Source organism: Streptomyces sp. AM25, assembly GCF_058146165.1.
This window is the reverse complement of record NZ_JBKIWN010000015.1, coordinates 24009-253005: the sequence shown is the minus strand read 5'-3', so window position 1 is coordinate 253005 and position 228997 is coordinate 24009. Positions and strand designations below refer to the sequence as shown.

Sequence of the window (228997 nt, the reverse complement as noted above, 5' to 3'; positions counted from 1 at the left end):
AGGAGGGCCTCAACCTCGACGTCTGCTCCAGCGGCGAGCTGCTCACCGCCCTCGACGCCGGAATGCCCGCCGAGCGCATCGCCCTGCACGGCAACAACAAGTCCACCGAGGAGATCACCCGCGCCGTCGAGGCCGGCGTCGGGCGGATCGTGCTCGACTCCTTCCAGGAGATCGCGCGCGTCGCGCACATCGCCGAGCGGCTCGGCAAGCGCCAGCGCGTGCTGATCCGGGTGACGGTCGGCGTCGAGGCCCACACGCACGAGTTCATCGCCACCGCCCACGAGGACCAGAAGTTCGGACTCGCCCTGGGCGGCGGTCAGGCCGCCGAGGCCGTGCGCCGGGCGCTCAAGCTCGACGGGCTGGAACTGCTCGGCATCCACTCGCACATCGGCTCGCAGATCTTCGACACCTCCGGCTTCGAGGTCGCCGCCCACCGCGTCGTCGGCCTGCTGCGGGAGATCCGCGACGAGCACGGCGTCGAGCTGCCCGAGATCGACCTCGGCGGCGGCCTCGGCATCGCCTACACCTCCGAGGACGACCCGCGCGAGCCGCGCGAGATCGCCGGCGCGCTGCGCGAGATCGTCACCCGCGAGTGCCGGGCCGCCGGGCTCACCGTGCCGCGGCTCTCCGTCGAGCCGGGCCGCGCGATCGTCGGCCCGACGGCCTTCACGCTGTACGAGGTGGGTACGGTCAAGGAGCTGCCGGGCCTGCGCACCTACGTCAGCGTGGACGGCGGCATGTCCGACAACATCCGCACCGCGCTCTACGACGCCGAGTACAGCGTGGCGCTGGCGTCCCGCGCCTCCACCGCCGAGCCGATGCTCGCGCGCGTGGTCGGCAAGCACTGCGAGTCCGGTGACATCGTCGTGCGCGACGCCTTCCTGCCCGCCGACACCGCCCCCGGCGACCTGCTCGCCGTCCCGGCCACCGGCGCGTACTGCCGCTCGATGGCGAGCAACTACAACCACGCGCTGCGCCCGCCGGTCGTCGCGGTCGAGGACGGCGCGGCGCGGGTGATCGTCCGGCGCGAGACGGAGGAGGACCTCCTCCGTCTCGACGTCGGCTGAGGTCGAGGCTGCGGCCGGGGCTGCGGCCGAAAGAGATCTCGAATAGTGGACGGGGCCCGAAAAGCCCCGTCCAGTGAGTGAGACTGGTGCTACCGATGATGAGCGAGAAACGAGGTCGGATGATGCGTACGCGTCCGCTGAAAGTGGCGCTGCTGGGCTGTGGAGTGGTCGGCTCCGAGGTGACGCGCATCATGACGACGCACGCGGACGACCTCGCCGCCCGTATCGGTGCACCGGTCGAGCTGGCCGGCATCGCCGTGCGCCGCCCGGACCGGGTCCGGGAGGGGGTCCCCGCGGAGCTCGTCACCACCGACGCCACGGCGCTCGTCAAACGCGGCGACATCGACGTGGTCGTCGAGGTCATCGGCGGCATCGAGCCCGCCCGCACGCTGATCACCACGGCCTTCGAACACGGCGCGAGCGTCGTCTCCGCCAACAAGGCGCTGCTCGCCCAGGGCGGCGCCGAACTGCACGCGGCCGCCGAGACGCACGGCACCGACCTCTACTACGAGGCCGCCGTGGCCGGCGCCATCCCGCTGATCCGCCCGCTGCGCGAGTCCCTCGCGGGCGACAAGGTCAACCGGGTGCTGGGCATCGTGAACGGCACGACCAACTTCATCCTCGACAAGATGGACACGAGCGGCGCCGGTTATTCCGAGGCGCTCGACGAGGCCACCGCCCTCGGTTACGCCGAGGCGGACCCGACCGCCGACGTCGAGGGCTTCGACGCGGCCGCCAAGGCCGCGATCCTGGCCGGCATCGCCTTCCACACCCGCGTCCGTCTCGACGACGTGCACCGCGAGGGCATGACGGAGGTCACGGCCGCGGACTTCGCGTCCGCGAAGCAGATGGGCTGCACCATCAAGCTGCTGGCCATCTGCGAGCGCGCCGAGGACGGGAGGTCGGTCACCGCCCGCGTGCACCCGGCCATGATCCCGCTCAGCCACCCGCTCGCCTCCGTCCGCGAGGCGTACAACGCGGTGTTCGTCGAGGCCGAGGCGGCCGGCCAGCTGATGTTCTACGGGCCCGGCGCGGGCGGCTCGCCGACCGCCTCCGCGGTCCTCGGCGACCTCGTCGCCGTCTGCCGCAACAAGGTCGCCGAGACCACCGGACCCGGCGAGTCCGCCTACACCCGGCTGCCCGTGAGCCCCATGGGCGAGGTCGTCACGCGCTACCACATCAGCCTCGACGTGGCCGACAAGCCGGGCGTCCTGGCCCAGGTCGCCACCGTCTTCGCCGAGCACGGCGTGTCCATCGACACGGTCCGCCAGCAGGGCAAGGACGGCGAGGCGTCCCTCGTCGTGGTCACCCACCGCGCCGCCGACGCCGCCCTGCAGGCGACCGTCGAGGCGCTGCGCAAGCTGGACACGGTCCGCGGTGTCGCGAGCATCATGCGGGTTGAAGGGGAGTAACGAGAGCAATGTCCGGTAACAGCAACTCCCGCGGTTCCGCGGGCACTCACCAGTGGCGCGGCATCATCGAGGAGTACCGCGACCGCCTTCCGGTCACGGACAGCACCCCGGTGGTGACGCTGCGCGAGGGCGGTACGCCGCTCGTCCCGGCGCAGGTCCTCTCCGAGCGCACCGGCTGCGAGGTCCACCTCAAGGTCGAGGGCGCCAACCCCACGGGCTCCTTCAAGGACCGCGGGATGACGATGGCCATCACGCGCGCCAAGGAGGAGGGCGCGCAGGCCGTCATCTGCGCCTCCACCGGCAACACCTCGGCCTCCGCGGCCGCTTACGCGGTGCGCGCCGGCATGGTGTGCGCCGTGCTGGTCCCGCAGGGCAAGATCGCGCTCGGCAAGATGGGCCAGGCGCTGGTGCACGGCGCCCGCATCCTCCAGGTCGACGGCAACTTCGACGACTGCCTGACGCTGGCCCGCGCGCTCTCCGACAACTACCCGGTGGCGCTGGTCAACTCGGTCAACCCGGTGCGCATCGAGGGCCAGAAGACCGCGGCCTTCGAAATCGTCGACGCCCTCGGTGACGCCCCCGACATCCACGTCCTCCCGGTGGGCAACGCGGGCAACATCACCGCCTATTGGAGGGGCTACCGCGAGTACGCCGCCGACGCGGTGTCCACGCACAACCCCCGGATGTGGGGATTCCAGGCCTCCGGTTCGGCGCCGATCGTGCGCGGCGAGCCGGTGAAGGACCCGCACACCATCGCCACGGCCATCCGCATCGGTAACCCCGCCTCCTGGCAGTTCGCCGAGCAGGCGCGCGACGAGTCCGGCGGCCTCATCGACGAGGTGACCGACCGCCAGATCCTCGCCGCCTACCGCCTGTTGGCCTCCCAGGAGGGCGTCTTCGTCGAGCCGGCCTCGGCCGCGAGCGTGGCGGGCCTCCTCAAGGCGGCCGAACAGGGCCTGGTCGACCCGGGCCAGCGCATCGTCTGCACGGTCACGGGCAACGGGCTCAAGGACCCGGACTGGGCCGTTGCGGGGGCGCCGCAGCCGGTCACCGTGCCGGTGGACGCCAACGCCGCTGCGCGGCAGCTCGGGTTGGGATAGGGGCGCGCTCCCGGGGGCTCGGCCCCCGGGGCCCCCGGTCCTTCGGCTGCGGGTCACCCGTGGTTGCTCGCGCAGTTCCCCGCGCCCCTTACGGGGCGCGCCCCGGCCCGAACCGGGGCAACATCCTCAATTCGGGCACACTGCAGGCGAAACGCATCGTGCGCCTCCCGTGCGCCCTATGTCGCCACAGAACCTTCCTTCGATAGGCTGTGCTCACTCCGCCCCGTCGCAGACCGCTGCCGCCCCCACGCGGCATCGCCGTCGCGGCCCTTGCGGTAGTCGCACGTCCTGCCAAGGCCACACCAAGGAGAGTCATCGAGCGATGGCCGGTCCCGCCTTCCGCGCCGCCGCCGTCCGAGTGCGCACCCCCGCCACCAGCGCAAATCTCGGTCCCGGCTTCGACGCCCTCGGCCTGTCCCTGGGCCTCTACGACGACGTCGTGGTCCGGGTGGCGGAATCCGGGCTGCACATCGACATCGCCGGAGAGGGCGCCGAGACCCTCCCGCGCGACGAGAGTCATCTGCTCGTACGGTCCCTGCGCACCACCTTCGACCTGCTGGGCGGCCAGCCCCGCGGCCTGGAGGTCGTCTGTGCCAACCGGATTCCGCACGGGCGGGGCCTGGGCTCCTCCTCGGCGGCGATCTGCGCGGGCATCGTGGCCGCCCGCGCGGTGACCATAGGCGGCGACGCCCGGCTCGACGACGCGGCGATGCTGGAGCTGGCCACCGAGATCGAGGGCCACCCGGACAATGTCGCGGCGTGTCTGCTGGGCGGATTCACGCTGGCCTGGATGGAGTCCGGAGTGGCCCGTGCCGTGCGGATGGACCCTGCGGATTCCATCGTTCCGGTGGTCTTCGTGCCGGCGAACCCGGTGCTGACCGAAACCGCGCGGGGGCTGCTGCCGCGCACCGTCCCCCACGTGGACGCGGCGGCCAACGCCGGCCGCGCCGCACTGCTCGTCGAGGCCCTGACCAGGCGTCCCGAGCTGCTGCTGCCGGCCACCGAGGACAGGCTGCACCAGGAATACCGCGCTCCGGCCATGCCGGAGAGCGTCGCCCTGGTCAATCGACTGCGTGCGGACGGGGTCGCCGCGGTCATCTCCGGTGCGGGCCCCACGGTGCTCGCACTGGTCGAGAACGGTGCGGCCGACAAGGTCGCACGGCTGGCGGGCGAGGGGTGGGCGGCCAATCGGCTGTCCCTCGACGCCGGGGGGACGAGCGTGCTGCCGCTCGCTTGACCTGTGTGTTCCGGGGAGGGGCCCCGGGGCCACGAGAAACGCGGTTGCCGGTCTTGGAGAGGGGGAATGTTTGTGGGATCCGGTAGTGTTAACCTCAAGTCTGCACCCGAAGTCGCATCGGCTCGGTGCTCTGTGTCCCGATCAGGGACCGCTTTTCTTCCGGGAGCCTCCCAAACTGCCTGAGCAGCCTGCCTGAGCAGATTCGAGCACGCTCCGGAATCGGCGTGGGCGACATGAGTGAAGTGGTCGTCTTGTCTTCACTGATTTCTTCACGCCGGAACCAATGAACTGATTCTTCCGCCGTACCGGCGGACCACCGCCCCGGCCCGGTCCGCACATCAGGACCGCAGCCGGACAGCACAACCGGTCGCCGAGCCAGACAGGCCGACGCCCGCTCCAGGGAAGGACCCCTTCGTGAGCGACACCACCGATCTGATGGGCGTGAATGCCTCCGCGCCCGCCACGGACGCTCCCGCCGCGTCTGCCACCGGTGCCACCACCGCCCCCAGGCGGCGCCGCTCGGGCACGGGCCTCGACGCCATGGTCCTGGCCGAGCTCCAGCAGCTCGCCTCCAGCCTCGGCATCAAGGGCACCGCGCGGATGCGCAAAGGCCAGCTGATCGAGGTCATCAAGGAGAGGCAGGCCGGCGGCAGCGCCGCGGCGCCCGCCAAGACCGAGGCCGATGCGGCAGCCGAGAAGCCCAAGCGCCGTACGACGTCCCGCACCCGTACCGGCGACGCGGAGAAGCCTGCCGAGAAGGCCGCTGCCCAGCAGCAGATCGAGATCCCGGGTCAGCCCGGCGGGGACGAGGCCCCGGCCGGCGAGCGCCGTCGCCGGCGCGCCACCGCGCCTGCCGGCAGCCCGGAGCAGGCCGAGCAGGCCGCCGGCGGCGAGGACCGCGCCGAGGCCAAGGAGGCCAAGGCCGAGGCGGCGCTGGACAGCGCCGAGGGCAAGGCCGCCAAGGGCGGCGAGCGCCAGGAGCGCGGCGAGCGTGCCGAGCGCGGCCAGAAGGGCGAGCGCCGGGAGCGCGGCCAGCGTGACCGCGACCGCCGCGGCAACCGCGACGGCGAGGCCGGCCAGCAGGGCGGCCAGGGCCGCCAGCAGCGGGACAACCGCCCGCAGCAGCAGGAGGACGACGACTTCGAGGGCGGGCGCCGGGGCCGGCGCGGACGCTACCGCGACCGCCGTGGCCGCCGTGGCCGCGACGACTTCGGCAACGAGCCGCAGGTCTCCGACGACGACGTCCTGATCCCGGTCGCGGGCATCCTCGACATCCTCGACAACTACGCCTTCATCCGTACCTCCGGCTACCTGCCGGGTCCGAACGACGTCTACGTCTCCCTCGCCCAGGTCCGCAAGAACGGCCTGCGCAAGGGCGACCACGTCACCGGTGCGGTCCGGCAGCCCAAGGACGGCGAGCGGCGCGAGAAGTTCAACGCCCTCGTCCGCCTCGACTCGGTGAACGGCATGGCGCCCGAAACCGGCCGCGGCCGCCCCGAGTTCGGCAAGCTCACCCCCCTCTACCCGCAGGACCGGATGCGGCTGGAGACGGACCCGGGCGTGCTGACGACCCGCATCATCGACCTGGTCGCGCCCATCGGCAAGGGCCAGCGCGGTCTGATCGTGGCCCCGCCGAAGACCGGCAAGACCATGATCATGCAGGCCATCGCCAACGCGATCACCACCAACAACCCCGAGTGCCACCTGATGGTCGTCCTGGTCGACGAGCGTCCGGAAGAGGTCACCGACATGCAGCGGTCGGTCAAGGGCGAGGTCATCTCCTCGACCTTCGACCGTCCCGCAGAGGACCACACCACCGTCGCCGAGCTGGCCATCGAGCGCGCCAAGCGCCTCGTGGAGCTGGGTCACGACGTGGTCGTCCTGCTGGACTCGATCACCCGTCTGGGCCGCGCCTACAACCTGGCCGCCCCGGCCTCGGGCCGCATCCTGTCCGGTGGTGTCGACTCGACCGCGCTCTACCCGCCGAAGAAGTTCTTCGGTGCCGCGCGCAACATCGAGGACGGCGGCTCGCTGACCATCCTGGCCACCGCGCTGGTCGAGACCGGCTCGCGGATGGACGAGGTGATCTTCGAGGAGTTCAAGGGCACCGGCAACATGGAGCTCAAGCTCGACCGGAAGCTCTCGGACAAGCGCATCTTCCCGGCGGTGGACGTGGACGCCTCCAGCACCCGCAAGGAGGAGATCCTGCTGGGCGGCGAGGAGCTGTCCATCGTCTGGAAGCTCCGCCGGGTGCTGCACGCGCTCGACTCGCAGCAGGCCATCGAGCTGCTCCTCGACAAGATGAAGCAGACGAAGTCCAACGCCGAGTTCCTGATGCAGATCGCCAAGACCACGCCCGCCCCGGGCAACGGCAACGACTGATCTGCCGCGCAGCACCGCAGCGCATTCCGGGCCCCCGCCACAGCCGTGGCGGGGGCCCGGCCCTTTTGTGATCGCACTGTGACCTTTTGAGACATCCGCCACAGGGGCACCATCGGCAGACGTGCGGCGGCAATCTCGCCAACCTGGCCGAAACCGCAGGTGACAGCGGTGCGCGCGGCCCGCGGGACGGGGGAGCGGCCTCCGGTTTTCTTAGAACGGCCTCAGAACCCGTTGTGCAACCCTGTCGCAAGCTTCCCCGTCTGGAATGGGGCAAGCCGGACCAGCACGAAGGACTGAGGAGCGCATGGCCGACGAGAGCAGGAGCACGAGGGCGGGATCGGGCCGCCGCCGTGCCGGCGGGAAGCGCGGCCGGCGACGCAAGCCCCCGGAGCGCAGGAAGGGCTGGCGAATAGCCGGCTGGAGCGCCGTCGCCGTACTGCTGGTGGGCGGCTCCGGGCTCGGCTTCGCCTACTTCAAGCTCAACGGCAACATCAACGGCGTCGACATCAACGCCGCGCTCGGCAAGAACCGCCCGGCCAACGTCGACAACGGCTCGCAGGACATCCTGGTCCTCGGCTCCGACTCGCGGGCCGGCGCCAACAGCGAGTACGGCAAGGACGAGGGCAGCGCCCGCTCCGACACGGCGATGATCGTCCACGTCTACGCGGGCCACAAGAAGGCCAGCGTGGTCAGCATCCCGCGCGACCTCATGGTCCCCAGGCCCGCGTGCAAGACGCCCAGCGGCAAGACCGTCCCCGCCACCCAGCGGGCGCAGTTCAACGACGCCTACTCGGTGGGCGGCGCGCCCTGCGCCGTGGCGACCGTCGAGGACATGACGAACATCCGCATGGACCACTACATGGAGGTCGACTTCGTCGGCTTCCAGAAGCTGATCGACCAGCTCGGCGGCGTCGAGGTCACCACGACCAAGGCCATCAACGACAAGTACAGCCACCTCGACCTGCCCGCAGGCACCCACAAGCTCAACGGCGAGCAGTCGCTCGGCCTCGTCCGCACCCGGCACGGCGTCGGCGACGGCAGCGACCTGGGCCGGATCAAGGTTCAGCAGGCCTTCATCAAGGCGCTGATCAACCAGGTGAAGTCCATCGGCCTCTTCACCAGCCCCACCAAGCTGTACGGGATCGCCGACACCGCCACCAAGGCTCTGACCACCGACTCCGAGCTGGCCTCCGTGGACAAGCTGCTGGGCTTCGCCGAGGGCCTCAAGGGCATCGGCGCCGAGGACATGCACATGGTGACGCTGCCCGTGGGCACCGACCCCATCGACAGCAACCGGGTGGCCCCCATCAAGGCCGCCTCCCAGCAGGTCTGGGACGCGCTCCGGGAGGACAAGGAGATCCCCGAGTCCGCCCTCAAGGACGGCGCGGGCACCAAGACGGAAGCCGACAACGCGGTGAAGTAGCGGCCGGGGGCCCCGGGAATACCGGGGCCCCGCCCCCCGTTTTGGGGGATACGGCCAGTACTGGCAGACTGGTACGTCGGCCCCGGTTCACGTAAGGCAATCCCGCCTCTACGACCCGGTGCCCTCCCGAACCTAGGAGAACCCTTGAAGCGCGACATCCACCCGGAGTACGTGGACACGCAGGTCAGCTGCACCTGCGGTGCCTCCTTCACCACCCGTAGCACGATTGCCGGCGGCACCATCCGCGCCGAGGTCTGCTCCGAGTGCCACCCGTTCTACACGGGCAAGCAGAAGATCCTCGACACCGGTGGCCGTGTGGCGCGGTTCGAGGCCCGCTTCGGCAAGACCGCCGGGTCGGCCAAGAAGTAGCGACCCGCAGGCGCCGGTTCACGGTCGCCCTTCGCGTGCGAGGGGCGACCGGACCGGCGCTTTCGCGTCCAGCAGGCCCCCCTCTTTCCGCTGAAGGAATCTTGATGTTCGAGGCAGTCGAGGAACTGATCGGTGAGCACGCCGACCTCGAGAAGCGGCTCGCCGACCCCGCCGTGCACGCGGACCAGGCGAACGCCCGCAAGCTCAACAAGCGCTACGCCGAGCTGACCCCCATCGTCGGCACGTACCGCGCCTGGAAGCAGAGCGCGGACGACATCGACACCGCGCGCGAGTTCGCCGCGGACGATCCCGACTTCGCCGCCGAGGTCAAGGTCCTGGAGCAGCAGCGCGAGGAGCTCACCGAGAAGCTGCGCCTGCTGCTGATCCCGCGCGACCCCAGCGACGACAAGGACGTCATCCTGGAGATCAAGGCGGGCGCGGGCGGCGACGAGTCCGCCCTGTTCGCCGGCGACCTCCTGCGCATGTACCTGCGCTACGCCGAGCGCGTCGGGTGGAAGACCGAGATCATCGACTCCACCGAGTCCGAGCTCGGCGGCTACAAGGACGTCCAGGTCGCGGTGAAGACCAAGGGCAACGTCACCCCGGAGCCCGGCCAGGGCGTCTGGGCCCGGCTGAAGTACGAGGGCGGGGTGCACCGCGTCCAGCGCGTGCCCGCGACCGAGTCCCAGGGCCGCATCCACACCTCCGCCGCCGGCGTGCTCGTCACGCCCGAGGCCGAGGAGATCGACGTCGAGATCAACCCCAACGACCTGCGGATCGACGTCTACCGCTCGTCCGGCCCCGGCGGCCAGTCCGTCAACACCACCGACTCGGCCGTGCGCATCACGCACCTGCCGACCGGAGTCGTCGCCTCCTGCCAGAACGAGAAGAGCCAGCTCCAGAACAAGGAGCAGGCCCTGCGCATCCTGCGCTCCCGGCTGCTGGCCGCCGCGCAGGAGAAGGCCGAGGCCGAGGCCGCGGACGCGCGCCGCAGCCAGGTCCGCACCGTCGACCGGTCCGAGAAGATCCGGACGTACAACTTCCCGGAAAACCGGATCTCCGACCACCGCGTGGGGTTCAAGGCGTACAACTTGGACCAGGTGCTCGACGGCGAGCTGGACGCGGTCATCCAGGCCTGCGTCGACGCCGACTCGGCCGCGAAGCTCGCGGCCACCAGCTGACCACCGGGCCTTGCCGAAGGCCCGGCCCGGAAGAACCCCGGGACGACCGTGACGATGCGAGAGGGAACACCGTGAACCTGCTGCTCGCCGAGGTGGCGCAGGCCACCCAGCGGCTGGCCGACGCCGGCGTGCCCTCCCCGCGCTTCGACGCGGAGGAGCTGGCCGCCTTCGTGCACGGCGTCAAGCGGGGTGAGCTGCACATGGTCGCCGACGCGGACTTCGACGCCCGCTACTGGGAGGCCGTGGCCCGCCGCGAGGCCCGCGAGCCGCTGCAGCACATCACCGGCCGCGCGTTCTTCCGCTACCTCGAACTCCAGGTGGGCCCCGGCGTCTTCGTGCCCCGCCCGGAGACCGAGTCGGTGGTCGGCTGGGCCATAGACGCCGTCCGGGCGATGGACGTGGTCGAGCCCCTCATCGTCGACCTGTGCACCGGCTCCGGGGCCATCGCCCTCGCCCTCGCGCAGGAGGTGCCCCGCTCCCGGGTGCACGCCGTCGAGCTGGACGAGACCGCGCACGGCTGGGCCGCCAAGAACGTCGAGGGCTCCCGGGTCACCCTGCACCACGGGAACGCCCTCACCGCCCTCCCCGAGCTCGACGGCCAGGTCGACCTGGTCATCAGCAACCCGCCGTACATCCCGCTCACCGAGTGGGAGTACGTCGCCCCCGAGGCCCGCGACCACGACCCGGAGCTCGCCCTGTTCTCCGGCGAGGACGGCCTCGACACCATCCGCGGCCTGGAGCGCACGGCCCACCGCCTGCTGCGCCCCGGCGGCGTCGTCGTCATCGAGCACGCCGACACCCAGGGCGGCCAGGTGCCGTGGATCTTCTCCGAGGAGTCGGGCTGGGCGGACGCGGCCGACCACCCCGACCTCAACAACCGCCCGCGGTTCGCGACGGCCCGGAAGGCCATGCCGTGACCGCGGCCCAGGGAACCGACAGCTTCGCGAAGGAGATGTGATGGCACGGCGATACGACTGCAGCGACGCGACCGACCGCAAGACCGGTCTGCGCGAAGCGGCCGCCGCGGTCCGCCGCGGCGAGCTGGTCGTGCTGCCCACCGACACCGTCTACGGCATCGGTGCGGACGCCTTCAGCCGCGAGGCCGTCGGCGGCCTGCTCCAGGCCAAGGGCCGTGGCCGTGGCATGCCCTCGCCCGTCCTCGTGGGCTCCCCGAACACCCTGCACGGGCTGGTCACCGACTTCTCCGAGCAGGCCTGGGAGCTCGTCGACGCCTTCTGGCCCGGCGCGCTGACCCTCGTCGCCAAGCACCAGCCCTCGCTCACCTGGGACCTGGGCGAGACCCGCGGCACCGTCGCCGTGCGGATGCCGCTGCACCCGGTCGCCATCGAGCTGCTCACCGAGTTCGGCCCCATGGCCGTCTCCAGCGCCAACCTCACCGGCCACCCGGCGCCGCAGTCCTGCGACGCCGCCCAGGAGATGCTCGGCGACTCCGTCTCCGTCTACCTCGACGGCGGCCACACCCCGGCCGACGTGCCGTCCTCCATCGTGGACGTCACCGGCCCGGTGCCGGTCCTGCTGCGCGCCGGTGCCGTGACCGCGGAGCAGCTCCGCGAGGTGGTACCCGACCTCGAGGTGGCCAATTGATCGCCCCACAGGGGCGTGGCATAGCGGGACCGGACACCTTCGCCGACACCTTCCGCATCCTCCACGTCAGCACCGGCAACGTCTGCCGCTCGCCCATCACCGAGCGGCTGACCCGGCATGCCCTCGCGCACCGGCTCGGCGACCCCTTCACGGGCGGCCTGGTGGTCGAGAGCGCCGGCACCTGGGGACACGAGGGGGCGCCCATGGAGGCGCACGCCGCGACCGTCCTGGCCGACTTCGGCGCGGACCCGCACGGCTTCATCGGCCGCGAGCTCCTCGACGAGCACGTCATCCGTGCCGACCTGGTGCTCACCGCCACCCGCGACCACCGCGCCCAGGTCATCTCCATGGGCCACTCGGCGGGCCTGCGCACCTTCACGCTGAAGGAGTTCACCCGGCTGGTGCGGGCCATAGACCCCGCGACCCTGCCGGACCCCGAGCAGTCCGGCGGCGTCGTCGACCGCGCCCGCGCCCTGGTGCAGGCCGCCGCCGCCCTGCGCGGCTGGCTCCTCGCACCCAGCGCGGAGGCCGACGAGGTGCACGACCCCTACGGCGCCCCGATCACCTTCTTCCGCTCCATCGGCGACGAGATCAACCAGGCATTGGACCCGGTCGTCACGGCACTCACGGGAGTGTCGGCCCGCTGACGTCCGCGCCCCGAAGGGGCGCGGGGCCGTTTCGATTTGCGGCTCCGCCGCGTGGGCGCGAGCAACCACGGACGGCCCGCACCGGGCACGCAACGCACCACGGACATACAGTGGTGACAGACCCGCCGCCCACCACGAGGAGCCGGCGATGTCCGTCACCCCCGCACCGGCCCAGCGCAGCGCCCCCGCCTGGGGAACCGGCTTCGAGGCGCTGGTGCGCCAGGACCCCGAACTGGCCGGGCTCCTCCTCGGCGAAGCCGACCGGCAGGCGACCGGGCTGCAGCTGATCGCCGCCGAGAACTTCACCTCGCCCGCGGTCCTGGCCGTCCTCGGCTCGCCGCTGGCCAACAAGTACGCCGAGGGCTATCCCGGCGCCCGCCACCACGGCGGCTGCGAACTCGTCGACCTCGCCGAGCGCATCGCCGTCGAGCGCGCCAAGGGCCTCTTCGGCGCCGAGCACGCCAACGTCCAGCCGCACACCGGCTCCTCGGCCGTGCTGGCCGCCTACGCCGCGCTGCTGCGCCCCGGCGACACGGTGCTGGCCATGTCCCTCCAGCAGGGCGGACACCTCACCCACGGCTCCCCGGCCAACTTCTCGGGCCGCTGGTTCGACTTCGTCGGCTACGGGGTCTGCCGGGACACCGGTCTCATCGACTACGACCAGGTGCGCGACCTGGCCCGCGAGCGCCGGCCCGCCGCCATCGTGTGCGGGTCGATGTCCTACCCGCGGCACCCCGACTACGCCGCCTTCCGGGAGATCGCCGACGAGACGGGCGCCGCCCTCATCGCCGATGCGGCACACCCCATCGGGCTGGTCGCCGGGGGAGCGGCGCCGAACCCGGTCCCGTACGCCGACATCGTCTGCGCCACCACGCACAAGGTGCTGCGCGGTCCCCGCGGCGGGCTGCTCCTGTGCGGCGCGCGGCGGGCGGAGCGGGTCGACCGGGCGGTCTTCCCGTTCACCCAGGGCGGGGCCCAGATGCACGCGGTCGCCGCGAAGGCGGTCGCGTTCGGGGAGGCCGCGACCCCGGCGTTCACCGCCTACGCCCACCAGGTCGTGGCCAACGCCCGCGCCCTTGCCGCCGCCCTGGCCTCCGAAGGCCTCGTCATCGCCACGGGAGGCACCGACACGCACCTGGTGACCGCCGACGTCTCCCCGCTCGCCCTGGAGGCCCTCACGGCCCGCCGGCGCCTCGCCGCCGCGGGCATCGTGCTGGACACCTGCGGCCTGCCGCACGGCCGGGCCCGCGGCCTGCGGCTGGGCACCGCGGCCCTCACCAGTCAGGGCATGCGGGAGCCCGAGATGGTCCGGGTCGCCGCCCTGCTGGGTGCCGCACTGCGGGGGGAGGGGAAGGAGTCCCGGATCAGGGCGGCCGTCGCCGAGCTGGCCGGAAACTTCCCCCCGTATCCGCCGCACATGTGATCATTTGGCGCCCCCGGCAACCGCCCGCAGGGCCCCCGCGTCTTCCCCGGCATTCACGGATCGGGGGCGGACGCGAATATGGTGTGGGGCTGTGATGTCCGGCGAGATTCCTGGGGCAGCCCGTGCGTGAATACCTGCTGACGTTGTGCGTCACCGCGGCAGTCACCTATCTGCTGACGGGGCCGGTGCGGAAGTTCGCGATCGCGGCCGGCGCGATGCCGGAGATCCGTGCCCGCGACGTGCACCGGGAACCGACGCCACGGCTCGGCGGTATCGCCATGTTCGGCGGGCTCTGCGCGGGCCTGCTGGTCGCCGCGCACCTGGCCAATCTCAAGCCCGTCTTCGAGCTGTCCAACGAGCCGCGGGCGCTGCTCTCGGGCGCCGGGCTGATCTGGCTGCTCGGCGTGCTCGACGACAAGTGGGGCGTGGACGCGCTGGTGAAGCTGGGCGGCCAGATGATCGCGGCCGGCGTGATGGTCCTGCAGGGTCTGACGATCCTGTGGATCCCCGTCCCCGGCATCGGCACGGTCTCGCTCACGCCCATGCAGGGCACGCTGCTCACGGTCGCGCTGGTCGTCGTCACCATCAACGCGGTGAACTTCGTCGACGGCCTCGACGGCCTGGCCTCCGGCATGGTCTGCATCGCCGCCGCCGCGTTCTTCGTCTACGCCTACCGGCTCTGGTACGGGCACAACCTGGAGGCGGCCGCTCCGGCCTCGCTCTTCGCGGTCGTGCTCATGGGCATGTGCCTGGGCTTCCTGCCGCACAACATGCACCCCGCCCGGATCTTCATGGGCGACTCCGGCTCCATGCTCATCGGCCTGGTGCTGGCGGCCGGCGCCATCTCCCTGACGGGGCAGCTCGACCCGGACGCCCTCAAGCTCTTCGAGGGCTCCGAACGGGCCGCCGTGCAGACCACGGTGCCGGTCTACATCCCGTTGCTGCTGCCGCTGACGGTGATCGCGGTGCCGGTCGCGGACCTGCTGCTGGCCATCGTCCGGCGGACCTGGAAGGGCCAGTCGCCGTTCGCCGCCGACCGCGGGCACCTGCACCACCGGCTGCTGGAGATCGGGCACTCGCACAGCCGCGCGGTGCTCATCATGTACTTCTGGTCGGCGCTCATCGCCTTCGGCACGGTGGCCTACTCGGTGCAATCGGCCAGCGTCTGGATCCTGTTGGTGGTCGTCGCGCTGAGCGCGGTCGGCCTGGCACTGCTGCTGATGCCGAGGTTCACCCCGCGGGCCCCGCGTTGGGCGGAGCGGTTCGTTCCGCCGCGCTACCGCCGGCGTGCCGTCACCACGGCTCCGGAGGCCGCCGTTCCGGAGGAGCGGCGCGAGCCGGTGCCGTCCGGCCTGCACGGCGCAACGGCCATCGGGGACCGCTCCCGTTTCACGCGCACCAGTACGCACCACGGGTAACTGCGGGTAAAGTCCGCCTCTAGCAGACGAACTGGCAGTCCGTCAGCTCGTCGACCAGGCCATTGACCCTTGAGTGTGACACGTGGCACACGAACCAGGTAAAGACCTCATCAAATAGTTTGTGATACCGTTCACTAAACCCGGTGCTAGAGCTGAAGGACCTTAGTGCGACGGTCTTTCGGCGCAGAGGCGTCTCTGATTCCCGGGGATACGCTCGCCCACGACGAATCGTTGCTTCCGACCTTCGCCGGAGAACCCTTCATGCAGTCCAACGACGCCCGAACCCTTCTTCAGTGCGCCGTCCCGACCGCCGTGAGCGGGATCATCGCCGTCGTCGCGGCCGTGGTGCTCGCCGGTGGCAAGGGCGGCATCGGTGCCGCCGTCGGCACGCTCCTCGCGGGCGGCGTGATGGCCATGGGCCTGATCGTCCTGCAGCGGACCGCGAAGCACCTTCCGCATCTGTTCCAGTCGATGGGCCTCGTGCTCTTCATGGCGCAGTTCCTGCTCGTCGCCGTCTTCCTCGGCGTCTTCAAGCACACCACGCTGTTCGACACCAAGGCGTTCGCCTTCGCCCTGCTCGCCGCGGTCCTCGTGTGGACCGCGGCGCAGACGCGTGCCTACATGAAGGCCAAGGTCCTGTACGTGGATCCGGAGTCCGGCGACGCGCAGAAGCCTGCGCCCGCCGGATCTCCGTCATGAGAGGTAGGGCCGCGATAAAGGCTCCTGTGCTCACCTGCTATCGTCCGGTGCCATCTGAGGTGCAGCGAACGAGGGCAGCCGGCCCCCCGAGTCCCCGGGGAGAGGATCGGCCGCCCGTGCAGCTGACGCCCACGATGTCTTCCGGCCGCAGGCCGACCTGCCGCACCCCTATCCGTAAGACCAGTCCAGTGCCGTTCCGTGGCTGCACGCCGCGCCGACACAACGAGGTTGCCGTACCTATGCGCCACGCTGAAGGAGCTCGCGGTGAGTGCTGACCAGATGCTCGCCTTCGAGACCGATTGCCACATCTTCGATGGGTGCGGCTTCCCGGCCCCAGGGCTCCACTCGTTCGTCTTCGAGCCGCTGTTCTCGATCGGCGGATACGACTTCAACAAGCCGATGCTGCTCGCCCTGCTGGGCTCGATCGTCATCGTCGGTTTCTTCTGGGTGGCCTTCGGCAAGGCGAAGGTGGTGCCGGGCAAGCTGCAGATGGTCGGCGAGGCCGGTTACGACTTCGTCCGCCGCGGCATCGTCTACGAGGCGCTCGGGAAGAAGGAGGGCGACAAGTACGTCCCCTTCATGGTCTCCCTGTTCTTCTTCGTGTGGATCATGAACCTGTGGTCGATCATTCCGGTCGCCCAGTTCCCGGTGACGTCGATCATCGCCTTCCCGGCGGGCCTCGCCCTGATCGTCTACGTCCTGTGGATGTACCTGACCTTCAAGAAGCACGGCTTCACCGGCGGTCTGAAGAACATCACCGGCTACGACAAGTCGCTCGGCGGCATCCTGCCGATGGTCGTCGTGCTGGAGTTCTTCTCGAACGTCCTGGTCCGGCCGTTCACCCACGCGGTCCGGCTCTTCGCCAACATGTTCGCCGGCCACCTGCTGATCCTGATGTTCACCATCGCCAGCTGGTACCTGCTGAACGGCATCGGCGTCGCCTACGCCGGCGTCTCGTTCGTGATGACCATCCTGATGACCGCCTTCGAGCTCTTCATCCAGGCCGTCCAGGCGTACGTGTTCGTGCTGCTGGCCTGCAACTACGTGCAGGGCGCGCTCGCCGAGCACCACTGAGCCCCCAGCCCCACCCAGACCCACTGACCGTCCGGTGGCCAACCCCCACCGGTCCGTGAAAGAGAAGGAAGAACCGGCATGTCCGCTCTCCAGACCCTTGCCGCCGACGGTGTCACCGGCTCCCTCGGCTCCATCGGCTACGGCCTCGCCGCGATCGGCCCCGGCGTCGGCGTCGGCATCATCTTCGGTAACGGCACCCAGGCGCTGGCCCGTCAGCCCGAGGCGGCCGGCCTGATCCGCGCCAACCAGATCATGGGTTTCGCCTTCTGTGAGGCGCTCGCCCTGATCGGCATCGTCATGCCGTTCGTGTTCGGTAAGTAATCACTGCTTACTGACACACCTTTTCGACGAAAGGCACTGATGTGAACGCCCTGGTTCCGCTGGCGGCCGAGGAGATGGAGAACCCTCTCCTCCCGCCGATCCCAGAGCTTGTCATCGGCCTTGTCGCCTTCCTCATCGTCTTCCTGTTCCTCGGCAAGAAGCTCCTTCCGAACATCAACAAGGTTCTGGACGAGCGCCGGGCGGCCATCGAGGGCGGCATGGAGAAGGCCGAGGCCGCCCAGGCCGAGGCTCAGCAGGTACTCGAGGACTACCGGGCTCAGCTTGCCGACGCCCGCCACGAGTCCGCGCGTCTGCGCCAGGAGGCGCAGGAGCAGGGCGTCGCGCTGATCGCCGAGATGCGGCTCGAGGGCCAGCGGCAGCGTGAGGAGATCATCGCTGCCGGTCACGCCCAGATCGAGGCCGACCGCAAGGCCGCTTCGGCCTCCCTCCGTCAGGACGTCGGCCGGCTGGCCATCGACCTGGCGGGCCGGATCGTGGGCGAGTCCCTGCAGGACTCCGCCCGTCAGAGCCGGACCATCGACCGCTTCCTCGACGCCGTCGAGAACAAGTCGGTGGACGTGACGAAGGCCGAGGCGAAGCGATGAGCCTTGCGAGCCGCGAGGCCCTGGCCTCTGCACGGGAGAGCCTCGACGCGCTGGCGGACAACACGTCCGTGGACGCGGCGAAGCTGGCAGACGAACTCGCCGCCGTCACCGCACTGCTGGACCGTGAGGTGTCGCTGCGCCGGGTCCTGACCGACCCGGCGCAGGCCGGCGAGGCCAAGGCCGAGCTGGCCCAGCGCCTGCTGGCCGGTCAGGTCGGCGGCGAGTGCACCGACCTGCTGGCCGGCATGGTGCGCCTGCGCTGGTCGCGTTCGCGCGACCTGGTGGACGCGACCGAGGAGCTGGCGAGCAGCGCCGACCTGGTCGCCGCCGAGCGCCAGGGCGTCCTGGACGACGTCGAGGACGAGCTGTTCCGCTTCGGCCGGATCGTCACCTCGGACTCCGCACTGCGCTCCGCGCTGACCGACAAGGTCGCCGACCGGGCCGCGAAGGCGGCCCTGGTGCACCGGCTGCTGGACGGCCGGGCCAACCCGGTCACCGAGCGGCTCGTCGTCCGCCTGGTGACGGCGCCGCGTGGCCGTAGCCTGGAAGCGGGGCTCAACGCCCTCTCCAAGCTCGCCGCGGAGCGCCGGGACCGTACGGTCGCGGTGGTCACCTCGGCGGTGCCGCTGGACGACCGGCAGAAGCAGCGCCTCGGTGATGCGCTGGCCGAGCTGTACGGGCGGCGCGTCCACCTCAACATGGACGTCGACCCCGAGGTCATCGGCGGCATCCAGGTGCGCATCGGCGACGAGGTCATCAACGGCACCATCGCGGACCGCCTCGCCGAGGCGGAACGGCGGATGGCCGGCTGACCGGCGACCAACTCAAGAGCATGACTGACGGCCCGGGTTGGGCCGACGGTGTCCCCCGGGGGAACTTCCCCGGGGAAGAAATACTTCGGGCCCAACAAGGAGAGCAGGGAACCCAGATGGCGGAGCTCACGATCCGGCCGGAGGAGATCCGGGACGCGCTGGAGAACTTTGTCCAGGCGTACAAGCCGGACGCGGCCTCGCGCGAGGAGGTCGGTACGGTCAGCGTTGCCGGCGACGGCATCGCGAAGGTCGAGGGCCTTCCCTCGGCCATGGCGAACGAGCTGCTGCGGTTCGAGGACGGAACCCTCGGTCTCGCCCTCAACCTCGAGGAGCGCGAGATCGGTGCGGTCGTCCTCGGCGAGTTCAGCGGCATCGAGGAGGGCCAGCCGGTGCAGCGCACCGGTGAGGTGCTCTCCGTCGCGGTGGGCGAGGGCTACCTCGGCCGCGTCGTCGACCCGCTGGGCAACCCGATCGACGGCCTCGGCGAGATCACCGGCATCGAGGGCCGCCGCGCCCTCGAGCTTCAGGCCCCCACGGTCATGCAGCGCAAGTCGGTCCACGAGCCGATGGAGACGGGCTACAAGGCCGTCGACGCCATGACCCCGGTCGGCCGCGGCCAGCGTCAGCTGATCATCGGCGACCGGCAGACCGGCAAGACCGCGCTGGCCGTCGACACGATCATCAACCAGCGCGACAACTGGCGCACCGGCGACCCGAAGAAGCAGGTCCGCTGCATCTACGTCGCCATCGGCCAGAAGGGCTCCACCATCGCGTCCGTGCGCGGTGCGCTGGAGGAGGCCGGCGCCCTGGAGTACACGACGATCGTCGCGGCTCCGGCGTCCGACCCGGCGGGCTTCAAGTACCTCGCCCCGTACACCGGTTCCGCCATCGGCCAGCACTGGATGTACCAGGGCAAGCACGTCCTGATCGTCTTCGACGACCTGTCCAAGCAGGCCGACGCCTACCGTGCCGTCTCCCTGCTGCTGCGCCGCCCGCCGGGCCGTGAGGCCTACCCGGGTGACGTCTTCTACCTGCACTCCCGTCTGCTGGAGCGCTGCGCCAAGCTCTCCGACGAGATGGGCGCGGGCTCGATGACCGGTCTGCCGATCGTCGAGACCAAGGCGAACGACGTCTCGGCGTTCATCCCGACCAACGTCATCTCCATCACCGACGGCCAGTGCTTCCTGGAGTCGGACCTCTTCAACGCCGGTCAGCGCCCCGCGCTGAACGTCGGTATCTCGGTCTCCCGTGTCGGTGGCTCCGCCCAGCACAAGGCCATGAAGCAGGTCTCCGGCCGACTGCGCGTGGACCTCGCCCAGTTCCGTGAGCTGGAGGCGTTCGCCGCCTTCGGTTCCGACCTGGACGCGGCCTCCAAGGCGGCGCTGGAGCGCGGCAAGCGCATGGTCGAGCTGCTGAAGCAGGCCCAGTACGCCCCGTACTCCACCGAGGACCAGGTCGTCTCCATCTGGGCCGGCACCACCGGCAGGATGGACGAGGTTCCGGTCGGGGACATCCGCCGCTTCGAGCGCGAGCTGCTGGACCACCTGCACCGCGAGCACAAGGGCCTCATGACCTCCATCCGTGAGGGCGGCAAGATGTCCGACGACACGCTGCAGTCCGTGGGCGACGCCATCGCGGCGTTCAAGCAGCAGTTCGAGACCGCGGACGGCAAGCTGCTGGGCGAGGGCTGAGCATGGGTGCCCAGCTCCGGGTCTACAAGAGGCGGATCAAGTCCGTCTCCGCGACCAAGAAGATCACCAAGGCGATGGAGATGATCGCCGCCTCGCGCATCGTCAAGGCGCAGCGCCAGGTGGCCGCTTCGACTCCGTACGCCAGTGAGCTCACCCGGGCAGTGACCGCGGTTGCCACCGGCTCCAACACCAGGCACGCCCTCACCACCGAGGCGGAGAACCCGGTCCGGGCCGCGGTGCTGCTCGTCACGAGCGACCGTGGTCTGGCCGGCGGTTACTCCTCGAACGCCATCAAGGCGGCGGAGCAGCTCTCCGAGCGGCTCCGCGGCGAGGGCAAGGACGTCGTCACGTACATCGTCGGCCGCAAGGGCGTCGCGTACTACGGCTTCCGCGAGCGTCCGGTGGCGCAGTCCTGGACCGGTTTCACCGACAGCCCGACCTACGCCGACGCCAAGCGCGTCGCCGATCCGCTGATCGCGGCCGTCCAGCAGGACACCGCCGAGGGCGGCGTGGACGAGCTGCACATCGTCTTCACCGAGTTCGTCTCGATGATGACGCAGACGCCGGTGGACAACCGCCTGCTGCCGCTGAGCCTCGAGGCGACGGCGGAGGAGGCGGAAGCCAAGGGCGGGATCCTTCCGCTGTACGAGTTCGAGCCGTCGGTGGAAGGCGTGCTCGACGCGCTGCTGCCGCGGTACGTCGAGTCCCGGATCTACAACGCGCTGCTGCAGGCCGCCGCTTCCGAGCACGCCGCCCGCCGCCGTGCGATGAAGTCCGCGACCGACAATGCGGAAGAGCTCATCAAGTCGCTCAAGCGGCTTGCCAATGCGGCCCGACAGGCCGACATCACCCAGGAAATCAGCGAGATCGTCGGTGGAGCCAGCGCCCTGGCCGACGCGACCGCGGGGAGTGACAAGTAATGACGACCACTGTTGAGACGGCCGCCGCCACGGGCCGCGTCGCGCGGGTCATCGGCCCCGTCGTCGACGTGGAGTTCCCCGTCGACGCGATGCCGGAGATCTACAACGCTCTGCACGCCGAGGTCGACGACCCGGCCGTCGAGGGCGGTCGCAAGACCCTGACCCTCGAGGTCGCCCAGCACCTGGGCGAGGGCCTGGTCCGCTCCATCTCGATGCAGCCCACCGACGGTCTGGTCCGCCAGGCCCCGGTGACCGACACCGGCGCGGCCATCTCCGTGCCGGTCGGTGACGTGACCAAGGGCAAGGTGTTCAACACCCTGGGCCAGGTCCTCAACGAGGACGAGTCCACGGTCGCCGACGCCGAGCGCTGGTCGATCCACCGCAAGGCCCCGGCCTTCGACCAGCTCGAGTCCAAGACCGAGATGTTCGAGACCGGCCTGAAGGTCGTCGACCTGCTGACCCCGTACGTCAAGGGCGGCAAGATCGGTCTGTTCGGTGGTGCCGGTGTCGGCAAGACCGTGCTGATCCAGGAAATGATCATGCGTGTGGCCAAGCTGCACGAGGGCGTTTCCGTCTTCGCCGGTGTCGGTGAGCGCACCCGTGAGGGCAACGACCTCATGGTCGAGATGGAGGAGGCCGGCGTTCTCGACAAGACCGCGCTGGTCTTCGGCCAGATGGACGAGCCCCCGGGCACCCGTTTGCGCGTGGCCCTGGCCGGTCTGACCATGGCGGAGTACTTCCGCGATGTGCAGAAGCAGGACGTGCTGTTCTTCATCGACAACATCTTCCGCTTCACCCAGGCCGGTTCCGAGGTCTCGACCCTGCTCGGCCGCATGCCCTCCGCGGTGGGCTACCAGCCGAACCTGGCGGACGAGATGGGCATCCTGCAGGAGCGCATCACCTCGACCCGTGGTCACTCGATCACCTCGATGCAGGCGATCTACGTCCCCGCGGACGACCTGACCGACCCGGCCCCGGCGACCACCTTCGCCCACCTGGACGCCACCACCGTGCTGTCGCGTCCGATCTCGGAGAAGGGCATCTACCCGGCGGTCGACCCGCTGGACTCGACGTCCCGCATCCTGGACCCGCGCTACGTCGCGCAGGACCACTACGACACCGCCATGCGGGTCCGTGGAATCCTGCAGAAGTACAAGGACCTCCAGGACATCATCGCGATCCTCGGTATCGACGAGCTGGGCGAAGAGGACAAGCTGGTCGTCCACCGCGCCCGTCGCGTCGAGCGCTTCCTGTCGCAGAACACCCACGCGGCGAAGCAGTTCACCGGTGTCGACGGTTCGGACGTTCCGCTGGACGAGTCCATCGCCGCGTTCAACTCGATCTGCGACGGTGAGTTCGACCACTTCCCGGAGCAGGCCTTCTTCATGTGCGGTGGCCTCGAGGACCTGAAGAAGAACGCCAAGGAGCTCGGCGTCTCCTGAGCCCCGTGCTCGTGAGGACCGGGGGTGGGGTGCTCCCGCCCCCGGTCCGTACGTCCCCTATTCTTTGACCCAACACCCGCCGCGCCCGGCGGGTGGAGACCCGAGGAGCCACGTTGGCTGCTGAGCTGCACGTCGAGCTGGTCGCGGCGGACCGAAGCGTCTGGTCCGGCGAGGCCACTCTGGTCATCGCGCGTACCACATCGGGTGACATCGGCGTCATGCCCGGCCACCAGCCGCTGCTCGGTGTGCTGGAGTCCGGCCCGGTGACCATCAAGACCGCCGAGGGCACCGTGATCGCCGCGGTGCACGGTGGATTCATCTCGTTCGCCGACGACAAGCTCTCGCTGCTCGCCGAGATCGCGGAGCTTGCCGACGAGATCGACGTCCAGCGCGCCGAGCGTGCGCTGGAGCGGGCCCAGTCGGAGGCGGACGCCGCCGCCGAGCGGCGCGCGGATGTCCGGCTGCGTGCGGTCACGGGACACTAGGACCGCGACCGACCATCGATACGTCCCTCAGCCGCGGGCCGCACTGGATCTTCCAGGGCGGTCCGCGGCTGAGGCAATACAGGTGCGGTTGCTCTAGATGATGCGAGGAGGTCGGTGGAGATGGTCCTCGCTCTGCTCGTGAGCGGCATCGTCGTACTGCTGGTGGTGCTGGGGCTCTTCGTCTTCGGGCTGCGCAGACGGCTCATCCAGCGGTCCGGCGGGACCTTCGACTGCAGCCTGCGGTGGAACGTCCCCGAGGACGACCCCGAACCCCTCGGCAAGGGCTGGGTGTACGGGGTCGCCCGCTACAACGGTGACCGGATCGAGTGGTTCCGGGTCTTCTCGTACGCCCCGCGCCCCCGGCGCATCCTGGAGCGCGCCTCGATCGAGGTACGGGCGCGGCGCACGCCGCAGGGCGAGGAGGAACTGGCCCTGCTGTCGGACGCGGTCGTCCTGTCGTGCCTGCACCGCGGCACGCACCTCGAACTGGCGATGAGCGAGGACGCGTTGACGGGCTTCCTGGCATGGCTGGAGGCGGCGCCTCCGGGACAACGGGTGAACGTGGCGTAAGGTCGCGCCCCGCAGGCCGCGCCCCGTAAGGGGCGCGGGGCGGTTTCCTTGTGAGGCTCCGCCGCGTGGGCGCGACCAGCCAAGAACAACCCGCAGTTCACGACAGCCCGTCGTTGACGGCAGTCATCAGTGTGCCGCTGTCCCCGGACATCTCCCAGATCATCACCCCCAACAGATTCTTCTGGCGAAGCCAGGCCGTCTTCTTGCCGATCGACCACGCATCGTCGAACGTCCACCACTGCCCGCCGTCCCCGGTGAACCCGTACGTGGCCACGACCTGATCGTCGTGGTAGACGGTCATGTTCGGCACCGAGGCGATCAGGTTGTCGTAGCCCCGTGTACCCGCCTCCTCGGGGAACTGCCCGGGCGCAGCCCCGTTGGCCGTCTGCCACGCCCCGTGGGCACCCCCGTCGGCCACCTGCTGCCAGCCGCGTCCGTAGAAGGCCAGCCCCAGGGCCAGCTTGCGGGGGTCGACGCCCGCGTCGAGGTACGTCTGGACGGTCTTCTCCACGCTGAACTTCGTGGAGTACGGGTCCTTGGGGTCGGCGTACAGGTTCCCCTGGTGGCCGGTGCGGTTGGGTTCCCAGCTGTTGTCGCTGCCCGAGCCGTGGAAGTCGTAGCCCTGGACGTTGGCGTAGTCCATGGAGTCGAAGACGTTGGGCTTGCCGCCGATCTGCCAGCCTGCCGCGATCTTGGCCGGGTCGGCCGGGGTGAAGGCGGTGAGGAGATAGTGCGTGCCCAGTGCGTCGAGCTGCTTGCGGAACTCGGCCATCAGCAGCGTGAGGTCGGCCTTGTCGTCCGCGGAGACGTGGTTGCCGGGGTGTCCGTCGGAGCCCGGCCACTCCCAGTCGATGTCGAAGCCGTCGAAGATCCCGGCCGCAGTGCCGGGGCCGCCGCGGCCGTTGCTGACCGGGAGGTTGCCCTTGATGTACATGTCGATGCAGGACTGGACGAACTTCTGCCGGGAGGCGTCGGTCCTGGCGACGTCCGAGAAGTACTTGCTGTAGGTCCAGCCGCCCACCGACATCAGGATCTTGAGATTGGGGTACTTGGCCTTGAGCTCCTTGAGCTGGTTGAAGTTGCCGGCGAGCGGCTGGTCCCAGGTGTCCGCCGTGCCGTTGACCGAGTCGCCGGCCCCGAAGCCCTTCTCGTAGTCGGCCCACGAATCGCCCGCGCCGTCGCCCTGGTTCGGGTCCTCCGGGTTGGACCCGGTGGCCTTGGTGACGCCGTTGAGGCAGGTGAGGTTGACCGGATCGATGTTGGAGAAGGCGTAGTTGAGGTGGGTGAGCCTGGCAGCGGCGCCCGTGGCGTCCAGGGACTTCACCGTGTACGCGCGGCCGTAGATGCCCCACTGCACGAAGTAGCCCACTCTGGCATAGCCGTTGCCGGGCTGCGGGCTGCCGCCCCCGCCGGTGGTCTTCACGGTCAGTGCCGGGCCGGCGGGCCCGGTCCGGTCGGCGGTGTCGCGGCCGACGACGGTGTAGGTGTAGCCGGTGCCGGGGGTCAACCCGGTGTCCGTGTAGGCCAGTTTGGCGACGGTCGCGACCTTGCTGCCGCCGCGGTAGACGTCGTAGTTCTTCATGCCCGTGGCGGACGTGGACGCCGCCCACTTCAGGGAGACGGTCGTGTCGGTGACGGCCGTGGCCTGGGGCATGCCGGGGGCGCTCGGCGGACTGCCCTGGGAACCGCCGTCGCAGGAACCGCCGTTGAGCTTGCAGCCGCTCGGCGCGTTGTCACCCGCGGCGACGAAGCCGAAGGTGACGGATGCGCCGGGGGCGATGGTGCCGTTGTACTCGCGGTTCTTGGCGGTGTAGTGGGTGCCGCTGTTGCTGATCAGGGCGTCCCAGTACGAGCCGACGGTGGTGGTGGACGGGAGGTCCCACTCGACGGTCCAGCCGTCGAGGGCCGTCGGGCCCGTGTTCTTGATCGTCCATTCGCCCTGGTAACCGGTGCCCCAGTCCGAGGTCTTGGCGAAGGCCGCCGTCGCCGAGGCCGCGGCGTGGGCCGGGGACGCGAGCCCGATGAGGGCGGCGAGGGGGAGGAGGAAGGCGGCGAAGGCCGCGGTGAGGGTGAAGCGTCTGCCGTGTCCCGCTGTTCCTGTGCTCAAGGGTGCTCCTCGAGTGGAGTCCGTACAGGGTGGGGGGTGTGCAGTTTTGTGGGGGAGCGTAAGAAGGTCCGTACCAATGGTCAAGAGGTCTGGACCAGGCCCAACTCCCGGGCCAGTACGGCCGCCTGCACCCTGCTGCGCAGCTCCAGCTTCCCCAGCAGGCGGCTCACGTGCGTCTTCACCGTCGCCTCCGCCATCTGCAGCCGGACCGCGATCTCCGCGTTCGCCAGGCCCTCGCCGAGACAGGCCAGCACTTCGCGCTCGCGGCGCGTGAGCACGTCCAGCAGGGCCGGGTCCGCGGACGGGCGGGCCGCAGGCGCGGGGCGGGCGAACTCGGCGATCAGGCGCCGGGTGACGGCCGGGGAGATCAGCCCCTCGCCCCGGGCCACGGTCCGCACGGCGGCGACGAGGTCGGCGGCCTCGCTGTCCTTGAGCAGGAACCCGGCCGCGCCCGCGCGCAGCGCCCCGAAGACGTACTCGTCGAGGTCGAAGGTGGTCAGCACGAGCACGTCGGCGAGCTGCTCGGAGGTGATCTGCCGGGTGGCCGAGACCCCGTCCAGGCGGGGCATCTGGATGTCCATGACGACCAGGTCGGGCCGCAGCGCCCGGGTCAGCCGCACCGCCTCCTCGCCGTCCGCCGCCTCCCCGACGACCTCGACGCCGGGCGCGGAGCGCAGGATGAGCACCAGGCCGGACCGGACGGCGGCCTGGTCCTCGGCGACCAGAACCCGGATCGTCATCGCATCTCCTCGCTCTCCACGGGCAGTTCGGCCCGTACCTCCCAGAACACCGCCGCACCTTCGTTCAGCGGTCCCGTCTCCAGCCGGCCGCCCAGGAGGGCGACGCGCTCGCGCATCCCGACGATCCCCGCTCCCGCACCCGGCGCGCGCGGGGCCGGCCGGTCGCCCAGCGGGCTGGTGACGCGGACGGTCAGCGGGCCGCCGCCCGTGCGCGACAGGCGCACCGCCACCTCTCCGGGCGCCGCGTGCTTGACCGCATTGGTCAGCGACTCCTGCACGATGCGGTAGGCCGCCAGCTCGACGGGCGCGGGCAGCGGCCCGGGGCCGCGTTCGTCGAGCAGGACGAAACGGAACCTGCCCTCGTCCGGCACGGCGCTGCGCGCCTGCGCCAGCAGCGCCTCCAGTCCCTCCAGCGTGGGCGTGGCCGCCGGCCCCTCTTCGCCGGTGCGCAGGAGAGTGATGAGACGGCGCATCTCGGCGAGGCCCTGGACGCTGTTCTCGCGGATCACCGCGAGCGCCTCCCGGGACGTCTCCGGCTCGCCGATCGACAGCGCCGCCGTGGAGTGGATGGCGATGGCCGACAGGTGTCCCGCCACCATGTCGTGCAGCTCCCGCGCCATGCGGGAACGCTCCGCGCCCACCGCCTCGCGCCGGTCCAGCTCCGCCAGCAGCGCCGTCCGCTCGGCCGCCAGCCGCGCGGACCGGGCGGCGTCGCGGTGCACGCGGACGCCCACGCCGGTCCAGGCGGGCGCGATGGTCACGAGGCCCAGCGCGATCCCGACCAGCAGCGCCTCCGGCTTGCGGACCAGGGCGACGGCCAGCAACGTGCCCAGCACGGTGAGCACTTCGGTCGCGCGCGGGATGAACCGGTACGCGGCCTGCGGCCCGTACAGCACCGCCGCGTAGACGAGGTCGGTGAACATGCCGACGTTCGCGATGAGACTGCCCGCGCAGACGTCGAGCGCGAGCGCCCCCGTGCCGAGCGCGAGCCCCGCGAGCGGGGCGCTGCGGCGCAGCAGTTCGGCACCGGCCATGACGGCCAGTGCGACGAGCGCGAGCCACGGCGGCAGCGGCAGGGCGGGCGAGCTGCGCAGGCCCAGCGCGTACAGCAGGACGCCGCCGAGCACCCCGGTGGCCGCGATGAGCACGGCATCGCGGTCGGGGCGGCGTGGGAGGGGCAGCTGCACAGGTCCATCACAGCATGCCGTCGCCGCAGGTCAGTACATCGAAGGATGCAGTCGGGGATCGTCTTCCGCGACGAGGCGGGGGCGGCCGTCCGCGGGGACGCTGGAGGGGAGGGAGAGGAGCGGAACCGTGATCGTCATGCTGGTCGTCGCCTGCGAGGTCGGCTTCTGGGTACTGCTGGCCGTCGGACTGAGCCTGCGCTATCTGGCGCGCATGCCGCGCGCGGGGGTCGCGGTACTGCTGCTGGAGCCGGTCCTGGAACTCGTGCTGCTCGTCGCGACTGCGATCGACCTGAAGAACGGCGCCACCGCCGACTGGAAGCACGGCCTCGCGGCCGTCTACATCGGCTTCTCGGCCGGCTTGGGCCACTCCACGCTCCGCTGGGCCGACGCTCGCTTCGCCCACCGCTTCGCGGGCGGTCCGCCGCCGGTCAAGCCGCCGAAGTACGGGACGGCGCGCACGGTGCACGAGTGGAAGACGGCGGGGCGCTGGGTCGTGGCCGCAGCGGTTGCCGCTGCGCTGTTGCAGGCGGCGGTCTGGTACGTGGGGGGCTCGGGCGACGTGAGCTCGTTGCGGGCTTGGCAGTCGACGATGCTGTGGGTGGGGGGCATCAATGTGGTGATCGCGCTGAGCTACACGATCTGGCCCAAGCGGGCGCGCCCGTGAGGGGCGCGGGGAACTGCGCGAGCAACCACGAACGGCCCGCAGCCGTCGGACAGCTGGTACCGCCCCGCGCTGTTCGTCGGCTGCGGGCCGTCACTGGCTGGTCGCGCAGTTCCCCGCGTCCCTGACGGGGCGCGCCACCGTGGTCGCGCCCACGCGGCGGAGCCGCAAATACATACAGTCCCGCGCCCCTTACGGGGCGCGCCACCGCAGAGGTCAGCGGTTCTCGCCCGGTACCCAAAGGACGTCCCCGACGTCCCGGTTGGCGCTTCGCGCCAGGATGAACAGTAGGTCCGACAGCCGGTTCAAGTACGTCGCCGTCAGGCCGTTCATGATGTCGCCGTGCATCTCCAGCGCCGCCCACGTGGCGCGCTCCGCGCGCCGTGCCACCGTGCACGCCTGGTGCAGCAGCGCAGCGCCCGGCGCCCCCCCGGGAAGGATGAAGCTGCGCAGCTTCTCCAGCGGCTCCAGGAAGCGGTCGCAGTCCGCCTCCAGGCGGTCGATGTAGGACTGCTCGACGCGCAGCGGCGGGGCCATTTTTCTTGAAAGCGCGGGGTTCTCCACGACGGGGGTCGCCAGGTCGGCACCCACGTCGAAGAGGTCGTTCTGGACCCGGACGAGCACCGCCACGATGTCCTCCGGCAGCTGCCCCAGCGCGATGGCCACCCCGATCGCGGCGTTGGCCTCGTTCGCGTCGGCGTACGCCGCGATGCGGGTGTCGGTCTTCACGGTCCGGCTCATGTCGCCGAGGGCGGTGGTGCCGTCGTCGCCGGTGCGGGTGTAGATACGCGTCAGGTTGACCATGCCCCGAGCGTAGTCACGCCCCGGCCCTGCGGAAGTACCGCGTTCCGGCCGTCACCGAGACGGCCAGCAGGGCGAGGGCCGCCAACGCGCCGCGCAGCAGCGCCGGGTCCGCGTAGTGGCCGACGAACGCGGCGCGGACCGCGTCCACCAGATAGCGCAGCGGCATCACGTGGGAGAGCGCGTCGAGCCAGCCGGGCGCGAGGGACATGGGGAGCAGGAGGCCGGAGAGCAGCATGGCCTGCATGTTGACGGCGTTGACGAGCGGGGCGAAGGACGTGGGCGCGGCGGCCTTCATGGCCAGCGCGTAGGACAGGGACGCCAGCGACAGCGCCAGTGCCGCCGTGAAGGCGAAGCCCATCAGGACGCCGGGCAGCGGTGCCCGCAGGCCCATGGCCACGGCCACCAGGACGATCACGGCCGCCTGCACGGTGAGCAGCGCGGCGTCCCGCAGGATGCGCCCCAGCAGCAGGGCGAGCCGGCTGACCGGGGTGACCCGCATCCGGTCGACGATGCCGTGCTGCTTCTCGATGATCAGCGCCATTCCGGCGAACGAGGCGCCGAAGAGGGCGAGTTGGAGGAGCAGGCCCGGGACGAGGACCTGCCAGGAGGAGCCCGTCCCGCCGAGCGGCATGTGCGTGAGCAGCGGGCCGTAGAGGACGAGGTAGAGCGAGGGCATCAGCGCACCGAAGGTCATGGCGGGCTTCGAGCGCAGGGTCTGGCGGGCGTACCGGCCGAAGACGAGGGCGGTGTCGGACGCGAGGGTGTGCACGGGGTGTCGGCTCCTAGACGGCTACGGGGGTGGTGTCCCGGGGCGCGGGGCCGCGCCCGGTGATGACGAGGAAGGCGTCCTGCAGGGTGGCGTCGGGGGAGCCGGCGTAGCGGGTCTTGAGCTCCGCCGGGGTCCCCTCCGCCACGACGCGGCCGTGGTCGACGACGATCAGCCGGTCGGCGAGTGCGTCCGCCTCGTCGAGGTAGTGCGTGGTGAGGAAGACGGTCGTGCCCCACTCGGTGCGGATGCGGCGCACGAGGTCCCAGAGGTCGGCACGGCTGCCGGGGTCGAGGCCGGTGGTGGGCTCGTCGAGGAAGAGGACCTCGGGCCGGTGGGTGAGGGCCATGGCGATGTCGAGCCGGCGCCGCTGCCCGCCGGAGAGGGCCGCGCACGGCCGGCCCAGGAGGCCGGTGAGGCCGAGCTCGTGCGCCAACTCCTCGGCGCGCCCGGCGGCTTCGGCCTTGCGGAGCCCGTAGAACCGTCCCTGGGTTACCAGTTCCTCGCGCACCGAGACGGCGGGGTCGACGCCTCCGGACTGGGCCACGTAGCCGGTGCGGCGGCGGACCCCCCGGGGGTCGCGGGCGAGGTCGTGCCCGGCGACGGTCGCGGTGCCGCCGGTGGGCGCGAGCAGGGTGGTGAGCATGCGCAGCGTGGTGGTCTTGCCCGCGCCGTTGGGGCCGAGGAAGCCGAGGATCTCGCCGCGGCGGACGGTCAGGTCGATGCCGCGCACCGCCTCGACGGGGCCGCGCGGGGTCGTGAAGGTCCGGGTGAGTCCGGACGTGCGGATGCTGTCGGAGCTGTCCAAGCTGTCCATGCCGCAAGAAAAGCAGAGTCCCTGAAAGTTTGCAATGACTCCAAGTTTTCAAGGAGTGCAGCGAAGCTACGATGAGGGCATGACCGGCGAAGGGCTCAGGGAGCGGAAGAAGCGGCAGACGAGGCAGCACATCTCGGACGTGGCGACCGGCCTGTTCCTGGAGCGCGGCTTCGACGCGGTGACGATCGCGGACGTCGCCACGGCCGCGGACGTGTCCGTCAACACCGTCTACAACTACTTCGGCGCGAAGGAGGACCTCTTCCTCGACCGCGAGGACGACGCCGTCGAGTGGCTCGCCACGGCCGTCCGCGGCCGTCCCGCGGGCGAGTCCCCCGCCGCGGCCGTGCTGCGCGCCCTGCGGGCGGACGTCGTGGCCGTCTCGCCGCGGATGGGGCTCGTGGACGGGTTCGAGCGGTTCCTGCGCGTCATCGAGGAGTCGCCGGCCCTGCGCTCCCGGGTGTTCGGCATGCGGCGCCGCGCCGTCGACGGGCTCACCGCCGTGCTCGCCGAGGAGGCCGGGGAGGACGCCGGGCCGCTGCCCGGGCTGGTGGCGGGTCAGCTGGGCTGGATCCAGGCGCAGGTGACGGAGTACATCCAGGGCGAGGTGGTGGCGGGGCGCTCCGCCACCGAGACCTCGCGTGCGGCGCTGGGTCTGCTGGACGAGATCGAGGGGCTGCTGAGCGACCGTCTGCTGGGGTACGGCATCCGCCCGGCGGTGTGATCACTGGGGCCCGAGTGGCTCAACTGCAGCGTGTGGCCCGGCCGGTGGCCGTCTCGGTGTGATGTCCGTCATTCGGGACGTGACGCGCATCTCTTCCCTCCCAACGGCGCGCTCCCGGACGCTAAGGTCCGGCCAAGAGCCGTAAGAACACGCAGGTGTACAGGGAGTAAGGGGACAGTCGTGGCCAAGAAGCTCGCCGTCATCGGTGCCGGACTGATGGGGTCCGGCATTGCGCAGGTCTCCGCGCAGGCCGGCTGGGACGTCGTGCTGCGGGACGTGACCGATGCGGCGCTGCAGCGCGGCACGGACGGCATCCGGGCCTCGCTGGACCGGTTCGTGGCCAAGGGCAGGCTGGAGGCCGCCGCGGCCGAGCAGGCGCTCGCGCGCATCACCCCGACCACGGACCTCGACGCGGCCGCCGACGCCGACATCGTGGTGGAGGCCGTCTTCGAGGACGTCGACACCAAGCGGGACATCTTCCGCACCCTGGACGGGCTGGTGAAGGAGGACACCGTCCTCGCCTCCAACACCTCCGCCATCCCGATCACCAAGATCGCGGCCGCCACCGCCCGCCCGGAGCGCGTGGTCGGCGCCCACTTCTTCTCGCCGGTGCCGATGATGCAGCTGTGCGAGCTGGTGCGCGGGCACAAGACCAGCGACGAAACCCTCGCCGCCGCGCGGGAGTTCGCCGAGGGCATCGGCAAGACCTGCATCGTCGTCAACCGCGACGTCGCCGGTTTCGTCACCACCCGCCTGATCTCGGCGCTGGTCGTCGAGGCGGCCAAGCTGTACGAGTCCGGGGTGGCCAGCGCCGAGGACATCGACATCGCCTGCAGGCTGGGCTTCGGCCACGCCATGGGCCCGCTGGCGACCGCCGACCTGACGGGCGTCGACATCCTGCTGCACGCGACCGAGAACATCTACACCGAGTGCCAGGACGAGAAGTTCGCCCCGCCGGAGCTCATGCGCCGCATGGTCGACGCGGGCGACCTGGGCCGCAAGAGCGGCCAGGGCTTTTACCAGCACTGAGGCTCCATCGGCTACCGAATTCACCCCGTGGGGTGAATTCGGTAGCAATTCGCTTACAGACGGCAACTTTGCCGTGCGAAAGGCAGTCAGTTCTTTAGAACCTCGGACCAGACGGAACAGAACCTCTCCCGGGAGCGCATATGCACATCAGGGGCGACCACGCCGAACTGGTCGTCGGGGGGCGCCTCGACGTCCGCAGCGCGGCGAACGCCCGTACGGTCCTGCATTCCGCCCTCGACGGCGGCCGGGGCGACCTCGTCCTCGACCTGACCGAGCTGGACTCCTGGGACGCCACCGGACTCGGCGTCATCATGGGGGCCCACCGCCGTGCCGGGCGCACCGGGCGGCGGCTGGTGCTGCGGGGCGTGCCGGACCGGATGCAGCGGCTGCTGGTCGCCACCCGGCTGCACCGCATCCTCGCGATCGAGGGGGAGAACCTCGCGGACGGCGGCCGGCCCCGCGTGTGAAACGGGGCGCCGGGCGGGCGGGATGAGCCCCCTGCGGCGCCGAGCACCCCCAATGCTCATAAGACTGTGACGTCCTGGGCGACGCGGCACCCTCCTGTTCGTAGATACTGTGCCAAGGTCTGTTCGGTTTCCCGCCGCCACGACAGCCCACGGCGGGCACCGGACCGGTATCGACGGCCGGGCGCCACCACGCCCGCCGGAGGTCGAAGGAGTGCGGACAGGCCGGAGGGCACGACGGCACGCCACGCATCTGGGGGCTCTGAACCATGGACCCGACGAACCGGGCATCCGAGGAATTCCGCGACGACGCAGTCCACGACGACGAACGCGCTCCCGGCACCGGGAGCGGCCCGCGGCGGCCGCCGCGCTCCGAACTCGTCGGCGGGCAGGAGTCCGGCGCCCCGGGCCCCGTCCGCGTCGTCCAGCTCGTCGCCGGTGACTACCTGCTCACCGTCAACCCCCTGGACGGCAGCGAGATAGAGCCCTGCCCGCCGGGCCGGCTCCCCGCCGCCCGGCCCGAGCGCCACGGGCCCGAGGAGCGCGAGGCGCTGCGCCGGGCCGCCGCCCCGACCCCGCCCGCCCGGTCCGTCGGGCCCGAACTGCCCCTGCTGCACCGGGGCGAGGAGCGCGAGCGGCTCTCCCGGCTGCTCTCGCGCGGCCGTTCCGTCCGGCTGACCGGCCCGTCCGGCTCCGGGCGCACCACCCTGCTGGACGCCGTCGCCGAGGACTGCGCGGGCCTCGCGCCCGACGGAGTCGTCCGGTTGAGCGGATATCACCGCACTGCGACCGATCTGCTCCACGAGCTCTACGCCGCCGTGCACCACGCACCGCGGTACCGGCCCGACCGGGCCGCGCTGCTGGCGGCCGTCGCGGAGATCGGGGCCGTGGTCGTCCTGGACGACCTGGAGTTCGGCGGCGCCGCGCTCGACGAGCTGCTCGACGCGACCCCCGAGTGCGCCTTCCTGCTCGCCGCGACGCCCGACGTGGCGGCCCCCTCCGCCGACTCGCACGTGGAGGAGGTCTTCCTCGGCGGCCTCGACCGCACCGGCTGCCTGGAGCTGCTGGAGCCGGCCGTGGACCGGCCGCTCACGGACGAGGAGGCGAGCTGGGCGGCGGACCTGTGGTTCGAGTCCGAGGGCCTGCCGCTGCGGTTCGTCCAGGCGGGTGCGCTGCTGCGGCACCGGGACGAGCAGGCGGCGCCGGACGCGGCCGAAGAGGCGGGGGCCGCCGACGAGTTCGGCGTCACCGCGGAACGGCCCTACGTCGCCTCGGGCCGCCCCGCCCTGCCCAGCCTCGCGCAGGCCGCCGCGCCCGCCGCGCTGCTCGCCTCCCGGCTCGGCGAGGCCGCGCGGGACACCCTGCGCTTCGCCGTCGCCCTCGGCGGCGAACTCCCGCACCAGGCCCACCTGCCCGCCCTCGCCGGGGACACGCACGCCGACGCGGCCGTCGGCGAGCTGCTCGCCTGCGGCCTGATCACCGCCGCCGGGGCGCACTACCGGCTGGCCGTCGGCGTCGCCGACCAGCTCTCGGCCGAGGGCTACGGCGACGAGGCGGCCGCCCGGGCGCACACCGCCGCCCAGCACTACGCCTGGTGGGCGGGGCACCCCTCGGTCGCCCCGGAGCGCATCGCCCAGGAGGCCGACGCGATCCTCGCGGCGCTGGCCGCGCTCGTCGCGGACGGGGAGGCCGGACACCCGGCCGCGGCCGTCCTGCTGGCCCGCACGGCGGCGCCGGCCTTCGCGGCCGCGCAGCACTGGGGCGCCTGGGAGCGCAGCCTCCGGCACGGACAGGAGGCGGCGAGACTCGCCGGGGAGGTCGGCGAAGAAGCGTATTTCCACCACGAGTTGGGCGTCCTCGCGCTGTGCAGCGGCAACCTCGACCGGGCGCGTGCCGCGCTGGAGGCCTCGATCGGGCTGCGCGGGGTGCTGGCCGACAAGCGCGGAGCGGTCGCCGGGCGGCGGGCGCTGGCCCTGGTCGCCGACCGCACCGGGCTGGCCATGGGGGCGCGCGGCGTGCCCGCGGTCGCCCCGCGGACCGACCTCGGGAAGTCCTCGCTCCTGCCGGCCGGCTTCGAGCCGGCCACCCAGGCGGGGGAGGAGGTGCCGGACGCGCGCAGCGAGGAGTCGGCCGCGCCGCCCGCCGTGGCGAAGGGGCCGGTGTCGGCGCCGCTGTCGGTGACCGTACCGCCGGTGCGGCCGGCCGTGCCGAACCCGGACGACGTGACCACCGCGGTCATCAGCCGGGTGCCGGCGCCGCGGCCCGCCGCCAAGCAGCCGTGGACCAGGCGGCTGATCGCCGCCGGGACCCACCGCAACATGGCGGCCGCCGGTGCGGGGGCGCTGCTCGCGGCGGTGCTCGGCACCGTCGTCACGCTCGGCGCGGCCTCCGGCGGCAACGGGCAGCACTCCAACACCGTCAAGCCGGGGCAGAGCGCGTCCCAGCAGGACGGGGGCGACGGGCTGAACGCGGACCAGCCTGCGGCTGTGCAGAACGGGGTCCCGGGTGTGCCGGGGCGTTCGGGTACGGGTGCCGGTGCGCCGGAGCGCAGTGGGGCGCCCGGGGGGCCGGGTGCGCCGGGGGCGTCGCGGAGTGCGGGGCCTTCGTCGGGGACGGGGGTGTCGCCGTCGGCGCCGCATGTGCCGACGGATCCGGCGGATCCGACGCCGTCGAAGTCGCCTTCGCACTCGCCGTCGCAGTCGCCCTCGCCCGGTGGGGGCGGGGAGTCGCCGAAGCCGACGCCGCCGACGGCTTCGCCGTCGAAGTCGGCGGATCAGCCGCCGTCGCCCGGCGGCGGGACGGGTGGAAGCGGTACCGGGGGCGCCGGGTCGACGCCGGTGAAGCCGGGGGCGTCTGCGTCCTGAGGGGCGGCGTTCGGGCGCGGGTTCGTCGTGGCTGGTCGCGCAGTTCCCCGCGCCCCTTACGGGGCGCGCCACCGTGGTCGCGCCCACGCGGCGGAGCCGCACGTAGATACAGCCCCGTGCCCCTTACGGGGCGCGGGGCTTGGGCTCTCAGAACAAGCGCAGTTTGTCGTCCTCGATGCCGCGTAGGGCGTTGTAGTCCAGGACCGTGCAGCCGATGCCGCGGTCCGTGGCCAGGACGCGGGCCTGGGGCTTGATCTCCTGGGCCGCGAAGATGCCGCGGACGGGGGCCAGGTGCGGGTCGCGGTTCAGCAGCTCCAGGTAGCGCGTGAGCTGCTCGACGCCGTCGATCTCGCCGCGGCGCTTGATCTCGACCGCCACCGTCGCGCCGTCCGCGTCACGGCAGAGGATGTCCACCGGGCCGATGGCCGTCGGGTACTCGCGGCGGATCAGGGTGTAGCCCTCGCCGAGGGTCTCGATGCGGTCCGCGAGCAGCTCCTGAAGGTGCGCTTCCACGCCGTCCTTGATGAGGCCGGGGTCGACGCCGAGCTCGTGCGAGGAGTCGTGCAGCACCTCTTCCATGGTGATGATGAGCTTCTCGCCCGCCTTGTTGATCACCGTCCACACGCTGTCGTCCCCCTCTTTCAGGGTGCACGGCGGGGACATCCAGTTGAGGGGCTTGTAGGCACGGTCGTCCGCGTGGATCGAGACACTGCCGTCGGCCTTGACCAGGATGAGCCGGGGGGCGGAGGGCAGGTGGGCGGTGAGCCGGCCCGCGTAGTCCACGGAGCAACGGGCGATGACGAGACGCATGGTGAGCCACGCTACTCGACTCCTGCCACTCGGCGCGATTCGCCCTGGATCCGCCCGTTCGGCATTGGCCAGTTGTATGTGCGTTCTCCTGGTGGGGCCGCAGTGGCCGGATTACCGTTGAACCCGGGCGGTCGTCGTGCGGGTCCAGCGCGTCGTCGTCCGCTCGCCCAACCGTGAGACCCCGCTCGCGGGGTCGCGAGAGGAGAACCCATGTCGCTCGACGTCTCACCGGCCCTCCTTGAACAGGCCGAGCGAGGCGAGGTCGACGAAGCCGATTTTGTCGACTGCGTCCGGACCTCCCTGCCCTACGCATGGGAGATGATCAGCTCTCTGGTGGCCCGGCTCGAGTGCGAAGGCGGCGCGTTCGCCGACAACCGGACACCGCCGCCGGACGAGCAGGCGCGCGGCCAGCTCCTGCGTGCCCTGGCGAGTGACGCGATCCGTGGTGCACTGCAGCGACACTTCGGGGTACGCCTGGCATTCCAGAACTGCCACCGGGTCGCGGTCTTCCCGGTGGACCCTTCGGTGAACGAGAGACTGGCCCGTTTCACTTCTGTCCGGGGCCAGTTGCTGAACCAGTCCCCGGAGCTGCGGGACTGCTGAGGCGTTCCTGCTGCCGGAGCCCGGCGAACGACAGGAGAGGACGGGAGGTCAGGCGAGCTGCGGCAGCACGTCCGCCCCGAGGCGGCGGAGGTTCTCCTCGGTGGCGGCGAGGTCCCCGGAGCCCTCGGCGAGCAGGGCGAAGCGGGTGATGCCGGTACGTTCCGCCGTGGCTGAAAGCCGCTCGGCGCACAGCCGGGGCGAGCCGACCGGATGGAGCTCGCAGAGCAGCTCGGTGTAGGCGTGGGGATCGCGCATCCGGCGCGGCCGCCCGTCGACCGTCACATGGGCTGCGAGCCCCTCGTGCAGCCAGCCCGGCATCGCCTTGAGCAGCGTCTCGGCGGCCTCCTCGCGCCGGTCCGCGATCTGCACCACACCGGCCGAGACATGACCGGCCGCGGCGACCGCCTCCGGCGAACTCCCCGACTCCAGCGCGCACTTGCGCCACAGCGCCACCATCTCCGCCTTCTCCTCGTCCGTGCTGTGCATCCCCAGCAGCATCGGCAGCCCGTGCCGCGCCGCCAGCCGGACGCTGGTGGGCGAGGTGCAGGCGACGACGACCCCCGGGGCGGAACGGTCCTCCAGCTCGTCCGGCCTTGGTACGACGGGGACTTCACGGAACGCGAACCGCTCCCCGGCCGCGCCCACGCGGGGTTCGCGCAGCCAGCGCATCAGCAGTTCGAGGGATTCCGGGAACCCCTCTTCGTACGCCCCCAGGCCCGAGTTGAAGACTTCCAGATCGACCCAGGGGCCGCCCCGGCCGACGCCCAGCACGAACCGGCCGCCGGACGTCAGGTGCAGCAGCGCGGCCTGCTCGCCGAGGGCCACGGGATGGACCGTCGGCAGGACGCTCACCGCCGTGCCCACCTCGATGCGCCGGGTGCGGCCCAGCAGCAGTGCGGCCAGCGTCACTGCCGAGGGGCAGACCCCGTAGGGCACGAAGTGGTGTTCGGCGAGCCAGACGGCGTCCAGCCCGGCCTCCTCGGCCACCTCCGCCGAGCGGACGGCCCGGTACAGCGCCTCCCCGTGGCCCTGACCCGGAAACTGGGCGGCCAGGACAAATGCTCCAATGCGCATCGCTCTTGTTCCTCCTAGCGACCGACGCGGCATCCCCCTGGAGGCAATAACGGCCGACACGTGCCAAAGGTACGGCCGGGCGTGAAGTTTTCATGATGATCGGAGAGCAAGCGCGATGCCGCCACGAGGATGCCCGCCCGGCCGGGCGGCCGTGCCGCGTACGCTGGGTCACGGTCCGTCGCTCTTCCGACTCCCCGAGGTGCCCCGTGTCTCCGCGCCGAAACCGCCCGCGAGGCGGTGCCGAGAAACCAGCTGCAGCGCCGTACGACATGAACGGCGAACGCTACGGCCTGGAGCGCACCGAGAGCTGGCAGGGCGAGGAGTGGTCGATCCGCATGATCGGCGGCGGCGCGGCCGGCAAGCGGTACCGATGCCCGGGCTGTGACCAGGAGATTCCGCCCGGGGTGCCGCACCTGGTGGCGTGGCCGCAGTACGGTGCCGGCGTGGAGGACCGGCGGCACTGGCACAAGGCGTGCTGGAACGCGCGGGACCGCCGGAGCGCCAAGCTCCAGCGGTCCAGGAATGCGCCTCGCTACTGAGGGGGTGTTGTCCTGGGGCTCCCGCCCCAGACCCTGTGCAGTGCGTCGGCTGCGGGTTCGTCGTGGCTTGTCGCGCAGTTCCCCGCGCCCCTGACGGGGCACGGCCGGCGCAGCGCTCAGGCGTCGCGCCGCGCCAACGCGGCATAGGCGCAAGCCATGCCCGCCGCGGCCAGAGCGGCCATGATCCAGACCGGCTCCCAGCCGGTCGGCCCCCCGTTGATGCCGGACTTCGCGTCGTACAACGTCGCCAGCTCGGCCGGAATCGAGTACTGGAGCAGGGCGTCCCGCAGGTCCCGCAGGGAATTCAGCACCAGGAACACCGCCAGGATCATCGGCAGCATCACCACCCCCAGCATGATCGTGATCGCCCCGGCGGAGTGCCGCACCAGTGCGCCCACGGCCAGCGACAGCAGGCCCAGCAGCGACATGAACAGGCTCGCGCCCACCGTGGCCCGCAGCCAGTCCCCACCGGTCGGCTCGTAGGTGCTCAGACTGCCGAACGCCGACGAGTGGACCGCGGCGACGACGAACGTCGAGACGGTCGTGATCACGAAAGTCAACAGCGAGAAGACGATCGCCTTGGCGGTCAGCACCCGGGACCGGCTGGGGCAGGCGGTCAGGGTGGTGCGGATCAGCCCGGTGCCGTACTCGGAGGAGATCGTCAGCACGCCGAGCGTGATCACGCAGATGGTGGCGAGGAGCATACCGATGAAGCCGTAGGTCATCGGGGAGACGTCGTTCGCCTCGGTGGGGGCGGCCCCGTTGACGGCCGCGGCGATGAGCAGGCCGATGCCGACGATGAGCGCCACCATGACGCCCAGCGTCCACATCGTGGACCGGACGGAGCGGATCTTGGTCCACTCGGCGAGGACCGCGTCGGCGAGCGTGGCCCTGCGCATGGGCACCGGCGAGACGAAACCGCCCGCCGCGGGCTCGGTGCCCGGCTGGTGGCCCGGTGCCTGTGAGGGCAGTCGGGGCGTCGCGGAGTGCTGCTGGGGCGTGCTCATCGGACGTCCTCGCTGTTGCGCTGGGCGGCGTACGGGTTCGGCTGTTCACCCGGCAGCACCGGGTACGCCTCGCCCCAGTTGGGCGGTACCGGTCCGGCCGGCGGGGCCTGGAAGCCGTGGCGCTGGTCCGTCGTGGAGCGGTAGTCCACCGCGGCCTGCGTCATCCGCATGTAGGCCTCCTCCAACGAGGCCTGGTGCGGGGAGAGTTCCCAGAGGCGGATGTCCGCGCCGTGGGCGATGTCGCTGATGCGGGGGAGCGTCAGGCCCGTCACCCGCAGCGCCCCGTCCGGCTCCGGCAGCACCTGGGCGCCCGCCTCGACCAGGGCGCCCGTGAGCTTGTCGCGGCTCTCCGGCTCGGGGGCGCGGACGCGCGCGAAGTCCGCGGAGTTCGCGGAGATGAAGTCCTTGATGCTCATGTCGGCGAGCAGCTGCCCGCGGCCGATGACGATGAGGTGGTCGGCGGTCAGCGCCATCTCGCTCATCAGGTGCGAGGAGACGAAGACGGTCCGGCCCTCGGCCGCGAGCCGCTTCATGAGATTGCGGACCCAGAGGATGCCCTCGGGGTCGAGGCCGTTGACCGGCTCGTCGAAGAGCAGCACCGCGGGGTCGCCGAGGAGCGCGGCCGCGATGCCGAGGCGCTGGCCCATGCCCAGCGAGAAGCCCTTGGAGCGCCTGCGGGCCACGTCCTGGAGGCCGACGACGCCCAGCACCTCGTCCACCCGGCGCGCGGGGATGCCGGCGAGCTGGGCGAGCGACAGCAGGTGCATACGGGCGCTGCGACCGCCGTGCACGGCCTTGGCGTCCAGCAGGGCGCCGACCTGGCGGGGCGCGTTGGGCAGCCTGTGGTACGGGTGACCGCCGATCGTCACCTGGCCCGAGGTGGGCATGTCCAGGCCGAGGATCATGCGCATCGTGGTCGACTTGCCGGAGCCGTTGGGGCCCAGGAAGCCGGTGACGGCCCCCGGTCGCACCTGGAACGACAGGTTGTGCACGGCCGTTTTGGCGCCGTAGCGCTTGGTGAGGCCGACTGCCTCGATCATTCTTCGCCCCTCGCGAGCTCGTCCGGGCAAATGCCTCCGTAAGGGTTAGGAGGATAGACGAGGGGTTGACGGTTCCCCAGTGATGACCAATCTCGCGGGCCGGACCCAGCCCTCCTCGACGAAGATCCGTTTCCCGGCCTGCCGCACCTCCGGCTCGGTGCGGACCCGGGCGACCCAGTCCTCCGGTCCGGGGCCGAGAAGCGCACGGAGGCGTGCTGAGGCGGCCAGTAGCGCGGTGAGGAGCGCACGCTGGTCGCGCGCGCCGGGGCGGGGGCGACCGGTGTCCGGGTCGGCGAGGACGCCGTGCCGGCTGACGTAGAGAAATCCGGTGCCGGGCACCGACACCCGTTGGTAGTTGAACTCCGTACGGTCCACGGCGGCGAGCTGCGCGGAATCGAGCCAGGTGATCACGAGCGTGCGGACGGCCCCGGGGGCCGCGTACGGCGCGGCCGCCACGTAGCCGTGGACGCCGATGTGGGCCGAGCAGCCGACCGCGATCCCGCGGACCTCGGCCGGGGCCATGGGGACCGTGCCGGAGAGGCCGTCCAGGCGGAGCTTGTGGCGCAGCTGCGCCGGGGAGGCGTTGCTGCCGACGGCGATCACGGGGTGGCGGCCCGTGAGGGCCGCCGGGTCCCACGGGAGCAGCCGGTCCCCGTCCAGCAGCGACGGCTCGGTCACCGGGCGCCCGGGGTACGTGAGCGGCTGCTCGGCGGGGACCGGCCCGAGGTCCGTCGGTGTCATGCCCCGGTCCCGCCCTTTCGCCGTTTCTCAGGGGGCTTCGCCCCCGACCCCCAGCAGGGTTTCGGCTGCGGGCCGGCTGTGGCCGGTCGCGCAGTTCCCCGCGCCCCTTACGGGGCGCGGCCCCTGCCGGACGGCTCACGCATCCCGACGCGCCAACAGGACATACGCCCCCGCTAGGACGGCCACCACCCACAGCACCATGATCGAGAACCCGCCCCACGGCCCGTACGGTGCCTCGTCGCCGAGCGGCGTCACCACCTGCATCACCTTCTGCCCCGCCTGGTCCGGCAGGTAACGCCCCACCTTCTTCGTCGCCGGCACGTTGCCCAGAATGCTGGAGATCAGGAAGAAGAACGGCATGAGAATGCCGAGCGACAGCAGCGGACTGCGCAGCATCGTCGCGACGCCCATCGAGAAGACGGTGATGAGCGTCATGTAGAGGCCGCCGCCGATCACCGCCCGCAGCACGCCCGGGTCGCCGAGGCGGGCGCCGTGGCCGCCCAGCATCGCCTGGCCGACGAAGAACGTCACAAAACTCGTGATCATGCCGACGGCGAATGCGAGTGCACCGGCCACCGCGATCTTGCTGAACAGAAACGTGCCGCGCTGCGGAACGGCGGCGAGCGAGGTGCGGATCATTCCCGTGCTGTATTCATTCGAGACCACCAGCACACCGAAAACGATCAATGCCAGCTGGCCCAGTCCCATCCCCGCGAAACTCGTGTACGTCGGATCGAATTCGATCTTGCTTTGCCGGGACAGACGATCGAAGTCCCGCTTGGACAATGCGCTGATCAGGGCGCCGAGGCCGACGGTCACCACGACCGCGATGCCCAGGGTCCACACCGTCGAGCTGACGGATTTGATCTTCGTCCATTCCGATTGCAGGACCTGTGCCGCCACCGCCATCGTCACGACCCCTTCTTCTGCCAGTCGGCTCCCCAGCCCGCCCCCGGCGCGGCCGGCGGCGGTGTCTGGTGGTTCGCGTGGGCGTGGTACTCGACCGCGCCGGCCGTCAGCCGCATGAAGGCCTCCTCCAGCGAGGCCCGCTGCGGGCTCAGCTCGTGCAGCACGATCCGGTGCCGCGCCGCCAGCTCGCCCAGGTGCGCCGCGTCCTCGCCGTGCACCTCCAGCGCGCCCTCCGTGCCGGACACCGCCGTGATCCCCGCGCCGGACAGCACGTCCTTGAGCCGCTCCTGGTCGGGGGAGCGCATCCGGACGTAGCCGCGGGAGTTCTCGGCGATGAAGCCGGACATGGACGTGTCGGCCAGCAGCCGGCCCTGGCCGATGACGACCAGGTGGTCGGCGGTCAGCGCCATCTCGCTCATCAGGTGGGACGAGACGAAGACCGTCCGGCCCTCGGCCGCCAGGCTCTTCATCAGGTTGCGGATCCAGTGGATGCCCTCGGGGTCGAGGCCGTTGACCGGCTCGTCGAACATCAGGATCTGCGGGTCGCCCAGCAGCGCGCCCGCGATGCCCAGGCGCTGGCCCATGCCCAGCGAGAAGCCCTTGGTGCGCTTTCCGGCCACCGCCGTCAGGCCGACCGTGTCCAGCACCTCGCGCACCCGGGCCCGGGGAATGCCGTTGCTCTGCGCCAGGCACAGCAGGTGGTGGTAGGCGCTGCGGCCGCCGTGCATCGCCTTGGCGTCCAGCAGGGCGCCGACGACCCGCAGCGGGTTGTGCAGCTGCCGGTAGTGCCGGCCGTCGATGAGCACCGTGCCGCCGGTCGGGTTGTCCAGATCGAGGACCATGCGCATCGTGGTCGACTTGCCCGCGCCGTTGGGGCCCAGGAAGCCGGTGATCACGCCGGGCCGCACGGAGAAGGTGAGCCCGTCCACGGCGAGCTTGTCCCCGTAGCGCTTCGTCAGCCCCTCGAGCTCGATCATTCACTCACGGTAAGAGCCTCCACAGAGCCCCGCCACCGGTGCGGAGAAACGACTCAGCGCGCCGCACGCCGTCATGAGACGGCATACGACGCGCTGAGCGACAGGCTCCCCCGAACGTGACGTGCTGTCGATGTGCCTCCGCCGGATCAGCGGCTCTGCTGGGCCGGAACGCCCCGCGAGATCGGCTCGTCGTCGCCCGGCACACCGGCCGCAGCCACCGCCGCACCGGTCAGCGTGGCCAGCATCTCGCGGACGTTGGTCAGCTGGGCGTTGATGCTGTCGCGGCGGTTGGTGAGCGCCGCCAGCTCGCGCTCGGACTCGCTGCGGATGCGGTCCGCCTTGGCGTTGGCGTCGGCCACGATGTCCTCGGCCTGGCGCTGCGCCGTCTCCACCGTCTGCCGCGCCCGGCGCTCGGCGTCCGTGCGCAGCTTCTCCGCCTCCAGGCGCAGCTGCTCCGCCCGGTGCTCGATCTCCGCCAGCCGCTTCTCCGCCTTCGCCTGACGGGAGGCCAGGTCGCGCTCGGACTGCTCGCGGCGCTTGGCCAGGTTCGTCTCGAAGTCGGCTGCCGCCTGGGCGGCCTTGGCGCGCGTCTCCTCGAAGAGGGCGTCCGCCTCCTCGCGCTTGGACTGGGCGTCCTTCTGCGCCTCGGCCCGCAGCGCCGCCGCGTCGCCCTTCGCCTTCTCGACGATGCGCGCGCCCTCGTCCTCCGCCTTCGCCTTGCGGTCGGCGGCGAACGACTCGGCGTCGTTGCGCACCTGCTGAGCGGCCGACTCGGCCAGCTCCCGGTGCTGCTCGGCGGCCCGACGGGCCTCCTCACGCAGGTCCTTGGCCTCCTCCTCGGCCAGCCGGAGGATCTTCTCGACCCGCGCACCGAGCCCTGCGTAGGACGGTTCCGCGTCGTTGATCTGTGCCTGAGCGTTCTGCGTTTCGAGGTGCAGCTCCTCGATGCGCTTTTCCAGAGACGTGATCCGTGCCAGTGCGCTGTCACGGTCCGCTACGAGCTTCGTAATGCGGTCGTCCACCTGGCCGCGGTCGTATCCACGCCGCACCAACTCGAAGCCGAAGGGGGAGGAAGTGTCGCTCATGGGGTTCCTGTCATAAGAGACCGGTGAGGTGTTAGAGGGAATCCTAGGGGTGTGAGCGGCGTGTCATCGAGTGGACGATGGTAGACGGTTGGGAAATCCGGAAAATGCCCCCTCGATTGAGTGGCTACTTCTCGGACTGCTTGCCACCCGATCGAGTAGCGCCGACACCAGCCGCCGCCTTCACCCCGCCGTCCTTGGAGCCGCCTGCCCCAGGGGACTCAAATGATTCCAACGCCTCCAACACGTCCTGGACACGGGAAATCTCCGCATTGATGTCCTCGCGCCGGCGGGCCAGCGCCTCCAACTCCCGCTTCGCGTCGTCCAGAAGGCGCGTGGCCTCCTCCGTGGCCTCGGTGCGCAGGCGATCCGACTCGCGTACGGCGGCGGCCTTCTTCTGCTCGGCCTCCTTCAGGAGACCCTCGGCCTTCTTCACCGCGGCGATACGGACCTTGCTCGCCTCGCTGCTGGCGTCGGAGAGCAGCTTCTTCGCCTTCTCCTCCGCCTCCGAGAGCTGGGACGTCGCCGCGGCGACGAGCTTGTCGCAGCGCTCGCCCGCCGACTGCATGGCCTCCGCCGCCTCCCGGCGCGCCCGGTCGTGCAGCTCCTCGACGTCGCCCTCGATGCGCGAACGCAGCTCCTCGGCCCGGTCCCTTATGGCCGTCGCGTCCCCGCGCGCCTCGGCGAGCAGGGTGTTGGCGTCCGTACGGGCCTGCTCGACCAGCGCATTGCCCTCGCCGGTGGCCTCCTTGACGAGCCGTTCGGCCTCCTTGCGGGCCGCGGCGACCATCGTGTCGGCCTGCTCCTCGGCCACGGTGGCCGTCAGGACGGCCTCCTCCTGGGCCTTGGCGATGAGCGCGTCCGCCTGCTCGGCGGCCTCGGTGCGCCGCTGGGCGGCGGCGTCCCGCGCCTCGTCCACCGTGCGCTCGCCCTCGGCCCGCGCCTCGGCGCGCAGCCGCTCCGCCTCCTGGACGGCGTCGGCCTTGATGCGCGCGGAGTCCGCACGGGTGCTGTTGGCGTTCTCCTGCGCCGCCGCCAGCGCCTCCGCGGCCTCCGTGGCCATCCGCTCGGCCTCGGCCGTGGCCTCCAGCACGAGCGCGTCCGCCTGCTCGGCGGCCTCCGCACGGCGGGCGCCCGCGGCCTCGCGGGCCTCGTCCAGGGTGCGTTCCGCCTCGCGGCGGGCGGACTCCAGCGCCTCGGCGCCCTCGGCCCGCAGACCGTCGGCCGCCTCACGGGCCTCGTCCAGCGCCCGCGCGCCGTCCGCCCGCAACCGCTCGGCCTCCGCGTTCGCCGCGGCCACGGTGCGCTCCGCCTGGCCCTCGGCCTCCGCACGGTGCGCGTCGGCCCGCTGCACCGCCTCGGCGAGCAGCTCCTCGGCCTGCTGCGCGGCCTCGGCCCGGTGGACCTCGGCCTCCTCCTTGGCCGTGGCGACGATGAGGTCGGCGTCATCCTGCGCCGAAGAGGTCAGCTCCGCCGCCTCGTTGACGATGCGTTCGGCCTCGGCGTGCCCGTCGGCCCGCATCTTGTTGGCGTCCTCGCGGGCCTGGGCCCGGGTGCGGGACGCGTCCTGCTCGGCGGCCGCCAGCGCGTCGGAGGCATCCGTCCGCATCTGCTGGGCCCGTGCGGACGCGTCCGCCACCAGCCGCTCCGCCTCGGCCCGCAGCCGCTCCGCCTCCGCGGCGGCCTCGTCCAGGGCCTGCTCGGCCTGCTCCTCGGCCTCGGCCCGGTGCACGTCGGCGTCCTTGCGCGCCTGGTCCACGGTCCGCGCCGCCTCGGCCCGGAGGGCCTCCGCGTCCGTGCGGGCCTGCTCCAGGGCGCCCTCGGCCTCGGTGATCAGGCGCCGGGCCTCGGCGGTGCCCTCGGCGATGAGCTCGTCGGCCTGCTCGGCCGCCTCGGTACGGTGCGCCTCGGCGTCCTTGCGCGCCTGGCCGAGGGTCTGCTCGGCCTCGGCGGTGAGGCGCCGGGCCTCGGCGGTGCCTTCGGCGATGAGTTCGTCCGCTTGCCCCGCGGCTTCGGTGCGCAGGACGCCCGCTGCCTCGCGGGCGTCGTCGACGGTCTTGGCGGCTTCCGTGCGCAGCCGGTCCGCGTCGTCCCGGGCCTGTTCGAGCGCGGCCTCGGCCTCGTCGACGAGACGTTGCGCCTCGGTCCTGCCTTCGGCGATGAGTTCGTCGGCCTGTCCCGCGGCTTCGGTGCGCAGGACGCCCGCTGCCTCGCGGGCGTCGTCGACGGTCTTGGCGGCTTCGGTGCGCAGCCGGTCCGCGTCGTCCTGAGCCCGCTCCAGGGCGCCTTCGGCCTCGGTGATCAGGCGCTGGGCCTCCGCCGCACCCTCGGCGATGAGCTCCTCCGCCTGCGCGGCGGCCTCCGTGCGGTGGGCGCCCGCGGCCTCGCGGGCCTGGTCGAGGGTCTGCTCGGCCTCGGCCGTCAGACGCTGGGCCTCGGCCCTGCCCTCGGCCACGAGCTCGTCGGCCTGGCTCGCGGCGTCCGCGCGCAGCGCACCCGCCGCCTCGCGGGCCTGGTCGACCGTGGCGGCCGCCTCGGCGCGCAGCCGCTCGCCCTCCGCCTCGGCCTCGGCGCGCAGCGCCGCCGCCTCGGTGCGGGTGCGGGACGCGTCCTCGTCGGCGCGCTCGCGCTCGGCGTAGGCCTCGGCGCGGACCCGGTCGGCCTCGATCTGGGCCTCGGTGACGGTCCGTTCGGCATTGTGCTCGGCGGCCGAACGCAGGCCCGCGATCTCCTCCTCGGCCTGCTCGTGCAGCCCGGCGACGGAGTCCCGCACCTGCTGTGCGGTCTGCTCGGCGGCGGCCACCAGCTCCGAAGCGCGCTGCTCGGCCTCCTCGACCAGCTCCCGTGCCTCTTCCTGCGCCTCCGCGACCCGCTTGCGCGCCGACGCCAGCAGCTCCTCGCTCTGCTCGCGCGCCGCCTCGCGCTCGGCCTGCGCCTCCGTACGGGCGTCCCCGAGCGTCTCCTCGGCCTCGCGGCGCCGCCGCGCGGCCTCCTCCTGGGCGGCGGCCAGCGCCTCCGCGGCCTCGGCGGCAGTGCGCTCCGCGGCCGCGTTCGCCTCGGCCCGCATCCGGTCCGCGGTCTCCAGCGCCTCGGCCCGCAGCCGCTCCGCCTCCGCGCCGGCCTCGCTGAGCAGCCGCGCACCGGCCTCCTCGCCCTCGGCACGGGAGGCGGACGCCTCCTCCGCCGCCTCGGCCCGCAGCCGCTCGGACTCCTCCTCGGCCTGCGTCTGCAGTGCACGGGCCCGCTCGGCGGCCTCCGTCCGCTGCCGCTCCGCCTCCTCGGCCGCCTCCCGGCGCAGCCGCTCGGCCTCCGTACGGGCGTCGCGCAGCGCCGACTCGGCGGCCTCCACGCGCTGTTCGGCCTCCGTGTGCAGGCGCGTCAGCTCGGCGGCGGCCTCCTCGCGCCGCGCCTCCGCGGCCCGCTCGGCCTCCTCGCGCAGCTGCCGCGCGGCCTCGGCGGCCTCGGTACGGGTGCGCTCGGAGTGGTCCTCGGCCTCCTCGGCCATCTCCTCGGCCTCGGCACGGGCCTGCTCCAGGGCCTCCTCGGCCTGCTTGCGCAGGGCCGCGGCCCGCTCGGCCGCGTCCGTACGCAGCCGCTCGCTGTCGGCGGCCGCGGCGGTGCGCGTCTCCTCCGCGTCCGCCTTGGCCTTGGCCAGCAGCTCCTCGGCGGTGCTGGCCGCCTCCTCGATCTGCTGCAGCGCCTCGCGGCGGGCCTCGCCCCGGAGGCGCTCGCCCTCGGCCACGGCCTCGGAGCGCAGCTGCTCGGCCTCGCCGCGCAGCCGCCGCGCCTCCTCCTGGAGCTCGACCGTCCTGGCCCGGTACTCCTTGGTGTCGTCCTGCGCGGCGCCCTTGAGCTGCTCGGCGGTGTCCGCGGCCTCCTCGCGCAGCCGCTCGGCCTCGGCCTCCGCCTCCTTGCGGATCCGCTCGGCCTCCGCGGCGGCCGCCTTGGTGGTGGCCTGTGCGTCCTCGGTCGCCTTGGACAGCACCTCCTCGGCCGTGCGCGCGGCCTTGGCCAGCTGCGCCGCCGAGTCCTCGGCCACGGCGCTGCGGGCCTTCTCCGCGGCCTCGGCCAGCGCCCGTTCGGCCGCGGCGGCCGCGTCGTCGCGCAGCTGCTGCGCCTCGGCCCGCAGGGCCTCGGACTCCTTGGTGGCCTCGCTCACCAGCCGGGCGATCTCCGCCCGGGCGGTACGGGTGCGCTGCTCGTTGTCCGACTCGGCCTCGGACAGCCGCTTGGCCGCGGCGTCCTTCGCCTCGGCCAGCACCTTGTCCGCCTCGGCCCGCGCCTCGCGCAGCGCCGCGTCGGCCTCCTGCATCCGCGCCTCGGCGGTGCGCGTCAGCTCCGTCGCGGTCGTACGGGCCTGGTCGCTCTCGGTGCCGGCGGCGGTGCGCAGCCGCTCGGCGTGGTCGGTGGCCTCCTGTGCCTGCGCGGAGGCGGCGGACAGCAGCCGCTCGGCGTCGGTACGGGCCCGGCGCAGGATCGCTTCCGCTTCGGCGCGGGCCTCCTCGGCGGCCGCCCCGAGCCGGCCGCGGGCCTGCTCGGTCAGCACCTGGGCCTCGGTGCGGGCGGCCGTCAGCGACTGCTCGGCCTCCGCCCGGGACTCCTCCAGCAGCCGGCGCGCCTGCGCCTCGGTGCGCGAGCGCAGCTGCTCGGCCCAGGCCACGTTCTCGTTGACGTGCGACTCGACGGTCTGGCGGCGCTCGTTGAGCTCCTCGTCCAGCCGCTGCCGGCGGGCCACCGCCTCGGCGTGCAGCTCCGCCTCCATGCGCGCCTGCCGCTCGGCCTGCTCCTGCAGCAGCCGCTGCGTCTGGGCGCGGGCCTCGCGCACCTCGCGCTCGGCGTCGCTGCGCAGCTGCTCGGCCTGGATCTGGGCGTTGCGCAGCAGCTGTTCGGCCTGGTAGCCGATGTCGCCCGTGTCATAGGCAGGGCGGTGGGCGAGGCTGCGGCGCGCCTCGTGGAGTTTGGCGCGCAGCACCTCGACCTGGTAGCCGAGGTCGTCGGCGTGCTGGACCGCCTTCTCCCGCTCGGTCTTCAGCCGCTCCATCTCGGCCTCGAACTTCGAGAGGTGGTCGGCCTCGGCCCGTTGACTCTCCTGGCGCTCGTAGCCCCGCACAGCGCGGTCCATCCGTCCCCTGGTCGCGTCGGCGGCCGGCCCCGTCATGCGTCGTGGTGGAACCCGGAGCCCGCCCTTCCGAAGAAATGGTGTCAGATCATCGGTACAGCCTGGTCCGGGGCCCACCCGTACCCGGCCGGACCTGCACTCTACCGGCCGGGGAAGGAGAGGGTCAGTGCTCCGCCGCGGGGCGGGGCGCGGAGGTGACCAGTTCCGTCAGCACGCCGTGACAGTCCTTGGGGTGCAGGAAGGTGATGCGGGAGTCCATGGATCCGCGGCGCGGCTCGTCGTAGAGCACCCGGATCCCCTTCTCCCGGATCGCCTCCGCATCGCCGTCCACGTCGGCGGTGCCGAAGGCGATGTGGTGGACGCCCTCGCCGTTCCTGGCCAGCCACTTGCCGACCGCGGAGTCCTCCCGGATCGGCTCCAGCAGCTGCAGGTAGGAGGCCCCGCCGTCGGAGGTCCCGTTGATTCTCAGCATGGCCTCGCGGACGCCCTGTTCCTCGTTGACCTCGGTGTGGAACACCTCGAAGCCGTACGTGGCACGGTAGAACTCGACAGATGTGTCGAGGTCGAAGCAGGCGATCCCGATGTGGTCGATGCGCGTCAGCATGAGTCCAGTGCACCGCTCGCACGCACCGTCACGCAACGTGCGCGCGATCACATCTTCTGCCCGATGACCCGAGGGCAACCCGTCAGTACATTGACGGAAACCATCGTTAACCTCCTCCGCTCAAAGGGGTCGCGCCCATGTCCGGTACGAACGGGAAAACCGCCGCCACCTCGGTGATCGTCGCGGGTGCACGCACGCCCATGGGCAGGCTGCTGGGTTCGCTGCGTTCGTTCTCCGCAGCCGACCTCGGCGGTGCGGCCATCAAGGCCGCGCTCGACCGCGCGGGCATCGGCGGCGACCAGGTGCAGTACGTGATCATGGGGCAGGTGCTCCAGGCCGGCGCCGGGCAGATTCCCGCGCGCCAGGCGGCAGTCAAGGCCGGCATCCCGATGAACGTGCCGGCGCTGACCATCAACAAGGTGTGTCTGTCGGGCCTGGACGCCGTCGCGCTGGCCGACCAGCTCATCCGCGCAGGGGAGTTCGACATCGTCGTGGCCGGCGGCCAGGAGTCGATGACCAACGCCCCGCACCTGCTCCCCAAGTCCCGCGAGGGCTACAAGTACGGCGCCGTCGAGATGCTCGACGCCATGGCCCACGACGGCCTGACGGACGCCTTCGAGAACATCGCCATGGGGGAGTCCACCGAGAAGCACAACACCCGCCTGGGCCTCCGCCGCCCCGAGCAGGACGAGTTCGCCGCCCTCTCCCACCAGCGCGCCGCCGCCGCCCAGAAGAACGGCCTCTTCGAGGCGGAGATCACGCCCGTCGAGATCCCGCAGCGCAAGGGCGAGCCGGTGCTCTTCAGCAAGGACGAGGGCATCCGCCCGGAGACCACGGCCGAGTCGCTCGGCAAGCTGCGCCCCGCGTTCGCCAAGGACGGCACCATCACCGCCGGCACGTCCTCGCAGATCTCCGACGGCGCCGCCGCCGTGGTCGTCATGAGCAGGGCCAAGGCCGAGGAGCTGGGCCTGGAGTGGATCGCCGAGATCGGCGCCCACGGCAACGTGGCCGGCCCCGACAACTCCCTGCAGTCCCAGCCCTCCAACGCCATCAACCACGCCCTGGGCAAGGAGGGCATCGAGGTCGCGGACCTCGATCTCATCGAGATCAACGAGGCGTTCGCGGCCGTCGCCGTGCAGTCAATGAAGGATCTCGGGGTCTCCCCGGAAAAGGTGAACGTCAACGGCGGGGCCATTGCACTCGGTCACCCCATCGGCATGTCCGGCGCCCGTATCGTGCTGCACCTCGCACTGGAGCTGAAGCGGCGCGGCGGCGGCACCGGCGCGGCGGCGCTGTGCGGCGGCGGCGGCCAGGGCGATGCGCTGATCATCCGGGTCCCGGGCAACTGACCTTCTGAACCCGACGGATCCGACGGAACGGAGCAGTCATGGCGGACGTCCCCGCACTGGTCGAGCAGGCACGGGAGGGCCGGCCGCGTGCCGTGGCCCGGCTGATCTCACTGGTGGAGGGGGCGTCGCCGCAACTGCGCGAAGTGATGGCGGCGCTCGCCCCGTTGACCGGCGGGGCGTACGTGGTCGGGCTCACCGGCTCGCCGGGCGTCGGCAAGTCGACCTCGACCTCGGCCCTGGTGACCGCCTACCGCCGGATGGGCAAGCGGGTCGGGGTGCTGGCCGTGGACCCGTCCTCGCCCTTCTCGGGCGGCGCGCTGCTGGGCGACCGGGTCCGGATGTCCGAACACGCCTCGGACCCGGGCGTCTACATCCGTTCCATGGCCACCCGCGGCCACCTCGGCGGCCTCGCGTGGGCCGCCCCGCAGGCGATCCGCGTCCTGGACGCGGCCGGGTGCGACGTGGTGCTCGTCGAGACGGTCGGCGTCGGGCAGTCGGAGGTGGAGATCGCCTCGCAGGCGGACACGTCCGTGGTGCTGCTGGCGCCCGGGATGGGCGACGGCATCCAGGCCGCGAAGGCGGGCATCCTGGAGATCGGCGACGTGTACGTCGTCAACAAGGCCGACCGGGACGGCGCGGACGCGACGGCGCGCGAGCTCAACCACATGCTGGGCCTGGGCGAGGCCAGGGCGGCGGGCGACTGGCGCCCGCCGATCGTGAAGACGGTCGCCGCCCGCGGCGAGGGCACCGACGAGGTCGTGGAGGCGCTGGAAAAGCACCGGGCGTGGATGGAGGAACGCGACGTCCTCGCGGACCGGCGCCGCCGGCGGGCCGCGCACGAGGTCGAGACGATTGCCGTCACCGCTTTGCGGGAGCGGATCGGGGATCTGCGGGGGGACCGGCACCTTCCCGCTCTGGCCGAGCGGGTGGTCAACGGGGAGCTGGACCCGTACGCGGCGGCGGACCAGCTCGTCGCGGGGCTGACGGGGGAGTAGGAGGCCCCGGCCCCGCCCTTTCGCTGTTTCTTGGGGGGCAAGCCCCCCGGCCCGTAAGGGGCGCGGGGAACTGCGCGACCAGCCACGGACGGCCCGCAGACAACCGGGAGCTGGGGGAGGCGAAAGAGTGGGACCGGGGCCTCCTACTCCCCGCTCACACCCGCCCCCGCGTCTCCCGCAGATGCTGCGCCACCGGCGTCAGCGAGCCGTGCAACGCCTTGAGCTCCTCTGTCGGCAGCAGGTCGATGAAGTGCTGCCGCACCGAGGCGACATGGTGCGGTGCCACCTTCCGCATCGTCTCCCACCCATGGTCCGTGAGGACCGCGAACAGCCCCCGCCGGTCCGACTCGCAGTTCTCCCGCCGCACCAGCCCCGCGTTCTCCATGCGGGTGATCTGGTGGGAGAGCCTGCTCTTGGACTGCAGAGTGGCGGTCGCGAGATCGCTCATCCGCATGCGGTGGTCCTTCGACTCCGAGAGGTTGACCAGGATCTCGTAGTCGTTGTTGGTGAGGCCGAACGGCTGCAGGTCCCGTTCGAGCTGGTGCATCAGGAGCCGGCTCACGTCCAGGTGAGTGCGCCAGGCGCGCTGTTCCTCGTCGGTGAGCCAGCGGGTGCCGTTGTCCTGGGTGTCCTCGGTGTCCATGAATGGATTCTACCTAAGAAGTTGAATGTTTAATTAATAATGAGAGGTCATGCGTTCGACCGTCACACTCCGCAGAGTACCGCTCACAGCCCGAAGCGGCGCTGGAGGTCCCACAGCTGACCCGGCAGCCGCCCTGTCATTGGCTGGTTTCCGTGGTTGCCGGGCTGCGCGTGCGGCACGCCCTCCTGCTCCGGTGCCTCCTCGCCCACGGGCCGCTCCTCCATCAGCTGCTCGGTCGACTGCAGCAGCACCGTCCCCGCGCCGGTGAACTCGAACTGGTGCTCCTCGCCCGAGGTGCCCCCGAGCCCGGTCAGCCGGCGCACCCCGCCCATCACCCCGCGCAGGTAGTGGCGGTCGTAGTGGTGGCACGGCGACGGGCAGTCCGCCCACCCCACCAGCGCCTGCGGGTCCACCCGGATCGGCGGCTCGGCGAAGACGACCGGGCCGTTGGAGGCGGCCACGAACTTGCCCGTGCCGATGAGCGTCAGGAAGCCGGGGACGATCGACTGCTTCAGCGCCAGCGTGGGCTGGAACGCCAGCAGGTTCCCCGAGCGCACCGTGAGGTTGCCGTCCTCCAGGTCGTAGGAGTTGACGTCGAACGCGCGGTCCGCGAGCACCATCTTGCCGCGGCCCTCGGCCACCACCCAGTCCGAGGCGTGCAACGGGGAGTGGAAGCAGGCCGCGACCAGCCGGTCCAACGGGCCGTGGCCGATGCCGTGGAAGGCGATCTGCCCGTAGTAGGCGATCATCTTCCCCTTCTGCAGGAACCACTGTCCGTCGAGCTCCACGGAGAAGGCGTACGGATTGACGTTGTCGTCCGCCGGCAGGGAGTGCGCGTCGTGCACGGCAAGGCCGTCGGCATAGCCGTTCACAGGGTTCACAGCTTCTCCTCCGACGCCTGGACGTACACCGTGCCGCTGCCCGACAGCTCCAGCTGGAACGCCTCGCCCGAGCCGCGGCCCACGAATTCGCGCCAACCGAGCGCCGTGGACAGCTTGTTGCGCACGTCGCCGCGGTGCGCCACGTAGGCCTGCGGGTCCACGTGCACCGGGCGGCCCGGCACGATCGGCAGCTCGATGAAGCCGCCGTGCGCCATCACCGCGACGGCGCCGTGCCCTTGGAGGGTGGTGGTGAACAGGCCCTGCCCGGTCACCTGGCCGCGCACCATGCCCATCACGCCGCCCTGCGACCCCATGAACATCGTGCCCTGCTGCAGTGTGCCGTCGAAGGCGAGCAGCCGGTCGGCCTCCACGTACAGCGTCTCGCCGGACAGTTCGATCACGTGGCAGTGGTGGCCGCCGTGGCCGAACATCACCGTGCCGTGACCCTCGACGGTCATCAGCGGCGTGGCCTCGTTGGCCACGCGGCGGCCGATCATCCCCGTCACGCCGCCCTGGCCGCCGCTGATGCTGGGGGTGAAGGAGACGTCGCCGCGGTAGGCGAGCATCGCCCCGCGCTGGCTGAACAGCCGCTGCCCGGGCAGCACCTGGGCCTCGACCATCCGCGAATTCAGGAGGCGGAACGGCATCAGAGGTCACCTCCGATCGTGTTCCGCTCGCTGGGCTGGACGTAGACGAGCCCGTCGCCCTCGAAACGTATCTGGAACGCCTCGCCCGAGCCCTCGCCGATGAACGTGCGGAAGTTCACGCCGGACTGGAAGTGCTGGCGGAGGCTGCCGGTGTGCGCGATGTACGCGCCCGGGTCGACCTGCAGGGGCGTCTGCGGCGTGACCCGCAGGGCGATGGCGGTGCCGTCGGAGAGGATCGCCGCCCGGCCCGTGCCCTCGACGGTCGTCGTGAAGAAGCCGTTGCCCTGCGAGGCGCCGCGGAGGCCCGTGAACGTGGTGCCGGTGCGCAGGGAGGCGTCGGTGCAGAGCAGGTTGCTCGACTCGACGTGCAGCGTCTCGCCGTGCAGCGCCACGAGGTTGATCTCGCTCGCCCGGTCGGCGAAGTAGCAGGTGCCGTGGCCCTTCACCTCCATCACTTCCATCTGCTCGCCGGTGAGCCGGCGGGTCACCATGCCGCGCAGGCCGTCACCGCCGCCGGTCATCTTCTTGAACGTCATCTCGCCCTCGTACGCGACCATCGAGCCGTTCTTGGCCTTGACCGCATCACCTGCCACGTCGACAGCGAGGACCTTGCTCCCCTGGAGCCGAAACTGAGCCACGCGCCAGACGCTATCGGCAGGACATACCGCTCGAACAGGCCCCTAGGTCACGGAAACTCCCGGTGAATCCACCGCCGGACCCGGATCCTGTGATCGATTTCCGGGCTGCGACAATGGTGAGCCGCTTGTGAATACCGTCACAAGCGGTGACCGATCCGCCACTGTGACCGAAGGTGCGCCCTCGTGGACATCAAGACCGCCGAATCCCTGCGCCGGCTCCGACTGGTCTCCGCTCCGGAGGCCGTCTCCTTCCTGCTCCTGCTCCTCTGCTCCGTCCTCAAGCGGACCACCGACTTCAACGCGGTGCCGGTGATGGGCGCGGTGCACGGCATCCTCTTCATCCTCTACGTGATCTTCTGGATCGACGCCTGGAACAAGACCAAGTGGCCGCTGAAGCGCGCCGCCCTCTACTTCGTCCTCTCCGTGCTGCCCACCGGCGGCTTCTTCGGCGACCGCATGCTGCGCCGCGAGGGCGAGGCGAGCGTCATCGCCGCCCGCGCCCGCAAGGAGGGTATGGTCAACGCATGATCGTCGCCTTCTCGGTGAGCCCGCTGGGCGTGGGCGAGGACGTCGGCGAGTACGTGGCCGACGCGGTGCGCGTCGTGCGCGAGTCGGGCCTGCCGAACCGCACGGACGCGATGTTCACGTCCGTCGAGGGCGAGTGGGACGAGGTCATGGACGTCGTCAAGCGCGCCGTCGCCGCCGTCGAGGCGCGCTGCGGCCGGGTCTCGCTCGTCCTCAAGGCGGACATCCGCCCCGGCGTGACGGACGGGCTGACGTCGAAGGTCGAGACGGTCGAGCGGTACCTGGCCGAAGGCTGAGGACCGGGCCGAGGGCCGATGGCCTGCGTGGTTCCCGTCGTCCCGATATGCGGATGACGGGGGCCGGGCCGCGGGCGCCCCGATAGGCTCGCCCCGTGGCCAAACCGCTCAGTCTCCCCTTCGACCCCATCGCCCGTGCCGACGAGCTGTGGGAGCAGCGCTGGGGGGCCGTGCCCTCCATGGCCGCGATCACCTCGATCATGCGCGCCCACCAGATCCTGCTGGGCCAGGTCGACGCGGTCGTGAAGCCGTACGGTCTGACCTTCGCCCGCTACGAGGCGCTGGTGCTGCTGACGTTCAGCAAGGCCGGAGAGCTGCCGATGTCGAAGATCGGCGAGCGGCTGATGGTGCACCCCACATCCGTCACCAACACCGTCGACCGCCTGGTCACGGCCGGTCTGGTGGACAAGCGCCCGAACCCCAACGACGGCCGCGGCACGCTCGCCTCGATCACGGAGAAGGGGCGGGGGGTCGTGGAGTCCGCGACGCGCGACCTGATGGCGATGGACTTCGGCCTGGGCGTCTACGACGCGGAGGAGTGCGGGCGGATCTTCGACCTCCTGCGCCCGTTGCGGGTGGCGGCCCAGGACTTCGCCGAAGCCGAAGCCGAAGGGGACACCCCCTAGGGATCCGGCGCGGCGGGGGCGGCGAAGATCGCCCCGGAACATACGGTTACGCTCGATCGACGGCAGTCGAAGACCCGATGTGAGGAACCTTCCAGTGAAGAAGAACGTGCTGACCCGCTACCGCGTGATGGCGTACGTCACCGGTGTGCTGCTGGTCCTCCTGACGCTCGGCTGCATCGCCAAGTACGCGCTGACGATGGACGGTGCGGACGGCTTCGTCAGCGTCGTCGGCATCGCGCACGGCTGGCTCTACGTCCTGTACCTGGTCTTCGCCTTCGACATGGGCTCCAAGGCGAAGATGCCGTTCGGCCGGCTGGTGTGGGTGCTGATCGCCGGCACCATCCCGACCGCCGCCTTCTTCGTGGAGCGCAAGGTCAGCCGCGAGCTGGAGCCGCTGGTGGCCGCGGAGGCCGCCCAGGCCACCGCCTGATCCTGTCTGGTCCTGCACGTCCTGCAGGACACACCCGCCCCGGACACGACACCCCTTGTGTTCGGGGCACTCTTGCGCGACGATTTAGTAGGACGTCCTAGTAAATTGAGCGGATGCGCGCAACGGGGCGCGGAGAGGTCGGGCGACACCCATGGACGCAGCAGGCATCGAGGCGGGGCGCAGCCGCTGGCAGGCGCGGTACGACGCGGCCCGGAAGCGGGACGCCGATTTCAGCACGCTCTCCGGCGACGAGGTCGAGCCGGTCTACGGCCCCCGCCCCGGGGACGCGTACGAGGGCTTCGAGCGCATCGGCTGGCCCGGCGAATACCCCTTCACCCGCGGCCTGTACGCGACGGGCTACCGCGGCCGCACGTGGACCATCCGCCAGTTCGCGGGCTTCGGCAACGCCGAACAGACCAACGAGCGCTACAAGATGATCCTCGCCAACGGCGGCGGCGGACTGTCGGTGGCCTTCGACATGCCCACCCTCATGGGCCGCGACTCCGACGACCCGCGCTCGCTCGGCGAGGTCGGCCACTGCGGCGTCGCCATAGACTCGGCCGCGGACATGGAGGTCCTGTTCAAGGACATCCCGCTGGGCGACGTGACGACGTCGATGACGATCAGCGGCCCGGCCGTCCCCGCCTTCTGCATGTACCTGGTCGCCGCGGAGCGGCAGGGCGTGGACCCGTCCGTCCTCAACGGCACGCTCCAGACGGACATCTTCAAGGAGTACATCGCGCAGAAGGAGTGGCTCTTCCCGCCCGAGCCCCATCTGCGCCTGATCGGCGACCTGATGGAGCACTGCGCGACGTCCATCCCCGCCTACAAGCCGCTCTCCGTCTCCGGCTACCACATCCGCGAGGCGGGCGCGACGGCCGCGCAGGAGCTGGCGTACACGCTGGCCGACGGCTTCGGCTACGTCGAACTGGGCCTGAGCCGCGGCCTGGACGTGGACGTCTTCGCCCCCGGCCTGTCCTTCTTCTTCGACGCCCACGTCGACTTCTTCGAGGAGATCGCCAAGTTCCGCGCGGCGCGCAGGATCTGGGCGCGCTGGATGAAGGAGGTCTACGGCGCGCGGACGGAGAAGGCGCAGTGGCTCCGCTTCCACACCCAGACGGCGGGCGTCTCGCTCACGGCGCAGCAGCCGTACAACAACGTGGTGCGCACGGCGGTGGAGGCCCTCGCGGCGGTGCTCGGCGGCACCAACTCCCTCCATACCAACGCCCTGGACGAGACCCTCGCCCTGCCGAGCGAGCAGGCCGCGGAGATCGCGCTGCGCACGCAGCAGGTCCTGATGGAGGAGACGGGCGTCGCCAACGTCGCGGACCCGCTGGGCGGTTCGTGGTACGTGGAGCAGCTGACGGACCGCATCGAGGCGGACGCGGAGAAGATCTTCGACCAGATCAAGGAGCGCGGCCTCCGGGCGCACCCGGACGGGCAACTCCCCCAAGCTCTCGGCTCCGCTCGAGCAGGGGGGACCCCCGTCATCGGCCCGGTCACGTCCGGCATCCTGCGCGGCATCGAGGACGGCTGGTTCACGGGCGAGATCGCGGAGAGCGCCTTCCGCTACCAGCAGTCCCTGGAGAAGGGCGCCAAGCGCGTGGTGGGCGTCAACTGCCACGAGGGCTCGGTGACGGGCGACCTGGAGATCCTGCGGGTCAGCCACGAGGTGGAGCGCGAGCAGGTGCGCGCGCTGGGCTCGCGGAAGGCGGCCCGTGACGACGCGAAGGTCCGCACCTCCCTGGACGCGATGCTGGCCGCCGCGCGGGACGGCTCGAACATGATCGCCCCGATGCTGGACGCGGTGCGCGCGGAGGCCACGCTGGGGGAGATCTGCGACGTGCTGCGGGAGGAGTGGGGGGTGTACGTGGAGCCGGCGGGGTTCTGATCGCGGGCGCCGGAGCCGCTCAGCGGCTCCGGCGCCATTTCCGCGCAAGGCCCCGGAAGCGGCCCGCGGGCGGCCCGTCCGCACGCCACGGCTGGGGCTGCGGCTCTTCCCGCCGCCACCGCGCAGCGAGCATCCGCGCCCGCGCCGAGGGCTCACGGCCGGGGGCCGCCAGCACGAAGGCCTCGTCGAACTCCACACCGTCCCAGCCGTCTTCGCCACCCGGCGGCCGGCCCGGCCGCGCTTCCTGAGCCATGTCGGGCTCCTCTCGTCCGCCTTCCAGGATGGGGGCCGGGGCGTCAAAGGGGGGTAAGGCGGGTGGGGCGGGGGCCGACGTACCGCCTCACCCCGCCGTCGCCGTCAGACCGCCCACCACCAGCGCCGTGAACCCCCGTGCCCATTCCTCGTCCACCGGTTCCGCGCTCACCAGGGTCCGGTGGACGACCGCGCCCGCGATCACGTCGAAGATGAGGTCCGCGTTGCGGGCCGCCTGGGATTCGTCCGGTTCGTGGGGGAGTTCGCCGCGGGTCTGGGCGCGAGCGCGGCCGATCAGGACCAGGGACTTCTGACGGTCCACGATCGCCGAGCGGATGCGGTCGCGGAGGGCGTCGTCGCGAGTGGACTCCGCCACCACCGCCATCAGGGCCGTCTTCGTCTCCGGGCGTTCCAGGAGGGACGCGAACTGCAGCACCACGCCCTCCACGTCCGCCTGGAGGCTGCCGCGGTCCGGGAGTTCCAGGTGTTCGTCGAAGAGGGCCGCCACCGCGTCCACGACCAACTCGTTCTTCCCCGCCCAGCGGCGGTAGAGGGTCGTCTTCGCCACGCCGGCGCGGGCCGCCACGTCGCCCATCGTCAGCTTGCCCCAGCCCAGTTCCACCAGGGCCGCCCGCGTCGCGTCCAGGATCGCCCGGTCCGCCTCCGCGCTGCGCGGGCGGCCGGTGCGACGGGTGGGGGCGGACGGCATGGGAGTGACCTTACCGCCCAGTAGGGCTCCGCGTATGAGCCAGATCACTATTCGCCGAAAGGCTTGCCGGGGCTCCGGGGGGCCGAGTTACGCTACGGGCCGTAGCGTAAGAGCGACAACCGACGACGCACCACGACGCCAGGTGGGGACCCGGCGTCAGCGTACTTTTCCGATTCGCCGCGCGGAGGGGGGAGGATAGGGCCATGCAGCCACGGAACATGTCCATGAGTGGAGTGGTCGACCTCGCCGCGGTGAAGGCGGCCGGGGAAGCCAAGCAGAAGGCCGAGCAGGCGCGCGCCGAGGCCGCCCGCCACGGCGGTGTGCCCGCCGCCGCGGGGCCCTTGGTCTTCGACGCCGACGAAGCCGGCTTCGAGCTCGACGTCCTCCAGCGCTCCGCCGAGGTGCCCGTCGTCATCGACTTCTGGGCCGACTGGTGCGAGCCGTGCAAGCAGCTCGGCCCGCTGCTGGAGCGCCTCGCCGCGGAGTACCGCGGGCGGTTCGTGCTGGCCAAGGTGGACGTCGAGGCCAACCAACTGCTCTTCCAGCAGTTCGGTGTGCAGTCCATCCCGGCCGTCTTCGCGGTCGTGGCCGGCCAGGCCCTGCCCCTCTTCCAGGGCGCGGCCCCCGAGGCCCAGGCCCGGCAGGTGCTGGACCAGTTGATCGCGGTTTCCGAGCAGCGCTTCGGCATCGTCGGTGCGCCCGTCGAGCCGGGCGAGGAGGCGGAAGCCGCGGCTCCGCAGGTCCCGGAGGGGCCGTACTCCGCCGCGCTGGGCGCCGCGCACGACGCCCTGGACGCCGGCGACCTCGGCGGTGCCATCCGCGCCTACCAGAACGTGCTGGCCGACGACCCCGCCAACCCCGAGGCCAAGCTGGGCCTCGCCCAGGCCGAACTCCTGCAGCGCGTCCAGGGGATGAACGCCCAGGACGTGCGCAAGGCCGCTGCCGATGCGCCGGGCGACGTGCAGGCGCAGATCGCCGCCGCGGACCTCGATCTCGTCGGCGGGCACGTCGAGGACGCCTTCGGGCGACTGATCGACACCGTCAAGCGGACGTTCGGCGAGGACCGCAACGCGGCCCGCGTACGGCTGTTGGAGCTGTTCGAGGTGATCGGTCCCGAGGACCCGCGGGTCTCGGCCGCGCGCACCGCGCTGTCGCGCGCGTTGTTCTGACACCCGTGTCCCACGCGGCACAGGAGCCGCGCTTTACCAAAACTTGGTAAACGGGGGCGCGATTACTACCGGTAAGAAGGACCCGGGCATTCGCCCGGGTTTTTCTTTTTCCTCCCGCTGTTCGTGGCCACGGAGCGACACGCTCTGGTGGCCGCTTGATGCGCTCCGGGCGCCCCGCGGTTATCGCCCCGTTACTCGCTAGTAATGAACCTCTTGTGCCCCGGCCCGTAATGCACCACGATCGGCCGCACGCTCGGTCCATTCGTACAGCCCGGCATCCGGTCGGCGCGTGCGGGTGGGTCCCCACCGGGCAGGGACAGGGGGGTCTCCGCCCCAACGGCGGGGCCTGTCCCACGGGTTGCGCGAAGGCGTGGCCGTTGGTTGTCGCTCGGGGGTGATCGCCGGTGTATCGGGCGCAGTGGTGCGCCTTCGTCATGCGACGGCGCTCTCCTTCCCGAGGACGTAACAGCTCTCCCCTCCGGGGTACGAGGCCGGACCGCGTGGTCCTCCCGCCCGTGCCGGAGATGTACGTCCGAGAAGGAGGAATGTGTCATGAAGTCCCAGGCTCGTGGTGGGACGAGATGGCGACGGTTCGCCGTCGTCATGGTCCCCAGTGTGGCGGCCTCCGCCGCGATCGGGGTGGCGATAGCGCAGGGCGCGTTGGCGGCCTCGTTCAGCGTTTCGGGGCAGCAGTTCCAGGTGACGGCGAAGAGTCTCGACGGTGACGGCTTCGTCCAGTACGGGGCCATGGACCAGACCAAGAAGGGCGCTCAGCCCGTCGCGGTGGTCGGTCTCGAGACGGCGAAGATCACCAGCCTCTGCCAGGCGGTCACCATCCCGCTGCCTTTCGGCGGTCAGAAAGTCTCGATGACGCTGACCGCAGGCCCGGATGAAAATCACCGGGTCCAAGCGACGAAGCTCTACATCGACGCGAACGACATGAAGGCCAACGCAGAGTTCGACCAGGTGGACATCGGCGTTGCAGTCGACGGCACCACCAAGGGCCCGGGTCCGGCACAGCCGGGTGAGAACGGACGGGGCGCCTACGTGCCCGGCTCGTTCGCACAGCAGGCCAAGACCGTGCACTTCAAGGACGTCGACCAGAAGGCCTGGGCGACCTCGGCCGGAACGTTCACCCTGCCGGGTCTGCACATGGGCGTCAGCATGGGCGATGCCGAATGCAAGAGCAACTGAGGAGCTGAACAGGCGGGTACGGGAACGGACTTGAACCCCCGTCCCCGTACCCTGCTGTGCTCACGTACCACCGATTCGCCAGTCCCGAGGAGCTGTACACCATGAGCGCCGAAACGCGACCACGGCTGATGGACACTCTCGGCCGCACCCGCCGTTCGTTCTGGGACTGGCGGGGCCGACGCCCCTTCTGGGGCGGGCTGTTGACGCTGCTCGCCGGGTTTCCGATCATGTACATCCCGTACCAGACCGTGACGCTGGGCGACCTCAGCATCCGGCTGGCCACGACCGCCGGCGCAGGCTCGCTGATCATAGGGGTGCTGCTGGTCGTGCTCGGCCTGACCATGTGGTTCCAGCCGCAGTCACGGGTGTTCGCCGGCATCGCGGCGATCCTGCTGGGGCTCGTCTCCCTCGTCGTCTCCAACTTCGGGGCGTTCGTCGTGGGCTTCCTGCTCGCCCTGATCGGTGGCGGTCTCGGCGTCTCCTGGATGCCCGGCAAGCCGGAGGCGGTCGTGGACGAGGGTGAAGGGACGTCCCGTGCCGACTGACGAGCCGAGAACCGGACCGCGCCACGCGGCGCCCCGCAAGCCGTTGCTCTCCCGGCTGCACATGCCCGCCGGCAAGGCGGTCGCCATCGTCGCCATGCCGAGTGCGGTGCTGATGGGGATGGGGCTGACGCCCACGCTCGCCCAGGCCAAGCCGTCCGAGCCGCGGCCGTTCGGGGACGCGCAGTGCGCCACCGCGCCCGACAAAGCGGCGGAGGAGGCGGCCACTCCGGCCGCCACGCCCAGCGCCGATGCGAGCGCGAGCCCGAGCGCGAGTCCGAGCCCGAGCGCGAAGACCTCGCCGTCTCCCTCGCCCAAGCCCGCTCCGGACAAGGGCAGTTCCCCGCGTGCGGCCAAGCCGGCCCCGAAGGCATCGCCATCGCCCTCCGCCTCGCCGTCGCCGTCCGCCTCGCCCTCCACCAAGGCGTTCAACCCCCTCGACCCGCTCGGCCTCGGTGCCAAGCTCGGCGAGATCCTGACAGGAGGCGGCAAGAAGGCGGCTTCACCGAGTCCGTCCGCGTCGCCGTCGTCGACCCCGTCGGCCTCCGCATCCCCGTCGCCGTCCGGACATCCCGCGGCCGACAGGCCCGCCGCAGCATCCCCGTCGCCCTCGGCCACCCCGTCCCCCAGCGCGAGCCCGTCCGCCGACCCCAGCCCCTCGGCCACCGCCACCGACGGCTCCCTGCCCCCCTGCCCCAAGGGCACCGTCGTCGACGAGAACGAGCACCACGCCTTCCCGAACCAGCCCTGGTACCTGGAGGCGAGCAGGCTCACCCTCAACGGGCTCACCTACGAGGGCGTCAAGAAGATCACCACGGTGAACGGGCAGCAGAAGTCGATCCTCAAGTTCACCGCGGACTCGATCGGGATCAAGGACCTGCACCAGATCGTCAACAGCCAGGGCAGGGAGTACCACGTCGCCGGCATCGGGACGACCTCCACGGTCACCGGCGGCAAGGTCACCCTGTACACCGAGGAGTTGAAGGGCAACCTGCTCGGGCTGATCCCCTCGACCCAGTCGCCGACCAGCCTGCCCCCGATGATCCCGGGGCTGAAGCTGCCCATCCCGATCTTCTTCACCAACGTGAAGCTCCGCCAGGCCGGCCAGTACGGCGGGAACCTGCACATCCCCAACCTGCACCAGTACATCACCGACGGTACGTACTCGTAGGCCACGCAGGTCCGTGAAAACGACCGGGGCCGCCACTCCGAAGAGTGGCGGCCCCGGTCGCGTCTGTCCGTACGACCTGCGAGAGGCAGAACCTACCGGTTCTCGCCGCCCAGGTGGTGCACCCGCACCATGTTGGTCGTGCCGGGGACGCCGGGCGGGGAGCCCGCCGTGATGACCATCGTGTCGCCCTCGTTGTAGCGCTTGAGCTTCAGCAGCTCGGCGTCCACGAGGTCGACCATGGCGTCCGTGTTGTCCACGTGCGGCACGACGTAGGTCTCGACGCCCCAGCTCAGGGTCAGCTGGTTGCGGGTCGCGGCGTCCGTCGTGAAGGCCAGGATCGGCTGGACCGTGCGGTAGCGGGCCAGGCGGCGGGCCGTGTCACCGGACTGGGTGAAGGCGACGAGCGCCTTGCCGCCCAGGAAGTCCGCGATCTCGCAGGCCGCGCGGGCGACCGAACCGCCCTGGGTGCGCGGCTTCTTGCCGGGGACCAGCGGCTGCAGGCCCTTCGACAGCAGCTCCTGCTCCGCGGCCTCGACGATGCGGGACATCGTCTTGACGGTCTCGATCGGGTAGGCGCCGACCGAGGACTCGGCGGACAGCATGACCGCGTCCGCGCCGTCCAGGATCGCGTTGGCGACGTCCGACGCCTCGGCGCGCGTGGGGCGCGAGTTGGTGATCATCGACTCCATCATCTGGGTCGCCACGATCACCGGCTTGGCGTTGCGGCGGCACATCTCGATGAGCCGCTTCTGCACCATCGGGACCTTCTCCAGCGGGTACTCCACCGCCAGGTCGCCGCGCGCCACCATCACACCGTCGAAGGCCATGACGACCTCGTGCATGTTCTCGACGGCCTGCGGCTTCTCGACCTTGGCGATGACCGGGACCCGGCGGCCGACCTGGTCCATGACGCGGTGGACGTCACGGACGTCGGCCGCGTCGCGGACGAAGGACAGCGCGACCATGTCGCAGCCCATGGCGAGCGCGAACTTCAGGTCCTCGATGTCCTTCTCGGACAGCGCCGGGACGTTCACCGCCGCGCCGGGCAGGTTGATGCCCTTGTGGTCGGAGATGACACCGCCCTCGATGACGATCGTCTTCACGCGCGGGCCGTCGATCTCGGTGACCCGCAGCTCGACGTTGCCGTCGTTGATCAGGACCTGGTCGCCCTTGACGACGTCACCGGGCAGGCCCTTGTAGGTCGTGCCGCAGATGGTCTTGTCGCCGGGGACGTCCTCGGTGGTGATGGTGAACTCGTCGCCGCGCACCAGCTCGACGGGGCCGTCCGCGAAGGTCTCCAGGCGGATCTTCGGGCCCTGGAGGTCGGCCAGCACGCCGACGGGGCGGCCGGTCTCCTCGGAGGCCTTGCGGAGGCGGTGGTACCGCTCCTCGTGCTCCGCGTGGGACCCGTGGCTCATGTTGAAACGGGCCACGTTCATACCGGCCTCGATCAGCGTCTTCAGCTGGTCGAAGGAGTCGACGGCGGGGCCCAGGGTGCAGACGATTTTGGAACGGCGCATGGGGCAGATCCTATCGGTTTGTTTCGGAGCGGAATATTCGAGCTGTGGGAACGACCGAGGAACGCTCGGTGTACACATCGCTGTTCACAAGGTGATCAAGAGGTGGTCAGGAAGTGATCAAGCGCTGACCAGTGCGTACACCTGCGTGGCGATCTCCAGCTCCTCGTCGGTCGGGACCACGGCGACCGCGACCCGGGCCGAGTCCGGGGAGATCAGACGGGCGTCGCCGGACCGCTCCGCGTTGCGGGCCGGGTCCACGGCCAGGCCCAGCTCCTCCAGGCCCGCCACGGCGGCCTCGCGCACGGGCGCCGCGTTCTCGCCCACGCCCGCCGTGAAGGCGACGGCGTCGACCTTGCCGAGCACCGCGTAGTAGGCGCCGATGTACTTCTTCAGCCGGTGCACGTAGATGTCGAAGGCGAGCTGCGCCTGCTCGTCGCCCTCGTCGATGCGCCGGCGGATCTCGCGCATGTCGTTGTCGCCGCACAGTCCGATCAGACCGCTCTTCTTGTTCAGGAGCGAGTCGATCTCGTCGACGGACATCCCGGCGTTCCGCGCCAGGTGGAAGATCACGGCCGGGTCGAGGTCGCCGGAGCGGGTGCCCATGACCAGGCCCTCCAGCGGGGTCAGGCCCATGGAGGTGTCCACGCAGCGGCCGCCGCGCACGGCCGAGGCCGAGGCGCCGTTGCCCAGGTGCAGCACGATCACGTTGACCTCGGACGGGTCCTTGCCCAGCAGCTTCGCCGTCTCGCGGGAGACGTAGGCGTGCGAGGTGCCGTGGAAGCCGTAGCGGCGGATCATGTGCGCGTCGGCGGTCTCCACGTCGATGGCGTACCGGGCGGCCGACTCCGGCATCGTCGTGTGGAAGGCGGTGTCGAAGACCGCGACCTGCGGCAGGTCCGGGCGCAGCGTCTGCGCGGTGCGGATGCCGGTGACGTTGGCCGGGTTGTGCAGCGGGGCGACCGGGATCAGGGCCTCGATGTGAGCCAGCACCTCGTCGGTGATCAGGGTCGGCTCGGTGAACTCGCTGCCGCCGTGCACGACGCGGTGGCCGATCGCGGCCAGCTCGGGGGAGTCCAGGCCGAGCCCGTCGGCGGCCAGCTCGGCGGCCACGGCCTCCAGGGCCGCCCGGTGGTCGGCGATCGGGCCGGTGATCTCGCGCTTGGCGCCGCCGTTCGCCAGCGGGGTGTGGGCGAGCCGCGAGGTCTGCTCGCCGATGCGCTCGACGAGGCCGACGGCCAGCCGGGTGCCGTCGGCCATGTCGAGCAGCTGGTACTTGACGGACGAGGAGCCGGAGTTGAGGACGAGGACCCGGGTGGCGTTGGCAGTCATGAAGGGCTGGGGAGCTTTCCGTGTGGGGGTGGTGAGGGCTTGGACGGCGCCGGGGCCGGGGTGTGCGCCCCGGCCCCGGCGGCCGCATCAGGGCTCGGTGCGCTCGCTGGGCTGCTCGCCCTGCGCCTGGATGGCGGTGATGGCGACGGTGTTCACGATGTCCTGCACCAGCGCGCCGCGGGAGAGGTCGTTGACGGGCTTGCGCAGACCCTGCAGCACCGGGCCGACCGCGACCGCGCCGGCCGACCGCTGCACGGCCTTGTAGGTGTTGTTGCCGGTGTTGAGGTCGGGGAAGACCAGCACCGTGGCCTTGCCCGCGACCTCGGAGCCGGGGAGCTTGGTCTTCGCGACCGCGGCGTCCACGGCGGCGTCGTACTGGATCGGGCCCTCGACCAGCAGGTCGGGGCGGCGCTCGCGGACGAGCTCGGTGGCCCGGCGGACCTTGTCGACGTCCGCGCCGGAGCCGGAGGTGCCGGTGGAGTACGAGAGCATCGCGATCCGCGGCTCCACGCCGAACTGGGTGGCGGTGGCGGCGGACTGGATGGCGATGTCCGCCAGCTGCTCGGCGTTCGGGTCGGGGTTGACCGCGCAGTCGCCGTAGACCAGGACCCGGTCGGCCAGGCACATGAAGAAGACCGAGGAGACGATCTGGGCGCCCGGCGCGGTCTTGATGATCTCGAAGGCGGGGCGGATGGTGGCGGCGGTGGAGTGCACCGCGCCGGAGACCATGCCGTCGGCCAGGCCCTCCTGGACCATCAGGGTGCCGAAGTAGGAGACGTCGGCGACGACGTCGTGCGCCAGCTCCACGGTCATACCCTTGTGGGCGCGGGCCTTGGCGTAGATCTCGGCGAAGCGCTCGCGCAGCGGGGAGGTCTGCGGGTCGATGACCTGCGCCCCGCCCAGGTCGATGCCGAGCTCGGCGGCGCGCTTGCGGACGGCGTCCTCCTCGCCCAGCAGGGTGAGGTCGCAGACGTCGCGGCGCAGCAGCACGTCGGCGGCGCGCAGCACGCGCTCCTCGGTGCCCTCGGGCAGGACCACGCGGCGGCGGGCGGAGCGGGAGCGCTCGATGAGGTTGTGTTCGAACATCATCGGCGTGACGCGGCCCGAGCCGGCGACGGAGATACGGTTCGCCAGCGCGGCGGTGTCCACGTGCCGTTCGAAGAGGCCGAGCGCGGTCTCGGCCTTGCGCGGCGACTGGGCGCCCAGCTTGCCCTCGATGGAGAACAGCTCGGCCGCGGTCGGGAACGAGCCGCCCGGCACGGAGATCACCGGGGTGCCCGGGGCCAGCCGGCCGGCCAGGGCGAGGATGTCCGGGCCCGGGCGCTCGTCCAGCGTCAGCAGCACGCCCGCGATGTTGGGGGCGCCGGCGCTGTGTGCGGCGAGGGCGCCGACGATCAGGTCCACACGGTCGCCGGGGGTGACGACGAGGCAGCCCTCGGTCAGGGCCGGCAGGAAGACCGGCAGCATCGCGCCGCCGAAGACGAAGTCGCGGGCGTCGCGGTCCAGTCCGGCCGCGTCGCCCAGCAGCACCTCGGCGCCCAGGTTCTGCACGATCTGCCCCACGGTCGGGGCGGAGAGCGAGGAGTCCTCGGGGAGCGCGAAGCACGGCACCGGCAGGCTCCCGGCGAGCTGCTCGGCGACGGCCTCGCGGTCGGCGGGGGAGACCCGGTTGACGACCAGGGCGACGACGTCGCAGCCCAGGGTCGCGTAGGCGCGGTAGGCGTTGCGGGCCTCGGCGCGCACCGACTCGGCCGCCTGCTGCTGGCCGCCGACGACCGTGATCACGGAGGCGCCGAACTCGTTGGCGAGACGGGCGTTGAGGGCCAGCTCGTCGGGGAGCTGGGAGCCCGCGTAGTCGGTGCCGAGCACGAGCACGAAGTCGTACCGGCGGGCCACGGCGTGGAAGCGCTCGACGAGGGAGGAGACCAGCTCGTCCGTGCCGCGCTCGGCCTGCAGGGCGGAGGCCTCGGCGTAGCTCAGGCCGTAGACGGTCTCGGGCGACTGGTCGAGCCGGTAGCGGGTCCGCAGCAGCTCGAAGAGCCTGTCCGGCCCGTCGCCGTGCACCAGCGGGCGGAAGACGCCCACCCGGTCCACCTGTCGGGTCAGGAGTTCCATGACTCCCAGCTCGATGACCTGGCGCCCGTCGCCCCGGTCGGTCCCGGTCACGTACACGCTGCGCGTCACGCGTGCTCTCCTTGATGGGTCTCGATGCTTCGACGTGTTGCTGATCATGAAAATAAACCCGTTAGGGTGGGCTTGCCCCCTTGACAATACCTGCGCCCGTGGATAAGGCGCGCGTCAGGTCGGGGGTGACGGAATGCGGCAGCAGCGGCCGGGCCGTGAAACAATCGGCGCGGCTCACAGGTACCAGTAGCGAGCAGGAGACACAGCACGATGCGCATCGGAGTCCTCACCGCGGGCGGCGACTGCCCCGGCCTGAACGCTGTCATCCGCTCGGTCGTGCACCGCGCGGTGGCCGGCCACGGCGACGAGGTCATCGGCTTCGAGGACGGCTTCAAGGGCCTGCTCGACGGACGCCACCGGAAACTCGACCTCGACGCGGTCAGCGGCATCCTGGCCCGCGGCGGCACCATCCTCGGCTCCTCCCGCCTGGAGCGCGCCCGGCTGCGCGAGGCGTGCGAGAGCTCCAAGGAACTCGCCCGCGAGTACGGCATCGACGTCCTCATCCCCATCGGCGGCGAGGGCACCCTGACCGCCGCCCGGATGCTCTCGGACGCGGGCCTGCCCGTCGTCGGTGTGCCCAAGACCATCGACAACGACATCTCCTCCACCGACCGCACCTTCGGCTTCGACACCGCCGTCGGCGTCGCGACGGACGCCATCGACCGCCTCAAGACCACCGCCGAGTCGCACCAGCGCGTGATGGTCGTCGAGGTCATGGGCCGGCACGCCGGCTGGATCGCCCTGGAGTCCGGCATGGCCGGCGGTGCCCACGGCATCTGCCTGCCGGAGCGCGCCTTCGACCCGGCCGACCTCGTCTCGATGGTGGAGGAGCGCTTCGCGCGCGGCAAGAAGTTCGCCGTCATCTGCGTCGCCGAGGGCGCGCACCCGGCCGAGGGTTCGATGGACTACGCCAAGGGCGCCATAGACCAGTTCGGCCACGAGCGCTTCGCCGGCATCGGCACCGCGCTCGCCCGCGAGCTGGAGATGCGGCTCGGGAAGGAAGCCCGTCCCGTCATCCTGGGCCACGTCCAGCGCGGCGGTACGCCCACCGCGTACGACCGTGTGCTCGCCACGCGGTTCGGCTGGCACGCGGTGGAGGCTGCGCACCGGGGCGAGTTCGGCAAGATGACGGCCCTCAAGGGGACCGACATTCGCATGGTGCCGATCGCTGACGCGGTGACCGAGCTGAAGCGGGTGCCGGAGGACCGGATGGACGAGGCGGAGTCCGTGTTTTAGGCGGTACTTCGGCTGCGGGTTCGTCGTGGCTTGTCGCGCCCACGCGGCGGAGCCGCAAATAGATACAGCCCCGCGCCCCTTTCGGGGCGCGGGGAATTTTGCGTTACTGGGCCCCTATCGACTCCAGCATGTTCAGTTTCGCCGCTCGTCGTGCCGGCCAGATCGCTGCGAGGACGCCCACTGCCAGGGCCATCAGCAGGAAGAGGCCGAGGCGGGCCCACGGGACGGTCATCTCGTACTGGGGGAAGGACGAGCGCAGCAGGTGGCCGCCCGACCAGGCGAGGAAGATGCCGACGCCGACGCCCAGGACCGCGCCGAACATCGCGATCATCACGGACTCCAGGCGCACCATCTGCTTCACCTCGCGGCGGGCCATGCCGATGGCGCGCAGCATGCCGATCTCACGGGTGCGCTCGAAGACCGACATGGCAAGGGTGTTGACCACGCCGATGACCGCGATGAGGACGGCCATGCCCAGCAGTCCGTAGGACAGGTTGAGGATGGGGTCGATGCTCCCGGCCGCCTGGCGCCGCAGGTCCTCGGGGGTCTCGACCTTGACGAGCGGGTTGCCGCCCAGGGCGTCCTTGATCTTGCCGGGCAGGCCGGCCGCCCGGCCGGGGGCCGCCTTCACCAGGATCTCGTCGTCGCGGACGCGGTCCAGGTGCGGGTCGATCAGGGCGGGGGCCGAGAGGACCGCGCCCAGCACGTCGTTGTCCGCGTAGACCGCGACGACCTTCGGAGCGGCCTTCTTGCCGTCGTGGAACGACATCTGCACCGTCGAACCGACCTTCAGCGCATGCGCCTTGGCGAACTTCGCCGAGACGGCCACCGCGCCCGTGCCCCGCACGCCGGACAGCGTGCCGTCCGTGACACGCACGTCCGCGACCTTGCCGAGCTGCGCCACGTCCGTCGCCATCGCCAGCGCCGGCTGCTCCTCCGACTGGAAGCCCGTCGAGCGCAGCGGGACCGCCGCGGTCACGCCGGGCTGCTTCGCCACCGTCTTGCCGACCTCGGGCGAAAGCCCCAGGTAGCTCGACGACTTGACCTTGAAGTCGGCGGTCAGCTGCTGCGGGCCCATCTCGGCGATGCCCTGGTTCGCGGAGACCGCGCCCACGGTCAGGCCGGTGATCAGGGTGAGGCCGATCATCAGCGCCGAGGCCGTGGCGGCCGTGCGGCGCGGGTTGCGCAGCGCGTTCTCCTTGGCGAGCTTGCCGCTCACGCCCGAGAACCGCATGGCCGCCTTGCCGAAGAGGTGCACGAACGGGCGGGACAGCAGCGGCGCCAGGACGATGACGCCCGCGAGGGTCAGCCCCGCGCCCGCCATGGCGTACGTCAGGCCGCCGACGTCGCGCAGCGTGGTGACGTACAGCATCAGGGCCACGCCCAGCGAAGTGAGCGCCGCGCCCAGGGAGTTGCGGACGATCAGACTGCGTGCCGCAGGGGCCTGGTCCACGCCGGCCAGCGCCTCGACGGGGGCGATCTTCGCGGCCTTGCGCGACGGCAGCCACGCGGCCAGGACCGTCACCACGACGCCCACCGCGAGCGCGGTCAGCACGACGGACGGCTCGATCACCAGCGGCCCGTCCGGCAGTTCCGCACCGGTCGACTTCAGCAGCTTCGGCAGGCCGACGGCTATGCCGAGCCCCAGGGCGAAGCCCCCGGCCGAGGCGACCAGGCCGAGGATCGCGGCCTCGGCCAGCACCGAGCGCACCACCTGGCGGCGCGAGGCGCCGACGGCCCGCAGCAGGGCGATCTCCCGGCTGCGCTGGGCGATGAGCATGGTGAAGGTGTTGGCGATGATGAACACGCCGACGAACAGGGAGATCCCGGCGAACACCAGGAAGGTGTTGCGGATCGAGCTGGTCTCGCGGTCGATCATCTTCGACTGGTCGGCCGCCAGTTGCGCGCCGCTCTGTGCCTCGAAGGTCTTCGGCAGCACCTCGCGCACCTTGGCGGTCAGCTGCTGCTGGTCCGTGCCGGGCTTCGCGGTCACGACGAGCTCGCTGAACTCGCCCTTCTTGCCGAGGAGTTTCTGCGCGGTCGCGGTGTCGAACAGTGCGAGGCTGCCGCCGGAGGTGACCCGCGGGTCGTCGGTCTCGACGATGCCGACCAGCTTCTTCGTCAGCACCGGCCCGTCGACGGCCAGCCGCACGGTGTCGCCGACCTTGGCGCCGGTCTTCCCGGCCGTCTTCCCGTCCAGGGCGATCTCGCCCTCGGCGGCCGGGCCGCGTCCCGACACGAGCGGGTAGCGGCTGTCCTTGCCGTCCTTGCCGGGCACGTAGTTGGCGCCGGTGCTGCCCCAGTCGCTGCCGGCCGGGTTGTTCTGCTTGTCGGCGACCACGACGACGCCGGTGACGGACGGGCGCACGGAGGCCACGCCCGGCAGCGCGCCGACGGTGTCCACCACGCGGGAGTCGAGCGCGCGGCCGTCCTGCGCATCGGTGCCGGGCATCCCGGGGGTCACCTGGACGGCGACGTCGTCGAGGCTCTTGGCCATCTTGTTGCGGAAGGCGCCCTCGACGGAGTCGCTGAAGATCAGCGTGCCGGAGACGAAGGCGGTGCCGAGGAGGACCGCGAGGGCGGTCATCATCAGCCGGGTCTTTTGCGCAAGGACGTTGCGCAGGGCTGTACGAAGCATCAGTGGGTGTCGTCCTGGAGGTTGTGAGCGGCAGGCGGCAAGCGGGTCAGTTCGTACGGCCCTTGGTTTCGAATGCGGGGGTCCGGGGGTTTCCCCCGGGAAAGAGGCGCATGCGGTCGAGCACCGCGCCGGCGGTCGGCTCGTGCATCTCGTCCACGATGCGGCCGTCGGCGAGGAAGACCACGCGGTCCGCGTAGGAGGCGGCGACGGGGTCGTGGGTGACCATGACGACCGTCTGTCCCAGCACCCGCACCGACTCCTGCAGGAAGCCCAGCAGTTCGGTGCCGGAGCGGGAGTCGAGGTTGCCGGTGGGCTCGTCCGCGAAGATGATCTCGGGCTTGGCGGCGAGCGCGCGGGCCACGGCCACACGCTGCTGCTGGCCGCCGGAGAGCTGCGACGGGCGGTGCGCGAGCCGCCCGGACAGGCCCAGCGTCGCGACGATCCGCTCCACCCACTCGGCGTCGGGCCTGCGGCCGGCGATGTCCATGGGGAGCGTGATGTTCTCCAGGGCCGTCAGCGTCGGCAGCAGGTTGAACGCCTGGAAGATGAAGCCGACCTTGTCCCGGCGCAGCCGGGTCAGCCGGCGGTCGTCCAGCGTGCCCAGCTCGACCTCGCCGATCCGGGCGGAGCCGGCGGAGATCGAGTCGAGCCCGGCCATGCAGTGCATCAGCGTCGACTTGCCGGAGCCCGACGGGCCCATGATCGCCGTGAACTCCGCTCGGCGGAACTCCACGTCGACCGCGTCCAGGGCGGCCACCCGGGTCTCGCCGTGGCCGTAGACCTTGCTGAGGCCGGTGGCACGGGCCGCGGCGGCGCCGACGGGGACGGGAGGGACGGGGAAGGCCGTCGCACGGGACACGGGGGCTCCTCGGGAGGGGGTGGAATCGGTGATTCCATCCTCTGCGCCGCCAACCGCCTTTACCTCAGCCGTACGACCGGAATCCGGCGTCGGACTTTCGGTCGGGAGGGGCGTCCGTCCGTAGTCCTTCAGACGGACACCGTCATCCCGGGGATGCATTCGGCTGCGGGCTCGTCGTGGCTGGTCGCGCCCACGCGGCGGAGCCGCAAATCGATACAGACCCGCGCCCCTCCGGGGCGCGTCCCCCAGGGCGTGTCCGATGGGTCGGCACGGGCCCTGCGGCGCTCCCCCAGCTACCTCCCCCAGCTACCTCCCCCAGCTACCGCTGGGGGTGCCCCCAGGAGGTGCCCCCAGGAGGTGCCCCCAGGTACGGCGCCTCGCCGCGTTGTCGCATCACCCGAGTACGCCCAGTACGCGGATGATGCTCCGCCTTGCGATGCACCGCACCAGACGCCGCAGGACCCGCACCGACCCATCGGACACGCCCTAGGTGCGTAGCGTCGTCGACGGTGCATGCCCGTAGCGCCGCTGGTAGACCGCCGCGAAGCGGCCCAGGTTGGAGAACCCCCAGCGGAAGGCCACGTCGGAGACCGTGACGTCGCCGTCGCCCCGCGCAGCGGCCAGCTCCTCGTGGGCCCGGGCCAGCCGGACCTCGCGGAGATAGCCGAGCGGTGTGGTGTCCAGATAGCGGCGGAACGCCTCCTGCAGGGCGCGCGGGCTGACCCGGGCCGTCGCGGCCAGGTCCGCCAGCGTCAGCGGCTCGTCGGCCCGCTCCTGGGCCAGGGCCATCACCCGGCGCACCGCGGGGTGCGCGACGGTGCCCGTGCGGCGGACGTCCACGCCCGGGGTGATCAGCTCGTGCGTCTCCATGAGGATGGCGGCCGCCGCCTGTGTCAGCTGCGCCGCCACGATCGGGCTGTGCTGGGCGACGCCCTCGCCGAGCACCTCGCGGTGCAGCGCCGCGGAGATGCCCTCCCAACTGCGCACCGCCGCCGGTGAGACGGCCCCGTTGAGGGAGAACCGGGCCCGGACCGGCCCGTCGCCGCCGAGCGCCTGGCCGGCCGCCGCCTCGACCGTCTCGCGCGAGAGCCGCACGGTCGTCATCCGCGCCCCGCTCTCCCAGAACACCTGGAACTTGCGGTACGGGTCGAGCACATAGGTCTCCCCGGCCGAGACGACCCGCTCCTCGCGCCCCGGCGACACCACTCTGACCTTGCCGTGGCTGAGCCGGCAGACGAGCAGGTACGAGGTGAGCGGCTGCGGGTCCACCAGGGTCACGGCTCCGCCGTACTGCAGCCCGGAGACGGTCACGCCGGGGAAGCCGCCCTCGGCGTACCACGCGGAGAAGGCGTCGGCGCTGCCCAGCACGCTGAGCCGGTACGGGCTGTACGCACCGCTGATGATCGCCTGGGTCTCCTCCAGGCTCTGGCCGCGCACCAGCGTGCGCATGCTGCCGCCGGGATCGTCGGCGGCGAGTGCCGGGTCGTGGGCGTCTGCGTCGGGTTCGTCGGGTTCACTCATCGGGGCTCCCCACGGAAGACCGCGTTCTCCGGCCGAGATCCGCGTTTTCCGCATAGCTGACGGACGGCCCAGTGAGTACCTTCATGGATGTCCGCAGTCAAGGCGGGACCTGCTCCCATCAGTGGTTTCGGGACAGGTCCGGAGATGCGGGCGGCCCTGGGCAGCACGGGGGAGAACGGGGGAACCCCAGGGCCGGTCATCCGAAGTGGTGGCGCCCCGCCGTTCTGGTCCGGACGGCGGGGCTCGCCGTGTGCCCGAGCGCGGGCGGGCGGTCAGCCCTTCACCGCTCCACCCAGCGCGAATCCGCCGCCGAGGCGGCGCGCGATGAGCGCGTACAGCAGCACCACGGGCGTGGAGTAGAGGATCGAGAACGCCGCGAGCTGCCCGTACGCGACCTGCCCGTAGTTGCCGAAGAACGTGAAGATGCTGACGGACGCGGGCAGTTTGTCGGGGGACAGCAGCAGCATGAACGGCACGAAGAAATTGCCCCACATCATGATGAAACTGTAGATAGTCACGACTGTGAGGCCCGGCCCCATGAGCGGCAGAATGACCCGTACGAGCGCCTGGAACCGGCCTGCCCCGTCCGTCCACGCGGCCTCTTCCAGGACCGTCGGCACGCCGTCCATGAAGTTCTTCATCAGCCAGATCGCGAAGGGCAGTTGCGCGGCCGCGAGGAAGAGCGCCGTGCCGTAGACGGTGTCGATGAGGTCGACGCGGACGAAGAGCCCGTAGACCGGCACCATGATCGCCGTCATCGGCAGGCAGGTCGCGAACAGCACGCCCATCAGGTACGGGCGCGTGAACCGCGAGCGGTAGCGCGAGAGCGGGTACGCGGCGAGCGCCGCGCAGACCACCGTCAGGAGGGTCGCCCCGCCGCACAGCAGCAGGCTGTTGAGCATGGGCGTGAAGGTGATCTCGTCGGTCAGCACCGCCGAGAAGTTGTCCCCCGTCGGGGCCGCCGGGAGGCGCACGCGCAGCCCTGCCGCGCCGTCCACGGAGGCGCTCAGCAGCCACACGAGGGGGATGGCGAAGGCTGCCGCCACCACGAGCAATGCGGCGTCGGCGGCGAGCCGTTGACGGATGCGACGGGCGGAGAGCGAGGGCATGACGGCCACCTCCGTGCGCGTGCGGCGCTCGGAGGATAGCGCGACGTCCCCGCCCGCGGCAGCCTCGGTGAGGTCGGTCGCCGGCCTCACCCGCGGCGCCCCGCCGGGCTCACCGTTGCACCGGTGCCGGGGAGTAGATGTGGCCGGCGAACTCGGCGAGCTGGTTGTCCGGCAGGTGCCGGGCCAGGTCGGCCTCGCTGATCATGCCGACCATGCGCTTGTTCTCGATGACCGGCAGCCGGCGGATCCGGTGGCTCTCCATCTCGTGGAGGACGTCCTCGATGTCGGCGTCCGCCTCGATCCAGCGCGGCGTGCCCTCGATGACGTCCGAGGCCTTGCACTCGGCCGCGTTGCGGCCTTCCGCCACGCACTTCACGACGATGTCGCGGTCGGTGATGATCCCGCACAACCGCTCGTTGTGGGTCTCGTCGCCGACGGGCAGGGCGCCGACGTTGAGCTGGCGCATCAGCTGGGCCGCATGTTGAAGGGTGTCACTCTTGGTAATCCAGTGAGCACCGGGATGCATGATGTCCTTGGCCGTGGTCATGGTGTGCCTCCTGCGTCCGGCGTCATGAACGGCTCTTCGCCTCCATCGTCACCCCGTACGCCGCCCATGGCGATCCGGCGGAGACAGGCGGCGTAGTCCGACCGGGTGAACCCGTCGCGCGCCGCGCGAGTGTCAGTGGCCGGTGCCAGACTGAATCGCGCCGGGGCAGCCCGGCGCGAATCCGTCGAAGGGGCACCCACCATGCTCACCACAGACTTCGTCACCGGCTCACCGAACTGGCTCGACCTGGGCAGTCCCGACACCGATGCGGCCGCCGCCTTCTACACCGCGGTCTTCGACTGGGAATTCGAGTCCGCGGGTCCGGACTCCGGGGGCTACGGGTTCTTCCGGAAGGACGGCAAGACCGTCGCGGCGCTCGGCCCCCTCACGGAGGAGGGCGCGAGCCCGGCGTGGACGCTGTACTTCCGGACATCGGACGCGGAGGCCACGGCCAAGGCCGTGGAGCAGAACGGCGGGCGGGTGCGCAGCGCCCCGTTCGACGTCTTCGAGGCCGGACGGATGGCCCACTTCACCGACTCCGGCGGTGCGGACTTCGCCGTCTGGCAGCCGGCCGCGGTCAAGGGCCTGGAGAAGGCCTCGGAGTCCGACGCCCTGTGCTGGGCGGAACTCCACACCGGGGATCCGGCCGGCGCCGTCGGCTTCTACAAGGCGGTGTTCGGCTGGCGCTCGCGGGCGATGGACATGCCGGGCATGGCGTACACGGTGCTGTCCACGGGGGAGGGCGATCAGCAGGACGCGTCCTTCGGCGGCCTCGCCGGGCTGCAGAGCGACGCGGAGGAGACGCGCTGGATACCGTACTTCTCGGTGGACGACGTGGACGCGACCGTCACCAGGGCGCAGGGCACCGGCGGCACGGTCCTGATGCCGGCGGCCGACGTCCAGGACGTCGGCCGGATGTGCTGGCTGACGGACCCGTTCGGGGCGCCGTTCGCGATCATCAAGCCGGAGCCGCCGCAGTAGGTACCGGGGCGGCCAGGGGGGCGCGGTGCGGGGCCTGCGGCCCCGTGTCGCGGCTCCGTCCGGCGTCACACCTCATCCCGCATCAGCCGCAGATACACCATGGAGAACCCCGCCCCCACCAACAACAACAGCAGCGCCACCGCCGTCCCGTACCCGATCAGCGCCTTCAAGAAGGCCTGGTCGTACATGAACACCGGCAGCGTCTCGCTCCGATTGCCCGGCCCCCCGCGCGTCATCGCCCAGATCAGGCCGAACACCGACAGTGTCTGCAGGGTGTTGAGCATCAGGTTCGTCCCGACCGACCGCCGGATCATCGGCAGTGTGACGTGCCAGAAGCGGCGCAGGCCCCGCGCGCCGTCGACCTCCGCCGCCTCCGTCACGTCCTGCGGGATGCCGTCCAGCGCGGCCGAGTACACCAGCATGGAGAAGGCCGTGCCGCGCCACACGTTCGCGAACGAGACCGCCAGGATCGGCAGCGTGAACAGCCAGTTCTGCGTGGGCAGATGGAGCCACTCCAGGATGGCGTCGAGCGTGCCGCGCCGGTTGAAGAACGTGTACAGCAGGAACGCCGCCACGATCTCCGGCAGCACCCACGCCGCGACCACCACCGTGCCCACGGCCGTCCGCACCGCCTTCGAGGCGCGCCGCATCAGGGCCGCCAGCGCGAAGCCCAGGCTGTTCTGGCCCACGAGCGACGACACCACGGTGAAGACCAGCGTCATCCCCACCGCATTGCGGAAGCCCGGATCCCCGAAGGCCCGGCGGAAGTTGGCGAAGCCGACGAAGGAGGCGGAGGCCTGGCCGGTGAGCTGCATGTCCGTGAAGGCGAGGTACACGCAGTAGGCGATGGGCCCGGCGAGGAAGAGCAGCAGCAGTGCGGTCGCCGGCGCGAGCGGCAGCCAGCGCGCGGTGCGCGAACCGGTCACCGCCCTCACCGCCCGGCGATCGACTTCAGCGCGCCGTCATAGCGCTGCGCCGCCACCGCCGCCGTCGCGTCCCCCGTCGTCACGGACTCCATCGCGTCCCGGATGGCACTGGAGACCTGCGGATAGACGGGCAGGGCCGGACGGTAGTGCGTGTAGGCGACCAGTCCCGTGAAGAAGCGGATGCCCGGCAGCGACTGCAGGTACTGCGGGTCCGCGGCGACGTCCGTGCGCACCGCGATCTGGCCGTCCCGCACCGTCCAGTCGGTCGCGTTGGCCATGTTCTGCAGCTCCTCGACCGCCTGCCACGCCAGGTCCGCCTTGCGGGACTTGGCGCTGATCGCCCACGTCCAGCCGCCGGACAGGCTGACCACGCGCGGGTCCTGGCCGTTCTGCGTGGGGAAGGCCGCCTGTCCCATCACCTTCGGCCACTGCGGCCACGGATGCCCGCTGCCCGGCTGCCAGTTCTTGCCGAGCCAGGAGCCGTCCAGGTCGATCGCGAGCTTCCCCGAGGGCAGGAAGTCGGAGGCCACCCGGGAGTCGATGTTGGGGTCGAGCGCGTCCGACGGGTCGGGCCCGAGCTTCTCCGCGTAGACCGTGCGCACGAACTCCAGCGCGTCCCGGAAGCCCTTGCTGCCGGTCACCCACTTCCGCTCCGACGGCTTGTAGAGGGGGTCCGCGCCCGTCCCGTACAGCAGCATCTCGAAGCCCTGCATGGTGGCGTACTCGCCGGCGGCCTTGCCCGTGTAGACGTTGAGCGGGATGACGCCGGGCACCTTGCGCTTGACGGTGCGGGCCGCGTCGAGGACGTCCTGCCAGGTGCGCGGCTGCCAGTCCGCCGGGAGCCCGGCCCTGGCGAAGATCTCCTTGTTGAACCACAGGCCCCGGGTGTCCGTCCCGTCCGGGACGCCGTACGTCTTCCCGTCCTCGGCCCGGGCGGCCGCCTTCGCCGTCGGGGCGAAGCGGCTCCAGTCCTTCCAGCCCGCCAGCTTGTCGTCCAGTGGTCTCAGATAGCCCGCCTTGATGTCGGAGTTGATGAGGAAGGTGTCCTCGTGGACCAGGTCCGGCGCGGTCTTCGCGGACCGCATCATCTGCTGGACCTTGGCGTAGTAGTCCTCCTGGGCCGCCTGGATCGGCACCGGTTCGAGGTGCTTGCCCGGGTGGTCCCGCTCGAACTGCTTCTTCACCCTGGCCAGGAAGTCGTCCATCGTCCGCACCTTGCTGTCCGTGGTGCGCTGATAGGCGATCTTCACGGTGTCCGGGCTGCCGTTGGCATCACCCCCGCAGGCGGGGAGCGTGCCGAGGACGACGGTGACGGCGATGAGTGCAGGGGCGGTGGGGCGCACGGCAGGACCTCCCGATGTCCGGCTGTCGTCCGACTCTGAGGACGTACGTTCCCTTCCGCGCCCCCGCGCACGCGTCGGTCAGCCCCGGCTCAGCCACCGGTACAGCAGCTCCGGGCGCCCGACCTGCCCGTATTGCGGTGCGCGGGCCGCCCGCCCGGATTCCACCAGGTACTCCAGATAGCGGCGCGCCGTGATCCGCGAGGCGCCCACCGCCTCGGCGACCGCCCCCGCCGAGACGCCCTCGGCGTCGGCCTTGCGCAGCGCCTCGGTGACCGTGTTCAGGGTGTCCACCGAGAGGCCCTTGGGGAGCGCGGCCTGCTGCGGGGCGCGCAGCACGGCCAGCGCGCGGTCCACCTCCTCCTGCCCGCTCGCCTCGCCCACGGCCGCACGGAACTCCGCGTACCGGCCGAGCCGGTCCCGCAGCGTGGCGAACGTGAACGGCTTGAGCACGTACTGCACGACCCCCAGCGAGACGCCCTCCCGCACCACGGCCAGGTCGCGGGCGGACGTCACGGCTATGACGTCCGCCCCGTGGCCCGCGCTGCGCAGCGAGCGGACGAGCTGGAGGCCGTGCCCGTCGGGCAGGTAGAGGTCGAGGAGCAGCAGGTCGACGGCCGTGCGTTTGAGGAACTGCGTGGCGTCGTTCCGCGAGTGCACCACGCCGGCCACGGCGAAGCCGGGCACCCGGCTCACGTAGAGCGCGTGCGCGTCCGCGGCGACGGGGTCGTCCTCGACGACGAGGACCTTGATGGCGGGGCCGGGCGGGACGGGCGCGGCGCCCGGGGTCGTCGGCTGGGCTGTGCTCATGCGCGTACTCCTGTGGGGTCGTCTTCGGCGGTGTCGTTCCGGGTGCGGCCGGGCCGGCCCAGCGGCAGCCGGACGGTGAACTCGGCGCCGCCGGACGGGGACCGGCCGAGCCCGACCGTGCCGCCGTTGCGGCGGGCGGCCTGCTGGACGAGGGCGAGCCCGAGCCCGCGGCCGTGGGCGCCGCCGCGGTCCGCCCCGGCCGGCACCTTGGTGGACCAGCCGCGCCGGAACACCTCGTCCACGGCGTCGGGGGCCACGCCCGGCCCCGAGTCGCCGACGCGCAGCAGCAGTTCGCCCGCCTGTGCGTCGGCCCGCACGGTGACGGTGACCTGGCCGGTCCCGCGGACGTCGCGGGCGGCGTCGACAGCGTTGTCGATCAGGTTGCCGAGGACGGTCACGAGATCGCGGGCGGGCAGGCCGGCCGGCAGCAGCCCGTCGTCGATCCGGGTGTCCGGCGTCATCACCAGCTCCACGCCGTGCTCGTTGGCCTGGGCGGCCTTGCCGAGCAGCAGCGCGGCGAGCACCGGCTCGGCCACGGCCTCCACGACGCGGTCGGTCAGGGCCTGGGCGAGCTCCAGTTCCGCGGTGGCGAACTCCACGGCCTCGTCCGTGCGGCCGAGTTCGATGAGCGAGACCACGGCGTGCAGCCGGTTCGCGGCCTCGTGCGCCTGCGAGCGCAGCGCCTCGGCGAAGCCGCGCACGGAGTCCAACTCGCCGGACAGCGACTGGAGTTCGGTGTGGTCGCGCAGGGTGACGACGGTGCCGCGGCGCTCGCCGCTGGAGACCGGCGAGGTGTTGAGGACGACCGTCCGGTCCGCGGTCAGGTGCACCTCGTCGACGCGCGGGCCGGGGGAGAGCAGCGCCTCGGTGAGGGACGCGGGCAGCCCCAGCTCGCCGACGTGGCGGTGGATGCAGTCGCCCCGCAGGCCCAGCAGTTCGCGCCCGCCGTCGTTGACGAGCGCGATGCGCTGCTGCCCGTCGAGCATCAGCAGGCCCTCGCGCACCGCGTGCAGCGCGGCCTGGTGGTAGTCGTGCATGTGGCTGAGCTCGGTGGCGTTCATGCCGTGCGTGTGCCGCCGCAGCCGCCCGTTGAGCAGGTACGTCCCGGCGCCGCCGAGCAGCAGCACGAGCAGGGCCACCGCCGCCAGGGCCATGGCCTGGTGACGCATCTGCGCACTGATCGCGTCGACCGTGATGCCCGCGGCGACGAGCGCGGTGACCGTCCCGTCGGCGTCCCGCACGGGTGCGACGACGCGCACGGACGGGCCCAGGGTCCCGGTGTACGTCTCGGAGAACGTCCGCCCCTCCAGCGCGGGCCCGGTGTGGCCGAGGAAGCGCTCGCCGATGCGGGTCGGGTCGGGATGTGTCCAGCGGATGCCGCCCGGGCTCATGATCGTGACGAAGTCGACGTCCGTCTCGTGCCGCACCTGCTCCGCGTACGGCTGGAGGACGGCCGCCGGATCCGGCGAGCGTACGGCCGAGCGTACGGCGGGCGAGGCCGCGACGGCCGTGGCCGCGGCCGTCGCCTCGCGACGGGCGGCCTCCTGGGCCTCGTTGTGGTCGGAGACGTAGGCGAACGCGGCGCACCCGGCCACCACCAGGACGACCAGCACGATCTGCATCGCGAACAGCTGACCCGCCAGACTGCGGGGGCGTCGTATGCGGGGTTTGCGCATGGCCGGAATTCTGCCCGCTGGTGCCTTCATGAACGTAATGCACGGAAGCGTGACCACGGTCACATCGCGATGCATAGTTCGCGGTGCCCCACTCGTGCGGGAGCGGGGCACGTACCGAGCACGACCTCGATGGCGAGGAGACCACCCCCATGGCCATGGCAGCGCAGACATCGGCGCCGGACACCCCCGGGCGCCGCCGGGACCGGACGCACTACCTCTACCTCGCGGTGATCGCGGCGGTGCTCGCGGGCATCGTCCTCGGCTTCGCCGCACCCGGCGTGGCCGTCCAGCTCAAGCCGCTGGGCACGGGCTTCGTGAACCTGATCAAGATGATGATCTCGCCCGTCATCTTCTGCACGATCGTGCTGGGCATCGGCTCGGTGCGGAAGGCGGCGAAGGTCGGCGCGGTGGGCGGCCTGGCCCTCGGCTACTTCGTCGTGATGTCCACGGTCGCGCTGGCGATCGGCCTCCTGGTCGGCAACCTCCTGGAGCCGGGCAGCAGCCTGCACCTGACCGAGAGCCTGCGGCACGCGGGGGCGGCGCAGGCGAAGGGGGCGAGCGAGTCGACGGCGGACTTCGTGCTGGGCATCATCCCCACCACGCTGGTGTCCGCCTTCACCGGCGGCGAGGTGCTCCAGACGCTGCTGGTGGCGCTGCTGGCGGGCTTCGCCCTGCAGGCGATGGGCGCGAGCGGCGAGCCGCTGCTGCGGGGCATCGGCCACATCCAGAAGCTGGTCTTCAGGATCCTGTCGATGATCATGTGGGCCGCCCCCGTGGGCGCGTTCGGGGCGATCGCGGCGGTGGTCGGGGCGACGGGCGTGGATGCGCTGAAGTCCCTGGCCGTCATCATGATCGGCTTCTATGTGACGTGCGTGCTGTTCGTGGTGGTGGTCCTGGGGGCGCTGCTGCGCCTGGTGGCCGGGGTGAACGTCTTCGCGCTGCTGAAGTACCTGGGGCGGGAGTTCCTCCTGATCCTCTCCACGTCCTCGTCGGAGTCGGCGCTGCCGCGCCTGATCGCCAAGATGGAACACCTGGGCGTGAGCCGCCCGGTCGTCGGCATCACGGTCCCGACGGGCTACTCGTTCAACCTGGACGGCACGGCCATCTACCTGACGATGTCGTCGCTGTTCGTGGCGGAGGCGATGGGCAAGCCGCTGTCGCTGGCCCAGCAGGCCTCGCTGCTGCTGTTCATGATGATCGCCTCGAAGGGCGCGGCGGGCGTGACGGGCGCGGGCCTGGCGACGCTGGCGGGCGGCCTGCAGTCGCACCGCCCGGACCTGGTGGACGGGGTCGGCCTGATCGTCGGCATCGACCGCTTCATGAGCGAGGCCCGGGCGATGACGAACTTCGCGGGGAACGCGGTGGCGACGGTGCTGATCGGCACCTGGATGAAGGAGATCGACGGGGACCGGTGCCGGGAGGTGCTGGCGGGACGCCTGCCGTTCGACGAGGGGGTGTTGACGGACGAGGCGGTGCCCGTGCCCGTGCCGGGGGCGGCTGGGGCGGAGTCGCGGACTCCGCCGGCGGAAACCCTCGTTTGCGCCCGTGGAGAGTGAGGGTTTCCGCCGGCGGAGCGGTCAGACGTTGCTTGCGAGCTCGGGCAGGAGTGCCTCGAGGAGGGCGAACAAGGTGTCGGTGATGCCGTGGTCACCACCGTGGTCACCACCGTGGTCACCGCCGTGGTCACCGCCGTGATCGTCGCCGTGGTTGTCGCCGTGGTTGTCGACGACGGGCGCTGCCGGAGCCGGCGGGGCCGCGGCCTGTGCGGGTGCGGCGAGCGCGATGCCGCCCAGGGCGAGGACGGCGGTGACCGCGATGCTGCGGAAGGTCTTCAAGGCGTACTCCTGACAGGAGTTCGGGGACGGGCCGGCCTGGAGACTGCCCCGCACGGGGCGCGGCGCACGTGGGCCCACTCCTGTGGGGGAGGGCGCGCGGGGGCCTTGAAGGGCGCGCTGCCCCCGCTACGGCGCCCTTGACCTCAACCCCGGTTGAGTTTCTAGCGTTCCGGTCATGACGACACAAGCACCGGCCGGCCGGCCCGTCGGCTACTGGACCTGGACCACCACCCAGGCGATCCTCCGGCACGCCCGCGATGCGCTGGCCCGGGTGGACGTCACCCAGCCGCAGTGGTGGACGCTCGTCCACGTGGACGGCGCCGAACACGGCCTCGGCCGTGCGGAGCTCTGCACCCGGGCGGACGGATTCCCCTACGGCGTGGGGGCGGAGGACATGGGCCACGCCGTCGACGCCCTCCTCCACCGCGGCTGGCTCGCCGTCGGCGGAACCGGCCTCCTGACCCTCACGGAGGCGGGGCGGAAGGCGAAGGAAGAGCTCAAGGCACTGATGTCCCAGGCGCGTTCGCAGATTCACGACGGCGTCACGGACGAGGAGTACGCCACCGTGCTCAGCGTCCTGCAGCGGATGATCCGCAACGTCGACCGGTGATCGCCGTGCGCTCGGCCGCGGCGGCCGACGGCCGCCGCGGCCGAGGCGGGGTCAGGCGACCGGTGTGATGGTCACGTCGACGGTGACGTGGCCGTCGTCGCTGCTCACGGTGTAGGAGCCGTTGCCGGTGAAGGCCGTGTTGCCGCGGGCGAGGAAGTCGTCGCCGCTGGCCAGGTCGTACTCGTCGACCCAGCAGGCGACCTTGGCGATGTCGGCCGCGGTGAACGGCAGGTTCATGGACGGGGCCGCACTGGTGCGGGTCGGGGTGGCGTTGCCCTGGTTCTTCTGGGTCCAGATGCGGAAGTAGCTGCCGTCCTTGATGTCGAGCGTGATCGAGCCGTAGGGCTCGGGCTCGAACTCGCCCCTGTTGACGAAGCTGATCCTGAAGTCGGCGCGCGCCTTGACCGGTTGGAAGGGAGGCGCGGGCGCGGCCGAGGCGAACGCGGTGCCCTTGAGGCCGGGCCACATGTCGGACATGCTGCGGGCGCCGCTCAGCGGTTTCCACTCGTCGAGGTCGAACTGCAGCACCTGGTCGCCCTTGACGAAGTAGCACAGCCGGCGTTTCGTCCCGGCCAGGACCTGGGCGGGGATGATCTGGTAGACCACCGCGTCGAGGTCGCGGTCGAGACCGGCCTCCTTGAGCCCGGGCCACTTGTCGGCGATGAGGTACGGGCCGCCGTTCACACGGTCCGCGAGGATGTCGTAGGTGACGAACCTGTCACCCTTGAAGAAGTAGTACGTGTCCACGGTCCCGAAGGGGACGTCCTCCTGGTCGAGGAACGCGGCGTCGAGGTCCCGCTCGAACCCGGCGTCCTTCATGCCCGGCCACATCGGGGCGATCTCCAGCGGGCCGTAGAGGATCTGCTCGTTCGCCACGTCGTAGCGCACGTACTGGTCGCCACGGAAGATGTAGAGGTAGTCCTTCTCCTCCGGCAGGGTGATCGCCGCCGGGTTGAAGCGGAACGAGAAGGGCACGGCGGCGTCGATGGCGCCGGCGAACTGGGTGTCCTGCAGGCCCGGCCAGCCCGTGCTGATGGCCCGGGGGCCGAGGCGCACGACGTTGTCGGTCAGGCTGTAGAGCAGGTACTGGTCCCCGAGGAACATGTACGTGTCCCATTTGAGCTGGGAGCGGTTGAACGTGGCCTGGATCGTCATCGACCCCTCCCGAGGGCCCGGGGCGGGATGTTCGGTACAGCCCGGTTGCCGTACCGCGCTGCCGCCCATCGCCGCGGACACTAGGAGCCCCGACAGGCCACGTCCAGGGGGTCAGGGCCCTGTCGACGGCCGGGGCGGCGGCTTGCGGCCACCGCCCCGGCCGTCCGCCCGCCCGAGCCTTCCCAGGCCGGGCGGGTATGCCGGCCGGAGCCGGTACCGGATGCACCGAAACCCCGCAGGGCAGGTTTGTCCGATACCTGCTCGGTTGCCGCCGGGCCGAAGTCCCGGACCGGCGGCGGCCGTTCAGCTCGCCAGGGCTCCGGCGATGTACTGGTCCAGGCCTGCGTCCAGGCCGTCCAGATACTGGTCCACGGAATCGAGAGCGGGTATCGACAGGTCGTCGCCGCCGTCGTCGTCGCCGGGATCCGGATCGCCCGTACCCGGCGGCGGCGGGGGATCGTCCGCCACGGCGGCGGGCGCCGCCTGTGGTGCGGCGGTGGCGGCGACGGCAGGGCCTGCACCGAGCGCGAGCGCGCCGCAGAAGGCGGCCGCGGTGACGGCAAGTGGTCGGTTGATTCGCATCGCTCTGCTCCCTTCGGGTCGAGCGGCAGGGACGGCAAGTGTGGTCCGGCGGCCGGCCGCGCGCGAATCGGGAGGGACGGAGGCGTGCCCGCCCGGCATTGCCGTACACCCGAAAGAGTGAACCGCTCAGCTCTCCCGCCCCGGCCGCAGCCACACCGTCCCCAGCGGCGGCAACGTCAGCGTCACGCTCACCGGGCGGCCGTGGCTCTCCGCCGCCTCCGTCTTCACCGGGTCCGGGGTGACGATCCCGCTCCCCCCGTACCGCACCGCGTCCGTGTTCAGGATCTCCTCCCACACCGCGTGCCCGGCCGGCACGCCCAGCCGGTAGCCGTGCCGGACGACCGGGGAGAAGTTGCAGACCGCGAGGAGCGGCGAGCGCTCCGCGTCGTAGCGGAGGAAGGCGAAGACGTTGTCCTCGGCCGCGTCGCCGTCGACCCATTCGAAGCCGTCCGGCACGGTGTCCCGCTGCCACAGGGCGGGTGTGGCGGTGTAGTGCCCGTTGAGGTCGCGCACCAGGTTCCGTACGCCGCGGTGGTCGGCTTCGGCCGCGTACGAGGGGTCGAGCAGCCACCAGTCCGGACCGTGGCCTTCCGACCACTCCGCCCCCTGGGCGAACTCCTGTCCCATGAAGAGGAGTTGCTTGCCGGGGTGGGCCCACATGAAGCCCAGGAACGCGCGGTGGTCGGCGCGCTGCCGCCACCAGTCGCCCGGCATCTTCGACACCAGCGAGCGCTTGCCGTGCACCACTTCGTCGTGCGAGATGGGCAGCACGTAGTTCTCGCTGTACGCGTACACCATCGCGAAGGTCATCTCGCCGTGGTGGTACTTGCGGTGCACCGGCTCCTTGGACATGTACTGCAGGGAGTCGTGCATCCAGCCCATGTTCCACTTCAGGCCGAAGCCCAGGCCGCCGAAGCCGCCGGGGCCCGTGTGGTGGGTGGCGCGGGTGACGCCGTCCCAGGCGGTGGACTCCTCGGCGACGGTGACGACGCCGGGGCAGCGGCGGTAGACCGTCGCGTTCATCTCCTGGAGGAAGGCGACCGCGTCGAGGTTCTCCCGGCCGCCGTGGACGTTCGGCGTCCACTGGCCCGGACCGCGCGAGTAGTCGAGGTAGAGCATCGAGGCGACGGCGTCCACGCGCAGGCCGTCGACGTGGAACTCCTCGCACCAGTAGACCGCGTTCGCCACCAGGAAGTTGCGGACCTCCTTGCGCCCGTAGTCGAACTCCAGCGTGCCCCAGTCGGGATGGGCCGCCCGCACCGGGTCCTGGGGCTCGTACAGCGGGCGGCCGTCGAAGGCGGCCAGCGCCCAGTCGTCCTTGGGGAAGTGCGCGGGCACCCAGTCGACGAGCACCCCGATGCCGGCCCGGTGCAGGGCGTCCACCAGGTACTTGAAGTCGTCGGGCGTGCCCAGGCGGGCGGTCGGGGCGTAGAAGCCGGTGACCTGGTAGCCCCACGAGCCGCCGAAGGGGTGCTCGGCGACGGGCAGCAGCTCCACGTGCGTGAAGCCGAGGTCCTTGACGTACGCGGGGAGCTGATCGGCCAGCTGCCGGTAGCCGAGGCCGGGGCGCCAGGACGGCAGGTGCACCTCGTAGACGGAGAACGGGGCCTCGTGGACGGGCCGTTCGCCCCGGCTCTCCATCCAGGCGCCGTCCTGCCAGCGGTGGTGCGAGACGTGCACGACGGACGCGGTGGCGGGCGGGGCCTCGGTGCGCCGGGCCATGGGGTCGGCGCGCAGCGTGTGCGAGCCGTCGGGGCGGGTGATCCGGAACTTGTACAGCGCGCCCTCGCCGACGCCGGGCAGGAACAGCTCCCACACGCCGGTGGCGCCGAGCGAGCGCATGGGGTGCCCGGTGGCGTCCCAGTAGTTGAAGTCGCCCGCCACGCGCACGCCCTGAGCATTGGGCGCCCACACCGTGAACCGGGTGCCGTTCACGCCCTCGTGCACCATCGGGTGCGCGCCGAGCGCCCGCCACAGCTCCTCGTGCCGGCCCTCGCCGATCAGGTGCAGGTCGAGCTCGCCGAGGGCGGGCAGGAAGCGGTACGGGTCGTGGAGCCCGGTGTCGTCCGCGTCCTCGTACCCGACCGTGAGCCGGTAGTCGGGGATCTCGCTGAGCGGCAGGACTCCGGAGAACAGCCCGTCCCCGTCGTCGAACAGCTCCGCCCGGAGCCCTTTGGCGGTGACCGCCACGGAGCGCGCGAAGGGGCGCAGGGTGCGGAAGAGGATGCCGCCGGGCACGTGGTGGGCGCCCAGCAGGGCGTGCGGGTCGTGATGCGCGCCGTGCACCAGGCGCGCGCGGTCGGCGTCGTCCAGCGGGTCGGCGGGCCGGGTGCCGCCGGGGGTCGCCTCCGGCCGGGGGACAACGGGGCGGCGGTGCAGGGGAGTCGAGGGCGCCGGGCGCGGGCGCGGGCACGGGGGAGGGAGCGGGACCGGGACCGGGTCCGGATGGGCCCGGGGCGCGTCGGACCCCGGCCCCGGATCCGCCGCCCGCGAGGGCCTCGGTACGGCGCCGGACCGGGCCGGCAGGAACGTCGCCGGGACGGGGACCCCGGCGGAGTCGCAGGGGACGGGGCCGGACGGGGGTCGTGCGGTCACGGGGTGGTCCTCCCAGGGGAATGCGTCGGGTGCGCGGTCATGCGGGGTTCGGGCCGGGGGCGGGCACCCCGGCGAGGCGGTGGATCGCGGACATCGGGACGGGCAGCCAGTCCGGGCGGTGCCGGGCCTCGTACAGCACCTCGTAGACGGCCTTGTCGGTCTCGTGGGCCCGCAGCAGCCGGGGGTCCTCGCGGGGGTCGTGGTGCACGGCGGCGTAGCCCTCGCAGAAGGCGTCGCGGGCGCGCTGTGCCCAGTCGGTGCCGGTCGCGTGGCCGACGGCCGCCGCGTAGTCGAAGGAGCGCAGCATGCCCGCGACGTCCCGGGCGACCGGCTGCGGCCGGCGCCGCTCGGCCAGCGGGCGGGCGGGCTCGCCCTCGAAGTCGATGAGCGACCAGCGGCCGTCCGCCGCCGTGCGCAGCGCCTGGCCGAGGTGCAGGTCGCCGTGGATGCGCTGGGCGCGCCAGGTGCGTCCGGCCCGGCCGAGCGCGGCGAGTTCCTCGTAGGCGCCGCGCAGGGCGGTCCGGTACGGGCGCAGTGCGGGCACGGCGTCGGCGGCGGCGTCCAGGCGCCCGGTCATGGCGGCGGCGAGGCGTTCGAGCTGCGGGCGGCGCAGCACGACCGTGGGCAGGGCCTCGGCCAGGGCCAGGTGGACCTCGGCCGTGGCGTGGCCGAGGGCGCGTGCGGAGGCGGTGAAGTCGGCGCGCACGGCCAGGGCGCCCAGGGCCAGTTGCCAGCCGTCGGCGGAGCCGGGGAGGTAGGGCTGGAGCACGCCCAGGGTCATCGGTTCCGCGCCGGCCGGGCCGGGCGGCGCGGCCTCGAACCAGGCGGCGGGCGCGGGGACGCGCGAGCAGCCGGCGTTCGCGAGTGCACGGGGCAGTTCGAGGTCGGGGTTGGTGCCGGGGCCCACGCGGCGGAAGAGCTTGAGGATATACGTTTCGCCGTACACGGCCGAGGAGTTGGACTGCTCGGTGCCCAGGAGGCGGGGCGTGAGGCCGGGCGGGATGGCGGCGTCCGTTTCGCGGCTGAAACGGAGCGGGCCGAGCCGGCCGGGCATCCGGAGCCGCTCCAGCAGGAGCGCGGCGAGCCGGGGGTCGGCGAGCCCCTCGTAGAGGGTGCAGCCGTGCAGCGGCCCGTCGGCCGGGCGGCCGATGAGCGCCGCGGCCAGCTGCGGGGGCAGCACGTCCTGGACGCCGAGCAGCAGTTGATAGCAGTCCTGGGTGCCGCCGTTCCGGCCCGCGGCCGCGGGCTGCCGGGCCCGCACGAGCAGGTGCAGCAGCCCCGGGGCGGTGCCGCCGGGGGCCTGGGGGAGCAGCTCGGTGGCGGATACGAGGGCGAACCCGACGATGGGCCGCCCCTTCCCCGCGAACCACCGCTGCCGCGGCAGCCATTCCCGCAGGAGCGGGGCGAGGGAGGGCAGCAGCCCCGGGTCCTGCGGCGCGCCGGGGTCGGCCCGTGGCGCGGGGGCGGCGGCCGGCTGCGGGCCGGCCGCGGGGGCATCGGCATGGTCACCGACGGGAAGGGCACCCTGCCGGTCGGGCGATCGTGACATGACGTCGCGTCCTTTCCCCGGGCACACGACAGGTTGGGCAAAGTGTCCCGGATTGCGGCTTTGTCCAGTGCGCGGTGCGGGACGTGTCGGGCGAGGATCGTCCGTACGGTCAGCGACAACGGCCCGTGTGTGCGGATGCGATCTCTTCGGCCCGGCCCGTGCGTAGTAGTAGGCGTTCCCAGGGTCGGGACGGGAAAACGCCTGTGCGCGGGCGGGCCGCGCACAGGGGGGAATCAGTGGCCCGCCGTCGTGGCCGGGACGGTACGGCGCAGGCGGAACCAGTAGAAGCCGTGGCCTGCGAGGGTCAGCAGATAGGGCAGTTCGCCGATGGCGGGGAAGCGGACGCCGCCGATCAGCTCGACCGGGTGCCGGGTGTTGAACGTGCGCAGGTCCAGCTCGGTCGGCTGTGCGAAGCGGGAGAAATTGTTCACGCACAGGACCAGGTCGTCACCGTGCTCGCGCAGGAAGGCCAGCACCGCCGGGTTGCTCGACTGCAGCTCCGTGTAGGAGCCGAGGCCGAACGCCGGGTTCTGCTTGCGGATCTCGATCATCCGGCGGGTCCAGTGCAGCAGCGAGGACGGCGAGGACATCGCCGCCTCGACGTTCGTGACCTGGTAGCCGTAGACCGGGTCCATGATCGTCGGCAGGTACAGCCGGCCCGGGTCGCACGACGAGAAGCCCGCGTTGCGGTCCGGGGTCCACTGCATCGGCGTGCGCACCGCGTCCCGGTCGCCGAGCCAGATGTTGTCGCCCATGCCGATCTCGTCGCCGTAGTACAGGATCGGCGAGCCGGGCAGGGACAGCAGCAGCGCGGTGAACAGCTCGATCTGGTTGCGGTCGTTGTCGAGCAGCGGGGCCAGCCGGCGCCGGATGCCGATGTTGGCCCGCATCCGGGGATCCTTGGCGTACTCCGCCCACATGTAGTCGCGCTCTTCGTCCGTGACCATCTCGAGCGTGAGCTCGTCGTGGTTGCGCAGGAAGATGCCCCACTGGCAGCCGGACGGGATCGCCGGGGTCTTGGCCAGGATTTCCGAGACGGGATAGCGCGACTCCCGCCGCACCGCCATGAAGATGCGCGGCATCACGGGGAAGTGGAACGCCATATGGCACTCGTCGCCGCCGTTCTCGAAGTTCCCGAAGTAGTCGACGACGTCCTCGGGCCACTGGTTGGCCTCCGCCAGCAGCACCGTGTCCGGGTAGTGCGCGTCGATCTCGGCCCGCACGCGCTTGAGGAACCGGTGCGACTGCGGCAGGTTCTCGCAGTTGGTGCCCTCCTGCGCGAACAGGTACGGCACGGCGTCCAGCCGGAAGCCGTCGATGCCGAGGTCCAGCCAGAACCGCAGCGCGGCCAGGATCTCCTCCTGCACGGCCGGGTTCTCGTAGTTGAGGTCCGGCTGGTGGGAGAAGAAGCGGTGCCAGTAGTACTGCTTGCGCACCGGGTCGAAGGTCCAGTTCGACGTCTCGGTGTCGACGAAGATGATGCGCGCGTCGGGGTACTGCTTGTCGTCGTCGGCCCACATGTAGTAGTCGCCGTACGGGCCGTCGGGATCGGTGCGCGACTGCTGGAACCAGTCGTGCTGATCGCTCGTATGGTTCATGACAAAGTCGATGATGACGCGCATCCCGCGCTGATGCGCCGCGTCCACGAACTCCACGAAGTCGGCGAGGTCGCCGAACTCCGGGAGCACCGAGGTGTAGTCGGAGACGTCGTAGCCGCCGTCCCGCAGCGGCGACTGGAAGAACGGCGGCAGCCAGAGGCAGTCGACGCCCAGCCACTGCAGGTAGTCCAGTTTGGCGGTGATCCCCTTGAGGTCGCCGATGCCGTCACCGTCGCTGTCCTGGAACGAGCGTACGAGCACCTCGTAGAAGACGGCGCGCTTGAACCAGTCGGGATCCCGGTCCTTCGCGGGAGTGTCCTCGAACGTGTCCTGGACGGGTTCGTTGACGATCATGGTGTGGGTGACCCTCCGATCGGTGAGGACGGTCGCAGCGAGAACACGTGCGCAGGCGCCATCGGGCGGCCCGGCTCGAGGCGCACATAGTTGCCCCTGCCCCAGTGATAGGTCTCTCCGGTGAGCTCGTCGCGCACCGGCACGGACTCGCCCCAGTCGAGGCCGAGTTCCGGCATGTTCAACGAGACCGTCGCCTCCTGGGTGTGGTGGGGGTCGAGGTTGACGACCGCCAGCACGCAGGAGTTCCCGGAGCGCTTGGAGTAGGCGATCACGGCATCGTTGTCGGTGCCGTGGAAGCGCAGGCTGCGCAGCCCGCGCAGGGCGGGGTGACGTCGCCTCAGCCGGTTGAGGACGGTGAGCAGCGGGGCGAGGCTGTGCCCCTCGCGCTCGGCCTTCTCCCAGTCGCGCGGCCGCAGTTGGTACTTCTCGGAGTCGAGGTACTCCTCGCTGCCCCCGCGCACCGGCGTGTTCTCGCACAGCTCGAATCCCGCGTAGACGCCCCAGGACGGGCTCAGCGTCGCCGCCAGCACCGCGCGTGCCGCGAAGGCGGGCCGGCCGCCGTCCTGCAGGTAGGCGTGCAGGATGTCGGGAGTGTTCACGAACAGGTTCGGGCGCATGAACGCGGCCGATTCACCGGAGAGTTCGGTCAGGTATTCCGTGATCTCGTGCTTGGTGTTGCGCCAGGTGAAGTAGGTGTACGACTGCTGGAATCCGATGGCACCCAGGGTACGCATCATCGCGGGCCGGGTGAACGCCTCGGCGAGGAAGACGACATCGGGATCCGTGCGCCCGATCTCGGAGATCACCCGCTCCCAGAAGACCACGGGCTTCGTGTGGGGATTGTCGACGCGGAAGACACGGACCCCGCGCTCCATCCAGAAGCGCAGCACGCGCAGCGTCTCCGCGGTCAGCCCCTCCAGGTCCGCGTCGAAGGCCAGGGGATAGATGTCCTGGTATTTCTTCGGCGGATTCTCGGCGTAGGCGATGGAGCCGTCGGCGCGGTGGTGGAACCAATCCGGGTGCTTGCCCACCCAGGGGTGGTCGGGGGAGCACTGCAGCGCGAAGTCGAGCGCCACCTCCATGCGCAGCTCGCGCGCCCGGGACACGAAATGCGCGAAGTCCTCGAACGTGCCCAGGTCGGGGTGCAGCGCATCGTGCCCGCCCTCCGGCGAGCCGATGGCCCAGGGGCTGCCCACGTCCCAAGGGCCCGCGGCGAGCGCATTGTTGGGCCCCTTGCGGAACGAGGTGCCGATGGGGTGGACCGGGGGCAGGTAGACGACGTCGAAGCCCATCGCGGCGATCGCCGGCAGCCGCTCGGCGGCCGTCCGGAACGTACCGCTCCGGGGCCGGCCGCCCTCCGCCACCACCGCCCCCTCCGAACGCGGGAACATCTCGTACCACGCGCCGAACAGCGCCCGCTCGCGCTCCACCAGCACCGGAACGGGCCTGCCGGCGGTGACCAGTTCGCGCAGCGGCCACGCGGCCAGCGCGGCCGTGACCCCGGGCGCGAGGGCCGCGGCGAGCCGGTCGGCCGGGCGCCGGCCGCGGTCGCGCAGGGCGTCCACCGCGCTCAGCACCGCCTCCCGGCCGCTCTTCTTCGGCACCCCGGCGGCGGCCCGTTCGTGCAGCCGGGCGCCCTCCTCCAGCACCAGGTCCGTGTCGATCCCGGCCGGGATCTTGACCTGCGCGTGGTGCCGCCACGTCGCCACCGGATCGCCCCAGGCCTCCACCGCGTACGTCCAGCGGCCCTCGGCGTCGGGGGTGACCTCCGCGCCCCACCGGTCGGTGCCCGGGCTCAGCTCCCGCATCGGCGTCCACGGCCCGCTGCGGCCCTGGGCGTCCCGCAGCACCACGTTCGCCCCCACCGCATCGTGCCCCTCGCGGAACACCGTGGCGGTCACCTCGAAGGTCTCTCCCACGACGGCCTTGACCGGTCGTCGGCCGCAGTCGACGAGCGGTGCGAGGTCGAGGACGGGAATGCGACCGATCATGGGATCACCTGGGAATTCGACGCCGGCGGAAGGGGAATGGGCAGATACGGACGCTGTTCTTTCTAGCTGTTTCGCCGGCCGTCGGCGGAGAGCGGGCATGAGTGCTCCTGTCCGCGTTCACTCGGGTGGGCGGAGACAACGCGCTGACGTAGCTGGAGTAAAGGCGACGGACGGCCGCCCGTGGATACCGGATGAGCTTTCCCACCGGCCCCCGCCCTGCATGCAGGGTCCGTATGAACTACTCGTGCGTAGTTCGCGTGGCACCGCGTGGGGAGGGTGGACGGACCCCCGTCACCCGTACGGAGTCTCCTCGCTGGGCCGACCGTGTGCAATGTGACGGAAGGATGCTTCCGGCAGCCAAATGAGGGAACCCTGCCCCGACTTCACCTTCGAAGGTCGTAGCGGCTTTTGGCCTTCGAGACCACCGATGTACGCGCGGCGTATTTTCGCCTAGTACTTTCTCGCTAGTCGGACACCGCCGCACGGGCTCAGGCGCAGTCAGGCGGACGAGGGTACTTGGCCGCTTGGGCCCTGTCGCAGGGCGGTGCGCCGCTACCGTCGGGGGAGTGAAGGCCATTCGTCGATTCAGCGTGCGCCCCGTCCTTCCGGAGCCCCTACGACCGCTCAGCGAACTGGCGCGCAACCTGCGCTGGTCCTGGCATGCCGAGACGCGCGAGCTCTTCCAGTCCGCCGACCCCGAGGGCTGGCGCGCGGCGGGCGGCGACCCGCTGCACCTGCTCGGCACCCTCTCCGCCGACCGCCTCGCGGCGCTCTCCGGGGACCGCCGCTTCCGGCGGCGCCTGGCGGCCGCCGCCGACGACCTGCAGGACTATGTCACCGGCCGCCGCTGGTACCAGGAACAGCCGGCGGGACTGCCCGCCGCCGTCGCCTACTTCTCGCCCGAGTTCGGCATCACCGCGGCCCTCCCGCAGTACAGCGGCGGCCTCGGCATCCTGGCCGGCGACCACCTGAAGGCCGCCAGCGACCTGGGAGTTCCCCTCATCGGCGTCGGACTGCTCTACCGGCACGGCTACTTCCGGCAGTCCCTCTCCCGCGAAGGCTGGCAGGAGGAGCACTACCCCCTGCTCGACCCCAACGAGCTCCCGCTGACCGTGCTTCGCGAGCCCGACGGCAGCCCCAGCAGAGTCACCCTCGCGCTGCCCGGCGGCCGCAGCCTGCTCGCCCATATCTGGCAGGCGCAGGTCGGCCGGGTGCCGCTGCTGCTGCTCGACTCCGACGTCGAGGAGAACGCCCCCGGCGAGCGCGACGTCACCGACCGGCTCTACGGCGGCGGCAGCGAGCACCGGCTGCTGCAGGAGATGCTGCTGGGCATCGGCGGCGTGCGGGCGGTCCGGGCGTACTGCCGGCTCACCGGACACCCGGACCCCGAGGTCTTCCACACCAACGAGGGCCACGCGGGCTTCCTCGGCCTGGAGCGCATCCGCGAACTCGCCTGCCAGGGAGCCGAGTTCGACGCCGCACTCGAAAGCGTGCGGGCCGGCGCCGTCTTCACCACGCACACCCCCGTGCCCGCCGGCATCGACCGCTTCGACCGCGAACTGGTCGGCCGCCACTTCGGCGACGACGGCGAATTGCCCGGCATCGACCCCGGACGCATCCTCGAACTCGGCCTGGAGACCTACCCCGGCGGCGAGCCCAACCTCTTCAACATGGCCGTCATGGGCCTGCGCCTGGCGCAGCGCGCCAACGGCGTCTCCGTCCTGCACGGCAGGGTGAGCCGCGAGATGTTCGCGGGGCTCTGGCCGGGCTTCGACGCCGACGAGGTGCCGATCGCCTCCGTCACCAACGGCGTCCACGCGCCCACCTGGGTCGCCCCCGAGGTCTTCCGGCTGGGCGCCCGCCGCGTCGGCATCGGCCGCGCCGAGGAGGCGCTGAGCGTCGGCGGCGCCGAGCGCTGGGACTCCGTCGCCGAGATCTCCGACGACGACATCTGGCAGCTGCGGCACACCCTGCGCGAACAGCTGGTGGAGGAGGTGCGCGAGCGGCTGCGCGCCTCCTGGCGCGAGCGCGGCGCCGGCACCGCCGAACTCGGCTGGATCGACGGCGTGCTGGACCCCGGCGTCCTCACCATCGGCTTCGCCCGGCGGGTGCCCTCGTACAAGCGGCTCACCCTCATGCTCCGCGACCGCGACCGGCTCATGGAGCTGCTGCTGCACCCCGAGCGCCCCGTGCAGATCGTCGTCGCGGGCAAGGCCCACCCGGCCGACGACAGCGGCAAGCGCCTCGTCCAGGAGCTCGTCCGGTTCGCCGACGACCCGCGGGTGCGCCACCGCATCGTCTTCCTCCCGGACTACGGCATGGCCATGGCGCAGAAGCTGTACCCCGGCTGCGACGTGTGGCTCAACAACCCGCTGCGCCCGCTGGAGGCCTGCGGCACCTCCGGGATGAAGGCCGCGCTCAACGGCTGCCTCAACCTGTCCGTCCTGGACGGCTGGTGGGACGAGTGGTACGAGCCGGACTTCGGCTGGGCCGTCCCGACCGCGGACGGCCCCGGCACGGACGAGGACCGCCGCGACGACCTGGAGGCGGCCGCGCTGTACGAGCTGCTGGCGCAGCAGGTGACGCCGTGCTTCTACGACCGGGGCCCGGGCGGGCTGCCGGTCCGCTGGATCGAGATGGTCCGCCGGACCCTGACGACCCTGGGGCCGAAGGTGCTGGCCGGGCGCATGGTGCGGGAGTACGTGGAGGAGCTGTACGGCCCGGCCGCCGAGGCCCAGCGGGCGCTGAACCCGGCCGCCGCCGCTCAGCTCTCGGCCTGGAAGGCGCGGGTCCGTGCCGGGTGGTCCGGGGTGTCCGTCGACCACGTGGAAGCGGTGACGGACAGTCCGCTGAACGGCACGGCCGAGCTGGGGTCGACGGTGTCCCTGCGGGTGAGCGTCCGCCTGGGGGAGCTGGAGCCGTCCGACGTGGAGGTGCAGGCCGTCGCCGGCCGGGTGGACCCGGCGGACCGGCTGACCGCTCCGGCCACGTTCCCGCTGAAGCCGACGGGGGCGCCAGGCCTGGACGGCCGCCGCCTCTACGAGGGCCCGCTGACCTTCGACCGCACCGGCCCGTTCGGCTACACGGTGCGCATCCTGCCCGCGCACCGGCTGCTCGCCGGCGGGGCGGAGCTGGGGCTGGTGGCGGTGCCGACGGAGGCCTCCGGCGAGGACGGCGGCGTACTGATGCGGTGACGTACGGCGTTGCCGCCTGGGCGGGTCGAGCTCGCTCAGGCGGCGTGCCGTCTCAGCCGAACGTCAGGCGCCAGCTGTTGACGGTGCCCGTGTCACCGGCGTACATGTCCTGCACCTGCAGTTTCCACGTGCCCTTCGCCGGCACGGCGGAAGCGTCCACCGTGTACGTCTCCTTCACGTCGGCCGCCGAGTCCCACGCGTCCGCGCTCTTCAGCCGCCACGTCTTGCCGTTCGGTGCGACGAGGTCGATCTGCAGGTCGCCCCGGTACGTGTGCGTGATGTTGACGGTCGCCTTGAGCGCCTTGGGGCCGTTGCCGGTGCGCGTCACGGTGACCGGCGAGGTGATCGCCGGGCCGGCGTCCGGGATGGCGACCGGTGTGGTGTTCTCGAAGACCGTGCCGCCGCCGTCCGCCGCGTTCACCGTCCAGGTGAAGGAGACCGTGCCGGTCTTGCCGGCCGTGTCCTTCACCGTCACGCTCACCGCGCTGCTGCCGGTGGCGGTCGGCGTCCCCGTGATGAGACCGGTCGACGCGTTGATCGACAGGCCGGCCGGCAGCCCGGTCGCCGCGTAGCTCAGCGAACCGGCCGTCGGGCTGGTCGCCTTGATCTGCAGCGAGACCGCCGTGTTCACGACGCTGGTCTGGTCGCCGGGGCTGGTGACCGAGACGCTGCTGGAGAGCCTGCTGCCGACGTTGATGGCGGCCCACGCGTTGCCCACGTTGTTGTACGTGTCGCTGCCGACGCCGAAGAGCTGGCCCGCCGCCCACAGCGTGGCGTCGCGCGCGCCCGCGTAGTCGGTGGTGGACGTCATGCGCTCGGTGAGCGCCTTGTACCAGACGTTGGCGGCGTTGTCCCGGCCGATCGGGGTGACGGGCTTGCCGTCGGAGGTCGGGCTGTCGTAGTGGGTGCCATTGATGTCCTTCGGGCCGCTGCCCTCGGAGGCCAGGTAGAACCAGTGGTTGGCGGGGCCCGAGGAGTAGTGGACGTCGATGCCGCCGAGCCCGGAGTCCCAGCTGTCCTTGGAACTGCCGTCCTTGCTCGGCTGGTCCATGTAGCGCAGCGGGGTGCCGTTGCCGTTGATGTCGATCTTCTTGCCGATCATGTAGTCGCCCGGATCGGCGGGGTTGGCGGCCCACCACTTGACGGCGATGGCCATCATGTCCGAGGTGGCCTCGTTGAGGCCGCCGGACTCTCCGCTGTAGTTGAGGTTGGCGGTGGCGGAGGTGACGCCGTGCGTCATCTCGTGCGCGGCCACGTCGATGGCGGTGAGCGGGTGCGTGTCGCCGGAGCCGTCGCCGTAGGTCATGCAGAAGCAGGCGTCGTCCCAGAAGGCGTTGACGTAGCCGGTGCCGTAGTGCACCCGGCTGTACGCGCCCACGCCGTCGCCGCGGATGCCGCTGCGGCCGTGCACGTTCTTGTAGTAGTCCCAGGTCAGCTGGGCGCCGTAGTGCGCGTCGGCGCCGGCCGTGGCGGGGTCGTTGACGGTGCCGTCGCCCCAGACGTCGCTGGAGCCGGTGAACAGCGTGCCGGTGCCGTCGGTCCCGTGGCTGAGGTTGTAGGTCTTGTGGCCGCCGCGGGAGGTGTCGTTGAGCTGGTACTGGCCGCCCGACTGCGAGGTGCCCAGGGTGACCTTGCCGCTGTACTGGGTGTTGCCGGTGCCGGTCTCGACGCCCTGGAACCCGAAGAGCCTCTTGCCGGTCCGCGCGTCCGTGATCACGTGCAGCTGGTTGGGGGTGCCGTCCTCCTGGAGGCCGCCGACGACGGTCTCGTAGGCGAGGACCGGGGTGCCGTGGCCCGCCCAGATCACCTTGCGCGGGGCCCGGTCGGCCCGGGTGGCCGTGGAGCCCTGTGCCGCCGCGGACTTGACCGCGTCCTTCTCGGCGGCCGAGGCGGCGAAGGAGGGCGTGGTCGTCGGCACGGCCATGCGGGCCTTGTTCGCCTTGGCGACGGTGGAGACCTTCCCGCCGGCCGTCGCGTCCACGACGAGGTCGCCGCCGAGGACCGGCAGGCCGTCGTAGGTGCGCTCGTACCGGGTGTGCAGCGTGCCGTCGGCGTCCCGGGAGACGTCCTTGACGACGAGCTGCTCCCCGGAGCCGAGGCCGAGCGTGCGGGCGGTCCGCGCCCGGGTCGCGGTGGCGTTGCGCATCAACTCCGCGCGCTGGGAGGGCGACAGCCGCGCGGGCAGGGCGCCGGGGTCGGCCTTGGCGGCCTTCTGGCCGCCGGGCTCCGGGCGGGCGGTGGCGGAACCGGACTGTACTCCGACGGCGAGCAGGGCCGTCACGGCTACCAGGGCGCCGGTCGCGACGGCGCGCCGATGGGGGGTGGATCTCACTCTGATCTCCTTCAGCCGATGGGCATGGAGAGAGGTTCGATCGGCCGCGGGCCGTGGTGGGGATGTGGGGGTGGACCGCGCCGGTTGAGGTGAGGGTGCCACCACAACCAAGGGAGTGTCAGGGGCAGGTCAAGAGATTGGCCGGAAAATGTCCGTTGGCCAAGGAGTGCTGTCCGCATAACGGGAAGAATGCGGGTGGGTTACACCAGGCTCTCCCGCCACGCCTTGTGCAGATCGGCGAACCGCCCCTCCCCGGCGATGAGTTCGGCTGGCGCGCCGTCCTCCACCACCCGCCCGCCGTCCATCACCAGCACCCGGTCCGCGATCTCCACCGTCGACAGCCGGTGCGCGATCACCACCGCCGTGCGGCCCTGCAGCACCGTGCCCATCGCCCGCTGCACCGCCCGTTCGCCCGGGATGTCCAGGGAGGACGTCGCCTCGTCGAGGATCAGCACCGCCGGATCGGCGAGCAACGCACGGGCGAAGCCCACCAGTTGGCGCTGGCCCGCCGAGATGCGGCCGCCGCGCTTGCGGACGTCCGTGTCGTAGCCGTCGGGCAGAGCGGTGATGAAGCCGTGCGCGCCGATGGCCCGTGCCGCGCGCTCGATCTCCGGGCGCGCCGCACCGGGGCGGCCGATGGCGATGTTGTCGGCGACCGTGCCGGAGAACAGGAAGGACTCCTGCGTCACCATCACCACACCGCGCCGCAACTCCCGCCCGGACAGGGCGTCCAGCGGCACCCCGTCGAGCAGCACCCGGCCCTCGGTGGGGTCGTAGAAGCGGGCCAGCAGCTTGGCGAGGGTGGACTTGCCGGCGCCCGTCGACCCGACGACCGCGACCGTCTCCCCGGCCCGCAGCGTCAGGTCGAGGCACGGCAGCACCTCCACCCCGGCGCGGTACGCGAAGCGCACCCCGTCGAAGACCACCTCGCGGCCGGGGCTGCCGGCCGCCCGCGCGGGCAGCGGTACGGACACGGTCGGCTCGGGGACGGAGGGCCGCCGGGCCAGCAGCCCGGCAATCTTCTCCAGCGAAGCGGCCGCGGACTGCCAGGAGTTGAGGAACGACGCCAGCCGGTCGATGGGGTCGTACAGCCGCCGCAGGTACAGCACCGCCGCCGCCAGCGCCCCCAGCCCCAGACTGCCGGCGGTCACCCGGTAGGCACCCCACACCACGATCGCGGCGAGCACCGCATTGGCCACCAGACGGGACGAGACCACGTAGCGGGCCATCTCCAGCAGCGACTGGGCGTTGCCCTCCATGTGCCGCTCGTTGAGCACGGCGAAGCGCGCCTCGTTGGCGGCCTCGCGGCGGAACGCCTGGACCGGGCGGATGCCGTTCATGGTCTCGGTGAACTTCACGACGACCGCCGCCATCGCCGAGGAGCGCCTGCGGTAGACGACCACGGAGCGGCGCCGGTAGGAGCGCACCAGCACGGACAGCGGACCGAAGGAGAGCAGGGCGGCGGCGCCGATGCCCGGGTCCAGGTACAGCAGCATCGCCGAGACGTACAGCACCGACAGTGCGACGCCCATCAGCTCCTGCAGGCCGTTGTCGAGCAGTTCGCGGATCGACTCGACGTCCGTGGTGGCGCGGGCGATCAGCCGGCCGGAGGTGTAGCGCTCGTGGAAGTCGACGCTGAGGGACTGCGCCTGGCGGTAGAGCCGGCTGCGCAGCTCCAGCAGGGCGTCCTGGCCGATCCGGGCGCTCAGCCGCACGAAGGCGAGCTGCAGCAGGCCGGAGGCCACGGCGCAGAGCGCGTACGCGGCCGCGACGGCGGTGAGCGGGCCGTGGTCGTGCCGGCGGGCGGCCGGCACGGCGTGGTCGATGGCGTACGCGACGAGCAGCGGGCCCGTCTGCACGGCCGCCTGCTGGAGCAGCAGCAGGACGGCCGCGGCGCGCACCCGGGCGCGCACGGGGGCCAGCAGGGAGCGCAGCAGCGCTCCGGACGCGTCATCGGGGGTGCCGGCGGCGGAGGTGCTCAGCATGGGGTGCCCTTCGGTCCGGACATCAGCGAGGCGTACTCCCGGTTGCCGTGGAGGAGTTCGTAGTGGGTGCCGACCGCCGTGATGCGCCCCTGCGACAGCAGCGCCACGCGGTCCGCCAGCAGGACGGTGGAGGGGCGGTGGGCGACGACGAGGGCCGTCGTGTCGGCGAGGACCTCGCGCAGCGCGTTCTCCACCAGGGCCTCGGTGTGCACGTCGAGCGCGGAGAGCGGGTCGTCGAGGACGAGGAAGCGGGGGCTGCCGACGACCGCGCGGGCGAGGGCGAGCCGCTGGCGCTGGCCGCCGGACAGGCTCAGGCCCTGCTCGCCGACCTGGGTGCGGTGCCCCTCGGGCAGTTCGTGGACGAAGCCGGCCTGGGCGACGGCCAGGGCGCGGTCGAGGTCCTCCTCCCCGGCGTCGTCGGCGCCCATGAGGACGTTCTCCCCGGCGCTGGCGGAGAACAGCGTCGGCTCCTCGAAGGCGACGGCCACCCACTGGCGCAGCCGGCTGCGCGGCACCGCGGTGACGTCGGTGCCGTCGAGGGTGATGCGGCCCGCGGTCGCCTCGTGGAGCCGCGGGACGAGGGAGACCAGGGTCGTCTTGCCGCTGCCGGTGGTGCCGACCAGGGCCATGGTCTCGCCGCGGCGGACGTGCAGGTCGACCCCGCGCAGCACGGGCGGGGCGCCCGGCGGTGCGTCGGGGTAGCGGAACTCGACGCCCTCCAGCCGCAGTCCGCCGTCGTGCCGGCGCGACGCGCGGCGCTGCCGCCGGATCCGCGGCTCCCGGGCGACGGGCAGCGCGACGTCCATCACCTCGAAGTAGCGGTCCGCGGCCGTCGCCGTCTCGTTGGTCAGGGCGAGCAGGAAGCCGATCGACTCGACCGGCCAGCGCAGCGCCAGCGCCGTCGACAGGAACGCCACCAGGGTGCCCGTGGAGAGCTGCCCGTCGGCGACCTGCAGCGTGCCGAGCACCAGGGCCGTGCCGACGGCCAGTTCGGGCAGGATCATGATGAGCGCCCAGAGCGCGCCCAGCAGGGCGGCCTTGTGCAGCTCGATGCCGCGCAGCCGCTCCGCGAGCGTGCCGAAGGTCCGCTGCAGGGCGGGGTGGCGGCCGAAGCCCTTGACGATGCGGATGCCGAGGACGCTCTCCTCGATGACGGTCGTCAGATCGCCGATCCGGTCCTGCGCGGTGCGCGCCGCCTGCGCGTAGCGCTCCTCGAAGAACCAGCACAGCGCGACGAGCGGGACGACGGGGGCCAGCAGGACGAGCCCGAGCGTCCACTCCTGCACCAGCAGAATGGCGAAACCCACCACGATCGTCGCCCCGTTGACCAACAGGAAGGTCAGCGGATACGCGAGGAAGATGCGCACGAGCATCAGATCGGTCGTGCCGCGCGAGAGCAACTGCCCCGAGGGCCAGCGGTCGTGGAAGGAGACGGGCAGACGCTGCAGATGTGCGTACAGCGCCGCCCGCATGTCCGCCTCGACGCGCGCCAGCGGCCGCGCCACCAGCACCCGGCGCACCCCGAACAGCCCCGCCTCCGTGGAGCCGACGAGCAGCAGCGTCAGCCCGCCGAGCCACACCCCGGCCGGCTCGCGGCGCGCTATGGGCCCGTCCACCGTCCACTTGAGGGCGAGCGGGATCAGCAGGCTCAGGCAGGAGGCCGCCACGGTCACCAGCGCGGCCGCGGCCAGCCGCCGGTGCACGGGCCGCACATAGGGCCACAGGCGCAGCAACGACCGTACGGCCGACCGGTGTTCGGCAGGGCGGGTCGCTTCAGGGGTTCCGGTCATCAGGTGCGAGACTACGGTTCACCACTGACACCGCCCACCGGGATTTCCTCCCCGGGGCCGCGGGCGGTGGCGAGCGCCGGTCCGTGCGCGGGACGTGTGCCCGTACGCTCCCGGTGCCCGCTACGCACGCACCCCCCGGCCCGCCGGCACCGCGCGCAGGAGCAGTACCGAACGCGCGGGCACCACCGTGCGGGCGCCCGCTCTGCGCCGGCCGCCCGGAGCGGACTGCTGGTCCTCCCGCGAGGTGTCCGCCACCAGTTCGTACGACTCGGCCCACGGCGGGCCCGGCAGCAGGAAGCGGACCGGGCGGGGGCCCGCGTGCAGGACCACCAGGAAGCTGTCGTCCGTGACCGGCCCGCCCGTCGGGCCGCGCTGCGGGATGTCGCGGCCCGAGAGGTACATGCCGAGCGTGTCCGTCGGGCCGTACCAGTCGGCCTCGGTCATCTCCGTGCCGCCCGGCGTGAACCAGGCCAGGTCGCGCAGGCCGTGCGCGCTCTGCGGGCGGCCGGAGAAGAACGCGCGGCTGCGCAGCACCGGATGGGCGCGGCGCAGGGCCAGCAGCCGGGAGCAGAGGCGGACGACGGCCCGCCAGCCGGGGTCCTCCAGCACGGACCAGTCGACCCAGCCGGTCTCGTTGTCCTGGCAGTAGGCGTTGTTGTTGCCGCCCTGGGTGCGGCCCATCTCGTCGCCGGCCACCAGCATCGGCACGCCCGTGGACAGCAGGAGGGTGGTGAGCAGGTTGCGGATCTGGCGGCGGCGCAGGGCGAGGACGTCCGGGTCGTCGGTCTCGCCCTCGGTGCCGCAGTTCCACGAGCGGTTGGCGTCCGTGCCGTCCCGGTTGCCCTCGCCGTTGGCCTCGTTGTGCTTGCGGTCGTAGCTGACGAGGTCGCGCAGCGTGAAACCGTCGTGCGCCGTCACGAAGTTGACGGAGGCGTGGGGGCGCCGGCCGCCCCAGGCGTACAGGTCGCTGGAGCCGGTGAGCCGGTAGCCCAGGTCGCGCACGTCGGGCAGGGCGCCGCGCCAGAAGTCGCGCACGGCGTCCCGGTAGCGGTCGTTCCACTCGGCCCACGGCGGCGGGAAGGCGCCCACCCGGTACCCGCCGGAGCCCACGTCCCACGGCTCGGCGATGAGTTTGACGCGGCGCAGCACCGGGTCCTGGGCGACGACGGCGAGGAAGGGCGAGAGCATGTCGGGGTCGTCCGAGCCGCGCATGTCCCGGGCCAGCGTCGCGGCGAGGTCGAAGCGGAAGCCGTCGACGCCCATCTCGGTGACCCAGTAGCGCAGCGAGTCGGATATCAGGCGCAGCACGTTGGGCTGTGCGACGTGCAGGGTGTTGCCGCAGCCGGTGTAGTCGGCGTAGCGGCGGGCATCGCCCTGGAGGCGGTAGTAGCGGCGGTTGTCGATGCCGCGCAGCGAGAAGGTGGGGCCGAGCTCGCCGCTCTCCGCGGTGTGGTTGTAGACCACGTCGAGGATGACCTCGATGCCCGCCGCGTGCAGGGCCCGCACCATCGCCCGGAACTCGGCGACCTGCTGGCCGCGCGAGCCGGAGGCCGCGTAGGCGGCGTGCGGGGCGAAGTAGCCGATGGAGTTGTAGCCCCAGTAGTTGCCCAGGCCGCGCCGCAGCAGGTGGTCCTCGTGCGCGAACTGGTGGACGGGCAGCAGCTCCACGGCCGTCACGCCCAGCTGCACCAGGTGCTCCACGGCCGCCGGGTGCGCCAGGCCCGCATAGGTGCCGCGCAGCCGCTCGGGCACGCCGGGGTGGCGCATGGTGAAGCCGCGCACGTGCAGCTCGTAGACGACGGTGCCGTCCCACGGGGTGCCGGGGCGGCGGTCGTCCGCCGCGTCGTCGCAGTCCGCGACCACCACGCCCTTGGGGACGTGCGGCGCGGAGTCCCGCTCGTCGCGCACGGTGTCGGCGACGTGCTGCTGCGGCCAGTCGCGCACGTGTCCGTAGACCTCGGCGGGGAGCGCGGTACGGGGCTGCCCGGGCGGGCCGCCGAAGTCGCCGTCGACGGCGCGGGCGTACGGGTCCAGGAGCAGCTTCGCGGGGTTCCAGCGGGCGCCGGTCCAGGGGTCCCAGCGGCCGTGCACGCGGTAGCCGTAGCGGCGGCCGGGGAGGACGCCGGGCACGAAGCCGTGCCATATTTCGTGCGTCAACTCCGTCAATGGATGACGGGTTTCACCCTCCGCCGGTCCGTCGGTCCCGTCCTCGCCGAACAGGCACAGTTCGACGGCTTCCGCCCCTCCGGCCCACAGCGCGAAGTTCGTCCCCGCCACGCCGTGCGCGTCCACAGTGAAGTGCGCCCCGAGCGGCTCCGGGCTGCCCGGCCACACCGGCGCCCTGCCGGCCGGGCGGGGCCGGCCGTTGACGCCCGCCACGGGGAGCCGCGCGGGGCTCCGGCCGAACTCGGCGCCCTGCCGCGCCCCTTGCTCGGACGTACTCTGCTCGGATGCGCTCGACACGTGTTCGCCTCCGGCGGCTCTGGGACGGCGCTCCGGGCACCCGGCGTCCCGTCCGGGGGTCCGGTGATTGCGCTCTTTCCCGGTCTTCCCCGGTTTCTTCCCGGATCCACGTATGCGCTCACACGTGTGATCGGCCGCAGCAAGCGAGTGCAGTGACGTTTCTCGGGAGGGGAAGCGTCGTTGGGCCCGGTGTGACACATGGACTCTCGCGCGCGGCACGGAGCTGGACCGTGCCGGCGGCGGCCCTCGCCCTCCTGGCCGTGCTCGGCGGGTGCACCTCGGTCTCCCCGGTGGCACCGGTCGCCCCGCGGACTGCGTTCACCGACGACGCGCGCCCGACCGCCGGGCTGATCCGTGTCGTCCCCGGCGACCGCGCGGAGGACGTCCCTGCGGACGCCCGGTTCGAAGTGAGGGTTCCGCACGGCACCCTGGAACGGGTGGACGTCACCGAGCTCCAGGACGGCGGGCAGCGCCCCCTGGCGGGCCGGATCACCCCGGACGGCCACACCTGGCGGCCCACCGCGCAGGGCCGGCTCGGGCTGGCCGCCCGCTACGCCGTGGACGTCGTGGCCCGTGACGTCTCCGGCCACCGCGCCGCCCGGCACACCATGTTCACCACCTATGTGCCGGAGCATCGTTTCATCGGGTACTTCACACCGGAGCCGAACAGCACCGTGGGCACCGGCATGATCGTTTCTCTCGGCTTCAACCGGCCCATCACCGACCGGGCCGCCGTCGAACGCGCCATCCGCGTCACCTCCGACCCGCCGGCCGAGATCGCCGCGCACTGGTTCGGCCCCACCCGCCTCGACTTCCGGCCGCGTACGTACTGGAAGCCCGGCACCGAGGTCAGCCTCGCCCTGCGGCTGCGCGACGTGCGCGGCGGCGAGGGGGTCTACGGCTCGCAGGACAAGACCGTCCGCTTCACCGTCGGCCGCAGCCAGGTCAGTACCGTCGACGCCGCCCAGCACACCATGGAGGTCGTCCGCGACGGCCGGTCGATGGCGACGCTGCCCATCACGGCCGGCGGACCGGGCAATGCCACCTACAACGGGCGGATGGTCATCAGCGAGAAGTTCGACGTGACCCGGATGAACGGCGGCACAGTGGGCTTCGGGGGCGAGTACGACATCTCGGATGTCCCGCACGCCATGCGCCTGACCGCCTCCGGGACGTTCCTGCACGGCAACTACTGGGCCCGGCCGGGCGCGTTCGGCACCCTGAACACCAGCCACGGCTGCATCGGGCTGCGCGACACCCAGGGCGGCAGCCCGTCGAGCCCGGCGGGCTGGTTCTACGACGGCTCGCTCATCGGCGATGTCGTCGAGGTCGTCCACTCCGGGGAGCGGACCGTGGCCCCGGACAACGGGCTGAGCGGCTGGAACATGTCCTGGGAGGAGTGGCGCGCGGGGTCGGCCCTCGGGGGCTGAACGCCGCGCCACCGCGTCCCACGCCCGTTCGCCCGCCCCTGAGTTCGACCCGCTGGGCGTCTCGACATATGCTGCGCGCCTGGTGACCGTGTCCGGAAACAACCGCTTCACTTCAGTCACCTCCCTCACCCCAGGCGCACGGCTCGTATCACCCCTCCCATTTGGGACCGAACGGTGACATTCGCGAGGTCAGCGTCGCCAAAGGCGTGTGGTTATCTATCGACATGCGCGTGAGCCGCGCACAGGGGGCGCCGTGTGGCCGTGCGCCATGCGAAGGGAGACAACCGTTGTGAACGTGCAGCCGATACCGGTGCGCCGGGGCCGTCGGGCGGGCCTGTCCGTGCTGTTGATCGGAACGGTGCTGACGCTGGTCAGCGCCTGCGGCGGGGACGGTGACGGGGGGAAGTCCGGCGGCAGTGCCGACGGTGCCTCCGTGGCCGTGGTGGACATCGCGCCCAAGGACGGCGCGAGCGATGTCGCCACGAGCGGCGCACTCAAGATCACTGCGGAGAAGGGCAGTCTGACGTCGGTCAAGGTTGCCGACGCCAAGGGCAACGCGGTCGACGGCCGCATATCCGGCGGCGGTTCGGCATGGCAGCCCTCCGGGCACCTCGCCGCCTCCACGAAGTACACGGTCGACGCGGTGGCGAAGGACGACAAGGGCCGCGAGTCGGCCAAGCACGCCGTCTTCACCACCCTCACGCCCCAGAACACGTTCGTCGGCTACTTCACGCCGGAGGACGGCACCACCGTCGGGGTGGGCATGCCCGTATCGATCAATTTCAGCCGCGGCATCACCGACCCCAAGGCCGTCCAGCAGGCCATCAAGGTGACCGCCGAGCCGGCCGTGGACATCAAACCCCACTGGTTCGGCAACGACCGCCTCGACCTCCGTCCGGAGAAGTACTGGGCGCCCGGCACCAAGGTGACGGTCAGCATGGACCTCGACGGCGTGCAGGGCCGCGAGGGCGTCTACGGCACCCAGAAGAAGACGGTGAAGTTCACCGTCGGCCGCAGCCAGGTCAGCACGGTCGACGCGAGCAGCCACCAGATGACCGTCGTGCGCGACGGCAAGACCGTCAAGACCATCCCGATCTCGGCCGGCGGGCCGGGCCACTCGACGTACAACGGTCAGATGGTCATCAGCGAGAAGGACGAAGTCACCCGCATGGACGGCCGCACGGTCGGCTTCGGCGGCGAGTACGACATCTCCGACGTGCCGCACGCCATGCGCCTGTCCAACTCGGGCACCTTCATCCACGGCAACTACTGGTCCGGTGAAGGAACGTTCGGCTCGGAGAACGCCAGCCACGGCTGTGTCGGCCTGTCCGACGAGCGCGGCGGCGGCGACCCCTCCACGCCGGCCTCCTGGTTCTTCGACAACTCGCTCATCGGCGACGTGGTGATCGTGAAGAACTCCGAAGACAAAACGATCCAGCCGGACAACGGGCTCAACGGCTGGAACATGCCGTGGTCCCAGTGGACGGCCCCGAGCGGCGGCGACTCCGACAACTGACGCCCCTCGCGACGGCTGTTCGGGCGGCCCGGTGCACTGTGACCAAGTGCACCGGGCCGCCCTCGGTGCAGCGCCTTTCCGGGGGACACCCCCGGACCCCCGCGGGCTAACCTGCTGTCATGACTGTGCATCTTGAGGTCGCCGAGGGCGTCGGCACGCTCCGCCTGGACCGCCCGCCGATGAACGCACTGGACATCGCCATGCAGGACCGGCTCCGCGAGCTGGCCGAGGAGGCGACCCACCGGGACGACGTGCGGGCGGTCGTGGTGTGGGGCGGGGAGAAGGTGTTCGCGGCCGGCGCGGACATCAAGGAGATGCAGAAGATGGACCAGGCCGCGATGGTGGCCCGGTCCCGCGGTCTCCAGGACGCCTTCACCGCCGTCGCCAAGATCCCCAAGCCCGTCGTCGCCGCCGTCACCGGCTATGCGCTCGGCGGCGGCTGCGAACTCGCGCTCTGCGCCGACTACCGGATCGCCGGGGAGAACGCCAAGCTCGGCCAGCCCGAGATCCTGCTGGGCCTCATCCCCGGCGCGGGCGGCACCCAGCGGCTGTCCCGGCTCGTCGGCCCGTCCCGGGCCAAGGACCTCATCTTCACGGGCCGTCAGGTGAAGGCGGACGAGGCGCTCGCGCTCGGTCTCGTCGACCGCGTGGTGCCGGCCGGCGAGGTGTACGAGCAGGCGCACGCCTGGGCGGCCCGGCTCGCGGCCGGCCCGGCCATCGCCCTGCGCGCCGCCAAGGAGGCGGTGGACGCGGGCCTGGAGACCGACATCGACAACGGGCTCACCATCGAACGCACCTGGTTCGCCGCGCTCTTCGCCACCGAGGACCGTGAAATCGGTATGCGCAGCTTCGTCGAGGAAGGCCCGGGCAAGGCCAAGTTCGTCTGAAACATGGACTGTTGAGGAGATACGCCCGGAGTCCCGCACTCCGGGCGTTGCCTCTTGTGGGGGAATTCCGGCACGAGTCCGCATGCTCCCGGAAGGCCTTCGCCAAGGCTTCGGCGCGCTGCGGTGCACCGGGGCCCGCCGCAGGTCAGTCGGCCTCTTCCCGGTGTGCCGGAGCCAGAGGCATATGTCGCCGGGGCGGCCCGGAAGGCTTTCCTCCGTGGAATCGGATCCGGCCGTTCCTCATCCCTTGCGGCGAAACGGCGGCCATGATGGGGGACATGGCGGGCCTGGAGGGAATGGAGCAGCCGCGGCAGCGGGCCGTTGCGACCCCGGTGCGGTGGACGCCGAACGTCGAGGACGAACTGGCGCTCAAGTCGCTGGAGCTGTTCGGCAATCCGATGACGGGCGAGATCCGGCTGCCCTCCCAGCCCCAGTCCGCCGTCGCCGCCCGCCGGCTGACCCAGACCGTATGCCTGCGGCACTGGGGGGTCACCGCACAGATCACCGAGCATGCGGTGCTGCTCGTCTCGGAGCTCGTCGGCAACGCCGTCCGGCACACCGGCGCCCGCTACTTCGGGCTGCGGATGCGGCGCCGGCGCGGCTGGATGCGCATCGAGGTGCGCGACCCCTCGCGCGGGCTGCCGTGCCTGATCCCGGTGCGCGAGATGGACACCAGCGGGCGCGGGCTGTTCCTGGTGGACAAGCTGTCGGACCGCTGGGGCGTGGACCTGCTCGCGTGCGGCAAGACGACCTGGTTCGAGATGCGGGTGGCCGACCGCTGAGGCGGGCCGTCCGGAAAACGAAGAGGCCCCCATCCGTCGTCGTACGACGGGCCGGGGGCCTCTTCGTTGTGGCCGCGGAAAGGGGTGGGGTGTATTCCGCGGCGCGATGACGACCTGGCCCGGGTCAATGGGGGTCGTGGCTTCGACTATGGCAGACGCGGGTAGTCAATACCAAAACGAGTCCCGCTCATTCCAAGGTGAGTTCTGACACTTACCTTGCATTTAGTGAATGGTCGACCGTTCCGGCTTATTTTTATGCAAGGAGGTCCGGTGGCTTCGCTTCTGTCCTACCCGCCGACCCATTGGATTCCGGCCGCCGGGGCCGACTTCACGGTCTCCGGCCGCCCCGGTACCCATCCGGTGGAGCTCGTCGTGATCCACGTGACCCAGGAGACCTTCCAGGACGCCCGGAGAATCTTCCAGGACCCCGGCTCCCGGGTCTCGGCCCACTACATGGTGGCCTCCGCCGACGGCTACGTCGGCCAGTTCGTCCGCGAGAAGGACATCGCCTGGCACGCGGGCAACTGGGACTACAACACCCGCAGCATCGGCATCGAGCACGAGGGCTGGATCGACCGCCCCGAATACTTCACCGACGCCCTCTACACCGCCTCGGCGCAGCTGACCGCCGCCGTCTGCGACCGCTACGGGATCCCCAGGGACCGGGACCACATCATCGGCCACGTCGAAGTGCCCGGCTCCACGCACACCGACCCGGGGCCGCACTGGGACTGGGACCGCTACATGGCCCTGGTGACCGGCTTCTGAGACGGGCGCGGCTCAGCGCCAGGAGCGCCGCTGCGCGGCGTTCGCCCGGCGCCGCCGGTCGTTGCACAGCAGACAGCGGCCCCAGCCCGGCGGCAGCGGATCGTCCTTGTCCCCGTACAGCGGGTCCACCGCCCCCTTCGGGTGCTCGGAGCAGCCCGTGGCCCCCGCGCCCGCACCCAGCGCCGCCGCCGCGGCCGACGCCCTGCGCAGGGCGTCGAGCAGCTGCTCGGCCTCGTGCGGGGCGGGCGCGGCGGCGTCGAGGGAGAAGGCGATGTCGGAAGCGGTGTTGAGCGCGCTCTGCAGCTCGCGCAGGTCTGCGTAACCCATGGCTCAGAGCGTACGGGGAGGCACTGACAACGCCGTCAGCACTCGATGACGTTGACCGCGAGGCCGCCCCGCGCCGTCTCCTTGTACTTGACCTTCATGTCCGCGCCCGTCTCCTTCATGGTCTTGATGACCTTGTCCAGGGAGACGTGGTGGCGGCCGTCGCCACGCAGGGCCATGCGGGCCGCCGTGACGGCCTTCGCCGCGGCCATGCCGTTGCGCTCGATGCACGGGATCTGCACCAGGCCGCCCACGGGGTCGCAGGTGAGGCCGAGGTTGTGCTCCATGCCGATCTCGGCCGCGTTCTCGACCTGTTCGGGGCTGCCGCCGAGGACCTCGGCGAGGCCGCCGGAGGCCATCGAGCAGGCGGAGCCGACCTCGCCCTGGCAGCCGACCTCGGCGCCGGAGATCGAGGCGTTCTCCTTGAAGAGCATGCCGATCGCGCCCGCGGCGAGGAGGAAGCGCACGACGCCGTCCTCGTCCGCACCGGGGACGAAGTTCATGTAGTAGTGCAGAACGGCCGGGATGATACCGGCGGCGCCGTTGGTGGGAGCGGTGACGACGCGGCCGCCCGCGGCGTTCTCCTCGTTGACCGCCATGGCGTAGACGGTGATCCACTCCATCGCGCGGGCCTGCGGGTCGCCCTCGGCGCGCAGCTGGCGCGCGGAGCCGGCGGCGCGGCGGCGGACCTTCAGGCCGCCCGGCAGGATGCCCTCGCGGGACATGCCGCGCGCGACGCAGGACTGCATCACGCGCCAGATCTCCAGCAGGCCCGCGCGGATCTCGTCCTCGGTGCGCCAGGCCTTCTCGTTCTCCAGCATCAGGGCGGAGATCGACAGGCCCGTCTCGCGGGAGAGCCGCAGCAGCTCGTCGCCGGTGCGGAAGGGGTACTTCAGCACGGTGTCGTCCAGGACGATGCGGTCCTGGCCCACCGCGTCCTCGTCGACGACGAAGCCGCCGCCGACCGAGTAGTAGGTCTTCTCCAGCAGCGGCGCCCCGGCCTCGTCGTAGGCGAAGAGCGTCATGCCGTTGGCGTGGTACGGCAGGGCGCGGCGGCGGTGCAGGATCAGCTGGGTGGACTCGTCGAAGTCGATCTCGTGGGCCGAGCCGATCTCGGTGCCGAGGAGCTTGAGGCGCTTGGTGGTGCGGATGCGCTCCACCTCGTCGTCGGCGATCTCCACGTCGACGGTGCGCGGGGAGTGGCCCTCCAGGCCCAGCAGGACGGCCTTGGGGGTGCCGTGGCCGTGGCCGGTGGCGCCGAGGGAGCCGAAGAGCTCGGCCCGCACGGAGACGGTGTGGGCGAGCAGGCCCTCGTTCTTCAAACGGCCGACGAACATCCGTGCCGCACGCATCGGACCGACCGTGTGGGAGCTGGACGGGCCTATGCCGATCGAGAAGAGATCGAAAACGGAGATGGCCACGGTGGCTGCTCCTCTGGTCGGTGGTACTCGGTGGTACGCGGTTTTGCGGGGGGTCTGTTACACGGTGCGGGGCACCGGGCCCACCTTTCAGTGTGCCCTGGTGCCCCTTACCGGCGGGTAAAGCGGGAGCTGACGGGTTACTTCAGCCCGGGGTACAGCGGGTGCTTCGCCGCGAGGGCGGTGACACGGGCGCGCAGGGCCTCCGCGTCGTAGCCCGGCTTCAGGGCCTCGGCGATGACGTCCGCGACCTCGCGGAAGTCCTCGGCCTCGAAGCCGCGCGTGGCCAGCGCCGGGGTGCCGATCCGCAGGCCCGAGGTGACCATCGGGGGACGCGGGTCGTTCGGGATCGCGTTGCGGTTGACCGTGATGCCGACCTCGTGGAGACGGTCCTCGGCCTGCTGGCCGTCCAGCTCGGAGTGGCGCAGGTCCACCAGGACCAGGTGCACGTCCGTGCCGCCGGACAGGACGGAGACGCCCTCCGCCGTCACGTCGTCCTGGACGAGGCGCTCGGCCAGGATCTTCGCGCCCTCCAGCGTGCGGCGCTGGCGGTCCTTGAACTCCTCCGTCGCCGCGACCTTGAAGGAGACCGCCTTGGCGGCGATCACGTGCTCCAGCGGGCCGCCCTGCTGACCGGGGAACACCGCCGAGTTGATCTTCTTGGCCAGCTCGGCCGTGGAGAGGATCACGCCACCGCGCGGACCGCCCAGGGTCTTGTGCGTGGTCGTGGTGACGACGTGCGCGTGCGGCACCGGGTTCGGGTGCAGACCGGCGGCGACGAGGCCCGCGAAGTGGGCCATGTCGACCATCAGGTACGCGCCGATCTCGTCGGCGATCCGGCGGAAGGCCGCGAAGTCCAGCTGACGCGGGTAGGCGGACCAGCCGGCCACGATCAGCTTCGGGCGGTGCTCCTTGGCGAGGCGCTCGACCTCCTCCATGTCGACCAGGTTGGTCTGCTCGTCGACGTGGTAGGCGACCACGTTGTAGAGCTTGCCGGAGAAGTTGATCTTCATGCCGTGGGTCAGGTGCCCGCCGTGGGCGAGGTTCAGACCCAGGATGGTGTCGCCGGGGGAGAGCAGGGCGAACATCGCGGCGGCGTTGGCCTGCGCGCCGGAGTGCGGCTGCACGTTCGCGTGCTCGGCGCCGAAGAGCGCCTTGACCCGGTCGATGGCGATCTGCTCGACGACGTCGACGTGCTCGCAGCCGCCGTAGTAGCGGCGGCCCGGGTAGCCCTCGGCGTACTTGTTGGTGAGGACCGAGCCCTGGGCCTCCATGACCGCGACCGGAGCGAAGTTCTCCGAGGCGATCATCTCGAGGGTGGACTGCTGGCGGTGGAGTTCGGCGTCGACGGCGGCGGCGACGTCGGGGTCGAGCTCATGGAGGGAGCTGTTCAGAAGCGACATGAGTTCTTCCTGGACGAGAGAGGAGGAGGGCTTGGGTCAGCCGGTGAAGTCGGTGTACTCGTCGGCGGTCAGCAGGTCCGCCGGCTTGTCCGTGATCTTCACCTTGAACAGCCAGCCGCCCTCGAACGGGGCGGAGTTCACCAGCGAGGGGTCGTCCACGACGTCCTGGTTGGCCGCGACGACCTCGCCCGTGACAGGGGCGAAGAGGTCGCTGACCGACTTGGTGGACTCCAGCTCGCCGCAGGTCTCGCCGGCGGTGATGGTGTCACCGACCGCCGGGAGCTGGGCGTAGACGACATCGCCGAGCGCGTTGGCCGCGAACTCGGTGATACCGACCGTCGCCACACCGTCCTCGGTGGCCGAAAGCCACTCGTGCTCCTTGGAGTAGCGCAGCTGCTGGGGGTTGCTCATGAGTCGATTCTCCTGTACGCGGGTCGGTGCTTGTGCAAGGGGTCTTGACAGGTGAGACGGAGAGGAAAGTCGATCAGCGCTCGCGCTTGTAGAACGGCAGCGCCACGACCTCGTACTCCTCATGGCTGCCACGGATGTCCACGGCGATCCCGGGCGCCCCGGGCGCGGCGTGCGCGGCGTCCAGATAGGCGATGGCGATCGGCTTGCCGAGGGTGGGGGAGGGGGCGCCGGAGGTCACCTCGCCGATCACCGTGCCGGAACCGGTCTCGACCACCGGGTACCCGGCGCGCGGCACACGGCGGCCGGCGGCCACCAGGCCGACCAGCTTGCGCGGCGGGGCGCTCTCGGCGCGCTCCGCGGCGGCCTGCAGCGCCTCGCGGCCGACGAAGTCGCCCTGCTTGTCAAACTTGACCACTCGGCCGAGACCGGCGTCGAACGGCGTGGTGGCGGTGGTCAGCTCGTGCCCGTACAGCGGCATGCCGGCCTCCAGGCGGAGCGTGTCACGGCACGAGAGGCCGCACGGCACCAGGCCGGCCGCGGCGCCCGCCTCGGTCAGGGCCTGCCACAGCTTCTCCGCGTCGGCGGGCGCGACGAACAGCTCGAAGCCGTCCTCGCCGGTGTAGCCGGTGCGGGCGATGAGCGCGGGCACGCCCGCGACCGTGCCCGGCAGACCCGCGTAGTACTTCAGGCCGTCGAGGTCGGCGTCGGTGACGGACTTCAGGATCCCGGGGGCGGCGGGGCCCTGGACGGCGATCAGCGCGTAGTGGTCGCGGTCGTCGCGGACCTCGGTGTCGAAGCCGGCGGCGCGCCCGGTGAGCGCGTCCAGCACGGTCTGCGCGTTCGAGGCGTTGGCGACGACCATGAACTCCTGCTCGCCCAGGCGGTAGACGATCAGGTCGTCGAGGATGCCGCCCTCCGCGTTGCAGATCATGGTGTACCGGGCCCGGCCGACGGCCAGCGCGGAGATGTTGCCGACCAGGGCGTGGTCCAGGGCCGCGCCGGCCTGCGGGCCGGTCAGGGTGATCTCGCCCATGTGGGAGAGGTCGAACAGCCCGGCGCGGGTGCGCACGGCGAGGTGCTCGTCACGCTCGCTGCCGTAGCGCAGGGGCATGTCCCAGCCCGCGAAGTCGGTCATGGTGGCGCCGAGCGCGCGGTGCGTCGCGTCGAGGGCCGTTCGGCGAGGGGCAACGGTCATGTGGGGCTCCCAGGCATGGCAGTGAGGACGTCCTCCCCATCTGTCATCGGAACCTGAGAGGTTCACCGGGAGGATCCCCGGCTTGCACCTTGGGTGGGGCCGCCGCAACGGGCGGCCCGCTTTTCAGATCTGCCTCGCCCGTGCGGTATCGGGGCCTGAGAGATTCAAGGGAGGAACTTGCTCCTTCGGCGCCCGGGCGGTGCCCGGGACTCTCCCGCACGGATTCGAGCGGCCGGTATGCAGTTTGGTCGTGCCGGTCCTGCGTTGGCGCGCACATCATTGCACGTACGACCGTGCGATGGACCGGATGCTCCCCCGTGAATTGGATTACCTTTCTTTTACGTTCTGCGGGTATCGGCAGGTGGGAGGTGCCATGACGGAGGTGGTCGACCTGCGGTACCCGGCCGGCGACCTGCTGGTCGTCTCCGGGCTGCCCGGCAGCGGGAAGACGACGCTGATCCGGCGGGCGGTGGCCCCGATGGACGAGGCGGGGGCGCCGGTGCGGTGCGTCGACTCGCAGGACTCCCGGCTCCGGCTGGAGCGGCGGCTGCCGGGCCGGCTGCCGTACGGGCTCTACCGGCCCGTGGCCCGGGTGCTGCACTTCGCGGCGCTGCGGGGTGCCCTGCAGGCGGGCGGGAGCGTGGTGGTGCACGACAGCGGGCGGGTGGGCCTGGTGCGGCGCTGGCTGGCGCGGGGCGTGCGGCGGCGCGGGGGTGCGCTGCACCTGCTGCTGTTGGTCGTCGAGCCGGCGGTGGCGCTGGAGGGGCAGATGCGGCGGGGGCGCCGCGTGTCGCGGCGGGTGTTCGCGCGGCACCGGCGGGCGATGGGGCGGCTGGTCGCGGGGGCCGCCGCGGGGCGCCTGCCGCGGGGCGTGGTGTCGGTCGCGGTCCTGGACCGCGACGCGGCGGACGCGGTACGGGTCATCACGTTCGGCTAGCGCCCCGAAGGGGCGCGGGGAACTGCGCGACCAGCCACAGCGGACCCGCAGCCGAGCGAGCGGGAGTCGGCGCCCCCAGATCCGACTTGGCCCAGGCGCAGCCGTTAAGGTTCGCAGGTGCGCATCCCTGAGCAACGCCCTTACGACTGGCCCGCCAACGAGCTGGAGGCGGTGCTCGCCGCGTCGGTCGGGGTGGCCGGGGCCGGGCCCCGGATCGTCGAGGTGCTCGCGCGCAGCAGCGTGTGGATCCCGCTGCCCAACGGCGGCGGCGCCGACAGCCCCGATCTCGACCTCCCCGCGCTGGAGCTCGACGGGGCCGCGTACGTCCCGGTGTTCAGCTCCGAGCAGGAGTTCCGCCGCGTCGTCGGCGACCGCACCGACTTCGCCGTGGCACCCGCGGTCGAGTTCGCCCGGGGCCTGCCGCCGCAGGTCGGGATCGCCGTCAACCCGGAGGGCACCGTCACGGTGCCGCTGCCGCCGCCGGCCGTGGCCGAGCTGTGCCGGGCCGGGCGCACGGTGCTGGACGGCGACGCCACCGGCGGCCGCGTCCGGCTCTTCCCGCCGGACTGGCAGCAGGAGCCCACCGCCTTCCTCGCCGCCGCCGGGCTGGAGTTCGCGGCCACCGGCCCGGTCCGGACGGCCCGGCGCGCCCTGGCGAGCATCGAGGGTGCGGATCCGGCCCTCTTCGTGGGGATCGAACTGGACCTTCCCGATCCGGGCAGCCGCGAGGCCGCCATGGCGGCCGTCGGCCGCGCGCTGGGCACGGCGCCGGTGCCCTGGCCCGTCCAGCTGGTCTTCCTCGACGTCGCCCAGGACCCGGTCGGCGACTGGATGCGCGCCCAGGTGCGTCCGTTCTACGACCGTGACCTGTGACAGCACCCGTGCCCGCCGCCGCGGGCTCGTAAGCTGGTTGGACGACCAACACGGGGAGCGCGGCCGCGCTCCCCGTGCCGAGAGAAGAGGCGGACCAGGTGAGCGCGGGCGCGGAGAGCGGCGTGGAGCAGGTGCTGCGCCAGGTGGCGCCCGGACGGTACGACACCTATGAGGCGCTGCTGCGGGCCGTGGCCGAGGGCCGGGTGTGGATGCTGCTGTGGCACGGTCAGGCCGGCTCGCCCGACGCGCAGTACGGGAACATGGAGGTCGACGGCCTGGGCTACGCGCCGTGCGTGACGTCCGCGCAGGAGCTCGCCGCCAGCGGCTGGAACCGTGCCCACGAGGTCGTCTCCGGCCGGTCCGTCGCCGCCGCGCTCTACCCCGACCGCTGGGGCCTGTGGCTCAACCCCCATGCGCCCGGCGGCGGTGTCGGCATCCCCTGGCTCGACCTGCGCCGGATCACCGGCGGCCTGGAGCGGCTGCCGGCCGGCCCGCTGCGGCTGAGCGAACCCGCCTCCGACATCCCGCAGTTCTACGCGCTGCTGGCGCAGAACGCCCGCACCACCCCCGTCGTCCGGGCGCTGCGCCGCGCCTGGGTGCAGCCCGCGCTGGGCGCCGCGTACCTGGCGATCGGCCTCGACCTGTACGACACCTCCCGGGCCGCCGTGGAGTCGGTGCGCCTGATGATGCAGCAGTCGATCGGCGCGGTGCCGGACGGGCTGCCGGTGTCGACGGTCTCCCTCGCGGACGAGTACGACCCCGTCGCGATGTGGATGCGTGCCAACGCCCACCCCTTCTACGACCGTGACGCCTACGGCGGCGGCACCCCGGCCCCCGCCGCGCCCTCCCCGGTGTCCGGATACGGCTACCCGCCGCAGCACGGCTGGCAGGCCGGGGCGTACTGACCCGCCAACTCGCCGTACGTCACCGCAGGTTACCCCTCCGTTGAGGGGGCCCGTCCGTCCGTATAACGGAACCTCCCTACGCACATCACGGTTGCGCATCCTTTGGGGGCCGGGTCTGGCGAGTGATCGCGGCCACATTGAAGACTCCCGCTTCAAAGGGCATTCGGCCCTGTGTACGACCTGTTCCGTGTGAGGTTTCCGCACCATCGGCATCATCTGCACCACCCCGCACCATCGCTCCACTTTTGCGCACCAACCGCACCAGTGATGTGAACCGGCCACTCCGGTGGCGAGGGGGGTCCCCGCAACGATGACAGCACCGATCGAGACCACCGGGTCCGCTGCCGGCGCGCAGCCCGAGGCTGTCCTCGCCGGGGCGAAGAGGAGCCAGATCGAAGGGCGTTCGCTCTACCAGATCGCCTGGATCCGCTTCAAACGGGACAGGGTCGCCGTGGCCGGCGGGATCGTGGTGATCCTGCTGGTGCTGCTGGCGGCGCTGGCCAAGCCGATCGAGTCCGTCTTCGGCCTGGACCCCAACACCTTCCACCAGGACCTCATCGACCCGTCCCTGCTCGCGCCCAAGGGCGCCTGGGGCGGCATGAGCTGGGAGCACCCGCTGGGCGTGGACCCGCAGTACGGGCGCGACATCCTGGCCCGGGTCATCGAGGGGTCCTGGGTCTCGCTGCTGGTCGCCACGGGCGCCACGGTGCTCTCGGTGGCCATCGGCACCGTGCTCGGCGTCGTCGCCGGGTTCTACGGCGGCTGGGTGGACAGCGTGATCAGCAGGACGATGGACACCTTCCTGGCCTTCCCGCTGCTGCTGTTCGCCATCTCCATCTCGGCCGCCCTGCAGGACGGCGCCTTCGGGCTCTCGGGGCTGCCGCTGCGGATCAGCGTGCTGATCTTCGTGATCGGCTTCTTCAACTGGCCCTACATGGGCCGCATCGTGCGGGCGCAGACGCTCAGCCTGCGGGAGCGGGAGTTCGTCGAGGCGGCCAGAAGCCTCGGCGCGCGCGGTCCGTTCATCCTCTTCCGGGAGCTGCTGCCCAACCTGGTCGCGCCGATCCTCGTCTACTCGACGCTGCTGATCCCGACCAACATCCTCTTCGAGGCCGCCCTGAGCTTCCTCGGCGTCGGCATCGCCCCGCCGCAGGCCTCGTGGGGCGGCATGCTCACCAGCGCGACGGACCTCTACCAGGCCGATCCCGAGTACATGATCGTGCCGGGCCTGGCCATCTTCGTCACGGTCCTGGCCTTCAACCTGCTGGGCGACGGGCTGCGCGACGCGCTCGACCCCCGCAGCAAGTGATCAGCGCGACAGACCTCTTGAGCGGCCGCCTGCCGGTCCGCCGTACCGTCATCGACCGAGGAGGCGTTCCTCAGGTGAAGAGAAGCAAAGCGACGGCCGCGATAGCCGCGGCCGCGGTCCTGGCCCTCGGGGCGACGGCCTGCGGCGGGGGCGGGTCCAAGAGCAGCGGCGGAAAGGGCGGCGGCAGCTCCGCGACCGACGCGGCCCTCACCTCCGTCGTCAACACGTCCGACAAGAAGGGCGGGACGCTGAAGTTCGCCCTGTCCGACGTGCCCGACTCCCTCGACCCGGGCAACACCTACTACGGCTGGGTGCAGAACTTCGCCCGGCTGTACGCCCGTTCGCTCACCACCTTCAAGCCGGGGGTCGGCAAGGCCGGGCTGCAGATCGTCCCGGACCTCGCCGAGTCGCTGGGCAAGCCGAGCGCGGACGCCAAGACGTGGACGTACACGCTGCGCCAGGGCGTGAAGTACGAGGACGGCACCCCGATCACGTCCAAGGACGTCAAGTACGCCGTCGAGCGCAGCAACTTCGCGCCCGAGGCGCTGTCCAACGGGCCGACGTACTTCAAGGCGCACCTGGTCGACGGCGACAAGTACCAGGGTCCGTACAAGGACAAGAGCCCCGACGGCATCAAGTCCATCGAGACCCCGGACGACCGGACGATCGTCTTCCATCTCAAGGACGGCTTCGCGGACTTCGACTACCTGACGATGCTCCCGCAGACGGCTCCCGTGCCGCAGAAGGCCGACAAGGGTGCCGACTACGTCAAGCACATCGTCTCCTCGGGTCCGTACAAGTTCTCCTCGTACGAGGACGGCAAGGGCGCGACGCTGGTGCGCAACCCGCAGTGGGACCCGAAGACCGACCCGATCCGCAAGGCGCTGCCCGACAAGGTCGAGATCAGCTTCAAGGTCAACCAGGTCACCATCGACAACAACCTGCTCAACGACAGCCTGCAGGTCGATGCGGCGGGCACCGGCGTCGCCCCGCAGACCCAGCCGAAGGTGCTGCAGGATCCCAAGTACAAGAAGCAGACGGACTCCTCCTACGCCGGTGCGACGTCCTACATCGGCCTCAACGTGCACGTGAAGCCGTTCGACAACATCGACTGCCGCAAGGCCGTCCAGTGGGGCATCGACCGGGCCTCCGTGCAGGAGGCGGCAGGCGGCGCGCCCAAGGGTGACGTGGCCACCACGCTGCTGCCGCCGAACGTCAACGGCTACACCAAGTTCGACGAGTACCCCACGCCGGGCGGCAAGGGCGACGTCGCCAAGGCCAAGGAGGAGCTGGCCAAGTGCGGCCGGCCGAACGGCTTCACCACCAACCTGACGGCGCGCTCCGACCGGCCCGCCGAGATGGCCATGGCCACCGCGGTGCAGGCCTCGCTGAAGAAGATCGGCATCACGGCCGAGATCAAGTCCTTCCCCACCGGCAAGTACTTCACCAACTTCGCCGGGGTGCCGGACTACGTGCACAGCCACGACCTCGGCATGATCATGACGGCGTGGGGCGCCGACTGGCCCACCGGCTTCGGCTTCCTGGACCAGATCGCCAACGGCGCGGCCATCAAGCCGTCCGGCGGCAACAACGTCCAGGAGCTCGACGACCCCAAGGTCAACCAGATGCTCAACGACGCCATCAAGAACACCGACGCCGCCGCGCGCGAGAAGGCCTGGGGAGAGATCGACAAGCTGATCGCCGACAACGCCTCGGCGGTGCCCCTGGTCTACCGCAAGAACCTGCTCTTCCGTCCCGCGAGCGCCGCCAACGTCACGGTCACCCAGGCGTACCTCGGCATGTATGACTACGCGCTGATGAGCGTCTCCAAGTAAGCAGCAGGCACGCAGCGGAATCGTTCCGCCGCCCGCACCCGAAAGGCAGGTGAAGGCACCCCGGCGGCCGCCGGACGGATCCCCGTCCGGCGGGCCCGGCGCCGCACAGCTGTGGCCGCGTACATCATCCGACGCGTGTTCGCCGCGGTGCTGTTGCTGCTGGTGGTCAGCGCAGTCACCTTCGCGATCTTCTTCCTCGTCCCCCGGATCGCCGGGCAGACGGTGGACCAGCTGGCCGCGCAGTACGTGGGGAAGGACGCCAACCCCTCCTCCGTCGCCGCGGTCAAGCACAACCTCGGCCTCGACCAGCCGATCTACGAGCAGTACTGGCACTTCGTCAAGGCCATCTTCGCCGGCGCCGACTACAGCTTCGGCCCGGACGCGGCCCACTGTTCGGCGCCCTGCTTCGGCTACTCCTTCAAGAACCACATCGAGGTCTGGCCGCAGCTGACCTCGCGCATCCCGGTCACCCTCTCGCTGGCCGTCGGTGCCGCCGTGATCTGGCTGGTGTCCGGTGTGGCGGTGGGCGTGCTGTCCGCACTCCGGCGCGGTTCGTTCTTCGACCGGCTGTCCATGGGCGTCGCACTGGCCGGCGTCTCGCTGCCGATCTTCTTCACCGGCATGCTGGGCCTGGCGATTTTCACCGTCCAGTGGCCGCTGTGGAGTTCGGGCGTGAACTACGTCAGCTTCACCGACAACCCCGCCGAGTGGGCCTGGAACCTGCTGCTGCCCTGGTGCAGCCTCGCCTTCCTCTACTCCGCCCTCTACGCCCGGCTCACCCGGGCCGGAATGCTGGAGACGATGAGCGAGGACTACATCCGCACCGCCCGCGCCAAGGGCCTCAAGGAGAACGTCGTCGTCGCCAAGCACGGCCTGCGCGCCGCGCTGACCCCGATCGTCACCATCTTCGGCATGGACTTCGGCCTGCTCATCGGGGGTGCGGTCATCACCGAACAGGTCTTCTCCTTCAAGGGACTCGGCGAGTACGCCGTCTCCGGCATCCGCGACAACGACCTGCCCGTCGTCATGGGCGTCACCCTGGTCGCCGCCTTCTTCATCGTCGTCTGCAATCTGCTGGTGGACCTGGTCTACGCGGCCATCGACCCCAGGGTGAGGTACTCGTGAGCGAGCCGAACGACCGGACCGGGGAGGCCGGGGACGTCTTCCTCTCCGTCCGGGACCTGAAGATCCACTTCGATACGGACGACGGCCTGGTGAAGTCCGTGGACGGCGTCAGCTTCGACGTGCGCCGCGGCAGCACACTCGGCATCGTCGGCGAGTCCGGCTCCGGCAAGTCGGTCACCTCGCTCGGCGTCATGGGCCTGCACCGCACGGCGCGGGCCCGGATCTCCGGCGAAGTGTGGCTGGACGGCGAGGAGTTGATCGGCGCCGACCCCGACCGGGTGCGCCGGCTGCGGGGCAGCAGGATGGCCATGATCTTCCAGGACCCGCTGTCGGCCATGCACCCCTACTTCACGGTCGGCGCACAGATCGTCGAGGCCTACCGCGTCCACCATGCCGTGGACCGCAAGAAAGCCCGCAAACAGGCCGTCGAGCTCCTGGACCGGGTCGGCATCCCGCAGCCCGACCGCCGCGCCGACGACTACCCGCACCAGTTCTCGGGCGGCATGCGGCAGCGCGCCATGATCGCCATGGCGCTGGTCAACAACCCCGAACTGCTCATCGCCGACGAGCCGACCACGGCCCTCGACGTGACCGTCCAGGCGCAGATCCTCGACCTGATCCGTGACCTGCAGAAGGAGTTCGGCTCGGCCGTCGTCATCATCACCCACGACCTGGGCGTCGTCGCCGAACTGGCCGACGACATCCTGGTGATGTACGCGGGCCGCTGCGTCGAGCGCGGACCGGCCGAAGCGCTCTTCACCCGCCCCCGGCACCCCTACACCTGGGGCCTGCTGGGCTCGATGCCGCGCATCGACCGCGAACAGACCGACCGGCTGATCCCCGTCAAGGGCGCCCCGCCCAGCCTCATCAACGTGCCCGAGGGCTGCGCCTTCAACCCGCGCTGCCCGTACGCGGACGTGCCCGAGGGGGACATCACCCGCACCGAGCGCCCCGAGCTCACGGTCGTGCCCGGCGAGGACGGGCACTACTCCGCCTGCCACCTGGCGCACGAGGAGCGGACGCGCATCTGGACCGAAGAGATTGCGCCCAAGCTGTGAAGGAAGCCGTGGAGGACGGAGCCATGACGAATCCCGGACCCCTGCTCGCGGTGGAGGGGCTGGTCAAGCACTTCCCCGTCACCAAGGGGATACTGCGGCGCCAGGTGGGTGCGGTGCAGGCCGTGGACGGCCTCACCTTCGACGTGCGCACGGGGGAGACCCTGGGCGTGGTGGGCGAGTCCGGCTGCGGCAAGTCGACCATGGGCCGGCTGATCACCCGGCTGCTCGAACCCACCGCGGGGCGGATCGAGTTCGAGGGCCGGGACATCACCCACCTCGGCGTCGCGGGGATGCGCCCGATGCGGCGCGACGTACAGATGATCTTCCAGGACCCGTACTCCTCGCTGAACCCCCGGCACACCGTGGGCACGATCGTCGGCGCCCCCTTCAAGCTCCAGGGGCTCGTCCCCGAGGGCGGGGTGAAGAAGGAGGTCCAGGGGCTGCTGGAGCTCGTCGGCCTCAACCCCGAGCACTACAACCGCTATCCGCACGAATTCTCCGGCGGCCAGCGGCAGCGCATCGGCATCGCGCGGGCGCTCGCGCTCAAGCCGAAGCTGGTGGTGGCCGACGAGCCGGTGTCGGCGCTGGACGTGTCGATCCAGGCGCAGGTGGTCAACCTGCTGGACGACCTCCAGGACGAACTGGGCCTGACGTACGTCATCATCGCGCACGACCTGTCGGTCATCCGGCACGTCTCCGACCGGATCGCCGTGATGTACCTGGGCAAGCTGGTGGAACTGACGGACCGGACGTCGCTGTACACGGCGCCTGCGCATCCGTACACCAAGGCGTTGCTGTCGGCGGTGCCGGTGCCGGATCCTCGGCGGCGCACGCAGCGGGACCGGATTCTGCTCAAGGGTGATGTGCCGTCGCCCATTTCGCCGCCTTCGGGGTGCCGGTTCCGGACGCGGTGCTGGAAGGCCGCCGAGGTGTGCGCGGAACAGGAGCCGCCGCTCCTGGAGCTGCGGACCGGCCACCAAGTGGCCTGTCATTTCCCGGAGTAGGGCGGGTGCGGGTTGTCTTGGGCCGGTCGCGCCCACGCGGCGGAGCCGCAAATGTAACAGCCCCGCGCCCCTTCGGGGCGCGGGAGCGGGGCGCGAGGGCGGGGCGCCATGGCGGGGTGCGTTGCGCATGTGCATGACGAGGCTTCTGCGTGGGAAGAGTCGCCGCGACAGAGCAACCCGCCCCGAAGGAAGCCCACATGGCCCGCACCAGACTCATCGCCCTCGCCACCGCCGCGGCCTCCGCATGCCTGATATCCGCAGCCCCCGCCACGCATCCCTCTCCGGGGGCGCCCGGCATCGGTGACTCCTACTTTCCCCACGAGGGCAACGGAGGCTTCACCGTCCGGCACTACAACCTCGACGTCTCGTACGCCCCGGACACCGGCAGACTCGACGGCCGCACCACCGTCTCCGCGCGGGCCACCCAGAGCCTGTCCTCCTTCGACCTCGACCTCCAGCAGCTGGACGTCTCCAAGGTCGTGGTGAACGGCCGCCCCGCCGCCTTCCGGCACGACGGCGACGAGCTCGTCATCACCCCGCGGCACGCCCTCGCCAAGGGCCGCGCCTTCACGGTGACCGTCACCTACGGCGGCATCCCGCAGGCGCTCGGCGGCCCGATCATCTTCGGGTCCAAGTACGGCTGGATGAAGACCAAGGACGGCGTCTTCGTGGCCTGCGAGCCCAACGCGGCCTCCACCTGGTTCCCGTCCAGCGACCACCCGTCGGAGAAGGCGACCTTCGACATCACGGTCCGGGCGCCCAAGGGCCTGACCGCCGTCTCCAACGGCAGGCTGATCTCCACCCGTGACCGCGGTGCGACCACCGTCACCCACTGGCGCGAGAGCCGCCCCATGGCGACGTACCTGGCGACCGCCACCATCGGCAAGTTCGACGTGCGGACGGGGAAGACCCCCGGCGGCATTCCGGAGTACGTCGCCGTGAACAAGGGCCTGCAGACCGGCAAGACGGACTTCTGGGGCATCACGGCGGCGGCCACCGACTACTGGTCCAAGATCTTCGGCCCGTACCCCTTCGAGGAGACCGGGGCGATCGTCGACGACATGCCGGACGCCCACTTCTCCCTGGAGGTGCAGTCGAAGCCGATCTACTCGGCGGTGCGCAGCGAGACCACGATCGTCCACGAGCTCGCCCACCAGTGGTTCGGCGACTCGGTCTCCGTCGAGCGCTGGAAGGACATCTGGCTCAACGAGGGCTTCGCGACCTACGCCCAGTGGCTGTGGGACGAGCACAAGGGCACCCGCAGTGCCCACGACTCCTTCCGGAAGGCGTACGACGGCTACAAGCCGGACGATGCGTTCTGGAAGATCGACGTGGCCGACCCGCAGCGCGACACCATGTTCTCGGACTCGGTCTACGAGCGCGGGGCGATGACCCTGCAGATGCTCCGCGAGCGGATCGGCGACAGGGCGTTCTTCAAGCTGCTGCCCGCCTGGACCGCGCAGCACCGGTACGGCAACGCGAACACCGCCCAGTTCGTCGCGCTGGCCGAGAAGATCTCGGGCAAGGACCTCGGCGATCTGTTCGCCACCTGGCTGTCGAGCCCCGGAAAGCCTGCGCTGCAGTAATCGTGTACGCGACGAGTAAGAATGTCGCGTGCTCACCGATCTGTTCAGTCCCACCGTCCAGCACTCGCTGGACCTTGCCGGGATCTTCGTCTTCGCGATCTCCGGCGCGCTGCTCGCCGTCCGCAAGAACTTCGACGTCTTCGGCATGGCGGTTCTGGCGGAGGTCACGGCGCTGGGCGGCGGGCTGCTCCGAGATCTGATCATCGGGGCCGTGCCGCCCGCGGCCTTCACCGACCTCGGCTACTTCGTCACGCCGCTGGTCGCCACGCTGATCGTCTTCTTCCTGCACCCGGAGGTCGAGCGGATCACCAAGGCGGTGGGCGTCTTCGACGCGGCCGGGCTGGGGCTGTTCTGCGTGGCGGGCACGGTCAAGGCCTACAACCACGGGCTCGGCCTGCCCTTCGCCGCCACCCTCGGCCTGGCCACCGCCGTGGGCGGCGGCGTGCTGCGCGACATACTCGCCCACGAGGTGCCGTCCCTGCTGCGCTGGGACCGCGACCTGTACGCCGTGCCCGCCATGGTCGGCGCGGTCATCGCCGCCCTGCTGATCCGCTACGGCGCGTTCAACGGCCCCACCGCCGCGGTGCCGGTCGTCACCGCGTTCGTCCTGCGGCTGCTGGCCATGCACTACCACTGGCGTGCGCCGCGCGCCTGGCACCGCAGGAGCGCGGCCGCCGAGGAGGTCTGAGCCCTCTCTCAGACCGTCCGGCCCAGCCAGGCCGCCAGCCGCGTGTACGCGTCCGCCCCCTCCGGGGCCGGCTGCACCGGCCCGAACGGCACCCCTTCGCCGCGCCGGTCGGCGGTCAGCTTCTCGCGGGCCCACTCCAGCGCGTACTCCCCGAGCTCCTGGTCCAGCGGCAGCGGGTGGCCGAGGGCCTGCGAGAGGTCCCAGGTGTGGGCGACGGTCTCCAGCACGCATCCCGAGGCGAGGTACGCCCGGCCCGGCATCTCGCCCCACGGCACGGCGACGGGCATGTCGAGCTTGGCATCGTCCGCCCAGGCCGCCGCCAGCCGCGCCCGGCCCGCCTCGTAGGCCGCGGCCCAGCCGTCGTCCGGCACGTCCGCGACCGGGGCGATCCGCCGGGGCTCTCCGGTCTCGCCCAGGCTGGCACCGGCGTTCAGGCCGCCGACGAGGTGCGCGAGCAGGGCGCGTATGTCGAACTCCTCGCACGGCGTGGGATCGCCGAGCCGCCCGGCGGGCACGGCCGCGACCAGTCCGGCCAACTGGCCGGTGGCGCGGGCGAAGAGGGGGCGGGGGTCGGTGGTGAAGTCCATGGGAAGTCTCCGTGTCGTGTTCGCAGGTCGGGCGTCAGGCGCCGAGGCGCGCGGTGGTGCTCGCGCCGTCGAGGCCCTCGCGGACGATGTCGGCGTGGCCCGCGTGCTGGGCCGTCTCCCGCAGCAGGTGCAGCAGGATCCGGCGCACGGGCCAGTGCTCCTGCCGGCCCGGCGCCCAGGGCGCCTCCGGCAGCGGGACCACCGCGCCGAGGCCGGGAAGGACGGCGACTGCCGCGTCGGTGTCCCTCGCCGCCGCCTCGTACGCGGCCACCATGTCCCGCAGCGTGCCGCCCTGCGGCATGCGGTACTGGTCCATGTCCCACATGCCGTCCGGGGTGGAGCCGTCGCCCGCGGTCATGACGTGGGTCCAGACCCGCTCGGCCCGGGTGAGGTGGTGGAGCACCCCGCCGACCGTCAGTTCGCTGACGGTCGTGCGCTCGGCGGCCTGCGCGTCGTCGATTCCCTGCGCGGCGATGAGGACCATGCGCCGCTGATCGGCGAGGGCGCGCAGAAGTTCGTCGCGTTCGCCGGTGTCGGAGTGCGTCATGGGAACGACGTTAGTGATCATGTAGGGCGGGGCGCGTCCTAGTTGCCCACGGGCAGCAGCCCGCGCTCGGCGAAGACCTTCTTGGCCACGAACGTCGCGTTGAGGGCCTTGGGGATGCCGCAGTACACCGCCGAGTGCAGCAGGGCCTCGACGACCTCCGTCGGCGTCAGGCCCACGTTCAGTGCGCCGTTGACGTGCACCTCCAGCTGGGCCTCGCAGCCGCCGAGGGCGGTCAGCATGCCGAGCGTGACCAGCTGGCGCTCGCGCGGGGCCAGTTCCGGGCGGGCGTAGATCTCGCCGAAGGCCCAGGAGATGACCTGGTTGCCCAGCTCCGGGGAGATGTCGGCGAGGGACTCGACGACGCGGTGGCCGGCCTCGCCGTCGACCGCGTCCAGCATGGCCAGGCCGCGCTCGTAGCGCTCGCCGAGGGCCGTGTCCTGCCGGTTGTCCATGCCGTTCCCGTTGCTCATGGACATGACCGTAGGAGTTGGAGTGCGCTCCAACGCAAACGCCGCTCCGCGCACGGCCGGGACGCCCGGTACCGCCCGGCGGGCCGCCTCGTAGAATCGTGCCCACCATGGCCTACCTCGACCACGCCGCCACCACCCCGATGCTCCCTGAGGCGGTGCAGGCGATGACCGCCCAGCTCGCCCTCACGGGCAACGCCTCCTCGCTGCACGCCGCCGGGCGGCGGGCGCGCCGCACCGTCGAGGAGGCGCGCGAGTCGCTCGCCGCCTCGCTCGGCGCGCGCCCCAGCGAAGTGGTGTTCACCGCGGGCGGCACCGAAGCGGACAACCTCGCCGTGAAGGGCCTGTTCTGGGCCCGCCGCGCCGCCGACCCGGCCCGTACGCGCGTCCTGGCCAGCCCCGTGGAACACCACGCCGTGCTCGACGCCGTCGACTGGCTCGCCGTGCACGAGGGCGCGACCGTCGAATACCTGCCGGTCGACTCCTACGGGCGCGTGCACCCGGACGCGCTGCGCGAGGCGATCGTCCGCAACCCCGCCGACGTCGCCCTGGCCACCGTCATGTGGGCCAACAACGAGATCGGCACCGTGCTGCCGGTGCGCGAACTGGCCGACGCGGCGGCCGAGTTCGGCATTCCGCTGCACGCCGACGCGGTGCAGGCCTTCGGCCAGCTCGACGTGCGGTTCGCCGACTCGGGGCTCGCCGCGATGACGGTCAGCGGCCACAAGATCGGCGGCCCGTACGGGATCGGCGCACTGCTGCTCGGGCGCCAGTACGCGCCCGTACCGCTGCTGCACGGCGGCGGCCAGGAGCGGCACGTGCGCTCCGGCACGCTCGACGTGCCGGCCGTCGCCGCCTTCGCCGTCGCGGGCGCGCTGGCCGCCGAGCGGCGCGAGGAGTTCGCGCGCGAGGTGGGCGCCCTGCGGGACGAGCTGATCGCGGGCGTGCGGAGGTCCGTCCCGGACGCGGTCCTGGGCGGCGACCCGGACCCGGCGGGCCGGCTCCCGGCCAACGCGCACTTCTCCTTCCCGGGGTGCGAGGGCGACTCGCTGCTCCTGCTGCTGGACGCGCAGGACATCGCCTGCTCGACGGGCTCCGCCTGCACGGCCGGGGTGGCCCAGCCGAGCCATGTGGTCCTGGCGACGGGGACGGATCCGGAGCTGGCGCGGGGGACGCTGCGGTTTTCCCTGGGTCACACGTCGACGCGGGAGGACGTGGCGGCGGTGGTGGAGGCCATCGGACCGGTGGTGGAACGGGCGAGGAGCGCGGGGCTGAGCTGAGGGGGCCGCGCCCCGCAAGGGGCGCGGGGCTGTATCGATATGCGGCTCCGCCGCGTGGGCGCGACCAGCCCGTGACGGCCCGCAGCCGAGGGACCGTACCCTGGAGAGGCTATGACTGACTTCCCCGGTGCCCCCGACTCCCAGGCCCCCCGCAAGGGGCTCCGCGTACTGGCCGCCATGTCCGGCGGAGTGGACTCCGCCGTCGCCGCGGCGCGAGCCGCCGAGGCCGGACATGACGTGACCGGCGTGCACCTGGCCCTGTCGGCGAACCCGCAATCCTTCCGCACCGGCGCCCGCGGCTGCTGCACCATCGAGGACTCCCGCGACGCCCGCCGCGCCGCGGACGTCATCGGCATCCCCTTCTACTGCTGGGACCTCGCCGAGCGCTTCCGCGAGGACGTCGTCGAGGACTTCGTCGCGGAGTACGAGGCCGGCCGCACCCCCAACCCCTGCCTGCGCTGCAACGAGAAGATCAAGTTCGCGGCGCTGCTGGACAAGGCCCTCGCGCTCGGCTTCGACGCGGTGTGCACGGGCCACTACGCGACGGTCGTGCTGAACGAGGACGGCACGCGCGAGCTGCACCGCGCGAGCGACATGGCGAAGGACCAGTCGTACGTCCTCGGCGTGCTGGACGAGCGGCAGCTCGCCCACGCGATGTTCCCGCTGGGCGACACGATCACCACCAAGGAGGAGATCCGCGCGGAGGCGGAGCGCCGTGGCCTGGCGGTGGCGAAGAAGCCCGACAGCCACGACATCTGCTTCATCGCGGACGGCGACACCCAGGGCTTCCTGGCGAAGCGCCTGGGCAAGGCCGAGGGCGACATCGTCGACGAGTCCGGCACCAAGGTCGGCACCCACGAGGGCGCCTTCGGCTTCACCATCGGCCAGCGCAAGGGCCTCCGCATCGGCCACCCGGCCCCGGACGGCAAGCCGCGCTACGTCCTGGACATCTCGCCGGTGGACAACACGGTGACGGTGGGCCCGGTGGAGGCGCTGGACGTGATCGCCCTGACCGCGATCAAGCCGCGCTGGTGCGGGGTCGCCCCCACGGAGGCGGGCACGTACACGGCCCAGCTGCGCGCCCACGGCGGGGAGACGGAGGTCACGGCGGAGCCGGTGGGGGAGGAAATCCGCGTCCGCTTCTCGGAGCCGGTCCGGGGCGTGGCCCCGGGGCAGGCGATCGTGCTGTACGACGGGACGCGGGTGGTGGGGTCGGCGACGATCGCGGCGACGGAGCGGGTTGCCCTGCGGGCGGCCCATCGATGATCAGTACACGATCACGCTGACGATCCGCTCTGCCAGGTCCGCGCCCAGGCGCTCGACCGCCACCCCCCTCGACGGATCACCCGGCCCTGAGCGTCCGGGCGAAGAAGGGCAGCAGCCGGTCCCAGTGCAGCTGGATTCCGGACGGGCTGAAGACCGGGGTGTCGGACATCGTGAAGCCGTGGGCCGTGCCCGGGTAGACCTCGGAGGTGCAGCGGACCCCGGCCGCGTCCAGGGCCTTGTCGAACTCGGGCATGGGCGCGTCCTGCTCGGCCAGGCCGAAGAGGAGTTCGGCACGCAGCCGCGGGGCGAGCAGGTGCGGGCTGTCGGGCGTCTCGTCGACCAGGCGGCCGGGGTGGAAGCCGGCCACGGCGGCCACGTCGTCGGGGCGGGACGCCGCCGTGCGCACCGCGAGGACCGCGCCCATGCAATAGCCGACGACCCCGGCCGGGCCGGGGTGGACCTCGGGTTGGGCGGCGAGGAAGTCCAGGTAGGCGTCGGCGTCGCTCCGCACCCGCTCGGCGGTGAGCTGCTGCATCATCGGGGCGAGGTACCCGAAGAACGCCTCGCGGGCCCCGGGGGCGCTCAGATCGGGCACCTCGAACAGGGGCGCGCGGCCCTGGCGGTAGAAGGTGTTCGGGGCGAGGACGCAGTAGCCCTCGGCGGCCAGTTGCTCGGCCAGTGCGTGGATCACCGGGCGCAGTCCGAGGGCGTCCATGTAGAGCAGGACGCCGGGGTGTTGGCCGCCGTCGTCGGGGACGGCGAGGAAGGCGTCGGCCGTGCCGTCGGGGGTCGTGATGTCAACTGTCCTGGTGGGCATGCGGCTTGCTCCTTGTCGAGGTATCGGGATGGTGCGAGCGTAGCGGGGATCCCGGACATCGGCCCATCGACCCCACGCGTACCGTAACCCCCATGAAAATCACCGTCTTCTGCTCCGCCGCCGACCTGCCCGACCACTACACCGCTCCCGCCCGCGAGTTCGCCGAACTCGTCGGCAAGGGCGGCCACACCATGGTGTGGGGCGGCTCCGAGTCCGGGCTGATGAAGGTGATGGCGGACGGCGTGCAGGAGAACGGGGGCCGGCTGGTCGGCGTCTCCGTCGAGTTCCTGGCCGCCAAGGCCCGCCGGAACGCGGACGAGATGGTCGTCGCCAAGGACCTCGCCGAGCGCAAGGCGGGGCTGCTCGCCCGCGGTGACGCCGTCGTCGTCATGGTCGGCGGCACCGGCACGCTCGACGAGGCGACCGAGATCCTGGAGCTCAAGAAGCACGGGCTGCACACCAAGCCCGTCGTGCTGCTGAACACGGCCGGGTTCTACGACGGGCTGGAGCAGCAGTTCCGGCGGATGGAGGAGGAGGGGTTCCTGCCGCTGCCCCTCGCCGAGCTGGTGTTCTTCGCCGAGGACGGGGCGAGCGCCCTCGCCTACCTGAACAGCGTCGTCGCGGGTCGGTAGGGCAAGCTGTTACCCATGGCTACACATGTGATCACCGGCGCGGGCTCCGGCATCGGCGAGGCCGTTGCGCGGCAACTGCTGGAGCGCGGGGACGAGCTGTGGCTGTTCGCGCGGGACGTGGGGCGGGCCAAGGAGCTGGCCGGCCGCTTCCCCGGCGCGCACACGCTCGTCGCCGACCTGGGCAGCCCCGACCGGCTCTCCTGGGCCCTCGGCCACCAGACCCTGCCGGACCGGATCGACTCGCTGCTGCACATCGCCGGGGTCGTCGACCTCGGCGGGATCGGCGAGCTCACCCCGAAGACCTGGAACGGCACCCTCGCCGTCAACCTCGTCGCCCCCGCCGAGCTGACCCGGCTGCTGCTGCCCCAGCTGCGGGTCTCCAAGGGGCACGTCGTCTTCGTCAACTCCGGTGCGGGGCTGCGGGCGAACGGCGGGTGGGGCGCGTACGCGGCCAGCAAGCACGGGCTCAAGGCGCTCGCCGACGCGCTGCGCGACGAGGAGCACGGCAACGGCGTACGGGTCACCAGCGTCTACCCGGGCCGCACGGCCACGCCCATGCAGCAGAAGGTGCGGCAGCAGGAGGGCCAGGAGTACGACGCGTACCGCTGGATCGACCCGCGCTCGGTGGCCGCGACCGTGCTGCTCGCGCTCGACCTGCCGCGGGACGCCGAGATCAACGACCTGTCCGTGCGGCCCGGGTACTCGGGGGCCTGAGTACCCTTCCGGGGTGAGCGAGAAGAACACTTTTTCCGTCGCCCCCGGAACCGCCACCGGGGTCGGGTCGATGCCCGGCGGCGATGCGCGCGAGGCCGCCAAGACCGTCTCCGGGTCGCTGGAGACCCTGCCGTACCTTCCGGAGCTGCCCGGCCGCGGGCCCGGAGCCGACATGATCGGCCGGACCGCCGGGATGCTGGTGGAGGTCTTCGCCCACGTCGAGCCCAGCGGCTGGCGGATCGGCGACCGGCCCGGCCGGGACACCCGCCGGGCCCGCTCCTGGCTGGGCGAGGACCTCGACGCCCTGGAGGAGTTCACCCAGGGGTACGAGGGCACGCTCAAGGTCTCGGCCGTCGGCCCCTGGACCCTCGCCGCCGCGCTGGAACTGCGCGGCGGCGAGGCCGCGCTGAACGACGCCGGCGCCTGCCGCGACCTGACCGGCTCGCTGGCCGAGGGCCTGCGCAACCACCTCGCCGAGGTCCGCCGCCGGGTGCCCGGCGCGCAGGTGGTGCTCCAGCTCGACGAGCCCTCGCTCACCGCCGTGCTGCGCGGGCAGATCCGTACCGCCAGCGGCTACCGCACCTACCGGGCCGTGGACCGGGCCGTGGTCGAGGGGGCGCTGCGGGACGTCGTCGCGGTCGCGGACGGCCCGGTCGTCGTGCACTCGTGCGCCCCCGGCGTGCCCTTCGCGCTGCTGCGCCGCGCGGGGGTCGCAGGAGTCTCGTTCGATTTCTCCCTCCTCACCGAGCGTGAGGACGATGCGATCGGTGAGGCGGTCGAGGCGGGCACGACGCTCTTCGCGGGCGTGGTGCCCGGCACGGACGGTCCATTGTCGGACCCTGCCGGTAGCGTCATGGGTGTCAGGACGCTGTGGCGCAGGCTGGGGCTGGCACCGGGGACCCTCGCGGAGTCCGTGGTGGTCACTCCGTCGTGCGGGCTCGCGGGTGCTTCGCCCGCATATGCCCGCCGGGCCCTGGAGCACTGCGTCCGGGCGGCCCGATCGCTCGCGGACAACCCGGAGTGACGGCACGCATGGAGCAACGGGAGGACGGAACGGTGGCTGTCGAACAGCGGGGCGAGGAGCTCGACGAGCTCGCGGCGCAGGCCACGGTGCCCGCGGAGGCGCGGGAGAAGCACGCTCGGCTGGCCGAGCAGATCGAGGAGCACCGCTTCCGGTATTACGTGAAGGACGCCCCGGTCATCAGCGACGCCGCCTTCGACAAGCTGCTGCGCTCGCTGGAGGCCCTGGAGGAGCAGCACCCGGAGCTGCGCACCCCGGACTCCCCGACCCAGAAGGTCGCGGGCGCGTACGAGACGGAGTTCACTGCCGTCGAGCACCGCGAGCGCATGCTCTCCCTCGACAACGCCTTCGACGACGAGGAACTGACCGCCTGGGCCGAGCGCATCGCCAAGGAGATCGGTGACGGCGAGGGCACCGCCTACCACTTCCTGTGCGAGCTCAAGGTCGACGGCCTCGCCGTCAACCTCACCTTCGAGCACGGCCGGCTCACCCGCGCCGCCACCCGCGGCGACGGCCGCACCGGCGAGGACATCACGCCCAACGTCCGCACGATCTCCGAGATCCCCGACCGTCTCAAGGGCGACCGCATCCCCGCGCTCGTCGAGGTGCGCGGCGAGGTCTACTTCCCGATGGAGAAGTTCGAGGAGCTCAACGCCCGCCTGGTGGAGGCCGGCAAGCCCCCCTTCGCCAACCCGCGCAATGCGGCGGCCGGTTCGCTGCGCCAGAAGGACCCGCGCATCACGGCCACCCGCCCGCTGCACATGGTGGTCCACGGCGTCGGCGCCCGCGAGGGCTTCGACATCGACTGCCAGTCGCACGCCTACGAGCTGCTGCGCGAGTGGGGTCTGCCGACGGCCGCGCACGCCAAGGTCGTCGACTCCCTGGACGGCGTGCGGAAGTTCATCGCGCACTACGGCGACCCGGACGTCCGGCACTCCATGGAGCACGAGATCGACGGCGTGGTCGTCAAGCTCGACGAGGTGCCCCTGCAGGGGCGGCTCGGCTCCACCTCGCGCGCCCCGCGCTGGGCCATCGCCTGGAAGTACCCCCCGGAGGAGGTCAACACCAGGCTGGTGGACATCCGCGTGGGCGTCGGCCGCACGGGCCGGGTCACGCCGTACGCGGTCGTCGAGCCCGTCACGGTGGCCGGCTCCGAGGTCGAGTTCGCCACCCTGCACAACCAGGAGGTCGTCAAGGCCAAGGGCGTCCTCATCGGCGACACCGTCGTGCTGCGCAAGGCGGGCGACGTGATCCCCGAGATCCTGGGCCCCGTGGTGGACCTTCGGGACGGCACGGAGCGGGAGTTCGTGATGCCCGCCGAGTGCCCGGAGTGCGGGGCCGGGCTGCGGCCGATGAAGGAGGGCGACATCGACCTCCGCTGCCCCAACGCCCGTTCCTGCCCGGCCCAGTTGCGCGAGCGCATCTTCTACCTCGCCGGCCGCAAGTCGCTGGACATCGAGGCGCTGGGCGAGGAGACGGTCCGCGCACTCACGAGCCCCGACGAGGGCCCCCGGGCGCTGTCCAGCGAGGCCGACCTGTTCGACATCAAGGTCGAGGACCTGCGCGACGTCAAGATGTGGCGCCGTGACACCCGAAAGGGTGCGAAGGAGGACGACCGTGTCCTCGCCTCGTACTTCTACGGCCAGGAGAAGACCGTGGGCCGCGGCGAGGAGAAGCGCACGCTGCCCGCCGAGCCCAAGGAGAACACCAAGCGGCTGATGAGCGAGCTGGAGAAGGCCAAGCAGAGCCCGCTCTCCCGTGTGCTCACCGGCCTGTCCATCCGGCACGTGGGCCCGGTGGCCGCCGTCGCGCTGGCCCGCGAGTTCCGGTCGCTGGAGCGGATCGCGGAGGCGGGCGAGGAGGAGCTGGCGGCGGTCGAGGGCGTCGGCGGCACCATCGCCGCCTCGGTGCGCGAGTGGTTCGCCGAGGACTGGCACCGCGAGATCGTGGAGAAGTGGAAGGCCGCCGGCGTCCGGATGGAGGAGGAGGCCGGGGCCGACGAGGGCCCCCGCCCGCTCGCCGGACTGACCGTCGTCGTCACGGGTACGCTCTCCACCCACACCCGGGACGCGGCCAAGGAAGCACTCCAGAGCCGGGGGGCGAAGGTGACGGGTTCGGTGTCGAAGAAGACGGACTTCGTGGTCGTCGGGGACAACCCGGGCTCGAAGTTCGACAAGGCGATGCAACTGAAGGTTCCCGTGCTGGAGGAGGACGGTTTCGCCGTCCTGCTCGGGGACGGGCCCGAGGCGGCGCGCGCGGCTGCCGTGCCCCAGGAGGCCACCCCGGCGGAGTAATGCCCGCATAGTCAGTGGGCATTACCCCTACAGCGCCTGCTGGACGGCTGCAGAAGGCCGGATCGCATTCGGGCAACCGCTGCCGATCGCTGCCCGCCGTAGCCTTCTGCGGCCTACTGTTGAGATGTGCGCCTGCCGTGGCGCGGGCACCGCCGGCTGTGAGAGGGACGGGCATGAAACCCACCGACAGCGCCGAACCGGCATCCCGGCTGCGCAGGCTCCGCCCACCCGCGCTGCCGACGGTCTGCACGGCCGCGGCCGCACTCGCGTTCACGGCCGGAACGGCCCGTGCGGCCGGCACGGGCCGGGCCCTGTTCCCCGGTGGCACGACCGGCTGGTCGCTGGCCACCCTCACCGCGCTCATCGTCGCCCATCTCGTCGCCCTCGGCCGGGACCGCTGGTGGGGCGGCACCGGCTCCGGTGCCGCCCTCACGCTGGCCGTGCTGCTGCTCTACGGCTGGCTCCCGTCCGCGCTGGTGAGCATCGCGGTCGTCACCCTCGTCGCGGCCGCCCGCCGGCACCGCTGGCGGCAGGCCTTACTCCACGGTGCGGTCGACATCCTCGGCATCGCCGCGGCCGGGCTGGCGCTCGCCGGATGCGGCGTCAGCGCCAGCGTGGAGTCCCCCTGGCCGCCGGACAGCTGGCAGCTGTCCGCCGCGCCCCGGATCGCCCTGGCGGCCTTCGTCTACCTCGCCGTCACCCGCTCCCTGCTGTGGTACTCCATGGCCCCGCGGGTGGCGCTCACCAGCGTCGCCCGGGCCGCCCTGGTGCGGCAGGCCCTCGTCGGCGGCGCGCTGCTCGGCATCGCCCCGCTCATCGCCGTGGTCGCCGACCATTCGCCGCTGCTGCTCCCGCTGTTCGCGGTGCCGCTCATCGCGCTGGACTCCACGCTGTGGATAGCCCGCGCCCGCGCCGAGGAGCAGCTGCGCGACCCGCTCACCGGGCTGCCCAACCGCCAGTGGCTGCTGGAGCGCACCTGGACGGCCCTGGACGAGGCCGAACAGGCGGGCACCCGGGCCGCGTTGGTCCTGATCGACCTCGACCGCTTCCGGTCCGTCAACGACACCCTCGGCCACCTCGCCGGCGACCGGCTGCTGCTGCAGATAGCGGACCGGCTGCGGCTGGCCCTGCCGCGCGACGCGGAGGCCGCCCGGCTCGGCGGCGACGAGTTCGCGGTGCTGCTGCCCACCGCCGACTCCCTCACCAGCGCCCAGCGGGTGGCCCGTTCACTGGTCGGCACCCTCGGCTCGCCGCTCGACCTCGACGGGCTCACCCTCGTCCTGGAGGCGAGCGCCGGCGTCGCCGTCTACCCCGACCACGCACTCGACGCCGAAGGCCTGCTGCGCCGGGCCGACGTGGCGATGTACCAGGCGAAGCGGGACCGCAGCGGCGTCGAGGTCTACGAGGCCCGCCGCGACGGCAACACCCCCGACCGGCTGGGGCTGTTGGGGGATCTGCGACGTGCGCTGGACGCCGGCGAGGTCGAGCTGCACTACCAGCCGAAGGTGGGCTTCGACGGCCACGTCGAGGGCCTGGAGGCGCTGGTGCGCTGGGTGCACCCGGAGCGGGGCCGGGTCTCGCCGGACGAGTTCATCGCGATAGCCGAGTCGTCCGGGCTGATGCCGCGGCTGACCGAGTACGTGCTGGAGACCGCGCTCGGCCAGGTCGCGAAGTGGCGGGCGATGGGCCTGGAGGTGCCGGTCGCCGTCAACGTCTCGCCGCGCGACGTCCACACGCCCGGCTTCGCGGGCTCGGTGGCGGCGCGTCTCGCCCGGCACGGGGTGCCTGCGGGGGCGCTGCAGCTGGAGATAACCGAGCACGTCCTGCTGGAGGACCCGCAGCGCGCCGCCGACACCCTCGCCGGCCTCACCGGCCACGGCGTCAAGATGTCCCTGGACGACTTCGGCACGGGCTACTCCTCGCTCGTCCACCTGCGCCGCCTCCCGGTGAGCGAGCTCAAGATCGACCGTTCCTTCGTGGCCCGCCTCGCCATCGACAACGAGGACGCCGAGATCGTCCGCTGCACCCTGGACCTGGCCCACTCCCTGGGCCTGCTGGTGGTCGCGGAGGGCGTCGAGGACGACGAGACCTGGGAGCGGCTGCGGGACCTGGGCTGCGACGCGGTCCAGGGCTGGCTGGTGGCGGCCGCGATGCCGCCGGACGAGACGACGGCCTGGCTCCGGCTCCGCCAGGAGGGCGGCTGGCGCCGGGAGACCGAGGCCCTGCACGCCGGGGCGGCCTCGCAGGCCGAGGAGGACGCGGTCACCTGAGGGCCGCGCAGGGTGGGTTCCCCGGCCCGGAAACAACGGTCAGGCGGGCCGTCGGCCGGAGGCCATAGGATTGGCCCCGAAACCTACACACTCACCCTGAGGATCGCTGCATGCCTGGCATCACGCGCGAGGAGGTCGCTCACCTCGCCCGGCTGGCACGTCTGGAGCTGCAGGGCGAAGAGCTCGACCACTTCGCCACCCAGCTCGACGACATCATCGGCGCGGTCGCCCGCGTCTCCGAGGTCGCCGAACAGGACGTCCCGCCGACCTCCCACCCGCTGCCGCTGACCAACGTCATGCGCCCGGACGAGGTCCGTCCGTCGCTGACCACCGAGCAGGCGCTCTCCGGCGCCCCTGCCCAGGAGCAGCAGCGTTTCAAGGTGCCGCAGATCCTGGGGGAGGAGTAAGAAACCGATGACGGACATCATCAAGCTCACCGCCGCGGAGATCGCGGCGAAGATCGCCTCCGGCGAGCTCACGGCCGTCCAGGTCACCGAGGCCCACCTGGCCCGGATCGACGCTGTCGACGAGAAGGTGCACGCCTTCCTGCACGTGGACCGCGAGGGCGCCCTCGCCCAGGCCCGCGCCGTCGACGAGAAGCGCGCCCGCGGCGAGAAGCTCGGCCCGCTGGCCGGCGTCCCGCTCGCGCTGAAGGACATCTTCACCACCGAGGGGATCCCGACCACCGTCGGCTCCAAGATCCTCGAGGGCTGGATCCCGCCGTACGACGCGACGCTGACCAAGCGGCTGAAGGACGCGGACGTCGTCATTCTCGGCAAGACCAACATGGACGAGTTCGCCATGGGGTCCTCCACCGAGAACAGCGCCTACGGCCCGACCGGCAACCCCTGGGACCTGACGAAGATCCCCGGCGGTTCCGGCGGCGGCTCCTCCGCCGCGCTCGCCTCCTACGAGGCCCCGCTGGCGATCGGCACGGACACCGGCGGCTCCATCCGCCAGCCCGCCGCCGTCACCGGCACCGTCGGCGTCAAGCCGACCTACGGCGCGGTCTCCCGCTACGGCATGGTCGCCTTCTCCTCCTCCCTCGACCAGGGCGGCCCGTGCGCCCGCACGGTCCTGGACGCGGCCCTGCTGCACGAGGCGATCGCCGGCCACGACCCGCTGGACTCCACCTCCATCGACGCCCCGGTCCCGCCGGTCGTCGAGGCGGCGCGGAACGGCTCCGTCCGGGGCATGCGCGTCGGCGTCGTCAAGCAGTTCCGCGGCGAGGGCTACCAGGCCGGCGTCCTGCAGCGGTTCGACGAGTCCGTCGAGCTGCTCAAGGAGCTGGGCGCCGAGATCGTCGAGGTCGACTGCCCGTCCTTCGACCTGGCGCTCGCCGCGTACTACCTGATCGCGCCGTCCGAGTGCTCCTCGAACCTGGCCCGCTTCGACGGCCTGCGCTACGGCCGGCGGACCGGCGACGACGGCACCCGCTCCGCCGAGGACGTCACCGCCCTGACCCGCGAGGCCGGCTTCGGTCCCGAGGTCAAGCGCCGCGTCATGCTCGGCACCTACGCGCTGAGCTCGGGCTACTACGACGCCTACTACGGCTCCGCGCAGAAGGTCCGCACGCTCATCACGCGTGACTTCGAGAAGGCCTTCGAGCAGGTCGACGTGCTCGTCTCGCCGACCACCCCGACCACCGCCTTCGCGATCGGCGAGCGTGCCGACGACCCGATGGCGATGTACCTCGCGGACCTGTGCACCATCCCGACCAACCTGGCGGGCAACGCGGCCATGTCGCTGCCGTGCGGCCTCGCCCCGGAGGACGGGCTCCCGGTGGGTCTGCAGATCATCGCTCCCGCCATGAAGGACGACCGGCTCTACAAGGTCGGCGCCGCGGTCGAGGCCGCGTTCACCGAGCGCTGGGGCCACCGACTGCTGGAGGAGGCACCGTCGCTGTGAGTGCAGAAAAGTCGAGCGCGCTGAAGAAGGCCAAGGGCTTCAAGAAGTCCAGGGCCGGTACGTATCTGTCCATCGGCACCACCCTGTTCGGTGCGGTGAGCGTGGCGAAGCAGGCGAAGAAGGCGCGGACCGAGCAGGACACGCTCCAGCTCGTCGACGCGGTCGTCTCCGCCGCCGCCATCGTCACCGGCGTCGCCCTGCTCGTGCGCGAACTGCGCCGCATGGGCAGCGACGACGTCCTCGCCGGCTGAGCCACGGACTTGAGAGGTTAGTTTTCCGTGACCGTCACTGAACTGGTGCCGTACGAGGACGCGTTGGCGTCCTACGACCCCGTCATGGGCCTGGAGGTCCATGTCGAGCTCGGCACGAAGACCAAGATGTTCTGCGGGTGCTCCACGGAGCTGGGCGCCGACGCCAACTCGCAGACCTGCCCCACCTGCCTCGGCCTGCCCGGCGCGCTGCCGGTCGTCAACGCGACCGGCGTCGAGTCCGCGATCCGCATCGGCCTCGCGCTCCACTGCGAGATCGCCGAGTGGTGCCGCTTCGCCCGGAAGAACTACTTCTATCCGGACATGCCGAAGAACTTCCAGACCTCCCAGTACGACGAGCCCATCGCCTTCAACGGCTACCTCGACGTGCAGCTGGAGGACGGCGAGGTCTTCCGCGTGGAGATCGAGCGCGCCCACATGGAGGAGGACACCGGCAAGTCCACGCACGTGGGCGGCGCCACCGGCCGCATCCACGGCGCCTCGCACTCGCTGCTGGACTACAATCGCGCCGGCATCCCGCTCATCGAGATCGTCACCAAGCCGATCGAGGGCGCGGGCGAGCGGGCCCCCGAGGTCGCCAAGGCGTACGTCGCCGAGCTGCGCGAGCTCATCAAGGCGCTCGGCGTCTCCGAGGCCCGCATGGAGATGGGCCAGATGCGCTGCGACGTCAACCTGTCGCTGCGCCCCAACGGCACCGAGAAGTTCGGCACGCGCTCCGAGACGAAGAACGTCAACTCGCTGCGTTCCGTGGAGCGTGCCGTCCGCTACGAGATCAGCCGTCACGCCGGCGTGCTGAACGCGGGCGGGAAGATCGTCCAGGAGACCCGGCACTTCCACGAGGAGGACGGCTCCACCACCGCCGGCCGCATCAAGGAAGAGGCCGAGGACTACCGCTACTTCCCCGAGCCGGACCTGGTGCCGGTGGCCCCCGCCCGTGCGTGGGTCGAGGAGCTGCGGGGCACCCTGCCCGAGCTGCCGCGCGTGCGCCGCAACCGACTGCGCGAGGAGTGGGGCATCTCCGAGCACGACATGCAGTCGATCCTCAACGCGGGCGCGGTCGACCTGATCGAGGCCACCATCGCGGCCGGCGCCGACTCCGCCGCCGCCCGCAAGTGGTGGATGGGCGAGCTGGCCCGCAGCGCCAACGAGGCCGGTACGGACCTCGCGGCGCTGCCGATCACCCCGGCGCAGGTCGCCCGGGTCGCGGCGCTGGTCGCCGAGGGTTCGCTCAACGACAAGCTGGCCCGTCAGGTCATCGAGGGCGTGCTCGCGGGCGAGGGCGACCCCGACGCGGTCGTCGAGAAGCGCGGCCTGAAGGTCGTCTCGGACGACAGCGCGCTGGGCGCGGCCGTCGACGAGGCGATCGCGGCCAACGCGGGCATCGCGGACAAGATCCGCAGCGGCAAGGTCGCGGCGGCGGGTGCGCTCGTCGGCGCGGTCATGAAGGCCACCCGGGGCCAGGCGGACGCGGCGCGCGTCCGTGAGTTGATCCTGGAGAAGCTGGGCGTCGAGGGCTGACGCTCCGCGAACCCACGCAATGGCCGCTTCTCCCCACGGAGGAGCGGCCATTGGCCTATGTCCCCACTTGGCTGGATTTTGCTCGTACGCACCCCACGTGCCGGAACGGTCCGGCATGATCGCCTGGAACGGGCCGGTCCGCGTGCCCGGACGAGGGCTGGGGAGTGGCAATGCGACGGGTGAGCACAGCGCTGGCGGCGCTCCTGCTGACGGGCGCGGGGCTGGCGGCGACGACCGGGACGGCCGTGGCCGTGGACGCGGGCACCACCGTGGCCGGGATCGAGGCGGCGTGTGCGGGCGACTGGGGGAGCCTCCCCAAGGTGAGCACCGAGACGGCGGGGTACGCGCCGCTGGTGAACGTCAGAACCGGGCAGCACGCCTGCTTCGACCGCATGGTCTTCGACATCCGCGGCGCCGAGGGCAGCGCGGAGCACGGGCCGGTCGGCTATCACGTGCGGTATGTGGACGAAATGCACCAGGACGGCTCCGGTGACGTGATCCCGGTCGGCGGCGGTGCGATCCTCCAAGTCCGGGTGGCCGCGCCGAGTTACGACCCCGGGACGATGCAGCCGAGCTACCGGGCGCACGTCGGCAAGCCGCTGCCGGGCGTGGGCGTCGACGGGTACCGCACCTTCAAGGACATCCGCTACGGCGGCAGTTTCGAGGGCGACACCCAGGTCGGCGTGGGGGTGCGGGCGCGACTGCCGTTCCGCGTCTTCCAGTCGGGCAACCACATCGTGGTGGACGTGGCGCACACCTGGAACACGGGCGCCCGCTGACGGGCGTTCGCCTTCGGGATGGCCGGGGCCTTCCCCCGGCCAACATCTGTCCCTACCGTCCCGGGCCAGGGCTGCGCCCCCGCCACCCTGGCCGCCGACGGCTACGGCTACGGCTACGGCTACGGCGACGCACGGCCGCGCACCGTGCGCCTCGCGCCCGGGGCCACGCGGGCCCTGCCGCACGCGGCGCACCGGGAGCACGGCTGGTACGACCTCGTGATCAGCGCCGCGGAGGACCGTTCCTTCGGGCGCCGGCCGATGGGGCACATCGAGAACGGCAGGGAATCGGTCACGGGCTGACCCCGCGATCCCGGAATTTGTCCCCTTTGTGGTGTGAGCCACAATGGGGACAAAGGATCTCTTCTGGCTGTCAGAGTGAGGGGAATTCCTTGTGACCAGCCCGGAAGCCCGTCCATGACCTCACTCGCCCGGTGGTGCCTGCGCCGCCGCACCACCGTCGTCGTGCTGTGGCTCCTGGCCCTTCTGGGCACCGCAGCGGCCGCCACGGCCGCCGGATCCGGCTACTCCGACGACTACCGCGTGCCCGGCACCGAGTCCGCGCGGGCGACGGAGCTCATGCAGCAGGGCTTCCCCGACGCGGGCGGCGACGACGTCATCGTCTGGCACACCGGCGAGGGCACCGTGAAGGCCACGGACACCGAGCAGCGCATGCGGTCCGTCCTGCACGAGGTCGAGCGCCTGCCCGGCGTCGCCGACGTCGGCACCCCGCACACCAGCCGCGACGGGCACACCGCCTACGCCTCCCTCACCTTCGCCTCCGACGGCCCCACCAAGGCACAGGTGCAGAAGGTCGTCGACACCGTGCGGAAGGCCGGGACCGGCACCCTCCGCACTGCGCTGGGCGGCAGCGACATCGCCACCACCGAGAGCGCGAGCGGCCGGCTGAGCGAGATCGTCGGCGTGGCCGTCGCCGCGGTCGTGCTCTTCATCGCCTTCGGATCGCTCGCGGCGAGCCTGCTCCCCATCGCCACGGCCCTGGTCGGCGTCGGCACCGCCGCCATGGGCACCGTCCTGCTCGGCCACGTGATGACGGTCGCCGACTTCGCCCCCATGCTGGGCACGCTCATCGGCCTCGGCGTGGGCATCGACTACGCGCTGTTCATCGTCACCCGGCACCGCAAGGGGCTGCGGCAGGGCCTGCCGGTCGACGTCGCCGCGGAGCGTGCCGTCGCGACCACGGGGCGTGCCGTGGTCTTCGCGGGCGGCACCGTGTGCGTGGCGCTGCTCGGCATGCTGATCCTGCGGCTCGGCTTCCTGGGCGGCGTGGCCGTGGCCGCCTCGCTCACGGTCGTCCTCACCGTCGCCGCCTCCGTCACCCTGCTCCCCGCCCTGCTCGGCATGATCGGCCCGCGGGCGCTGAGCCGCCGCGAACGCCGCCTGCTCGCCGCCGAGGGCTGCTGCCCCGAGACCCCCACCGGGCTCGCCGCGCGCTGGTCGGCCTTCGTGGAACGGCACCCCAAACCGCTGGGCGCGGTGGCCGCCGTGGTGATGCTGGTCCTCGCGCTGCCCACGTTCTCCCTCCACCTGGGCACCTCCGACCAGGGCAACAACCCGGCCACCAGCACCACGCGCCAGGCCTACGACCTGCTCGCCGACGGCTTCGGCCCCGGCGTCAACGGCCCGCTGACCCTTGTGGCCCCGCTCGACAGCGCCGCCGACCGCCTCGCCTTCGACAAGCTCCCCGACACCCTCCGCCGCACGGAGGGCGTCGCCTCCGCCACCCCCGCGGCCCTGAGCGGCAACGGCAGCACGGGCCTGATCACGGTCGTCCCCACCACCGCACCCCAGTCCCGCGCCACCAGCGACCTCGTGGACCGGCTGCGCCACCAGGTCCTCCCGAAGGCCGAGGACGGCACGGGCCTGAAGGTCCGCGTGGGCGGGGTGACCGCGAGCTACGACGACTTCGCGGACGTCATCCGTGGCAAACTCCCGCTGTTCGTGGGCACGGTGGTGGGCCTGGGCTGTCTGCTGCTGCTCCTCGCCTTCCGCAGCATCGGCATACCCGTGAAGGCGGCGCTGATGAACATCGCCGCCGTGGCCTCGTCGTTCGGCATCGTCGTGGCGATCTTCCAGTGGGGCTGGGGCAGCGAACTCCTGGGCCTGGGCCACCAGGGCCCGGTGGAACCGTTCCTTCCGGTGGTCATGGTCTCGGTCCTGTTCGGCCTCTCCATGGACTACCAGGTCTTCCTCGTCAGCCGCATGTACGAGGAGTGGCTGGCGACCCGCGACAACCGCCGCGCGGTACGCGTCGGCCTGGCCGAGACCAGCCGGGTCATCAACTCGGCGGCCGTCATCATGATCTCGGTCTTCCTGGCGTTCGTCCTCAGCGGCGACCGGGTCATCGCGATGTTCGGCATCGGCCTGGCGTCGGCGGTGGCCCTGGACGCGTTCGTGCTGCGCACGCTGCTGGTGCCGGCGCTGATGCACATGCTGGGCGGGGCCAACTGGTGGCTGCCGGCGTGGCTGGAGCGGCGGCTGCCGCGGGTGAGCATCGAGGCACCGGAACCGTCTGCGCCCGGTGAGGGGCACGGGGAACGGCGCGACCAGTCCCTGTCGGCCCGCAGGTGACCTACTGCCCCACGGGGCGCTCCGCCGGCCGGGGCCGTATGACGACGTGCCCCGAGTCCAGGTCGACCGGCCCCCGGGCGGGGTCCCCGTCGCCCACGTCCTCACGCGTTATTTCGAGCCGGTTGCGCTCCTCCTCGGTGTGCTTGCGGTTCGGTGCGAAGATCTCCTCGAACACGTTGAACACGGGAACCCCCGTTTATTCATTGACGATTCCGGGCGTACTCACCACCCAGTGAAACACGCGTTCAGTCCCACGACCCCATGGCTTTCGGCAGCGCGGCTATCTCCGCGAAGTCCTCGGCCGTCAGCCGCAGTTCGGCGGCGCCCGCGTTCTGCACCGCCCACTCGGCCTTCTTGGTGCCCGGCACCGGTATGACGTGCCGGCCCTGGGCGAGCACCCAGGCGAGGGCGACCTGTGCCGCGGAGGCGTCGTGACGCCGGGCCACGCGCCGCAGTCCGGCCACGATCGGCTGGTTGGCGGCCATCATCTCCGCGGTGAACCGCGGGTGCCGCGCCCGGACGTCCTCCGGCTCGAAGCCCTGGCCGGGGGTGAGGGTGCCGCTCAGGAAGCCGTTGCCCAGCGGCATCGCGGCCAGCAGCCCCACGCCGCGCGAGGCGCACCACGGCACCAGCCGGTCCAGCGCCTCCCGCGACCACACCGACAGTTCGGCCTGAACACTGCTGATGGGGAAGACCTGTTGGATGCGTTCGAGCTGGCGGATCGTCGTGTCGTACATCCCCGCCGCCGGTGCGCGGGAGCGCAGCCCGCTGCGGCGCTGGGCGCGCGCTCCGACCGCGGACCAGCCCAGGGCGCGCACCTTGCCCGCGGAGACCAGGTCGGCCATCGCCCCCCAGGTCTCCTCGACCGGTATCTCGGGGTCGGGCCGGTGCAGCTGGTAGAGGTCGATCACATCGGTCTGCAGCCGGCGCAGCGAGGCGTCGCACGCGCGCTTCACATAGCCGGGCCGGCCGTTGGCGACGATGTGCTGGTCGCCCACCAGCAGCCCGCACTTGGTCGCCACGAAGATCTCGGAGCGCCGCTCCCGCAACACCCGTCCCAGCAGCAGCTCGTTGGTGAACGGCCCGTACATGTCGGCCGTGTCCAGCAGGGACGTTCCGGCATCGAGTGCCGCATGGATCGTCCGCAGCGAGCCCTCGCCGCTCCGCTGGGAGGCGGAGTAGGCCCAGTGCATGGGCATGCACCCGAGTCCGACGGCGCCCGCTTCGAGTGCCGTCGCACCGATTCTCCTGCGCTCCACCGCCCGTATCCCCTCCCGTTCCTCGCCTCCAAACTAACCTCTGCCGGTCCCGCCTCTTCGCATAGCCTCCAGGCATGAGCGCAGATCACAGCGGTACCACGACCCGCGCGGCCCGCCCCCTGGCCTGGCTGCCCATCCGGCCCGAGGAGTTCGAGGACCTCCCGGGCGGCCTGGGGTACGCCTACTGGGACGGCGGGCCCGACTTCCCCACCGACCCGGCCCGCGTGGTCTTCTACGCCACCCCCTACATGAAGGGCAACGAGGCCTGCACCCGTCCGCTGCCGCTGATGCCGCACCTCAGGGTGGTGCAGGCGCTCACCGCCGGTGTCGAGCACCTGCTGCCCGCCGTGCCCTCGCTGCCCTCCGGGGCGAAGCTGTGCAACGCCCGCGGGCTGCACGACGCGAGCACCGCGGAGCTGGCCCTGACCCTCACGCTCGCCGCGCTGCGCGACGTCCCCGGGTTCGTACGGGCCCAGGACGCGGGGGAGTGGCGGCCGGCCTTCCGCCCGGCGCTCGCCGACAAGTCCGTCCTCATCGTGGGGTACGGCTCGATCGGCAGTGCCATCGAGGACCGGCTCGCGCCCTTCGAGTGTGCGCGGGTGGCGCGTGTCGCGCGCTCTGCGCGGACAACCGTGCGCGGGCGGGTGCATCCGGTCTCCGCCTTGCCCGGTCTGCTTCCCGGGGCGGATGTGGTGATCCTCGCTACGCCGCTCACCGAGGAGACCCGGGGCCTCGCCGACGCCGGCTTCCTCGCCCTGATGAAGGACGGCGCCCTCCTGGTGAACGTGGCCCGCGGTGCCGTCGTGCGCACCGAGGCGCTGCTCGCCGAGCTGGAGAGCGGCCGGCTGCGGGCCGCGCTCGACGTCACCGACCCCGAGCCGCTGCCCCCGGGGCACCCTCTGTGGAGCGCACCCGGAGTTCTCGTCACCCCTCATGTGGGTGGCCCGAGTTCGGCCTATTTCTCGCGCGCCAAGGCCCTCTTGCGCGATCAACTGGCCAGATTTGTACTGGACGAGCCTCTACGGAATGTCGTACTCGCTGCGGACTGATACCACGTAGAGGCACGATTTGACTGCACTGTGTATCCGTAATCAGGTAGCCAGTTACGCTATGTATATGAGCTATGTCCCTGAGTGACGAGTCTGGTGTATCGTCCGGTCCGGGGGCTGCGCCGCGCAGTGAACGGCGCAGCGATGTACCGGAACTCGAGGGGGGCGACGGGCGATGCACGGCCAATGGACGATCAACCCGACGCGGCGGGGGCTCTGGATCGGACCCTGGACCGGGGAGGCGGAGCGGTGAGCGCCCCCGGAGCGGCCCTGCCGCGGCGGGCGATTCCCGCCTCCGGCTCGGGGGTGGTCCCCCAGCTCCTCCTCGCCCTCGTCTGCGGCGGCTACGCCACGGGCGCCGCCTTCGGCTGGGGCTCGGCCGAGCTGGCCCTGACCATGGGCGACTTCGGGCTCAGCGGCGCGGCGGGCCTCGCCGCCGCCTCCTGCTTCTGGTACGGCCGCACGCACAGCAGCCGGTTCAGGCCCGCCTGGCTGCTGTTCGCGGCCTCCTCCGCGATGGCCGGCTTCGGCAACTTCGTCTGGGGCTGGTACGAGGTCGTCCTCGGGCGGCACGTGCCGAGCCCGTCCCCGGCCGACTTCTGCTTCCTGCTCTTCGCGCCGCCCGCCATCATCGGCCTGCTGGTGCTCGCCCGCCGCCCGGTCACCCGGGCCGGCTGGGTCTGCCTCGGCCTCGACTCCTGGCTCATCGGCGGCTCGCTGCTGACCCTCTCCTGGAGCCTGGCCCTCGCGCACACCGCGCACTTCGCCGGCGAGACGGTCGCGCAGGCCGCGCTCTCGCTGGCGTACCCGCTGCTGGACATCGTGCTGGTGTCGATGGTGCTGGCACTGCACTTCAAGCGCTCGTCCGCCAACCGCTCCGCGATCAACACCGCCATCGCGGCCCTCGCGTTGACGGTCCTGTGCGACGCGCTGTTCACCTCGCCGCTGCTGCGCGAGCACTACCGGTCGGGCCAGATCCTGGACGCGGGCTGGTTCGCGGGCTACATGCTCATGGCCTACGCGCCCTGGGTGGCCCGCGAGGAGGGCGAGGACGGCAGCCGCTTCGTGCCGCACTCCGGCAGGCCCATCGCCGGCTCGCTGGCCGCGCTCACCCCGTACCTCGCGGCCGCCGTCTGCACCCTGGGCATCCTCTACAACGTGCTCGACGGCCACCACGTCGACCGCGTCGTGCTGTTCACCGGCTGCACGGTCGTCCTGGCGCTCGTCGTGCGCCAGGGCATCATGCTGCTGGACAACATCTCGCTCACCCAGGAACTGGCCCAGAAGGAGAACCACTTCCGCTCCCTGGTGCAGGGCTCCAGCGACGTCATCATGATCGCCGCGCCCACCGGGATACTGCGCTACGTCAGCCCCGCCGCCGCCGGGGTCTACGGGCGCGAGGCCGAGGAGCTCATCGGCTCCGAACTGGCCTCCCTGATCCACCCGGAGGACCTGGGCCGCGTCGTCCACGAGGTGCGCCGCTTCCTCGCCGCGCCCCCCGCCGACGAGCCCACCACCCGCATCGAGTGCCGTTTCCGCTCCGGCGCCGGCGACTGGCTCAACGTGGAGTCCACCGTCAACCGTCACCACGGCGGCCTCATCTTCAACAGCCGCGACGTCACCGAACGGGTGCGGCTGCAGGCCCAGTTGCAGCACACCGCCGAGCACGACCCGCTCACCGACCTGCCCAACCGCGCCCTGTTCACCCGCCGTGTGCAGCAGGCCCTGGCCGGCCGCAGAGTGACCGACGCGGGCACCGCCGTGCTCTTCATCGACCTGGACGGCTTCAAGGCCGTCAACGACAGCGTCGGCCACCAGGCCGGCGACGAACTGCTCGTCCAGGCCGCCCGCCGGCTGCAGGACTCGGTGCGGGCCGGCGACAGCACCGCCCGCTTCGGGGGCGACGAGTTCGCCGCGCTCATCATCGGCGACGGCACCCGCGACCCCGCCGCCCGCGAGTACCGCATCCTGGAGATCGCCGACCGCCTGCGGGCCACCCTCTCCCAGCCGTACCTGGTCGAGGGCGGCACCGAGGTCCGCGTCAACGCCAGCATCGGCGTGGCCTTCGCCGACCCCGGCATCACCCCCGGCACCCTCATGCGCAACGCCGACCTCGCCATGTACCGCGCCAAGCAGGCCGGCAAGGGGCGCGTCGAGCTCTACGCCCCGCAGATGCAGGCCGAGGTGGTGCGCCGCGCCGAGCAGGCCACCCGGCTGCGCACCGCCCTGCACGACGGCCAGTTCGCCCTGCTGCACCAGCCCGTCGTCGAGCTGGACACCGGCCGCCTCACCGCCGTCTCCGCCCAGCCCCGCTGGCGCTCGGCCCAGGGCATCCTTTTCACCCCCGACGAATTCCTGCGGTCCGGCGAGCCGGGCCGCGGCGAGCCCCGGTCCGGCGGCGACGGCGGGGCCCTCGCCGAACTCGGCCGCTGGACGCTGGAGAAGGCCGTCGAGCAGGCGGCCGGCCGCCGCCGCGCGGGCCACCTCGTGCCCGTCCATGTACGGGTCCCCGCCGCCCGGCTGCTCGACCGGGCGCTGCCGCAGAAGCACGTCGAAGAGCTCATCCTGCGCCACGACCTGCCCTCCGGCGCCCTGGTCATGGAGCTGACCTGCAGCGACCCGCGGGTGCCGCTGGAGGAGCTGGAGCGGCGGCTGGAGTCGCTGCGGCGCTTCGGCGTCCGCATCGCGCTCGACGGCTTCGGCAGCGGCTACGCCGCCATGAGCGCCCTGCGGCGGCTGCCCGTCGACGTGCTCCGGCTCGACCGCGAACTGGTCGACGGCGTGGCCGAATCCGCCCGGCTGCACAAGATCACGGCAGGGCTGCTGCGGATCGCCGGCGACCTCGGCCTGCAGTCCGTGGCCGACGGCGTGGACGACGCCGAGCAGGCCCGTGCCCTGCGCGCCATGGGCTGCACCCACGGCCAGGGCCGGGCCTTCGCCGGCGCCCTGGACGAGCACCGGCTGCGACAGGCCCTGGACCGCGGCGGGTACACCCTTCCGGGTGATTCTGCGGACGCCCCGGACGAGCTGCTGGTGGGCGGTGCACTGCCCGTACGTTCCGGTGCGGTGGGCAGCGCGGGCGCTCTGGCCCACGCGCCGCTCCGTTCACATAATGAGACGCCTGTCCCACCCACTTGACACTCCGCGGGGAGCGGGGGGAGGGTCAGTGACATGCGCACCCGAATTCTCGTACTTGGACAGCGCGTCGGCTGAAGCAGGCCCCCGTTCAGGTCCTGCTGACCGCACCGACGCGCTCCCCTCGCTTGCCCTACGGCACGAGGGGTTTTTTGTTGCACCGGAAGCGCTCGGGCGAAGGCCCGGCCACCTCCACCGACCCAGCCGATCCCATCCGTCTCACCCGTCGAACCGTCGAATCCTTCGAGAAGAGAATGTCGATGACCGAGCAGGCCACCGGGGCCCATCATCCGCAGCCGCGGGCCCGTAACGGCGGAGCGCAGCAGCAGCCCGCCACCGTCGAGCACGTCACGGGCGCGCAGTCCCTCATCCGAGCGCTGGAGGAGGTCGGGTGCGACACCGTGTTCGGCATCCCGGGCGGTGCCATCCTCCCCGCCTACGACCCGATGATGGACTCCTCGAAGGTCCGCCACATCCTCGTCCGCCACGAGCAGGGCGCCGGCCACGCCGCCACCGGGTACGCGCAGGCCACGGGCAGGGTCGGGGTGTGCATGGCCACCTCCGGCCCGGGCGCCACCAACCTCGTCACGCCGATCGCGGACGCCCACATGGACTCCGTCCCGCTGGTCGCCATCACCGGTCAGGTCGCCTCCAAGGCCATCGGCACGGACGCCTTCCAGGAAGCCGACATCTGCGGCATCACCATGCCGATCACCAAGCACAACTGGCTGGTGACGGACCCGGCGGAGATCCCCCGGACGATCGCCGAGGCCTTCCACGTCGCCTCCACCGGACGCCCCGGACCGGTGCTCGTGGACATCGCCAAGGACGCCCTGCAGGCCCGGACCACCTTCGTCTGGCCGCCGCACACCGACCTGCCCGGCTACCGCCCGGTCACCAAGCCGCACTCCAAGCAGATCCGCGAGGCGGCCAAGCTGATCACCCAGGCCCGGCGCCCCGTCCTCTATGTCGGCGGCGGCGTCCTCAAGGCCCGGGCCACCGCCGAGCTCAAGGTCTTCGCCGAGCTGACCGGCGCGCCCGTCACCACCACGCTGATGGCGCTGGGCGCCTTCCCCGACAGCCACCCCCAGCACCTGGGCATGCCCGGCATGCACGGCTCCGTCGCCGCCGTCACCGCCCTGCAGAAGTCCGACCTGATCGTCGCCCTCGGCGCCCGCTTCGACGACCGCGTCACCGGCAAGCTGGACTCCTTCGCCCCCAACGCCCGGATCGTCCACGCGGACATCGACCCGGCCGAGATCGGCAAGAACCGCGCCGCCGACGTCCCCATCGTCGGCGACGCCCGCGAGGTCCTCGCCGACCTGATCGTCGCCGTCCAGCACGAGCACGCCGAGGACCACCGCGGCGACTATGCCGGCTGGTGGGAGGACCTGAACCGCTGGCGCGAGACCTACCCGCTCGGCTACGACCAGCCCGACGACGGCACCCTCGCCCCGCAGCAGGTCATCCAGCGCATCGGCGAACTCGCCCCGAAGGACACCGTGTACGCCGCAGGTGTCGGCCAGCACCAGATGTGGGCCGCCCACTTCATCCGCTACGAGCAGCCCGCGACCTGGCTCAACTCCGGCGGCGCGGGGACCATGGGCTACGCCGTGCCCGCCGCGATGGGCGCCAAGGCCGGCGTGCCGGACCGCACGGTCTGGGCCATCGACGGCGACGGCTGCTTCCAGATGACCAATCAGGAACTGGTCACCTGCGCGCTCAACAACATCCCCGTCAAGGTCGCCATCATCAACAACGGCGCCCTGGGCATGGTCCGGCAGTGGCAGACCCTCTTCTACAACCAGCGCTACTCCAACACCGTGCTGCAGGGCAACGGAACGGAGGGCGCGGAGACCGCGCCGGGCACCCGCGTCCCCGACTTCGTCAAACTCGCCGAGGCGATGGGCTGCGTGGGGCTGCGCTGCGAGGACCCGTCCGAACTGGACAAGGTCATCCAGGAGGCCAACGCGATCAACGACCGCCCGGTCGTGGTCGACTTCATCGTCCACCAGGACGCCATGGTCTGGCCGATGGTCGCCGCCGGCACCTCCAACGACGAGATCCTCGCCGCCCGGGGCGTCCGCCCGGACTTCGGCGACACCGAGGACGACTGAGGACAGGCGAGGAACAGACATCATGACCAAGCACACGCTCTCCGTCCTGGTGGAGAACACCCCCGGCATCCTGGCCCGGATCGCCGCCCTGTTCTCCCGGCGCGGCTTCAACATCGACTCGCTGGCCGTCGGCGTCACCGAGCACCCCGACATCTCCCGCATCACGATCGTCGTCAACGTCGAGTCGCTGCCGCTGGAACAGGTCACCAAGCAGCTCAACAAGCTCGTCAACGTGCTCAAGATCGTCGAGTTGGAGGACAGCCAGGCCGTCCAGCGCGAACTCGTCCTCGTGAAGGTCCGCGCCGACAACGAGACCCGCTCGCAGATCGTCGAGATCGTCCAGCTCTTCCGCGCCAAGACCGTCGACGTCTCCCCGGAGGCCGTCACCATCGAGGCCACCGGAGTCAGCGACAAGCTCGGCGCGATGCTCAAGATGCTGGAGCCGTTCGGCATCAAGGAGCTGGTGCAGTCCGGCACCATCGCCATCGGCCGCGGCGCCCGGTCCATCACGGACCGCAGCCTGCGCGCCCTCGACCGCAGCGCCTGACCGGATACCGAGACCCGACCGCCGAACCGATCCCGACCGTCATACGGTGGGACGCACACCCGCAAGCAAGGAGAAACCTCACGTGGCTGCCGAGCTCTTCTACGACAACGATGCCGATCTGTCCATCATCCAGGGCCGCAAGGTCGCGGTCCTCGGCTACGGCAGCCAGGGCCACGCCCACGCGCTGTCCCTCCGTGACTCGGGCGTCGACGTCCGCGTGGGCCTGCACGAGGGCTCGAAGTCCAAGGTGAAGGCCGAGGAGCAGGGCCTGCGCGTGGTCACTCCCGCCGAGGCCGCCGCCGAGGCCGACGTCATCATGATCCTGGTCCCGGACCCGATCCAGGCCAAGGTCTACGAGGAGTCCGTCAAGGAGCACCTGAAGGACGGCGACGCGCTGTTCTTCGGTCACGGCTTCAACATCCGCTTCGGCTTCATCAAGCCCCCGGCCGGCGTGGACGTCTGCATGGTCGCCCCCAAGGGCCCGGGCCACCTGGTGCGCCGTCAGTACGAGGAGGGCCGCGGCGTCCCGTGCATCGCGGCCGTCGAGCAGGACGCCTCGGGCAACGCCTTCGCCCTCGCGCTCTCCTACGCCAAGGCCATCGGCGGCACCCGGGCCGGCGTCATCAAGACGACCTTCACCGAGGAGACCGAGACCGACCTCTTCGGCGAGCAGGCCGTGCTGTGCGGCGGCGCCTCGGCGCTCGTCAAGGCCGGGTTCGAGACCCTCGTCGAGGCCGGCTACCAGCCGGAGATCGCCTACTTCGAGTGCCTGCACGAGCTCAAGCTCATCGTGGACCTGATGTACGAGGGCGGCCTGGAGAAGATGCGCTGGTCCGTCTCCGAGACGGCCGAGTGGGGCGACTACGTCACCGGCCCGCGCATCGTCACCGACGCCACCAAGGCCGAGATGAAGAAGGTCCTCGGCGAGATCCAGGACGGCACCTTCGCCGCCAACTGGATGAAGGAGTACGAGTCCGGTCTGCCGAAGTACAACGAGTACAAGAAGGCCGACGAGGACCACCTGCTGGAGACCACCGGCAAGAAGCTGCGCAAGCTGATGAGCTGGGTCGACGACCAGGAGTGAGCACCGCCCGGCCGGGCGGGCCGCTCCGCGCCCGCCCGGCCCCCTCGGGGGTGACGTTTCCGCAACGGCGCCGGGGCCCGCGGACAACCCCGATACACTGCGGAGCACAACGCGTCAGGCTCACAGCGTCGTGCGTCTTCCACGCGGCTGCCCCCTTCTTCACCGCCGTCCGCGGGACCGTCGGGACACGGCCCGCAGACGAAGGACCAGTGAGGACTGAGACCCGTGAGCACTGCTTCGCCACGCAAGCCCGTCGTACTGATCGCCGAAGAGCTGTCGCCCGCCACCGTCGACGCCCTGGGCCCCGACTTCGAGATCCGGCACTGCAACGGTGCCGACCGCGCCGAACTTCTGCCCGCCATCGCCGATGTGGACGCCGTCCTGGTGCGCTCCGCGACGCGCATCGACGCGGAGGCCGTCGCGGCCGCGAAGAAGCTGCGCGTCGTCGCCCGCGCCGGCGTCGGCCTCGACAACGTGGACGTCTCCGCCGCCACCAAGGCCGGCGTGATGGTCGTCAACGCCCCGACCTCCAACATCGTGACCGCCGCCGAGCTGGCCTGCGGTCTGCTGATCGCCACCGCCCGCAACATCCCGCAGGCCAACTCCGCGCTGAAGAACGGGGAGTGGAAGCGCTCGAAGTACACGGGCGTCGAGCTCTCCGAGAAGGTCCTGGGCGTCGTGGGCCTCGGGCGCATCGGCGTGCTCGTGGCGCAGCGCATGTCCGCCTTCGGCATGAAGGTCGTCGCCTACGACCCCTACGTCCAGCCCGCGCGCGCCGCGCAGATGGGCGTCAAGCTCGTCTCGCTGGACGAGCTGCTGGAGGCCGCCGACTTCATCACCGTGCACCTGCCCAAGACGCCCGAGACGGTCGGGCTCATCGGCGACGAGGCGCTGCGCAAGGTCAGGCCCACGGTGCGGATCGTCAACGCCGCGCGCGGCGGCATCGTCGACGAGACCGCGCTGGCGACGGCCCTGAAGGAGGGCCGCGTCGCGGGTGCGGGCCTGGACGTGTACGCCGTCGAGCCGTGCACGGACTCCCCGCTCTTCGAGTTCGACAGCGTGGTCGCCACCCCGCACCTCGGCGCCTCCACGGGCGAGGCGCAGGAGAAGGCGGGCATCGCCGTCGCCAAGTCCGTACGGCTGGCCCTGGCGGGCGAGTTGGTGCCGGACGCGGTCAACGTCCAGGGCGGTGTCATCGCCGAGGACGTCAAGCCCGGGCTGCCGCTCGCGGAGAAGCTGGGCCGCATCTTCACGGCGCTCGCCGGGGAGGTCGCGGTCCGTCTCGACGTCGAGGTGTACGGCGAGATCACGCAGCACGACGTGAAGGTGCTCGAACTCTCCGCGCTCAAGGGCGTGTTCGAGGACATCGTCGACGAGACGGTGTCGTACGTCAACGCGCCGCTGTTCGCGCAGGAGCGCGGTGTCGAGGTGCGGCTGACGACGGCCTCGGAGTCGCCGGACCACCGCAACGTGGTGACCGTCCGCGGCACGCTGTCCGGCGGTGGCGAGGTCTCCATCTCCGGCACGCTGTCCGGCCCCAAGCACCTGCAGAAGATCGTCGCCGTCGGCGAGCACGACGTGGACCTGGCGATGGCCGACCACATGGCGTTCCTGCGCTACGGGGACCGTCCCGGCGTCGTCGGCACGGTGGGGCGGGTGCTGGGCGAGGCGGGGATCAACATCGCCGGCATGCAGGTGGCTCGCGCCACGGAGGGGGGCGAGGCGCTGGTCGCTCTGACGGTGGACGAGTCCATTCCGGCCGGTGTCCTGGCGGACATCGCCGAGGAGATCGGCGCGGTTTCGGCGCGCGCCGTCGACCTGACGGACTAGTTTCCGGCTGCGGGTCGTTCGTGGTCGCCCGCGCAGTTCCCCGCGCCCCTGACGGGGCGCGTACGCTGCTGCGCATGCCAGCACAGTCCGCCGATCCCCCCTACCTCCGGATCGCCGGCGAGATCCGCGAGCGGATCTCCTCCGGCGAGCTCCGCGCAGGGGACAGGGTGCCGTCCACGCGGCAGATCACCCAGGAGTGGGGGGTGGCGATGGCCACCGCCACCAAGGTGCTCGCCGTGCTGCGGCAGGAGGGGCTCGTGCGGGCCGTGTCCGGTGTGGGCACGGTCGTGGACGCCCCGGACGCCCGGCCCGGGGGTGCCGGCCGGAGTGCCCGGCGGGTCCGGCCCCGTGCGGCGGGCGGCGGGGCGCTCACCCAGGAGCGCATCGTGCGCACCGCGGTCTCCATCGCCGACGCCGACGGCTCCGCGGCCGTCTCCATGCGCACCATCGCCGCCGAACTCGGCGTCTCCACCATGGCGTTGTACCGCCACGTGCCCGGCAAGGACGAGCTCGTCGAGCTCATGGCGGACGCCGTCTTCGGCGACGTGCAGCTCCCGGCGTGTGCCGCGACGGACTGGCGGGGCCGGCTGGAGGCGTCCGCACGCGCGCAGTGGGCGCTCTACCGCCGGCACCCGTGGCTGGCGAAGGCCATGTCGTTCACCCGGCCGCTGATGTCGCCGAACGCGATGGCGCTGATGGACTGGGCGATGCGCCCGGTCCACGAACTCGGCCTCGATCCGGGTGCGTTGCTGCACATCACGGTCACCGTGGCCGGCTACGTGCGGGGCGTCGCGGTCAACCTGGAGGACGAGGCGGACGCCGAGCAGGACACCGGGATGACGCACGACGAGTGGATGGACACCCGCGCCAAGGACATGGAGCGGATCCTCGCCGACAGTGACTTCCCTGTCTACGAGCGGATGTTCAGGGGCATCGACGCGGACTTCTCGCTGGACTCGATGTTCGAGTTCGGGCTGACCCGGCTGCTCGACGGCCTGGAGCCGTTCATCGCGGCGTCGCGACGGCGTCCCGCTCCGGAGGGAGGACGGCGGCCGTCGCGCGGTGGCGCAGTGAGGCGAGTGTGACGGCCGCACCGAGGAGCAGTACCGCGGTGCCGCGCCTCGGTGGACGAGCGCAACGCCGCGACCTGGGACGCGGTGATCGAGGGATTCCCGGTCAACCGCCAGTTCTGGCAGGTGCAGATGGAGGTCATGGGGCGGTTGGACCAGCACCCCGAGCTCAGGAAGACCTTCGCCGAGGTCCTGCCCAGCGGCCGGGAGGGGACGGTCGCCGTCTTCGAGGGCGTCGACGACACCGAGGTCGGCGCAGAGGCGACGCGCACGGTGGGCTCGCTCTACCACGCCCTGTTCATCGGCCTGTGGGTGCAGTGGCTCATCGACCCGGCCGCCGTGCCGAAGGGGCGGGACATCGTCGAGGGCATGCGCCGGGTCCTCGAAGGGCGGGTGCTCGGCCCGGCGGACTCCCCGTCGGGAGCGGTTTCGGACAATTAGGGTTGCGGCGGGATGTGCTTACCGGGCGTACTGGACCCTGTGCGGGCAACGTGGGCTAATAGTTGCCTGAGGACATCAGTCCCGACCCGGGAGCTGCTCATGAACGAGACCGGTACCACCACCACCGTCACCGCCCCCTCCGCACCCGCCTTCCCGCAGAGCCGCGGCTGTCCCTACCAGCCGCCCGCCGGCTACCCGAAGCCGGCGGAGCACGGACCCGTGTCCCGCATGACCCTCTACGACGGCCGCGAGGTCTGGGCCGTGACCGGACATGCCGAGGCCCGCGCGGTGCTCGCCGACCCCCGCTTCTCCTCCGACCGGACGCACCCCGGCTTCCCGGCGGTCATGCCGCGCTTCGAGGACCAGCGGGAGATGCCGGTACCGCTGCTCGGCGTCGACGACCCGCTGCACGCCCGTCAACGGCGCATGCTCATCTCCGCGTTCGGCCTCAAGCGGATCAACGCGCTGCGGCCGCAGATCCAGCGGGTCGTCGACGGCCTCGTCGACGCCATGCTCGCCGCGGGCCCCGGCGCCGAGCTCGTCTCCGCGTACTCCCTGCCCCTGCCGTCCAAGGTCATCTGCTCGCTGCTCGGCGTGCCGTACGCCGACCACGAGTTCTTCGAGAGCAGGTCGCGGAGGCTGCTCCTCGCGCAGACCGCGGAGGAGGTGCGGGCACCGCGGGCGGAGCTCCAGGAGTATCTGGGCGGCCTGATCGACGCCAAGCGGTCCGCGCCCGGCGACGGGCTCATCGACGGGCTCGTCGCCGACCAGTACGCCGACGGGCGGCTCGAACGCGACGAACTCGTCATGCTGGCGCTGGTGCTGCTCGTCGCGGGCCACGAGACCACCTCCAGCATGATCTCCCTCGGGGCCTACACGCTCCTCGAACACCCCGACCAGCTGGCCGCGTTGCAGGCCGACCCCGGGCTGATGCCCGGCGCGGTCGAGGAGTTGATGCGGTACCTCTCCATAGCCGACGGCCTGGTCCGGGTCGCCACCGAGGACACCGAGATCGGCGGGCACACCATACGGGCCGGGGACGGCGTCATCCTCCCCGCCTCGGTGGTCAACCGCGACTCCGCGGCCTACGAACGACCGGACACCCTCGACGTGCGGCGCTCGGCGCGCCACCACATCGCCTTCGGCTTCGGGGTGCACCAGTGCCTCGGCCAGAACCTGGCCCGGGCGGAAATGGAGATCGCCCTCGCCACGCTGTTCGCCCGCATACCCTCGCTGCGAACGGCTGTTGCGGCCGACGAGCTGGTCATCAAACCGGCCGGTTCACTGCAGGGACTCATCGCCTTGCCGGTCACGTGGTGACCGGAGAACGGAGTTTCACCGCTATGAGCGTGCGCATCACGATCGACTCCGGTGTGTGCATCGGGTCGGGGCAGTGCGCCCTGACCGCACCGGGGGTCTTCGACCAGGACGACGACGGGTACGGGGTCGTCCGTCCCGGCAAGGAGGACGGGGCCGGGGATCCGCTTGCGCGGGAGGCCCTGCGGGCCTGCCCTGTGCAGGCCATCTCGATGCAGGAGGAGTAGCGGCTGCGGGCCGTCCTCGGCCGGTCGTTACGGGGCCAGGCGCGAGGCCTTCAGGCTCAGGTGGAGCAGCAGCCTGTCCTCGCCGTCGTCCAGGTCCAGGCCCGTCAGTTGTTCCACCCGGTTCAGCCGGTAGTAGAGGGTCTGGCGGTGTATGCCCAGGGCCGCCGCCGCACGGCCCGCCTGGCCCGCGCAGTCGAGGAAGACCTCGGCCGTGCGGGCCAGTTCCGTGTGGGTGCGGGTCAGCAGGGGGCGGGCCGCCGGGTCCGCCGTGCGGTCGGGCGGCAGGGCGGTCAGCACCCGGTACGCGCCGATCCGTTCCCACTCCGCCACCGGCCCCAGGCGGCGCTCCGCGGCCGCCGCCCGGGCCGCCGCCAGCGCCTCCGTCCAGGCCTCCGGCAACTCGGCGAGGCCGCGCCGCGGGGTGGCGAGGCCGGCCGCCGCCAGCCCGGGGCGGCCGGCGCGCGGCGAGTGCAGCAGCCGGTCCGCCGCCGCCATCGCGGGCGCGGGCGAGGCCAGTGCCCGCAGCCGGATCAGCGCGGCGAGCGCCGCCGAGCCGTCCGGCAGCGCCTCCGGCACCGCGCACATCGCGGCCACCCCGGACTGAGCGGCCAGCGCCTCGCCGTCCGCGGTGTCGCCCGTCAGGTGCCAGGGCACGACGGCCAGCAGCGCCAGCGGGCCGTCCGCGGGGGAGCCCAGCGCCTCCCGCAGCGCGTCGCGCGCCGCCTCGCGGGCCGGGCGGCGGGCCGTCAGCAGCTCCCGCAGCAGCTCGCCCAGCTCGGCGCCGGCCCGGGCCTCGGCCGCCAGCAGGGCGCCGATGCGGGCCGCGGTCTCCATGGCCTGGGCGAGCCGGGGGTCGGCGAAGGGCACCGACAGGTCGAGCCCGGCCAGGTGCTCGTCGTCCAGCAGCCAGACGTAGCCGAGGACGACGCCCCGGTGCCGCACGGGCAGACAGATCCGGCCGGTGAACACCCCGGCCGCCGGGTCCGGCGGGATCCGCAGCGGCGCCTGGGCCCGCGCGATGCCGAACGCCTCGAACCAGGCCCGCACCGCCGCCGTCGAACGCCGCTGCAGGATCGAGCGCGTGCGCACCGGGTCCATCAGCAGGTCCGTGTCGTCGTCACCCCCGTGGGCGCCGAAGGCGATGAGCCCGAAATCCCTGTCCTCAAGCGTCGCAGGAGCCCCGAGCGCCGCCGATATCTCGTCCACCAGCTGCTGATACTCACCTCGCATGGTGCCCAGTGCTCCCTTCCTGCCTGACCGGCCACCATTGTCATACATCTGTCTGAGATGCCGGCCACGGATGCGTGACAGCTGTCGATGGTGACGTCGTGGCTGGAAACCTAGGTTTCACGGTGAGTTACTTATGCCGTCCCCCGTCGTGGCGACGGCCGTCATCGTGGAGGTGCCCAGTGCTGGGTCCTGTGCTGCTCGCCGCTTCCCGCAGCGACGCGATCCGCCGCATCGTCTCGGCTGCGCCGGTGACCCGTCCCGTGGTCGACCGGTTCGTCGCCGGTGAGGCCCTGGACGAGTCCATGGCCGCCGTGCGGTCGCTGAACCAGCGCGGCATGGAGGTCACCCTCGACCATCTGGGCGAGGACATCACCGACCCCACCGAGGCGCTGCGCACCCGGGACGCCTACCTGGCGCTGGCCGAGGCGCTGCGGACCGAGGGCCTGGGCGTGCGCGCCGAGATGTCCGTGAAGCTGTCCGCCTTCGGGCAGGCGCTGCCGGGCGGTCACGACCTGGCGCTGGCCAACGTCACCCCGGTCGTGGAGGCCGCCGCCGAGGCCGGCACCACCGTGACGCTGGACATGGAGGACCACACCACGGTCGACTCCACGCTGGCGATCCTGGCCGAGCTGCGCAAGCGCTTCCCGCAGACCGGCGCCGTCCTGCAGTCCTACCTGTTCCGCACCGAGGACGACTGCCATGCGCTCGCCGGGGAAGGCTCCCGGGTGCGCCTGGTGAAGGGTGCGTACAAGGAGCCCGCCTCCGTCGCCTTCCAGGACAAGCGCGAGGTCGACCTGGCCTACGTGCGCTGCCTGAAGATCCTGATGGCCGGCAAGGGCTACCCCATGATCGGTTCGCACGACCCGCGCATGGTGGCGATCGCACAGGAGCTCGGCCGCCGCTGCGGGCGCACACTGGACGCATACGAGTTCCAGATGCTGTACGGCATCCGTGAGGCCGAGCAGCAGCGCCTCGTCGCGGACGGCCACCGCATGCGCGTGTACATCCCGTACGGCACCGACTGGTACGGATACTTCATGCGGCGGCTCGCCGAGCGCCCGGCGAACCTCGCGTTCTTCCTGCGCTCGCTTGCGACGCGCGGCTAGACATGCTGCGGCGAGTGACGCGTCGGCTGGGGGTCCGGGGGTCGTCCCCCGGGAATCACAGCCTGCGCTCGCTTGCGACGCGCGGCCAGACCAACCGCTTCGCGCGGCTGACCCCGACCCCCCGACCCCCGAAGGAGACATGGCAGCCATGGATGCTGTGACCCAGGTCCCCGCGCCGGTCAACGAGCCGGTGCACACCTACGCCCCCGGTTCCCCCGAGCGTGCCCGCCTCGAGGCCAAGCTCAAGGAGCTGGCGAGCAACCCCATAGACCTGCCGATGACCATCGGCGGCGAGAAGCGGATGGGCGGCGGCGAGCCGTTCGAGGTCGTCCAGCCGCACCGCCACGCCGCCGTCCTCGGCACCTTCAACAACGCCACGCAGCAGGACGCGCAGGACGCGATCGACGCCGCCCTGGCCGCCGCCCCGGCCTGGCGTGCGATGTCCTTCGACGACCGCGCAGCGATCATCCTGCGCGCCGCCGAGCTGCTGTCCGGCCCCTGGCGCGAGACGCTGGCCGCCTCCACCATGCTGGGCCAGTCGAAGACCGCCCAGCAGGCCGAGATCGACACGCCCTGCGAGCTCGTCGACTTCTGGCGCTTCAACGTGCACTTCGCGCGCCAGATCCTGGCCGAGCAGCCGATCGCCAACTCGGCCGGCGTGTGGAACCGCAGCGACCACCGCCCGCTGGAGGGCTTCGTCTACGCGATCACGCCGTTCAACTTCACGGCCATCGCGGGCAACCTGCCGACCGCCCCGGCCCTGATGGGCAACGTCGTGGTCTGGAAGCCGTCCCCGACCCAGACCCACTCCGCGGTGCTGCTGATGCAGCTGCTGGAGGAGGCGGGCCTGCCCAAGGGCGTCATCAACCTGGTGACCGGCGACGGCGTCGCCGTCTCCGAGGTGGCCCTGAACCACCCGGAGCTGGCGGGCATCCACTTCACCGGCTCGACCAAGACCTTCCAGTACCTGTGGAAGACGGTCGGCAACAACATCGAGGCGTACAAGTCCTACCCGCGCCTGGTCGGCGAGACCGGCGGCAAGGACTTCGTCGTCGCCCACCCGAGCGCCGACCCGGCGATCCTGAAGACCGCGCTGACCCGCGGCTCCTTCGAGTTCCAGGGCCAGAAGTGCTCGGCGTCCTCCCGCGCCTACGTCCCGCGCTCCCTCTGGGAGAACGGCTTCAAGGAGGAGTTCGCGGCCGAGGTCGACGGCATCACCATGGGTGACGTCACCGAGCTGGAGAACTTCATCGGCGCCGTCATCGACGACCGCGCCTTCGCCAAGAACAAGGCCGCGATCGACCGCGCCAAGGCCGACCCGACCTGCACGATCGTCGCGGGCGGCACGTACGACGACTCGGTCGGCTACTTCGTGCGCCCGACCGTCATCGAGTGCACCGACCCGGCCAACGAGGTCTTCACCACGGAGTACTTCGGCCCGATCCTCGCCGTGCACGTCTACGAGGACGCCGAGTACGAGGCGATGCTGGCCCAGATGGAGTCCGTCTCGGCGTACGCCCTGACCGGCTCGATCATCGCCGCCGACCGCGCCGCGGCCGCCGATGCGATGGAGAAGCTCCGCTTCGCCGCGGGCAACTTCTACATCAACGACAAGTCGACCGGCGCCGTCGTCGGCCAGCAGCCCTTCGGCGGCGGGCGTGCCTCCGGCACCAACGACAAGGCCGGTGCCGCGACCAACCTGCTGCGCTGGACCTCGACCCGCTCCATCAAGGAGACCCTGGTCCCGCCGACCGACTACCGCTACCCGCACATGGGCTGACCCGGCCCTGCTGCAGATTCCGCCCCCCGACCGGCCCCCACGCCGGCCGGGGGGCGGTGCCATGTGGCCGAACGGCCGTCTCAGATAGTAGGAAGACCGAGTATTCGTGCAGACAAGCGGAGTGCCGTCGGCTTAGCGTGGAGACAGCCGATCGTCCCGCTCCATCGAGCGATGGCGGCTGCGGCCTCGTGCTGTTGTGCAGGTGACCCCTGCCGCACCCGGCCCCCGCCCTTTGTTTCCGGCTTTCTTCCGATCTTTCTCGGGGCTCAGCAGAGGAGACACGACCCATGGCCGACACCGCTGTCCGCAGGACCCGCCGCGCCGCCCGTACGGCCGAGCGCGACACCGACCGGGCGAATGCCGCCGCTGCCCTTCAGCGTGCGCTGGACCGTCGGGACAACGGCGGTTCGACCGGCCACTGAGGCCGGGCGCCCCGTAAGGGGCGGGGTACTGCGCGAGTGCGTCGCTGCGGGCTCGTCGTGGCTGGTAGCGCAGTTCCCCGCGTCCCTTACGGGGCACGATCAGCACCCCTACGGGGCGCGGGTGATCTCGAAGTGGTCGATGCGAGCACCCGTCTCCGCCAGCGCGGTGACCCGCAGCCGCGGGTGGCGGCCCGGTTCCGATTCCACCGCGAGGAACGAGTAGTCGGTGTAGCGCACCCGCGACCACTCCACCTCCTCCTTGTGCTTGCCGCCGCCCTTCACCCAGTGGAAGGTGGGGACGCTGTCGAGGTCCTTGACGTGGCCCTCGTAGCTGTCCGGCACGGGGAAGTCGTAGAGCGACTTGCCGGCCGCGCCCGCCGTCACGTACACGATGCCGTCGCGCGAGGAGTCCACGGTGCCGCCGATCGGCACCTTCTTCGACACCCGCTGTCCCTTGATGGCGTCGGTGCGCTCGTAGACGTGGTTGTGGCCGTTGATGACCAGGTCCACCTTGTGCTTCTCGAAGAGCGGCAGCCACGTGTCGCGCACGCCGCCGTCGGAGGCGTGGGAGTTGGTGGTCGAGAAGGCGCAGTGGTGGAAGAACACCACGACGAAGTCGATGTCCCGGTGGCCGCGCAGCTCCCGCAGGCGCCGGTCCAGCCAGGCGGTCTGCTTCCCGCCGCTGTAGCCGGTGTTGGCGGTGATCTCGTACGAGACGTCGTTGGCGTCCAGCGCGACGATGCCCACGTTGCCGTAGACGAAGGAGTAGACGCCCGGCGAGTGCTTCGGGTCGAAGCCGTTCTCGGGCAGGGCCCAGCGGGCGCTCTGGCCGCCGTACCCGTTGGGCGAGTACCAGGCCTCCATGTCGTGGTTGCCGGTGGTGACCATCCACGGCACCGACTTGGCCACGGTCTCGGTCTGGGCGAGGAACTGGTCCCAGGCGCGGGCGTCGTAGACGTCGTCCGGCTTGCCCTCGCCGCTGTTGTCGGCGTAGCAGATGTCGCCCGCGTGCAGGTGGAAGGCCGGGTTCTGCCCCAGGATCACCTGGTCGTTGCCGAGGGCGTGGTAGCTGACGCCCTGGTCGCCGAAGGCCGTGAAGGTGAACTTCCCGGTCTTCGCGGGGGCGGTGCGGAAGGTTCCTATGGTGCCGAAGTGCTGGGTGTCGGCCGGGTCCCAGCCGTCGTGGCCGACGCCGTAGTAATAGGTCTGGCCGGGGCGGAGGTTGTCCAGGGCGGCGTGCAGGTAGACCTGGTCGACGGCGGGGAGCTTCTTGGACAGCGCGGGCGTGTGCAGGGTCCGCACCTCGGCCGGGATGCGCTGGCTGAGGTCCCACGGCTTCAGGCCGATCCGGACGAACGGGCGCTTGACCGCGAACGGCACCTGCCAGGAGATCCGCATCTGGGTCTTCGGGTCGGCGCCGAAGGCGAGGTGCCGGCCGAAGGGGGCGACGAGGGAGCCGTCGACCCTCGTGGTGGCGGGGGAGGTCAGCAGCGTCGGGGAGAGGGGCTTCGCGTAGGCGCTCGCGGCGCCCGTGCCCAGGAGGCCCGTGCCGGCGACCGCGCCCGCGCCGGCGGCGCCGGCCCGCAGCATGCCGCGGCGGGTGAACCTGCTGCGCAGGTACTCGTGCTGCTCGGCCATGTTCATCCGGCCTGCGAGGTGCTCGGGGATGCCAACCCGTGGTGTGTCCATGCGGGGCAACGTGCCAGGAAAGACCGACACGGTCACGTACTTGAGGTGAACGTGACCTTTACGGATCGCAACCTGTCCGGATCGTGGACGGCGCGTGTCATAGAACGGGACAGGGGGGTACGGTCCTGCCATGTCTCGCAGCATTCGTCTCGCAGTCATCCCCGGTGACGGCATCGGCCCGGAAGTCGTGGCCCAGGGCCTGAAGGTCCTCTCCGCCGTCCTGCCCTCCGACACCAAGCTGGAGACCCAGGAGTACGACCTGGGTGCCCGGCGCTGGCACGCCACCGGCGAGACCCTGCCGGACGCGGAGCTGGAATCGCTGAAGCAGCACGACGCGATCCTGCTCGGGGCGATCGGCGACCCCGGCGTGCCGTCCGGGGTGCTGGAGCGCGGGCTGCTGCTCAAGCTGCGCTTCGCCTTCGACCACTACGTCAACCTGCGCCCCTCCCGGCTCCACCCGACGGCCGAGTCCCCGCTCGCCGGGCGGCCGGACATCGACTTCGTCGTCGTCCGCGAGGGCACCGAGGGCCCGTACACCGGCAACGGCGGCTCGCTGCGCACCGGGACGCCCGCCGAGGTGGCCACCGAGGTCAGCGTCAACACGGCGTACGGCGTGGAGCGCGTCGTGCGGGACGCGTACGAGCGGGCCCGGGCCCGGCCGCGCAAGAAGCTGACCCTCGTGCACAAGAACAACGTGCTGGTGCACGCGGGACACCTGTGGAAGAACATCTTCGACCGGGTGGGCCGCGAGTACCCCGAGGTCACCACCGACTACCTGCACGTCGACGCCGCGACGATCTTCTTCGTCACCCAGCCCGAGCGCTTCGACGTGATCGTCACCGACAACCTCTTCGGCGACATCCTGACCGACCTGGCGGCCGCCATCACGGGCGGTATCGGGCTCGCCGCCTCCGGGAACATCAATCCGAGTGGCGCATTTCCGTCCATGTTCGAGCCGGTGCACGGCTCCGCGCCCGACATCGCGGGCACCGGCAAGGCGGACCCGACGGCCACGGTGCTCTCCGCCGCCCTTCTGCTGCGCCACCTGGGCCTGGACGCCGAGGCGGACCGCGTGGAGGCGGCCGTCGGCGAGGATCTCGCGGGGCGCGACGGTGCGCCGCGCACGACCGACGAGATCGGCGACGCCCTCGCCGTACTCGTAGCCCGACAAGCCGCTGACTAGCCCGGACTCTGTGCTACCGCGCGGTTCGGTGCGACTATCGACCCGGGCCGCGCGAACGTTTTTCGACAAAGCCCCACGCGAGCGATAATCGAACGTGGGGCCGCAGCGCGGTCCGACACGCATCAAGGTGAAGGACACGCACTCATGACGACGACGCCCTCGATCGAGCTCAAGCCCTCCTCGCACCCGCTGTCCGCCCCGGAGCGCGAGCAGATCCTGGCCAACCCCGGCTTCGGCCGCCACTTCACCGACCACATGGTCACCGTCAAGTGGACCGAGGGCCGGGGCTGGCACGACGGACAGCTCGTCCCGTACGCGCCGCTGTCGATCGACCCGGCGAACATGACCCTGCACTACGCGCAGACGATCTTCGAGGGCCTCAAGGCGTACCGCCAGCCCGACGGTTCGGTCGCCACGTTCCGCCCGGACGAGAACGCCCGGCGCTTCCAGGACTCCGCGCGCCGCATGGCCATGCCCGAGCTGCCGGTCGAGATCTTCGTCGAGGCCTGCGACGCCCTCGTCAAGCAGGACAAGGCATGGGTGCCGAGCTCGGGCGAGGCCTCGCTGTACCTGCGTCCCTTCATGATCGCCACGGAGGTCGGGCTGGGCGTCCGCCCGGCCAACGAGTACCTCTTCGTCGTCATCGCCTCGCCGGCCGGCGCCTACTTCGCGGGCGGCGTGAAGCCGGTCTCGGTCTGGCTCTCGGAGGAGTACGTGCGCGCCTGCCCCGGCGGCACGGGCGCCGCCAAGGCCGGCGGCAACTACGCCGCGTCGCTCGTCGCCCAGGCCCAGGCGGCGCAGAACGGTTGCGACCAGGTGGTCTGGCTGGACGCGCTGGAGCGTCGCTGGATCGAGGAGATGGGCGGCATGAACCTGTACTTCGTGTACGGCCAGAAGGATGGAACACAGCGGATTGTCACCCCCGAACTGACGGGCTCGCTGCTCCCCGGCATCACCCGCAAGTCGCTGCTGCGCATCGCCGAGGACCTGGGCTACGAGGTCGCCGAGGGCCGCATCTCGGTGGACGACTGGAAGAACGGCAACGCGGACGGCTCGCTGACCGAGGTCTTCGCGTGCGGCACCGCCGCCGTCATCACGCCGGTGGGTTCGGTGAAGTCGACGCGCGCGGACTGGACCGTCGGGGACGGGGAGCCGGGCGAGGTGACGATGAAGCTGCGCAAGGCGCTGCTGGACATCCAGACCGGTGCCGTCGAGGACGTCCACGGGTGGATGCACCCGCTGGGATAGGGGACTTCGGGGTCCGTGACCACAACGCACGCAAGTACGCATGATCGTTGCGGCCGGACCCTTGTCCGAAACCCTTCGCTCGGCCACCGTTTCCCCTCATGGAAACGTCAACGGGGCATGTGTCAGCAGGGCGAACGTCGGCAGGGCACTGGAAGAAGATCTGGATCGGCTCGGCCGGGAACATGGTCGAGTGGTTCGACTGGTTCGTGTACGCCAGTTTCGCCACCTACTTCGCCGGCGCCTTCTTCCCGGCCGGCAACGACACCGCCAAGCTCATGAACACCGCCGGCATCTTCGCCGTCGGCTTCTTCATGCGCCCCGTCGGGGGCTGGCTGCTCGGCCGCGTCGGTGACCGGCGCGGCCGCAAGGCCGCGTTGACGCTCACCGTCACCCTCATGTCGGCCTCCGCCGTGCTCATAGCCCTGGCCCCGACCTACGCCGTCGCCGGGTACGGCGGCGTCGCCGTGCTCCTCGTGGCCCGGCTCCTGCAGGGGCTGTCCGTCGGCGGCGAGTACGCCGCCAGCGCCACCTATCTCACCGAGGCGTCCGCCCCGGGGCGCCGCGGTTTCGCCTCCAGCTTCCAGTACGTCTCCATGACCGCCGGCCAGATCGCCGGCCTCGGGCTGCTGATCCTGCTGCAGCACACCCTCACCGGTGCCCAACTGCACAGCTGGGGCTGGCGGATCCCGTTCGTCGTCGGCGCGCTCGGCGCGGCCGTCATCTTCTACCTGCGGCGCAGCATGCTGGAGACGGAGGCGTACGAGGAGAGCACCGCCGCGGACGACGACCGCGGGACGATCAGAGCGCTGCTGCGCCACAAGCGCGAGGCGCTGCTGGTCGTCGCCCTCACCATGGGCGGCACGGTGGCGTACTACACGTACACCACCTACCTCACCAAGTACCTCTCCAACAGCGCCGGTCTGTCGAAGCAGACGGCGACCCTGGTGAGCTTCTGCGCCCTGATCGTCTTCGCCTGCATCCAGCCGCTCGCGGGTGCGCTCTCGGACCGGATCGGCCGCCGTCCGCTGCTGATCACCTTCGCCGTGGGCTCGACGTTCCTCACCGTGCCGATCATGACGATGCTCAAGCACGCGGGCTCGTTCTGGCCGGCCCTGGGCCTCTCCCTGCTCGCGCTCGTCATCGTCACCGGCTACACCTCGATCAACGCCTGTGTGAAGGCGGAGCTGTTCCCCACCGGCGTCCGGTCGCTGGGCGTCGCCCTGCCCTATGCCATCGCCAACGCCCTGTTCGGCGGGACGGCGGAGTACGTGGCGCTGTGGTTCAAGAACGGCGGCATCGAGTCCGGCTTCTTCTGGTACGTGGCCGGGTGCGCGGCCGTCTCGCTCGTCGTCTACCTGAGCATGCGCGAGACCCGCGACATCGACCTCAAGACCACCGGGGTGCCCACATCGTGAGACCGCTCGCCACGGCGGCGGCGAACCGTGCGACGATGCCCCTCGTGTTCTCGTTTGCCACGATTACGGGCAGCAGGCGCGCCGGTCCGCAGTGACCGCCTCGTACGAACCCGTACGACGCGGACACCGTCGTCCCAGACCCGCGCGCAGACCTCTCGCACCCGCGAGAGGTCTTTTCGTTTCCCGGACCACCTGCACCGGGGGCGGAGCGAGCGGGATCATGGGGGAACGGCGGAACGGGTCAATCCGGTCAGACCGAGATCCCGACAGGAGTCAGAGCAGCAATGACGGACGCAACCGACGGCCCCGACGAAAGCCTTCGGCCCGACGACGGCTTCCACGTCTTCGACACCACGCTGCGCGACGGAGCCCAGCGCGAGGGCATCAACCTCACCGTCGCCGACAAGCTGACCATCGCCCGGCACCTGGACGACTTCGGCGTCGGCTTCATCGAGGGCGGCTGGCCCGGCGCCAACCCCCGGGACACCGAGTTCTTCCAACGGGCGCGGAAGGAGATCGACTTCCGGCACGCGCAGCTGGTCGCCTTCGGCGCCACCCGCAAGGCGGGCGTGCGGGCCGAGGACGACCCGCAGGTCGCCGCCCTGCTGGAGTCCGGCGCCCCGGTCGTCACCCTCGTCGCCAAGTCCCACGACCGGCACGTCGAACTGGCCCTGCGCACCACGCTGGAGGAGAACCTCGCGATGGTCCGCGACACGGTCGCGTACCTGCGCTCGCGCGGCCGCCGGGTGTTCGTCGACTGCGAGCACTTCTTCGACGGTTACCGCGCCAACCCCGGCCACGCCACCGATGTCGTGCGCACCGCATACGAGGCGGGCGCGGACGTGGTCGTCCTCTGCGACACCAACGGCGGCTGCCTGCCCGCCCGCATCGGCGAAGTCGTCCGCGCCGTGCGCGAGGCCACCGGCGCCCGGCTGGGCATCCACGCCCAGGACGACACGGGCTGCGCCGTCGCCAACACCCTCGCCGCCGTGGACGCCGGCGCCACGCACGTGCAGTGCACCGCCAACGGCTACGGCGAGCGCGTCGGCAACGCCAACCTCTTCCCCGTCGTCGCGGCCCTGGAGCTCAAGCACGACCGCCGCGTCCTGCCCCCGGGCAAGCTGGCCGAGATGACCCGCATCTCGCACGCCATCGCCGAGGTCGTCAACCTCACGCCCTCCACGCATCAGCCGTACGTGGGGCTCTCGGCGTTCGCGCACAAGGCCGGGCTGCACGCGTCCGCGATCAAGGTCGACCCGGACCTGTACCAGCACATCGATCCCGAACGGGTCGGCAACACCATGCGGATGCTCGTCTCCGACATGGCCGGCCGCGCCTCCATCGAGCTCAAGGGCAAGGAGCTCGGCATCGACCTGGGGGACGACCGCGAGCTGATCGGCCGCGTGGTGCAGCGCGTCAAGGAGCGGGAGTCGGCGGGCTATACGTACGAAGCCGCCGACGCCTCTTTCGAACTCCTGCTGCGCGCCGAGGTGGAGGGGCGCACCCGGCGCTACTACCGAGTGGAGTCCTGGCGGGCCATCGTCGAGGACCGCCCCGACGGGACGCACGCCAACGAGGCGACCGTGAAGCTGTGGGCCAAGGGCGAGCGCATCGTCGCCACCGCGGAGGGGAACGGCCCGGTCAACGCCCTCGACCGCGCGTTGCGCAGCGCGCTGGAGCGCATCTATCCGCAGCTCGCCTCGCTGAAGCTGACCGACTACAAGGTCCGCATCGTGGAGGGCTCACGGGGCACCGGCTCGATCACCCGCGTCCTGGTCTCGACCAGCGACGAGCACGGCGAATGGTCCACGGTCGGCGTGGCGGAGAACGTCATCGCCGCGTCCTGGCAGGCGTTGGACGACGCCTACGCGTACGGCTTGCGCAGGGCGGGGGTCGAACCGCAGGAATAAGCGGTGCGGTATCGCGCCCCGTAAGGGGCGCGGGGCTGTTCCGAATTGCGGCTCCGCCGCATGGGCGCGACAAGCCACAGGCGGCCCGCAGTTGCCCTACCCGTAGTAGTCCCCCAGACCGGCGCCGAGCAGATCGAAGGCACGCTCGGCGTCGGCATGGGCGCGGGCCAGCGCCTCGGCCGGGGTACCGCCGGAGGCCATGGTGCGCCAGTTGGCGAGGGAAAGACGGTGGTGGACGGTGACGATCTGCGCGGCCGCCAGCCACGCCGTCAGCTCGTCGCCGCCGCCGGTCTCCCGCAAGGCGTCGGCCAGTTCCTTCTCGTCCCGGGCGGTGAAACTCAGCGTGCGGGCCACCAGGCTGGGCGTGCCGTAGATCAGACCGTGGAGCGCCCGCACGGCCGGGTGGTCGCTGAATCCCGTCACCGGGTCGTGGGCGTCCAGCCGTTCGTGGAAGTGCGCGCGCAGGGCCGCGAGGGGCGACTGGCCCGCCTCCCGGCCGCGCACGACGCGCGCCGCCTCGCCCTGGTGGTCGGCGATGCGGTGCAGGACCAGGTCCTCCTTGGCGGGGAAGTAGCGGAACAGCGTGGGCTTGGACACCTCGGCCGCCGCCGCGACGTCCGCGACCGACACCTTGTCGAAGCCGTGCTCCAGGAAGAGCGCGATGGCCACGTCGGACAGGACCTGCCGCGTGCGCTGCTTCTTGCGTTCCCGCAGTCCGGTCTGCTCCTGCTGCTCGCTCACGCGTCCACCGTAGCAGGGAAACCATTACCTGGAAACTTTTGTTACTCGGTTGCATTTTCTCTCCCGGCGGGCTTGTAATGGGCCTATCGAATCCAGGGAGGGAACCTTCATGACCGCCACCGACGTGCTGATCGTGGGCGCCGGCCCCACCGGGCTGACGCTCGCCTGCACCCTCGCCCGCGCCGGGGTGTCCGTACGCATCCTCGACAAGTCGCCCGCACACCACCCGGGTTCGCGCGGCAAGGGCCTCAATCACCGCAGTCGCGAGATCTTCGACGACCTCGGCATCGGTGGGCGGGTGACCGCCGCGGGTGCGGAGCACACGGTGCTCCGCAAGTACCGCGACGGCGTCCCTGTCGCCGACCACGTCGCCTTCGGGGACCGGACCGCCACCCCCGACGTCCCCTACGCCAGTTCGCTGCTGGTCCCGCAGTGGCGGATCGAGGGCATCCTGCGCGACCGCCTCGCCGAGCTCGGCGTCCAGGTCGAACTCGGCTGCGAGGTCACGGAGTTCACGCAGGACGCCGACGGGGTCACGGCCACGCTGGCCGACGGGCGGCGCATCGTGGCCGGCCGGCTCGTCGGCTGCGACGGGGGCCGCAGCTTCGTGCGCAAGGCGCTCGGGGTGGCCTTCGAGGGGGAGACCGAGGCCGAGGAATGCATGATCATCGGCGACGTGCGCGCCGACGGCCTCGACCGCGGGTACTGGCACCAGTGGTTCGAGGAGGACGGCGGCCTGATGCTCTGCCCGTTCCCCGGCACCGACCACTGGCAGCTCCAGGGCATGCCCGAACGGAACGCGCAGGGCGAGGCGATGGAGCCGACGCTGGAGATGTTCCAGCGGCTCTTCGACCGCCACGCCCGGATCCCCGGGGTGCAGCTTGCCGACCCCACCTGGGTCTCCACCTACCGCATCAACGTCCGCATGGCCGACCGCTTCCGCGTCGGCCGGGTCTTCCTCGCCGGGGACGCCGCGCACGTCCACTCCATCGCGGGCGGGCTCGGCATGAACACCGGCATCCAGGACGCGTTCAACCTCGGCTGGAAGCTCGCGCTGACCGTCAACGGGCAGGCAGGGGAAGGGCTGTTGGACAGCTACGAGGAGGAGCGGCTGCCCGTCGCCGCGTGGACGCTGAACGTCACGAGCGAGGGCCTGCGCCGGGTGCGTGAGGGCATCAAGGAGGCGGGCGTGGGCACCGAGGCGGGGGTCACCGCCGACGTCACCACGCTGAGCGTGGGCTACCCGTGGAGCTCGCTCGCCTGGGGCGGCCCGCTGGCAGGGGAGCGGGCGCCGGACGCACCCTGCCGGGACGCAGCGAGCGGCAGGGCCGTCCGCCTCTTCGAGGTCTTCGCGGGACCGCACTTCACCCTGCTCGGCTTCGGCGCCGGCAGCGAGGCCGCACTGACGGAGGCGGGGGAGCGGTTCCCGGGGCTGGTGCGCACGTGCCGCATCGAGGGGGAACACGCCCGCAGGGCCTACGCCGTCGAGGGCGACGGCCTGGTACTCGTGAGGCCGGACAACCATGTAGCGCTGAGCACGACGGTGGACCGGGGGGCGGAGATCATGGACAGGCTGGGGCGCCTGGGTCGCTGACGCGCCCCTGATCGCGCCCCGTAAGGGGCGCGGGGCCGTTCCTCCCCCAGCTACCTCCCCCAGCTACCGCTGGGGGTGCCCCCAGGAGGTGCCCCCAGCGGCTCCGCCGCGTGGGCGCGACAAGCCACAATGAACCCGCAGTGACGCACCGAGCGTTCACGCCTTGACTGCGGAAATGTCAAACGTGAGCTTCACCTTGTCGCTCACCATCACCCCACCCGTCTCCAGCGCCGCGTTCCACGTCAGGCCCCAGTCGGAGCGCAGGATCTCGGCGCTGCCCTCGAAGCCGACGCGCTCCATGCCGTAGACGTCGGTGGCGGAGCCGTTGAACTCCAGGTCGATGGCGAGCGGGCGGGTGACGTCCTTGATGGTGAGGTCGCCGGTGATGCGGTAGCGGTCGCCGCCGAGCTGCTCGGCCTGGGTCGAGCGGAAGGTCATCTTCGGGAAGCGCCCGGCGTCGAAGAAGTCCTCGCCGCGCAGGTGGGCGTCGCGGTCCTTGATGCCGGTGTCCACGCTGGCGATGGTCACGTCGAGCGAGGCGGTGGACCGGGACGGGTCCGAGCCGTCGAGGCGCAGGGTGCCCTCGTGCTCGGTGAAGGAGCCGCGGACGTTGGTGACCATGGCGTGGCGCACGGTGAAGCCGATGCTGCTGTGGCTCGCGTCGATGCTGTAGTCGCCGGTCAGTGCGGCGAGGGCCGGGTCGACGTCCAGGACGGCGGTGGCGGCGGGGGCGGTGCTGTTCCTGCGGGAGAAGATGCCCATGACTGGCTCCTTGGCGAGGGGTCCGATGTCGTTGAAGCTTCAACAACAATCACGACGGTAGCGCGATCTGGTTCAACTTTCAACAGTTCTGCGTGCGGGGAATGCGAGGGGGGTCCGGCAGGGCCATTGCGGCCCCGTCACCGCCGTGCCACCGTGTCCCTCCGGCTCCGCCGTCACCGGGAGGGATCCCTGTGCCCGCAGCTCCCTGGACCCGCCGAGGCTTCCTCCTCGCCGCCTCCGCCGTCGGCGCCCTCGGGCTCGCGCCCGCCGCCGACGACGCGTTCGCCCGGCTGCGGCGCCGCTGGCGGGAGACGACGCTCGGCACCGGATTCGACCCGGCCGCCGAGCCCTACGCCTCCGTCCTGCGCCGCACCGGCGACCTCGCCCGCACCCACCGGGCGGGCATGCACCCCGCCCCCGGCTCGCTCTGGCCCGACGCGCCCTTCGACCCGCCCGCCGGCATCACCCTCAGCCACGCCCGGCTGTTCACCATGGCCCAGGCCTGGGCCCAGCCCGGCACCGGGCTCACCGGCGACCCCGGCCTGGCCGCCGCCGTCCTCGCCGGGCTCGACCACGTCCACGACCGCGTCTACCGCCCCGGCACCACCCCCTACGGCAACTGGTGGGAGTGGCAGATCGGCACCCCCCGGCTGCTGCTGGACACCCTGACCCTGCTGTACGACGAGGCCGGTGCCGCCCGGCGGGCCGGACTCCTCGACGCCGTCGGCCACTTCGTGCCCGACGAGGTCCTCGGCTCGTACACCGGCACCAGCACCGGCGCCAACCGCGTCGACCTCTGCCGGGTCGTCGCCCTGCGCGGCATCCTCGGCGTCTCCCCGGCCCGGACGGCGCTCGCGCGCGACGCCCTCTCGCCCGTCTTCCCCCACGTCACGCAGGGCGACGGCTTCTACGCCGACGGCTCGTTCGTCCAGCACACCTGGGTCGCCTACACCGGCACCTACGGCTGCGTGCTGCTCGACGGACTCGCCCGGCTCCTCGCCCTGCTGCAGGGATCCGACTGGGAGATCACCGACCCCGCCCGGCAGAACGTCCTCGACAGCGTCGAGCACGCCTTCGCGCCCCTGATCCACGACGGCCTGGTGACCGACAGCGTCTCCGGCCGGGCCGTCAGCCGCGGCCTGCAGAGCGCCGACCCCGCCGGGCCGCTGCAGAGCGATCACCAGCGCGGCCACGCGATCATCGCCGCCGTCGCGCTGCTCTGCGAGGCCGCCTCGCCGGAGGAGCGGACCCGCTGGCAGGGGATGGTCAAGGGGTGGATCGCGCGCGACACCACCCTCCCGGTGCGCACGGACCCGCAGTTCGGGGTCGCCGAGCTGGCCCGGCTCGCCGCCGTCGACGCCGCCCCCGTCCCGCCCGCGCCCGAGCCCGCGGGCCACCGCCTCTTCGCCGCCATGGACCGTGCCGTCCACCGCCGCCCGGGCTGGGCCGCCGTGATCGCCATGTGCTCGGACCGCATCACCTACTACGAGAACGGCAACGGCGAGAACCCCCGCGGCTGGCACACCGGCTCCGGGATGCTCACCTGGTGGGGACCCGGCAACGGCGCCCAGTACACCGACCACTTCTGGCCCACCGCCGACCCCTACCGGCTCCCCGGCACCACCGTCTCCGCGCTGCGCCTCGCCGACAACGAGGGTGGCGGCTGGGGTGCGCCGAAGCCGGACGTGCGCTGGGTGGGCGGGGCCACGGACGGGGAGTACGCGGCCGTCGGGCAGCACCTCAAGGGGCTCGGCTCCTCGCTGGAGGCGCACAAGTCCTGGTTCTGCACGGACGACGCCGTCGTCTGCCTCGGCGCGGGCATCACCGCAGAGGACGGCGCGGCCGTCGAGACGGTCGTCGACCACCGCAATCTCGGCGAGCACGGCACCGCCGTCCTCACCGTGGACGGCGAGCGGCAGCCCCGCACCGACGGCCGGACGCTCTGCTTCGACGACGCCCGCTGGGCCCACCTCGCCGGCCACGGCGGCTGGCTCTTCCCCGGCGGCGCCCGGCTGGAGGCCCTGTACGAGACGCGCACCGGGCGCTGGTCGGACATCAACACGGGCGGCTCGACGGCCCCGGTGTCCCGGCGCTACCTGACCCTGTGGCACCCCCACGGCACGGACCCCGAGGGCGCCGCCTACGCCTACGCGCTGCTGCCCGGCGCCACGCCCGCCGGCCTCGCCGCCCGGGCCGCGGACCCCGACCGGCTCGTCGTCCTCGCCAACACCCCCGCCGTCCAGGCCGTCCACCTCCCCCGGCAGGGGCTGACCGCGGCCACCTTCCGCGCCCCGGGCCGCATCGGCCCCGTCGAGGTCTCGGCCCCCGCCTCCGTGCTCGTCCGCGTCCGCCGGGAGGAGGGGACGGTGTCCCTCCATCTCGCCGACCCGCTGCGCACGGGCGGCACCGTCGACCTCACCTGGCACCGCCCTGTGACGAACGTCACCCGATGCGACCCGTCGATTCGGGTGATCGGGACAGGAGCCGCGTTGCGCCTGCGCATCACCGTCGGTGTCGCATGTGTCACGCACGGTTGCCGGGGGAAAGTCGGGGGAATTCCCTAACCGGTTGAATACTCACCCTGGTCAGACGGTGCACAACACCCTTCGGTTCGAGCAGCAATTGTGGAGTACCCACAGCGTGGTTCGAGTGGAGCCCGACCAGGAACTGATAAGGGCGCAGTGCAGTTCTGTTATGCCTGCCCACCAAATCGCGCACTACGTTGTGAGGAATCGACATGATGTTCCGGGGGCCTCGCCACGTACCGTCTATCCATGAGCAATCTCGAAGGTGCGCCCGAAGAGGCGAGTGACGTCCGTGGGCGCGTCGCCGAGCTGCACGCCATCCGCGAGCAGGTTCGGCGAGGTCCGAGCGAGCGGGCTACCCAGGCACAGAAGGCCAAGGGGAAGCTGACCGCTCGCGAGCGCATTGATCTTCTGCTGGACGAGGGCTCTTTCTCCGAGGTGGAGCCGCTGCGGCGGCACCGGGCGACGGGCTTCGGGCTGGAGGCCAAGCGCCCCTACACGGATGGCGTGATCACCGGCTGGGGCACGGTCCACGGCCGCACGGTCTTCGTCTACGCACACGACTTCCGGATCTTCGGCGGCGCGCTGGGCGAGGCCCACGCGACCAAGATCCACAAGATCATGGACATGGCCATCGCGGCCGGTGCCCCTCTGGTCTCGCTGAACGACGGCGCCGGGGCCCGCATCCAGGAGGGCGTCTCCGCCCTCGCCGGGTACGGCGGGATCTTCCAGCGCAACACCAAGGCCTCCGGCGTCATCCCGCAGATAAGCGTGATGCTCGGCCCCTGCGCGGGCGGCGCCGCCTACTCCCCGGCGCTCACGGACTTCGTCTTCATGGTCCGCGAGACCTCCCAGATGTTCATCACCGGCCCCGACGTGGTCCGCGCGGTGACGGGCGAGGAGATCACCCAGAACGGCCTGGGCGGTGCCGACGTGCACGCCGAGACCTCCGGCGTGGCCCACTTCGCCTACGACGACGAGGAGACCTGCCTGGAGGAGGTGCGCTACCTCCTCTCGCTGCTCCCGCAGAACAACCGCGAGAACCCGCCCCGCGTGGACTCCACGGACCCCGCCGACCGCACCGGCGAGGCCCTGCTGGACCTGGTGCCCGCCGACGGCAACCGTCCGTACGACATGCGCAAGGTCATCGAGGAGATCGTCGACGACGGCGAGTACCTCGAGGTCCACGAGCGCTGGGCGACCAACATCATCTGCGCGCTGACCCGGCTGGACGGCCAGGTCGTGGGCATCATCGCCAACCAGCCCCAGTCGCTGGCCGGCGTGCTGGACATCGAGGCCTCGGAGAAGGCCGCTCGGTTCGTCCAGATGTGTGATGCCTTCAACATCCCCATCGTCACCCTTTTGGACGTACCCGGCTTCCTGCCCGGCGTCGACCAGGAGCACGGTGGGATCATCAGGCACGGAGCAAAGCTGCTGTACGCGTACTGCAACGCGACCGTGCCCCGGATCTCGGTGATCCTGCGGAAGGCCTACGGGGGTGCGTACATCGTCATGGACTCCCAGTCGATCGGCGCGGACCTCACCTACGCCTGGCCGACGAACGAGATCGCGGTCATGGGCGCGGAGGGCGCGGCCAACGTGGTCTTCCGCAAGCAGATCGCCGAGGCCGACGACCCGGAGGCCATGCGTGCCCGCATGGTCAAGGAGTACAAGGCCGAGCTGATGCACCCGTACTACGCCGCCGAGCGCGGCCTGGTCGACGACGTCATCGACCCGGTCGAGACCCGGCAGGTGCTCATCCGTTCCCTGGCCATGCTCGCCACCAAGCACGCGGACCTGCCCTCGCGCAAGCACGGCAACCCGCCCCAGTAAACGAAAGCCGGCACCCACCATGAGTGACACGCTCGTACGCGTCGAGAAGGGCACCGCGGACGCCGAGGAACTGGCGGCCGTCACCGCCGTCCTGCTCGCCCGCGCCGCCGCCACCCAGGACAGCGCCCCCGTCCGCCCGCGCCGCTCCACCGCGGCCTGGCGCCGCCTGGAGCGCAGCTCGGGCTTCCGCGCCCCGCACAGCTGGCAGGGCTGACAGCAGCAACGGCAAGGCCCCGCACTCCCGAGGAGTGCGGGGCCTTGCCGCGCGCCCCGTAAGGGGCGCGGGGCTGTGTCTGATATGCGGCTCCGCCGCGTGGGCGCGAGCAACCAAAAGCCGACCGGCAGTCGAAGACCTACCGCAACCGCGCCATCAACGCATGCTCAACGAGCGTAATGAGCGCACTCTTCGCCTCGTTCCGATGCCGCGCATCGGTAATGATGATCGGCGCGTCGGGGCCGATCTGGAGCGCTTCGCGGACCTCGTCCGGGGTGTAGGGCTGGTGTCCGTCGAAGCCGTTGAGGGCGATGACGAAGGGGAGCCCGCTGTTCTCGAAGTAGTCGACGGCCGGGAAGCAGTCGGCGAGACGGCGGGTGTCCACCAGCACCACGGCACCGATCGCGCCGCGCACCAGGTCGTCCCACATGAACCAGAAGCGGTCCTGGCCCGGGGTGCCGAACAGGTACAGGATCAGATCCTGGTCGAGCGTGATGCGGCCGAAGTCCATGGCCACGGTCGTCGTGGTCTTGTCCGGCGCGTGGGTGAGGTCGTCGATGCCCGCCGAGGCGGAGGTCATCACGGCCTCGGTGCGCAGCGGGTTGATCTCCGAGACCGCGCCGACGAACGTGGTCTTGCCCACACCGAAGCCACCCGCGACCACGATCTTTGCGGAGGTGGTGGAGCGGGCTGCCTCGCCGCTAGAGGTTCCGAAGTCCACTGAGCACCCTTTCGAGCAGTGTCACGTCAGGCTGTCCGCCGGCGGACGCGTCGCCGCCGGGCTGATGAATGGCGACGAGTCCGGCCTCCGCCAGGTCGGCTACGAGGATCCGGGCGACGCCGAGCGGGATGGAGAGAAGTGCGGAGATCTCGGCAACCGACTTGATCTCGTGGCACAGGTGGCAGATGCGCTGGTGTTCCGGCAACTGCCCGTGGAGCTGGGCCGGCTGGGCCGTGGTGTGCACCAGCGCCTCGATGGCGAGCTGGTACCGCGGCCTGGTCCGGCCGCCGGTCATCGCATAGGGACGGACCAGCGGGTTGTGCTTGCCGCCGGAGGAGGACGGCGCGGCGGTGCGCCGGTGGTTCTGGGGCTGGACCGGCACACGCGGGGGATGCGGCTGCTCCCCCTGTGCGCGGTGGCTCGGCGCGGAGGGGAAGTTGTAGCGGTTCAGCGGGGGTTGGGCCTGCTGGTCATGTCCATACGGGTAACCGCCTGGGGGCGTTGCCACGTCTCCTCCTCCAACTTGCCTGTCTGCTGCTGGTCGCGCCACCGCACCTTATGGCGCGGTGGCGCGAAACGCACTGCCTCTTTGCTAGTTGAGAAGGCTCCCCTGCAGTTCGGAGCGGAGTTCCGGCGTCAGGACGTTGCCCGCGCGGTCGACCAGGAGGGCCATCTCGTAGCCCACGAGGCCGATGTCGCACTCCGGGTGCGCCAGGACGGCCAGCGAGGAACCGTCCGAGACCGACATGATGAAGAGGAAGCCGCGCTCCATCTCCACCACGGTCTGGTTGACCGCGCCTCCCTCGAAGATCCGGGAGGCACCCGCGGTCAGCGAGGTGAGGCCGGAGGCGACAGCCGCCAGCTGGTCGGCGCGGTCCCGCGGAAACCCTTCGGACATCGCCAGAAGGAGTCCGTCGGCGGAGACCACGACGGTGTGGGACACCCCTGGGGTGTTGTCCACGAAACTGGTGATCAACCAGTTCAGGTTCTGCGCCGCCTGGCTCATCGGGCTCACACTAACGCTCCTGATCGTAGGTGCCGCCGGGGCCGAAGCCCTGGTCGTGTTGCTCATGCTGCTGGTGCGAGGGCGACGGGGACTCCGCGGAGTCCGTGCCCGCACTGCGCCCCTGCTGGATGCCGCGGCGCAGGTTGGCGAGCCTGCCGCGGACGTCCTCCGGCGCGCGGGAGATCTGGGGGCCGTTCTGGGCGGTCTGGGCCGCCTTGCCCTCGACCAGGTTGGCCTTGGGCACCCGGCGGGGGAGACCGGAGGAGGTCACGCCGCCGGCCTTCGGCTGCCGGAGCTGCTCGGCGCGCTGCCAGCGCTCGTCGTTCGCCGACTGCCAGCCGTCCACCTCCTGAGGCTGCTGTGCGGCCTCCTGCCGGGACTGCTCCGGCTGTGCGCGGTCAGCCGTGGCCTCCTCACCCGTCGCGGGCTGCTGCCACTGCCGGTCGCGGCGCGGCAGACCGGACCCGGTCAGCGAGTGGGAGCCGCTCGAGGCGGGGCCCGGACGGTCGAACTCTACGCGCTCCGGCTGTGCCGTGTCAGCGGTCGGCCGGGATTCCGATTCCGCTCCGTAACCCTGGCCGTAGCCATGCTGGTACGGACCTGCCTCGCTCCACTCCCCTTGGTACCCGGGGGTGTTGAGGGCGTCGTAGGCCTGCGGCATCTCGGCCGCCGGCTCCGCGTAGGCGCCTTCCGCATAGGTCTGCGGGAACTGCTGCTCCACCGGCGCCTGCGGCTGCGGCGGGAAGTACTCGTCCTGCGGCGGTACGGGCTCCTGCTGCACCGCGGGTATCTCGTCGCGGAACAGCGGGCGGTTGTCGGCCATCGCGGCACGCCGCTCCTCGCGGCGCAGCGAGCGGCCGACGGAGTCCAGCGGGCCGGCGCCGGCGTCGGGCCGGGGGTCGTACTGCGAGTCGTCGAAGCCGAGTTCGGCGGCCGTGCGCATCCCGCCCATGTCGGGGGCCTGCTGCTGCTCGGGCACGATCCGGGAGACCGTGAAGTCGTCGTCGGCCTGTGCCTCGCCGCCGCCACCGTGCGTGATCGCGTCCGGCAGCATGACCAGCGACGTGGTGCCCGCCTGCTCGCCCGAGGGGCGCAGCTGGACGCGGATGCCGTGCCGGGCGGCCAGTCGGCCGACCACGAACAGGCCCATGCGCTGGGCGATGGCGACGTCGACGGTCGGCGGGTTGGCCAGCTTGTGGTTGATGTCTGCGAAGTCCTCGGGGGTGAGCCCGATGCCCTTGTCGTGGATCTCGACCATGATGCGGCCGTCCGGCAGCCGGGTCGCGGTGACGCGGACCTTCGTGTGCGGCGAGGAGAACGTGGTGGCGTTCTCCAGCAGCTCGGCCAGCAGGTGCACGAGGTCGGTGACGGCGAGGCCGTGGATCTCGGCCTCCGGCACGCCGGCCAGCTCGATGCGCTCGTAGGCCTCCACCTCGGAGGTGGCCGCGCGCAGCACGTCCACCAGCGGGATGGGCTGGTCCCAGTGCCGGCCGGGCTCCTCGCCCGCGAGGATGAGGAGGTTCTCGCCGTTGCGCCGCATACGCGTGGCCAGGTGGTCCAGGCGGAAGAGGTTCTCCAACTGGTCCGGGTCGGCCTCGTTGTTCTCCAGATCGGTGATCAGGGTCAGCTGGCCCTCGATCAGACTCTGGTTGCGGCGCGAGAGGTTGGTGAAGATCGCGTTGACGTTGCCCCGCAGCAGGGCCTGTTCGGCGGCGAGCCGGACGGCCTCGCGGTGCACCTGGTCGAAGGCGCGGGCGACCTCGCCGATCTCGTCCTTGGTGGTGATCGGGATCGGCTGGACGCGGGTGTCCACCTGGCCCGGGTCGGTCCGCGAGAGCTGGTCGACGAGCGCGGGCAGCCGCTGCTCGGCGACCTCGAAGGCCGCGCCGCGCAGCCGGCGCATGCTGCGGCTCATCGAGCGGGCCATGCGGCCGGCGATCACGAAGGCGCCGAGGAGCACGAGCACCAGGACCGAGGAGGTGACGATCGCGTACGTCTGCGCGTCCGAGGAGGTCTGCTGGGCCTCGTCCACGGCCTTGTTGGCCATGTCCGCCTCGACGGAGCGGTAGGCGCCGAACTTCGCGGTGGCGGCGGGCAGCCAGGTGTTCGCCGTGATGCCCTTGGCCTTCAGCTGGGCGTTGGTGGCGCCGGAGCTGATGGCGGTGCCCATCTTGGTGGCGTCGGCGACCGCCGCGTCGGCGGCGAAGGCCTGCTGGAGCTTCCTGACGTCCGACGGGGTGCCGCCGGCCTCGTACTCGCCGTAGGCGATGTACTCCATGAAGTTGTAGGAGGAGAAGGAGGTCAGCAGGAGCTGCCGGTTGGTCGCGCTGCCCGAGTCGATCAGCAGGTGGGTGCCGATGGAACGCTGCAGCGACACGGCGGCCTTGGCCAGTGAAATGGCGTAGAGGGTACGGCCGTAGGAGGAGACGTTGCCGGCGGTCAGGCCGACGCCCAGCTCGTTGGTGAAGGCCATGAGCGGACGCTGGATGGCGCCGTAGCCGTCCTCGGTCTGCGCCCCGGGCAGGGCGGAGGTGTAGGCGGCCTTGCGCAGCTTGGGCAGTGTCGCCTCGGTGTCGCGGACGAGCTTGAGGCGGCGCTTGAGGTTCTCGGTCGCCGGCATGTTCTCGACGGCCTTGTCGAAGTCCGCGCGGGCGGAGTCCGTGGCGTCCCGGGCCTTCTTGATGACCGGGTCCTCGCTGCGGCCCTCGAGCAGCGGCTTGGCGGTCAGGTCGCGCTCGTCGATGAGGAAGTGCGCGTAGGTGTCCGCGGCCCGCACGACGCGGGCGGTGTTGGCGGCGTCCTTGGCGTCGAACCAGGTGTTGACGGAGTTCGACACGTCGAGCCCGCCGAAGATCAGGGCGACGATCACCGGGATCAGCAGGATCGCGTTCAGCCGGACCGGCACCCGCCAGTTGCGCGGGGAGAACCTGCCGCCGCGGCCCTGGTCGGGCGCGGGGGCTTCGGGAACGTCGGAAGGCGGCGCCGCATCGCGCGACGGCGGGGTGAAGTTGCCCCGCTCGGATCGCGTCTCCTGCGCGGCGCCCGACTTTCTACGCCTCACTCGACCAACAACCTCTCGGCGTCTGCACCTGTGCTGTGCCGTCTGTTCACGTACCGGTCCCTGACGGATCGGTCCCGGAATTCCAGCACGCCGGGCAGGTGCATTCCAAACAACGGACAGAGCCCGTAAAGACCGCGATGTGCCGGACATAAAACGGGCATTAAGAGCGAGCGGCGCCAAATGGCCGGGCAATCGTGCGCAGAAAGCGATCGACCGGACGCGGCGAGTGGCCGCGTCCGGTCAATTCACTGTCGAAACCGTTATGAAGCCCTAGGCAACCACCCGCGGGACCGTGGTGTATCCCACAACCGCTCGCCGGTCTATTTCAGCCGGGCCATCAGGGCGTGCTCGACCAGGGTGATCAGCGCACTCTTGGCCTCGTTCCGGTGCCGGGCGTCCGTCGTGATGATCGGGGTGTCCGGACCGATCTGGAGCGCCTCGCGGACTTCCTCCGGAGCGTAGGGCTGGTGTCCGTCGAAGCCGTTGAGGGCGATGACGAACGGGAGCCCGCTGTTCTCGAAGTAGTCGACGGCCGGGAAACAGTCCGCCAGGCGGCGGGTGTCCACCAGCACCACCGCACCGATCGCGCCGCGCACCAGGTCGTCCCACATGAACCAGAAGCGGTCCTGGCCCGGGGTGCCGAACAGGTACAGGATGAGATCGTCGTCCAGCGTGATGCGGCCGAAATCCATCGCCACGGTCGTCGTGGTCTTGTCCTGGACGTGGCTCAGATCGTCGATCCCGGCCGAGGCGGACGTCATCACGGCCTCGGTGCGCAGCGGACTGATCTCCGAGACCGCGCCGACGAACGTGGTCTTGCCGACGCCGAAGCCGCCCGCCACCACGATCTTCGCCGACGTGGTGGAGCGGCCGACGCCTCCGCTAGAGCTTCCGAAGTCCACTGAGCACCCTTTCGAGCAGTGTCACATCCGGCGTCCCGCCGGACTCCGCGCTGCCGCCCGGCTGGTGGATCGTCACCATGCCGGCCTCCGCCAGGTCCGCCACCAGGATCCGCGCCACGCCCAGGGGCATGTTCAGCAGCGCGGAGACCTCCGCCACCGACTTGACCTCCCGGCACAGGTGGCAGATCCGCTGGTGCTCGGGAAGCAGCCCTCCCAGGTGGGCCGGGTCGGCCGTGGAGCTCACCAGTGCCTCGATGGCGAGCTGGTAGCGCGGCCGGGTGCGACCCCCCGTCATGGCGTAGGGGCGGACGAGCGGCTGGTCACCCTCACTCCCGTACGACGCGTAATCATTGGCGCCGTACGGGCCGGGCGAGGCGGGCGGGGTCATGAATCCTCCGGACGGGACAGCAGGAAGGCAATAATGCCGCCGAGCAGGTGGCCGGTGGGGGGTTTTCGGCCGTACGGTCGGACGGTTTATGCGGCGTGCGCGGTCAGTTGAGCAGGCTGCCCTGGAGCTCGGAGCGGAGTTCCGGGGTCAGGACGTTGCCCGCGCGGTCGACCAGGAGGGCCATCTCGTAGCCCACGAGGCCGATGTCGCACTCCGGGTGCGCCAGGACGGCCAGGGACGAACCGTCCGAGACCGACATGATGAAGAGGAAGCCGCGCTCCATCTCCACCACGGTCTGGTTGACCGCGCCTCCCTCGAAGATCCGGGACGCACCGGCCGTGAGCGAGGTCAGTCCCGAGGCGACCGCGGCCAGTTGGTCGGCGCGGTCCCGTGGGAAGCCCTCGGACATCGCCAGCAGGAGGCCGTCGGCGGAGACGACCACCGTGTGGGACACCCCCGGGGTGTTGTCCACGAAGTTGGTGATCAACCAGTTCAGATTCTGTGCCGCCTGGCTCATCGGACTCAACTAACGCTCCTGCTGGTAAGTGGGGCCAACATTGTGACTGCCGGTGGTCGAGCCGTTTCCGGCCTGACGTCCCTGCTGGATGCCCCGGCGGAGATTGGTCAGCCGGCCGCGCACGTCGTCGGGCGCACGCGAGACTGCCGGACCGGTCGGGAGGGACTGTGCCTGCTCGGCCGTCCCGTCGACAAGATTTGCCCGCGGCACGCGGCGCGGCAGACCCGAGGACGTGATGCCTCCGGCTGCGGGCTCGCGGACCTGCTCGGCACGGCGCCAGCGCTCGTCGTTCGCGGACGGCGCGGGGGCGGGCGCCGCCGCCCGGCGCGGCTGCTCGCCGTCGCCGGACTGCTGCTCGCCCGCTGCACCGCGGAACCAGTGCGACTCCAGCTCCTCGAAGAGCGGGGCGCGCTCGTTCCGCCCGGTGTCGCCGGACCCGGCCGGCACCGCGAACTGACCCGTGCCACCCGGCACGTGAGTCCGACCGGTGTTGCTTCCCAGCGGATCCCCGGCGGTGCCGGGCTGGGTGAACTGGCCGGTCGTGCTGTCCGGGTGCTCGCCGGAGTGCGGCATCGCGAACTGCCCGGTGTCGCCGGGCAGCTGGTTCTGTCCGGTGTCCGAGGGGTTGCCCGGTGCGGGGAACGGGTTCTGTCCGGTGTCCGACGGGTCGCCGGGCATCGCGAACTGGCCGGTGCCGCCGGGGAGGTGGTTCTGTCCGGTGTCGGACGGGCTGCCCGGCATCGCGAACTGGCCGGTGCCGCCGGGGAGGTGGTTCTGTCCGGTGTCCGACGCGTTGCCCGGCATCGCGAACTGACCGGTGCCGTCGGGGAGGTGGTTCTGTCCGGTGTCCGACGCGTTGCCCGGCATCGCGAACTGACCGGTGCCGTCGGGCAGCCGGGTCTGTCCGGTGTCCGACGGGGTGCCCGGCATTGCGAACTGGCCCGTGGAGCCCGGCAGCTGGTTCTGCCCGGTGTCGGACGGGTCGCCGGGGAGGGCGAACTGGCCGGTGCCGCCGGGCAGGCGATTCTGGCCCGTGTCCGAGGGGTTGCCCGGTGCGGGGAACGGGTTCTGTCCGGTGTCGGACGGGTTGCCGGGCATCGCGAACTGACCGGTGCCGCCGGGGAGGCGGTTCTGGCCGGTGTCGGACGGGCTGCCGGGCATCGTGAACTGGCCGGTGTCGCCCGGGCCGCCGGGGAGGGCGAACTGCCCCGTGCCGCCGGACGTGCCGGCCGGGTCGGGGGTGTCGTCCGTGATGGGCGCGAACTGGGCCGTGTCGCCCGGGCCGCCGGACAGCGTGGCGCCGCCCGGAGCCGGCTGGGCGAACTGCCCCGTGCGCTCGGCGTCCTCGTGGCCGCGCGGGGTCTCCCGAGCACCGCGCGGAGCGTCGCCCGAGGACACCGGCCAGTCGTCCACGGGGGCCTTGCGGCCGCCGGACGGCTGCCCGGCACCGGGAGCGCCGCCGTCGCCCCAGCTCGGGGCCTGGCCCCGGGCCGGAAGCTGCGGAACCTGACCGGCCGCACCCGCCCCCGCCGGAGGCGGCACGGCGCCGCCCTTGCGGCCCGCACCGCCGCGCGGTGCGGTGTCGAAGAGGCTGCCCGTCGCGGCACCGCCGCTCGGGCCGAGGCCGGCACCGCCACGGGTGGGCAGGCCACCCGGAGTCGTACCGCGGCCGCCGCCCAGCGCCGGGCGCGGACCGCTGCCCGGCATCTCGCGCCGCTGGCCGGGGCCGCCGGCCAGACCGGCCGGGGCACCCTTGCCGCCGGGGCCGCCCTGCCCGCCCGGCGCCGGCTTCTTGTGGCCCTGGGCCACGTCGACCGGCAGCATGACGAGCGCGGTGGTGCCGCCCGAGTCGGACGGGCGCAGCTGGATGCGGATGCCGTGTCGCAGGGACAGGCGGCCGACCACGAACAGGCCCATGCGCCGCGAGACGGAGACGTCCACGGTCGGCGGGCTGGCGAGCCGCTCGTTGATGGACGCGAGGTCCTCGGGCGACAGGCCGATGCCGGTGTCGTGGATCTCGACGAGCACGCGCCCGTCCGGCAGGGCGTGACCGGTGACCTTGACCTTGGTCTGCGGGGACGAGAACGAGGTCGCGTTCTCGAGCAGCTCGGCGAGCAGGTGCACGAGGTCGTTGACGACGCGGCCGGCGACCTCGGTCGGCGGCACGCCGCTGAGTTCGATGCGCTCGTACTGCTCCACCTCGGACGCGGCGGCACGCAGCACGTCGACGAGCGGCACGGGCCGGGTCCACCGGCGGCCGGGCTCCTCACCCGCGAGGACGAGGAGGTTCTCGCCGTTACGGCGCATACGGGTCGCGAGGTGGTCGAGCTTGAAGAGCGAGGACAGCTGGTCCGGGTCCGCCTCGCGGCTCTCGAGCTCGGAGATGAGCGAGAGCTGACGCTGGATGAGGCCCTGGCTGCGGCGGGAGAGGTTGGTGAACATCGCGTTGACGTTGCCCCGGAGGAGGGCCTGCTCGGCGGCGAGCCGGACCGCTTCCTGGTGCACGTGGTCGAACGCCGCGGCCACCTTGCCGATCTCGTCGCGGCTGTGCACGCCGACGGACTCCACGGACGTGTCGACGTCCTGCGGGTCGGTCTCGGACAGCTGCTTGACGAGCTCCGGCAGACGGTCCTGGGCGACCCGGGTCGCGGTGTCCTGCAGCCGGCGCAGCGAGCGCACCATGGAGCGGGCCACGACGAAGGCGCCGACGAGGGAGATGCCGAGGACGAGGATGATCAGCGCACCGTTGAGGATGGCCTCCTGGTTGGCCTCGTCCTTCAGGTCGGCGGCCTTCTGGTCCATCTCCGTGAGGAGCGTGGTCTCGATCTTGGCCATTTCCTCGAGCTTCACGCTGTCCTGGTCGTACCAGTCCAGGTAGCTCTTGGGCTCGCTCTTCAGGCCGTCGGTCTTGCCCAGGACGCGCTCGGCGAAGGTGTTCGCCGAGGTGATGTCCGGGATGCCGCCGTTGAGCGCCTTGAGCAGGGAGGCCGAGTCGTTGGCGTCGATGGCCGTGAAGCGGCGCATCGCCTCGTCCTCGGCGTCCAGCGCGGACTTGCCGTACTGGCGGTCGTTGGCCGAGAGGGCGGCGCCGCCGGGGCGGGCCAGGGCGGCACTGATCACGGCCCGCTGGATGGACGCGTACTCCTTGGCGGAGGAGAACGTGGCCAGCGCGCGGGTCGCGGTGATCATGTCGCTGTCGCTGGTGGCCTGGGCCATGTCCTGGGACAGCGTCAGCAGCGAGTTGATCAGGCCGTCGTAGTTGTTGACGGTCTGGGAGAGGAAGTCCTTGTCGAGGTAGGCGCTCTGCCGGATTTCCTTGATCTTGTCCAGCTGCTTGGAGATGTCGACCAGGGTGGTCGTCACGCCGACCATCGTGGGGTCGTTCGGCTTGACCTTCGCGGTGGTCTGGCGGAACGCGTCGATGGCCCGGTCGGCCTTCTGGCGGGAGGCCAGAACCTTGTCGTCCTTGGCGTTGTTGGAGATGATCGGGCCCGCGGACTGGTCGCGCTCCTGCTGGAGCGCGTCGGCGAGCTGGGTCGCCTTGCCGGTCATCTCCGTCAGGAGCTTCATGTGGTCGAGCTGGTCGACCTTCTGCAGCGAACTGTCGATACGCAGGGCGCCCAGGGTCGTCGCGGCGACGACCGGGAGGGCGAGCAGCGAGACCAGTCGGGTACTGATGCGCCAGTTGCGCAGGGCTATTCGTGAGCCCGTCCCGCTCGGCTCCTTGGCCTGCGGCTGCTCGGCGGCCTCGGCGCCGTCCGGCGTCGCGTTCGGCGCGTCGGGCGGAGTGCCGCGGTCGGTCGCACCGCGCGGCTCCGGCTCCGCCGCAGCGCTGCCATCCCTCTTGAAACGTCCCTGCACTAGCGTCGCAACCTCTGGACCAGGCGTCCCGCCGCAGGCGGAGGGACGGTGTCGAGTCGTGGGGGGACCGCGGTGCCCCCCTGGCGGTCCCCGGAATTCCAGCACAGTGCCCGATCTCCCAACAAGGCCGGTGGTCCGGGTTGCACAGGCCACTACGCGGTGTATCCAGGGTCGTCACTCGCTGTCGAATATCGGTTTGCCCAATTCGGACTTTTGGCGATGAGTCGTCAGTCCGGTGCTGGTCGCAGGGGACTGCCCCAGTCGCCATGATCGGGAGCGGAACGTCTGATTCAGCCCCCCAATGTCCGTTTCGCGGCCATGAAGTGAGCGCCCGTTATGCGGCATTTCCCGGCTTCCTCGTGAGCAAACTCACAGGAAACCCGGGACTTGCCGGGCGACTCGGTGGGGAGGGACGCGCCTAGCCTGGTCCTTTACACAACCGCGAGAAGGACAACGCGAGGCCCTCAGTGAAGTCAGTGAAGACCGCCAACCCGCGCCGCACCACGCTGGCCCACCTCAAGGACGCCGCCGAGCTGGGCGTCGCCGAGACCGACCGGCCGCAGCACGCCCTTGAGCTGCCCCAGGTCACCGCCAACCCGCGGCGCACGGTCCTGATGACGGCGCCCGCCGTCCAGGTGCCGCAGGACTGAACCCCGGCCGCGCACGGGCCGCCTGTGCACCCCCGCGATAGCCTGGGGTTCCAGATTCCGGCCGGACAAGACGAAAAGGGGCACAGGCTTCCCGTGCGCATCGCCAGGTTCTCCATCGACGGCAACGTCGCCTTCGGCGTCGTGGAGGGGGACGCCTCGACAGAAGGCGGTCCCGTCCTCGACATCATCAAGGGACATCCCTTCGCCGAATTCGAGCGCTCGGGGAAAAAGGTCCCGCTGAGCAAGGTGCGGCTGCTGCCGCCCGTGCTGCCCAACAAGGTCGTCGCCATCGGCCGCAACTACGCCGAGCACGCCGCGGAACTGGGCAACGACGTGCCCGAGGTGCCCGTCACCTTCTTCAAGCCGTCCACCGCGGTGATCGGCCCCGGCGACCCCATCGCCTATCCCTCGTTCTCCAGCGAGCTCCACCACGAGGCCGAGCTCGCCGTCGTCATCGGCCGCATGTGCCGCGAGGTCCCGCGCGAGCGCGTCAAGGACGTCATCCTCGGCTACACCTGCGCCAACGACCTCACCGCGCGCGACGTCCAGCGGCGCGAGCAGCAGTGGGCCCGGGCCAAGGGCTTCGACACCTCCTGCCCGCTCGGCCCGTGGATCGAGACCGAGATCGAGGACCCGGCGAACCTCGGCATCATGTGCACCGTCAACGGCGAACAGCGTCAGCTGGGCCGGACGAACGACATGGTGCGCTCCGTCGAGGAGCTCATCGTCCACATCACCGAGGCGATGACGCTGCTCCCCGGCGACGTCGTCCTCACCGGCACCCCGGCCGGGGTCGGACCCCTCAACGTCGGCGACGAGGTCGCCGTCACCATCGAAGGCATCGGCACTCTCACCAACAAGGTGATCAAGCGTGGCTAACGGATCCGTCCGCGTACGTTTCTGTCCCTCCCCGACCGGCAACCCCCACGTGGGCCTGGTCCGGACCGCCCTGTTCAACTGGGCGTTCGCCCGGCACCACGGCGGCACCCTGGTCTTCCGTATCGAGGACACCGACGCGGCGCGCGACTCCGAGGAGTCGTACGAGCAGCTCCTGGGCGCCATGCGGTGGCTGGGCCTGGACTGGGACGAGGGCCCCGAGGTGGGCGGCCCCTTCGAGCCGTACCGCCAGTCGCAGCGCATGGACACCTACCAGGACGTCGCCGCCAAGCTGCTGGAGCGCGGCTTCGCCTACAAGTGCTACTGCACCACCGAGGAGCTCGACGCCCGCCGGGAGGCCGCCCGCGCCGCCGGCAAGCCGTCCGGCTACGACGGCCAGTGCCGCGAGCTGACCGCGGAGCAGGTCGCCGCGTACGTGGGCGAGGGCCGCACGCCCATCGTCCGCTTCCGGATGCCCGACGAGCCGGTCACCTTCACCGACCTGGTGCGCGGCGAGCTCACCTTCACCCCGGAGAACGTGCCGGACTTCGGCATCGTCCGGGCCAACGGCGCGCCGCTCTACACGCTCGTCAACCCCGTCGACGACGCCCTGATGGAGATCACCCACGTCCTGCGCGGCGAGGACCTGCTCTCCTCCACCCCGCGGCAGATCGCCCTCTACCGCGCCCTCGCCGAGATCGGCGTGGGCAACGGCGGCGTCCCGCAGTTCGGGCACCTGCCGTACGTGATGGGCGAGGGCAACAAGAAGCTCTCCAAGCGCGACCCGCAGGCCTCCCTGAACCTCTACCGGGAGCGCGGCTTCCTGCGCGAGGGCCTGCTCAACTACCTCTCGCTGCTGGGCTGGTCGCTCTCCGCCGACCAGGACATCTTCACGATGGACGAGATGGTCGCGGCGTTCGACATCAAGGACGTCAACGCCAACCCGGCCCGCTTCGACCTCAAGAAGTGCGAGGCCGTCAACGCGGACCACATCCGCCGCCTGGACCCGAAGGCGTTCGCCGATGCCTGCGGCCCCTGGCTGCGCGCCCCGCACGCCCCCTGGGCGCCGGAGAAGTTCGACCAGGCAGCCTGGGAGGCCATCGCGCCGCACGCCCAGACCCGCCTCACCGTGCTCTCCGACATCACCGCCAACGTCGACTTCCTCTTCCTGGACGAGCCCGTCGAGGACGAGGCGTCCTGGCAGAAGGCGATGAAGGAGGGCTCGGACGCCCTGCTGCGCACGGCCCGCGAGAAGCTGGCCGCCTGCGACTGGACCGCGGACGCGCTCAAGGCCGCCGTCGTCGCCGCCGGCGAGGAGCACGGCCTGAAGCTGGGCAAGGCCCAGGCCCCGGTCCGCGTCGCCGTCACCGGCCGCACGGTCGGCCTCCCGCTCTTCGAGTCCCTGGAGGTCCTGGGCCGCGAGCGGACGCTGGCCCGCGTGGACGCCGCGCTGGCCAAGCTGGCGGCGTAAGGGTCAGAAGGAGGCCGACAGTGATCCGCGCGGTCCTCTGGGACGTCGACGACACCCTGTTCGACTACACGGGGTCCGATCGTGCGGGCGCACTGCGCCACATCGAGGCCGAGGGCCTGCTCTCGCGGTACGACACCGCGGAGCAGGCCCTCGGCCTTTGGCGTGAGGTCATGGAGGCCCAGTTCGCCCGCTTCCTCGCGGGCGAACTCGGCTTCCGGGAGCACCGCCGCGAGCGCGCCCGCGCCTTCCTGGGCGCTCCGCTGGGCGATGCGGAGGCCGACGCCTGGTTCGCCCGCTACATCGCGCACTACGAGGCCGCCTGGACCCTCTTCCCGGACGCCCGGCCGGCCCTGGACGCCCTCGCCCCGCACTACCGGCAGGCGGTGCTCTCCAACTCCAGCACCCGGCACCAGAAGCGCAAGCTGCGCGCCCTGGGGGTGCGCCGCCGCTTCGAACGGGTGCTGTGCGCCGACCGGGTCGGCGCGGCCAAGCCCGACCCGCGCGCCTTCCACGCCGCCTGCGCCGCCCTGCGGCTGGCTCCCGGCGAGGTCGTGTACGTGGGCGACCAGCTGCAGGCGGACGCCGTCGGAGCCCGGGACGCCGGGCTGCACGGCGTGTGGCTGGACCGGTCGGGCGAGGCTGCGGAGGCGGTGGTTCCGGAGGGGGTGCGGCGGATCGGAGGGCTCGGTGAGCTGCCCCTGCTGCTGCGCGGAGTTATCGATTTTGGAGCCCCGTCCTCCTTCGGGTAATGTTCTTCCTGCGCCGCCCGGGAGGGCCGAGAGGCCGGAGCGGAGGGCGCAGGCCGGACAAGACCCCTTACGGGGGGTGGAGTTACGGTGGGGTATGGTGTAATTGGCAGCACGAGTGATTCTGGTTCACTTAGTCTAGGTTCGAGTCCTGGTACCCCAGCAAGAGAAAATCGCTTCGAATTCTCTTGATAAGCTTCGGAACGAAGCAAGAAGCAGAAAAAGCGCAGTGCGAGCCCCCGTTGTGTAGCGGCCTAGCACGCCGCCCTCTCAAGGCGGTAGCGCCGGTTCGAATCCGGTCGGGGGTACAAGAGGAAAGAATGCCTTTCGCTTCGGCGGGGGGCATTTTTTCATGCGCCCTTCCGCGGTATCCGGGGCGGCGCGATAATCCCCGCATGGTCCATGCCCATGGCGTGCGCCGCCGCGTCCACGTCGGTGATCTCCGGCCCGGTGACCACGCATGCCTGCTGTTCGCGTCCGACGAGGAGCGGGCCTCGGTCCTGCGGGACTTCGTCCTGGGGGGCCTGGACGCGGACGACAAGATCCTCTACCTCACCGGGGACCCGGCACCGAGCCTGCCCGCGGTGCCTGCCGGGCGGCTCGAAGTGGTCGCGCTCGCCGAATTCCTCACCGCCGAGGGGCGGTTCGAGCCGGCGGCCCTGCTCGCGCGGCTGCGCGCGGCGGCCGCACAGTCCCGGGCCGAGGGCCGCCGCGCACTGCGCGTCGCGGGGGACCCGTGCGCGGGCGGGGTGCCCGACCTCCCGCGGCTGCTGGAGTACGAGGCACTGCTGGACGGGGAGTTCGGCTCCGGCCGGGCCCTGGCCGTCTGCCAGTACGACCTGCGCCGCTGCGGGCCGGACGCACCGGACGCCCTGGAGTCGGCGCACGCCGGCAGCGTGGAGGCGGACCCGCTGGTCCGCACGGCCGACCTCGTCGTCGTCCGCACGTACCGGCCGCAGGGCCTGCGCATCGAGGGCGTGGTCGACGCCGGGGCCCACCGCTGCCTGCGGGACGCGCTGCGCTCGGTCGCGGCCGTCCGCGAGGACGTGCGGCTGGAGATGTCCCGGGTGGAGTTCCTGGACCTGGCGGGCCTGCGGCTGCTGATGACCTTCGCCCGGGCCCGCGCAGCCCGGCACTGCACGGTCGAGCTCACCGGACTGCTGCCGCACCTGCGCCACGTCATCACGATGATCGGCTGGGACCGCACCCCGGGCCTCCGGCTGGGGGCGGCCCATGCCTGCTGACGGATTCGTCCACCACGCGTGCCTGTACGGCACCGATGCGGAGTTCCTGGCGACGGCGGTGCCGTTCGTCCGGGACGGGCTGGTGGCGGGGGAGCCCGTGCTGGCCGCCACGACGCCCGCCAACATCGACCTGCTCCGGCGGGCCCTGGGGGAGCGGGCGCACGCGCTGGACACCGCCGAGACCGCGTACTTCGGGCGCCGGCCCGTGGAGCGGGTCTCGGCCTTCCTGCGCTACCACGACCGCCGCGCCCGCCCCGGGCGCCGCACGCGGATGCTCGCGGAGCCGGTGTGGTGCGGGAGGTCCGCCCGCCAGGTCGCGGAGTGGAAGCGCATGGAGTCCGGGCTCAACGTGCTGCTGGCCGGGCTGCCGGTGTGGATGATCTGCCCGTACGACACCAGGACCGTCCCGGCGGACGTGGCCCGGGCCGCCTGCGCCACGCACCCGGCCCGGATGGACGGCCGCCGCCTGATCCCCTGCGCCGGCTACGCCGAGCCGGCGGCCTACGCGGCCGGGGTGGCCCCGCCGCGCGCCCCTGCGCCCGCAGGGGCGGCCCGCGCGGGCCCGACGGCCTCGGCTTCCACGGTGCGGCTGTTCGCCCGCGAGAGAGCCGTTGCGGCGGGTCTGGACGGGGAACGCCTGGGGCTGGCCGTCCTGGCCGTCTGCGAGACGGCGGGCTACCTGCTGGCACCGGAGGGCACCCGGGTGGCCCTCCGGTCCTGGGAGGAGCCGGGCCAGCTCGTCTACGAACTGCTGTGCACGGGCCCCGCCCCGGTCCCGGCCTTCGCGGGCTACCGCCCGCCGGGCGACCGCCCGGCCCCGGAGGACGGCCTGTGGCTGGCGCGCACGCTGGCCGAATCCCTGGACATCAGGGCACAGGGGGCCCTGACCCGTCTGACGCTACGGGTGGCGGGCCCCCGAGCCTTCGGTTGAGGGGGGCACAACCCTGGGCCCCGTAAGGGGCGCGGGGCAGCGTCTCCCCCAGCTACCGCTGGGAGGTGCCCCCAGCGGCTCCGCCGCGTGGGCGCGACCAGCCCACCACGACCCGCAGCCGAACCGGAAAGGGGCGCGAGGGGCACCCTCACCCGTTCCGGCGCAGGGCCTCCGAAAGCCGCATGGCCGCGTCCAACACGGCCTGCGCATGCATCCGCCCGGGATGCCGCGTCAACCGCTCGATCGGTCCGGAGACCGAGACGGCGGCCACCACCCGGTTCGACGGCCCCCGCACCGGCGCCGACACCGACGCGACGCCCGGCTCGCGCTCGCCGATGGACTGGGCCCAGCCGCGCCGCCGCACCCCGGACAGCGCGGTGGCCGTGAACCGCGCCCCCTGGAGCCCGCGGTGCAACCGCTCCGGCTCCTCCCACGCCATCAGCACCTGCGCAGCGGACCCCGCCTTCATCGGCAGCGTCGAGCCCACCGGCACGGTGTCCCGCAGTCCGGACAGCCGTTCCGCGGCGGCGACGCAGATGCGCATGTCGCCCTGGCGGCGGTAGAGCTGCGCGCTCTCGCCCGTCACGTCGCGCAGGTGCGTGAGCACGGGCCCGGCCATGGCCAGCAGCCGGTCCTCGCCCGCGGCGGCGGCCAGCTCGCTCAGCCGGGGGCCGAGGATGAACCGGCCCTGCATGTCGCGCGCCACCATCCGGTGGTGCTCCAGGGCGACCGCCAGCCGGTGCGCGGTCGGGCGGGCGAGACCGGTCGCGGTGACCAGCCCGGCGAGGGTCGCAGGACCGGCCTCCAGGGCACTCAGCACGAGGGCTGCCTTGTCGAGTACGCCCACACCACTCGAGGGGCCATTGGTGTTGTCCATGAAACGATACTCACGTCTCACACTGTGAAACGCAAGTTCACATTTCCGCGAGACGCGCCACTCTGGTCGGACACCACCCACGAACCGACGAATGGGACAGCGATGGGACGGACACTCGCGGAGAAGGTCTGGGACGACCACGTCGTCACGCGCGCCGAGGGCGAACCCGATCTGCTCTTCATCGACCTGCACCTGCTCCACGAGGTGACCAGCCCGCAGGCCTTCGACGGCCTGCGCAAGTCCGGCCGCAAGGTCCGCCGGCTCGACCTCACCATCGCCACCGAGGACCACAACACCCCGACCCTCGACATCGACAAGCCCATCGCGGACCCCGTCTCCCGCATGCAGCTGGAGACCCTGCGCGCCAACTGCGCCGAGTTCGGCGTGCGGCTGCACCCGCTGGGCGACGTCGAGCAGGGCGTCGTCCACGTGGTGGGCCCCCAGCTGGGGCTGACCCAGCCCGGTACGACGGTCGTCTGCGGCGACAGCCACACCTCGACCCACGGCGCCTTCGGCGCCCTCGCGTTCGGCATCGGCACCAGCCAGGTCGAGCACGTCCTGGCCACCCAGACACTCCCGCTGGCCCCGTTCAGGACGATGGCGGTGACCGTCGAGGGCGAACTGCCCGACGGCGTCACGGCGAAGGACCTGATCCTGGCCGTCATCGCCCGCATCGGCACCGGCGGCGGCCAGGGTTACGTCATCGAATACCGCGGCCCCGCCATCGAGAAGCTGTCGATGGAGGCCCGGATGACGGTGTGCAACATGTCCATCGAGGCGGGCGCCCGGGCCGGCATGATCGCCCCCGACGACACCACCTTCGCCTACCTGAAGGACCGCCCGCACGCCCCCACGGGCGCGGACTGGGACGACGCCGTCGCCTACTGGCGCACCCTGCGCACCGACGACGACGCGGTCTTCGACCACGAGGTCGTCATCGACGCCTCCGCGCTCGCCCCGTTCGTCACCTGGGGCACCAACCCGGGCCAGGGCGCACCCCTGTCGGCGTCGGTTCCCGACCCGGCCTCGTACACCGACCCGTCCGAGCGCAGCGCGGCCGAACGGGCCCTGGAATACATGGGTTTGACGGCGGGTCAGGCGCTGCGCGACATCCGTGTGGACACCGTTTTCGTGGGCTCGTGCACCAACGGCCGCATCGAGGACCTGCGCGCCGCGGCGGACGTGCTGCGCGGCCGCGCGGTGGCCGACGGAGTGCGGATGCTGGTCGTCCCCGGCTCGGTACGGGTGGGCCTGCAGGCGGTCGACGAGGGTCTGGACAAGGTGTTCACCGAGGCGGGTGCCGAATGGCGGCACGCGGGCTGCTCGATGTGCCTGGGCATGAACCCCGACCAACTCGCGCCCGGCGAGCGGTCCGCGTCGACCTCCAACCGCAACTTCGAGGGCAGGCAGGGCAAGGGCGGCCGCACCCACCTCGTCTCGCCCCAGGTGGCCGCCGCCACCGCCGTCCTGGGCCGGCTCGCCTCGCCGGCCGACCTGTCCGACGTCACTGCCACCGCGGGGGTCTGAGCCACCATGGAAGCCTTCACCACGCACACCGGCCGGGCCGTCCCGCTGCGCCGCAGCAACGTGGACACCGACCAGATCATCCCGGCGCACTGGCTGAAGAAGGTCACCCGCGACGGTTTCGAGGACGGGCTCTTCGAGGCCTGGCGCAAGGACCCGGAGTTCGTGCTCAACCGGCCCGAGCGCGCAGGCGCCTCGGTGCTGGTCGCCGGACCGGACTTCGGCACCGGCTCCTCGCGCGAGCACGCGGTGTGGGCCCTGCAGAACTACGGCTTCCGCGTCGTGGTCTCCTCCCGGTTCGCCGACATCTTCCGCGGCAACTCGCTCAAGAACGGCCTGCTGACCGTGATCCTGCCGCAGGAGACTGTGGAACGGCTGTGGGAGCTCGTCGAGGCCGACCCCGCCGCCGAGGTGACGGTCGACCTCGTCGCCCGCGAGGTGCGGGCCGAGGGCATCACGGCCGGTTTCGACCTTGACGACAACGCCCGGTGGCGGCTCCTGGAGGGGCTGGACGACATCGGACTGACCCTCCGGCGCGAGGCGGACATCGCCGCGTACGAGGCCGCCAGGCCCGCGTTCAAGCCCTCGACGGCCGTCGTCTGAGGCCCATTCGAGCTCATTCGGCCCAGTCCGTACCCCGGCTCCGGGACCCCGGATTTTCGCTGCTCACCCGGGGTTTGGCATGATGCGCCCCCTGTCTTCGGACAGGGGGCGCACCGCTTTGTTGAGGCCCCGTGAAGCGACAACTCGCCTCAGATGGCACAATCGGTGCATGGAACGCGACAACCAACTCGAGCTATACCGGCTTGTCGCGGACCGACTGAAGGAAGCGCACTCGAGGGTGCGCACACTGCAAGTCCCGGAGGACGTACGGGTGGCACTGTCGCGGCAGCTGCTGGCCATCACGGCTTCGGCGAAGCACGATCTCTCAGGCGCGGCAAGGCGTCTGGACCGGCTGATGAACGACCTCGACGAGGGCCGTTTCCCTTCAGAGCGCGGCACCGACGGAACTCCGTGACGGGTCGGGTTCGTTGCGGCACAAGGGTGATTAGACCGTTTCGTGTTTGATTTGCGGTATATATCTGCCTAACGTGCGAAAAAAGCTGGAACACTTTCCGGCGAAGTCTCCGAAGGGGAAGACGTGAACAAGGCGCAGCTCGTTGAAACGATTGCCGACAAGGTCGGCGGCCGGCAGCAGGCCGCTGACGCGGTCGACGCGGTGCTGGACGCGATTGTCCGCGCGGTGTGCGCCGGCGACCGTGTTTCGGTCACCGGTTTCGGCTCGTTCGAGAAGGTCGACCGCCCGGCCCGTTACGCCCGCAACCCGCAGACGGGCGAGCGCGTGCGGGTCAAGAAGACCTCGGTGCCCCGCTTCCGCGCGGGCCAGGGCTTCAAGGACCTGGTCGCCGGCACCAAGAAGCTGCCGAAGGGCGGCGAGGTGGCCGTCAAGAAGGCGCCGAAGGGCAGCCTTTCGGGCGGTACGGCCGTGAAGAAGGCCGCGGCGAAGAAGGCCACGGCCAAGAAGGCGGCCGCGAAGAAGGCCACCGCCAAGAAGACCGTGGCGAAGAAGACCACCGCGGCGGCGAAGAAGACCACGGCGAAGAAGACCACGGCCAAGAAGGCGGCGACCACCGCCAAGAAGACCGTGGCGAAGAAGGCCACCGCCAAGAAGACCGTGGCGAAGAAGACCGCTCCCGCCAAGAAGGCTGCCGCGGTCAAGGCTCCGGCCAAGAAGACGACTGCGCGCAAGACCACCGCCAAGAAGACCACTGCCCGCAAGAAGTAGGCAGCGGACGCACGGCGTCACCCGCCGGGCCGGCCTCCCTCACAGGGGAGGCCGGCCCGCGGTGCGTTGCGCCCCGAAGGGGCGCGGGGCTGTTTCGATGTGCGGCTCCGCCGCGTGGGCGCGATCAGCCAAGTCCGGCCTGCAGACGACTCAGAACGTCTGCAGAGTTACCAACGTCACGCGAAGGCCCTCGGAGTCGCCCTCGGAGGGCGCACACTCGATCCGCACCCGCTGCCCCGCTCGAAGCAGCCGCAGGCCCCCCGCATCGAACGCCACCGCGTCGAACGGCACGGGCGTGCCGTCGTCCAGGAGAACGCTCCCGGAGCGGGTCTGAGGATCGAAGGTGAACGCGGTGGCCTGCATACCGCCAGCCTATGCCCTGGCCGGCCGCGAGGCCGACCGCAGCGGCCCCGCCACCGAAGCCGTGCGCGGGCCCGTACCCAGCGCGAGAACGGCCCGCAAATCGGCTTCCGTGTCCACGTCGCGGCGCACGGAATCCACGCCGTCGAGCAGGATCTCCCGTGCCCCGGAAGCCAGGTGCCGGGCGCGCGAACGGCCCTCGAACGCCGGAGCCAATTCCATTCCGGGAGCCGCGGCGAGCAGGGTCGTACCGATTCCCGCGGCATCCGCGAGAAATGCGCGCGGGAATTCCGCGGCACGCTCGAGTACCCGCTCGAGTTCCCCGGGCCGGAGTGCCGGAAGGTCCGCGTTGAGCGTGGCCACCGCGCCGTCCGGGAGCCCGTCCCGCACGCTCCGCGCACCGTGCGCCAGCGCCGCGTTCAGCCCGCCGCCGCCCGGCGGCTCGGGCACCACCCGGGCGCCCAGGGCGGCGAGGGAGGCCCCCGCCAGCGGATCGTCCGTGACGACCGCCACACCGCGCACCGCCGGGCAGGCCAGTGCGGCCTCCACGGTGTCCAGGGCGAACGCCAGGGCCAGCGCGGGCCGCGGCGGGCGTCCCGGGCCCGCGGCCCCGAGCCGGCTCTTGGCCAGCGTCAGCGACTTCACCGGCACCACCAGAGTCCAGCGCACCCGTGCCCCCCTCTCTTCGCTCCGGTCTCATTCTCGCCGCTGCCGCGGTCGCCCGTGGGGCGCGGGGTTACGGTGTTCTCGACAGACCGGGCACCTGGGGCGACACTTGTCCGGCCCCGGGTGCGTTCCCGGCCCGTGCCGGATCCATGTCCCAAGAGAAGGGTGACCGAGTGTCCCGCCACAGAATCGGCTTCTGGTACCGCCTTGCCGCGGTGTTGGCAAAACCGCCGCTCGTGGTTCTGTTCAAGCGGGACTGGCGTGGAATGGAGCACATTCCGGCGGACGGCGGATTCATCACGGCCGTCAATCACAACTCGTATCTCGACCCGCTGTCCTACGCGCACTACCAGTACAACACCGGGCGCGTGCCCCGCTTCCTGGCCAAGGCCGCGCTGTTCAAGGGCAGCTTCGTCGGTGCGATCCTGCGCGGCACCGGGCAGATCCCCGTCTACCGCGAGAGCGCCGACGCCGCGACGGCGTTCCGGAACGCGGTCGAGGCCATCAACAAGGGCGAGTGCGTGGCGTTCTACCCCGAGGGCACCCTCACCCGCGACCCCGACATGTGGCCCATGGAGGGCAAGACGGGTGCGGCCCGCGTCGCCCTGCTCACCCGCGCCCCGGTCATCCCGGTCGCCCAGTGGGGCGCCAACGAGGCGATGCCGCCGTACGCGAAGGAGAAGAAGCTGCGGCTCTTCCCCCGCAAGACCCTCAAGGTGCTGGCCGGTCCGCCCGTCGACCTCTCCGCCTACTACGGGCAGGAGCCCACGGCCGAGGTGCTGCGCGCGGCCACCGACGAGATCATGGCCGCGATCACCGCGCTCCTCGCCGAACTCCGCGGCGAGTCCGTCCCTGCAGAACCGTACAACCACAAGAAGGCGCGCGCCGCTGCCCGCCGGAAGGACCAGGAGGACAGCAAGTGACGCGCTGCGCCGTCTTCGGCACCGGCTCCTGGGGCACCGCCTTCGCGATGGTGCTCGCCGACGCGGGCTGCGAGGTGACCATGTGGGGCCGCCGCGCCCCGCTCGTCGAAGCCCTCAACACCGGCCGCACCAACCCCGACTACCTTCCCGGCGTCGAACTCCCCCTGGGCGTCCGGGCCACCACCGACCCCGCGGAGGCGGCCCGCGACGCGGACTTCACCGTCCTCGCCGTGCCGTCGCAGACGCTGCGCGCCAACCTCACGGAGTGGGAGCCCCTGCTGGCCCCCGGCACCGTGCTCGTCTCCCTGATGAAGGGCGTCGAACTCGGCACCGCCAAGCGGATGAGCGAGGTGATCGAGGAGGTCGCCAAGGTCGGTCCCGAGCAGGTCGCCGTGCTCACCGGACCCAACCTCGCCAAGGAGATCGCCGCCCGGCAGCCCGCCGCCGCCGTGGTCGCCTGCCGCGACGAGTCCGTGGCCCGGCGCCTCCAGTCGGCCTGCCACACCGCCTACTTCCGCCCGTACACCAACACCGACGTGGTCGGCTGCGAACTCGGCGGCGCCGTCAAGAACGTCATCGCGCTCGCGGTGGGCATCGCCGACGGCATGGGACTCGGCGACAACGCCAAGGCCTCGCTCATCACCCGCGGTCTGGCCGAGACGACCCGGCTGGGCCTGGCCATGGGCGCCGACGAGCACACCTTCGCCGGCCTCGCGGGCATGGGCGACCTCGTCGCCACCTGTGCCTCGCCGCTCTCCCGCAACCGCACCTTCGGCGCCGGCCTCGGCCGCGGGATGACCCTCGCGGAGACGATCGCGGTCACCAAGCAGACCGCCGAGGGCGTCAAGTCCTGTGAATCCGTGCTCGATCTGGCCCGGCGTCATCATGTCGACATGCCGATCACGGAGACCGTCGTGGGCATCGTCCACGAGGGAAAGCCGCCCATGGTGGCCCTCAAGGAGCTGATGTCGCGCAGCGCCAAGCCCGAGCGGCACTGACGCATCCCCTGCTACCAGGTACTCTCGACGCGATATGAGCAGCGAGACCTCCCCCCAGAGCACCGGCCGCAAGCCGCGCGTCGCGGTCGTCTTCGGCGGCCGCAGTTCCGAGCACGCCATCTCCGTGGTCACCGCGGGCGCCGTGCTGCGAGCCATCGACCGCACCAAGTACGACGTGCTGCCGATCGGCATTACCGCCGACGGCCGTTGGGCGCTGACCGCCGACGACCCCGAGCGGATGGCCATCGCCGACCGCACGCTGCCGAGCGTCGAGCAGCTCGCCGACTCGGCCGACGGTTCGGTGCTGCTGCCCGTCACCCCGCACAGCCGTGAGGTCGTCTACACCGAACCCGGCGCCGTGCCCAAGGCGCTGGGCGAGGTCGACGTCGTCTTCCCCGTGCTGCACGGCCCGTACGGCGAGGACGGCACCCTGCAGGGCATGCTCGACCTGGCCGGCATCCCGTACGTGGGCGCGGGCGTGCTCGCCTCGGCCGTCGGCCAGGACAAGGAGTACATGAAGCGGGTCTTCACCTCCTTCGGGCTGCCCGTCGGCCCGTACACGGTGATCCGCCCCCGCGAGTGGCAGAACGACCCGTCCGCCGCCCGCAAGAAGATCGTGGACTTCGCCGGCGAGCACGGCTGGCCGCTGTTCGTGAAGCCCGCACGCGCCGGCTCGTCCATGGGCATCACCAAGGTCGACGACCTCGCCGGCCTGGACGAGGCCATCGCCGAGGCGCAGCGCCACGACCCCAAGATCCTCGTCGAGTCGCTGCTGCGCGGCCGCGAGATCGAGTGCGGGGTGCTCGAGTTCGAGGACGGCCCGCGCGCCAGCGCGCCCGCCGAGATCCCCCCGGTCACGGCCCACGACTTCTACGACTTCGAGGCCAAGTACATCGACTCGGCAGCCGGGATCGTGCCCGCGCCGCTCACCGAGGACGAGACCCGGCGCGTCCAGGAGCTCGCGGTACGGGCCTTCGACGCGGCCTCCTGCGAGGGCCTGGTCCGCGCGGACTTCTTCCTCACCGAGGACGGCGAGTTCGTCATCAACGAGATCAACACCATGCCCGGCTTCACCCCGATCTCCATGTACCCGCGCATGTGGCAGGAGAGCGGCGTGAGTTACCCGGAGCTGGTCGACCGCCTCGTCCAGGCGGCGCTGCGCCGCCCGACGGGCCTGCGGTAGGCGGCTGCTAGGAGATGATCCCTTCGGGGATCGTCTTCTTGACGGCGTCGGCGAGGTCGGTCAGCGCACTGATGTCGCCGGCGTCGCCGACCACCTGCTTCGGCAGCGTCACCTCGACCCAGGCCTCGCGCAGGGTGGTGGTGCAGCGCACGCTGCCGTCGGGCTGCTTCTCGGGCAGCCAGTCGACTCCGTCGATCTCCGCGGCGTCCGCGCCCGGGTTGCGCTGCAGCAGCTCCGGCTTCGGGACCCCGCAGCGCAGGACGATCGCAGGACGGCCGCCCCAGGCGGCGGTAAAGTCCGAAGCAGGAACCGGGTCGTGCCGCTCGCGGCCGTCCACGGTCCCCGGCAGTTCCTTGTGCAGCGCCCGGCAGAGCGCGGCCTCGGCGGCCGGCGGCGTGGGTGCCGCCGGCGCCGCGGGCCCGCCCGGGGCCGAGCAGGCCACGGCCGTCAGCAGCAGGGCAACAGCGGACAGGCCGGGGGGCCGGCGGAGCGAAGACTTCACCGGCCGAGCATACGGGGGAGCTAGATATGGACGACCGGGCAGGTCAGAGTGCGGGTGATGCCCTCCACCTGCTGGACTCTGGCCACCACCATGCGGCCGAGGTCGTCCACCGTGTCGGCCTGTGCGCGGACGATCACGTCGTACGGGCCCGTGACGTCCTCGGCCTGGATCACCCCCGGGATCTTGGAAATGACATCGGCCACGGTCGACGCCTTGCCGACCTCGGTCTGGATCAGGATGTACGCCTGTACCACGGAACCTCCAGGGCGGCTACGAGGATCATGTGGGGAGAAGAGACGCCACGGTACCGCGTCACCGCAGGTTGAGGGGAGACCCGCGCGGCCTGCGCGGCGTGGAAATGGCCGGTGAGGACACCGGAACGGACACTCCGAGGAGGAGCTCAGTGAAAGGCACCGTGGGCGAGCTGGGGGAGTTCGGGCTCATCAGAGAGCTCACCTCCCGGCTCACCACCACCCCGGCGGTACGGCTCGGGCCGGGTGACGACGCCGCGGTGGTCGCCGCCCCCGACCGCAGGGTCGTGGCCAGTACGGACGTCCTCCTGGAGGGGCGGCACTTCCGCCGCGACTGGTCCACGGCCTACGACGTGGGCCGCAAGGCGGCCGCGCAGAATCTGGCCGACATCGCTGCCATGGGCGCGGTGCCCACCGCGGTGCTGCTCGCCCTCGTGGTGCCCGCCGAACTGCCCGCCACCTGGCCCGTGGAGCTGATGGACGGCATCCGCGACGAGTGCCAGGTCGCCGGGGCCGCCGTGGTCGGCGGGGACGTGGTGCGCGGGGAGACCATCACGGTGGCCATCACGGCCCTGGGCGACCTGCGCAACCACGAGCCGGTCACCCGCTCCGGCGCCCAGCCCGGCGACGTGGTCGCGGTGACCGGCTGGCTGGGCTGGTCCGCGGCCGGGCTCGCGGTGCTCTCCCGGGGCTTCCGCTCGCCCCGCGCCTTCGTCGAGGCCCACCGGCGCCCCGAGCCGCCGTACCATGCCGGTCCCGCCGCTGCGGCGCTCGGCGCCACGGCCATGACGGACATCAGCGACGGCCTGATCGCCGACCTCGGGCACATCGCCGACGCCAGCAAGGTCCGCATCGACCTGCACACGGCCGCGATCGACGTGCCCACGCAGATGTCCGACATCGGGCAGGCGGTCGGCGTCGACCCGCTGCAGTGGGTGCTGACCGGGGGAGAGGACCACGCCATCGTGGCCACCTTCCCGCCGGACGTGAAGCTGCCCGCCCGCTGGAAGGTCATCGGCGAGGTCGTCAGCCCCTCCGCCCTGCCGCAGGTCACCGTCGACGGAGCCCCCTGGGACCGGGCGGGCGGCTGGGACCACTTCGGGGACCTGGACGCCGAGGAGCACCGGGGCGACTTGTAGATTCGGCCCCATGCCGATACCTCCACGCGTGCTCACCGTCGCCGGGTCCGACTCCGGCGGCGGCGCCGGCATCCAGGCCGACCTGAAGACGATGCTCGCCCTCGGCGTGCACGGCATGAGCGTCGTCACCGCCGTCACCGCCCAGAACTCCCGAGGTGTCCAGGGCTCCTGGCCGCTGCCGGCCGAGGCGGTGCGGGCCCAGTTCCGCAGCGTCGTCGACGACATCGGCGTCCAGGCGGTCAAGACCGGCATGCTCGCCTCGGCCGAGCTCGTGGAGACCGTGGCCGGCCTGCTGGACGGCGTGCACGCGCCCGTCGTCGTCGACCCCGTGGGCGTCTCCAAGCACGGGGACCCGCTGCTGGCCGCGTCCGCGCTCGACGCGGTCCGCACGCGGCTGCTGCCGCTGGCGACGGTCGCCACGCCCAACCTGGACGAGGTCGCCTGGCTGACGGGCGTGCACGTGACGGCGGAGGCCGACCTGCGCCGGGCCGCGGACGCGGTGCTGGCCTACGGCCCGGAGTGGGCCCTCATCAAGGGCGGCCACCTGGACGGCCCGGACGCGGTGGACCTCCTGACGGACGGCGAGGAGGAGTACTGGCTGCGGGCGGTACGCCATGGGAACCGTCACACGCACGGAACGGGCTGCACACTGGCGAGCGCGATCGCATCGGGCCTCGCCAAGGGCCGCGCGGTGCCGGAGGCCGTGACGCGGGCCAAGGACTATGTGACGGGCGCCATCGCAGCCGGCTTCCCCCTGGGCGGGGGCATCGGCCCGGTGGACCATGGCTGGACGTTCCGGGGCTGACCGGGCCCCGTCAGGGGCGCGGGGCTTACTTGCATCATGCGGCTCCGCCGCGTGGGCGCGAGCACCCCCACCGACCCGCAGACAAAAGCAAAAACCGGCCCACCGCGAGGTGGACCGGCTTCGGCAACCGGCGGGGCTGCGCTAGCGATTAGCGCGAGACCTTGCCGGCCTTGATGCACGAGGTGCAGACGTTGAGGCGCTTCGGCGTCCGACCGACCACGGCACGCACACGCTGGATGTTCGGGTTCCAGCGACGGGACGTACGGCGGTGCGAGTGCGAAATGTTGTTGCCGAAGCCCGGCCCCTTGCCGCAGACGTCGCAGTTGGCAGCCACGGGTCACTCCAAAGACTTCAGATGCACTTACGGGAAATCCCGGCGTGCCGGGTCGATGGTGACTGGCTTGCCAGGGGAAAGCCTGATTCTCATCAGGCAACCGGAGCAGCATACAACGACCGCTCCTGGACAACGAAACTACCATGACCGCCCCGGCCCCCGCCCGGCCTGCCCTTCCCGGCCCGGGACAGGGCTACTCTGCCCACTGCCCAGCCCCCAGCCGTCCGAGGAGGACCCAGGTGCCGCACACGCTCGACGCCGAAGCGGTGCGCACCTGGTGCGCCCTGGCGCTGGACGCGCTGGGCCGGGCCCGCGAGGAGATCGACGCGATCAACGTGTACCCCGTCGCCGACGGGGACACCGGCACCAATCTCTACCTGACCGTGGAGTCCGCGGCCCGCGCCGTGGACGCCGCCTTCGACGGCCACGCCACCACCGGCCCCGGCTCCCGCCCCGGGCTCCCCGAGGCCGTCCGGGCCATGGCCCACGGCGCGCTCATAGGGGCCCGCGGCAACTCCGGCACGATCCTGGCCCAGCTGCTGCGCGGCATGGCCGAGGTGCTGACCTCCGCCGGTGACGAGGATCACCACGGCGGCACGGGCGGCGCCCTGCTGCGCCGGTCCCTGGAGCGCGCGGTGGAGTCCGCGTACGAGGGCGTGGCCCGCCCGGTCGAGGGCACCGTGCTCACCGTGGCCGCGGCCGCCGCCGAGGCCGCCGCGGCCGTCCCCGGCACCGCCGCCGCGGAGACCGCCCGCGCCGCCTACGAGGGCGCCCGCACCGCCCTGGAGGCCACCCCCCGCCAGCTCGACGTCCTCGGCCGGGCCGGCGTGGTCGACGCGGGCGGCAGGGGACTGGTGGAGGTGCTGGGCGCGCTGTCCAGCGCCCTGGCGGGCGGGACGCCCGGCCCGGAGACCGCGGGGCCCGCGCCGCTGGCCACGCGCGCGTGGACGGACGCCTCGTACCACCCCGAGGCCTGCCCGGCCGACTTCGGCGGCGCCGCCACCGGCGCCGAGCCCGCCTTCGAGGTGATCTACCTTCTGGAGGCCGCCGACGACGCCGTCGCCAAGCTGCGCACCCGCCTGGACGCGCTCGGCGAATCGCTGGTCGTCGTGGGCGGCGACGGGCTGTGGAACGTCCACGTGCACGTCGACGACGCCGGGGCGGCCGTCGAGGCGGGCATCGACGCCGGGCGCCCGTACCGGATCCGCATCACCCACTTCGGCGGCGCCGCCCAGGAGCGCACCCGCACCCGCGAGCGGGTCCAGCGCGCCGTGGTGGCCGTCGTCCGCGGCGAGGGCCTGGCCACGCTGTGCACGGAGGCCGGGGCGACCGTGGTGGCCGTGCGCCCGGGGGAGCCGCCGGCCAGCGGCGAACTGGTGCAGGCCGTGCGCCGCGCCCACGCGCGCGAGGTGGTGCTGCTGCCCAACGACGACGACCTGCGCCACACCGCCGCGGCCGCCGCCGAGCAGGCCCGCGCCGAGGGCGTGCGCGTCGCCGTCATCCCCACCCGCTCCCCGGTCCAGGGCATCGCCGCCCTCGCCGTCCACGAGCCCGGCCGGCGCTTCGACGAGGACGTCGTCGCCATGACCTCCGCCGCGGGCGCCACCCGCTACGCCGAACTCGCCGTCGCCGAGCGGCAGTCCTGGACCATGGCCGGCGTCTGCCAGGCCGGGGACGTCCTCGGCCTGATCGACGGCGACGTCGCCGTCATCGGGCAGGACCTGGCCGGCACCGCCGGCACGGTCCTGGACCGGATGCTGGCGGCGGGCGGCGAGATGGTCACGCTCGTCCTCGGCGACGAGGTCCCCGACGCCGTCGCGGGCCGCCTCGAACAGCACGTGCGCGACTCCCACCTGGCCGTGGACACCGTCGTCTACCGCGGCGGCCGGCAGTGCGCGCCGCTGCTCATCGGGATCGAATGATGCGCACCTGACCGGCACTGTCACACCGATGGTGTGCAATGGGGCATGTGCCCGCCCTAGACGAATCCCTGAAGAAGACCCTCGGCGGCAACACCGCCAAGGTCATGGCCGAGCACCTCGGTCTGCATACGGTCGGCGACCTGCTGCACCACTACCCGCGCCGCTACGCCGAGCGCGGCGAGCTCACGCGGCTGAACGACCTGCCGCCGGACGAGCACGTCACGGTCGTCGCCCAGGTCTCCGACGCCCGCGTGCACAAGTTCAACGCAGGCCGGGGCCAGCGCCTGGAGGTCACGCTCACCGACGGCAGCGGGCGGCTGCAGCTGGTCTTCTTCGGGCGGTCGATCTACCACCACCAGAAGGAGCTCCTGCCCGGGCGCCGCGGCATGTTCGCCGGCAAGGTCGGCACCTTCCGCAACGTCCGCCAGCTGTCGCACCCCGCCTACGAGATGCTCGGCGAGGACAGCGGCGCGGACGCGGCCGAGGCCTGGGCCCAGCAGCTCATCCCGCTCTACCCGGCCTGCGCCCAGATGGAGTCCTGGAAGATCTCCAACGCGGTGGACGTGGTGCTCGCCTCCCTGGAGGCCACCGGCTGGGAGGCCGTCACCGACCCGCTGCCGCCCGCCCTGCAGGAGGGCCGCGGGCTGCTGCCGCTGCCCGAGGCACTGCGCAAGGTCCACCGGCCGCGCACCAAGGCCGACATCGAGGACGCCCGCGCCCGGCTGAAGTGGGACGAGGCGTTCGTCCTCCAGGTCGCCCTGGCCCGCCGCCGGCACGCCGACGCCCAGCTCCCGGCCGTGGCCCGCAAGCCCGTCGCCGGAGGCCTGCTCGACGCCTTCGACGCCCGGCTGCCGTTCACCCTGACCGAGGGCCAGCGCCAGGTCTCCGCCGAGATCTTCGACGACCTGGCCACCGAGCACCCCATGCACCGCCTGCTGCAGGGCGAGGTCGGCTCCGGCAAGACCATGGTCGCCCTGCGCGCGATGCTGGCCGTCGTCGACGCGGGCGGCCAGGCCGCGATGCTCGCCCCCACCGAGGTCCTCGCCCAGCAGCACCACCGGTCGGTCACGGAGATGATGGGCGACCTCGCCGAGGGCGGCATGCTCGGCGGCGCCGACCTGGGCACCAAGGTCGTCCTGCTCACCGGCTCGATGGGCACGGCCGCCCGGCGGCAGGCCCTGCTCGACCTGGTCACCGGCGAGGCCGGCATCGTCATCGGCACGCACGCCCTCATCGAGGACAAGGTCCAGTTCCACGACCTGGGCCTGGTCGTGGTGGACGAGCAGCACCGCTTCGGCGTCGAGCAGCGCGACGCCCTGCGCTCCAAGGGCAGGCAACCGCCGCACCTGCTGGTCATGACCGCGACGCCGATCCCGCGCACCGTGGCCATGACGGTCTTCGGCGACCTGGAGACCTCCGTCCTGGCCCAGCTCCCGGCCGGCCGCTCGCCCATCGCCAGCCATGTGGTGCCCGCCAAGGACAAGCCGCACTTCCTCGCCCGCGCCTGGGACCGGGTGCGCGAGGAGGCCGAGGCCGGGCACCAGGCGTACGTGGTCTGCCCGCGCATCGGTGACGAGGAGGAGGGCGCGAACGGCAGGAAGAAGTCCCCGTCCCCGGAGGACGAGGCCGAGAAGCGCCCGCCGCTCGCCGTCCTGGAGGTCGCCGAGCAGCTCGCCAAGGGCCCGCTGGCCGGGCTGCGCGTCGAGGTGCTGCACGGCCGCATGCAGCCCGACGCCAAGGACGACGTGATGCGCCGCTTCGCCGCGGGCGAGGTGGACGTCCTCGTCGCGACGACGGTCATCGAGGTCGGCGTGAACGTCCCCAACGCCACGGCGATGGTGATCATGGACGCGGACCGGTTCGGCGTCTCCCAGCTGCACCAGCTGCGCGGCCGCGTCGGCCGCGGCTCGGCGGCGGGCCTGTGCCTGCTGGTCAGCGAGATGCCGGAGGCGAGCCCGGCCCGCGCCCGGCTGGGCGCGGTCGCCTCGACGCTGGACGGCTTCGAGCTGTCCCGGATCGACCTCGAACAGCGCCGCGAGGGCGACGTACTCGGCCAGGCCCAGTCCGGCGTCCGCTCGTCGCTGCGGATGCTCGCCGTCATCGACGACGAGGAGATCATCGCGGCAGCCCGCGAGGAGGCGGCGGCAGTCGTCGCCGCCGACCCGGAACTCGACGCCCTGCCGGCCCTCCGCACGGCGCTGGACGCGTTGCTGGACAAGGACCGCGAGGAATTCCTGGACAAGGGCTAGCGCCCCGAAGGGGTGCGGGGAACTGCGCGAACAACCCCCACCGGCCCGCAACCGAAAAACGCCTAGGCTGAGGAGGCGGCGCCCCGCCGCACCGGCAACCCACACCGCGAAGGACGCCAAACACATGACCCGCGTGATCGCCGGCACCGCCGGCGGACGCCGCCTGGCCGTGCCGCCCGGCACCGGCACCCGCCCCACCTCCGACCGGGCGCGCGAGGGCCTGTTCTCCACCTGGCAGTCCCTCCTCGGCACCCTGGACGGCATCCGGGTGCTGGACCTCTACGGCGGCTCCGGCGCAGTGGGCCTGGAGGCCCTCTCGCGCGGCGCCGGGCACGTGCTGCTGGTGGAGGCCGACGCCCGCGCGGTGCGCGTGATCCGGGAGAACGTCCGGGTCGTCGGGCTGCCGGGAGCCGAGGTGCGCACGGGCAAGGCCGAGCAGACCGCCGCCGGAACCGCGCCCTCCGCTCCGTACGACGTGGTCTTCCTCGACCCGCCCTACGCCGTCACGGACGACGAGGTGCGGGAGATCCTCCTCACACTCCGCGCCGGGGGCTGGCTGGCCGAGGACGCGCTCGCCACCGTGGAGCGCAGCACCAGGGGCGGGGAATTCCGCTGGCCGGACGGCTTCGACGGACTGAGGGCCCGTCGCTACGGCGAGGGCACGCTTTGGTACGGTCGCGCCGCCTCGGCGTGCACTGCTGAGACATCATCAGGCACGTCATGAATGGACCGGAGAGCGAGGAACCACTGTTGCGCCGCGCCGTCTGTCCGGGGTCGTTCGACCCCGTCACCAATGGACACCTCGACATCATCGCCCGTGCCTCCCGGCTGTACGACGTCGTGCACGTCGCCGTGATGATCAACAAGTCCAAGCAGGGCCTGTTCACGGTCGACGAGCGGATAGACCTGCTCCGCCAGGTCACCGCCGAGTACGGCAACGTCGAGGTGGAGGCCTTTCACGGGCTGCTCGTCGACTTCTGCAAGGAGCGGGACATCCCCGCCATCGTCAAGGGGCTGCGGGCCGTCAGCGACTTCGACTACGAGCTGCAGATGGCCCAGATGAACAACGGCCTCTCGGGCGTCGAGACCCTGTTCGTCCCCACCAACCCGACCTACAGCTTCCTCTCGTCCAGCCTGGTCAAGGAGGTCGCGGCCTGGGGCGGCGACGTCTCCCACCTGGTGCCGCCGGTGGTCTTCGAGGCCCTCACCGAGCGTCTCGCGCAGAGCTGACGCCGCGGCGCGACGCCGGTGAGTGCCGGGCGGGGTCCGCTGGCCTTACAGTCGTCCCCGTCCGTTCCCATCGGTCGGAAGAGAGTGGCGAGCGCCAGGTGGACGTACAGAAGAAGCTCGACGAGATCGTCACGGCCGTCGCCGGTGCCCGCTCGCTGCCCATGTCGGCCTCCTGCGTCGTCAACCGGGCCGAGCTGCTCGGGCTGCTGGAGGAGATGCGCACGGCGCTGCCCGGCTCGCTCGCCCAGGCGCGCGAGGTCATCGGCGACCGCGAGCAGCTCGTCGCGGACGCCCGCGAGGAGGCCGAGCGGATCCTGGACGCCGCCCGCGCCGAGCGCGGGACGCTGATCTCGGACACCGAGGTCGCCCGCCGCTCCCAGGACGAGGCCGACCGCATCCTCGCGGAGGCCCGCCAGGAGGCCGAGCAGGTCCGCGCGGAGGCCGACGACTACGTCGACAGCAAGCTCGCCAACTTCGAGGTCGTCCTCACCAAGACCATCGGCTCCGTCGACCGCGGCCGTGAGAAGCTGCTCGGCCTGCAGGACGGCGGCGTTCCCGGCGAGGACGACGCCCCGGAGCGCAGCGCCGACCCCGGCGCCCAGCGGCAGAACGCCGATGTCTACGTGGACGCCAAGCTCGGCGCGGTCTCGGCCGTCCTGGCCAAGACCCTGGAAGCCGTCGGCCGCGGCCGCGAGAAGCTGACGGGCGCCCGTCCCGCGGACGAGCTCGGTGCCCTGGGCGGGCAGGACGGCCCGCCGGCGGGCGCCCCCACCAGCGACGCGGACTTCCTCGCCGAGCTCGCCGCCTCCCAGCAGCCGCAGCAGCCGGCGAGCCCGCCCCCGGTCCCGCAGCAGCCCGTCTACGCGGACTACCAGGAGCCCGCGGCGGCCTACCAGGACCCGTACGGCTATCCGCAGGCCTACCCGGCGCAGCCGGACCCGTACGCCGTCCAGGGCGGCTACCAGGACCCGTACGGCTACCACCAGCAGCACTACGCGGCACAGCCGCAGCAGGTGCCACAACAGCAACAGCACCAGCAACAACAGCCGCACCAGCAGGGCTCCGGGCTCGACGAGACGAGCTTCTTCGACACCGGGATGATCGACCTCGACCAGCTCCGCAGGTACGAGCAGGGCCGCTGACCGGCCCGTCCGCAGCGGGACAACCGGAGCGGATTGGGCCCAGAGCGGGGCGTCCAGTATCCTGGCTCTTCGGTCGCGCATGCATCCGCGATCCAGGCTGCCCTCGGCGTTCCGCGCGGGGTGCGGCCTCACCCGCGTAGAAAGCAGGAAGCCCTGAACGCCCGCCTTGATCACCGTGACCCTCTCGTGTTCGATACGCGCGAGCTGGGCCGGCGTCCGGGTGCGCTGAAGCGGCTCTCCCGCTCCGTCCCCGCCCCCAAGGACCTCGGCATCGAGGTCATCGGGGTGGCCGAGGGTGCGACCGTTGAGCTTGACCTCCGGCTGGAATCGGTCATGGAAGGGGTGCTTGTCACAGGCACCGCCCGTGCACCGCTGACCGGGGAGTGCGTAAGGTGTCTGGAGCCGCTCGAGCAGGAGCTCGAAGTGGACTTCCAGGAGCTGTACTCCTACCCCGACCTCGACGAGCGGGGCCGCCTCGCGGCCACCGACGACGAGGACGAGGACGACGAAGAGGACACGCTCTTCCTCGAGGACGACTTGCTCGGCCTCGAACCCGTGCTGCGCGACGCGGCGGTGCTCGCACTGCCGCTGCAGCCGGTGTGCCAGGACGACTGCCCCGGCCTGTGCTCCGAGTGCGGAGCGCGGCTGGCGGACGACCCGGACCACCACCACGAGACCGTCGACATCCGTTGGGCGGCACTGCAGGGACTCGCCGGTTCCGACCAGGACGGCGAGAAGGACAACGCACCCCGTGCCAACGGGGATGACTCACAGGAGAAGTAGCCGTGGCTGTTCCGAAGCGGAAGATGTCGCGCAGCAACACGCGCCACCGCCGGTCGCAGTGGAAGGCTGCGGTCACCCCCCTGGTGGCGTGCGAGCGCTGCCACGAGCCGAAGCAGCAGCACATCGCGTGCCCGAGCTGCGGCACCTACAACAAGCGCCAGGTCCTCGAGGTCTGATCGGCGGGTGACAGGCTCCATGTCAGACGCCACTACGCCATCCCGCAGTCGCGGGAATGGGGCGCCTCAGGCGGACGCGGCCTCGTCTCACACGCTTCTGGAAGGGCGGCTCGGGTACACACTCGAGACCGCCCTTCTGGTGCGTGCGCTGACCCACCGTTCCTACGCCTACGAGAACGGTGGCCTGCCCACCAACGAACGGCTGGAGTTCCTCGGGGACTCCGTCCTGGGTCTGGTGGTCACGGACACCTTGTACCGGATCCACCCCGACCTGCCCGAGGGCCAGCTGGCCAAGCTGCGGGCCGCGGTGGTCAACTCCCGGGCGCTGGCCGAGGTCGGCCGGGGCCTGGACCTGGGCGCCTTCATCCGGCTCGGCCGCGGTGAAGAGGGCACGGGCGGCAGGGACAAGGCCTCGATCCTCGCGGACACTCTGGAAGCGGTCATCGGCGCGGTCTACCTGGACCAGGGCCTGGACGCCGCTTCGGAGCTGGTGCACCGGCTCTTCGACCCGCTGATCGAGAAGTCCTCGAACCTCGGCGCCGGCCTGGACTGGAAGACCAGCCTCCAGGAGCTCACGGCCACCGAGGGTCTCGGTGTCCCGGAGTACCTGGTCACGGAGACCGGTCCCGACCACGAGAAGACCTTCACGGCTGCTGCCCGCGTCGGTGGTGTCGCGTACGGCACCGGCACCGGCCGCAGCAAGAAGGAAGCGGAGCAGCAGGCGGCGGAGTCCGCCTGGCGCGCCATCCACCAGGCGGCGGAAGAGCGTGCCGCCGCCGCCAAGGAGGGCGGCTCCCCGTCGGCGGACGCCGACGGCGGCGCGCAGCAGAGCGCATAGCACGAACCGTCGGCCGGTTCGCGGCACCGACTCCGGTGCCGCGAACCGGTCTTCGTCTTTCCGCCGCCGGGGGGCGGCAGCCTGGAGGAGCGCACCCATGCCCGAGCTGCCCGAGGTCGAGGTCGTCCGCCGTGGCCTGGAGCGCTGGGTCAGCGGTCGCACCGTCGCCGCCGTCGAGGTGCTGCATCCGCGGGCCATTCGCCGCCACGCGGCCGGACCGGCCGATTTCTCCGCGCAGTTGACCGGGCAGCGGCTCGGCGCGGCCCAACGGCGCGGCAAGTACTTGTGGTTGCCGGTGGGGGACGGGAGCCGGGCCGTCCTCGCCCACCTCGGCATGAGCGGCCAGCTGCTGGTGCAGCCGCCGACCGCCCCCGACGAGAAGCACCTGCGCATCCGCATCCGCTTCGACGACGCCGAGGGCACCGAACTGCGCTTCGTCGACCAGCGCACCTTCGGCGGGCTCTCGCTGCACGACACCGTCCCCGGCGACCCCGAGGGCCTCCCGGACGTCATCGCGCACATCGCCCGGGACCCCCTGGACCCGGCCTTCGACGACGCCGCGTTCCACACGGCACTGCGCGGGCGGCGCACGACCGTCAAGCGGGCCCTGCTCGACCAGTCGCTGATCAGCGGCGTCGGCAACATCTACGCGGACGAGGCGCTCTGGCGCACGCGGCTGCACTACGAGCGTCCCACCGCGACCCTGACGCGCCCGCGGACCGCCGAACTGCTCACCCACATCCGCGAGGTCATGAACGAGGCCCTCGCGGCCGGCGGCACCAGCTTCGACAGCCTCTACGTCAATGTGAACGGCCAATCCGGCTATTTCGACCGGTCGTTGGACGCCTACGGGCGCGAGGACGAACCGTGCCGGCGCTGCGGCACGCCCATGCGCCGCAGCCCGTGGATGAACCGCTCCAGCTACTTCTGCCCCCGCTGCCAGCGGGCACCGCGCCCGTAAGGGGTGCGGGGAACTGCGCGACCAGCCACAACGGGCGTGCAGCCGCAAAACGACCGTTTATGGCAGACGCTCTGCGTCATACGCCTCCCGTGCGGCAAGCACATCCGGCATACGGTTCTCCAGCAGCCCGATCAACTCCGAGAGCCGCTCGGCGACTTCGTGCCCCAACGGCGTCAGCCGGTACTCCACGCGCGGCGGATTCACCGGCTGCGCCTCCCGGTGCACGAGCCCGTCCCGCTCCAGGGCCTGCAGGGTCTGGGACAGCATCTTCTCGCTGACGCCCTCGACGCGGCGGCGCAGTTCGTTGAAGCGCAGCGTGTCCTCGCGCAGCGCGCCGAGGGTGAGGGCGCCCCACCGTCCGGTGACATGGCCCAGGGTGTCGCGGGAGGGGCAGTTCCGCGCGAAGACGTCGAACGGCAGCCGGTCCTGATCCTGATCCATGCGGACACCCTACTCCGGCGCAGCGCTCACCGAAAGGTTGCGCTATCTAAAAGTTAGTGCTTTCCTTTCGGTATCGCACCACTCCACGGTGCTCCGCATCTCCGAGAGGTATCCGCCGTGTCTGCCGTGACCACGCCCGTCGTCTCCATCGCCTACCACTCCGGCTTCGGCCACACCGCCGTCCTCGCCGAGGCCGTCCGCTCCGGTGCAGCCGCATCCGGTGCGACCGTTCACCTGATCAAGGTCGACGAGATCACGGAGGAGCAGTGGGAGCTGCTCGACGCCTCCCACGCGATCGTCTTCGGCTCGCCCACCTACATGGGCACCGCCTCCGGCGCCTTCCACGTCTTCGCCGAGGCGAGCTCCAAGCGCTGGGCGACCCGGGCCTGGCAGGACAAGCTCGCGGCCGGCTTCACCAACTCCGCCTCCAAGAGCGGCGACAAGCTGCACACCCTGCAGTTCTTCTCGCTGCTCGCGGCCCAGCACGGCATGAGCTGGGTGAGCCTCAACCTGTTCCCGGGCTGGAACGCCTCCACGGCCTCCGAGAACGACCTCAACCGCCTGGGCTTCTTCCTCGGCGCCGCGGCCCAGTCCAACAACGACCAGGGTGCGGAGGCCGTCCACAAGGCGGACATCGAGACGGCGCAGCACCTGGGCCGGCGTATAACGGAGCAGGCGCGCATCTTCGCCGCGGGCCGCGTGGCGGTGGCCTGACGCACGGAAGCGCCGGGCGGGCGGCCCGCCCGGCACTCCTCTGCGCCGGTCTAGTACCCGAAGTCCTGCGTCCACCAGGGGCCGCTGTCCCCCATGTGCACCCCCACCCCCAGCCGTTTGTACTCGCAGTTGAGGATGTTCTGGCGGTGCCCGGCGCTCTGCATCCACGCGTTCATCACCGCATGGGCGTCCGGATGCCCACGGGCGATGTTCTCGCCGCCGAGGTTCTTGACGCCACGTCGTGCGGCGCGGTCCCACGGGGTCCTGCCGTCGGGGTCGGTGTGGTCGAAGAAGCCCCGCCGGGCCATGTCGTCGCTGAACGACTGGGCCAGGCCGTTGAGTTTGCCGTCCGCCCGGAGCGGCTTGCAACCCGCCCGCGCCCGTTCCTCGTTGACCAGGGACAGCACCAGGTGCGCCGCGGCGGTGTGCGGGTCGGCCAGCTTTCCGTGCAGGTGTGCCGAGTCCTCCACGGCCGCACCGGCACCCGCCGAGGCGACGCCCGTGTCCGCGGCGGTGTGCACCGACGCCGAGGCGTGGACGGAGCCCTCATGCGGATCCGACTGCTCGGGCGCCGCCATGGGGGAGTCCTGCCCGTGCGCGCGCTCCGACCCGCGGTCGGCGCGGGCGTCCTCGGCGGTCCCGCGGTCCGGAGCCGGCTGCCGTTCCTGCTCCACCGCCGGCCGGGCCTGTGCCCGGTGCTCCTCGCGCCCGCCGCCGGGTGCGGCCGGCCGGGAGCGCTGGCTGGGCGTGCCGTGCTGAGGCTGGTCGGCCCGCACCTGCCCGGGCGTGCCGGCGGCGCTGGTGCCCCCGGTGTCCTGGGTGGCGAGGCCCCCGCTCGGCAGCAGTCCGGAGATCATGGCCGCGGCGCCCATGGCCACGGCCGCGGACGCGCCGAGCAGACCGGCCCGCCGGGCGGCGGGGGCGCCGACCCGCGCCTTGATGCCCTTGGCCCGCCCGGGGCGCCGGGCGCTGCGGTGACGGCCGGCGTTGCCGTCGTCGGGGGAGATGACGGGGATGGGTTGAGTGGTCGCTTCCGAAGGGTCCTCGTCGGGGCCGAGCGGCTTGGGCCGCTCTCTCGTCTGGGGAGCCCTCGCTTTCCGGGCAATCGCTGCCGCTTCGTCAGCGGTGAGGGGGGCAGAGCGTCGATGGCGACCCATCCGCTGCCTTCCTTGTGTGCTCGGCGTGAAAGTGCGTCACTCGTACGGGGGAGCCTTATAGAGCCGCGACTGTACGGCACACGACACGGGGTCGAAGTGCTTCGTATGCAATTGGCCAGTTAGCGTGCAGACATGAACGAGAATGTCCGTCTCACGGCGTGGGTCCGTGGTCATGTGCAGGGTGTTGGCTTTCGTTGGTTCACTCGGGCCAACGCCTTGGCAATCGGTGACCTGACCGGCTTCGCCTCGAACCTCGCCGACGGACGCGTACAGGTGGTCGCCGAGGGGTCCCGCACCCATTGCGAACAATTGCTCGACTGGCTGTGCGACGGCGACACGCCCGGCCGGGTGGACGGCGTCACGGAGATCTGGGGCGCCCCGCGGGGCGGATATGACGGTTTCGAGATGCGCTGACGCCCGGCCCGGCGCCCCGGATATGCCCGGCTCCGGGGTGTCCGACATTCCATTGATATGCCTTTGGCATATTCGTCCCGCGCGAATTGCCTGATGGTTGCCAACTCGGCGGCGGCGTGCAAGGCTGCCTTCCAACGGATGATCTCCACACCCCTAGGGCCCCGGGTGCGGACAAGCGGCGCGCACGACGCCCCGCCACCCCTGGGACGCCTGCGGATACGGGGTGTGATCGTGTTGACCGTCAAACCTTTTGGTGAGACTCTGGAAGCCCCGCGCACCTTAGCTGTTTGGCATTGAAACACCGCAGTAGTGATGGCAGACACCGCGGGTGCGAATCCCTCACGACCCACACCGCTTAGGTCGGTCACTCAGTGTGGAGGACCATCCATCATGGCAAAGGCGCTTCTCGGTTACGTCGGCGGTTCCGACCCCCGAGTCCTCGCCGAGATGCGACGGCTTCAGCAGCGAGTCCAGGACCTGGAATCCGAGCTCATCCGGATGCAGGCCGAGAACGACGCGCTGACTGCCGCCGCTCACCACGGTGATTCGCTGCTCGACAGCATCGACGTATCCACGGCGGAGCCTGCGCTCGCCTGACCGTACGCCCTGCCCCGGGGGCCTGGTCGGGCTGCACTGTCAGTCAGCCGCTTAGATTCTGCAAGGGACGCTCCGGCGTCCCTTCGTCGTATCCGTCGTATCTCCGGCGCCCTGCCGTTTTCCTCCGCAGCCCCCTTACGTTCAGGATGTGCCCGGCACCTTCCGGGGTGAAACCGAGATGAACGGTAGAGTCCTGCTGCGTGCACCTCAAGAGCCTGACCCTGCGCGGGTTCAAATCCTTCGCCTCCGCGACGACCCTGCGCTTCGAACCCGGTATCACCTGTGTCGTGGGCCCCAACGGTTCGGGCAAGTCCAACGTCGTCGACGGGCTCTCCTGGGTCATGGGCGAGCAGGGTGCCAAGTCGCTGCGCGGCGGCAAGATGGAGGACGTCATCTTCGCCGGGACCACCGGCCGCCCGCCCCTGGGCCGCGCCGAGGTCTCGCTCACCATCGACAACTCCGACGGCGCCCTGCCCATCGAGTACGCCGAGGTCACCATCACGCGGACGATGTTCCGCAACGGCGGCAGCGAATACCAGATCAACGGTGACACCTGCCGCCTGCTCGACATCCAGGAGCTGCTCTCCGACTCCGGCATCGGCCGCGAGATGCACGTCATCGTCGGCCAGGGCCGGCTCGACTCCGTCCTGCACGCCGACCCGCTCGGCCGCCGCGCCTTCATCGAGGAGGCGGCCGGCGTCCTCAAGCACCGCAAGCGCAAGGAGAAGGCGCTGCGCAAGCTCGACGCGATGCGGGCCAACCTCGCGCGCGTCCAGGACCTCACCGACGAGCTGCGCAGGCAGCTCAAGCCGCTCGGCCGGCAGGCCGCCGTGGCCCGCCGGGCCGCCGTGATCCAGGCGGACCTGCGCGACGCCCGGCTGCGGCTGCTCGCCGACGACCTGGTCGCCCTGCGCCGGGCGCTGAGCGCCGAGATCGCCGACGAGGCGGCGCTCAAGACCCGCAAGGAGACCGCGGAGCAGCGGCTGCAGGAGGCGGCCCGGCGCGAGGCCGAGCTGGAGGAGCAGGTCCGCGAGCTGACGCCGCGCCTCGCGCGGGCCCAGCAGACCTGGTACGAACTCTCCCGGCTCGCCGAGCGCGTCCGCGGCACCGTCGGGCTCGCCGACGCCCGCGTCACCAGCGCTTCCGCGGCCCCCACGGAGGAGCGGCGCGGCCGCGAACCGGAGGACCTGGAGCGCGAGGCGGCCCGCATCCGCGAGCAGGAGGCCGAGTTGGAGGCCGCGCTGGAGGCGGCCGGGCGGGCCCTGGAGGACACCGCCCGGCACCGTGCCGAGCTGGAGCAGCGCCTGGCGCAGGAGGAGCGCCGGCTGCGCGACGCGGCCCGCGCCGTCGCCGACCGCCGCGAGCAGCTCGCCCGGCTGCAGGGCAGGGTCACCGCCGCCCGCGGCCGGGCGGCGTCCGCCGAGGCCGAGTCCGTCCGTCTGACGGCCGCCCGCGACGAGGCGTACGAGCGGGCCGCCGCCGCGCGCGAGGAGTACGAGCAGCGGCAGGCCGAGGCCGACGGAGCCGACGCCGGTGACGCGGACCTGGCCGCCCGCCACGACCGGGCCCGGGCGGAGCTGGCCGCCGCGGAGGCCGCCCTGGACGCGGCCCGCGAGGCGGCGGGCGAGGCCGGGCGGCGCCGCGCGGCGATCACGGCCCGTCGCGACGCACTGGCCCTCGGGCTGCGTCGCAAGGACGGCACGGGCGCGCTCCTGACGGCGAAGGAACGAATCTCCGGGCTCCTCGGACCGGCGGCGGAAGTCCTCACCGTCACCCCCGGAAGCGAACTCTCCGTCGCCGCGGCGCTGGGCGCGGCCGCGGACGCCGTCGCCGTCACCGGCCCGGCGGCCGCGGCGGAAGCACTGCGCCTGCTGAAGAAGGAGGACGCGGGCCGCGCGGCCCTGCTTCTCGCGGGAGCACCGGACGAGCCCCCCGCGGCCCCCGCCGCAGGTTTCCGCATGGCCGCCGAACTCGTGCGCGCGCCCGAGGAGTTGCGGCCCGCGGTCCGGCGCCTGCTGGCCCGCATGGCGGTCGTCGACACCCTGGAGGACGCCGAGCACCTGGTCGCCGCGCGCCCCGACCTGACCGCCGTCACCGCCGAAGGCGACGTGCTGGGAGCGCACTTCGCGCAGGGCGGCTCCAGCGGTGCGCCGAGCCTGCTGGAAGTTCAGGCGGCCGTCGACGAGGCGACGGCCGAACTCGCCGAACTCGAAGACGAATGCGCGGAGTTGACGACGACTCGGCGCGCGGCGGAAGAGAACAGAACACGGATCACCGCCCTCGTCGAGGAACTGGCGGCCTCCCGCAGCACGGCCGACCGCGCCAAGTCGAAGGTCGCCCAGGACCTGGGCCGCCTCGCCGGGCAGGCCCGTGCCGCGGAGGGCGAGGCCGAGCGCAGCGCCGCGGCCGTCGAGCGCGCGCAGGAAGCGCTGGCACGGGCCGCCGAGGAGGCCGCGGAACTGGCGGAGCGGCTCGCGGCCGCCGAGGAACTCGCGGACGGCGACGGCACGGACGACCCCGACACCGCCGCCCGCGACCGGCTCGCGGCCGACGGCGCCAACGCCCGGCAGACGGAGATGGAGGCGCGGCTGCAGGTCCGTACCCACGAGGAGCGCGTCAAGGCGCTCGCGGGCCGGGCGGACGGGCTGGACCGCGCCGCGCGTGCCGAACGGGATGCGCGGGTGCGGACGGAGCAGCGCCGCGCCCGGCTGCGCCACGAGGCCGAGGTGGCCGGGGCGGTGGCGGCCGGAGCCCGGCAGCTGCTGGCCCACGTGGAGGTCTCGCTGGTCCGCGCCGACGAGGAGCGGCAGTCGGCGGAGGCCGCCAAGGCGGAGCGCGAGTGCGAACTGGTCGCCGGGCGCAACGCCGCGCGCGAGCTCAAGACCGAGCTGGACAAGCTGACGGACTCGGTCCACAAGGGCGAGGTGCTGGGCGCGGAGAAGCGGCTGCGGATCGAGCAGCTGGAGGCCAAGGCCCTGGAGGAGCTCGGCGTCGAGCCCGCGGGCCTGGTCGCCGAGTACGGTCCCGACCAGCCCGTGCCGCCCTCGCCGCCGGCGGAGGGCGAGGCGCTGCCCGAGGACCCGGAGCACCCCCGCAACCAGCCGGTGCCCTTCGTCCGGGCGGAACAGGAGAAGCGCCTCAAGGCGGCGGAACGGGCGTACCAGCAGCTCGGCAAGGTCAATCCGCTCGCGCTGGAGGAGTTCGCGGCCCTGGAGGAGCGGCACAACTTCCTCTCGGAGCAGCTGGAGGACCTCAAGAAGACCCGCGCCGACCTCCTCCAGGTGGTGAAGGACGTCGACAAGCGCGTCGAGGAGGTCTTCACGGCGGCCTACCGGGACACGGCCCGCGAGTTCGAGGGCGTCTTCTCCCGGCTCTTCCCCGGGGGCGAGGGCCGTCTGATCCTCACGAACCCGGACGACATGCTGGCCACCGGAGTGGACGTGGAGGCCCGCCCGCCGGGCAAGAAGGTCAAGCGCCTCTCCCTCCTCTCGGGCGGAGAGCGCTCCCTGACGGCGGTCGCCCTGCTCGTGGCGATCTTCAAGGCCCGCCCGAGCCCGTTCTATGTGATGGACGAGGTCGAGGCGGCGCTGGACGACACCAATCTCCAGCGGCTGATCGGGATCATGAAAGAGCTGCAGGAGAGCTCGCAGCTGATCGTGATCACTCACCAGAAGCGGACGATGGAGGTTGCGGACGCGCTCTACGGGGTGTCGATGCAGGGCGACGGCGTTTCGAAGGTCATCAGTCAGCGCCTTCGTTGATCAAGTTCACTACTTGAACTCAACTTCTCGGCAAACAGCAGGAATCTTCTTCATCACAATCTCTTGACTTAGAGAAATGAAGACATAGGGTCTCCCACGTTGCTTACGCCTTCACGTGGCGATCGTTCTGATCTTCACCGGAAAGGCCGCCCCCCACCCCCGGCAGTGTGGCCGGGGTGCCCCAGGAGTACACGTTGACCAGCACAGCGACGGCAGCGAAGGGGTCCGAGGGCCGCAAGGCCCAGCCGGACCACCTCGGCCACGTCATCTTCATCACCGCGGCCGCGGCCATGGGCGGCTTCCTCTTCGGTTACGACAGCTCCGTGATCAACGGCGCCGTCGAGGGCATCCGCCACAAGTACGACATCGGCTCCGCCGCTCTCGCCCAGGTCATCGCGATCGCGCTGATCGGCTGCGCGATCGGCGCCGCCACGGCCGGCCGCGTCGCGGACCGCATCGGCCGCATCCGTGTGATGCAGATCTCCGCGGCCCTCTTCACCGTCAGCGCCGTCGGCTCGGCCCTGCCGTTCGCCCTGTGGGACCTCGCCCTGTGGCGCGTCCTCGGCGGCATCGCCATCGGCATGGCCTCGGTCATCGGCCCGGCCTACATCGCCGAGGTCTCCCCGCCCGCCTACCGCGGCCGGCTCGGCTCCTTCCAGCAGGCCGCGATCGTCGTCGGCATCGCCGTCTCGCAGCTCGTCAACTGGGGCATCATCAACGCCGCGGGCGGCGACCAGCGCGGCCACCTCCTCGGCATCGAGGCCTGGCAGCTGATGCTCGGCGTCATGGTGGTCCCGGCCGTCCTCTACGGCCTGCTCTCCTTCGCCATCCCCGAGTCCCCCCGCTTCCTGATCTCGGCCGGCAGGCTCGACAAGGCCAAGACCGTCCTGGCCGAGGTCGAGGGCAAGGACATCGACCTCGACGCACGCGTCGCCGAGATCGAGCACGCCATGAACAGCGAGCAGAAGTCCACCTTCAAGGACCTGCTCGGCGGCCGCTTCGGCCTGCTCCCGATCGTCTGGATCGGCATAGGCCTCTCGGTCTTCCAGCAGTTCGTCGGCATCAACGTCGCGTTCTACTACTCCTCGACGCTGTGGCAGTCGGTGGGCATCAACCCCGAGAGCTCGTTCTTCTACAGCTTCACCACGTCGATCATCAACATCGTCGGCACCGTGATCGCGATGGTCCTCGTCGACCGCGTCGGCCGCAAGCCGCTCGCCCTCGTCGGCTCCGCCGGTATGGCCGTCTCCCTCGCCCTCGAGGCCTGGGCCTTCGCCGCCAAGTCCGCGGACGGCACCCTGCCGACCGGCCAGGGCACGGTGGCCCTGATCGCGGCCCACGCGTTCGTGCTCTTCTTCGCGCTCTCCTGGGGCGTCGTGGTCTGGGTCTTCCTCGGCGAGATGTTCCCCAACCGCTTCCGCGCCGCGGCCCTGGGCGTCGCCGCCTCGGCCCAGTGGATCGCCAACTGGGCCATCACGGCCAGCTTCCCGAGCCTCGCGGACTGGGACCTCTCGGGCGCGTACATCATCTACGCGGTCTTCGCCGTGCTCTCCATCCCCTTCGTGCTGAAGTTCGTGAAGGAGACGAAGGGCAAGGCGTTGGAGGAGATGGGCTGACCTACCCCGCCCGCCCACTCCTCTGCGAGGCGCCGACCCGGTTCCGACCGGGTCGGCGCCCGTTTGTTCTGCGGCTGCCCCGCCGCGGTGGCGCCACGCGCCTTCGGCGCGTGGGGATACGCCCTCCCGCCCGCCCGTGAACGCCACCGCAGCGCGAGGCGCCTGGTCGCCCGGAGACGCGTCGTGACGGCGATGTGAGGGGGTGGGGGTGGGACGGGCCCTGGAGGGGACGTAAAAACTTTTTGTGGCAAGTACGGGGTACCGCCCCGGGGAACAGGGCAGCCGCAAAAAGTTCAGTCCCCGGAAGGGCCCGTCCCACCCCCGACCCGACCACCCGCACACACGCAAAACGGCCCCCTGCACAACGCAGGGGACCGTTTCAAGCGAGGGGAGGGGGAACTACTTCTCCTGCTCCCGCGGCGTCGGCAGAACCGCCATCAGCACGGCCGAGATGGCGATCGTCGCCGCCCAGCCCAGCCCGTACTTGCCCACGAACGTCCCGGACAGCGGCCCGCTGAACCAGGCGCACTGCGTGAAGCAGAGCCCGGCGATCAGCGCCACCGCCCACGCCGTCATCGCCTGCCAGCAGAATCCGCCCGTGTACCAGTACCGGCTCGACGGGCTGGTGTCCATCAGCCCCTCCGCGTCGTACCGCACGGCCCGCACCCGTCGCCGCGCCATGTCGACCGCGTAGACACCGATCCAGGCGGAGAACGAGACGGCGAGCAGGATCAAAAACGTGATGAACGAGCTCAGGAAGCTCTTGGCGACCAGCATCAGCATCAGACCGCCCACCAGCGAGATGGCGGCGTTGATGCTCACGGCCATCGCACGCGGCAGCTTGACGCCCATCGTCTGGGCGGTGAACCCGGCCGAGTACATCGACAGCGAGTTGATCAGCAGCATGCCCACGATCGCGGTGATCAGGTACGGCACGGCCAGCCACGTCGGCAGGATGTCACCGAGGAAGGACACCGGGTCCGGCGCCTCGGCGAGCCCCGGCGCGGCCACGGCCATCACGGCACCCATGAGCACCATCGGCACCATCACCACACCGGCACCGGAGACCGTCGCACCGACGATCTTCTTGCCGGACGCGGAGTGCGGCAGGTACCGCGCGAAGTCGGGCCCGGTCGGCACCCAGCTGATGCCGCCCGCCGCGATGGTCCCGATACCGGCGATCAACATCGCGGTCGAACCGGCCGGCTTCGAGAAGACGTCGTGCCACTTGATGTGGACGACGAGGTACCCGAGCACCAGCACGCTGAAGACGCCGAACAAATAGGTCGACCACTTGTTGCAGACGTTGAGGGCCTTCCGCCCCATGCCGCTGACAAGGAACGTGCAGGCAACGAAAACAAACAGCGTCACAACGATGAGCACGTTGTTGCTCTTGATCCCGAACAGCAGATCGAGCACGGTCAGCACGGCGTACGCACCCGTGACCGCGTTGATCGTCTCCCAGCCGAACCGGGCGACCCACAGGATCGCGCCGGGGAAGAGGTTGCCGCGCACGCCGAACGTCGCGCGGGAGAGCATCGCGCCCGGGGCGCCGCCCCACTTCCCGGAGACCGACAGGACGCCGACCATGCCGAACGACGCCAGGGCGGCGCAGGCAGCGACGATCAGGGTCTGCCAGAAGTTGAGCTTGTTGAAGACCACCAGGGCGGCGCCCATGGTGAGCAGCAACACACTGATGTTGGCGGCGACCCAGGTCGGGAAGAGCTCCCGGACCCGGCCGTGCCGCTCGTTGTCCGGTACGGGCTCGATGCCGCGGGTTTCTATCGCGCCGGAGTCGGCGGCTGCAGTGGTGGACACATCGTCCAGCAGAGCGCCGTCCGTGCGGACGGCGCTGTCCGTGGTGGGGGCCATGGGGATGGGGGCTCCGTGCAGGTGATGCGGGGGGCGGGAGGCCTCGG

199 protein-coding genes, 2 tRNA genes, 3 pseudogenes and 2 riboswitches (1 of these 206 running past the window's edge) are annotated in these 228997 nt (G+C 71.6%); of the genes and pseudogenes, 127 read left to right on the top strand and 77 right to left on the bottom strand.

The window, feature by feature from the left end; genetic code table 11:
* From lysA to ACLHRZ_RS21625, 23 genes are all read left to right on the top strand, one after another.
* Window positions 1-1067, top strand: partial view of a diaminopimelate decarboxylase gene (gene lysA / locus ACLHRZ_RS21735; protein WP_490420156.1) — the 3' portion only. Its footprint begins 325 nt before the window's first position; the window shows 1067 of its 1392 coding nt (coding positions 326-1392); the start codon falls outside the window, past its left edge; the stop codon is at window positions 1065-1067.
* A 119-nt stretch (window positions 1068-1186) separates the two neighbouring features.
* The gene (locus tag ACLHRZ_RS21730) at window positions 1187-2479 is read left to right on the top strand and encodes a homoserine dehydrogenase (protein ID WP_490420155.1); all 1293 of its coding nucleotides are present in this window, start codon (window positions 1187-1189) and stop codon (window positions 2477-2479) included.
* Window positions 2480-2487: 8 nt separating this feature from the next.
* The gene (gene thrC / locus ACLHRZ_RS21725; protein ID WP_490420154.1) at window positions 2488-3579 is read left to right on the top strand and encodes a threonine synthase; all 1092 of its coding nucleotides are present in this window, start codon (window positions 2488-2490) and stop codon (window positions 3577-3579) included.
* Between the two features lie 322 nt (window positions 3580-3901).
* Window positions 3902-4816 carry a homoserine kinase gene (thrB, locus tag ACLHRZ_RS21720; RefSeq protein WP_490420153.1) on the top strand — a complete coding sequence of 305 codons (915 nt, stop codon included), beginning with the start codon at window positions 3902-3904 and terminating at the stop codon, window positions 4814-4816.
* Between the two features lie 414 nt (window positions 4817-5230).
* Window positions 5231-7198 carry a transcription termination factor Rho gene (rho, locus tag ACLHRZ_RS21715; protein ID WP_490420152.1) on the top strand — a complete coding sequence of 656 codons (1968 nt, stop codon included), beginning with the start codon at window positions 5231-5233 and terminating at the stop codon, window positions 7196-7198.
* Window positions 7199-7502: 304 nt separating this feature from the next.
* Window positions 7503-8621: an LCP family protein gene (locus ACLHRZ_RS21710; protein WP_490420151.1), complete on the top strand. Its 1119-nt coding sequence runs from the start codon at window positions 7503-7505 to the stop codon at window positions 8619-8621.
* 144 nt (window positions 8622-8765) lie between these two features.
* Window positions 8766-8990, top strand: coding sequence for a 50S ribosomal protein L31 (gene rpmE, locus ACLHRZ_RS21705; RefSeq protein ID WP_490420150.1), 225 nt, complete (start codon window positions 8766-8768; stop codon window positions 8988-8990).
* Window positions 8991-9094: 104 nt separating this feature from the next.
* A complete protein-coding gene (gene prfA, locus ACLHRZ_RS21700; protein WP_490420149.1) occupies window positions 9095-10171 on the top strand; it encodes a peptide chain release factor 1 in 1077 nt (358 codons plus the stop codon).
* Window positions 10172-10242: 71 nt separating this feature from the next.
* Window positions 10243-11088 (top strand): peptide chain release factor N(5)-glutamine methyltransferase, encoded by an 846-nt coding sequence (prmC, locus tag ACLHRZ_RS21695; RefSeq protein ID WP_171085086.1) that lies wholly within the window; start codon window positions 10243-10245, stop codon window positions 11086-11088.
* 40 nt (window positions 11089-11128) lie between these two features.
* Complete coding sequence (locus ACLHRZ_RS21690; RefSeq protein WP_490420148.1) at window positions 11129-11776, top strand: L-threonylcarbamoyladenylate synthase; 648 nt, start codon at window positions 11129-11131, stop codon at window positions 11774-11776.
* A complete protein-coding gene (locus ACLHRZ_RS21685; protein WP_490420147.1) occupies window positions 11773-12423 on the top strand; it encodes an arsenate reductase/protein-tyrosine-phosphatase family protein in 651 nt (216 codons plus the stop codon). Before ACLHRZ_RS21690 ends, ACLHRZ_RS21685 begins: the two co-directional genes overlap by 4 nt.
* 148 nt (window positions 12424-12571) lie before the next feature.
* Window positions 12572-13846: a serine hydroxymethyltransferase gene (gene glyA / locus ACLHRZ_RS21680; protein WP_490420146.1), complete on the top strand. Its 1275-nt coding sequence runs from the start codon at window positions 12572-12574 to the stop codon at window positions 13844-13846.
* Window positions 13847-13968: 122 nt separating this feature from the next.
* Window positions 13969-15264 carry an MraY family glycosyltransferase gene (locus tag ACLHRZ_RS21675; RefSeq protein ID WP_490420145.1) on the top strand — a complete coding sequence of 432 codons (1296 nt, stop codon included), beginning with the start codon at window positions 13969-13971 and terminating at the stop codon, window positions 15262-15264.
* 261 nt (window positions 15265-15525) lie between these two features.
* Window positions 15526-15963 carry a Cg1360 family ATP-synthase-associated protein gene (locus ACLHRZ_RS21670; protein WP_490420144.1) on the top strand — a complete coding sequence of 146 codons (438 nt, stop codon included), beginning with the start codon at window positions 15526-15528 and terminating at the stop codon, window positions 15961-15963.
* Between the two features lie 264 nt (window positions 15964-16227).
* The gene (gene atpB / locus ACLHRZ_RS21665; protein WP_490420143.1) at window positions 16228-17037 is read left to right on the top strand and encodes a F0F1 ATP synthase subunit A; all 810 of its coding nucleotides are present in this window, start codon (window positions 16228-16230) and stop codon (window positions 17035-17037) included.
* Between the two features lie 78 nt (window positions 17038-17115).
* Window positions 17116-17358 carry an ATP synthase subunit c family protein gene (locus tag ACLHRZ_RS21660; RefSeq protein ID WP_171085095.1) on the top strand — a complete coding sequence of 81 codons (243 nt, stop codon included), beginning with the start codon at window positions 17116-17118 and terminating at the stop codon, window positions 17356-17358.
* Between the two features lie 41 nt (window positions 17359-17399).
* Window positions 17400-17963, top strand: coding sequence for a F0F1 ATP synthase subunit B (locus tag ACLHRZ_RS21655; RefSeq protein WP_490420142.1), 564 nt, complete (start codon window positions 17400-17402; stop codon window positions 17961-17963).
* On the top strand, window positions 17960-18775 hold the full coding sequence (locus ACLHRZ_RS21650; protein WP_490420141.1) for a F0F1 ATP synthase subunit delta: 816 nt from the start codon (window positions 17960-17962) through the stop codon (window positions 18773-18775). Before ACLHRZ_RS21655 ends, ACLHRZ_RS21650 begins: the two co-directional genes overlap by 4 nt.
* Window positions 18776-18891: 116 nt before the next feature.
* Window positions 18892-20466 carry a F0F1 ATP synthase subunit alpha gene (gene atpA / locus ACLHRZ_RS21645; RefSeq protein ID WP_490420140.1) on the top strand — a complete coding sequence of 525 codons (1575 nt, stop codon included), beginning with the start codon at window positions 18892-18894 and terminating at the stop codon, window positions 20464-20466.
* Window positions 20467-20468: 2 nt separating this feature from the next.
* Window positions 20469-21386 (top strand): F0F1 ATP synthase subunit gamma, encoded by a 918-nt coding sequence (locus ACLHRZ_RS21640; protein WP_490420139.1) that lies wholly within the window; start codon window positions 20469-20471, stop codon window positions 21384-21386.
* Complete coding sequence (gene atpD, locus ACLHRZ_RS21635) at window positions 21386-22828, top strand: F0F1 ATP synthase subunit beta (protein ID WP_490420138.1); 1443 nt, start codon at window positions 21386-21388, stop codon at window positions 22826-22828. The genes ACLHRZ_RS21640 and atpD overlap by 1 nt, the downstream gene beginning before the upstream one ends.
* Before the next feature lie 113 nt (window positions 22829-22941).
* The gene (locus ACLHRZ_RS21630) at window positions 22942-23313 is read left to right on the top strand and encodes a F0F1 ATP synthase subunit epsilon (protein ID WP_490420137.1); all 372 of its coding nucleotides are present in this window, start codon (window positions 22942-22944) and stop codon (window positions 23311-23313) included.
* Between the two features lie 114 nt (window positions 23314-23427).
* The gene (locus tag ACLHRZ_RS21625; protein WP_490420136.1) at window positions 23428-23883 is read left to right on the top strand and encodes a DUF2550 domain-containing protein; all 456 of its coding nucleotides are present in this window, start codon (window positions 23428-23430) and stop codon (window positions 23881-23883) included.
* Between the two features lie 97 nt (window positions 23884-23980).
* Here the strand turns inward: ACLHRZ_RS21625 and ACLHRZ_RS21620 are convergent, their stop codons facing one another.
* From ACLHRZ_RS21620 to ACLHRZ_RS21610, 3 genes are all read right to left on the bottom strand, one after another.
* Window positions 23981-25990 carry a glycosyl hydrolase family 18 protein gene (locus ACLHRZ_RS21620; protein ID WP_490420135.1) on the bottom strand — a complete coding sequence of 670 codons (2010 nt, stop codon included), beginning with the start codon at window positions 25988-25990 and terminating at the stop codon, window positions 23981-23983.
* Window positions 25991-26070: 80 nt separating this feature from the next.
* Entirely contained in the window at window positions 26071-26730 is a 660-nt protein-coding gene (locus ACLHRZ_RS21615; protein ID WP_490420134.1) for a response regulator, read from the bottom strand.
* Complete coding sequence (locus ACLHRZ_RS21610; protein ID WP_490420133.1) at window positions 26727-27917, bottom strand: sensor histidine kinase; 1191 nt, start codon at window positions 27915-27917, stop codon at window positions 26727-26729. The genes ACLHRZ_RS21615 and ACLHRZ_RS21610 overlap by 4 nt, the downstream gene beginning before the upstream one ends.
* A gap of 127 nt (window positions 27918-28044) precedes the next feature.
* Here ACLHRZ_RS21610 and ACLHRZ_RS21605 point away from each other — a divergent pair, with 127 nt between their 5' ends.
* Window positions 28045-28581, top strand: coding sequence for a hypothetical protein (locus ACLHRZ_RS21605; RefSeq protein ID WP_490420132.1), 537 nt, complete (start codon window positions 28045-28047; stop codon window positions 28579-28581).
* A 213-nt stretch (window positions 28582-28794) separates the two neighbouring features.
* Here the strand turns inward: ACLHRZ_RS21605 and ACLHRZ_RS21600 are convergent, their stop codons facing one another.
* Genes ACLHRZ_RS21600 through ACLHRZ_RS21590 form a run of 3 tightly spaced genes read right to left on the bottom strand, consistent with a single transcriptional unit; the run spans window position 28795 to window position 30965 of the window.
* Window positions 28795-29382 (bottom strand): cob(I)yrinic acid a,c-diamide adenosyltransferase, encoded by a 588-nt coding sequence (locus ACLHRZ_RS21600; protein ID WP_490420131.1) that lies wholly within the window; start codon window positions 29380-29382, stop codon window positions 28795-28797.
* Between the two features lie 13 nt (window positions 29383-29395).
* Window positions 29396-30151: an ABC transporter permease gene (locus ACLHRZ_RS21595; RefSeq protein ID WP_490420130.1), complete on the bottom strand. Its 756-nt coding sequence runs from the start codon at window positions 30149-30151 to the stop codon at window positions 29396-29398.
* A gap of 13 nt (window positions 30152-30164) precedes the next feature.
* Window positions 30165-30965: an ABC transporter ATP-binding protein gene (locus ACLHRZ_RS21590; protein WP_490420129.1), complete on the bottom strand. Its 801-nt coding sequence runs from the start codon at window positions 30963-30965 to the stop codon at window positions 30165-30167.
* A 79-nt stretch (window positions 30966-31044) separates the two neighbouring features.
* Here ACLHRZ_RS21590 and ACLHRZ_RS21585 point away from each other — a divergent pair, with 79 nt between their 5' ends.
* From ACLHRZ_RS21585 to ACLHRZ_RS21570, 4 genes are all read left to right on the top strand, one after another.
* Complete coding sequence (locus tag ACLHRZ_RS21585) at window positions 31045-31686, top strand: TetR/AcrR family transcriptional regulator (protein ID WP_490420128.1); 642 nt, start codon at window positions 31045-31047, stop codon at window positions 31684-31686.
* 180 nt (window positions 31687-31866) lie between these two features.
* Window positions 31867-32715 (top strand): 3-hydroxyacyl-CoA dehydrogenase family protein, encoded by an 849-nt coding sequence (locus ACLHRZ_RS21580; protein ID WP_490420127.1) that lies wholly within the window; start codon window positions 31867-31869, stop codon window positions 32713-32715.
* A 140-nt stretch (window positions 32716-32855) separates the two neighbouring features.
* Window positions 32856-33182, top strand: a complete 327-nt coding sequence (locus ACLHRZ_RS21575; protein WP_490420126.1) for an STAS domain-containing protein — start codon at window positions 32856-32858, stop codon at window positions 33180-33182.
* 266 nt (window positions 33183-33448) lie between these two features.
* A complete protein-coding gene (locus ACLHRZ_RS21570) occupies window positions 33449-36043 on the top strand; it encodes an ATP-binding protein (protein ID WP_490420125.1) in 2595 nt (864 codons plus the stop codon).
* A gap of 147 nt (window positions 36044-36190) precedes the next feature.
* On the opposite strand, the gene nucS is transcribed toward ACLHRZ_RS21570, so the two are convergent.
* Window positions 36191-36853: an endonuclease NucS gene (nucS, locus tag ACLHRZ_RS21565; RefSeq protein WP_171085134.1), complete on the bottom strand. Its 663-nt coding sequence runs from the start codon at window positions 36851-36853 to the stop codon at window positions 36191-36193.
* A 210-nt stretch (window positions 36854-37063) separates the two neighbouring features.
* Between nucS and ACLHRZ_RS21560 the strand changes: the two genes are divergently transcribed.
* The gene (locus tag ACLHRZ_RS21560) at window positions 37064-37456 is read left to right on the top strand and encodes an SCO5389 family protein (protein ID WP_490420124.1); all 393 of its coding nucleotides are present in this window, start codon (window positions 37064-37066) and stop codon (window positions 37454-37456) included.
* Between the two features lie 48 nt (window positions 37457-37504).
* On the opposite strand, the gene ACLHRZ_RS21555 is transcribed toward ACLHRZ_RS21560, so the two are convergent.
* Window positions 37505-38530, bottom strand: coding sequence for an LLM class flavin-dependent oxidoreductase (locus tag ACLHRZ_RS21555; protein WP_490420123.1), 1026 nt, complete (start codon window positions 38528-38530; stop codon window positions 37505-37507).
* A 206-nt stretch (window positions 38531-38736) separates the two neighbouring features.
* On the opposite strand from ACLHRZ_RS21555, the gene ACLHRZ_RS21550 reads away from it, so the two are divergent.
* Window positions 38737-39069, top strand: a complete 333-nt coding sequence (locus ACLHRZ_RS21550) for an Rv1322 family protein (RefSeq protein WP_490420122.1) — start codon at window positions 38737-38739, stop codon at window positions 39067-39069.
* 116 nt (window positions 39070-39185) lie between these two features.
* Here the strand turns inward: ACLHRZ_RS21550 and ACLHRZ_RS21545 are convergent, their stop codons facing one another.
* The 8 genes and pseudogenes from ACLHRZ_RS21545 to mce all read right to left on the bottom strand — a co-directional run bounded on the left by ACLHRZ_RS21545 (window position 39186) and on the right by mce (window position 50548).
* Window positions 39186-39974 carry a DUF2705 family protein gene (locus ACLHRZ_RS21545; protein ID WP_490420222.1) on the bottom strand — a complete coding sequence of 263 codons (789 nt, stop codon included), beginning with the start codon at window positions 39972-39974 and terminating at the stop codon, window positions 39186-39188.
* Window positions 39969-41116: pseudogene (locus ACLHRZ_RS21540) on the bottom strand (ABC transporter ATP-binding protein); the annotation flags it as partial. The pseudogene ACLHRZ_RS21540 and the gene ACLHRZ_RS21545, both read right to left, overlap by 6 nt.
* Before the next feature lie 45 nt (window positions 41117-41161).
* Window positions 41162-41857: a hypothetical protein gene (locus ACLHRZ_RS21535; protein WP_490420121.1), complete on the bottom strand. Its 696-nt coding sequence runs from the start codon at window positions 41855-41857 to the stop codon at window positions 41162-41164.
* Between the two features lie 135 nt (window positions 41858-41992).
* Complete coding sequence (locus ACLHRZ_RS21530; protein WP_490420221.1) at window positions 41993-42766, bottom strand: ABC transporter permease; 774 nt, start codon at window positions 42764-42766, stop codon at window positions 41993-41995.
* 2 nt (window positions 42767-42768) lie between these two features.
* On the bottom strand, window positions 42769-43743 hold the full coding sequence (locus ACLHRZ_RS21525; protein ID WP_490420120.1) for a DUF8746 domain-containing protein: 975 nt from the start codon (window positions 43741-43743) through the stop codon (window positions 42769-42771).
* A 146-nt stretch (window positions 43744-43889) separates the two neighbouring features.
* Window positions 43890-44828, bottom strand: a complete 939-nt coding sequence (locus ACLHRZ_RS21520; RefSeq protein WP_171085148.1) for a coiled-coil domain-containing protein — start codon at window positions 44826-44828, stop codon at window positions 43890-43892.
* 124 nt (window positions 44829-44952) lie between these two features.
* Window positions 44953-49947, bottom strand: a complete 4995-nt coding sequence (scy, locus tag ACLHRZ_RS21515) for a polarized growth protein Scy (protein WP_490420119.1) — start codon at window positions 49945-49947, stop codon at window positions 44953-44955.
* Window positions 49948-50107: 160 nt separating this feature from the next.
* Window positions 50108-50548 (bottom strand): methylmalonyl-CoA epimerase, encoded by a 441-nt coding sequence (gene mce / locus ACLHRZ_RS21510; protein WP_490420118.1) that lies wholly within the window; start codon window positions 50546-50548, stop codon window positions 50108-50110.
* A gap of 173 nt (window positions 50549-50721) precedes the next feature.
* Here mce and ACLHRZ_RS21505 point away from each other — a divergent pair, with 173 nt between their 5' ends.
* A complete protein-coding gene (locus tag ACLHRZ_RS21505; protein WP_490420220.1) occupies window positions 50722-51897 on the top strand; it encodes an acetyl-CoA C-acetyltransferase in 1176 nt (391 codons plus the stop codon).
* 38 nt (window positions 51898-51935) lie between these two features.
* The gene (gene meaB / locus ACLHRZ_RS21500; protein ID WP_490420117.1) at window positions 51936-52892 is read left to right on the top strand and encodes a methylmalonyl Co-A mutase-associated GTPase MeaB; all 957 of its coding nucleotides are present in this window, start codon (window positions 51936-51938) and stop codon (window positions 52890-52892) included.
* Between the two features lie 154 nt (window positions 52893-53046).
* On the opposite strand, the gene ACLHRZ_RS21495 is transcribed toward meaB, so the two are convergent.
* The 4 genes from ACLHRZ_RS21495 to ACLHRZ_RS21480 all read right to left on the bottom strand — a co-directional run bounded on the left by ACLHRZ_RS21495 (window position 53047) and on the right by ACLHRZ_RS21480 (window position 55701).
* Window positions 53047-53535: a MarR family winged helix-turn-helix transcriptional regulator gene (locus tag ACLHRZ_RS21495; protein ID WP_490420116.1), complete on the bottom strand. Its 489-nt coding sequence runs from the start codon at window positions 53533-53535 to the stop codon at window positions 53047-53049.
* Window positions 53536-53618: 83 nt separating this feature from the next.
* Window positions 53619-54407 carry an AIM24 family protein gene (locus ACLHRZ_RS21490; RefSeq protein WP_490420219.1) on the bottom strand — a complete coding sequence of 263 codons (789 nt, stop codon included), beginning with the start codon at window positions 54405-54407 and terminating at the stop codon, window positions 53619-53621.
* A gap of 5 nt (window positions 54408-54412) precedes the next feature.
* Window positions 54413-55063 (bottom strand): AIM24 family protein, encoded by a 651-nt coding sequence (locus ACLHRZ_RS21485; protein WP_490420115.1) that lies wholly within the window; start codon window positions 55061-55063, stop codon window positions 54413-54415.
* The gene (locus ACLHRZ_RS21480) at window positions 55063-55701 is read right to left on the bottom strand and encodes an AIM24 family protein (protein WP_490420114.1); all 639 of its coding nucleotides are present in this window, start codon (window positions 55699-55701) and stop codon (window positions 55063-55065) included. The genes ACLHRZ_RS21485 and ACLHRZ_RS21480 overlap by 1 nt, the downstream gene beginning before the upstream one ends.
* Before the next feature lie 183 nt (window positions 55702-55884).
* On the opposite strand from ACLHRZ_RS21480, the gene ACLHRZ_RS21475 reads away from it, so the two are divergent.
* From ACLHRZ_RS21475 to icmA, 5 genes are all read left to right on the top strand, one after another.
* On the top strand, window positions 55885-56229 hold the full coding sequence (locus ACLHRZ_RS21475; RefSeq protein ID WP_490420113.1) for a DUF3817 domain-containing protein: 345 nt from the start codon (window positions 55885-55887) through the stop codon (window positions 56227-56229).
* On the top strand, window positions 56226-56522 hold the full coding sequence (locus tag ACLHRZ_RS21470; protein ID WP_171087268.1) for an MTH1187 family thiamine-binding protein: 297 nt from the start codon (window positions 56226-56228) through the stop codon (window positions 56520-56522). Before ACLHRZ_RS21475 ends, ACLHRZ_RS21470 begins: the two co-directional genes overlap by 4 nt.
* 95 nt (window positions 56523-56617) lie before the next feature.
* A complete protein-coding gene (locus ACLHRZ_RS21465) occupies window positions 56618-57148 on the top strand; it encodes a MarR family winged helix-turn-helix transcriptional regulator (protein ID WP_490420112.1) in 531 nt (176 codons plus the stop codon).
* Between the two features lie 94 nt (window positions 57149-57242).
* A complete protein-coding gene (locus ACLHRZ_RS21460; RefSeq protein WP_490420111.1) occupies window positions 57243-57578 on the top strand; it encodes a DUF3817 domain-containing protein in 336 nt (111 codons plus the stop codon).
* Between the two features lie 151 nt (window positions 57579-57729).
* Window positions 57730-59469: a coenzyme B12-dependent isobutyryl-CoA mutase large subunit gene (gene icmA, locus ACLHRZ_RS21455; RefSeq protein WP_490420110.1), complete on the top strand. Its 1740-nt coding sequence runs from the start codon at window positions 57730-57732 to the stop codon at window positions 59467-59469.
* A 19-nt stretch (window positions 59470-59488) separates the two neighbouring features.
* Here icmA and ACLHRZ_RS21450 read toward each other — a convergent pair whose 3' ends face one another.
* On the bottom strand, window positions 59489-59722 hold the full coding sequence (locus tag ACLHRZ_RS21450) for an SGM_3592 family protein (protein WP_490420109.1): 234 nt from the start codon (window positions 59720-59722) through the stop codon (window positions 59489-59491).
* 87 nt (window positions 59723-59809) lie between these two features.
* Window positions 59810-60430, bottom strand: coding sequence for a TetR/AcrR family transcriptional regulator (locus ACLHRZ_RS21445; protein ID WP_490420108.1), 621 nt, complete (start codon window positions 60428-60430; stop codon window positions 59810-59812).
* A gap of 203 nt (window positions 60431-60633) precedes the next feature.
* Between ACLHRZ_RS21445 and ACLHRZ_RS21440 the strand changes: the two genes are divergently transcribed.
* The 4 genes and pseudogenes from ACLHRZ_RS21440 to ACLHRZ_RS21425 all read left to right on the top strand — a co-directional run bounded on the left by ACLHRZ_RS21440 (window position 60634) and on the right by ACLHRZ_RS21425 (window position 64506).
* A complete protein-coding gene (locus tag ACLHRZ_RS21440) occupies window positions 60634-61599 on the top strand; it encodes a tetratricopeptide repeat protein (RefSeq protein ID WP_490420107.1) in 966 nt (321 codons plus the stop codon).
* A gap of 552 nt (window positions 61600-62151) precedes the next feature.
* Window positions 62152-62793, top strand: a complete 642-nt coding sequence (locus ACLHRZ_RS21435; protein ID WP_490420106.1) for a DUF6230 family protein — start codon at window positions 62152-62154, stop codon at window positions 62791-62793.
* 101 nt (window positions 62794-62894) lie between these two features.
* Window positions 62895-63329 (top strand): annotated as a pseudogene (locus tag ACLHRZ_RS21430) (DUF6114 domain-containing protein); the annotation flags it as partial.
* Complete coding sequence (locus ACLHRZ_RS21425) at window positions 63328-64506, top strand: hypothetical protein (protein WP_490420105.1); 1179 nt, start codon at window positions 63328-63330, stop codon at window positions 64504-64506. The pseudogene ACLHRZ_RS21430 and the gene ACLHRZ_RS21425, both read left to right, overlap by 2 nt.
* A gap of 92 nt (window positions 64507-64598) precedes the next feature.
* Here the strand turns inward: ACLHRZ_RS21425 and pyk are convergent, their stop codons facing one another.
* From pyk to pta, 3 genes are all read right to left on the bottom strand, one after another.
* Window positions 64599-66026: a pyruvate kinase gene (gene pyk / locus ACLHRZ_RS21420; RefSeq protein ID WP_490420104.1), complete on the bottom strand. Its 1428-nt coding sequence runs from the start codon at window positions 66024-66026 to the stop codon at window positions 64599-64601.
* A gap of 117 nt (window positions 66027-66143) precedes the next feature.
* Complete coding sequence (locus tag ACLHRZ_RS21415; RefSeq protein WP_490420103.1) at window positions 66144-67355, bottom strand: acetate kinase; 1212 nt, start codon at window positions 67353-67355, stop codon at window positions 66144-66146.
* Window positions 67356-67442: 87 nt separating this feature from the next.
* Window positions 67443-69539, bottom strand: coding sequence for a phosphate acetyltransferase (pta, locus tag ACLHRZ_RS21410; protein ID WP_490420102.1), 2097 nt, complete (start codon window positions 69537-69539; stop codon window positions 67443-67445).
* 210 nt (window positions 69540-69749) lie between these two features.
* Between pta and ACLHRZ_RS21405 the strand changes: the two genes are divergently transcribed.
* Window positions 69750-70775 carry an ATP-dependent 6-phosphofructokinase gene (locus ACLHRZ_RS21405; protein ID WP_490420101.1) on the top strand — a complete coding sequence of 342 codons (1026 nt, stop codon included), beginning with the start codon at window positions 69750-69752 and terminating at the stop codon, window positions 70773-70775.
* 103 nt (window positions 70776-70878) lie between these two features.
* Here the strand turns inward: ACLHRZ_RS21405 and ACLHRZ_RS21400 are convergent, their stop codons facing one another.
* The 5 genes from ACLHRZ_RS21400 to ACLHRZ_RS21380 form a co-directional block, all read right to left on the bottom strand.
* The gene (locus ACLHRZ_RS21400; RefSeq protein WP_490420100.1) at window positions 70879-73413 is read right to left on the bottom strand and encodes an ABC transporter permease; all 2535 of its coding nucleotides are present in this window, start codon (window positions 73411-73413) and stop codon (window positions 70879-70881) included.
* Window positions 73414-73459: 46 nt separating this feature from the next.
* Entirely contained in the window at window positions 73460-74272 is an 813-nt protein-coding gene (locus ACLHRZ_RS21395) for an ABC transporter ATP-binding protein (protein WP_490420099.1), read from the bottom strand.
* A 486-nt stretch (window positions 74273-74758) separates the two neighbouring features.
* Window positions 74759-75793, bottom strand: a complete 1035-nt coding sequence (locus ACLHRZ_RS21390) for an AraC family transcriptional regulator (RefSeq protein WP_490420098.1) — start codon at window positions 75791-75793, stop codon at window positions 74759-74761.
* 272 nt (window positions 75794-76065) lie between these two features.
* Complete coding sequence (locus ACLHRZ_RS21385; protein ID WP_490420218.1) at window positions 76066-76902, bottom strand: carbohydrate ABC transporter permease; 837 nt, start codon at window positions 76900-76902, stop codon at window positions 76066-76068.
* Between the two features lie 109 nt (window positions 76903-77011).
* Window positions 77012-77449, bottom strand: coding sequence for a CBS domain-containing protein (locus tag ACLHRZ_RS21380; protein WP_490420097.1), 438 nt, complete (start codon window positions 77447-77449; stop codon window positions 77012-77014).
* A 201-nt stretch (window positions 77450-77650) separates the two neighbouring features.
* On the opposite strand from ACLHRZ_RS21380, the gene ACLHRZ_RS21375 reads away from it, so the two are divergent.
* Entirely contained in the window at window positions 77651-78430 is a 780-nt protein-coding gene (locus ACLHRZ_RS21375) for a VOC family protein (protein WP_490420096.1), read from the top strand.
* A 65-nt stretch (window positions 78431-78495) separates the two neighbouring features.
* Here the strand turns inward: ACLHRZ_RS21375 and ACLHRZ_RS21370 are convergent, their stop codons facing one another.
* The 4 genes from ACLHRZ_RS21370 to ACLHRZ_RS21355 all read right to left on the bottom strand — a co-directional run bounded on the left by ACLHRZ_RS21370 (window position 78496) and on the right by ACLHRZ_RS21355 (window position 83182).
* Entirely contained in the window at window positions 78496-79356 is an 861-nt protein-coding gene (locus ACLHRZ_RS21370; protein WP_490420095.1) for a carbohydrate ABC transporter permease, read from the bottom strand.
* Between the two features lie 5 nt (window positions 79357-79361).
* Entirely contained in the window at window positions 79362-80699 is a 1338-nt protein-coding gene (locus ACLHRZ_RS21365; protein ID WP_490420094.1) for an extracellular solute-binding protein, read from the bottom strand.
* Between the two features lie 78 nt (window positions 80700-80777).
* The gene (locus ACLHRZ_RS21360; RefSeq protein ID WP_490420093.1) at window positions 80778-81506 is read right to left on the bottom strand and encodes a response regulator; all 729 of its coding nucleotides are present in this window, start codon (window positions 81504-81506) and stop codon (window positions 80778-80780) included.
* Window positions 81503-83182 (bottom strand): sensor histidine kinase, encoded by a 1680-nt coding sequence (locus ACLHRZ_RS21355; protein ID WP_490420092.1) that lies wholly within the window; start codon window positions 83180-83182, stop codon window positions 81503-81505. The genes ACLHRZ_RS21360 and ACLHRZ_RS21355 overlap by 4 nt, the downstream gene beginning before the upstream one ends.
* Before the next feature lie 155 nt (window positions 83183-83337).
* On the opposite strand from ACLHRZ_RS21355, the gene ACLHRZ_RS21350 reads away from it, so the two are divergent.
* Window positions 83338-84738: a cation:dicarboxylate symporter family transporter gene (locus ACLHRZ_RS21350; protein ID WP_490420217.1), complete on the top strand. Its 1401-nt coding sequence runs from the start codon at window positions 83338-83340 to the stop codon at window positions 84736-84738.
* 21 nt (window positions 84739-84759) lie between these two features.
* Here the strand turns inward: ACLHRZ_RS21350 and ACLHRZ_RS21345 are convergent, their stop codons facing one another.
* The gene (locus tag ACLHRZ_RS21345; protein WP_490420091.1) at window positions 84760-85017 is read right to left on the bottom strand and encodes a hypothetical protein; all 258 of its coding nucleotides are present in this window, start codon (window positions 85015-85017) and stop codon (window positions 84760-84762) included.
* Between the two features lie 175 nt (window positions 85018-85192).
* Here ACLHRZ_RS21345 and ACLHRZ_RS21340 point away from each other — a divergent pair, with 175 nt between their 5' ends.
* On the top strand, window positions 85193-85627 hold the full coding sequence (locus ACLHRZ_RS21340) for a MarR family winged helix-turn-helix transcriptional regulator (RefSeq protein ID WP_490420090.1): 435 nt from the start codon (window positions 85193-85195) through the stop codon (window positions 85625-85627).
* Between the two features lie 51 nt (window positions 85628-85678).
* On the opposite strand, the gene ACLHRZ_RS21335 is transcribed toward ACLHRZ_RS21340, so the two are convergent.
* The 6 genes from ACLHRZ_RS21335 to ACLHRZ_RS21310 form a co-directional block, all read right to left on the bottom strand.
* On the bottom strand, window positions 85679-86782 hold the full coding sequence (locus ACLHRZ_RS21335) for a hemopexin repeat-containing protein (RefSeq protein WP_490420089.1): 1104 nt from the start codon (window positions 86780-86782) through the stop codon (window positions 85679-85681).
* 303 nt (window positions 86783-87085) lie between these two features.
* Complete coding sequence (locus ACLHRZ_RS21330; RefSeq protein WP_490420088.1) at window positions 87086-87364, bottom strand: hypothetical protein; 279 nt, start codon at window positions 87362-87364, stop codon at window positions 87086-87088.
* Between the two features lie 126 nt (window positions 87365-87490).
* The gene (gene glgB, locus ACLHRZ_RS21325; RefSeq protein WP_490420216.1) at window positions 87491-89743 is read right to left on the bottom strand and encodes a 1,4-alpha-glucan branching enzyme; all 2253 of its coding nucleotides are present in this window, start codon (window positions 89741-89743) and stop codon (window positions 87491-87493) included.
* 253 nt (window positions 89744-89996) lie between these two features.
* The gene (locus ACLHRZ_RS21320) at window positions 89997-91508 is read right to left on the bottom strand and encodes a maltokinase N-terminal cap-like domain-containing protein (RefSeq protein WP_490420087.1); all 1512 of its coding nucleotides are present in this window, start codon (window positions 91506-91508) and stop codon (window positions 89997-89999) included.
* Window positions 91509-91741: 233 nt separating this feature from the next.
* On the bottom strand, window positions 91742-93460 hold the full coding sequence (treS, locus tag ACLHRZ_RS21315; protein ID WP_490420086.1) for a maltose alpha-D-glucosyltransferase: 1719 nt from the start codon (window positions 93458-93460) through the stop codon (window positions 91742-91744).
* Window positions 93457-95451 carry an alpha-1,4-glucan--maltose-1-phosphate maltosyltransferase gene (locus ACLHRZ_RS21310; RefSeq protein WP_490420085.1) on the bottom strand — a complete coding sequence of 665 codons (1995 nt, stop codon included), beginning with the start codon at window positions 95449-95451 and terminating at the stop codon, window positions 93457-93459. Before ACLHRZ_RS21310 ends, treS begins: the two co-directional genes overlap by 4 nt.
* Before the next feature lie 566 nt (window positions 95452-96017).
* On the opposite strand from ACLHRZ_RS21310, the gene glgP reads away from it, so the two are divergent.
* Window positions 96018-98645, top strand: coding sequence for an alpha-glucan family phosphorylase (gene glgP, locus ACLHRZ_RS21305; protein WP_490420084.1), 2628 nt, complete (start codon window positions 96018-96020; stop codon window positions 98643-98645).
* A gap of 52 nt (window positions 98646-98697) precedes the next feature.
* Here the strand turns inward: glgP and ACLHRZ_RS21300 are convergent, their stop codons facing one another.
* From ACLHRZ_RS21300 to glgX, 4 genes and pseudogenes are all read right to left on the bottom strand, one after another.
* Window positions 98698-100977 carry a M4 family metallopeptidase gene (locus ACLHRZ_RS21300; RefSeq protein ID WP_490420083.1) on the bottom strand — a complete coding sequence of 760 codons (2280 nt, stop codon included), beginning with the start codon at window positions 100975-100977 and terminating at the stop codon, window positions 98698-98700.
* Window positions 100978-101177: 200 nt separating this feature from the next.
* Window positions 101178-102935: pseudogene (locus ACLHRZ_RS21295) on the bottom strand (ABC transporter ATP-binding protein); the annotation flags it as partial.
* Window positions 102936-102955: 20 nt separating this feature from the next.
* Window positions 102956-104752: an ABC transporter ATP-binding protein gene (locus ACLHRZ_RS21290; protein WP_490420082.1), complete on the bottom strand. Its 1797-nt coding sequence runs from the start codon at window positions 104750-104752 to the stop codon at window positions 102956-102958.
* Between the two features lie 120 nt (window positions 104753-104872).
* On the bottom strand, window positions 104873-107215 hold the full coding sequence (glgX, locus tag ACLHRZ_RS21285; RefSeq protein WP_490420081.1) for a glycogen debranching protein GlgX: 2343 nt from the start codon (window positions 107213-107215) through the stop codon (window positions 104873-104875).
* Window positions 107216-107406: 191 nt separating this feature from the next.
* Between glgX and ACLHRZ_RS21280 the strand changes: the two genes are divergently transcribed.
* The 5 genes from ACLHRZ_RS21280 (at window position 107407) to ACLHRZ_RS21260 (ending at window position 112598) form a co-directional block, all read left to right on the top strand.
* Window positions 107407-108645, top strand: coding sequence for a L,D-transpeptidase (locus ACLHRZ_RS21280; protein ID WP_490420080.1), 1239 nt, complete (start codon window positions 107407-107409; stop codon window positions 108643-108645).
* 268 nt (window positions 108646-108913) lie between these two features.
* Complete coding sequence (locus ACLHRZ_RS21275; RefSeq protein WP_490420079.1) at window positions 108914-110161, top strand: L,D-transpeptidase; 1248 nt, start codon at window positions 108914-108916, stop codon at window positions 110159-110161.
* A gap of 119 nt (window positions 110162-110280) precedes the next feature.
* Window positions 110281-111048, top strand: a complete 768-nt coding sequence (locus ACLHRZ_RS21270) for an enoyl-CoA hydratase/isomerase family protein (protein ID WP_490420078.1) — start codon at window positions 110281-110283, stop codon at window positions 111046-111048.
* Between the two features lie 278 nt (window positions 111049-111326).
* Window positions 111327-111830: an ATP-binding protein gene (locus tag ACLHRZ_RS21265; RefSeq protein WP_490420077.1), complete on the top strand. Its 504-nt coding sequence runs from the start codon at window positions 111327-111329 to the stop codon at window positions 111828-111830.
* Window positions 111831-112100: 270 nt separating this feature from the next.
* Complete coding sequence (locus tag ACLHRZ_RS21260) at window positions 112101-112598, top strand: N-acetylmuramoyl-L-alanine amidase (RefSeq protein ID WP_490420076.1); 498 nt, start codon at window positions 112101-112103, stop codon at window positions 112596-112598.
* Window positions 112599-112610: 12 nt separating this feature from the next.
* Here ACLHRZ_RS21260 and ACLHRZ_RS21255 read toward each other — a convergent pair whose 3' ends face one another.
* The 5 genes from ACLHRZ_RS21255 to gcvT form a co-directional block, all read right to left on the bottom strand.
* A complete protein-coding gene (locus tag ACLHRZ_RS21255) occupies window positions 112611-112925 on the bottom strand; it encodes a hypothetical protein (RefSeq protein WP_490420075.1) in 315 nt (104 codons plus the stop codon).
* Window positions 112926-112960: 35 nt separating this feature from the next.
* A complete protein-coding gene (locus ACLHRZ_RS21250; protein ID WP_490420074.1) occupies window positions 112961-114343 on the bottom strand; it encodes an L-serine ammonia-lyase in 1383 nt (460 codons plus the stop codon).
* 137 nt (window positions 114344-114480) lie between these two features.
* Window positions 114481-115743, bottom strand: coding sequence for a serine hydroxymethyltransferase (glyA, locus tag ACLHRZ_RS21245; protein ID WP_490420073.1), 1263 nt, complete (start codon window positions 115741-115743; stop codon window positions 114481-114483).
* Between the two features lie 36 nt (window positions 115744-115779).
* Entirely contained in the window at window positions 115780-116154 is a 375-nt protein-coding gene (gene gcvH / locus ACLHRZ_RS21240; protein ID WP_490420072.1) for a glycine cleavage system protein GcvH, read from the bottom strand.
* Window positions 116155-116227: 73 nt separating this feature from the next.
* The gene (gene gcvT / locus ACLHRZ_RS21235) at window positions 116228-117349 is read right to left on the bottom strand and encodes a glycine cleavage system aminomethyltransferase GcvT (RefSeq protein ID WP_490420071.1); all 1122 of its coding nucleotides are present in this window, start codon (window positions 117347-117349) and stop codon (window positions 116228-116230) included.
* A gap of 30 nt (window positions 117350-117379) precedes the next feature.
* Window positions 117380-117482, bottom strand: a riboswitch (glycine riboswitch).
* Window positions 117483-117576: riboswitch (glycine riboswitch) on the bottom strand. It abuts the riboswitch before it with no gap.
* A 146-nt stretch (window positions 117577-117722) separates the two neighbouring features.
* On the opposite strand from gcvT, the gene ACLHRZ_RS21230 reads away from it, so the two are divergent.
* The 10 genes from ACLHRZ_RS21230 (at window position 117723) to ACLHRZ_RS21185 (ending at window position 128669) form a co-directional block, all read left to right on the top strand.
* Window positions 117723-118286 (top strand): AAA family ATPase, encoded by a 564-nt coding sequence (locus ACLHRZ_RS21230; RefSeq protein WP_490420070.1) that lies wholly within the window; start codon window positions 117723-117725, stop codon window positions 118284-118286.
* A gap of 117 nt (window positions 118287-118403) precedes the next feature.
* On the top strand, window positions 118404-119159 hold the full coding sequence (locus ACLHRZ_RS21225) for an enhanced serine sensitivity protein SseB (protein ID WP_490420069.1): 756 nt from the start codon (window positions 118404-118406) through the stop codon (window positions 119157-119159).
* Window positions 119160-119257: 98 nt separating this feature from the next.
* Complete coding sequence (locus tag ACLHRZ_RS21220; RefSeq protein WP_490420068.1) at window positions 119258-120064, top strand: enhanced serine sensitivity protein SseB C-terminal domain-containing protein; 807 nt, start codon at window positions 119258-119260, stop codon at window positions 120062-120064.
* Between the two features lie 310 nt (window positions 120065-120374).
* Entirely contained in the window at window positions 120375-121373 is a 999-nt protein-coding gene (locus ACLHRZ_RS21215) for an ABC transporter permease (protein WP_490420067.1), read from the top strand.
* A gap of 74 nt (window positions 121374-121447) precedes the next feature.
* Entirely contained in the window at window positions 121448-123208 is a 1761-nt protein-coding gene (locus tag ACLHRZ_RS21210; RefSeq protein WP_490420066.1) for an ABC transporter substrate-binding protein, read from the top strand.
* 111 nt (window positions 123209-123319) lie between these two features.
* Window positions 123320-124333, top strand: a complete 1014-nt coding sequence (locus ACLHRZ_RS21205) for an ABC transporter permease (RefSeq protein WP_490420065.1) — start codon at window positions 123320-123322, stop codon at window positions 124331-124333.
* Window positions 124330-125391 carry an ABC transporter ATP-binding protein gene (locus ACLHRZ_RS21200; RefSeq protein WP_490420064.1) on the top strand — a complete coding sequence of 354 codons (1062 nt, stop codon included), beginning with the start codon at window positions 124330-124332 and terminating at the stop codon, window positions 125389-125391. Before ACLHRZ_RS21205 ends, ACLHRZ_RS21200 begins: the two co-directional genes overlap by 4 nt.
* A 23-nt stretch (window positions 125392-125414) precedes the next feature.
* Window positions 125415-126395, top strand: a complete 981-nt coding sequence (locus ACLHRZ_RS21195; RefSeq protein WP_490420063.1) for an ABC transporter ATP-binding protein — start codon at window positions 125415-125417, stop codon at window positions 126393-126395.
* A 197-nt stretch (window positions 126396-126592) separates the two neighbouring features.
* A complete protein-coding gene (locus ACLHRZ_RS21190; RefSeq protein ID WP_490420062.1) occupies window positions 126593-127981 on the top strand; it encodes a M1 family metallopeptidase in 1389 nt (462 codons plus the stop codon).
* Between the two features lie 28 nt (window positions 127982-128009).
* Complete coding sequence (locus ACLHRZ_RS21185) at window positions 128010-128669, top strand: trimeric intracellular cation channel family protein (RefSeq protein ID WP_490420061.1); 660 nt, start codon at window positions 128010-128012, stop codon at window positions 128667-128669.
* An 8-nt stretch (window positions 128670-128677) separates the two neighbouring features.
* On the opposite strand, the gene ACLHRZ_RS21180 is transcribed toward ACLHRZ_RS21185, so the two are convergent.
* The 3 genes from ACLHRZ_RS21180 to ACLHRZ_RS21170 are packed head-to-tail and all read right to left on the bottom strand — an operon-like array spanning window position 128678 to window position 130255.
* Entirely contained in the window at window positions 128678-129256 is a 579-nt protein-coding gene (locus tag ACLHRZ_RS21180; RefSeq protein WP_490420060.1) for a TIGR03086 family metal-binding protein, read from the bottom strand.
* A gap of 34 nt (window positions 129257-129290) precedes the next feature.
* Window positions 129291-129803 carry a DinB family protein gene (locus tag ACLHRZ_RS21175; RefSeq protein ID WP_490420059.1) on the bottom strand — a complete coding sequence of 171 codons (513 nt, stop codon included), beginning with the start codon at window positions 129801-129803 and terminating at the stop codon, window positions 129291-129293.
* 38 nt (window positions 129804-129841) lie between these two features.
* Entirely contained in the window at window positions 129842-130255 is a 414-nt protein-coding gene (locus ACLHRZ_RS21170; RefSeq protein WP_490420215.1) for a carboxymuconolactone decarboxylase family protein, read from the bottom strand.
* Between the two features lie 125 nt (window positions 130256-130380).
* On the opposite strand from ACLHRZ_RS21170, the gene ACLHRZ_RS21165 reads away from it, so the two are divergent.
* Together ACLHRZ_RS21165 and mnmA are read left to right on the top strand one after the other, a co-directional pair.
* On the top strand, window positions 130381-131550 hold the full coding sequence (locus tag ACLHRZ_RS21165) for a cysteine desulfurase family protein (protein WP_490420058.1): 1170 nt from the start codon (window positions 130381-130383) through the stop codon (window positions 131548-131550).
* Window positions 131551-131661: 111 nt separating this feature from the next.
* Entirely contained in the window at window positions 131662-132816 is a 1155-nt protein-coding gene (gene mnmA, locus ACLHRZ_RS21160) for a tRNA 2-thiouridine(34) synthase MnmA (RefSeq protein ID WP_490420057.1), read from the top strand.
* A gap of 76 nt (window positions 132817-132892) precedes the next feature.
* On the opposite strand, the gene ACLHRZ_RS21155 is transcribed toward mnmA, so the two are convergent.
* Window positions 132893-133633, bottom strand: a complete 741-nt coding sequence (locus ACLHRZ_RS21155) for a dienelactone hydrolase family protein (protein ID WP_490420056.1) — start codon at window positions 133631-133633, stop codon at window positions 132893-132895.
* Window positions 133634-133725: 92 nt separating this feature from the next.
* Here ACLHRZ_RS21155 and ACLHRZ_RS21150 point away from each other — a divergent pair, with 92 nt between their 5' ends.
* From ACLHRZ_RS21150 to ACLHRZ_RS21095, 12 genes are all read left to right on the top strand, one after another.
* Window positions 133726-134265: an LOG family protein gene (locus ACLHRZ_RS21150; RefSeq protein ID WP_490420055.1), complete on the top strand. Its 540-nt coding sequence runs from the start codon at window positions 133726-133728 to the stop codon at window positions 134263-134265.
* Window positions 134266-134280: 15 nt separating this feature from the next.
* Window positions 134281-134979 carry an SDR family oxidoreductase gene (locus tag ACLHRZ_RS21145; RefSeq protein ID WP_490420054.1) on the top strand — a complete coding sequence of 233 codons (699 nt, stop codon included), beginning with the start codon at window positions 134281-134283 and terminating at the stop codon, window positions 134977-134979.
* Between the two features lie 13 nt (window positions 134980-134992).
* Complete coding sequence (locus ACLHRZ_RS21140; protein ID WP_490420053.1) at window positions 134993-136003, top strand: methionine synthase; 1011 nt, start codon at window positions 134993-134995, stop codon at window positions 136001-136003.
* 32 nt (window positions 136004-136035) lie between these two features.
* Entirely contained in the window at window positions 136036-138294 is a 2259-nt protein-coding gene (ligA, locus tag ACLHRZ_RS21135; protein WP_490420052.1) for an NAD-dependent DNA ligase LigA, read from the top strand.
* A gap of 173 nt (window positions 138295-138467) precedes the next feature.
* Complete coding sequence (locus ACLHRZ_RS21130; RefSeq protein ID WP_490420051.1) at window positions 138468-140564, top strand: putative bifunctional diguanylate cyclase/phosphodiesterase; 2097 nt, start codon at window positions 138468-138470, stop codon at window positions 140562-140564.
* Window positions 140565-140674: 110 nt separating this feature from the next.
* A complete protein-coding gene (gatC, locus tag ACLHRZ_RS21125; RefSeq protein WP_490420050.1) occupies window positions 140675-140971 on the top strand; it encodes an Asp-tRNA(Asn)/Glu-tRNA(Gln) amidotransferase subunit GatC in 297 nt (98 codons plus the stop codon).
* A gap of 7 nt (window positions 140972-140978) precedes the next feature.
* Window positions 140979-142472, top strand: coding sequence for an Asp-tRNA(Asn)/Glu-tRNA(Gln) amidotransferase subunit GatA (gene gatA / locus ACLHRZ_RS21120; protein ID WP_490420049.1), 1494 nt, complete (start codon window positions 140979-140981; stop codon window positions 142470-142472).
* Window positions 142469-142723 (top strand): hypothetical protein, encoded by a 255-nt coding sequence (locus tag ACLHRZ_RS21115; protein WP_490420048.1) that lies wholly within the window; start codon window positions 142469-142471, stop codon window positions 142721-142723. Before gatA ends, ACLHRZ_RS21115 begins: the two co-directional genes overlap by 4 nt.
* A gap of 27 nt (window positions 142724-142750) precedes the next feature.
* Complete coding sequence (gene gatB / locus ACLHRZ_RS21110; RefSeq protein ID WP_490420047.1) at window positions 142751-144259, top strand: Asp-tRNA(Asn)/Glu-tRNA(Gln) amidotransferase subunit GatB; 1509 nt, start codon at window positions 142751-142753, stop codon at window positions 144257-144259.
* Between the two features lie 170 nt (window positions 144260-144429).
* The gene (locus tag ACLHRZ_RS21105) at window positions 144430-145038 is read left to right on the top strand and encodes an AMIN-like domain-containing (lipo)protein (RefSeq protein ID WP_490420046.1); all 609 of its coding nucleotides are present in this window, start codon (window positions 144430-144432) and stop codon (window positions 145036-145038) included.
* 18 nt (window positions 145039-145056) lie between these two features.
* On the top strand, window positions 145057-145338 hold the full coding sequence (locus tag ACLHRZ_RS21100) for a hypothetical protein (protein ID WP_490420045.1): 282 nt from the start codon (window positions 145057-145059) through the stop codon (window positions 145336-145338).
* A gap of 114 nt (window positions 145339-145452) precedes the next feature.
* Window positions 145453-147627, top strand: coding sequence for an MMPL family transporter (locus ACLHRZ_RS21095; RefSeq protein WP_490420044.1), 2175 nt, complete (start codon window positions 145453-145455; stop codon window positions 147625-147627).
* 1 nt (window position 147628) lies between these two features.
* Here ACLHRZ_RS21095 and ACLHRZ_RS21090 read toward each other — a convergent pair whose 3' ends face one another.
* A complete protein-coding gene (locus ACLHRZ_RS21090) occupies window positions 147629-147811 on the bottom strand; it encodes a DUF6191 domain-containing protein (protein WP_490420043.1) in 183 nt (60 codons plus the stop codon).
* 61 nt (window positions 147812-147872) lie between these two features.
* On the bottom strand, window positions 147873-148886 hold the full coding sequence (locus ACLHRZ_RS21085) for an aldo/keto reductase (RefSeq protein WP_490420042.1): 1014 nt from the start codon (window positions 148884-148886) through the stop codon (window positions 147873-147875).
* Between the two features lie 74 nt (window positions 148887-148960).
* Between ACLHRZ_RS21085 and ACLHRZ_RS21080 the strand changes: the two genes are divergently transcribed.
* From ACLHRZ_RS21080 to ACLHRZ_RS21035, 10 genes are all read left to right on the top strand, one after another.
* Window positions 148961-149935, top strand: a complete 975-nt coding sequence (locus ACLHRZ_RS21080; RefSeq protein WP_490420041.1) for a 2-hydroxyacid dehydrogenase — start codon at window positions 148961-148963, stop codon at window positions 149933-149935.
* 249 nt (window positions 149936-150184) lie between these two features.
* Window positions 150185-153073, top strand: coding sequence for a putative bifunctional diguanylate cyclase/phosphodiesterase (locus ACLHRZ_RS21075; RefSeq protein WP_490420040.1), 2889 nt, complete (start codon window positions 150185-150187; stop codon window positions 153071-153073).
* A 257-nt stretch (window positions 153074-153330) separates the two neighbouring features.
* Window positions 153331-155187: an acetolactate synthase large subunit gene (locus tag ACLHRZ_RS21070; RefSeq protein WP_490420039.1), complete on the top strand. Its 1857-nt coding sequence runs from the start codon at window positions 153331-153333 to the stop codon at window positions 155185-155187.
* A 22-nt stretch (window positions 155188-155209) separates the two neighbouring features.
* Window positions 155210-155734, top strand: coding sequence for an acetolactate synthase small subunit (gene ilvN / locus ACLHRZ_RS21065; protein WP_490420038.1), 525 nt, complete (start codon window positions 155210-155212; stop codon window positions 155732-155734).
* 82 nt (window positions 155735-155816) lie between these two features.
* Window positions 155817-156818 carry a ketol-acid reductoisomerase gene (ilvC, locus tag ACLHRZ_RS21060; RefSeq protein ID WP_490420037.1) on the top strand — a complete coding sequence of 334 codons (1002 nt, stop codon included), beginning with the start codon at window positions 155817-155819 and terminating at the stop codon, window positions 156816-156818.
* A gap of 225 nt (window positions 156819-157043) precedes the next feature.
* Window positions 157044-158648, top strand: a complete 1605-nt coding sequence (gene serA, locus ACLHRZ_RS21055) for a phosphoglycerate dehydrogenase (RefSeq protein ID WP_490420036.1) — start codon at window positions 157044-157046, stop codon at window positions 158646-158648.
* Window positions 158649-158722: 74 nt separating this feature from the next.
* The gene (locus ACLHRZ_RS21050; RefSeq protein ID WP_490420035.1) at window positions 158723-159733 is read left to right on the top strand and encodes a TetR/AcrR family transcriptional regulator C-terminal domain-containing protein; all 1011 of its coding nucleotides are present in this window, start codon (window positions 158723-158725) and stop codon (window positions 159731-159733) included.
* 39 nt (window positions 159734-159772) lie between these two features.
* Window positions 159773-160159: a TetR family transcriptional regulator C-terminal domain-containing protein gene (locus tag ACLHRZ_RS21045; protein WP_490420034.1), complete on the top strand. Its 387-nt coding sequence runs from the start codon at window positions 159773-159775 to the stop codon at window positions 160157-160159.
* 99 nt (window positions 160160-160258) lie between these two features.
* Window positions 160259-161479, top strand: a complete 1221-nt coding sequence (locus tag ACLHRZ_RS21040; RefSeq protein WP_490420033.1) for a cytochrome P450 — start codon at window positions 160259-160261, stop codon at window positions 161477-161479.
* 29 nt (window positions 161480-161508) lie between these two features.
* Entirely contained in the window at window positions 161509-161703 is a 195-nt protein-coding gene (locus ACLHRZ_RS21035; RefSeq protein ID WP_490420214.1) for a ferredoxin, read from the top strand.
* 27 nt (window positions 161704-161730) lie between these two features.
* Here ACLHRZ_RS21035 and ACLHRZ_RS21030 read toward each other — a convergent pair whose 3' ends face one another.
* Window positions 161731-162933 (bottom strand): PucR family transcriptional regulator, encoded by a 1203-nt coding sequence (locus ACLHRZ_RS21030; protein WP_490420032.1) that lies wholly within the window; start codon window positions 162931-162933, stop codon window positions 161731-161733.
* A 179-nt stretch (window positions 162934-163112) separates the two neighbouring features.
* Here ACLHRZ_RS21030 and ACLHRZ_RS21025 point away from each other — a divergent pair, with 179 nt between their 5' ends.
* The 3 genes from ACLHRZ_RS21025 to ACLHRZ_RS21015 all read left to right on the top strand — a co-directional run bounded on the left by ACLHRZ_RS21025 (window position 163113) and on the right by ACLHRZ_RS21015 (window position 166241).
* Window positions 163113-164039, top strand: a complete 927-nt coding sequence (locus ACLHRZ_RS21025) for a proline dehydrogenase family protein (RefSeq protein WP_490420031.1) — start codon at window positions 163113-163115, stop codon at window positions 164037-164039.
* 148 nt (window positions 164040-164187) lie between these two features.
* A complete protein-coding gene (pruA, locus tag ACLHRZ_RS21020) occupies window positions 164188-165819 on the top strand; it encodes an L-glutamate gamma-semialdehyde dehydrogenase (protein ID WP_490420030.1) in 1632 nt (543 codons plus the stop codon).
* Window positions 165820-166106: 287 nt separating this feature from the next.
* Window positions 166107-166241 (top strand): hypothetical protein, encoded by a 135-nt coding sequence (locus ACLHRZ_RS21015; protein WP_255316347.1) that lies wholly within the window; start codon window positions 166107-166109, stop codon window positions 166239-166241.
* A 108-nt stretch (window positions 166242-166349) separates the two neighbouring features.
* Here the strand turns inward: ACLHRZ_RS21015 and ACLHRZ_RS21010 are convergent, their stop codons facing one another.
* Window positions 166350-167930, bottom strand: a complete 1581-nt coding sequence (locus ACLHRZ_RS21010) for a purple acid phosphatase family protein (protein ID WP_490420029.1) — start codon at window positions 167928-167930, stop codon at window positions 166350-166352.
* 130 nt (window positions 167931-168060) lie between these two features.
* On the opposite strand from ACLHRZ_RS21010, the gene ACLHRZ_RS21005 reads away from it, so the two are divergent.
* From ACLHRZ_RS21005 to cimA, 4 genes are all read left to right on the top strand, one after another.
* Window positions 168061-169113: a 3-isopropylmalate dehydrogenase gene (locus ACLHRZ_RS21005; protein WP_490420028.1), complete on the top strand. Its 1053-nt coding sequence runs from the start codon at window positions 168061-168063 to the stop codon at window positions 169111-169113.
* 144 nt (window positions 169114-169257) lie between these two features.
* Window positions 169258-170361, top strand: coding sequence for a branched-chain amino acid aminotransferase (locus tag ACLHRZ_RS21000; protein ID WP_490420027.1), 1104 nt, complete (start codon window positions 169258-169260; stop codon window positions 170359-170361).
* Between the two features lie 98 nt (window positions 170362-170459).
* Window positions 170460-171776, top strand: coding sequence for an MFS transporter (locus ACLHRZ_RS20995; protein ID WP_490420026.1), 1317 nt, complete (start codon window positions 170460-170462; stop codon window positions 171774-171776).
* 284 nt (window positions 171777-172060) lie between these two features.
* A complete protein-coding gene (gene cimA / locus ACLHRZ_RS20990) occupies window positions 172061-173686 on the top strand; it encodes a citramalate synthase (RefSeq protein ID WP_490420025.1) in 1626 nt (541 codons plus the stop codon).
* 96 nt (window positions 173687-173782) lie between these two features.
* On the opposite strand, the gene ACLHRZ_RS20985 is transcribed toward cimA, so the two are convergent.
* Window positions 173783-174427 carry a TetR/AcrR family transcriptional regulator gene (locus ACLHRZ_RS20985; RefSeq protein ID WP_490420024.1) on the bottom strand — a complete coding sequence of 215 codons (645 nt, stop codon included), beginning with the start codon at window positions 174425-174427 and terminating at the stop codon, window positions 173783-173785.
* Window positions 174428-174536: 109 nt separating this feature from the next.
* On the opposite strand from ACLHRZ_RS20985, the gene ACLHRZ_RS20980 reads away from it, so the two are divergent.
* Window positions 174537-176021, top strand: a complete 1485-nt coding sequence (locus ACLHRZ_RS20980) for an FAD-dependent monooxygenase (protein WP_490420023.1) — start codon at window positions 174537-174539, stop codon at window positions 176019-176021.
* Between the two features lie 156 nt (window positions 176022-176177).
* Here the strand turns inward: ACLHRZ_RS20980 and ACLHRZ_RS20975 are convergent, their stop codons facing one another.
* Entirely contained in the window at window positions 176178-176783 is a 606-nt protein-coding gene (locus tag ACLHRZ_RS20975; protein WP_490420022.1) for a YceI family protein, read from the bottom strand.
* Window positions 176784-176974: 191 nt separating this feature from the next.
* Between ACLHRZ_RS20975 and ACLHRZ_RS20970 the strand changes: the two genes are divergently transcribed.
* The 3 genes from ACLHRZ_RS20970 (at window position 176975) to ACLHRZ_RS20960 (ending at window position 181355) form a co-directional block, all read left to right on the top strand.
* The gene (locus ACLHRZ_RS20970) at window positions 176975-179347 is read left to right on the top strand and encodes a polysaccharide lyase 8 family protein (RefSeq protein WP_490420021.1); all 2373 of its coding nucleotides are present in this window, start codon (window positions 176975-176977) and stop codon (window positions 179345-179347) included.
* A gap of 210 nt (window positions 179348-179557) precedes the next feature.
* Window positions 179558-181141 carry an acyl-CoA carboxylase subunit beta gene (locus tag ACLHRZ_RS20965; RefSeq protein WP_390776690.1) on the top strand — a complete coding sequence of 528 codons (1584 nt, stop codon included), beginning with the start codon at window positions 179558-179560 and terminating at the stop codon, window positions 181139-181141.
* Between the two features lie 19 nt (window positions 181142-181160).
* A complete protein-coding gene (locus tag ACLHRZ_RS20960) occupies window positions 181161-181355 on the top strand; it encodes an acyl-CoA carboxylase subunit epsilon (protein WP_490420020.1) in 195 nt (64 codons plus the stop codon).
* A gap of 139 nt (window positions 181356-181494) precedes the next feature.
* On the opposite strand, the gene ACLHRZ_RS20955 is transcribed toward ACLHRZ_RS20960, so the two are convergent.
* The 8 genes from ACLHRZ_RS20955 to ACLHRZ_RS20920 all read right to left on the bottom strand — a co-directional run bounded on the left by ACLHRZ_RS20955 (window position 181495) and on the right by ACLHRZ_RS20920 (window position 191811).
* Window positions 181495-182076 (bottom strand): GTP-binding protein, encoded by a 582-nt coding sequence (locus tag ACLHRZ_RS20955; protein ID WP_171087808.1) that lies wholly within the window; start codon window positions 182074-182076, stop codon window positions 181495-181497.
* Window positions 182057-182584, bottom strand: coding sequence for a DUF742 domain-containing protein (locus ACLHRZ_RS20950; RefSeq protein WP_490420019.1), 528 nt, complete (start codon window positions 182582-182584; stop codon window positions 182057-182059). Before ACLHRZ_RS20950 ends, ACLHRZ_RS20955 begins: the two co-directional genes overlap by 20 nt.
* 84 nt (window positions 182585-182668) lie before the next feature.
* Complete coding sequence (locus tag ACLHRZ_RS20945) at window positions 182669-183082, bottom strand: roadblock/LC7 domain-containing protein (protein WP_078848005.1); 414 nt, start codon at window positions 183080-183082, stop codon at window positions 182669-182671.
* Between the two features lie 10 nt (window positions 183083-183092).
* Window positions 183093-186143, bottom strand: coding sequence for a sensor histidine kinase (locus ACLHRZ_RS20940; RefSeq protein WP_490420018.1), 3051 nt, complete (start codon window positions 186141-186143; stop codon window positions 183093-183095).
* Window positions 186144-186463: 320 nt separating this feature from the next.
* Window positions 186464-187045 carry a GTP-binding protein gene (locus ACLHRZ_RS20935; RefSeq protein WP_171087800.1) on the bottom strand — a complete coding sequence of 194 codons (582 nt, stop codon included), beginning with the start codon at window positions 187043-187045 and terminating at the stop codon, window positions 186464-186466.
* On the bottom strand, window positions 187026-187433 hold the full coding sequence (locus tag ACLHRZ_RS20930) for a DUF742 domain-containing protein (RefSeq protein WP_490420017.1): 408 nt from the start codon (window positions 187431-187433) through the stop codon (window positions 187026-187028). Before ACLHRZ_RS20930 ends, ACLHRZ_RS20935 begins: the two co-directional genes overlap by 20 nt.
* A 103-nt stretch (window positions 187434-187536) precedes the next feature.
* Window positions 187537-187950 (bottom strand): roadblock/LC7 domain-containing protein, encoded by a 414-nt coding sequence (locus tag ACLHRZ_RS20925; RefSeq protein WP_336416327.1) that lies wholly within the window; start codon window positions 187948-187950, stop codon window positions 187537-187539.
* Between the two features lie 9 nt (window positions 187951-187959).
* Window positions 187960-191811 (bottom strand): nitrate- and nitrite sensing domain-containing protein, encoded by a 3852-nt coding sequence (locus ACLHRZ_RS20920; RefSeq protein ID WP_490420016.1) that lies wholly within the window; start codon window positions 191809-191811, stop codon window positions 187960-187962.
* A gap of 476 nt (window positions 191812-192287) precedes the next feature.
* Between ACLHRZ_RS20920 and ACLHRZ_RS20915 the strand changes: the two genes are divergently transcribed.
* From ACLHRZ_RS20915 to ACLHRZ_RS20880, 8 genes are all read left to right on the top strand, one after another.
* Window positions 192288-192461, top strand: coding sequence for a hypothetical protein (locus ACLHRZ_RS20915; RefSeq protein WP_490420015.1), 174 nt, complete (start codon window positions 192288-192290; stop codon window positions 192459-192461).
* Between the two features lie 93 nt (window positions 192462-192554).
* Complete coding sequence (locus ACLHRZ_RS20910) at window positions 192555-193340, top strand: fumarylacetoacetate hydrolase family protein (RefSeq protein ID WP_490420014.1); 786 nt, start codon at window positions 192555-192557, stop codon at window positions 193338-193340.
* Window positions 193333-194808: a glutamate--tRNA ligase gene (gene gltX, locus ACLHRZ_RS20905; protein ID WP_490420013.1), complete on the top strand. Its 1476-nt coding sequence runs from the start codon at window positions 193333-193335 to the stop codon at window positions 194806-194808. The genes ACLHRZ_RS20910 and gltX overlap by 8 nt, the downstream gene beginning before the upstream one ends.
* A 20-nt stretch (window positions 194809-194828) precedes the next feature.
* Window positions 194829-195557 carry an HAD family hydrolase gene (locus ACLHRZ_RS20900; RefSeq protein WP_490420012.1) on the top strand — a complete coding sequence of 243 codons (729 nt, stop codon included), beginning with the start codon at window positions 194829-194831 and terminating at the stop codon, window positions 195555-195557.
* Between the two features lie 88 nt (window positions 195558-195645).
* Window positions 195646-195717 (top strand) — tRNA-Gln (locus ACLHRZ_RS20895).
* 72 nt (window positions 195718-195789) lie between these two features.
* Window positions 195790-195862 (top strand) — tRNA-Glu (locus ACLHRZ_RS20890).
* Between the two features lie 87 nt (window positions 195863-195949).
* Window positions 195950-196798: an MEDS domain-containing protein gene (locus tag ACLHRZ_RS20885; RefSeq protein ID WP_490420011.1), complete on the top strand. Its 849-nt coding sequence runs from the start codon at window positions 195950-195952 to the stop codon at window positions 196796-196798.
* Window positions 196788-197729 (top strand): anti-sigma factor RsbA family regulatory protein, encoded by a 942-nt coding sequence (locus tag ACLHRZ_RS20880; RefSeq protein ID WP_490420010.1) that lies wholly within the window; start codon window positions 196788-196790, stop codon window positions 197727-197729. Before ACLHRZ_RS20885 ends, ACLHRZ_RS20880 begins: the two co-directional genes overlap by 11 nt.
* Window positions 197730-197877: 148 nt before the next feature.
* Here the strand turns inward: ACLHRZ_RS20880 and ndgR are convergent, their stop codons facing one another.
* Complete coding sequence (gene ndgR, locus ACLHRZ_RS20875; RefSeq protein WP_490420009.1) at window positions 197878-198606, bottom strand: IclR family transcriptional regulator NdgR; 729 nt, start codon at window positions 198604-198606, stop codon at window positions 197878-197880.
* Window positions 198607-198708: 102 nt separating this feature from the next.
* Between ndgR and leuC the strand changes: the two genes are divergently transcribed.
* The 4 genes from leuC to ACLHRZ_RS20855 all read left to right on the top strand — a co-directional run bounded on the left by leuC (window position 198709) and on the right by ACLHRZ_RS20855 (window position 201916).
* Window positions 198709-200133, top strand: coding sequence for a 3-isopropylmalate dehydratase large subunit (gene leuC / locus ACLHRZ_RS20870; RefSeq protein WP_490420008.1), 1425 nt, complete (start codon window positions 198709-198711; stop codon window positions 200131-200133).
* A 6-nt stretch (window positions 200134-200139) separates the two neighbouring features.
* Entirely contained in the window at window positions 200140-200733 is a 594-nt protein-coding gene (gene leuD / locus ACLHRZ_RS20865) for a 3-isopropylmalate dehydratase small subunit (protein ID WP_490420007.1), read from the top strand.
* A 169-nt stretch (window positions 200734-200902) separates the two neighbouring features.
* Window positions 200903-201148 carry an SCO5555 family protein gene (locus tag ACLHRZ_RS20860; protein WP_490420006.1) on the top strand — a complete coding sequence of 82 codons (246 nt, stop codon included), beginning with the start codon at window positions 200903-200905 and terminating at the stop codon, window positions 201146-201148.
* A 123-nt stretch (window positions 201149-201271) separates the two neighbouring features.
* Window positions 201272-201916: an HU family DNA-binding protein gene (locus ACLHRZ_RS20855; protein ID WP_490420005.1), complete on the top strand. Its 645-nt coding sequence runs from the start codon at window positions 201272-201274 to the stop codon at window positions 201914-201916.
* Window positions 201917-202066: 150 nt separating this feature from the next.
* Here ACLHRZ_RS20855 and ACLHRZ_RS20850 read toward each other — a convergent pair whose 3' ends face one another.
* Entirely contained in the window at window positions 202067-202279 is a 213-nt protein-coding gene (locus tag ACLHRZ_RS20850) for a hypothetical protein (protein WP_490420004.1), read from the bottom strand.
* Window positions 202280-202288: 9 nt separating this feature from the next.
* Window positions 202289-202945, bottom strand: coding sequence for a 2-phospho-L-lactate guanylyltransferase (gene cofC / locus ACLHRZ_RS20845; protein WP_490420003.1), 657 nt, complete (start codon window positions 202943-202945; stop codon window positions 202289-202291).
* A 170-nt stretch (window positions 202946-203115) separates the two neighbouring features.
* On the opposite strand from cofC, the gene ACLHRZ_RS20840 reads away from it, so the two are divergent.
* From ACLHRZ_RS20840 to ACLHRZ_RS20830, 3 genes are read left to right on the top strand one after another with little or no spacing between them, the layout of a single operon-like run.
* Window positions 203116-203865, top strand: a complete 750-nt coding sequence (locus ACLHRZ_RS20840; RefSeq protein ID WP_490420002.1) for a lysophospholipid acyltransferase family protein — start codon at window positions 203116-203118, stop codon at window positions 203863-203865.
* Window positions 203862-204863, top strand: a complete 1002-nt coding sequence (locus ACLHRZ_RS20835; RefSeq protein ID WP_490420001.1) for an NAD(P)H-dependent glycerol-3-phosphate dehydrogenase — start codon at window positions 203862-203864, stop codon at window positions 204861-204863. The genes ACLHRZ_RS20840 and ACLHRZ_RS20835 overlap by 4 nt, the downstream gene beginning before the upstream one ends.
* A 34-nt stretch (window positions 204864-204897) precedes the next feature.
* Window positions 204898-206046, top strand: a complete 1149-nt coding sequence (locus ACLHRZ_RS20830; protein WP_490420000.1) for a D-alanine--D-alanine ligase family protein — start codon at window positions 204898-204900, stop codon at window positions 206044-206046.
* A 7-nt stretch (window positions 206047-206053) separates the two neighbouring features.
* On the opposite strand, the gene ACLHRZ_RS20825 is transcribed toward ACLHRZ_RS20830, so the two are convergent.
* Both ACLHRZ_RS20825 and ACLHRZ_RS20820 read right to left on the bottom strand, forming a co-directional pair.
* Window positions 206054-206548: a DUF3515 domain-containing protein gene (locus tag ACLHRZ_RS20825; protein ID WP_490419999.1), complete on the bottom strand. Its 495-nt coding sequence runs from the start codon at window positions 206546-206548 to the stop codon at window positions 206054-206056.
* Between the two features lie 20 nt (window positions 206549-206568).
* Window positions 206569-206802 (bottom strand): Lrp/AsnC family transcriptional regulator, encoded by a 234-nt coding sequence (locus ACLHRZ_RS20820; RefSeq protein ID WP_171087478.1) that lies wholly within the window; start codon window positions 206800-206802, stop codon window positions 206569-206571.
* Window positions 206803-206951: 149 nt separating this feature from the next.
* Here ACLHRZ_RS20820 and ACLHRZ_RS20815 point away from each other — a divergent pair, with 149 nt between their 5' ends.
* Window positions 206952-207938 (top strand): thiamine-phosphate kinase, encoded by a 987-nt coding sequence (locus ACLHRZ_RS20815; RefSeq protein WP_490419998.1) that lies wholly within the window; start codon window positions 206952-206954, stop codon window positions 207936-207938.
* A gap of 10 nt (window positions 207939-207948) precedes the next feature.
* Entirely contained in the window at window positions 207949-208743 is a 795-nt protein-coding gene (thiD, locus tag ACLHRZ_RS20810) for a bifunctional hydroxymethylpyrimidine kinase/phosphomethylpyrimidine kinase (protein ID WP_490419997.1), read from the top strand.
* Between the two features lie 148 nt (window positions 208744-208891).
* Here thiD and rpmB read toward each other — a convergent pair whose 3' ends face one another.
* Window positions 208892-209077: a 50S ribosomal protein L28 gene (gene rpmB / locus ACLHRZ_RS20805; RefSeq protein ID WP_003957616.1), complete on the bottom strand. Its 186-nt coding sequence runs from the start codon at window positions 209075-209077 to the stop codon at window positions 208892-208894.
* A gap of 239 nt (window positions 209078-209316) precedes the next feature.
* On the opposite strand from rpmB, the gene ACLHRZ_RS20800 reads away from it, so the two are divergent.
* The 9 genes from ACLHRZ_RS20800 (at window position 209317) to mutM (ending at window position 218378) form a co-directional block, all read left to right on the top strand.
* Window positions 209317-210999: a DAK2 domain-containing protein gene (locus tag ACLHRZ_RS20800; RefSeq protein WP_490419996.1), complete on the top strand. Its 1683-nt coding sequence runs from the start codon at window positions 209317-209319 to the stop codon at window positions 210997-210999.
* 38 nt (window positions 211000-211037) lie between these two features.
* Entirely contained in the window at window positions 211038-213248 is a 2211-nt protein-coding gene (recG, locus tag ACLHRZ_RS20795; protein ID WP_490419995.1) for an ATP-dependent DNA helicase RecG, read from the top strand.
* Window positions 213249-213372: 124 nt separating this feature from the next.
* Window positions 213373-213972: a 16S rRNA (guanine(966)-N(2))-methyltransferase RsmD gene (rsmD, locus tag ACLHRZ_RS20790; RefSeq protein WP_490419994.1), complete on the top strand. Its 600-nt coding sequence runs from the start codon at window positions 213373-213375 to the stop codon at window positions 213970-213972.
* Complete coding sequence (coaD, locus tag ACLHRZ_RS20785; protein ID WP_490419993.1) at window positions 213969-214478, top strand: pantetheine-phosphate adenylyltransferase; 510 nt, start codon at window positions 213969-213971, stop codon at window positions 214476-214478. The genes rsmD and coaD overlap by 4 nt, the downstream gene beginning before the upstream one ends.
* Before the next feature lie 98 nt (window positions 214479-214576).
* The gene (locus ACLHRZ_RS20780) at window positions 214577-215620 is read left to right on the top strand and encodes a F0F1 ATP synthase subunit B (protein WP_490419992.1); all 1044 of its coding nucleotides are present in this window, start codon (window positions 214577-214579) and stop codon (window positions 215618-215620) included.
* A gap of 186 nt (window positions 215621-215806) precedes the next feature.
* Window positions 215807-216403 carry a YceD family protein gene (locus ACLHRZ_RS20775; protein ID WP_490419991.1) on the top strand — a complete coding sequence of 199 codons (597 nt, stop codon included), beginning with the start codon at window positions 215807-215809 and terminating at the stop codon, window positions 216401-216403.
* 2 nt (window positions 216404-216405) lie between these two features.
* Window positions 216406-216579 (top strand): 50S ribosomal protein L32, encoded by a 174-nt coding sequence (rpmF, locus tag ACLHRZ_RS20770; RefSeq protein WP_015657589.1) that lies wholly within the window; start codon window positions 216406-216408, stop codon window positions 216577-216579.
* Between the two features lie 19 nt (window positions 216580-216598).
* Window positions 216599-217417: a ribonuclease III gene (gene rnc, locus ACLHRZ_RS20765; protein WP_490419990.1), complete on the top strand. Its 819-nt coding sequence runs from the start codon at window positions 216599-216601 to the stop codon at window positions 217415-217417.
* Window positions 217418-217514: 97 nt separating this feature from the next.
* Window positions 217515-218378, top strand: a complete 864-nt coding sequence (mutM, locus tag ACLHRZ_RS20760) for a bifunctional DNA-formamidopyrimidine glycosylase/DNA-(apurinic or apyrimidinic site) lyase (protein WP_490419989.1) — start codon at window positions 217515-217517, stop codon at window positions 218376-218378.
* Window positions 218379-218435: 57 nt separating this feature from the next.
* Here the strand turns inward: mutM and ACLHRZ_RS20755 are convergent, their stop codons facing one another.
* A complete protein-coding gene (locus ACLHRZ_RS20755) occupies window positions 218436-218819 on the bottom strand; it encodes a winged helix-turn-helix transcriptional regulator (protein ID WP_490419988.1) in 384 nt (127 codons plus the stop codon).
* A 126-nt stretch (window positions 218820-218945) separates the two neighbouring features.
* Here ACLHRZ_RS20755 and ACLHRZ_RS20750 point away from each other — a divergent pair, with 126 nt between their 5' ends.
* The gene (locus ACLHRZ_RS20750; protein WP_490420213.1) at window positions 218946-219533 is read left to right on the top strand and encodes a flavodoxin family protein; all 588 of its coding nucleotides are present in this window, start codon (window positions 218946-218948) and stop codon (window positions 219531-219533) included.
* A gap of 50 nt (window positions 219534-219583) precedes the next feature.
* On the opposite strand, the gene ACLHRZ_RS20745 is transcribed toward ACLHRZ_RS20750, so the two are convergent.
* A complete protein-coding gene (locus ACLHRZ_RS20745) occupies window positions 219584-220690 on the bottom strand; it encodes a CAP domain-containing protein (protein ID WP_490419987.1) in 1107 nt (368 codons plus the stop codon).
* A gap of 132 nt (window positions 220691-220822) precedes the next feature.
* Between ACLHRZ_RS20745 and ACLHRZ_RS20740 the strand changes: the two genes are divergently transcribed.
* The 4 genes from ACLHRZ_RS20740 (at window position 220823) to ACLHRZ_RS20725 (ending at window position 227078) form a co-directional block, all read left to right on the top strand.
* Window positions 220823-221104 (top strand): acylphosphatase, encoded by a 282-nt coding sequence (locus ACLHRZ_RS20740; protein ID WP_490419986.1) that lies wholly within the window; start codon window positions 220823-220825, stop codon window positions 221102-221104.
* 390 nt (window positions 221105-221494) lie between these two features.
* Complete coding sequence (locus ACLHRZ_RS20735) at window positions 221495-221701, top strand: hypothetical protein (RefSeq protein WP_490419985.1); 207 nt, start codon at window positions 221495-221497, stop codon at window positions 221699-221701.
* Between the two features lie 200 nt (window positions 221702-221901).
* Complete coding sequence (gene smc, locus ACLHRZ_RS20730; protein WP_490419984.1) at window positions 221902-225462, top strand: chromosome segregation protein SMC; 3561 nt, start codon at window positions 221902-221904, stop codon at window positions 225460-225462.
* 194 nt (window positions 225463-225656) lie between these two features.
* Complete coding sequence (locus tag ACLHRZ_RS20725) at window positions 225657-227078, top strand: sugar porter family MFS transporter (RefSeq protein ID WP_490419983.1); 1422 nt, start codon at window positions 225657-225659, stop codon at window positions 227076-227078.
* A gap of 399 nt (window positions 227079-227477) precedes the next feature.
* Here the strand turns inward: ACLHRZ_RS20725 and ACLHRZ_RS20720 are convergent, their stop codons facing one another.
* Window positions 227478-228950 carry a purine-cytosine permease family protein gene (locus ACLHRZ_RS20720; RefSeq protein WP_490420212.1) on the bottom strand — a complete coding sequence of 491 codons (1473 nt, stop codon included), beginning with the start codon at window positions 228948-228950 and terminating at the stop codon, window positions 227478-227480.
* Window positions 228951-228997: the final 47 nt, after the last annotated feature.

Bases quoted from the DNA above. Each gene is read 5' to 3' on its own strand.
- ACLHRZ_RS21405 (WP_490420101.1), top strand. From the start codon at position 69,750: ATGCGCATCGGAGTCCTCACCGCGGGCGGCGACTGCCCCGGCCTGAAC.
- ACLHRZ_RS21570 (WP_490420125.1), top strand. From the start codon at position 33,449: ATGGACCCGACGAACCGGGCATCCGAGGAATTCCGCGACGACGCAGTC.
- nucS (WP_171085134.1), bottom strand. From the start codon at position 36,853: ATGCGTCTCGTCATCGCCCGTTGCTCCGTGGACTACGCGGGCCGGCTC.
- ACLHRZ_RS21175 (WP_490420059.1), bottom strand. From the start codon at position 129,803: ATGACGCACTCCGACACCGGCGAACGCGACGAACTTCTGCGCGCCCTC.
- ACLHRZ_RS21555 (WP_490420123.1), bottom strand. From the start codon at position 38,530: ATGCGCATTGGAGCATTTGTCCTGGCCGCCCAGTTTCCGGGTCAGGGC.
- ACLHRZ_RS21105 (WP_490420046.1), top strand. From the start codon at position 144,430: ATGCGACGGGTGAGCACAGCGCTGGCGGCGCTCCTGCTGACGGGCGCG.
- ACLHRZ_RS21355 (WP_490420092.1), bottom strand. From the start codon at position 83,182: ATGCGCAAACCCCGCATACGACGCCCCCGCAGTCTGGCGGGTCAGCTG.
- ACLHRZ_RS21415 (WP_490420103.1), bottom strand. From the start codon at position 67,355: ATGACTGCCAACGCCACCCGGGTCCTCGTCCTCAACTCCGGCTCCTCG.
- ACLHRZ_RS21535 (WP_490420121.1), bottom strand. From the start codon at position 41,857: ATGACACCGACGGACCTCGGGCCGGTCCCCGCCGAGCAGCCGCTCACG.
- ACLHRZ_RS21190 (WP_490420062.1), top strand. From the start codon at position 126,593: ATGGCCCGCACCAGACTCATCGCCCTCGCCACCGCCGCGGCCTCCGCA.
- ACLHRZ_RS20960 (WP_490420020.1), top strand. From the start codon at position 181,161: ATGAGTGACACGCTCGTACGCGTCGAGAAGGGCACCGCGGACGCCGAG.
- ACLHRZ_RS21390 (WP_490420098.1), bottom strand. From the start codon at position 75,793: ATGAGTGAACCCGACGAACCCGACGCAGACGCCCACGACCCGGCACTC.
- ACLHRZ_RS21710 (WP_490420151.1), top strand. From the start codon at position 7,503: ATGGCCGACGAGAGCAGGAGCACGAGGGCGGGATCGGGCCGCCGCCGT.
- ACLHRZ_RS21335 (WP_490420089.1), bottom strand. From the start codon at position 86,782: ATGACGATCCAGGCCACGTTCAACCGCTCCCAGCTCAAATGGGACACG.
- ACLHRZ_RS21005 (WP_490420028.1), top strand. From the start codon at position 168,061: ATGTCTCGCAGCATTCGTCTCGCAGTCATCCCCGGTGACGGCATCGGC.
- ACLHRZ_RS20925 (WP_336416327.1), bottom strand. From the start codon at position 187,950: ATGAGCCAGGCGGCACAGAATCTGAACTGGTTGATCACCAACTTCGTG.
- ACLHRZ_RS21195 (WP_490420063.1), top strand. From the start codon at position 125,415: ATGACGAATCCCGGACCCCTGCTCGCGGTGGAGGGGCTGGTCAAGCAC.
- gatC (WP_490420050.1), top strand. From the start codon at position 140,675: ATGCCTGGCATCACGCGCGAGGAGGTCGCTCACCTCGCCCGGCTGGCA.
- ACLHRZ_RS21255 (WP_490420075.1), bottom strand. From the start codon at position 112,925: ATGGGTTACGCAGACCTGCGCGAGCTGCAGAGCGCGCTCAACACCGCT.
- leuC (WP_490420008.1), top strand. From the start codon at position 198,709: ATGGGACGGACACTCGCGGAGAAGGTCTGGGACGACCACGTCGTCACG.
- ACLHRZ_RS21350 (WP_490420217.1), top strand. From the start codon at position 83,338: ATGGCAGCGCAGACATCGGCGCCGGACACCCCCGGGCGCCGCCGGGAC.
- ACLHRZ_RS21170 (WP_490420215.1), bottom strand. From the start codon at position 130,255: ATGGACAACCGGCAGGACACGGCCCTCGGCGAGCGCTACGAGCGCGGC.
- ACLHRZ_RS20850 (WP_490420004.1), bottom strand. From the start codon at position 202,279: ATGCAGGCCACCGCGTTCACCTTCGATCCTCAGACCCGCTCCGGGAGC.
- ACLHRZ_RS21270 (WP_490420078.1), top strand. From the start codon at position 110,281: ATGACTGTGCATCTTGAGGTCGCCGAGGGCGTCGGCACGCTCCGCCTG.
- ACLHRZ_RS21180 (WP_490420060.1), bottom strand. From the start codon at position 129,256: ATGGACTTCACCACCGACCCCCGCCCCCTCTTCGCCCGCGCCACCGGC.
- ACLHRZ_RS20945 (WP_078848005.1), bottom strand. From the start codon at position 183,082: ATGAGCCAGGCGGCGCAGAACCTGAACTGGTTGATCACCAGTTTCGTG.
- ACLHRZ_RS21015 (WP_255316347.1), top strand. From the start codon at position 166,107: ATGGCCGACACCGCTGTCCGCAGGACCCGCCGCGCCGCCCGTACGGCC.
- ACLHRZ_RS21010 (WP_490420029.1), bottom strand. From the start codon at position 167,930: ATGGACACACCACGGGTTGGCATCCCCGAGCACCTCGCAGGCCGGATG.
- ACLHRZ_RS21585 (WP_490420128.1), top strand. From the start codon at position 31,045: ATGACCGGCGAAGGGCTCAGGGAGCGGAAGAAGCGGCAGACGAGGCAG.
- ACLHRZ_RS21560 (WP_490420124.1), top strand. From the start codon at position 37,064: ATGTCGCTCGACGTCTCACCGGCCCTCCTTGAACAGGCCGAGCGAGGC.
- ACLHRZ_RS20860 (WP_490420006.1), top strand. From the start codon at position 200,903: ATGGAACGCGACAACCAACTCGAGCTATACCGGCTTGTCGCGGACCGA.
- ACLHRZ_RS21050 (WP_490420035.1), top strand. From the start codon at position 158,723: ATGCCAGCACAGTCCGCCGATCCCCCCTACCTCCGGATCGCCGGCGAG.
- ACLHRZ_RS21100 (WP_490420045.1), top strand. From the start codon at position 145,057: ATGGCCGGGGCCTTCCCCCGGCCAACATCTGTCCCTACCGTCCCGGGC.
- ACLHRZ_RS20975 (WP_490420022.1), bottom strand. From the start codon at position 176,783: ATGGGCATCTTCTCCCGCAGGAACAGCACCGCCCCCGCCGCCACCGCC.
- ACLHRZ_RS21435 (WP_490420106.1), top strand. From the start codon at position 62,152: ATGAAGTCCCAGGCTCGTGGTGGGACGAGATGGCGACGGTTCGCCGTC.
- prfA (WP_490420149.1), top strand. From the start codon at position 9,095: ATGTTCGAGGCAGTCGAGGAACTGATCGGTGAGCACGCCGACCTCGAG.
- ACLHRZ_RS21145 (WP_490420054.1), top strand. From the start codon at position 134,281: ATGGCTACACATGTGATCACCGGCGCGGGCTCCGGCATCGGCGAGGCC.
- ACLHRZ_RS20755 (WP_490419988.1), bottom strand. From the start codon at position 218,819: ATGGATCAGGATCAGGACCGGCTGCCGTTCGACGTCTTCGCGCGGAAC.
- ilvN (WP_490420038.1), top strand. From the start codon at position 155,210: ATGACCAAGCACACGCTCTCCGTCCTGGTGGAGAACACCCCCGGCATC.
- ACLHRZ_RS21670 (WP_490420144.1), top strand. From the start codon at position 15,526: ATGCAGTCCAACGACGCCCGAACCCTTCTTCAGTGCGCCGTCCCGACC.
- ACLHRZ_RS21485 (WP_490420115.1), bottom strand. From the start codon at position 55,063: ATGCCGTTCCGCCTCCTGAATTCGCGGATGGTCGAGGCCCAGGTGCTG.
- ACLHRZ_RS21320 (WP_490420087.1), bottom strand. From the start codon at position 91,508: ATGTCACGATCGCCCGACCGGCAGGGTGCCCTTCCCGTCGGTGACCAT.
- rnc (WP_490419990.1), top strand. From the start codon at position 216,599: ATGTCAGACGCCACTACGCCATCCCGCAGTCGCGGGAATGGGGCGCCT.
- ACLHRZ_RS21590 (WP_490420129.1), bottom strand. From the start codon at position 30,965: ATGGACAGCTTGGACAGCTCCGACAGCATCCGCACGTCCGGACTCACC.
- ACLHRZ_RS21290 (WP_490420082.1), bottom strand. From the start codon at position 104,752: ATGACCGGAACCCCTGAAGCGACCCGCCCTGCCGAACACCGGTCGGCC.
- thrB (WP_490420153.1), top strand. From the start codon at position 3,902: ATGGCCGGTCCCGCCTTCCGCGCCGCCGCCGTCCGAGTGCGCACCCCC.
- thrC (WP_490420154.1), top strand. From the start codon at position 2,488: ATGTCCGGTAACAGCAACTCCCGCGGTTCCGCGGGCACTCACCAGTGG.
- ACLHRZ_RS20965 (WP_390776690.1), top strand. From the start codon at position 179,558: ATGAGCAATCTCGAAGGTGCGCCCGAAGAGGCGAGTGACGTCCGTGGG.
- ACLHRZ_RS21615 (WP_490420134.1), bottom strand. From the start codon at position 26,730: ATGACGATCCGGGTTCTGGTCGCCGAGGACCAGGCCGCCGTCCGGTCC.
- recG (WP_490419995.1), top strand. From the start codon at position 211,038: ATGGGGCATGTGCCCGCCCTAGACGAATCCCTGAAGAAGACCCTCGGC.
- ACLHRZ_RS21030 (WP_490420032.1), bottom strand. From the start codon at position 162,933: ATGCGAGGTGAGTATCAGCAGCTGGTGGACGAGATATCGGCGGCGCTC.
- ACLHRZ_RS21520 (WP_171085148.1), bottom strand. From the start codon at position 44,828: ATGAGCGACACTTCCTCCCCCTTCGGCTTCGAGTTGGTGCGGCGTGGA.
- ACLHRZ_RS21275 (WP_490420079.1), top strand. From the start codon at position 108,914: ATGCGAAGGGAGACAACCGTTGTGAACGTGCAGCCGATACCGGTGCGC.
- ACLHRZ_RS20885 (WP_490420011.1), top strand. From the start codon at position 195,950: ATGGTCCATGCCCATGGCGTGCGCCGCCGCGTCCACGTCGGTGATCTC.
- ACLHRZ_RS21400 (WP_490420100.1), bottom strand. From the start codon at position 73,413: ATGCTTCGTACAGCCCTGCGCAACGTCCTTGCGCAAAAGACCCGGCTG.
- ACLHRZ_RS21440 (WP_490420107.1), top strand. From the start codon at position 60,634: ATGCAGCCACGGAACATGTCCATGAGTGGAGTGGTCGACCTCGCCGCG.
- ACLHRZ_RS21000 (WP_490420027.1), top strand. From the start codon at position 169,258: ATGACGACGACGCCCTCGATCGAGCTCAAGCCCTCCTCGCACCCGCTG.
- mnmA (WP_490420057.1), top strand. From the start codon at position 131,662: ATGACTGACTTCCCCGGTGCCCCCGACTCCCAGGCCCCCCGCAAGGGG.
- ACLHRZ_RS20720 (WP_490420212.1), bottom strand. From the start codon at position 228,950: ATGGCCCCCACCACGGACAGCGCCGTCCGCACGGACGGCGCTCTGCTG.
- pruA (WP_490420030.1), top strand. From the start codon at position 164,188: ATGGATGCTGTGACCCAGGTCCCCGCGCCGGTCAACGAGCCGGTGCAC.
- ACLHRZ_RS20830 (WP_490420000.1), top strand. From the start codon at position 204,898: ATGAGCAGCGAGACCTCCCCCCAGAGCACCGGCCGCAAGCCGCGCGTC.
- rsmD (WP_490419994.1), top strand. From the start codon at position 213,373: ATGACCCGCGTGATCGCCGGCACCGCCGGCGGACGCCGCCTGGCCGTG.
- ACLHRZ_RS21265 (WP_490420077.1), top strand. From the start codon at position 111,327: ATGGCGGGCCTGGAGGGAATGGAGCAGCCGCGGCAGCGGGCCGTTGCG.
- atpA (WP_490420140.1), top strand. From the start codon at position 18,892: ATGGCGGAGCTCACGATCCGGCCGGAGGAGATCCGGGACGCGCTGGAG.
- ACLHRZ_RS21525 (WP_490420120.1), bottom strand. From the start codon at position 43,743: ATGATCGAGCTCGAGGGGCTGACGAAGCGCTACGGGGACAAGCTCGCC.
- cimA (WP_490420025.1), top strand. From the start codon at position 172,061: ATGACGGACGCAACCGACGGCCCCGACGAAAGCCTTCGGCCCGACGAC.
- ACLHRZ_RS21310 (WP_490420085.1), bottom strand. From the start codon at position 95,451: ATGATCGGTCGCATTCCCGTCCTCGACCTCGCACCGCTCGTCGACTGC.
- ACLHRZ_RS21095 (WP_490420044.1), top strand. From the start codon at position 145,453: ATGACCTCACTCGCCCGGTGGTGCCTGCGCCGCCGCACCACCGTCGTC.
- ACLHRZ_RS21330 (WP_490420088.1), bottom strand. From the start codon at position 87,364: ATGCGAATCAACCGACCACTTGCCGTCACCGCGGCCGCCTTCTGCGGC.
- ACLHRZ_RS21360 (WP_490420093.1), bottom strand. From the start codon at position 81,506: ATGAGCACAGCCCAGCCGACGACCCCGGGCGCCGCGCCCGTCCCGCCC.
- ACLHRZ_RS21495 (WP_490420116.1), bottom strand. From the start codon at position 53,535: ATGGACACCGAGGACACCCAGGACAACGGCACCCGCTGGCTCACCGAC.
- thiD (WP_490419997.1), top strand. From the start codon at position 207,949: ATGCCGATACCTCCACGCGTGCTCACCGTCGCCGGGTCCGACTCCGGC.
- ACLHRZ_RS20995 (WP_490420026.1), top strand. From the start codon at position 170,460: ATGGAAACGTCAACGGGGCATGTGTCAGCAGGGCGAACGTCGGCAGGG.
- ACLHRZ_RS21470 (WP_171087268.1), top strand. From the start codon at position 56,226: ATGATCGTCGCCTTCTCGGTGAGCCCGCTGGGCGTGGGCGAGGACGTC.
- ACLHRZ_RS20980 (WP_490420023.1), top strand. From the start codon at position 174,537: ATGACCGCCACCGACGTGCTGATCGTGGGCGCCGGCCCCACCGGGCTG.
- ACLHRZ_RS20880 (WP_490420010.1), top strand. From the start codon at position 196,788: ATGCCTGCTGACGGATTCGTCCACCACGCGTGCCTGTACGGCACCGAT.
- leuD (WP_490420007.1), top strand. From the start codon at position 200,140: ATGGAAGCCTTCACCACGCACACCGGCCGGGCCGTCCCGCTGCGCCGC.
- ACLHRZ_RS21380 (WP_490420097.1), bottom strand. From the start codon at position 77,449: ATGACCACGGCCAAGGACATCATGCATCCCGGTGCTCACTGGATTACC.
- ACLHRZ_RS21070 (WP_490420039.1), top strand. From the start codon at position 153,331: ATGACCGAGCAGGCCACCGGGGCCCATCATCCGCAGCCGCGGGCCCGT.
- ndgR (WP_490420009.1), bottom strand. From the start codon at position 198,606: ATGGACAACACCAATGGCCCCTCGAGTGGTGTGGGCGTACTCGACAAG.
- mutM (WP_490419989.1), top strand. From the start codon at position 217,515: ATGCCCGAGCTGCCCGAGGTCGAGGTCGTCCGCCGTGGCCTGGAGCGC.
- glyA (WP_490420146.1), top strand. From the start codon at position 12,572: ATGTCCGTCACCCCCGCACCGGCCCAGCGCAGCGCCCCCGCCTGGGGA.
- ACLHRZ_RS20745 (WP_490419987.1), bottom strand. From the start codon at position 220,690: ATGGGTCGCCATCGACGCTCTGCCCCCCTCACCGCTGACGAAGCGGCA.
- meaB (WP_490420117.1), top strand. From the start codon at position 51,936: ATGGCGGACGTCCCCGCACTGGTCGAGCAGGCACGGGAGGGCCGGCCG.
- treS (WP_490420086.1), bottom strand. From the start codon at position 93,460: ATGATCGTCAACGAACCCGTCCAGGACACGTTCGAGGACACTCCCGCG.
- ACLHRZ_RS20740 (WP_490419986.1), top strand. From the start codon at position 220,823: ATGAACGAGAATGTCCGTCTCACGGCGTGGGTCCGTGGTCATGTGCAG.
- ACLHRZ_RS21650 (WP_490420141.1), top strand. From the start codon at position 17,960: ATGAGCCTTGCGAGCCGCGAGGCCCTGGCCTCTGCACGGGAGAGCCTC.
- ACLHRZ_RS21040 (WP_490420033.1), top strand. From the start codon at position 160,259: ATGAACGAGACCGGTACCACCACCACCGTCACCGCCCCCTCCGCACCC.
- pyk (WP_490420104.1), bottom strand. From the start codon at position 66,026: ATGCGCCGTTCCAAAATCGTCTGCACCCTGGGCCCCGCCGTCGACTCC.
- ACLHRZ_RS21215 (WP_490420067.1), top strand. From the start codon at position 120,375: ATGACAGCACCGATCGAGACCACCGGGTCCGCTGCCGGCGCGCAGCCC.
- ACLHRZ_RS21600 (WP_490420131.1), bottom strand. From the start codon at position 29,382: ATGGTCAACCTGACGCGTATCTACACCCGCACCGGCGACGACGGCACC.
- mce (WP_490420118.1), bottom strand. From the start codon at position 50,548: ATGCTGACGCGCATCGACCACATCGGGATCGCCTGCTTCGACCTCGAC.
- ACLHRZ_RS21530 (WP_490420221.1), bottom strand. From the start codon at position 42,766: ATGGCGGTGGCGGCACAGGTCCTGCAATCGGAATGGACGAAGATCAAA.
- ACLHRZ_RS21340 (WP_490420090.1), top strand. From the start codon at position 85,193: ATGACGACACAAGCACCGGCCGGCCGGCCCGTCGGCTACTGGACCTGG.
- gatA (WP_490420049.1), top strand. From the start codon at position 140,979: ATGACGGACATCATCAAGCTCACCGCCGCGGAGATCGCGGCGAAGATC.
- ACLHRZ_RS20735 (WP_490419985.1), top strand. From the start codon at position 221,495: ATGGCAAAGGCGCTTCTCGGTTACGTCGGCGGTTCCGACCCCCGAGTC.
- ACLHRZ_RS21230 (WP_490420070.1), top strand. From the start codon at position 117,723: ATGACGGAGGTGGTCGACCTGCGGTACCCGGCCGGCGACCTGCTGGTC.
- ACLHRZ_RS21385 (WP_490420218.1), bottom strand. From the start codon at position 76,902: ATGCCCTCGCTCTCCGCCCGTCGCATCCGTCAACGGCTCGCCGCCGAC.
- ACLHRZ_RS20930 (WP_490420017.1), bottom strand. From the start codon at position 187,433: ATGACCCCGCCCGCCTCGCCCGGCCCGTACGGCGCCAATGATTACGCG.
- ACLHRZ_RS21690 (WP_490420148.1), top strand. From the start codon at position 11,129: ATGGCACGGCGATACGACTGCAGCGACGCGACCGACCGCAAGACCGGT.
- glyA (WP_490420073.1), bottom strand. From the start codon at position 115,743: ATGTCGCTTCTGAACAGCTCCCTCCATGAGCTCGACCCCGACGTCGCC.
- coaD (WP_490419993.1), top strand. From the start codon at position 213,969: ATGAATGGACCGGAGAGCGAGGAACCACTGTTGCGCCGCGCCGTCTGT.
- ACLHRZ_RS21375 (WP_490420096.1), top strand. From the start codon at position 77,651: ATGCTCACCACAGACTTCGTCACCGGCTCACCGAACTGGCTCGACCTG.
- ACLHRZ_RS21575 (WP_490420126.1), top strand. From the start codon at position 32,856: ATGCACATCAGGGGCGACCACGCCGAACTGGTCGTCGGGGGGCGCCTC.
- ACLHRZ_RS21150 (WP_490420055.1), top strand. From the start codon at position 133,726: ATGAAAATCACCGTCTTCTGCTCCGCCGCCGACCTGCCCGACCACTAC.
- gcvT (WP_490420071.1), bottom strand. From the start codon at position 117,349: ATGACCGTTGCCCCTCGCCGAACGGCCCTCGACGCGACGCACCGCGCG.
- atpD (WP_490420138.1), top strand. From the start codon at position 21,386: ATGACGACCACTGTTGAGACGGCCGCCGCCACGGGCCGCGTCGCGCGG.
- ACLHRZ_RS21730 (WP_490420155.1), top strand. From the start codon at position 1,187: ATGATGCGTACGCGTCCGCTGAAAGTGGCGCTGCTGGGCTGTGGAGTG.
- ACLHRZ_RS21080 (WP_490420041.1), top strand. From the start codon at position 148,961: ATGAGCGCAGATCACAGCGGTACCACGACCCGCGCGGCCCGCCCCCTG.
- gcvH (WP_490420072.1), bottom strand. From the start codon at position 116,154: ATGAGCAACCCCCAGCAGCTGCGCTACTCCAAGGAGCACGAGTGGCTT.
- ACLHRZ_RS21445 (WP_490420108.1), bottom strand. From the start codon at position 60,430: ATGCCGTCCGCCCCCACCCGTCGCACCGGCCGCCCGCGCAGCGCGGAG.
- ACLHRZ_RS21640 (WP_490420139.1), top strand. From the start codon at position 20,469: ATGGGTGCCCAGCTCCGGGTCTACAAGAGGCGGATCAAGTCCGTCTCC.
- ACLHRZ_RS21450 (WP_490420109.1), bottom strand. From the start codon at position 59,722: ATGGCTCAGGAAGCGCGGCCGGGCCGGCCGCCGGGTGGCGAAGACGGC.
- icmA (WP_490420110.1), top strand. From the start codon at position 57,730: ATGGACGCAGCAGGCATCGAGGCGGGGCGCAGCCGCTGGCAGGCGCGG.
- ACLHRZ_RS21660 (WP_171085095.1), top strand. From the start codon at position 17,116: ATGTCCGCTCTCCAGACCCTTGCCGCCGACGGTGTCACCGGCTCCCTC.
- ACLHRZ_RS21130 (WP_490420051.1), top strand. From the start codon at position 138,468: ATGAAACCCACCGACAGCGCCGAACCGGCATCCCGGCTGCGCAGGCTC.
- ACLHRZ_RS21155 (WP_490420056.1), bottom strand. From the start codon at position 133,633: ATGCCCACCAGGACAGTTGACATCACGACCCCCGACGGCACGGCCGAC.
- scy (WP_490420119.1), bottom strand. From the start codon at position 49,947: ATGGACCGCGCTGTGCGGGGCTACGAGCGCCAGGAGAGTCAACGGGCC.
- ACLHRZ_RS21165 (WP_490420058.1), top strand. From the start codon at position 130,381: ATGGCCTACCTCGACCACGCCGCCACCACCCCGATGCTCCCTGAGGCG.